This is a genomic window from Pseudarthrobacter sp. B907, from assembly GCF_040137805.1.
Taxonomy (GTDB): domain Bacteria; phylum Actinomycetota; class Actinomycetes; order Actinomycetales; family Micrococcaceae; genus Arthrobacter.
Genome location: NZ_JBEEQE010000005.1, coordinates 57,076 through 226,205, shown reverse-complemented (window position 1 = coordinate 226,205; position 169,130 = coordinate 57,076). Strand labels below are relative to the sequence as shown.

The 169,130-nt window shown below is 69.7% G+C and carries 134 protein-coding genes, 4 tRNA genes, 3 pseudogenes and 2 riboswitches (1 of these 143 running past the window's edge); of the genes and pseudogenes, 64 read left to right on the top strand and 77 right to left on the bottom strand.

What is annotated here, in order from left to right:
• The first annotated feature begins 352 nt into the window (after positions 1-352).
• Positions 353-760 carry a hypothetical protein gene (locus ABLI39_RS06695; protein ID WP_138769841.1) on the top strand — a complete coding sequence of 136 codons (408 nt, stop codon included), beginning with the start codon at positions 353-355 and terminating at the stop codon, positions 758-760.
• 67 nt (positions 761-827) lie between these two features.
• On the opposite strand, the gene ABLI39_RS06690 is transcribed toward ABLI39_RS06695, so the two are convergent.
• From ABLI39_RS06690 to ABLI39_RS06655, 8 genes are all read right to left on the bottom strand, one after another.
• Positions 828-900, bottom strand: a tRNA-Asn gene (locus tag ABLI39_RS06690).
• A 126-nt stretch (positions 901-1,026) separates the two neighbouring features.
• Positions 1,027-1,099, bottom strand: a tRNA-Asn gene (locus ABLI39_RS06685).
• Positions 1,100-1,225: 126 nt separating this feature from the next.
• Positions 1,226-1,298, bottom strand: a tRNA-Asn gene (locus tag ABLI39_RS06680).
• 76 nt (positions 1,299-1,374) lie between these two features.
• Positions 1,375-3,330: a DNA primase gene (dnaG, locus tag ABLI39_RS06675; RefSeq protein ID WP_349412648.1), complete on the bottom strand. Its 1,956-nt coding sequence runs from the start codon at positions 3,328-3,330 to the stop codon at positions 1,375-1,377.
• 64 nt (positions 3,331-3,394) lie between these two features.
• Positions 3,395-4,684: a deoxyguanosinetriphosphate triphosphohydrolase gene (locus tag ABLI39_RS06670; protein WP_349412647.1), complete on the bottom strand. Its 1,290-nt coding sequence runs from the start codon at positions 4,682-4,684 to the stop codon at positions 3,395-3,397.
• Positions 4,677-5,858, bottom strand: coding sequence for a tRNA dihydrouridine synthase DusB (gene dusB / locus ABLI39_RS06665; protein ID WP_349412646.1), 1,182 nt, complete (start codon positions 5,856-5,858; stop codon positions 4,677-4,679). Before dusB ends, ABLI39_RS06670 begins: the two co-directional genes overlap by 8 nt.
• Positions 5,859-5,948: 90 nt before the next feature.
• Entirely contained in the window at positions 5,949-7,412 is a 1,464-nt protein-coding gene (locus tag ABLI39_RS06660) for a YibE/F family protein (RefSeq protein WP_349412645.1), read from the bottom strand.
• 101 nt (positions 7,413-7,513) lie between these two features.
• A complete protein-coding gene (locus ABLI39_RS06655) occupies positions 7,514-8,887 on the bottom strand; it encodes an FAD-binding oxidoreductase (protein WP_349412644.1) in 1,374 nt (457 codons plus the stop codon).
• Between the two features lie 252 nt (positions 8,888-9,139).
• Between ABLI39_RS06655 and ABLI39_RS06650 the strand changes: the two genes are divergently transcribed.
• The 4 genes from ABLI39_RS06650 to ABLI39_RS06635 all read left to right on the top strand — a co-directional run bounded on the left by ABLI39_RS06650 (position 9,140) and on the right by ABLI39_RS06635 (position 13,091).
• Positions 9,140-9,892 (top strand): alpha/beta hydrolase, encoded by a 753-nt coding sequence (locus ABLI39_RS06650; protein ID WP_349412643.1) that lies wholly within the window; start codon positions 9,140-9,142, stop codon positions 9,890-9,892.
• Entirely contained in the window at positions 9,892-10,701 is an 810-nt protein-coding gene (locus ABLI39_RS06645) for a DUF1295 domain-containing protein (RefSeq protein ID WP_349412642.1), read from the top strand. The genes ABLI39_RS06650 and ABLI39_RS06645 overlap by 1 nt, the downstream gene beginning before the upstream one ends.
• Positions 10,702-10,717: 16 nt before the next feature.
• Positions 10,718-11,569: a lysophospholipid acyltransferase family protein gene (locus tag ABLI39_RS06640; RefSeq protein ID WP_349412641.1), complete on the top strand. Its 852-nt coding sequence runs from the start codon at positions 10,718-10,720 to the stop codon at positions 11,567-11,569.
• 73 nt (positions 11,570-11,642) lie between these two features.
• A complete protein-coding gene (locus ABLI39_RS06635; protein ID WP_349412640.1) occupies positions 11,643-13,091 on the top strand; it encodes a short-chain fatty acid transporter in 1,449 nt (482 codons plus the stop codon).
• Between the two features lie 46 nt (positions 13,092-13,137).
• On the opposite strand, the gene ABLI39_RS06630 is transcribed toward ABLI39_RS06635, so the two are convergent.
• The 3 genes from ABLI39_RS06630 to ABLI39_RS06620 form a co-directional block, all read right to left on the bottom strand.
• Positions 13,138-14,154, bottom strand: coding sequence for a GNAT family N-acetyltransferase (locus ABLI39_RS06630; protein ID WP_349412639.1), 1,017 nt, complete (start codon positions 14,152-14,154; stop codon positions 13,138-13,140).
• Between the two features lie 2 nt (positions 14,155-14,156).
• Positions 14,157-15,542, bottom strand: coding sequence for a glycine--tRNA ligase (locus tag ABLI39_RS06625; protein WP_349412638.1), 1,386 nt, complete (start codon positions 15,540-15,542; stop codon positions 14,157-14,159).
• A 118-nt stretch (positions 15,543-15,660) separates the two neighbouring features.
• A complete protein-coding gene (locus ABLI39_RS06620) occupies positions 15,661-16,650 on the bottom strand; it encodes a DMT family transporter (protein ID WP_349412637.1) in 990 nt (329 codons plus the stop codon).
• 33 nt (positions 16,651-16,683) lie between these two features.
• On the opposite strand from ABLI39_RS06620, the gene ABLI39_RS06615 reads away from it, so the two are divergent.
• Positions 16,684-16,920 carry an RNA-binding S4 domain-containing protein gene (locus ABLI39_RS06615; protein WP_146335292.1) on the top strand — a complete coding sequence of 79 codons (237 nt, stop codon included), beginning with the start codon at positions 16,684-16,686 and terminating at the stop codon, positions 16,918-16,920.
• Between the two features lie 54 nt (positions 16,921-16,974).
• Here ABLI39_RS06615 and ABLI39_RS06610 read toward each other — a convergent pair whose 3' ends face one another.
• On the bottom strand, positions 16,975-17,637 hold the full coding sequence (locus ABLI39_RS06610; RefSeq protein ID WP_349412636.1) for an alpha/beta hydrolase: 663 nt from the start codon (positions 17,635-17,637) through the stop codon (positions 16,975-16,977).
• Between the two features lie 70 nt (positions 17,638-17,707).
• Here ABLI39_RS06610 and ABLI39_RS06605 point away from each other — a divergent pair, with 70 nt between their 5' ends.
• Positions 17,708-18,604 (top strand): SGNH/GDSL hydrolase family protein, encoded by an 897-nt coding sequence (locus tag ABLI39_RS06605; protein WP_502935197.1) that lies wholly within the window; start codon positions 17,708-17,710, stop codon positions 18,602-18,604.
• A 77-nt stretch (positions 18,605-18,681) separates the two neighbouring features.
• Positions 18,682-19,191: a hypothetical protein gene (locus ABLI39_RS06600; protein ID WP_349412635.1), complete on the top strand. Its 510-nt coding sequence runs from the start codon at positions 18,682-18,684 to the stop codon at positions 19,189-19,191.
• A 98-nt stretch (positions 19,192-19,289) separates the two neighbouring features.
• Here the strand turns inward: ABLI39_RS06600 and ABLI39_RS06595 are convergent, their stop codons facing one another.
• Both ABLI39_RS06595 and mmsB read right to left on the bottom strand, forming a co-directional pair.
• Entirely contained in the window at positions 19,290-20,774 is a 1,485-nt protein-coding gene (locus tag ABLI39_RS06595; RefSeq protein WP_349412633.1) for a CoA-acylating methylmalonate-semialdehyde dehydrogenase, read from the bottom strand.
• 32 nt (positions 20,775-20,806) lie between these two features.
• Positions 20,807-21,709 (bottom strand): 3-hydroxyisobutyrate dehydrogenase, encoded by a 903-nt coding sequence (mmsB, locus tag ABLI39_RS06590; protein WP_349412632.1) that lies wholly within the window; start codon positions 21,707-21,709, stop codon positions 20,807-20,809.
• A gap of 106 nt (positions 21,710-21,815) precedes the next feature.
• Between mmsB and ABLI39_RS06585 the strand changes: the two genes are divergently transcribed.
• From ABLI39_RS06585 to ABLI39_RS06575, 3 genes are all read left to right on the top strand, one after another.
• On the top strand, positions 21,816-22,757 hold the full coding sequence (locus ABLI39_RS06585) for a LysR family transcriptional regulator (protein WP_349412631.1): 942 nt from the start codon (positions 21,816-21,818) through the stop codon (positions 22,755-22,757).
• 58 nt (positions 22,758-22,815) lie between these two features.
• Positions 22,816-23,355, top strand: coding sequence for a GNAT family N-acetyltransferase (locus ABLI39_RS06580; RefSeq protein WP_349412630.1), 540 nt, complete (start codon positions 22,816-22,818; stop codon positions 23,353-23,355).
• 147 nt (positions 23,356-23,502) lie between these two features.
• Positions 23,503-24,867: a sensor domain-containing phosphodiesterase gene (locus ABLI39_RS06575; RefSeq protein ID WP_349412629.1), complete on the top strand. Its 1,365-nt coding sequence runs from the start codon at positions 23,503-23,505 to the stop codon at positions 24,865-24,867.
• 188 nt (positions 24,868-25,055) lie between these two features.
• On the opposite strand, the gene ABLI39_RS06570 is transcribed toward ABLI39_RS06575, so the two are convergent.
• From ABLI39_RS06570 to ABLI39_RS06560, 3 genes and pseudogenes are all read right to left on the bottom strand, one after another.
• Complete coding sequence (locus tag ABLI39_RS06570) at positions 25,056-26,438, bottom strand: MFS transporter (RefSeq protein WP_349412628.1); 1,383 nt, start codon at positions 26,436-26,438, stop codon at positions 25,056-25,058.
• A 170-nt stretch (positions 26,439-26,608) separates the two neighbouring features.
• Positions 26,609-27,742, bottom strand: a complete 1,134-nt coding sequence (gene metX / locus ABLI39_RS06565; RefSeq protein WP_349412627.1) for a homoserine O-acetyltransferase MetX — start codon at positions 27,740-27,742, stop codon at positions 26,609-26,611.
• 11 nt (positions 27,743-27,753) lie between these two features.
• Positions 27,754-27,869, bottom strand: a riboswitch (SAM riboswitch).
• Positions 27,870-28,059: 190 nt separating this feature from the next.
• Positions 28,060-29,388, bottom strand: a pseudogene (locus ABLI39_RS06560) (bifunctional o-acetylhomoserine/o-acetylserine sulfhydrylase); the annotation flags it as partial.
• A gap of 50 nt (positions 29,389-29,438) precedes the next feature.
• A riboswitch (SAM riboswitch) is annotated at positions 29,439-29,554 on the bottom strand.
• Between the two features lie 223 nt (positions 29,555-29,777).
• Between ABLI39_RS06560 and ABLI39_RS06555 the strand changes: the two are divergent.
• Positions 29,778-30,416 carry a VOC family protein gene (locus ABLI39_RS06555; RefSeq protein ID WP_349412626.1) on the top strand — a complete coding sequence of 213 codons (639 nt, stop codon included), beginning with the start codon at positions 29,778-29,780 and terminating at the stop codon, positions 30,414-30,416.
• Positions 30,417-30,541: 125 nt separating this feature from the next.
• Here ABLI39_RS06555 and ABLI39_RS06550 read toward each other — a convergent pair whose 3' ends face one another.
• Complete coding sequence (locus tag ABLI39_RS06550) at positions 30,542-31,555, bottom strand: isopenicillin N synthase family dioxygenase (RefSeq protein ID WP_349412625.1); 1,014 nt, start codon at positions 31,553-31,555, stop codon at positions 30,542-30,544.
• A gap of 218 nt (positions 31,556-31,773) precedes the next feature.
• Positions 31,774-32,565, bottom strand: a complete 792-nt coding sequence (locus ABLI39_RS06545) for a CPBP family intramembrane glutamic endopeptidase (RefSeq protein WP_349412624.1) — start codon at positions 32,563-32,565, stop codon at positions 31,774-31,776.
• Positions 32,566-32,645: 80 nt separating this feature from the next.
• Here ABLI39_RS06545 and ABLI39_RS06540 point away from each other — a divergent pair, with 80 nt between their 5' ends.
• Positions 32,646-33,302: a histidine phosphatase family protein gene (locus ABLI39_RS06540; RefSeq protein ID WP_349412660.1), complete on the top strand. Its 657-nt coding sequence runs from the start codon at positions 32,646-32,648 to the stop codon at positions 33,300-33,302.
• 11 nt (positions 33,303-33,313) lie between these two features.
• On the opposite strand, the gene ABLI39_RS06535 is transcribed toward ABLI39_RS06540, so the two are convergent.
• The 5 genes from ABLI39_RS06535 to tdh are packed head-to-tail and all read right to left on the bottom strand — an operon-like array spanning position 33,314 to position 39,450.
• Positions 33,314-34,717, bottom strand: coding sequence for a phenylacetate--CoA ligase family protein (locus ABLI39_RS06535; RefSeq protein ID WP_349412623.1), 1,404 nt, complete (start codon positions 34,715-34,717; stop codon positions 33,314-33,316).
• Between the two features lie 33 nt (positions 34,718-34,750).
• Positions 34,751-35,962, bottom strand: coding sequence for an amidohydrolase family protein (locus ABLI39_RS06530; RefSeq protein WP_349412622.1), 1,212 nt, complete (start codon positions 35,960-35,962; stop codon positions 34,751-34,753).
• Between the two features lie 11 nt (positions 35,963-35,973).
• On the bottom strand, positions 35,974-37,086 hold the full coding sequence (locus tag ABLI39_RS06525) for an NAD(P)/FAD-dependent oxidoreductase (protein WP_349412621.1): 1,113 nt from the start codon (positions 37,084-37,086) through the stop codon (positions 35,974-35,976).
• A 49-nt stretch (positions 37,087-37,135) separates the two neighbouring features.
• Positions 37,136-38,350: a glycine C-acetyltransferase gene (locus ABLI39_RS06520; protein ID WP_349412620.1), complete on the bottom strand. Its 1,215-nt coding sequence runs from the start codon at positions 38,348-38,350 to the stop codon at positions 37,136-37,138.
• A gap of 53 nt (positions 38,351-38,403) precedes the next feature.
• Entirely contained in the window at positions 38,404-39,450 is a 1,047-nt protein-coding gene (tdh, locus tag ABLI39_RS06515) for an L-threonine 3-dehydrogenase (protein ID WP_349412619.1), read from the bottom strand.
• A gap of 158 nt (positions 39,451-39,608) precedes the next feature.
• Here tdh and ABLI39_RS06510 point away from each other — a divergent pair, with 158 nt between their 5' ends.
• Complete coding sequence (locus ABLI39_RS06510; protein ID WP_349412618.1) at positions 39,609-40,514, top strand: LysR family transcriptional regulator; 906 nt, start codon at positions 39,609-39,611, stop codon at positions 40,512-40,514.
• Between the two features lie 95 nt (positions 40,515-40,609).
• Here the strand turns inward: ABLI39_RS06510 and gatB are convergent, their stop codons facing one another.
• From gatB to ABLI39_RS06485, 5 genes are all read right to left on the bottom strand, one after another.
• Positions 40,610-42,115 carry an Asp-tRNA(Asn)/Glu-tRNA(Gln) amidotransferase subunit GatB gene (gene gatB, locus ABLI39_RS06505; RefSeq protein ID WP_349412617.1) on the bottom strand — a complete coding sequence of 502 codons (1,506 nt, stop codon included), beginning with the start codon at positions 42,113-42,115 and terminating at the stop codon, positions 40,610-40,612.
• On the bottom strand, positions 42,115-43,668 hold the full coding sequence (gatA, locus tag ABLI39_RS06500; RefSeq protein WP_349412616.1) for an Asp-tRNA(Asn)/Glu-tRNA(Gln) amidotransferase subunit GatA: 1,554 nt from the start codon (positions 43,666-43,668) through the stop codon (positions 42,115-42,117). Before gatA ends, gatB begins: the two co-directional genes overlap by 1 nt.
• A gap of 4 nt (positions 43,669-43,672) precedes the next feature.
• Complete coding sequence (gatC, locus tag ABLI39_RS06495; RefSeq protein ID WP_138769869.1) at positions 43,673-43,969, bottom strand: Asp-tRNA(Asn)/Glu-tRNA(Gln) amidotransferase subunit GatC; 297 nt, start codon at positions 43,967-43,969, stop codon at positions 43,673-43,675.
• An 82-nt stretch (positions 43,970-44,051) separates the two neighbouring features.
• Positions 44,052-44,573, bottom strand: a complete 522-nt coding sequence (locus ABLI39_RS06490; RefSeq protein ID WP_349412615.1) for a hypothetical protein — start codon at positions 44,571-44,573, stop codon at positions 44,052-44,054.
• Positions 44,574-44,657: 84 nt separating this feature from the next.
• Positions 44,658-45,161, bottom strand: a complete 504-nt coding sequence (locus ABLI39_RS06485) for a GNAT family N-acetyltransferase (protein ID WP_349412614.1) — start codon at positions 45,159-45,161, stop codon at positions 44,658-44,660.
• 472 nt (positions 45,162-45,633) lie between these two features.
• On the opposite strand from ABLI39_RS06485, the gene ABLI39_RS06480 reads away from it, so the two are divergent.
• Positions 45,634-45,870 (top strand): hypothetical protein, encoded by a 237-nt coding sequence (locus ABLI39_RS06480; RefSeq protein ID WP_349412613.1) that lies wholly within the window; start codon positions 45,634-45,636, stop codon positions 45,868-45,870.
• A gap of 108 nt (positions 45,871-45,978) precedes the next feature.
• Here the strand turns inward: ABLI39_RS06480 and ABLI39_RS06475 are convergent, their stop codons facing one another.
• The 7 genes from ABLI39_RS06475 to ABLI39_RS06445 form a co-directional block, all read right to left on the bottom strand.
• Positions 45,979-46,809, bottom strand: coding sequence for an inositol monophosphatase family protein (locus ABLI39_RS06475; protein ID WP_349412612.1), 831 nt, complete (start codon positions 46,807-46,809; stop codon positions 45,979-45,981).
• Positions 46,806-49,097, bottom strand: coding sequence for an NAD-dependent DNA ligase LigA (gene ligA, locus ABLI39_RS06470; RefSeq protein WP_349412611.1), 2,292 nt, complete (start codon positions 49,095-49,097; stop codon positions 46,806-46,808). The genes ABLI39_RS06475 and ligA overlap by 4 nt, the downstream gene beginning before the upstream one ends.
• A gap of 36 nt (positions 49,098-49,133) precedes the next feature.
• A complete protein-coding gene (locus ABLI39_RS06465) occupies positions 49,134-49,964 on the bottom strand; it encodes a PP2C family protein-serine/threonine phosphatase (RefSeq protein ID WP_349412610.1) in 831 nt (276 codons plus the stop codon).
• 186 nt (positions 49,965-50,150) lie between these two features.
• A complete protein-coding gene (locus ABLI39_RS06460; RefSeq protein ID WP_349412609.1) occupies positions 50,151-51,443 on the bottom strand; it encodes an adenylate/guanylate cyclase domain-containing protein in 1,293 nt (430 codons plus the stop codon).
• Positions 51,433-52,029, bottom strand: a complete 597-nt coding sequence (locus tag ABLI39_RS06455; RefSeq protein ID WP_349412608.1) for a PH domain-containing protein — start codon at positions 52,027-52,029, stop codon at positions 51,433-51,435. The genes ABLI39_RS06460 and ABLI39_RS06455 overlap by 11 nt, the downstream gene beginning before the upstream one ends.
• Positions 52,022-52,939 carry a biotin--[acetyl-CoA-carboxylase] ligase gene (locus tag ABLI39_RS06450; protein WP_349412607.1) on the bottom strand — a complete coding sequence of 306 codons (918 nt, stop codon included), beginning with the start codon at positions 52,937-52,939 and terminating at the stop codon, positions 52,022-52,024. Before ABLI39_RS06450 ends, ABLI39_RS06455 begins: the two co-directional genes overlap by 8 nt.
• 186 nt (positions 52,940-53,125) lie before the next feature.
• A complete protein-coding gene (locus ABLI39_RS06445; protein WP_349412606.1) occupies positions 53,126-54,025 on the bottom strand; it encodes an SDR family oxidoreductase in 900 nt (299 codons plus the stop codon).
• A gap of 341 nt (positions 54,026-54,366) precedes the next feature.
• Here ABLI39_RS06445 and ABLI39_RS06440 point away from each other — a divergent pair, with 341 nt between their 5' ends.
• The 4 genes from ABLI39_RS06440 to ABLI39_RS06425 all read left to right on the top strand — a co-directional run bounded on the left by ABLI39_RS06440 (position 54,367) and on the right by ABLI39_RS06425 (position 59,787).
• Entirely contained in the window at positions 54,367-55,950 is a 1,584-nt protein-coding gene (locus tag ABLI39_RS06440) for an acyl-CoA carboxylase subunit beta (RefSeq protein WP_349412605.1), read from the top strand.
• A complete protein-coding gene (locus ABLI39_RS06435; protein ID WP_349412604.1) occupies positions 55,947-56,180 on the top strand; it encodes an acyl-CoA carboxylase subunit epsilon in 234 nt (77 codons plus the stop codon). The genes ABLI39_RS06440 and ABLI39_RS06435 overlap by 4 nt, the downstream gene beginning before the upstream one ends.
• Positions 56,181-56,233: 53 nt before the next feature.
• Positions 56,234-57,943 carry a DUF885 domain-containing protein gene (locus ABLI39_RS06430; protein WP_349412603.1) on the top strand — a complete coding sequence of 570 codons (1,710 nt, stop codon included), beginning with the start codon at positions 56,234-56,236 and terminating at the stop codon, positions 57,941-57,943.
• A 392-nt stretch (positions 57,944-58,335) separates the two neighbouring features.
• Entirely contained in the window at positions 58,336-59,787 is a 1,452-nt protein-coding gene (locus tag ABLI39_RS06425) for a dicarboxylate/amino acid:cation symporter (protein WP_349412602.1), read from the top strand.
• Positions 59,788-59,876: 89 nt separating this feature from the next.
• On the opposite strand, the gene ABLI39_RS06420 is transcribed toward ABLI39_RS06425, so the two are convergent.
• Complete coding sequence (locus ABLI39_RS06420; RefSeq protein ID WP_349412601.1) at positions 59,877-60,440, bottom strand: hypothetical protein; 564 nt, start codon at positions 60,438-60,440, stop codon at positions 59,877-59,879.
• Positions 60,441-60,629: 189 nt separating this feature from the next.
• Here ABLI39_RS06420 and ABLI39_RS06415 point away from each other — a divergent pair, with 189 nt between their 5' ends.
• The 6 genes from ABLI39_RS06415 to ABLI39_RS06390 all read left to right on the top strand — a co-directional run bounded on the left by ABLI39_RS06415 (position 60,630) and on the right by ABLI39_RS06390 (position 67,897).
• Positions 60,630-61,016, top strand: a complete 387-nt coding sequence (locus ABLI39_RS06415) for a YbjQ family protein (protein WP_349412600.1) — start codon at positions 60,630-60,632, stop codon at positions 61,014-61,016.
• A gap of 38 nt (positions 61,017-61,054) precedes the next feature.
• Entirely contained in the window at positions 61,055-61,774 is a 720-nt protein-coding gene (locus tag ABLI39_RS06410) for a TetR/AcrR family transcriptional regulator (protein ID WP_349412599.1), read from the top strand.
• Between the two features lies 1 nt (position 61,775).
• Positions 61,776-64,328, top strand: coding sequence for an MMPL family transporter (locus ABLI39_RS06405; RefSeq protein ID WP_349412598.1), 2,553 nt, complete (start codon positions 61,776-61,778; stop codon positions 64,326-64,328).
• Positions 64,329-64,435: 107 nt separating this feature from the next.
• Positions 64,436-65,119, top strand: a complete 684-nt coding sequence (locus ABLI39_RS06400) for a Maf family protein (RefSeq protein WP_349412597.1) — start codon at positions 64,436-64,438, stop codon at positions 65,117-65,119.
• Between the two features lie 169 nt (positions 65,120-65,288).
• On the top strand, positions 65,289-67,133 hold the full coding sequence (locus tag ABLI39_RS06395; RefSeq protein WP_502935196.1) for an acetyl/propionyl/methylcrotonyl-CoA carboxylase subunit alpha: 1,845 nt from the start codon (positions 65,289-65,291) through the stop codon (positions 67,131-67,133).
• A 32-nt stretch (positions 67,134-67,165) separates the two neighbouring features.
• The gene (locus tag ABLI39_RS06390; protein WP_349412595.1) at positions 67,166-67,897 is read left to right on the top strand and encodes a glutamine amidotransferase; all 732 of its coding nucleotides are present in this window, start codon (positions 67,166-67,168) and stop codon (positions 67,895-67,897) included.
• A gap of 155 nt (positions 67,898-68,052) precedes the next feature.
• On the opposite strand, the gene ABLI39_RS06385 is transcribed toward ABLI39_RS06390, so the two are convergent.
• The gene (locus ABLI39_RS06385) at positions 68,053-69,465 is read right to left on the bottom strand and encodes an MFS transporter (RefSeq protein WP_349412594.1); all 1,413 of its coding nucleotides are present in this window, start codon (positions 69,463-69,465) and stop codon (positions 68,053-68,055) included.
• A 180-nt stretch (positions 69,466-69,645) separates the two neighbouring features.
• On the opposite strand from ABLI39_RS06385, the gene ABLI39_RS06380 reads away from it, so the two are divergent.
• From ABLI39_RS06380 to ABLI39_RS06350, 7 genes are all read left to right on the top strand, one after another.
• On the top strand, positions 69,646-69,984 hold the full coding sequence (locus ABLI39_RS06380) for a YnfA family protein (protein ID WP_349412593.1): 339 nt from the start codon (positions 69,646-69,648) through the stop codon (positions 69,982-69,984).
• A gap of 55 nt (positions 69,985-70,039) precedes the next feature.
• Positions 70,040-70,366, top strand: a complete 327-nt coding sequence (locus ABLI39_RS06375; protein ID WP_349412592.1) for an ArsR/SmtB family transcription factor — start codon at positions 70,040-70,042, stop codon at positions 70,364-70,366.
• Positions 70,363-71,181, top strand: a complete 819-nt coding sequence (locus ABLI39_RS06370; RefSeq protein WP_349412591.1) for a cation diffusion facilitator family transporter — start codon at positions 70,363-70,365, stop codon at positions 71,179-71,181. The genes ABLI39_RS06375 and ABLI39_RS06370 overlap by 4 nt, the downstream gene beginning before the upstream one ends.
• Positions 71,178-71,510 carry a thioredoxin family protein gene (locus ABLI39_RS06365; RefSeq protein ID WP_349412590.1) on the top strand — a complete coding sequence of 111 codons (333 nt, stop codon included), beginning with the start codon at positions 71,178-71,180 and terminating at the stop codon, positions 71,508-71,510. Before ABLI39_RS06370 ends, ABLI39_RS06365 begins: the two co-directional genes overlap by 4 nt.
• An 87-nt stretch (positions 71,511-71,597) precedes the next feature.
• Positions 71,598-73,061: an MFS transporter gene (locus ABLI39_RS06360; RefSeq protein WP_349412589.1), complete on the top strand. Its 1,464-nt coding sequence runs from the start codon at positions 71,598-71,600 to the stop codon at positions 73,059-73,061.
• Positions 73,062-75,221 carry a molybdopterin oxidoreductase family protein gene (locus ABLI39_RS06355; protein ID WP_349412588.1) on the top strand — a complete coding sequence of 720 codons (2,160 nt, stop codon included), beginning with the start codon at positions 73,062-73,064 and terminating at the stop codon, positions 75,219-75,221. It begins immediately after the preceding gene.
• Positions 75,218-76,771, top strand: coding sequence for an FAD-dependent oxidoreductase (locus tag ABLI39_RS06350; protein WP_349412587.1), 1,554 nt, complete (start codon positions 75,218-75,220; stop codon positions 76,769-76,771). The genes ABLI39_RS06355 and ABLI39_RS06350 overlap by 4 nt, the downstream gene beginning before the upstream one ends.
• 162 nt (positions 76,772-76,933) lie before the next feature.
• On the opposite strand, the gene ABLI39_RS06345 is transcribed toward ABLI39_RS06350, so the two are convergent.
• Complete coding sequence (locus ABLI39_RS06345) at positions 76,934-77,776, bottom strand: hypothetical protein (RefSeq protein WP_349412586.1); 843 nt, start codon at positions 77,774-77,776, stop codon at positions 76,934-76,936.
• Positions 77,777-78,123: 347 nt separating this feature from the next.
• On the opposite strand from ABLI39_RS06345, the pseudogene ABLI39_RS06340 reads away from it, so the two are divergent.
• From ABLI39_RS06340 to ABLI39_RS06330, 3 genes and pseudogenes are all read left to right on the top strand, one after another.
• Positions 78,124-78,385, top strand: a pseudogene (locus ABLI39_RS06340) ((2Fe-2S)-binding protein); the annotation flags it as partial.
• A gap of 121 nt (positions 78,386-78,506) precedes the next feature.
• Positions 78,507-78,677, top strand: a complete 171-nt coding sequence (locus ABLI39_RS06335; protein WP_349412585.1) for a hypothetical protein — start codon at positions 78,507-78,509, stop codon at positions 78,675-78,677.
• Positions 78,678-78,787: 110 nt separating this feature from the next.
• On the top strand, positions 78,788-79,372 hold the full coding sequence (locus ABLI39_RS06330) for a hypothetical protein (RefSeq protein WP_349412584.1): 585 nt from the start codon (positions 78,788-78,790) through the stop codon (positions 79,370-79,372).
• Here ABLI39_RS06330 and ABLI39_RS06325 read toward each other — a convergent pair.
• Complete coding sequence (locus ABLI39_RS06325) at positions 79,369-79,908, bottom strand: flavodoxin domain-containing protein (protein WP_349412583.1); 540 nt, start codon at positions 79,906-79,908, stop codon at positions 79,369-79,371. The two genes, ABLI39_RS06330 and ABLI39_RS06325, sit on opposite strands and share 4 nt — an antisense overlap.
• A 183-nt stretch (positions 79,909-80,091) precedes the next feature.
• On the opposite strand from ABLI39_RS06325, the gene ABLI39_RS06320 reads away from it, so the two are divergent.
• Positions 80,092-81,549, top strand: a complete 1,458-nt coding sequence (locus ABLI39_RS06320; protein WP_349412582.1) for a benzaldehyde dehydrogenase — start codon at positions 80,092-80,094, stop codon at positions 81,547-81,549.
• A gap of 56 nt (positions 81,550-81,605) precedes the next feature.
• Here the strand turns inward: ABLI39_RS06320 and ABLI39_RS06315 are convergent, their stop codons facing one another.
• Complete coding sequence (locus ABLI39_RS06315) at positions 81,606-82,442, bottom strand: oxidoreductase (protein ID WP_349412581.1); 837 nt, start codon at positions 82,440-82,442, stop codon at positions 81,606-81,608.
• Positions 82,439-83,047 (bottom strand): TetR/AcrR family transcriptional regulator, encoded by a 609-nt coding sequence (locus tag ABLI39_RS06310; RefSeq protein WP_349412580.1) that lies wholly within the window; start codon positions 83,045-83,047, stop codon positions 82,439-82,441. The genes ABLI39_RS06315 and ABLI39_RS06310 overlap by 4 nt, the downstream gene beginning before the upstream one ends.
• A gap of 452 nt (positions 83,048-83,499) precedes the next feature.
• Here ABLI39_RS06310 and ABLI39_RS06305 point away from each other — a divergent pair, with 452 nt between their 5' ends.
• The 4 genes from ABLI39_RS06305 to ABLI39_RS06290 all read left to right on the top strand — a co-directional run bounded on the left by ABLI39_RS06305 (position 83,500) and on the right by ABLI39_RS06290 (position 89,445).
• Positions 83,500-84,690 carry a glycosyltransferase gene (locus ABLI39_RS06305; RefSeq protein ID WP_349412579.1) on the top strand — a complete coding sequence of 397 codons (1,191 nt, stop codon included), beginning with the start codon at positions 83,500-83,502 and terminating at the stop codon, positions 84,688-84,690.
• Positions 84,687-86,747, top strand: coding sequence for a right-handed parallel beta-helix repeat-containing protein (locus ABLI39_RS06300; protein ID WP_349412578.1), 2,061 nt, complete (start codon positions 84,687-84,689; stop codon positions 86,745-86,747). Before ABLI39_RS06305 ends, ABLI39_RS06300 begins: the two co-directional genes overlap by 4 nt.
• A complete protein-coding gene (locus ABLI39_RS06295) occupies positions 86,744-87,949 on the top strand; it encodes a right-handed parallel beta-helix repeat-containing protein (RefSeq protein WP_349412577.1) in 1,206 nt (401 codons plus the stop codon). The genes ABLI39_RS06300 and ABLI39_RS06295 overlap by 4 nt, the downstream gene beginning before the upstream one ends.
• A 65-nt stretch (positions 87,950-88,014) precedes the next feature.
• Entirely contained in the window at positions 88,015-89,445 is a 1,431-nt protein-coding gene (locus ABLI39_RS06290; RefSeq protein ID WP_349412576.1) for a UDP-glucose dehydrogenase family protein, read from the top strand.
• A gap of 57 nt (positions 89,446-89,502) precedes the next feature.
• Here the strand turns inward: ABLI39_RS06290 and ABLI39_RS06285 are convergent, their stop codons facing one another.
• Entirely contained in the window at positions 89,503-90,918 is a 1,416-nt protein-coding gene (locus ABLI39_RS06285; protein ID WP_349412574.1) for an NAD(P)H-quinone dehydrogenase, read from the bottom strand.
• A gap of 82 nt (positions 90,919-91,000) precedes the next feature.
• Between ABLI39_RS06285 and ABLI39_RS06280 the strand changes: the two genes are divergently transcribed.
• On the top strand, positions 91,001-91,819 hold the full coding sequence (locus tag ABLI39_RS06280; RefSeq protein WP_349412573.1) for a purine-nucleoside phosphorylase: 819 nt from the start codon (positions 91,001-91,003) through the stop codon (positions 91,817-91,819).
• Positions 91,820-91,885: 66 nt separating this feature from the next.
• On the opposite strand, the gene ABLI39_RS06275 is transcribed toward ABLI39_RS06280, so the two are convergent.
• Positions 91,886-92,368, bottom strand: a complete 483-nt coding sequence (locus ABLI39_RS06275; protein ID WP_349412572.1) for an RrF2 family transcriptional regulator — start codon at positions 92,366-92,368, stop codon at positions 91,886-91,888.
• A 175-nt stretch (positions 92,369-92,543) separates the two neighbouring features.
• On the opposite strand from ABLI39_RS06275, the gene ABLI39_RS06270 reads away from it, so the two are divergent.
• Positions 92,544-94,283, top strand: coding sequence for a phospho-sugar mutase (locus tag ABLI39_RS06270; protein WP_349412571.1), 1,740 nt, complete (start codon positions 92,544-92,546; stop codon positions 94,281-94,283).
• On the opposite strand, the gene nirD is transcribed toward ABLI39_RS06270, so the two are convergent.
• The gene (gene nirD / locus ABLI39_RS06265) at positions 94,280-94,660 is read right to left on the bottom strand and encodes a nitrite reductase small subunit NirD (protein ID WP_349412570.1); all 381 of its coding nucleotides are present in this window, start codon (positions 94,658-94,660) and stop codon (positions 94,280-94,282) included. The genes ABLI39_RS06270 and nirD overlap by 4 nt on opposite strands.
• Before the next feature lie 427 nt (positions 94,661-95,087).
• Between nirD and nirB the strand changes: the two genes are divergently transcribed.
• From nirB to ABLI39_RS06235, 6 genes are all read left to right on the top strand, one after another.
• A complete protein-coding gene (nirB, locus tag ABLI39_RS06260) occupies positions 95,088-97,658 on the top strand; it encodes a nitrite reductase large subunit NirB (RefSeq protein WP_502935198.1) in 2,571 nt (856 codons plus the stop codon).
• Between the two features lie 2 nt (positions 97,659-97,660).
• Positions 97,661-98,695 carry a uroporphyrinogen-III C-methyltransferase gene (gene cobA / locus ABLI39_RS06255; RefSeq protein ID WP_349412568.1) on the top strand — a complete coding sequence of 345 codons (1,035 nt, stop codon included), beginning with the start codon at positions 97,661-97,663 and terminating at the stop codon, positions 98,693-98,695.
• A gap of 5 nt (positions 98,696-98,700) precedes the next feature.
• The gene (locus ABLI39_RS06250) at positions 98,701-99,873 is read left to right on the top strand and encodes a uroporphyrinogen-III synthase (protein ID WP_349412567.1); all 1,173 of its coding nucleotides are present in this window, start codon (positions 98,701-98,703) and stop codon (positions 99,871-99,873) included.
• A gap of 151 nt (positions 99,874-100,024) precedes the next feature.
• Positions 100,025-100,900, top strand: a complete 876-nt coding sequence (locus ABLI39_RS06245; protein ID WP_349412566.1) for an FAD-dependent oxidoreductase — start codon at positions 100,025-100,027, stop codon at positions 100,898-100,900.
• Positions 100,901-101,014: 114 nt separating this feature from the next.
• Positions 101,015-101,737 carry a deoxyribose-phosphate aldolase gene (gene deoC / locus ABLI39_RS06240; protein WP_349412565.1) on the top strand — a complete coding sequence of 241 codons (723 nt, stop codon included), beginning with the start codon at positions 101,015-101,017 and terminating at the stop codon, positions 101,735-101,737.
• A 65-nt stretch (positions 101,738-101,802) separates the two neighbouring features.
• Positions 101,803-102,027, top strand: a complete 225-nt coding sequence (locus ABLI39_RS06235; protein WP_349412564.1) for a hypothetical protein — start codon at positions 101,803-101,805, stop codon at positions 102,025-102,027.
• A gap of 643 nt (positions 102,028-102,670) precedes the next feature.
• Here ABLI39_RS06235 and ABLI39_RS06230 read toward each other — a convergent pair.
• Together ABLI39_RS06230 and mfd are read right to left on the bottom strand one after the other, a co-directional pair.
• Positions 102,671-103,498 (bottom strand): metal-dependent hydrolase, encoded by an 828-nt coding sequence (locus ABLI39_RS06230; protein WP_349412563.1) that lies wholly within the window; start codon positions 103,496-103,498, stop codon positions 102,671-102,673.
• A 6-nt stretch (positions 103,499-103,504) separates the two neighbouring features.
• On the bottom strand, positions 103,505-107,146 hold the full coding sequence (mfd, locus tag ABLI39_RS06225) for a transcription-repair coupling factor (RefSeq protein ID WP_349412562.1): 3,642 nt from the start codon (positions 107,144-107,146) through the stop codon (positions 103,505-103,507).
• A gap of 189 nt (positions 107,147-107,335) precedes the next feature.
• On the opposite strand from mfd, the gene ABLI39_RS06220 reads away from it, so the two are divergent.
• From ABLI39_RS06220 to ABLI39_RS06200, 5 genes are all read left to right on the top strand, one after another.
• Positions 107,336-108,871, top strand: coding sequence for an SDR family oxidoreductase (locus ABLI39_RS06220; RefSeq protein ID WP_349412561.1), 1,536 nt, complete (start codon positions 107,336-107,338; stop codon positions 108,869-108,871).
• Positions 108,872-108,919: 48 nt separating this feature from the next.
• Positions 108,920-109,417, top strand: coding sequence for a DUF2505 domain-containing protein (locus ABLI39_RS06215; protein ID WP_349412560.1), 498 nt, complete (start codon positions 108,920-108,922; stop codon positions 109,415-109,417).
• A 3-nt stretch (positions 109,418-109,420) separates the two neighbouring features.
• A complete protein-coding gene (locus ABLI39_RS06210) occupies positions 109,421-109,642 on the top strand; it encodes an SCO4848 family membrane protein (protein ID WP_349412559.1) in 222 nt (73 codons plus the stop codon).
• Positions 109,643-109,783: 141 nt separating this feature from the next.
• Positions 109,784-110,227, top strand: coding sequence for a VanZ family protein (locus ABLI39_RS06205; protein ID WP_349412558.1), 444 nt, complete (start codon positions 109,784-109,786; stop codon positions 110,225-110,227).
• Between the two features lie 27 nt (positions 110,228-110,254).
• Positions 110,255-111,568, top strand: coding sequence for a UDP-glucose dehydrogenase family protein (locus ABLI39_RS06200; RefSeq protein WP_349412557.1), 1,314 nt, complete (start codon positions 110,255-110,257; stop codon positions 111,566-111,568).
• 11 nt (positions 111,569-111,579) lie between these two features.
• Here the strand turns inward: ABLI39_RS06200 and sufU are convergent, their stop codons facing one another.
• The 5 genes from sufU to ABLI39_RS06175 form a co-directional block, all read right to left on the bottom strand.
• Positions 111,580-112,065, bottom strand: a complete 486-nt coding sequence (sufU, locus tag ABLI39_RS06195) for a Fe-S cluster assembly sulfur transfer protein SufU (RefSeq protein ID WP_349412556.1) — start codon at positions 112,063-112,065, stop codon at positions 111,580-111,582.
• A gap of 12 nt (positions 112,066-112,077) precedes the next feature.
• Positions 112,078-113,385: a SufS family cysteine desulfurase gene (locus tag ABLI39_RS06190; RefSeq protein WP_349412555.1), complete on the bottom strand. Its 1,308-nt coding sequence runs from the start codon at positions 113,383-113,385 to the stop codon at positions 112,078-112,080.
• 89 nt (positions 113,386-113,474) lie between these two features.
• Positions 113,475-115,043: a glycerophosphodiester phosphodiesterase gene (locus ABLI39_RS06185; RefSeq protein WP_349412554.1), complete on the bottom strand. Its 1,569-nt coding sequence runs from the start codon at positions 115,041-115,043 to the stop codon at positions 113,475-113,477.
• 31 nt (positions 115,044-115,074) lie between these two features.
• The gene (locus ABLI39_RS06180) at positions 115,075-116,430 is read right to left on the bottom strand and encodes an O-antigen ligase family protein (protein WP_349412553.1); all 1,356 of its coding nucleotides are present in this window, start codon (positions 116,428-116,430) and stop codon (positions 115,075-115,077) included.
• Positions 116,431-116,483: 53 nt separating this feature from the next.
• A complete protein-coding gene (locus tag ABLI39_RS06175) occupies positions 116,484-117,905 on the bottom strand; it encodes a tyrosine-protein kinase domain-containing protein (RefSeq protein ID WP_349412552.1) in 1,422 nt (473 codons plus the stop codon).
• A gap of 349 nt (positions 117,906-118,254) precedes the next feature.
• Here ABLI39_RS06175 and ABLI39_RS06170 point away from each other — a divergent pair, with 349 nt between their 5' ends.
• From ABLI39_RS06170 to ABLI39_RS06155, 4 genes are all read left to right on the top strand, one after another.
• Positions 118,255-119,415 carry a glycosyltransferase gene (locus tag ABLI39_RS06170; protein ID WP_349412551.1) on the top strand — a complete coding sequence of 387 codons (1,161 nt, stop codon included), beginning with the start codon at positions 118,255-118,257 and terminating at the stop codon, positions 119,413-119,415.
• Entirely contained in the window at positions 119,412-120,962 is a 1,551-nt protein-coding gene (locus ABLI39_RS06165; RefSeq protein ID WP_349412550.1) for a lipopolysaccharide biosynthesis protein, read from the top strand. Before ABLI39_RS06170 ends, ABLI39_RS06165 begins: the two co-directional genes overlap by 4 nt.
• A complete protein-coding gene (locus tag ABLI39_RS06160) occupies positions 120,955-121,917 on the top strand; it encodes a glycosyltransferase family 2 protein (RefSeq protein ID WP_349412549.1) in 963 nt (320 codons plus the stop codon). Before ABLI39_RS06165 ends, ABLI39_RS06160 begins: the two co-directional genes overlap by 8 nt.
• A gap of 127 nt (positions 121,918-122,044) precedes the next feature.
• Entirely contained in the window at positions 122,045-123,175 is a 1,131-nt protein-coding gene (locus ABLI39_RS06155; RefSeq protein ID WP_349412548.1) for a right-handed parallel beta-helix repeat-containing protein, read from the top strand.
• 21 nt (positions 123,176-123,196) lie between these two features.
• Here the strand turns inward: ABLI39_RS06155 and ABLI39_RS06150 are convergent, their stop codons facing one another.
• The 11 genes from ABLI39_RS06150 to ABLI39_RS06100 form a co-directional block, all read right to left on the bottom strand.
• Complete coding sequence (locus ABLI39_RS06150; protein WP_349412547.1) at positions 123,197-124,831, bottom strand: Kelch repeat-containing protein; 1,635 nt, start codon at positions 124,829-124,831, stop codon at positions 123,197-123,199.
• 106 nt (positions 124,832-124,937) lie between these two features.
• Positions 124,938-129,380, bottom strand: a complete 4,443-nt coding sequence (locus ABLI39_RS06145) for a PKD domain-containing protein (RefSeq protein ID WP_349412546.1) — start codon at positions 129,378-129,380, stop codon at positions 124,938-124,940.
• A 109-nt stretch (positions 129,381-129,489) separates the two neighbouring features.
• Entirely contained in the window at positions 129,490-130,404 is a 915-nt protein-coding gene (locus tag ABLI39_RS06140; RefSeq protein ID WP_349412545.1) for a hypothetical protein, read from the bottom strand.
• A gap of 57 nt (positions 130,405-130,461) precedes the next feature.
• Positions 130,462-131,211, bottom strand: a complete 750-nt coding sequence (locus tag ABLI39_RS06135; RefSeq protein WP_349412544.1) for a DUF4352 domain-containing protein — start codon at positions 131,209-131,211, stop codon at positions 130,462-130,464.
• On the bottom strand, positions 131,208-132,050 hold the full coding sequence (locus ABLI39_RS06130; protein ID WP_349412543.1) for a CDP-alcohol phosphatidyltransferase family protein: 843 nt from the start codon (positions 132,048-132,050) through the stop codon (positions 131,208-131,210). The genes ABLI39_RS06135 and ABLI39_RS06130 overlap by 4 nt, the downstream gene beginning before the upstream one ends.
• Positions 132,047-133,210, bottom strand: coding sequence for a DUF1972 domain-containing protein (locus tag ABLI39_RS06125; protein WP_349412658.1), 1,164 nt, complete (start codon positions 133,208-133,210; stop codon positions 132,047-132,049). Before ABLI39_RS06125 ends, ABLI39_RS06130 begins: the two co-directional genes overlap by 4 nt.
• 17 nt (positions 133,211-133,227) lie before the next feature.
• On the bottom strand, positions 133,228-133,689 hold the full coding sequence (locus tag ABLI39_RS06120; protein ID WP_349412542.1) for an FAD synthase family protein: 462 nt from the start codon (positions 133,687-133,689) through the stop codon (positions 133,228-133,230).
• A gap of 39 nt (positions 133,690-133,728) precedes the next feature.
• Positions 133,729-135,174 carry a sugar transferase gene (locus ABLI39_RS06115; RefSeq protein ID WP_349412541.1) on the bottom strand — a complete coding sequence of 482 codons (1,446 nt, stop codon included), beginning with the start codon at positions 135,172-135,174 and terminating at the stop codon, positions 133,729-133,731.
• 645 nt (positions 135,175-135,819) lie between these two features.
• Positions 135,820-138,462 carry a LuxR C-terminal-related transcriptional regulator gene (locus ABLI39_RS06110; protein WP_349412540.1) on the bottom strand — a complete coding sequence of 881 codons (2,643 nt, stop codon included), beginning with the start codon at positions 138,460-138,462 and terminating at the stop codon, positions 135,820-135,822.
• Between the two features lie 58 nt (positions 138,463-138,520).
• The gene (locus ABLI39_RS06105; RefSeq protein WP_349412539.1) at positions 138,521-141,256 is read right to left on the bottom strand and encodes a LuxR C-terminal-related transcriptional regulator; all 2,736 of its coding nucleotides are present in this window, start codon (positions 141,254-141,256) and stop codon (positions 138,521-138,523) included.
• A gap of 225 nt (positions 141,257-141,481) precedes the next feature.
• Positions 141,482-142,537: a helix-turn-helix transcriptional regulator gene (locus ABLI39_RS06100; protein WP_349412537.1), complete on the bottom strand. Its 1,056-nt coding sequence runs from the start codon at positions 142,535-142,537 to the stop codon at positions 141,482-141,484.
• A 172-nt stretch (positions 142,538-142,709) separates the two neighbouring features.
• Here ABLI39_RS06100 and ABLI39_RS06095 point away from each other — a divergent pair, with 172 nt between their 5' ends.
• Complete coding sequence (locus ABLI39_RS06095) at positions 142,710-143,009, top strand: hypothetical protein (RefSeq protein ID WP_349412536.1); 300 nt, start codon at positions 142,710-142,712, stop codon at positions 143,007-143,009.
• 942 nt (positions 143,010-143,951) lie between these two features.
• Here the strand turns inward: ABLI39_RS06095 and ABLI39_RS17405 are convergent.
• The 7 genes and pseudogenes from ABLI39_RS17405 to ABLI39_RS06060 all read right to left on the bottom strand — a co-directional run.
• A pseudogene (locus ABLI39_RS17405) lies at positions 143,952-144,245 on the bottom strand (helix-turn-helix transcriptional regulator); the annotation flags it as partial.
• Between the two features lie 73 nt (positions 144,246-144,318).
• Positions 144,319-147,060, bottom strand: a complete 2,742-nt coding sequence (locus ABLI39_RS06085) for a helix-turn-helix transcriptional regulator (protein ID WP_502935195.1) — start codon at positions 147,058-147,060, stop codon at positions 144,319-144,321.
• Positions 147,061-147,201: 141 nt separating this feature from the next.
• Positions 147,202-147,789, bottom strand: coding sequence for an aminoacyl-tRNA hydrolase (pth, locus tag ABLI39_RS06080; RefSeq protein ID WP_349412534.1), 588 nt, complete (start codon positions 147,787-147,789; stop codon positions 147,202-147,204).
• A 99-nt stretch (positions 147,790-147,888) separates the two neighbouring features.
• A complete protein-coding gene (locus ABLI39_RS06075; RefSeq protein WP_349412533.1) occupies positions 147,889-148,521 on the bottom strand; it encodes a 50S ribosomal protein L25/general stress protein Ctc in 633 nt (210 codons plus the stop codon).
• 224 nt (positions 148,522-148,745) lie between these two features.
• Positions 148,746-149,726 (bottom strand): ribose-phosphate diphosphokinase, encoded by a 981-nt coding sequence (locus ABLI39_RS06070; protein WP_138769945.1) that lies wholly within the window; start codon positions 149,724-149,726, stop codon positions 148,746-148,748.
• A gap of 5 nt (positions 149,727-149,731) precedes the next feature.
• Complete coding sequence (glmU, locus tag ABLI39_RS06065; protein WP_349412532.1) at positions 149,732-151,222, bottom strand: bifunctional UDP-N-acetylglucosamine diphosphorylase/glucosamine-1-phosphate N-acetyltransferase GlmU; 1,491 nt, start codon at positions 151,220-151,222, stop codon at positions 149,732-149,734.
• A 200-nt stretch (positions 151,223-151,422) separates the two neighbouring features.
• Positions 151,423-151,494 (bottom strand) — tRNA-Gln (locus tag ABLI39_RS06060).
• A 235-nt stretch (positions 151,495-151,729) separates the two neighbouring features.
• On the opposite strand from ABLI39_RS06060, the gene ABLI39_RS06055 reads away from it, so the two are divergent.
• Entirely contained in the window at positions 151,730-152,329 is a 600-nt protein-coding gene (locus tag ABLI39_RS06055; protein WP_349412656.1) for a TetR/AcrR family transcriptional regulator, read from the top strand.
• A 470-nt stretch (positions 152,330-152,799) separates the two neighbouring features.
• Here ABLI39_RS06055 and ABLI39_RS06050 read toward each other — a convergent pair whose 3' ends face one another.
• The 5 genes from ABLI39_RS06050 to ABLI39_RS06030 all read right to left on the bottom strand — a co-directional run bounded on the left by ABLI39_RS06050 (position 152,800) and on the right by ABLI39_RS06030 (position 159,170).
• The gene (locus ABLI39_RS06050) at positions 152,800-154,626 is read right to left on the bottom strand and encodes an ABC-F family ATP-binding cassette domain-containing protein (RefSeq protein ID WP_349412531.1); all 1,827 of its coding nucleotides are present in this window, start codon (positions 154,624-154,626) and stop codon (positions 152,800-152,802) included.
• 84 nt (positions 154,627-154,710) lie between these two features.
• The gene (locus tag ABLI39_RS06045; RefSeq protein ID WP_349412530.1) at positions 154,711-155,673 is read right to left on the bottom strand and encodes a 4-(cytidine 5'-diphospho)-2-C-methyl-D-erythritol kinase; all 963 of its coding nucleotides are present in this window, start codon (positions 155,671-155,673) and stop codon (positions 154,711-154,713) included.
• Positions 155,674-155,743: 70 nt separating this feature from the next.
• Positions 155,744-156,655: a 16S rRNA (adenine(1518)-N(6)/adenine(1519)-N(6))-dimethyltransferase RsmA gene (gene rsmA / locus ABLI39_RS06040; RefSeq protein ID WP_502935194.1), complete on the bottom strand. Its 912-nt coding sequence runs from the start codon at positions 156,653-156,655 to the stop codon at positions 155,744-155,746.
• A 126-nt stretch (positions 156,656-156,781) separates the two neighbouring features.
• Positions 156,782-157,957, bottom strand: coding sequence for a resuscitation-promoting factor (locus ABLI39_RS06035; protein WP_349412529.1), 1,176 nt, complete (start codon positions 157,955-157,957; stop codon positions 156,782-156,784).
• 280 nt (positions 157,958-158,237) lie between these two features.
• Positions 158,238-159,170, bottom strand: a complete 933-nt coding sequence (locus ABLI39_RS06030; protein WP_349412528.1) for a TatD family hydrolase — start codon at positions 159,168-159,170, stop codon at positions 158,238-158,240.
• A gap of 162 nt (positions 159,171-159,332) precedes the next feature.
• Here ABLI39_RS06030 and ABLI39_RS06025 point away from each other — a divergent pair, with 162 nt between their 5' ends.
• The 3 genes from ABLI39_RS06025 to ABLI39_RS06015 are packed head-to-tail and all read left to right on the top strand — an operon-like array spanning position 159,333 to position 164,455.
• The gene (locus ABLI39_RS06025) at positions 159,333-160,520 is read left to right on the top strand and encodes an AAA family ATPase (protein WP_349412527.1); all 1,188 of its coding nucleotides are present in this window, start codon (positions 159,333-159,335) and stop codon (positions 160,518-160,520) included.
• Positions 160,521-160,535: 15 nt separating this feature from the next.
• Positions 160,536-161,921: a DUF58 domain-containing protein gene (locus tag ABLI39_RS06020; RefSeq protein ID WP_349412526.1), complete on the top strand. Its 1,386-nt coding sequence runs from the start codon at positions 160,536-160,538 to the stop codon at positions 161,919-161,921.
• Entirely contained in the window at positions 161,918-164,455 is a 2,538-nt protein-coding gene (locus tag ABLI39_RS06015) for a transglutaminase TgpA family protein (RefSeq protein WP_349412525.1), read from the top strand. The genes ABLI39_RS06020 and ABLI39_RS06015 overlap by 4 nt, the downstream gene beginning before the upstream one ends.
• On the opposite strand, the gene ABLI39_RS06010 is transcribed toward ABLI39_RS06015, so the two are convergent.
• On the bottom strand, positions 164,452-165,951 hold the full coding sequence (locus tag ABLI39_RS06010; RefSeq protein ID WP_349412524.1) for an NAD-dependent succinate-semialdehyde dehydrogenase: 1,500 nt from the start codon (positions 165,949-165,951) through the stop codon (positions 164,452-164,454). The genes ABLI39_RS06015 and ABLI39_RS06010 overlap by 4 nt on opposite strands.
• A gap of 218 nt (positions 165,952-166,169) precedes the next feature.
• Positions 166,170-167,075, bottom strand: coding sequence for a 16S rRNA (cytidine(1402)-2'-O)-methyltransferase (rsmI, locus tag ABLI39_RS06005; protein ID WP_502935193.1), 906 nt, complete (start codon positions 167,073-167,075; stop codon positions 166,170-166,172).
• Positions 167,076-167,134: 59 nt separating this feature from the next.
• Here rsmI and ABLI39_RS06000 point away from each other — a divergent pair, with 59 nt between their 5' ends.
• Both ABLI39_RS06000 and ABLI39_RS05995 read left to right on the top strand, forming a co-directional pair.
• Positions 167,135-168,889, top strand: coding sequence for a dolichyl-phosphate-mannose--protein mannosyltransferase (locus ABLI39_RS06000; RefSeq protein ID WP_349412523.1), 1,755 nt, complete (start codon positions 167,135-167,137; stop codon positions 168,887-168,889).
• A gap of 62 nt (positions 168,890-168,951) precedes the next feature.
• Positions 168,952-169,130 carry the start of an AMP-dependent synthetase/ligase gene (locus tag ABLI39_RS05995; RefSeq protein ID WP_349412522.1) on the top strand. The gene runs 1,651 nt beyond the window's last position, so 179 of the gene's 1,830 nt are visible here — the first part of the coding sequence; its start codon is at positions 168,952-168,954; the stop codon falls past the right edge of the window.

The window sequence follows — 169,130 nt, the reverse complement described above, 5'->3', positions numbered from 1 at the left end:
ATGGACATATCAGGCATATGTCCACCCGCCGGCACGACCGATGGGCATGCCCGTTGGTGGGCGCATAAACAGAACAGGCCCCCTGGGACATGCCCAGCCCCCGCAGCCAGGAATGGACATATCAGGCATATGTCCACCCGCCGGCACGACCGATGGGCATGCCCGTTGGTGGGCGCATAAACCGAACAGGCCCCCTGGGACATGCCCAGCCCCCGCAGCCCGGAATGGACATATCAGGCATATGTCCACCCGCCGGCACGACCAATGGGCATGCCCGGCGTGGGGGGCCGGGCCCGGGCTGCACGGCCGTGCTCCCCTATTCGCGGCCGACGGCGGGCGATAAAGTTGTTCTGTGCCTGACTGGCAGGACCCTCCTCCCCTTCCGGCCACATGGCAGCGGTGCGACGACGGCATTCTGCCCCTGTGGTGGGAGCGGCTGTGCTCCCAGACCAGTCCTCAGTCGGCGGCACTCTTCGCGGCCGGGCTGTTCACCGAGGACCGGCGCCGGCCGATCGCCCAGTGGTACAACCCCGCCTACGACTCGGCGCTCCTGGTTGCCCCCGAGACCTCCGCGGAATGGCCGGTGCAGCGCTTTGGCATCTTCTACGCCCCTCCGCGCGGCGGCTTCACCCGTGTGCACTCCTCGGCGCACGAGTGGCACCCGCGGGAGCCCCGGCAGTCCCCCACCGAGGACGAGGCCTTCCGGGCGGCGGTGGCGGAGGCAGAGCGCTTCCTGCAGGTCGAGATGTTCTTCGTCTAGCGGATGTCATCCCCGGCAAGAAAAAAGGCCCCGCCGCCGGTAAATTACCGGCCGCGGGGCCTGTCCGCTCCTCCTGCTGGACTTGAACCAGCAACCCTTCGATTAACAGTCGAATGCTCTGCCAATTGAGCTAAGGAGGAATGAAGCAGGTATGACATTAGCAAAGGTTTTGGCGCTAAGGAAATCGGCGGCGCCCGCATCCACCGATACCCCCGCCGGGTATACAAAAAGTCCCCGTCCCGGTGACCCGGAACGGGGACTGTGCGCTCCTCCTGCTGGACTTGAACCAGCAACCCTTCGAGTAACAGTCGAATGCTCTGCCAATTGAGCGAAGGAGGAATGAAGCAGGTATGACATTAGCAAAGGTGTTGGCGCTAAGGAAATCGGCGGCGCCCGCATCCCCCGATACCCCCGCCGGGTATACACAAAGTCCCCGTCCCGGTGACCTGGAACGGGGACTGTGCGCTCCGCCTGCTGGACTTGAACCAGCAACCCTTCGATTAACAGTCGAATGCTCTGCCAATTGAGCTAAGGAGGAATGAAGCGGATACAAGCCTAGCAAACACCGCGCCGGGAAGTGAAATTGGCCCCCGGCGGAGCACCGTGCGGCAGTCTCAGGAGTCCATCCGGAGCGAGCGCCGCTGCATCTCCAGTTCCATGAGTTCACGGTTGAGCCGCTGGAACTCCTCGGGGTCCGCCGCGGCGTCCAAGCGCTGCAGCTGGCCCATCTTGTCCGCCTTGACGCGGGTGATCTGCAGTTCGAACAGCCGGGCCAGGATGTCGCGGCAGTAGCGCTGCACGGCTTCGGCGGTGCTGGCCGGCAGGGGCACGACGGCGAGTTCGGACACGAGCGGCCGCAGCGGCTCGGGGACTTCCTGCAGCAACTGCTCCACCCATCGCGCAGGGTCGCCGATGGCACCCTGTCCGGTGGCCCGGATGGCCTCATGGATGGCGAGGTAGGCCGGGGTGGAGAACCGGGCCTCGGCGAAGCGCTGCCAGGTGGCCCCTTCAAGGATCGCGGGTTCCTGCAGCACGACTTCGAGCGCCTGGCGTTCCATCGCGGCCACCGGGTCACGCGGGTCCGGCCGGTTGAACGCCGGCAGCGTGGCCGACGGCGGCAGGGGCGCCACGCCGGGGGCGGACCCGGGACCAGCCCCGTGGCCCGGTCCGGCGGCCCGGCCCGGGTTCTGGGCGGGGTTCTGGTTGTAGCCTTGTGCGGCGCCTCCGGCCGGGCCCTGGGCAAGGCGCTTGGCGGCCGCGCCGACCGCGCGGCTGACTTCCTCGACCGGCATGCCCAGCCAGCCGGCGAGTTCCCGCGCGTAGGCAGGCCGGATGCCGGCGTCGCGGATTTGCGCCACCACGGGGGCCGATTCGCGCAGCGCGGCGATCCGGCCTTCGACGGTGTCCAGGTTGTGCCGCCGCAGGGTGGCACGGATGGCGAATTCGAACAGCGGCCGGCGGGTGCCGATCAGGTCCCGGACCGCCGAGTCGCCCTTGGCCTGGCGCAGCTCGCAGGGGTCGGCTCCGCCGGGTTCGACGGCAACGTAGGTCTGCGCCACGAAGCGCTGGTCCTCTTCAAAGGCGCGCAGGGCCGCCTTCTGGCCCGCGGCGTCGCCGTCGAAGGTGAAGATTACCTCTCCCCCGCTGCCGTCGTCGGAGAGCAGCCGGCGGGCGATCTTGATGTGGTCCGTGCCGAACGCCGTACCGCAAGTGGCGACCGCCGTCGTCACGCCGGCCAGGTGGCAGGCCATCACGTCGGTGTAGCCTTCCACCACCACCAGCTGGCGTTCCTTGGCGATGTTGCGCTTGGCGAGGTCGATACCGTAGAGCACCTGGGACTTCTTGTAGAGCGCGGTCTCCGGGGTGTTCAGGTACTTGGGGCCCTGGTCGTCCTCGTAGAGCTTGCGGGCGCCGAAGCCGATGGTGTCGCCGGCGATGTCGCGGATGGGCCAGATCAGGCGGCCACGGAACCGGTCGTAGATCCCCCGGCCGCCTTCGGAAAACATGCCGGTGAGTTTGAGCTCCGGGTCGGTGTAGCCACGGCCGCGGAGGTGTTTGAGCAGCGAGTCCCAGCCCTGCGGGGCGTAGCCGACGCCGAACTGTTCCGCCGCTGCCCGGTCGAAGCCGCGGCCGTAGAGGAAGTTCCGACCCTCGGTGGCGCCCGGGGTCAGGAGCTGGGCGCGGAAGTACTCGTCCGCGATCTTGTGCGCGTCGAGCAGGCGTTGGCGGCGGCCGATCTCCTCGCGGTTGGGGCCCGAGCCGCCGTCCTCGTAGCGCAGTTCGTAGCCGATCCGGGCCGCGAGCTTCTCCACCGCTTCGTGGAAGGTGGTGTGGTCCAGCTTCTGCACGAAGGAAATGACGTCGCCGTCCTCGCCGCAGCCGAAGCAGTGGTAGCGGCCCACCTGGGGCCGCACGGTGAACGAGGGCGAGCGCTCGTCGTGGAAGGGGCACAGGCCCTTGAAGGATCCCAGCCCGGCGCCCTTGAGGGTCACGTAGCCGTCGACGACTTCCTTGATGTCGGTGCGCTGGCGCACTTCGTCGATGTCTTCACGTTTAATCAGGCCGGCCACGGAGCCATCCTAGTACCCGCGTACGACGCTGGATGGCGGCCTATGGCACCCGTCACCGACGCCGTCACCACAGCGAAGGCAGGCTGCCGACGAGCCGTTCGTACATGGCCAGCGCGGAGCCGTCCGTCAGCGACGCGACCTGGTCGATGACAACCCGCAGCCGGGCGGAATCGTCCGCCGCGGAGCGCCAGTCGGCGGCGAACATCGGCTCCAGGTGGCGGTCGCCGGTGGCGTTAAGCGCTGTCACCAGCGCGTGCAGGACCTCGCGCTGGCGTTCGTAGATCGGCTGCCGGTGTTCGGTGGTCATCACAAACGTGGTGGCCAGGCCCTTCATCACGGCGATCTCCATCACGGTCTCGTCCGGGACGATGAGTTCGGCGTTGTAACGGGTGAGGTTCTCAGGGCCATAGACGGCCCGGGTGGTCTCCAGCGCGCTCTGGCAGAACCGGCCGATCAGCTGGCTGGTCATGTCTTTCAGGGCCGCCATGGCCTTGCGGCTGCCGTCGGCCTCGCGGACCCACACACTGGTGGCCTCCAGCCGAGCCAGGGCGGCGTCGATGGCGGCCGGGTCGTTGTGCGGCAGGTACCACTGCTTGGCGTAGCCCACCACCCGGGCGCGGTGGTCGGGGTTGTCCATCCAGCGCAGCTGGAAGTGACCGGCGACGATCGCGTCCTCGACGTCGTGCACCGAGTAGGAGATGTCGTCCGCGAGGTCCATGACCTGAGCTTCGAGGCAGGAGCGGCGCTCGGGGGCGCCTTCGCGGATCCAGTCGAAAATGGGCAGGTCGTCCTGGTAGGCGCCGAACTTGCTGGTGCGCTGGCCGTGGATCACCGGGGCGTTCTCCGCCGACCACGGGTACTTGGCGGCGGCGTCGAGGCTGGCGCGGGTCAGGTTAAGGCCGGCGGGGCGGCCGTCCGGGGCCAGGACCTTGGGCTCCAGCCGGGTCAGGAGGCGCAGGGTCTGGGCGTTGCCCTCGAAGCCGCCGATCGCATGCGCTACCTCGTTCAGGGCCGACTCGCCGTTGTGGCCGAAGGGTGGGTGGCCCAGGTCGTGGCTGAGGCAGGCGGTATCCACCACGTCCGGATCGCAGCCCAGGGCGCGGCCGAGCTCGCGGCCCACCTGGGCGACCTCGAGGCTGTGGGTCAGCCGTGTGCGGACGAAGTCGTCCGTGTCCGGGGCGACCACCTGGGTCTTGGCGCCGAGCCGGCGCAGCGCCGAGGAGTGCAGCACGCGGGCACGGTCGCGTTCGAAGTCGGAGCGGTAGGTGCTTTTGGGCGGTTCCTCCACCCAGCGGGCGCAGTCCCGGTCCACGTAGCCGTCCAGCACGGGCGCCGTCGTCCTGGTTTCAGCCACCGGAGACGTCCAGTTCCGCGTGGCAGATCTCGCGTGACTGCTCGGCGTCCATGCTGCGGTCCAGCAGCCAGTCCTTGGGCAGGGCGGGCTTCTTGGGCGAGCCGGCGCGGCCGCGGGGGCCTTCGGCGTCGACGCCGGGATACGGCGAGTCGAGGTCCAGCTGGTCCAGCGTCGCACGGAGCACTTCGAGGCTGGTGACCAGGGCAAGTTTGGTCCGCAGTTCGCTGCCGACCACATAGCCCTTGAAGTACCAGGCCATGTGCTTGCGGATCTCCCGGAGGGCCTTGCCCTCATCGTTGCCGAAAGTTTCCACCATCAGCTCGGCATGGCGGTAGACGCCTTCGGCCACCTGCCCAAGGCTCGGCTTGTGCCGGACATCGCTGCCCTCGAAGGCGGCCATCAGGTCGCCGAACAGCCAGGGCCGGCCCTGGCAGCCGCGACCCACCACCACGCCGTCGACGCCGGTTTCGCGGACCATCCGCACGGCATCCTCGGCGGACCAGATGTCCCCGTTGCCGAGCACCGGGATGTCCGGGAGGGCTTCGCGCAGCCGGGCGATGGCGGACCAGTCGGCCTGGCCGGAGTAGAACTGCGCGGCGGTGCGGCCGTGCAGTGCGACGGCGGCGACGCCGGAGTCGCGGGCGATCCGCCCGGCGTCGAGGTAGGTGAGGTGGTCATCGTCGATGCCCTTGCGCATCTTGATGGTCAGCGGAATGTTTCCCTTGGACGCTTCCTTGACCGCCGTCTGGACGATCGAGGTGAAGAGGTCGGTCTTCCACGGCAGCGCCGAGCCGCCGCCGCGCCGCGTCACCTTGGGAACCGGGCAGCCGAAGTTGAGGTCGATGTGGTCCGCGCGGTCCTCCTCGACCAGCATCCGGACGGCCTGGCCCACCGTCACCGGGTCCACACCGTAGAGCTGCACCGAACGGACCTTCTCATCCTCGTCGTGCGAGATGATCCGCAGTGATTCGGGTGTGCGTTCCACCAGGGCGCGGGAGGTGACCATCTCCGCGACGTACAGGCCGCCGCCGTATTCACGGCACAGCCTGCGGAAGGCGGAGTTGGTGATGCCCGCCATCGGGGCCAGGATCACGGGGGTGTCCACCGTGAGGGGGCCCAGCTTCAGGGGCGGCAGTTCCAGCTTGGGGGCGGGAGGCGTTGCTACAACAGTCACCCGACCATTGTCTCAAAGCCGGGCAAATCGGCCCGGTCCCGCTCCGGCTATGTGGAAACCGCGCCGGTCCGGACGCGCCTTGAGGTCCGCTCAGCCGGACACGGCCGCGCGGCGGCCGCGGCGCGTCTCCGGCTCCGGGTCGGCGCCGTCGGACGTACCACGGTCGCCGCTGCCGCCGTCGGACGGTCCGCGGTCCGACAGGCCTGCTGCGGCCGCGCGGCTGCTACCGTTCAGGCCGCCGGCGGGCCGGACGACGTCGTCCGCCGTGGCCGCGGTCCCCCGGAGTCCGGTGGCCTTGACGACGAGCACGGCGATCAGGGTGGTGACCGGAATCGCCAGCACCAGCCCGATGGAGCCGACCAGGGTGCGGATGACTTCCTCGGAGAGTTCGGCGCTGGTGAGCGCGTCCCCCAGCGGGCGTTCGTAGAGCATCACGATGATCAGGATGGGCAGCGCCGCCCCGGCGTAGGCGAACGCGATCGTGTAGACGGTGGAGGCGATGTGGTCCCGGCCGATCCGCATGGCCGAGGCGAACAGCTTACGCGCGGACGTCCCGGGGGCAAGTTCCCAAAGTTCCCACACCGCGGAGGACTGGGTGATGGTGACGTCGTTGAGGACACCGAGGCCGGAGATGATCAGCCCGCACAGGATGATCCCCGAGATGGAGATGTGGTCCGAGACGTTGGCGAGGGTGGCGGCGTCGTGGTTGCCGACGCCGGCCAGGTTCGCCGCATCGGTGGCCCAGGCAGCGAGCGCGGCGGTGATGCCCAGGCCGAACATCGTGCCCAGCAGCGCCGTCGAGGTCCGGGCGGTGAAGCCGTGCGCGAAGTACAGCACGCCGATCATGATCACTGTGGATCCGACCAGCGCCAGCAGCAGCGGCGGTTTACCTTCCACCAGGCCCGGAAGCATAAAGGAGACGAGCACGGCGTAGGCGCCGGCCAGGCCAATGAGGGCGCGCAGCCCGCGCCAGCGGGCCACCGCAATCACCACAACGGCGTAGAGGACCGCAAGCAGGATGATCGGCAGGGTCCGGACGAAGTCAACGAACACGTAGGCGGGTGTCCCCTGGGCGTCGGCGGCGCCCGGCGCCTTGGAGAGGTTCAGGTAGCGGATATTGTCGCCGACCTTGACGCCGTGGGACTTGGCGATGTCGGGGTTGATCACCACCTTGACCGGGTTTCCGCCCTTGTCCGGCTCGGTGTAGGCGAAGGTGCACTGCGAGCCCTGCCCGGCGCCGGGCTGCGGTTGCGAGCCCGGCTGCGCACCCGGCTGGGCACCCTGTTGCGCCGTGCCGTCCATGCAGCTGCCGACGACGACGCGCTGGATCTTGCCGGTGTCGAAGGTGACGCCCGGGGCGGCCGCGTAGGGGCTGGACAGCTTGATGCCGTCCTTGCTGCCCGAGGGCCACAGCAGCACCATCGCCGTGATGGTCAGCAGCGTCAGCGGGACCAGGACGGCGGCCAGGATCCAGTTGGCCTTCTTCCGTGCGGCGAGCGCCCGGGGCGTCACTTCGTGGTGCCCCTGGGTGGTGTGTGAATGTCCGGCGCCCATCAGCAGTTCAACCTCATGCCGAAGACTTTACGGTGTCTTCCCCGGCAGTCCCACCCGGCCCGCGGGGCGGCCCTCGGCGCGCCGCGCGGGCGCCTTCCCCCTTAAGCGGGAACGATGTTCTGGTTCACATGGAAGAGGTTCTGCGGATCGTACGTCGCTTTGACCTCACGCAGCCGCCGGTAGTTGGCTCCGTAGTTCTCCCCGACCCGGCTCATGTCGTCGCCGTCCATGAAGTTGATGTAGCCCGCGGTCTCGGAGAAGGGCTGCAGGGCCGCCGCGTAGTCCCGCACCCAGGCGATGTTCGCCTCGCTGTCCCGGGGATCCTCCCAGTGGCAGGCTATGACCGGGGAGAACTTGGCGGTCCGGTTTGGAAACGCCGTGTCCGTGACCCCCACCCGGTGCACCGCCCCGTCGATCGGGTAAATGTGCACCGCGGTCTGCAGGCTGGGAACCCGGCGGCCGTACTCAAGGTGGGCGTTGATTGCCCCGTCGTTGAGTTCGGTGAGGAAGGCCGCCTTCCAGTAGGCCAGGAGGCCCTTCGGATACATTCCGTCAAACGCCGAGTTCAATGCCGGGTAGGGCATCGGGCCCACCATGGACCCCGCCACCGGCGCGGCGCCGAGGAATGGCTGCCAGCGTGCGTCCCCTTCGGCCGGGTTGCCGGTCCACATGCCCACGACAATGCAGACGGGCTTCCCGTGCCACTCCTCCGGGAGGAACGGAACTGGCGGTCCCTGGTGGAAGGCCAGGAAAGCGCCGAATTCTTCAGGCGCTGCCGCCATGTGCTCGCGATAAAACTTCGCAACCGTTTCGGCGTGCTCCGCAGGGTAGATGATGATGCCGGCGTGGACCATGTCCACGGGGTGCAGGCGGAATTCCAGGGAGGTCACGACGCCGAAGTTCCCGCCGCCGCCGCGCAGCGCCCAGAAAAGGTCCTCGTTCTCGCTTTCACTGGCCGTGAGGAACTTGCCCTCGGCGGTGACAACATCGGCCGAGAGCAGGTTGTCGCAGCTCAGTCCGTATTTCCGGTCAAGGTAGCCGATTCCGCCGCCAAGGGTCAGCCCCGAAACCCCGGTCGAGCCGACGATCCCGCCCGTGGTCGCCAGTCCGAAGGCATGGGTGGCGTGGTTGAAGTCCGCCCACGTAGCGCCTGCCTCAGTTCTGGCCGTCTTGCCGGCCGGATCCACCCGCACACCGCGGGTGCGGGTGAAGTCGATGACCACCGCGCCATCCGCCGTACCGAAACCGGGCCCGCTGTGGCCTCCGCCGCGGACGGCCAGGTCGAGGCCGTTGTCCCGGGCGAAGTTGACGCCAGCAATGACGTCTGCCACCTGGGAGACACGGACCACGGCGGCCGGCCGCTTGTCAATCATCCCGTTCTGCACCGTCCGCGCCTCGTCGTAGTCCGAATCGCCGGACGTGATGACCTGCCCGCGGACTTGCTCGCGCAGACTATCGAACTCGGTTCCGTTCATTTTCTGTACCGTCGATTTCGTCGTGATTTCCGACCCGGACGGTGATTCGTGCTCCCAGCCGGCATGGCGTCCTGAGGCTTACGAGCACAGGCCTACTCCTCCGCCAAGGGTGAGTCAAGGGTTCCCATCCATCCCGGGCACCGCTCCGAATTTCTTACGGAAAACACGGCCGGCGGAATCGCTGCCGGGAACGCCGGCGGCCGACTTATTGTTGGTAATTGCAGGGACAAAACGATGTGGAGGACACCAGCCGTGGCCAGACGCAAGACTGACGACCGGGAGCACGGGGCAGCCGGAGCCGGCCCTGCGGCCCGGGCCGAACTGAGCATCGCCGACGCCGCCGGGCAGACCCGCGGCGTCGCCCTGGTGCTGCACGGCGGACGCTCGGACAGCTTCGAGGCGGTCCAGGCCCGGCATCTGAGCCCGGCGCGGATGTTGCCCTTTGCCCAGTCATTGCGGAACCAGGGCGGCCCGCACGGCCTGGCGGTGTGGACCCTGCGCAACCGCTACCGGGGCTGGAACGGGCCCGAGATGTCGCCGGTACAGGATGCCCGCTGGGCGCTGGCCCAGATCAGCAGCGAACACCCGGGCGTCCCCATCTTCCTGCTGGGCCACTCGATGGGCGGCCTCACCGCGCTCTGCGTCGCGGACCACCCGCAGGTGGAGGCCGTCGTCGCGCTGGCACCGTGGCTGAACGGCGCCACCCCGGTGGAGCCGCTCGCCGGGCGCCGGGTCCTGATCGTGCACGGCAGCGAGGACCGCTGGACCAGCCCGAAGAACTCACTGGCCTACGCGCGCCGCGCCGAAGGTATCGCGGCCTCGGTGGACTACGTCTCGCTGACCGGCGCCGGGCACTTTATGTTCCGCCGGGTCCGGCTCTGGAACTCCCTCGCCAACGGCTTCGTCCTGGATGCCTTCGCCAGCACCGCCGGCGCCGAACTGCCCGGCACGGACACGCTCCGCCAGGTCCTTCCGGCCGCCGCCACCCTCCCGGTGGTGCTGTGATGGCCGCCTTCCCATGGGACGCCTTCCTTGCCAGCCTGCCGTGGGTGGCCCTGGGACTGGTGGCGCTGCTGGCCGTGACGTTCGCCGTCGCCGTGCGCCAGAGCCGGCACTCGGTCATCGACACGGTCTGGGGGCTGGGCTTTGTGGTGGCGGCCGCGGTCTCCTGGGCACTGTCGGCCGGCCACGGCGACGCCGGCAGGCGGCTGCTGCTGCTGGCCCTGGTGGCCGTCTGGGGCATCAGGCTGGCCGTCCACATCGGTATCCGGGCCCGCGGCGGCCACGAGGATCCGCGCTATGTGGACATGCTCTCCTCGGCGCCCGGATCCCGCGACATCTATGCGTTGCGGCGCGTGTACCTGCCGCAAGGCATCGTGATGTTCTTCGTCTCACTCACCATCCAGGTGGGCATGTTCAGTACCGGCCCGCTCGGCTGGCTGGCGCTGCTCGGGGTGCTGCTGTGGGTTCTCGGCTTTGTCTTCGAAACCGTCGGAGACTGGCAGCTGGCCCGGTTCAAAGCCGACCCGGCCAAACGCGGCACCGTCCTGAATACCGGACTCTGGCGCTACACCCGGCACCCGAACTACTTTGGCGACGCCGCCGTCTGGGCCGGGCTGTTTTTGGTGGCGGCGGACTCCTGGCCCGGCGTGCTGACCGTACTCTCCCCCGCCCTGATGATCTGGACCCTGGCCGGCAAGACCGGCAAACCGCTGACCGAGAAGGCCATGTCCGCCCGTCCCGGGTACAAGGAATACGTCGAATCCACCTCCGGCTTTATCCCCTGGCCGCCCCGCCGGCCTGCGGGCCACTGAGATGCGGGGGTTTGAGGTGAGCTGGCGGCCGGCGCCCAGCGACCGCTTCTACCGCGTGATCGTCCGCACCGGCCAGGCGCTGCGCTGGCTGTTCCGGATCCGCGTCATCGTCACCGGCGCCGAACACCTTCGCGCGGCGGCCCCGGACCACGGCCCCGACCACGGTCCCCGCGGCGGCCTCCGCGGCGCCTCGCGGCGGGCCACCCCCGGCGCGGGCGCCGTCGTCGCGATCACGCATTTCGGCTACCTCGATTTTGCCTTCGCCGAGCTGCTGCTCTGGTGGCACAATCGCGCCCAGATGCGCTTCCTGATCACGCAGGCCGCGGCCGACCACTGGTTCGCCGGTCCCGCCGTCAGCGCCGCCGGGCACGTCGTCGTCGGCTATGACACCGGCGCCCATGCCTACGACGCCGCCGTGCAGAAACTCCGCGACGGCGAGTACGTCGCGATCCTGCCCGAGGCCGGCGTGAGCCGCAGCTTCCAGGTCCGGGAATGCCGGACCGGCGCCGTGCGGATGGCGGCCGAGGCGGGCGTCCCCCTCATCCCGGTCTCGGTCTGGGGCGCGCACCGGATCATGACCCGGCACCACGGCTTCTCCCCGCTCCGGGCCTGGCGGGCGCCGGTGCGGGTGCACGTGGGCGAACCCTTCTTCCTAGGCCCCGGACTGGACGTCCCGGCGGCCACCGAGGCCCTGCGGAGCGCCCTGCAGGCGGGGATCGACGCCGGCGTCGCGGACTTCCCGCTGAAACCGGAGCCGGGCGCCTGGTGGATGCCGGCCGCGCTCGGCGGCGGGGCGCCCACCGAGGAGGAACGGCGGCGGCTTGACGAGGCCGAGGTCCCGCGGCGCGCCCGCGGCAGGCGCCGATAAGCCCGGCTCCCGCAGCAGCGGTGGCTAAACTCCATCGGGTAGAAAAACGCACTCAATGGAGAGGTACCCCTCTGTGGCAAACACAGTCCTGACCAAAAGCGGCATCGGCGAAGAACGCGGCCTCGCCCGGATAGCCCAACGAATGGCCGCGTGGACCGAGAAGTGGTTCCCGGACGCCTACATCTTCGCCCTCGCCGGCGTTATCATCATCGCCCTGGCCGCCCTGGCCATCGGCGCCTCACCCCAATCGATCGCCGATTCCTTCGGCAACGGCTTCTGGGACCTGACCGCCTTCACCCTGCAAATGGCCATGGTGGTGCTCACCGGCTACGTCGTGGCGACCTCGCCGCCGGTGGCCCGCCTGATCGGCCGGCTGGCCCTCGTTCCCGCGACCGCCCGCACCGCCGTGAGCTTCGTGGCACTGATGTCCATGTCGGTGTCCTTCCTAAACTGGGGCCTCAGCCTGATCTTCGGCGGCCTGCTGGCCCGGGCGATCGCCCGCCGCAAGGACCTCACCGTGGACTACCGCGCCCTCGGCGCGGCCGCGTTCATGGGCCTCGGTGCCGTCTGGGCGCTCGGCCTGTCCTCCTCGGCCGCGCAGCTGCAGGCGACGGCGGCCTCGCTGCCGCCGGCCCTGCTGAAGATCACCGGCATCCTGGACTTCGGCGCCACCATCTTCACCTGGCAGTCGCTGCTGACCCTGGCCATCCTGATGCTGCTGACCACGGTGATCGCCCACTTCTCGGCACCGCAGGGCGGCGCGATCCGCACCGCGGCGGACCTGGGCGTGGACCTCGACGATGAGCCCAGCGAGCCGGCGCCGCGGTCCCGCCCGGGCGAGTGGCTCGAATACAGCAAGATCCTGCCGATCCTCGCCGGGCTCCTGACCCTGAGCTGGCTGGTCTCGCAGTTCCTCACCAAGCCGTTCCTAACGGTGGTGAGCAGCCTCAATGGCTACCTGCTGGTGTTCCTCATCCTCGGACTGGTGCTGCACGGCACCCCGCGGAACTTCCTGCAGGCCGTCACCAAGGCCGTCCCTGCAACCGCCGGCATCCTCGTGCAGTTCCCGCTGTACGCGGCAATGGCCGCGATCCTGACCAAGGCCACCGGCCACGGCGGGATGACCATCTCGGCGCACCTGGCCGAGTTCTTCTCGGGCATCGGCAGCGGCGGCGGCTTCGCCGTCGTCATTGCGCTGTACACGGCCGTGCTGGGCCTGCTGGTGCCCTCCGGCGGCGGCAAGTGGCTCGTGGAGGCGCCGTACGTCATGCAGTCCGCCACCGATGTCCAGATGAACCTGGGCTGGACCGTGCAGATCTACAACATCGCCGAGGCGCTGCCCAATCTGATCAACCCGTTCTTTATGCTCCCGCTGCTGGCGGTGCTGAGGCTGCGGGCCCGCGACCTAGTGGGCTTCACGTTCTTGCAGTTCGTCTTCCACCTGCCGGTGGTGCTGCTGCTGGTCTGGCTGCTCGGCATGACGTTCGACTTCGTTCCGCCGGTGATGCCGCCGGGCAAGTAGCCGTTAGACCCGACTGACCCGCAGCTGTTGCTGCGGGTCAGTCGGGTTAAGCGGGATAGACGGGGTCGGAGACGATCAGGGTTTCCGCCCCGGCCTGCCGGGCCTTGCCGCTCTCCAGCAACGGTTCGACGACGGCGCGCAGCGCGTCCATCGAATCGTCCAGTTCCAGCAGGACCGGGTACTGGTACGCGATCAGCGCCAGCAGGTCCCGGACCGCGGCCCGGGCATCCTCGGCGGACAGTTCCGGGTCGTGGCCGAGGAACACATCCGAGGGCTCCCCCGCCTTGGTGGCGTGGCCCTCTTCGGGACCGCCCATTTCCGGGCCGCCCTGGGCGTAGCTGACCGCAAATGCCTGGAGCCGGCCCTTCTTGCTGGCCGGCACACCCGCGCCGAAGGCGCTGGCCTTGGGCGCGCGCAGCACAATCGCCCCGTGGGCGCCGCTGAGGTCGTCCAGGAAGAGCCGCTGCACCGTGGCAATGCTGAGGTCCCCGGGGCTGTCCCAGTCGTGCACGGCGGTGTAGTAGCGGCCCACGACGTCGCTGAGCTCCACCGACCCGGTGGCCAGGTCCTCCACCTGCTCCGAGGCTGCGGCCTCGGAGCCGTCGCCGAAGACCGGCAGCTTCAGGGCGCCGGGCTCGACGACGACCAGGCGGGAGCGCTGGATCGGCGCCAGGCCGGCGGCCTCGGCGAAGGCGGCGCCGGGCGTGCCTGGCTCCACCTTGGTCCGGAGCCGGGACACTCCCGAGGGCGACTGCCCGGCTTCGTGCCGGAGCATGGCCAGCAGCGTCGAGCCGATGCCGGTCCGGCGGTGGTCGCGGGAAACCTCGACGTAGACCCAGAGGCGCTCCGGATGCAGCGAGGCCTCATGGACCACCCCGGCAGCGACGGGGATGGCGACGCCGTCGACGACGTCCTCGGCCACGATGCAGCGGCGCCACGGGGCGTTGCCGGAGGGGGCGAGGGTGGCACGGAACTGCCGGGCCTGGTCCGTCTCCGGGCCGCCCCACATCTCCAGCAGCGCGAGGTCGTCGCCGTCGCGCCATTCGCGGTACGCGATCGTCATGATCAGGCGCCGATCAGCCGTGCGGCCAGGTAGCCCTCCACCTTGTCCAGGGCGACGCGTTCCTGGCTCATGGTGTCGCGTTCGCGGATGGTCACGGCCTGGTCCTCGAGCGTGTCGAAGTCCACCGTGATGCAGAACGGCGTACCGATCTCGTCCTGGCGGCGGTAGCGGCGGCCGATGGCGCCGGCGTCGTCGAACTCGATGTTCCAGCTCTTGCGCAGCTGCGCGGCGAGGTCCTTGGCCTTCGGCGACAGGTCCTCGTTACGGCTCAGCGGGAGCACGGCAGCCTTGACCGGGGCCAGGCGCGGATCGAGCTTAAGCACGGTGCGGACGTCGACGCCGCCCTTGGCGTTGGGCGCCTCGTCCTCGGTGTACGCGTCGATCATAAACGCCATAAAGGAGCGCGTGAGGCCGGCGGCGGGCTCGATCACGTACGGGGTGTAGCGCTCGTTGGTGGCCTGGTTGAAGTAGCTCAGGTCCGCGCCGGAGGCCTTCGAGTGCGTGGAGAGGTCAAAGTCGGTGCGGTTGGCGATGCCCTCGAGCTCGCCCCATTCGGAGCCGTGGAAGCCGAAGCGGTATTCGATGTCCGTGGTGCCCTTGGAGTAGTGGCTGAGCTTCTCCAGCGGGTGCTCGAAGAAGCGCAGGTTTTCCTCGCGGATGCCCAGGGACGTGTACCAGGCCATGCGCTCCTTCATCCAGTACTGGTGCCACTGCTCGTCGGTGCCGGGCTCGACGAAGAACTCCATCTCCATCTGCTCGAACTCGCGGGTGCGGAAGATGAAGTTGCCCGGCGTGATTTCGTTGCGGAAGGACTTGCCGATCTGGCCGATGCCGAAGGGCGGCTTTTTCCGCGAGGTGGTGAGCACGTTGGAGAAGTTCACGAAGATGCCCTGGGCGGTTTCGGGGCGCAGGTAGTGCAGGCCCTCTTCGCTGGCGACGGGGCCCAGGTAGGTCTTTAGCAGGCCGGAGAATTCCTGCGGTTCGGTCCATTCGCCGCGGGTGCCGCAGTTGGCGCAGGCGATGTCCTTGAGGCCGTTCTCGGCGGGGCGGCCCTTCTTCTCCTCGTATTCTTCCTCGAGGTGGTCCGCGCGGTAGCGCTTGTGGCAGGAGAGGCACTCCACCAGCGGGTCGGAGAAGACCTCGACGTGGCCGGAGGCTTCCCAGACCTGGCGGGGCAGGATCACCGAGGAATCTAGGCCGACGACGTCCTCGCGGCCGCGGACCACGGACTGCCACCACTGGCGCTTGATGTTTTCCTTCAGCTCGGCACCGAGGGGACCGTAGTCCCAGGCAGAACGGGAGCCACCGTAGATTTCACCGGCCTGGAAGACGAAACCCCGTCGCTTGGCGAGGGAAATGATCTGGTCGAGTACGGGTTTTGCTGCCATGGGAACTCCAGTTTCTGCAGGGCCGCTGGGTGCGGTCCGTGCTGTCAGCCCCGGGTCACCGGCTGGTTGCCGGGCGGGGTGTTGCGGTCGGGGTAATGCAAGCTCCTAGCCTACCGGGCTAGCGCCCCTTGAGGGTCCCGCGGGACCAGGGCAGGCTGGCCAGGACGATCGCGGCCAGGGTCAGCAGCGTGCCGACCACGGTGGGCAGGGCGACGACGGTGCCCGGTGCGGGCAGCGCCAGGTCCAGGGCCAGGGATCCGAGCAGCTGCCCGGCGATCATGCCGAGCCCGGTGACCAGCACGCCCAGGCTGCGGACCAGGAAGGCGGCGACGGCGATGAACACGCAGCCCATCGGGCCGCCCAGGTAGTACCACCATTCGCCCGGAAGCGCGTGGCCTGGCCCGGCCGCGGCCAGCTTGATCAGCCAGGCGAGCCAGAGCACGATGCTGCCGGCGACGAAGTTGACCAGGGTGGCGGTGATGGGGGTGCGGTAGTGGACTGTTGCGGTGCCATTCATCGCCTGCTGGAAGCTCATCAGGAATCCGGCGAGCACCGGCAGCAGCACAGGCAGCACCAGCGCCATGGGGTCGGACGCGCCTGAGCCGTCTGCGCCGCCGGACGCGAAGCGCGGCGACACGGCCCACGCCACCGCGGCGACGGTCAGCACGCTGCCGAGGACCCGGATGCCGGTGATGGGCCGCTTGCCCGCCGGACCGATGCCCATCCGGTCCACCAGCAGTCCGCTGAGGGTCTGGCCGGTGACGGCGGCGACGGTGAACAGGGCCACGCCGAGGAGCCCGACGGTGAAGGACTGGGCGAAGACGAAGAGCGCGCCGATGCCGCCGGCCAGCACGTAGTACCGCGGGAAGCGCCGTTCGCGCAGCGCCGGCAGGACCTGGGCCAGCCCGGCGCGGCCCTTGGGCAGCAGCAGCGAGATGGCGATCATCAGTACCAGGCCGGTGCTGAAGCTCACCACGGCGGCGGCCAGGCCGTCGGCCAGGACTGTGCCCAGGGCGCCGTTGATGCGGCCCTGAACGGGGACGAGGAGCCCGGCGGAAACGGCCAGGAGCAGTCCGACGGGCAGTGGGAGCCGCGGTGCGTGGGTCATTGGTGCCACCTTTGGTCAGGCATTATTGCTTGTATGAGCAACCCGGAAATCGAAGACATCCCCATCCGCGACGACATGATCCGGCTGGGCCAGCTGCTGAAGCTGGCCAACCTCGTCGAGGACGGGGTGGAGGCTGCGGAACTGATCAAGAACGGGCTCGTGAAGGTCAACGGCGAGATCGATGACCGCCGCGGCCGCCAGCTGCACCACGGCGACACCGTCACCGTGAACGGCCAGACCGTGCGGATCAGCACGCCCGGCGGCGCCTAAGCCCAGCGGAGCCGGGCGGCGCCCGACGACGGCGGCCGGCGGCGCCGTCGTCGGCTATTTGTTGAGCACCTCGTGGGTGAGGAACTCGCCGACGTGGCCGATCTCCTGCTGGTTGATGCCGTGCCACATGCCGGTGTAGAGCACCTTGGTGAGCTTCACATGCCTGCGCACCCAGCCCATGGTGAACTCGATCTTGTCCGGCGTGATCACGGGGTCCTGCTGGTCGCGCCCCCAGAACATCGGCACGGTGCCGTCCAGTTCCGCGTCGCGGAAGCTCGGGTCACCGCCCGCGTCGACGGCGAAGCCTGAGAGCCCGACGACGGCGGCGTAGCCGTCCGGCCGCTGCCGCAGCAGGGTGGTCGCCATGGCCATGCCCATCGAGAAGCCCAGCAGGGTGACCGAGGGGTGGTTGGCCCGGACCGAGTCGATCCAGTCCTGGACGTATGCCGCGGCGTGCTTGACGGCGTCGAGTGAGTAGTCGATGGACGCCGTCAGTGGGAACCAGGTGAAGCCCGGTCCGGAGACCAGTGGGGCACGCAGCGAGGCCACCACAAACTCGTCGGGCAGCAGGTCCGCCAGGCTCAGCAGGTCCTGTTCGTTGGCCCCGTAGCCGTGCAGCAGCACCAGCAGGGGCCTGCCTGCGCGGGCCTCTTCGGGCCGGGACCAGAGGACAACGGGGTCGGGGAAGGCGGCGGGATACGGGGCGGCGTCTGTCATGGCTCCATTCTTGCAGTTACCAATCGGTAACAAGCTACGGTGGCGTAGCTTTGCGGGGAGAGTGCAGGATATGAAGGTGAGCGAAACAGCAGCCATGGAGAATTATCCGGACCGGACCGTCAACCACCCTTGGACCCGCTACGTGGCGATGGGCGACTCCTTCACCGAGGGGATCGGCGATCCGGAACCGGCGAGCCCGGGCGGCCACCGCGGCTGGGCGGACCGGGTGGCGGAGGAACTGAGCCGCGGCCAGGCTGATTTCGCCTACGCCAACCTTGCGGTCCGGGGCCGGCTCCTGCAGCAGATCGTGGACCAGCAGCTGGCGCATTGCCTGTCCCTGAAGCCGGACCTCGTGACCCTGTCCGCCGGCGGGAACGACCTGATCCGGCCCGGCGGCGACCCCGATGTCCTCGCCGAGCGGCTGGACTCGGTGGTGCAGATCCTGAGCCTGGGCGGCGCCACCGTGGTGCTCTTCAACGGCCCGGACACCGGCTCCACCGTGCTGGGCCGGATCCGCAGCAAGGTGGCGATCTACAACGAGAACCTGCGCACCGTGGCGGCCCGGCACGACGCCGTCATCGCCGACATGTGGTCCCTGCGCCAGCTCAACGACCCGCAGATGTGGGACGTGGACCGGCTGCATTTCTCGCCGCTGGGCCACCACACCATCGCGGCCATGGTGCTGGATTCACTGAACGTGCAACACACCCTGGAGCCCCTTGCGCCCAAGCCCCTGCCGCAGCGCAACTGGCGGGAGGCGCGCACCGGCGACCTCATCTGGGCCCGCGAGCACTTCGTCCCGTGGGTGGTCCGCCGGCTCCGGCACCGCTCCTCCGGCGACGGCATCACGGCCAAGCGTCCGCTGGCCGGGCCGGTGTTCGGCCCGGGGATGCCGCTGGGCTCGGGTGAGGGGCCTCCCGGTTCGGGCGAGGGCCTGCCCGGCGCCGAGGATGCCCTGCGCTCCTGAGCGGCGCCGCCGGGCCGGGCACCCTTGGCCGGTAGGGCGCGTTAAGCTGAAGGACCACTCCTGAAAGGTTCGATACCGTGTTCACCTTGTTTGGGCTCGCCATCCTGGCGACGATCATCATGCTCGCTATGCGCCGGTACAAGGCGTCCAACCGCGGCCAGAACGGCAATGGCCCCACCTTCCCCGGCCAGCCTTTCGGCGGGTTCCCGGGCCAGTTCCCCGGCCAGCAGAACAACCAGCCGCGGGACGGTTTCACCCAGCGGGACTACTACGGCGGGTTCGGCCAGCTGGGCGCCCCGCAGCCTCCGGCGAACCAGCAGTACCCCGCGAACCAGCAGTACCCCGTCCCGTACGAGGACAGCCCGGAGTACCTGAACAACCCCCCGCAGGCCGCGCCGCCGCAGCAGTGGCAGCCGCAGCCCCCGGCGGCCCCCGCGACGCCGGACGTTCCGCCGGTTCCGCCCGTGCCCTCCGGCCCGCAGGGTTACCGCGCGCGCAAGCTCGCCGAGCTGGACCAGAAGTACAGCAACGGCGAACTCGCCATGGAGGACTACATGGCCCAGCGCGCGGAGATCATGAAGGGCTAGCCCCTGGACACACACAACGCGGGGTCACTTACGGCCCATAATCCACTGCTGGATGGGCCGTAAGTGACCCCGCGTTGCTTTATGCGGGGAGGGATTCCTCAGTCGACCTGGGGGAAGCCGAGGTCGATCACCGAGGTGGACGGGTCCGGCCAGCGGGTGGTGACCACCTTGCCGCGGGTGTAGAAGCGGATGCTCTCCGGGCCGTACATGTGGGTGTCGCCGAACAGCGAGTTCTTCCAGCCGCCGAAGGAGAAGGTGCCCACCGGCACCGGGATCGGGACGTTCACGCCCACCATGCCGGCCTCGACGTCGAACTCGAACTGCCGCGCGGCGCCGCCGTCGCGGGTGAAGATCGCCACGCCGTTGCCGAACTCGTTGTCGTTGACGAGCTTGACGGCGTCGGCGTAGGTCTCGACGCGGACCACCGAGAGGACGGGGCCGAAGATCTCGTCGTCGTAGACCTTCATGCCGGGCTTGACGTGGTCGATCAGGCTGACGCCGATGAAGAAGCCGTTGGAATCGAACTCCTGATCCCGGCCGTCCACCACCACGGAGGCGCCCTCGTCTGCGGCGCCGGCGACGTAGGAGGCCACCTTGTCGCGGTGCTCGGCGGTGATCAGCGGGCCCATCTGGGACGCAGGGTCGGTGCCGGGGCCGATCTTGAGGGTGGCCATCCGGGTCTTAATCGCGTCCACCAGTTCGTCCGCGATGTTCCCGACCGCCACCAGGACGCTGACGGCCATGCAGCGCTCCCCCGCGGAGCCGTAGGCGGCGGAGACGGCGGCGTCGGCAGCCATGTTCAGGTCCGCGTCCGGGAGCACCACCATGTGGTTCTTGGCCCCGCCGAGGGCCTGGACCCGCTTGCCGTGGTCCGCGGCGCGCTTGTAGATCGACTGGGCAATCGGCGTCGAGCCCACAAAGCTGACGGCCTTGACGTCCGGGTGCTCAAGCAGCACGTCCACGGCTTCCTTGTCCCCGTGTACCACGTTCAGCACGCCGGCGGGCAGGCCGGCCTCGGCGAAGACCTGGGCGATGAAGATCGCGGAGGACGGGTCCTTTTCGCTCGGCTTCAGCAGCACGGTGTTGCCGCAGGCCAGGGCGCTGCCGATCATCCAGAGCGGCACCATGGCCGGGAAGTTGAAGGGCGTGATGCAGGCGACGACGCCGACCGGCTGGCGGACGGAGTGCACGTCGACGCCGCCGGCCACCTGCTCGGAGCGTTCGCCCTTGAGGGCGTGGGACAGCCCGGTGGCGAATTCGATGTTTTCCAGGCCTCGGGTGATCTCGCCCTCGGCGTCGGAGAGGACCTTGCCGTGTTCGCTGGTCAGCAGGGCAGCGAGTTCGGGCCGGCGCTGCATGAGCAGTTCGCGGACCTTGAAGAAGATGCCGGTGCGCTTGGCCAGGCTGGTGGCGCGCCAGCCTGGCAGCGCGGCGCGGGCGGCGGCGATGGCCTCTTCAACGCGGGCTGCGGAGGCGAGGGCCACCTCCTTTTCCTGCTCGCCGGTGGCGGGGTTGAAGACGGGACCGTAGCGCTCGGCGTCGGAGACGAGGGCGCCGTTGATGAAGTGCGGAATGCGTTCCATGGGGTGGATCTCTTTCTACAAAGGTGTGGTGGCTACTTGGCGGACTCGAACGAGCCGTCGACGAGCTGGACGATCGCGGAGCAGTCCTTGCCGGACTGTCCGCCATCGATGAGCCGCTGGAAGAGCTGCTGGACGTGCTCGCCGATTTCCAGCGGGGTGCCGGTGTCCTTGGCGGCGCTGATGGCCAGCCCGATGTCCTTGTTGGCGAGCTCGGCGGTGAACGTCGGGGCGAAGTCGTTGTTGGAGGCCGCGGTGGGGACGACGCCGGCCACCGGGTACCAGGTGCGCAGCGCCCAGCTGTCGCCGGAGGAAACCGAGGCGATGTCCCAGAAGACCTGCTTGTCCAGGCCCAGCCGGTCGGCGAGGACAGCGCCCTCGGCCGTGGAGGCGAGGTTGATAAAGAGCATCAGGTTGTTGCAGATCTTGGCGGCCTGGCCGGTGGTGGCGCCGCCGGTGGGGATGATGTTGGCGGCCATCGGGCGGATGTATTCGGTGGCCTCAGCGACGGCGCCGGCCTCGCCGCCGATCATAAAGGTCAGCGTGGCGGCCTTGGCGCCGCTCATGCCGCCGGAGACGGGCGCGTCGACGAAGCGGAAGCCGGCCGCGGCGGCGGCGTCGTGCAGCGCCTGGGCGGAGGCGATGTCGATCGTGGAGGAGTCCACCAGCAGGGTTTTGGTGTCCGCGTGGGCCAGGACGCCGTCCTCGCCGAGGTAGACGGCGCGGGCGTGCTCGCCCTTGGGGAGCATGGTGAAGACGACGTCGGCGCCCTCAACTGCCTCGGCGATACTGCCGACGGGCTTGACTCCCCCGGCCTCGGCTGCCGCCACGGCCTCGAGGTTCAGGTCGAAGCCGCGGACCTCGTTTCCGGCTTTGGCGAGGTTCACCGACATGGACCCGCCCATGTTTCCCAGTCCGATCCAGGCGACAACTGCCATGGCATAAGCTCCTTTGCTTTGCATTGTGTCCGGCGCAATTGCCGGAGTTCCGTGTCCAGCATCACACCCTGCTACAGTGCAATCAAGGGGAAAAAGTGAAGATGGCATGTGCATCGATGCACACATCGACGAAAGGCCAACGGTGGACTTGAAGCGGCTTCCCAGCCCGGACGACCTGCTGATCCTGCTGACGGTGGCCCGGCTGGGCCGGTTCAACGCCGTCGCTGAGACTCTGGGCACCACGCACACCACCATCTCGCGCAGAATCCTCGCCCTGGACAAACAGCTCGGCGGCCGGACGCTGGAGCGCAGCCCGCACGGCTGGGAGCTCACCGAGCTGGGGTCCCAGGCGGTGGTGGCCGCGGAGGCCATCGAGGGGACCCTCGGCGCATTGTCCGGCCGGATCGCCCGGGGCGAGGACGTGCTCTCCGGCCTGGTCCGGATCAGCACGCCGGACGGCTTCGGCGCGGAATTCGTCGCCCCGGCCCTGGTCCGGCTGCAGCAGGAACACCCGCTGCTAAACGTGGAGATGCTCAGCGCCACCCGCAAAGTCAGCCAAAACCGCTCCGGCGTGGACCTGGAGGTGGTGGTGGGCAACCTGGAGGTCAGCAACGCGCAGACCATTTTCCTGTCCAACTACTTCCTGCGGCTTTACGCGAGCCCGCAGTACGCGGATGAGCACGGGCTTCCGGAAACCCTCGACGACGTTCGGCGGCACGGCTTTGTCTCCTACGTGGAGTCGGCACTGCAGGTCGCGGAGCTGGGCCACCGCTCCACCCAGCTCCCGATGCCCCGCTCCAGCTTTCAGGCCACGAGCATCTTCGCCCAGCTCGAGGCCGTCCGCCGCGCCGCCGGGATCGGGCTGCTGCCCAACTTCCTCGTCGTCGGCAAACCCGGCTTTGTGCCGGTTCTGCCGGACGACTTCCAGCGGCAGCTGCCGATCTGGGCGGTGGCGCGGGCGGAGTCGCTGCGCTCGGCGCCGGTGCAGGCCGTGCTGGCGGCGGTCAGGGCCGAGATCGCCGAACGCCAAGATGTGCTGGCGGGCTGAGCCGGGGGGCTGCGTGGGGACCTCCCCGCGCTATAGGTCACGCCCCATAATTGTCGCTATGGACTACGTGCCAGTACCTCGGATCGATGCCGCCCTCGAAACAGATCGACTGCTGCTGCGGCCATGGCAGGTGTCCGACGCCGCTGTCCTGCGCGAACTGTGGACCGAGCGCGATCCACGCGTTCCTCCGCATCGCCGCATCAGTGCCGATGGTCACCCCACGCTGGAAGATATCGAGGACAGCATCCGTCGCGACGATCGGCATCCCTTCCCCGGGTTGCTGGCCGCCGAGCAAAAGGGTTCGGGGCAGGTCATTGGCTATTGCGGGCTGATTCCCAACCGGCATGGACAGCCCGAGGAACCGGAGCTCGCCTTCGAGTTCCTCCGCGACGTCTGGCGCCAGGGGTTTGCGACCGAGGCCTCCCGGTCCGTCCTCCAACAGGCGCAGGAATCAGGCTACCGACGCATTTGGGCGACGGTCCGTGACTGGAACACCGCGTCACGCCGCGTGCTGGCCAAACTCGGCTTCGTCGAAACCGGGCGGGTGGAACCCGACGACATCCACGGCGATTCTCTCTTCACCGCGAAGACATTCTGACCATAATCCGGGGGCAACGGCGCCCGGAGCGGGGTCGGATTGCGAACATCAAGATCCATCGCGCCCGAGAAACGCTGGTGGTCCCTATCCCACCAATCCGATCAGGCACGGTAGTAGGCTCATGTTACCAAGCCTGGGGGAATGGAAATGTCAAAGAATTCGGGTTCGCCGCGGATACGCGATGTACTGGTTGTTGTGCTGGCCATCCAGATGGTGTTCGCCGTGACGGCGGCCGCCATCGTGATCCTTGACCCTGAAGGCATCCTGGATGAACCAAGGGACCGGTTGCTGGCCAGTCTCCTCGTGTTGGCGCCCATGGCCATGGCTCTAGTCCTGGCTGTACGTTTCCGCAGGGGGCACCGGGCTGAGAGGCGCCGTGCTGGGGCTACCGCCCAGTTGATGGACACTGTCCTGATCACCAGCCAGGAGTGGGTGTGGGCCGTCGACGACCGGGGACGCTTCACGTTTTCGAGCCCGACCAGTGAGAACCTTCTCGGATGGAAGCCGGACGAGTTGCTCGGCCAGCGATGCGACCTCGTCATCGATGGCGGCGACCTGGCGCGCGCCAAGCTCGACGTGGCGGCCGCCTCCGGACCGGGCTGGACAGGTGTCATCGTTCGGTGCCGGCACCGCGACGGCGGCGCCGTATGGATGGAAGTCTCCGGCACTGTCCGCCCCGCCACGGACGACCGGCCCGGAGGATTCGAGGGCACGAGCCGGATGCTCCCGCCGTTGACGGCACAGGAGGCGATGGATTCCCTCAACCGCGAACAGCTCCAACTGATGCTCGACCAGGACCGGCTCCTTACGGCCTTCCAGCCCATCCACAGCCTCGCAACAGGCAAACTCCTCGGCGTCGAGGCGCTGACCCGGTTCGTCGGCGAGGACGGTGCCGGCCCCGAATTCTGGTTCAAGGAGGCCGCCATCGTCGGCCTGTTGAGTGAACTTGAGTTCGCCGCCATGGAGAAAGCACTGGAGACGGCGCAGGGACTTCCCCCGGGCATCTACGTGGCTTTGAACCTTTCCCCGGAGACGTGTCTGGACCCACGTCTGCCTGACCTGCTCCAGCGCTCCGGGCTGCCCCCGAAACGAATTGTCCTGGAACTAACGGAACGGCTCGAAGTAAGCGAATACGCCCCGCTCCTTGCCGTGCTGGCCCCGTTGCGGAAAGAGGGGCTCCGCATCGCCGTGGACGACGCCGGCTCCGGCTTCGCCTCCATGCGCCATGTCCTCCACGTCCGGCCCGAAATCATCAAACTGGACCGCAGCCTGATCGCCGGGATCGACGACGACCAGGGCCAGCACGCACTCGGCGCCGCCATGGTGGAGTTTGCCCGCCAAATCGGCGCCACGCTGATCGCTGAAGGGATCGAAACGCCTGAGGACCTCGCGGCCGTGGCAGGACTCGGCATGAGCGCTGGGCAGGGCTACCTCATCGGCCGCCCCTCGATCCACCCGAAAGACTGGGCCGCCTGGTCAGAGAGCATGCGCCTCGGGCCCGACACACAATAGACGGCACACCTTGCCTTTGGCGCCTGAACCTCTCGCGCCCGAACTTCGGAACCGGTCGAGTCGTGGATGAGCCGCCCGCGAAAATGCCGGTGACGGCGGGCTAATCGGGGACGGTTAACGGCAGCTGCCCGCGCCCGCGGTGAACGCGGACACGGGCAGCGTGGTGCCAATGGAGCTTACTTCTTGCCTTACTTCTTGCCTGCGGCAAGGAGGTCGGCGGTGCCCTGGGCGTCGGCGGCGTCGACGTCGTGCAGGGAGATGCCGCGGGTTTCCTTCAGGAAGTACACGGCGACCATGGTGACAACGCAGGCGATGAGCAGGTAGATGGCCACCGGAACGGAGGACTTGTACTGGCCCAGGAGCGCGACGGCGATGATCGGGGCGAGCGAACCGGCCACGATCGACGTCACCTGGTAGCCGAGCGAGACGCCGGAGTAACGCATCCGGGTCGGGAACATCTCGGCCATGATGGCCGGCTGCCCGGCGTACATCAGTGCGTGGAAGAGCAGGCCGATGATGACGGCGGCCAGGATGATGAAGTCGTTGCCGGTGTCCATCATCGGGAAGGCGAAGAAGCCCCAGGTCGCACCCAGGACGGCACCTGCCATGTAAACGGGCTTGCGGCCGAAGCGGTCCGAGAGCCGGCCCACCACCGGGACCACGGAGAAGTGAATCGCGTGCGCCACGAGCAGCAGGAGCAGGATCTTGGCGGTGTCGGCGTGGACCACGGTCTTCAGGTAAGTGATGGAGAAAGTGACCACGAGGTAGTACAGGATGTTTTCCGCGAACCGCAGGCCCATGGCGGTGAACACGCCGCGGGGGTAGCGGCGGAAGACTTCGGCGACGCCGTAGCCCTTGTTTTCGGTGACAACTTCCTTCTGTGCCTCGAGGAAGATCGGGGCGTCCTGGACCTTGGTGCGGATGTAGTAGCCGACGACGACGATCACGGCGGAGAGCCAGAATGCCACGCGCCAGCCCCAGCCGAGGAAGTCCGCGGAGGACAGCGTGGAGGAGAGGATGAACAGCACGGCGGTGGCGAGCAGGTTGCCGAGCGGGACGGCCGACTGCGGCCAGCTGGACCAGAAGCCGCGGGACTTGCTCGGGCTGTGCTCGGCCACGAGTAGCACGGCGCCGCCCCATTCGCCGCCTACGGCGAAGCCCTGGGCGAAGCGCAGGAAGACCAGCAGGGCCGGTGCCCAGTAACCGATCTGCGCGAAGCTGGGGAGGCAGCCCATCAGGAAGGTGGAGACGCCCACCAGAATGATGCTGAGCTGCAGCAGCTGCTTGCGGCCGAACTTGTCACCGAAGTGGCCAAAGACGATGCCGCCGATCGGGCGGGCCACGAAACCCACCGCGTAAGTCAGGAACGCGGCAAGAATGCCGTCCAGTTCCGTACCCGAGTTGGGGAAGAACATCTTGCCGAAGACCAGGGTGGCGGCGGAGGCGTAGAGGAAGAACTCATACCACTCGACAACCGTGCCGGCCATGGAGGCCGTTACTACCTTCTTCAGTCCGGACGTCTTGACGTCCGGCTCCTCTGCGCGCCGTGCGGCGGCGTTTTCCGTGCTCATGCGAACTCCTTTGGTGTCGCCTTCGACACCCTGTGGACCATTGGGTTGACAACGCGCGTGTGAGTTGGGACACACGGCGTCATTCTCCACGAGTATGGCCCCGCATCCCGGCAGGCTCAACCACTAATCACGCAGGGCGTGTCTGCAAAAATGCACACACCTCCCCTTGGCTACGCGAAGAAGGTGCTCCGGAGCTGCCCGCTGAGCTGGCCGATTTCGGTCAGGAAGCCGTCGTGGCCGATCGGAGCTTCGATGATGTGCACCGGAACCTCACCCGGCAAGGCGGCGGCGAGTTCATCGGACTGGGCCGGGAAGTACAGCCGGTCCGAGTCCACGGCCGCCACGAAGAACTCCGCCGTGGCGCGGGAAACGGCCTCCTCCAGGGTGCCGCGGCCGCGCGTGACGTCGTGGCTCATAAGCGCCTCGGTGATGGCAATGTAGCTGTTGGCGTCGAAACGGCGCACCAGCTTGTTGCCCTGGTGATCGAGGTAGCTCTCCACCTGGTAGCGGCCCCGTCCCGCCAGCGACCCGGCCTCCAGCGGCGCCTCGGCGGCCTGGGCGTTCCGTCCGAAGCGGCCGTCCAGCTCGGCGGCGGAGCGGTAGGTGATGTGGGCGATCCGGCGCGCCAAGGCCAGCCCGGCGTCCGGCTCCGGGCCGCCGTAGTAGTCGCCGCCGTTGAAATGAGGGTCCTGGCGGATGGCGAGGGTCTGGGCCTGCGCGAAGGCAATCTGCTCGGCCGTGCTGCTGGCACCGACGGAAATAACAGCGCAGCGCCGGACCCGCGCCGGGTAGCTGACCGCCCATTCCAGGGCGCGGGCTCCGCCGAGGGAGCCGCCGAGCACGGCGTACCAGCTGCCGATCCCGAGGGCGTCGGCGAGCCGGGCTTCGGCGGCGGTGCTGTCGCGAAGGGTTACCAGCGGGAAGCGGGAGCCCCACGGCCGGCCGTCCGGCGCCGGCGTCGAGGGCCCGGTGGAGCCGTAGCAGCCGCCGAGGATGTTGATGGAGACAACAAAGTACTTGTCCGTGTCCACCGGGGCGCCGGGGCCGGCCAGCTGCTCCCACCATCCCGGCTCCTCGCCGGCGCCGCGGGTGACGTGGGTGTCCCCGGTCAGGGCGTGTTCGATCAGCACCGCATTAGAGGCGTCCGCGTTTAGGGTGCCCCAGGTTTCGTAGGCGAGCGTGGCCTCCGGCAAGGTGGCGCCGGATTCCAGCACCAGGGAGCCGATCGACAGGTACTGAACGGTTCCGTCCGGGACCGCGGGCTTGTTTTCGGGTACTCCCGTACGGGAGACGGCAATCGTCATGTGGGGACCTAACCTCGCGCTTGCCCGCCGTCAGCTGACCGGCGGGCCAGGTCTTCACCCGGGGCACCCCGCCGCGGAAGGAGGGTTGCCGGCCAGCAAGCCGGGGCTGTCGCTGGCACTCATGACCTGCGTCGATTCTACGAAACCCGGCGGGGCAAGCGCGAAGATTGTGACGGCCGTGTGACAGCCGGATCCTACGGCAGCCCAGTTTCCCCACCTTTAAAGGCCGTGTCCGGCGGGTCGCCCCGAAAATGTCGGCGCGTCCCGCCGTCGCGCCCGCAAAGGTGGGGAATTTCGGCGTCGGCTTCCGTATGACCTCAGGCGTCCTTGGCTGCCCGGAAGCCGGCGTCGAGGTCCGCAATGATGTCGTCGATGTGTTCGAGCCCCACCGACAGCCGCACCAGCCCCGGATGGACGCCGGCCACCGCCTGCTGTTCCGGCGAGAGCTGGCTGTGCGTGGTCGACGCCGGGTGGATCACCAGTGAGCGCACGTCACCGATGTTCGCCACGTGCGAGTGCAGTTCGAGGGCGTCAACGAAGCGTTTGCCGGCCTCCGCTCCCCCGGCGAGGTTGAAGGCGACGATGGCGCCGGTGCCCTTCGGACCGTACTTGCGGCCGCGCTCGTACCAGGGGCTGGACGGCAGCCCGGCGTAGGCGACGGATTCGACGTCGTCCCTGGCTTCCAGCCATTCGGCCACCCGGGTGGCGTTGGCGACGTGCCGTTCCACCCGCAGGCTCAGCGTCTCGATGCCCTGGGCGATGAGGAAGGCGTTGAACGGGGACACGGCCGAGCCGAGGTCGCGCAGCAGCTGGACCCTGGCCTTGAGGATGAAGGCGAGGTTTGCCCCCAGCGCCCCGTCCGCGCCGAGGTCCCGGGCGTAGACCAGGCCGTTGTACGTGGGGTCCGGGGTGTTGAAGCCGGGGAAACGCTCCGGGTCCTTGCCGAAGTCGAAGTTGCCGGAGTCGACAATCACGCCGGCGATCGCGGCGCCGTGGCCGCCGAGGTACTTGGTGGCAGAGTGGACGACAATGTCGGCGCCCCACTCGATCGGCCGGATCAGGTACGGGGTGGAGAGGGTGTTGTCCACGATCAGCGGCACCCCGGCCTGATGGGCCACCTCCGCTATACCCTCAATGTCCAGCACGTCCTGGCGGGGGTTGGAGACCACCTCGCCGAAGAACAGTTTGGTGTTCGGCTGCACGGCGTCGCGCCATTGGTCCAGGTTGTCCGGGTCCTCCACGAACGTGACGGAGATGCCGAACTTCTTCAGGGTGTGGGCCAGCAGGTTGTAGGTGCCGCCGTACAGGCTGGGGCTGGCGACGACGTGGTCCCCGACCTCGGCGATGTTCAGGATTGCGAAGGTCTCCGCAGCCTGCCCGGAGCTTAGCAGGAGCGCGCCGAGGCCGCCTTCGAGGCTCGCGACCCGCTGCTCCACGGCGTCCTGGGTGGGGTTGCCGATCCGGGTGTAGATGGGCGCGAGTTCGGCGAGCGCGAACCGGTTGGCGGCGCTTTCGGCGCTGGGAAAGACGAACGACGTCGTCTGGTAGATCGGCAGCGACCGGGCGCCGGTGGCGGAGTCCGGCTCCTGGCCGGCGTGGATCTGACGGGTTTCAAAGGACCAGGCATTGGACATTGGAGAGCTCCTGCGGGACTGGGCGCCGGCCGTTCCCGGCTTTTCGACCGGAACGGACCTGGCGGCCGCGCTTGCCGTCCGGCGGGCGCCGGAGGGCCAGGTCTTCACCCGGGGCACCCCACCGCGTTAGGAGGGTTGCCGGCCAGCAAGCCGGGGCTCGATGCTGGCACTCATGACCTGGCTTCAGTCTAGGAACGCGCCCCGACGGCTGGATAGCTTTGTGACGAATATGAATTTGTCCCGGCGGCCGGCCGCGGGGCGTCCGCGGACCGCCCGCTGGCGCCGCAATCCACAGCGGATCCGGGCGGATCCGGCCCCTGGCCCGCACGTGAAAACGACATCCTACCTTGGTTAGGAGAGCCTAAGCTGAGAGCTCCATCACAAAGTGCCAAGATGAGGGCATGCGCATGGATCACGTCTCTTACGCCTGTGAACAAGATGGCCTCGCGGCCACCACCGAACGTATTGCGTCCGCCCTCGGCGTCGAAGCCGTCAAGGGCGGGGTACACCCCCGATTCGGGACCCGCAACATGATTATCCCGCTCGCCGGGCACAAGTACCTGGAGGTTGTGGAGGTCCTGGACCACCCCGCCTCGGACAAAGCGCCGTTTGGCCAGGCCGTGCGTGCCCGCTCGGCGGCCGGCGGGGGCTGGATGGGCTGGTGCGTCGAGGTTGACGACCTCGCCCCCTTCGAGGAGCGCCTGGGCCGGTCCGCCGTCAACGGCAACCGCAAGTTCCCCGACGGCCGCGAACTGGTCTGGAAGCAGATCGGCATCCTGGGCCTGATCGCCGACCCGCAGGTCCCCTACATGCTCAAGTGGGAGGGCGATCCTGAGCTGCACCCGTCCAACGCCTACGCGAGCAACGTCAAGATGTCCGCGCTCACCATCGCCGGCTCGGCCGAACGCGTCACCGAGTGGCTCGGCGAACCGGTGGAGAAGCCGCTGGAAGACGTGGACGTGAACTGGCTCGCCCCGCACGGGACGCCGGGAATCCTGTCCGTCACCTTTGAAACCGATTCCGGAGCCGTCACCATCTGACGATTCCTGCCAACACTTCGGCCGCCAGCAGCGGGTGCCAATGATGCCACCCACCGCTGGCGGCCGAATTTCTTTAATCCGCCCTTGCGCCGCCGGGCGCTCCGCCTGGGGCGGGACGGCCGCCGTCAGCCCTTGAGCAGGTCCGGGTGGTGGGCCTCGACGACGTTGGGGTGGGCGCGGAGCCGGTAGCGCAGGGCGTTGTCCCCGTAGGTCTCCAGGATCGGGCTGTTGGTCGGGTCCACCGACAGGCCGCGGGCCTTGGCCTGGAACTCCGGGCTGACCGCGAGCCGGGGCATGGTCGCATCGAGGGCCGGGTTGTAGAAGAACGGCAGCGAGATCCGGTCGGTGCCGCGCAGCGGGGAGATCACCCGGTGCAGGGTCGCCTTGAGGTAGCCGTTGGTGGCCAGCTCAAGCATCTCGCCAATATTGACCACAAACGTTCCGGGCACCTGGGGCGCGTCGATCCACTGGCCCTGGTACTCGACCTGCAGTCCGCCCTTGCCGGGCTCGACCAGGAGCAGGGTCAACACTCCGCCGTCGCGGTGGGAACCGACGCCCTGCTTGGGATCCGGATCGGATTCGCCCGGGTAGCGCACGATCTTGAGCAGCGGGAAAGCCTGGGCGGCAAACGCGGCGTCGAAGGTATCCTCGGGCGCCCCAAGGGAGACGGCGAGCGCCCGCAGCAGGTCCAGGGAAATGGCGCTGAGCCGCTCGGTCCATTCGGTGACGATCCCGCGCATCTCGGGCAGGTTTTCCGGCCAGAGGTTCGGCCCCTCCAGCCTCCAGTAGTCGGCAACGCCGGGTCCGGGCTCGACGGCGTCGCGCTCGACGCCGATGTCGATCTGCTCGCGCCAGTCGACGGCACCGTCCGTGATTTCGCCGCCGACGCGGGTGTAGCCGCGGAACTGGGGGCTGTGGACGTTCTCGATCGCGAGCTTCTGGTCTTCAGGCAGGTCGAAGAAGCGGCGGGAGATATCGAGCATGGCGCCGGTGAGTTCCTGCGGGATGCCGTGGCCGGCCAGGTAGATGAATCCGACTTCGTGCATGGCATCACGCAATTCATCCCGGAACCGGGCGGCCTCGTCCTGGCCTGCACTCAAGCGGGAGAAATCCAACACGGGGAGTGATTCGAGCGTCAACGTCTCTTAGTCCTTTACAGCGGGTTTGGCAAGCCGGAGCCTGTAACAACTCCAATGTTACGGACCGGGCCGCTGCGGAGAGAGTCTCGTGTCGAAATAAGTCATTCTGCTTGCGTCAGCCCCGGACTTGACCCGTTTTGGAGCAACACGGGGTCACTTACGGCCGGTCCGGGGCATCCGGATGGGCGCTAAGTGACCCCGCGTTGCTATGAGCTGCGCTAGCCCAGGCCGATGGCCTTGCCGAAAAGGCTGAAGCCGACGAAGGCGACGATGTCCAGCAGCGCATGCGCGATCACCAGCGGCATCACCCTGCGCGTCCTTGTATAGATGAGCGCGAAGATGACACCCATGATGGCGTTGCCGATGAAGGGCCCGAAGCCCTGGTACAGGTGGTAGCTGCCGCGGAGCATGGAACTGGCGAAGATTGCCAGCGGCATGCCCCAGCCGAATTTGCCCAGCCGGTCCAGCAGGTAGCCCACCACAATCACTTCCTCCACGATCCCGTGCCGGACGGCGGACAGGATGAGGACCGGCACCGTCCACCAGTAGGAGTCCAGCGCGCTGGGGATGATCGCCGTCGTAATCCCCAGCGCCCGGCCGGCCGCGTAGAGGCCCAGCGACGGGATCCCGATCAGCGCGGCCAGGCCCAGGCCCTGGAGCAGGTCTTTGCCGGGCCGGGCGAAGTTGAAACCCAGTTTCCGGAATGCCGAGGCACCGGTGCCGCCTGTGAGAGTGCCGCCGGCCAGTCCGGCGGGCCGGTGTTCGGTGAGGAAGTAGATCACCAGCACCACCGGGACCAGGGCGAACAGGATGTCCAGCAGCTGGTAGGTGAGGTCGAAGTACTCGCGGCTGCTCTGCGAGCGGTTCAGCGTCGAGGTCCCCTGCGCCAGCGGCGCCCTGGTCATTTTGTCCAGCAGCTGCACCACCGAATACACCGCCGACTGCCCGAGGGAGAGCCCCAGGACAATCCAGACTTCAAGCCGCAGCCGACGGCGGGAGGGAACCAACATGTTCCTATCTTGCCTGCCGTTCCCGGATGTTGACTGCACGTGCCTATGCTTGGGCTGTGAGCGCGCCCGGGAGAATCTTCATGGTCCGGCATGGCCAGTCCGCGGCCAATGCCGACACCTCCATCTACAACCGGGTGCCCGACTACCGCATCCCGCTGACCCCGCTCGGCGTCGAGCAGGCCACGGCGGCCGGCGAGCAGCTGCGGCGCCAACTGGACGGCCAGCAGGTGTGCGTCTACGTCTCCCCCTACCTGCGCGCCTACCAGACTTTGGAGGCACTGAAGCTGGGCCCGCTCACCGAACGCGTGATCGAGGAGCCCCGGCTGCGTGAGCAGGACTGGGCGAACTTCCAGATTGCCGGCGACATCGAGGACCAGAAGGAGCTCCGCAACGCCTACGGGCACTTCTTCTACCGCTTCCGCGAGGGCGAGTCCGGTTCCGACGTCTACGACCGGATCTCCTCCTTTATGGAGACCCTGTACCGGCACTGGTCCAAGCCGAGCTACGCGCCCAACGCCCTGTTCGTGACCCACGGCCTGACCATGCGGCTGTTCTGCATGCGCTGGTTCCACTGGTCGGTGGAGTACTTCGAGTCGCTGAACAACCCGGACAACGCCGAGATCCGCACCCTGCTGCGCTCCGCGGAGGGCAAGTACGAGCTGGACAAGCCGTTCAGCCAGTGGGAGGAGCGCCGCGTGGACGAGACCGTGCTCGACGCGCCGCCGATGTTCTTCTAGCCGCCGTTCTTCTAGCCGGTGGCTTCCGAGCCCGCGGGCGGTTCCTTGAGGGCGATCACCTGGTGGAACTTCCCGCTGGGCCCGCTCTGTTCCGGAGCTTCCTCCGCGCGGACCAGTTCCACGTTCGCCAGGCCCTGGCCGGCCAGGAAGCCGGCCAGCTTCGCCGCCACGTCCTGCCACACCGTCTCCGCCGCGGTGCCGGGCTCCGGCTGGAGCCGCACCCGCAGGGTCGCGGGCCCGGTCTGGACCAGCTGGCAGCGGTGGACCCCCGGCGCGTCGTCCACCGGGGCGGTGATGGCCAGCGGCAGTACGCTCACCGTGGCGCCGCGGCCGTTGTCCAGGTGCAGGACGTCGTCGTGCCGGCCGGCCACCCGGATGGCGGGCAGCGGGTTGCCGCACTCGCAGGGGCCGGGCTTGGCGACCACGGAGTCGCCGAGGTCGTAGCGGATCAGCGGCTGGACCCGGTTGGCGAGGTTGGTCAGCAGCACCGTGTGGGACGGCTGCCCGGCGGGGGTGGGCCGGTAGTCCGCCTCGACCGGCTCGAGGATGGCCCAGTCGCTGTTGACGTGCAGCCAGCCGCGGGGGCAGTCCAGGGCGATCGGGGTGAACTCGGAGGCGGCGTAGACGTTGTGCACGGCGCCGCCCAGCGCCGCGGCCAGCCGGGCCCGGTCGCCCAGGGATTCGCCGCTGGACTCCACGATCACGGGGCGGATGTGCAGCCGGCCGGCGTCCTGTTCCCCGGCCAGCAGTTCGAGTGCGCTGGGGTAGCCCACAACAAGGGCCGGGTCGAAGGCGTTGAGCGCCTGCACCAGCTGCTCCAGCGGCTGCTGCACGGAGAACAGCCGGTAGGCGCGGCGGCGGCCACGGCTGCGGCGCCGTTCGGACTCGAGCCAGACGACGCCGGCGAAGTGCCCGCCGGTGCCCACCACGACGGCGGCGCGGATTCCCCGCCGCAGCATCGCGAGCAGCCGGCGGGCGTCGAGCGCGGACCCGACGATCCGGACGCCCTGGGCCCGGTAGCAGGCGACGGCGTCGGGGTCATGCACGAACAGGCCGGGGTGGCCGGTGGTTCCGGAGCTGGTGCAGGCGAAGTAGCGGCCCCGGTAGCGGGTGCCGACCAGGGAAGGGTCGGCGACGAAGGCCTCGAGGTCCGCCCGGGTGATGGCCGGGTCGGTGACCCAGTCGTCAAAGCGGGCCATCAGCTGCGGCTTGGTGACCGGGGGCAGGTCCCGGAGCTGGATGTCCTCGGCCGGCAGGCCGCGGTAGAGCGCCCGGTAGAACGGCGAGGCGGTGCGGGCGTGGGCCACGAGGGCGGCCAGCCGGGCGTCCCGGCGCCGGGCCAGGGCCCTCTCCCCGCCGCGTTTGGCGCGCACCAGATCGATCATGATGGCGAGTTCCCTGGCGAAGCCGGGCATGTGCGTTCCTCCTTGGCCTCCTGGGCGGGCCGGTCAGCGGGCGCGGACTCCGGCGCGCCAGACGGCGTGGGTGAGCGGCATCCCCGGCCGGTACGCGAGGTGGGTGGCGGACGGGGCGTTAAGCAGGTGCAGGTCCGCCCGGTGACCGACGGCGATGGAGCCCACGGCCCGCTGGCCGTCGACGTCGTTCCCGGTCTCCCGGCCGAGCGCCAGCGCACCGCCGTAGGTCGCGGCCCGGACGGCTTCGTGCACCCTGAGCCGCATCTGCAGCACGGCGGTGGTGACGCAGAACGCCATCGAGCTCGTGTAGGAGGTGCCGGGGTTGCAGTTGGAAGCCAGGGCCAGCTGGACGCCGGCGTCGAGCAGTTCCCGGCCGGGCGCCAGCGGCTGCCGGGTGGAAAGGTCGCAGGCTGGCAGGCAGGTCGCCACCGTGCCCCGCTCGCCGGCGCCGGCCGCCGCCTCCCAGCCGGACCAGCTGTCGGCGAGGGCGTGGACGTCCGCGCGGGAGAGGTAGTTCACGTGGTCCACGCTCGCGGCGCCGAATTCGACCGCCAGCCGCACGCCGGGGCCTTCGCCGAGCTGGTTGCCGTGCACGCGCAGGCCCAGTCCGGCATCCCGGCAGGCCTGGAGCACGCGGCGGGACTGGTCCTCGTTGAAGGCGCCGCGTTCGCAGAAGACGTCGGCCCAGCGTGCGTACGGCCGTACCGCGGCGAGCATGGGGCCGCAGACCAGGTCCGTGTACTCCTCGGCGTCCATGCCGTCCGGGACCAGGTGCGCGCCGAGGTAGGTCACCTCGTCCGCGACGGTGGACGCGATCCGGGCGCTGCGGGCCTCGTTGTCCACGCCCAGGCCGTAGCCGGTCTTGGTCTCCAGGTAGGTGGTGCCCTGCGCGACAGCCTCGGCCACGCGGCCCAGCGCCAGCCGGGTGAGGTCGAAATCGCTGGTGCTCCGGGTGGCGCCGGTGGTGACGGCGATGCCGCCGGCGCTGTAGCCCGCCCCCGCCATCCGGGCCTCGAACTCCGCGGTCCGGTCGCCGGCGAAAATCAGGTGCGTGTGCGAATCGACCCAGCCGGGCAGGAGGGCGCGGTGCCCGGCGTCGACGGCGTCGTCGGCCGCGGGGGCCTCGGCGGCGGCACCGATCCAGGCGATCCGTTCGCCCTCGATCACGACCGCCGCGTCCTTGAGGACCCGGTGCTCGGTGTCCTGGGTCATCAGTTCGGCGATGTTGGTGATCAGGGTGCTCATGGTTCCATTCTTCAGCCCCGGATCGACATCCGCGTTGCGGCCAGCGCCGCGGCTGTCCGGGATGCCGGACTGTCGGCAGGGAACGGGGCGCCGGAGCCCTGCCCGGCGAGGATCTGTTCCGCGGCCAGTTCGGCGATGCCGGAGGAGGTCTGGAAGCCGTAGCCGCCCTGGCCGGCGAGCCAGAAGAACCCGGCGGCCTCGGCGTCGAACCCCACCACGGGGACGCCGTCGGCGGCTTCGGTCCGCAGCCCGGTCCAGGCCCGGCGGACGCTGCCGATCCCCATGGTGGTGACGGCGTTGAGCCGGGTGATCAGGGCTTCGACGTCGCCGGGGTACGGCTGGGCGTCCTCGGGGCCGCTCGGCACGGTTTCCGACGGCGAAATAAGCACCTGCCGCCGCCCGTCCGGCCGGAAGTAGAAGCTGTCCGACGCCACCATCGGGCACCCCTGCGGGAGGGGGTGTTCGACGTCGACGATCGCCGCGGTGCGCCGGTAGGGCTGGAGTCCGAGTTTCTCGACGCCGCTGAGCACGGCGAACTCGTCCGCCCAGGCGCCGGCGGCGTTGACCACAACGGCGGCCTCGAGGCCCTCCTGCCCGGCGCCGAGCTCCCAGCCGGTGCCGAGGCGCTGCGCCGAGTGGACCCGGGCGCCGGTGATGATGTCGACGCCGCCCTCGACGGCCCGCTCCCGGTGGTCCTCCAGCAGCAGCGAGGCGTTGCAGGCGAAGGACCCGGAATCCAGGCCGGCCGCCGTGAAGGACTCCGGCTTGAGCGCGGGGCAGATCTCCAGGGCCTCGGCATGGCTGATCCGGTGCATAAAGCCGCTGGCCTGCCGCTGGACGGTTTCCTCGTCCCCGATCAGCATGAACCGGCGCGGCGAGAGCACTGGCTCGGGCCGGGTGCCTTCGTGGGTGCCGATGAGCTCCAGGGTGCGCATGGTCAGGTCCTGGACCACGGGCGGGCCGTAACTGGGGATCAGCTGCCGGGCCGAGCGCGCGGACGTGTGGTAGCCCAGCGACTGCTCGGCTTCGACCAGGGCCACGCTGCATTTGCCGGCGAGGGCGGAGGCGAGGGACAGGCCGGCGATGCCGCCGCCGACGATCACAACATCGTATTTAGCTGACATGCCTCCATCCTTGCACCCGGCAGGAGGTCGCGTCAGTACTTTTCGGCCCCTATGCCGCGGCGGCTACGGCCTCGCGGCTGCGGACAAACGCCTGGACGCAGCGCTCGACGTCGTCCGTGCTGTGCGCGGCGGAGAGCTGGACGCGGATGCGGGCGGCGCCCTTGGGTACCACCGGGTAGCTGAAGGCCGTGACGAAGACGCCGTGGGCCAGCATCGCGTCGGCGACCTTGGCCGCCATCACGGCGTCGCCGAACATGACCGGGACGATCGCGTGTTCGCCGTCGAGCAACTCGAAGCCTTCCTCGCCCATCCGGCGGCGGAAGAGTTCGGCGTTGGCGAAGAGCTTGCCGCGCAGTTCGCCCGAGTTCTCCACGAGGTCCAGGGCCTTGAGCGTGGCGGCGACGATGGCCGGGGCCAGCGAGTTGGAGAACAGGTAGGGGCGTGCCTTCTGCCGGAGCATGGCGATGACCTCGCGCCGGCCGGAGACGTAGCCGCCGGAGGCGCCGCCGAGGGCCTTGCCGAAGGTGCCGGTGTAGATGTCCACCCGGTCCGAGACGCCGGCGTGTTCGGGGGTGCCGGCGCCGGTGGCGCCCATGAACCCGACCGCGTGGGAGTCATCGACCATGACCAGGGCGTCGTACTTCTCGGCGAGGTCGCAGATCGCCTCGAGCGGGGCGAGGAACCCGTCCATCGAGAAGACCCCGTCGGTGACGATGATCTTGCGGCGGGCCGGGTTCTGCTGTGTGGTGGCCTCGATCAGCCGGACTTCGAGGTCGGCCATGTCCTGGTTGGCGTAGCGGAAGCGCTGGGCCTTGCAGAGCCGGATGCCGTCGATGATCGAGGCGTGGTTCAGGGCGTCGGAGATGACGGCGTCCTCCGGGCCGAAGAGCGATTCGAAGACGCCGCCGTTGGCGTCGAAGCAGCTGGAGAACAGGATGGTGTCCTCGGTGCCGAGGAACTTGGAGACGCGTTCCTCGAGGGCCAGGTGCAGGTCCTGGGTGCCGCAGATGAAGCGCACGCTGGCCATGCCGAAGCCGCGGTCGTCCATGGCGGCCTTGGCGGCGGCGATGATTTCCGGGTGGTCCGCGAGGCCCAGGTAGTTGTTGGCGCAGAAGTTGAGCACCTCGGCGCTGCCCTGGCCGAGCTGGCCCGCCTTGATGTGGCTGGCCTGCGGCGAGTCGATGTGCCGCTCGGTCTTGAACAAACCGGCGCTGCGGATCTCGTCGAGTTCGTGCTGCAGCTGGTCCTTGATGGCTGAATACATGGTGGTGCGCTCCTCAGCTGGGGTGAATTTTGTACGGTACCGGAAAACGGGGCTTAGAAGCAGGTCCAGTCGAGCACGACCTTGCCGCCCACGCCGGCGCGGGCGATTTCGAAGCCCTTTTCCCAGTCCGAGGCGGGCAGGGTGTCCGTGACGACGGCGGAGATGTTGGCGTGCAGCACGGGGTTGGAGGAGAGCATGGCGCTCATGGCGTACCAGGTCTCGAACATTTCGCGGCCGTAGATGCCCTTCATGGTCAGCATGTGCGTGACCACCTTGCCCCAGTCGATGTCGATGGACTGGCTGGGCAGGCCCAGCATCGCGATCCGGCCGCCGTGGTTCATGTTGTCGATCATCTCAGGCAGGGCGGTGGGGTGGCCGGACATTTCCATCCCGATGTCGAAGCCCTCGCGCATGCCCAGTTCGCGCTGGGCGTCCTTGACGCGCATCTTCGAAACGTCGATCGCGAGGTCGACGCCGAGCTGCCGGGCAAGTTCCAGCCGCGGGGCGGAGACGTCAGTGATGGCGATCTTCCGGGCCCCGGCGTGGCGGGCGACGGCGATCGCCATCAGGCCGATGGGGCCGGCGCCGGTGATCAGCACGTCCTCGCCCACCAGCGGGAAGCTCAGGGCGGTGTGGACGGCGTTGCCGAACGGGTCGAAGATCGCGCCGAGCTCCGGGGTCACGGAGGGGTCGTGGTGGACCCAGACGTTGGTTTCGGGGATGACGACGTATTCGGCGAACGCGCCGTCGCGCTGGACGCCGACGCTGACGGTGTTGATGCACATCTGCTTGCGGCCGGCACGGCAGTTGCGGCAGATCCCGCAGACAATGTGGCCCTCGCCGGAGACCCGGTCGCCGACTTTGACGTCCAGGACGTCCTCGCCAACCTCCACCACTTCGCCGTAGAACTCGTGGCCGGCGATCAGCGGGGCATTGATGATGCCCTGGGCCCAGGCGTCCCAGGACTGGATGTGCAGGTCCGTGCCGCAGATACCGGTGGTCATGACGCGGATCTTGACATCCCCGGCCCCGGCTTCCGGCTCCGGGCGGTCGACGAGTTCGAATCCCGCGTGGGCGCCGGACTTGTAGAGAGCCTTCATGGGCCTGCCTAACTGTGGGGGTGGCTACTGTGTGGGACGCACCCGGAGGATGCGATCGTGTGGGACAACTCACCTCATTAGACCGGGCCGAAAGCGTTAGCACAACCGAGTTTTTCTCAATCGACGATTTAGGAATTGCTTACCTCTAGGATGGGGGCATGGAAATCCACCAGCTCGAAATGCTCCGCGAACTCGGGGCCCTGGGCAGTGTCAAGGCCGTCGCGGAGACCCTGCTGGTCACACCGTCCGCGGTGTCGCAGCAGCTGGCCGCCCTGCAGCGGTCCGTCGAGGTGCCGCTGACCCGCAAGGAGGGCCGCAACCTGGTCCTCACCGAGGCGGGCCAGGTGCTCGCGGACGCCGGGGCCGCCGTCGTCAGTGCGATGGCGGACGCAAGGACCGCGATCGGGGCGTACCACGGCTCCCCGGTGGCGCCGGTGACGCTGAGCGGGTTCCACAGTGCGGGACAGGCGCTGTTTGCCCCGCTGGCGCGGCTGCTGGCCGAGCCCGGGCAGCCGCGGATCCAGCTCTCCGACGAGGACGTGGCCCAGCAGGATTTCCCGGCGCTGACGGCCCGGTATGACCTGGTCCTGGCGCACCGGATGGACCACAGCCCGCGGTGGCCAGTGGAACGGGTGGCGGTGATTCCGCTGGCGCACGAGCCGCTGGACGTGGCCCTGCCGGCCGGCCACCGGCTCGCCGGCCAGCGGGCGGTGAGCGCGGACGACGTCGTCGGCGAACCGTGGGTGACCAGCCACACCGGCTACTCCCCCGCGGACGTGCTCTCCGCCGTCGCCGCCGTATCCAGCCGCGAGCTGAACATTGTGCACCGGATCAACGACTATTCGACGGTGGCGGCCCTGGTGGCGGCCGGCAGCGTGATCGGGCTGCTGCCCCGGCATACCGCGCGGCCGGTGCTGAACCCTGACATTGTGTTGCGCCCGCTGGAAGGCATCAGCACCCGGCGCCGGATCGACATCCTGGCCCGGCCGGAAAACCTTAAACGCAGATCGGTCATGATGGTCTGCGAGGCGCTGCAGACCATCATGACGGGGCTGGTCACCTAAATTCGCCCGGCTTAACCCAACTGACTCGCAGTAGTTGTCGTTATGGGCGATCAAAACGACAACAAGTGCGAGTCAGTTGGGTGGTGCGAGGTGCGTTAGCCTTCGACGCCGAGGCGCTCGAGGATCAGCTCCTTGACGCGGCCGGCGTCGGCCTGGCCGCGGGTGGCCTTCATCACGGCGCCGACGATCGCGCCGATCGCCTGCAGCTTGCCGCCGCGGATCTTGTCCGCGACGCCGGGCTGTGCGGCGAGGGCCGCGTCGATGGCTTCGAGCAGCGGGCCGTCGTCGGAGACCACGGCGAGGCCGCGCTTTTCTACGATTTCCGCCGGGGTGCCCTCGCCGGCGAGCACGCCGTCCAGGACCTCGGAGGCCATCTTGTTGTTGATCTTGCCGTCCTCAACCATCTTGTTCAGTTCCACGATGGTGGCCGGGGCGACGCCGAGCTGGCCGGGGTCGACGTCGGCGTTCTTGGCGCGGCCGACGATCTCGCCCATCCACCATTTGCGGGCCACCGTGGCGGTGGCGCCGGCGGCGATGGTTTCCTCGATCTCGTCCATGACGCCGGCGTTGACGACGTCGCGGAATTCGAGGTCCGAGTAGCCCCAGTCGGCCTGCAGGCGTTTGCGGCGGGCGGCCGGCGGCTCGGGCAGCGTGGCGCGGAGTTCCTCGACCCACTCGCGGGAGGCGACGACGGGGACCAGGTCCGGTTCCGGGAAGTAGCGGTAGTCGTCGGCGTCGGACTTGGGCCGGCCCGAGGTGGTGGAGCGGGTGTCCTCGTGCCAGTGCCGGGTCTCCTGGATGACCGGCAGGCCGGAGTCCAGCACGGCGGCGTGCCGCTGGATTTCGTAGCGGACGGCGTGTTCGACGGCGCGCAGCGAGTTGACGTTTTTGGTCTCCGAGCGGATGCCGAAACGCTCGCGGCCGTGCGGGCGCAGCGAGACGTTGGCGTCGCAGCGGACGTTGCCGCGTTCCATCTTCGCGTCCGAGACGCCGAGGTTCTTGACGATCTCGCGGACCGCGGCGACGTAGGCCTTGGCCAGCTCGGGGGCGCGGCTGCCGGCGCCCTCGATCGGCTTGGTGACGATCTCGACCAGCGGCACGCCGGAGCGGTTGTAGTCCACGAGCGAGTAGTCCGCGCCCTGGATCCGGCCGGCGGAACCGCCCATGTGGGTGAGCTTGCCGGCGTCCTCCTCCATGTGGGCGCGTTCGATCTCGACGCGGAACACGGTGCCGTCGGAGAGTTCGATGTCCAGGTAGCCGTCGTACGCGATCGGCTCGTCGTACTGCGAGGTCTGGAAGTTCTTCGGGGTGTCCGGGTAGAAGTAGTTCTTCCGGGCGAAGCGGCAGGTCTCGGCGATCTTGCAGTTCAGCGCCAGACCGATCTTGATCGAGGACTCGATCGCGGTCTTGTTCACCACGGGCAGCACACCGGGCATCCCGAGGTCAACCTCGTTGACGTTGGTGTTCGGCTCGTCGCCGAAGACGTTCGGCGCGGAGGAGAACATCTTGGTCTTGGTGTTGAGCTCCACATGGACCTCGAAGCCCAGGACGGGGTCGTACTTCTCCATCGCCTCTTCGAAGCTGAGGGTTGCGTCAGTCATTAGTGTGAACCTCCGTGGCTCAAGGCTGCGTTGTTTAGGTCGGGGGCCTTATCCAGCAGCGGGCCGCCCCACTGCGCCTCGAGCAGCGACTCGAGCACGGCGCCGACGCGGTAGAGCCGGGCGTCCTGGCGGGCCGGGGCCAGCAGCTGGACGCCCACGGGCAGTCCGTCCTCGTCGGCGAGGCCGCCGGGCAGGGACAGGCCCGGGACCCCGGCCATGTTGGCCGGGATGGTGGCGACGTCGTTGAGGTACATCGCCAGCGGGTCGTTGAGCTTCTCGCCGAGCTTGAACGCCGTGGTCGGCGCCGTCGGGGAGATCAGCACGTCCGCCTGTTCGAACGCGGCGTCGAAGTCGCGCTGGATCAGGGTGCGCACCTTCTGGGCCGAGCCGTAGTAGGCGTCGTAGTAGCCGGCGCTCAGGGCGTAGGTGCCCAGGATGATGCGGCGCTTGACCTCGTCGCCGAAGCCCGCGGCGCGGGTGGCTCCCATCACGCGCTCGATCGTCAGCGGGCCTTCTTCGGGCAGCACCCGCAGGCCGAAGCGGACGCCGTCGAACTTGGCGAGGTTGGAGGAGGCCTCCGAGGGCATGATCAGGTAGTACGCGCCGAGGGCGTACTTGAAGTTGGGGCAGGAGACCTCAACGATCTCGGCGCCGGCGCCCTTGAGCAGCTCCAGCGCCTCGTTGAAGCGGTTTTCGACGCCGGCCTGGTAGCCCTCGCCGTGGAGTTCCTTGATAATGCCGATCTTCATGCCCTCGACGTTGCCGGTCCGGGCCGCGGCGACGAGGTCCTCGAGCGGGTCCGGCAGCGAGGTGGAGTCGCGCGGGTCGTGGCCGCCGATCACCTGGTGCAGCAGGGCCGAGTCCAGCACGGTGCGGGAGACCGGGCCGATCTGGTCCAGCGAGGAGGCCATGGCGATGGCGCCGTAGCGGGAGACGCCGCCGTAGGTGGGCTTGACGCCGACGGTGCCGGTGACGGCGCCGGGCTGGCGGATGGACCCGCCGGTGTCCGTGCCGAGGGCCAGCGGGGCTTCGAAGGCCGCGACGGCGGCAGCGGAGCCGCCGCCGGAGCCGCCGGGGATGCGCTCCAGGTCCCACGGGTTGTGGGTGGGGCCGAACGCGGAGTGCTCGGTGGAGGAGCCCATGGCGAACTCGTCCAGGTTGGTCTTGCCCAGGATCGGCATCTTGGCGGCGCGGAGGCGCTCCACCACGGTGGCGTCGTAGGGGCTGTGCCAGCCCTCGAGAATCTTGGAGCCGGCGGTGGTGGGCTGTCCGATCGTGACGATCAGGTCCTTGACGGCGATCGGGACGCCGGCGAGCACGTGCAGGTCCTCGGCGGCGGCACCTCCCGCGGCGCGGATGGCGTCCACCTCGGCGGCAACGGCGAGGGCTTCCTCGGCGTTGACGTGCAGGAAGGCGTTGACCTGGCCGTCGACGGCGGCGATCCGGTCCAGGTGCGCCTGGACGACCTCGACGGCGGTGACCTCGCGGGCGGCGAGCTTCTCGGCGAGCGCGGCGGCGGAGAGGCGGAACAGTTCGGCGTGGGTTTCAGTCATGGTCTTAGTCCTCATCCAGGATTGCCGGGACCTTGAAGCGGCCCTCATACGCGTCAGGGGCTCCGGAAAGCGCCTGCTCGGCCGTGAAGGTGTGGCCCACCACGTCCTCGCGGAACACGTTGGTCAGCGGGATCGGGTGCGACGTGGCCGGGACGTCATCACCGGCGGCTTCACTAACGGACTTAACCGACTCCACGATGACGGCGAGTTCGCCGGCCATCCTGTCCAGCTCTTCAGCACTCATCTCGATGTGCGCGAGACGCGCGAGATGCGCGACGTCGTCGCGGTTGATCGCAGCCATGGATCTCCCCTGCAAGGTACGGATTATTTTCCGTCCCAGTCTACGTGGGTTGACGTGCGGTTACCGTCGGGCGCCGATGTGGTCAGCCCGCGATGCTGCGGCCCCTGTGAAAGGCGTTGGCGCGGGCGTGTTCGTGGACGCGGTCCAAGGTTTCGATCTGCGACCGGCCTTCGGCAGTGAGCCCGGCGAAGGTGGACGGCTCAAGCCCGAGGTCCGGCGCCAGCTCCTCCAGTGTCTGCCAGCCGCCGATCTTGGCCATAACGGCGGCGCGCATCAGTTCGGACTCCAGGACCAGGGTCATGGGCGACCGGCTCAGCAGCCGGCCATTGAGCTTCAGGCGGCCGGCTCGTTCCGCCAGCCAGGCCGCGGCTTGGCGGTGCGGGCGCTGGCGGATGCCCAGCTCCCGGATCAGGCCGCGGAGTAACTCCCGCTCCCGGCCGATCGCCGCGGCCACGGAGGCGAGCTCGGCGTGGACGGGGGTATCCGTGAAGTCCTTGGCCATCCGCTCGATCCTGCCGAGGCCGGCGGTGGCGCCGGTCAGGTGGTCCGACAGATAGAGGCCGAGAAGATTCTTGTCGATGGTGTCGGGGATGTGCGCTGCCATGGAACCTTCAGCTGTACTCGTGCCGTTGCCAGCGTGTCTCAGGGATGGTGCCCTGGCTGCAACCCTACCCGGAGCGGGGCGGAGCTACAGGTCCAGGCGGTAAACCAAGAGTTTGATGTCGGTGTCCGGGACGAACCAGTCGCGCTCGGGGACGCGCTGGAAGCCGGTCTTCCGGTACAGGCCGTGGGCGCTTTCCCAGGTCATCCCGGTGGTCAGGGCGACGCCGGTGATGCCGGGCAGGGACCGGGCGTGTTCGATGATGGCCTGCACCATGGCCTTGCCGGCGCCGCTGCGCTGCACCGCCGGGTCCACCACGAGCATTCGGAATTCCAGCTCGTCAGGCCGGGCGATGTCCGCGTACGGCTCCCCCGCGACGGCGAGGGTCACGGAGCCGACAACCTGGCCGGCGCGTTCGGCCACCCAAATGGTCGCGTTCTCGTGCCGCCGGGCGACCTGCTGGATTTGCTGCATGTAGGGGTGGTCCGCGTCCTCGAAGTGCCCGGCGGCAAGGTAGGCGTCCCGGGTGATGCGGGCGACGGCGTCGTAGTCGGCCGGGACGGCGGGACGAATGAGGATCTGCGAATGCACCTGTCTATGTTACGGGCGTCGGCCCCGACCGGGCGCCAAAGCGCGGTTTCCGTGATGGAACTATCAGCGGCCGCACGTCTGCGGGAGTGCGTCAATCATGCGGGCTGCAACTCCCCGTGCAACAGCAGAACCGGAAGGCACTGTGTGGCCGGATTCGGAACCGTCCAAATATTTCTCAAATTTTTTTCGGGCGCAGGCCACCGCCCATTTCAGGTGAAGGCAGCCAGCCTCCAAACCGCACCCTGACCTGCGCTAATGGCAAACGTTCATCCCTGTGTCCCCGCAACGCGGGGCTGGTCCTCACCCCCCGCGTCGGGGCGGTCACTGGCCTTTGCTCCCCTTGACTACTAAGCATGCTGATCGTTACGTTGTTGTAATCCCCATCACACCAACGAAGGAGTCAACGATGCGTTTGATGACAAAAGCTTCAGCAGGAGTCGCACTGGCAGGATCACTGTTCCTGGCGGGTGGAATGGCACCGGCCAACGCCGCGCCCACCCAAGTCCAGGACGGCCTCGTCAACGTTGCGGTCGGCGATGTCACGATCCTGCAGGACGTCAACATTGGCGTCGCCGCCCAGGTGGCGGCAAACGTCTGCGGTGTGAAGGTCGGGCCCGTGGCGGTCCTCGGCCGGGCAGTGGACAGGTCCGGCACCACCACTCTCGTCTGCGACTCGGCACAAGGCCCGGTCCGCCTGATCCAGAACTAATCCGCCGGTAAGGAACTAGCCCTCTGGTTCCAGGACATGCGCCCCCGCGAGGGGGCGCATTTTTTGCGTGGGGAATCCAGCGCGCCCGGTTGCTCTGCCGGGCGTCGGTCAGAGCGGGAACTTCCCGGAGAGCTCCAGCGGCCCCGCGCAGGTCCAGGCCGCGAGCCGCTCCTCGTCGGAGGGCCCGCCGTCGAGCACGCTGGTGAGCCGGGGGCGCCGCACCCAGCAGCCGGCCTCCTCCGCGATCAGGGCGCCGGCGGCGAAGTCGTGTTCGTTCAGGCCCCGTTCGCCGTAGGCGTCGTGGGTGCCGTCGGCCACGAGGCAGAGATCCAGCGCGGCCGATCCCAGCCGGCGCACGTCCGCGAACCCGTCCATCAGGCCCGCCAACCCGGACGCCTGCTCGGCCCGGACGGCCGGGTCGTAGCTGAAGCCCGTGGCCAGGATCTGCCCGGTCCGGCCGGGCACCGGTCCGTTGAGCGCTGTGCGCCGGCCGTTTTCCTCCAGCCACGCGCCGTGGCCGCGGGAGGCGTAGTAGACCCGCCCCAGCGCCGGGGCGTGGACGACGCCGGCGAGCCAGGCGCCGTCGGGCCCGGCCACCGCCACCGAGGTGCCGTAGTAGACGATGTTGCGGATGAAGTTGGTGGTGCCGTCGAGCGGGTCGACCGACCAGCGGAAGCCGCTGGCGGTCTCGGGCAGCACGGTGCCGCCCTCCTCACCGGTGATCGTGTCCTCGGGCCGGGCGCCGGTGATGACCTCGCGGACGGCGGACTCCGCCGCGAGATCGAAGGCCGTCACCCAGTCCCCCGAGTCGCCCTTGTTGCTCACGTCCAGGGCGCCGGCGCTCCGGCCGGCCAGCACCGCGGCGCCGGCGGCGGCGGCCTCCCGGGCCAGACCGAGGAACGCGGAGGCCTCTGGGAATTCGGCCGGTCCGGAGCTCACTCGGCCGCCTCCTGGTGGTCCTCGCCGTCCTCGACGTCGTCTGCCGTACCGTCAGCACCGTCCGCACCGGCGCCGCCGTCGAGGCCGGCCGGGCCGTGCGCGAGCAGCGCACGGAAGCCGGCCTCATCCAGCACCGGCAGGCCCAGCTGCTCGGCCTTGTCCAGCTTGGTGCCGGCGTTTTCGCCGGCCACCACGTAGCTGGTGTTCTTGGAAACGGAGCCGGCGGCCTTGCCGCCGCGGACCAGGATCGCTTCCTTGGCCTCGTCCCGGCTGAACCCCTCGAGGCTGCCGGTGACCACCACGGTCAGGCCCTCCAGGGTGCGCGGGGTGGACTCGTCGCGTTCGTCCTCCATCCGGACGCCGTCGGCCGCCCAGCTGTCGACTATGTCGCGGTGCCAGTCCTCAGCGAACCATTCCTTGAGCGCCACAGCGATCACCGGGCCTACGCCGTCGACGCCGGCGAGCTCCTCCTCGGAGGCCTGCCGGATGGCGTCCATGGTCCCGAACGCCGTGGCGAGGGCGCGCGAGGCCCGCGGCCCCACATGCCGGATGGACAGCGCCACGAGCACGCGCCAGAGCGGCTGGGTCTTGGCCTTTTCGAGTTCGCTGAAGAGCTTCTCCGTGGTGGCCGTCGGCTTGGACGGGACCTTGGCGGTGCCCTTGGTGTAGAAGTAGGGCACAAGTTCGAACTCGCCGGTCGGCACGCCCTTGGAACGCTTTTCGCGGCGGATCCGGACGCCGGCGAGGTCCTCGGGCGTGAGCCGGAACAGCGTCGCCTCGGTGGTGAGCGGGGCGATGGCGGGCTCGGCCGGCTGGGTCAGGGCGATGGCCGCTTCCCAGCCGAGGGCCTCGATGTCGAAGGCGCCGCGGCCGGCGAGGTGGAAGACGCGTTCGCGCAGCTGCGCCGGGCAGGAGCGGGCGTTGGGGCAGCGGATGTCGACGTCGCCCTCCTTGGCCGGGGCGAGCGGGGTGCCGCAGGATGGGCACTCGGTGGGCATCACGAAGTCGCGCACCGGCGGGTCCTGCTGATCGCGCAGGGCGAGGACCGGCCCGACGATTTCCGGGATGACGTCCCCGGCCTTGCGGAGCACCACAATGTCTCCGATCTTGACGCCCTTGGCCTTGACGACCTCCTGGTTGTGCAGGGTGGCCATCTCCACCGTGGAGCCGGCGACCTTGACCGGCACCATCACGCCGTACGGGGTGACGCGGCCGGTGCGGCCCACGTTGACCGCGATGTCCAGGAGCTTGGTGTTGACCTCTTCCGGCGGGTATTTGTAGGCCACGGCCCAGCGCGGAACCCGGGAGGTGTAGCCGAGGGCCCGCTGGGTGGCTAAGTCGTCCACCTTGACCACAATGCCGTCGATTTCGTGGCTGAGGCTGTGCCGCTTGTCGCCGTAGCGGCGGATGAAGTCCAGTACCTCGGCCAGGCCGGGGAGCACCTCGAAGTAGGGGCTGGTGGGCAGGCCCCAGTCGGCGAGCTGGCGGTAGGTGTCCGACTGGCTGCCGGTCTCCAGCCCTTCGCGGGCGCCGATGCCGTGCACGTACATCTTCAGGGGCCGCTTGGCGGTCTCCGCCGGGTCCTTCTGCCGCAGCGAGCCCGCGGCCGCGTTGCGCGGGTTGGCCAGCGGCGCCTTGCCCTCCGCGATCAGCGCCTCGTTGAACTCCGCGAACGCCTTGGAGGGGATAAAGACCTCGCCGCGGATTTCCATTTCGGCAGGGAAGTTGCCGCCTTTGAGCTGCTGCGGGATTTCCTTGATGGTCAGGACGTTGTGGGTGATGTCCTCGCCGGTGAAGCCGTCGCCGCGGGTGGCCGCCCGGATGAGCACACCGTCGCGGTAGAGCAGATTCACGGCCAGGCCGTCGATCTTGAGTTCGGTGAGCCACGACGGCGGGCTGCCGCCGTTGCCGAGCTTGCCGACGCCGGCCTCGGCCTTGGCGATCCAGGCCTCCAGCTCCTCGAGGGAGAAGACGTCCTCGAGGCTGTACATCCGGGTCAGGTGTTCGACGGCGGCGAAGGCGGCCGAGACCTCCCCTCCCACCTCCTGGGTGGGGGAATCGTTGGCCACCAGTTCGGGGTGCATGGCCTCGATGGTCTCCAGCCGCCGGAAGAGTTCGTCGAACTCGGCGTCGGAGATGATCGGGGCGTCCTGCTGGTAGTAGGCGAAGCGGTGCTTGCGGACCTGCTCGACCAGTTCCTCGTACTCTTCGCGGACGGCCTCGGACGGGACCAGTTCGCCGTCGGGGCTGTGGGTGTCGGTTTCTGCTGCAGTCTTCCCTGTGCTCACAGACCTATCCTGCCCTAGATCACCGGCGTTGTCCGGTCATGGGCGGGCCTGTCCGGCAGCGCCGCCGGCGTCGGCCACGTTGCTCGCGTCCACCACGATGCAGGTCACATTGTCGCGTCCGCCGCTGCGCAGGGCTGCCTGGATCAGCTGGTCCACGGCGGCCTGCGGGTCCGGCTCGGAGACCAGGATCCGGGCGATGTGCTCGTCGTCGAGCTCGCCGTTCAGCCCGTCCGAGCAGACCAGGATCCGGTCGCCCTCTTCGACGGGCAGCAGCGAGTAGTCGGCTTCCGTGTCGTCGCCGGTGCCGAGCGCCCGGGTGACCACGTGGCGGCGCGGGTGGACGGCGGCCTCGGCCCGAGTGATCTCGCCGGCGTTCACCAGTTCCTGCACCTCGGAGTGGTCCACGCTGAGCTGGCTGAGCTGGCCCTGGCTGAGGCGGTAGGTGCGCGAATCGCCGATGTTGAGCACCAGCCAGTACGGGATGCCCGACTGCTCCACCACGACGACGCCGGAGAGAGTGGTGCCGGCACGGGATCCGGTGGCCTCGCGGATGTCGGCGTCGGCCTGCTGGAGGGCCTGCTGGACGATGTCCGCGGTGGCCGCCCGCTCCCCCGTGGCGAGCTGGGGAACCTCGGCGAGGGTGCGCACGCAAATGCCGCTGGCGATCTCTCCTGCCTCGTGGCCGCCCATGCCGTCGGCGACGGCGAAGACCGGGTCTGCGGCGATGAAGGAATCCTCGTTCATTTCGCGGCGCAGGCCGCGGTCCGTGCCATAGCCGGAGTTGAGCCGGAGGCTGGGGGCACCGCTGGGCGCGGTTCCGGATGGGGCTGCAGAAGCGGGAGGAACGGGAGCCGGCTTGGATGTCATGCCTGTCCTAGGTAGAAGCGGCGGCCACCGATGTGCAGGTGGACCCGGGGCGCACGTGGATGGGTTCCCCGTGCATCTGTGTGCGGCGCGGAGGGCGTCCGCGGGAATGCGCTACCGGGATAGTACCGGGTCTGGCGCCCGCACGGCGTGTTGCACGCCGATGGAGCGCCATGATGTGGACCCGCCCTAGTCCAGGACGAGGCCCTTACCGCTGCCGCGCTGGAGCTCCACGGGGTGGATCTCGCCGAATCCGCGCACGTTTTCGGCGTCCCGGGGCAGCAGCACAAAGCGTTCGTCGTGCTCCAGCGCGGCGGCCGTCATGGAGTCCACCAGCACGGTGCCCGGATCGGCCAGCGCGGTGAGCCGGGCGGCCAGGTTAACCGTGGGGCCGTAGATGTCGCCCAGCCGGGAGAGGATGCGGCCCCAGACCATCGCGACGCGGGCCTGCGGCAGGATCTCGTCCTCGTTGAACGCTTGGGCGAGGGCGAGCGAGATTTCGGCGCCTGCCCCGGGGGTCTCGGCAATATAGAGGACTTCGTCGCCCACCGTCTTCACCAGGCGCCCGCCGCCGACGGAGATGATCTCGGCGCACTTGTTCTCGAAGCGCTGCACCAGCTGGGCGAGAGTCTTTTCATTCATCCGGCGGGACAGGCTGGTGTAGGAGACCAGGTCCGCGAAGCCCACGGCGCGAGCCAGCGGCAGCGGGGCGTCGTCCTCGTCCCCCTCGCGGCCCTCCTCGCTGGAGGCCAGGCCCGCTTCGGCCCGCACGGCAAGGCGCTGCACACCGGCATTGAGCTGGCGGCGCCAGGAGTAGACCAGCATTTCCTCAAGCGCGTCCACCAGGGAGGGCAGCTCGCCGACCAGCCGCTTGCGGGCGACGGCGTCGGTGACGCCCTGCTGGTGGACCATGTCCTCCACGAGGGCCTCGATCTGCCAGACCACCATGCGGTCCGTCATCTGGCCGATGGCGCGGGTGACGGAGATGGCGGCTTCCTCGGTGAGCTTGCCGGTGCGGACCAGGTCCACCACGGTGCTCAGGGCGGCCTGGTCCCGTTCGGTGAACGCGACGTCCTCGTCGCCTAGGTTGGGGAAGCCGAGGGCGCGCCAGAGTTTCCGGGCGGACAGCAGCGAGAGCCCGGCGCCGGCGGCCACCTCGCGGCGGCGCAGCTTGCGTTCGCCACCGAGCAGCCGCTGCTCCAGGGCCTTGGCGGCGAGACGTTCGGCGGACATGGTGCCGGTCGCGGGGGCGGCGTCCGCCGGGGCGGAGGCGGCGGCGGCGCCTTCGTCGTCGCCGTCGGCTGCGGTTGCGTCGGCGTCGGCGGCGTCGTCGGCGGCGTCGTCGTCGTCGGAGGGTGCTTCGGCGGCCGCGGAGTCCAGCACGGCTACTTCGAGGGCGGAGACATCCACCACTGCGTCCGGGACGTCCGACGGCTCGGGGGCCAGGAGTCCGGTGTCGGGGTGCGCGTTCTCAGCGTTCATCTCTTCCACCTTCCCTCATGTTCCCCGGCCAGTCGCCGGTGCCGTGCATCGTGTCGTCGGCCTCAATCAGTTCATCCTCCGGAATGTCGTCAATCGCGTCGAGGATGAAGTTCCGGAACGTCATGACCTCAGGGACGTCCGGGATCACCGTGCGTGAGGGGTACCCGGTGTCCAAGGATATATTCCCCGAACGCAATGACCGTTGGAGCAGCGTCTGTTCCACAAACACATTACGGACTGCGGCGAGCGGAACCTGTTGGTCGCGCCGCCGCAACATGCCGTAGCGGGCAATCAGGCGGCGGCTGGTCAGGGTGTAGCGGCTGGCGTGCCAGGTCACGACTTTGGGCAGGCAGTAGGCAACCAGGACCCAGGCCGCCAGGGCGAGGCTGGCGCCGACCAGCCACGGCGTCCAGGCCGGGGTGGCTAACGGCACCAGCTTGGCCGGGCCGCCCTTCACAATCCAGGCGCAGGCGAAGGCAGTGAGGGCGCAGACCAGGATGAACAGCAGGGCCGGACCAACCAGCGTCCGGGGCTGGGGGCGGGTAACCACAATCACTTGCTCGCCCGGGAGGAGCTCTTTACGCATAGCCGCTTTCGCCGCCGGACTCGCCGGGAGGGGTCCAGGGGCGCAGGTGCACGACGTCGCCGGCGGTCACCACGTGTTCGTGCCCGCCGGCGTCGACCACGAGCAGGGAGCCGTAGTCGTCGAGCCGGGTGGCGTGGCCGATGATCTCGTGGTCGCCGGGCAGCTGGGCCCGGACCTGCTTGCCGAGCGTGGTCAGCACGTGCTCCACCCGCTTGTGCAGCGAGGGCCCGCCGGCCATTCCCGCGGCGGGGTCGCCGTCGGCGTTGCAGAAGCTGCGGTAGAGCGTGGCGAAACGGGAGAGGTAGCTTTTCAGCAGCGCGGTCCGGTCCACCGTGGCGGGCTGTTCCAGCAGCACCGAGGTGGCGGTGGGCACCGGGAGCTCGGCCGCGGTGAGGGTGACGTTCAGGCCCGTGCCCAGGACCACCGGGGGCACGGCGCCGTCGCCCATTGGGCCCAGCTGCGCGAGGATGCCGGCGATCTTTTTGCCGCGGACCAGGACATCGTTGGGCCACTTGAGCTCGGCCGGGATCCCTGCCGTCTCCAGCAGGGCTTCACGGAGTGCCAGGGCGGCAAGCAGCGAGAGCCAGGAGTAGCTCTGGGTGGGCAGCGGACGGCCCTCCGCGTTGACCGGACGGAGCACGATCGAGACGGACACGGAACTGCGGGCGGGAGCCTCCCAGTGCCGGTCGAGGCGGCCGCGGGCGGCGCTTTGATACTCGGCGGCGAGCACGGTGAGGTCCGGATAGGCCCGGGGATCCACGCTCACGCCGTGCAGCAGGTCCGCGTTGGTGGAGCCGGTGGAGTCCACCACGCTCAGCTGCGCGATGCCGTGGGCCGAGAGGAATCCGGCGTCGCCGAGGGCGCCCTGGTCCAAGGGCGGACGGTCCGGTGTCTCCTGAGCGGCTTCCATGCTTGAATCCTACCGAGTTACGGCTCCGCCGGCTCCGGCGCAGGCCCGGCGGATCCTCCCCGGTTTTGGACGCCGCCACCGGCGGGTCGGCCCGACACGCCGCGGAATTCCGGCGTCCAACCGGCAAAGGCGGGGAGTTTCGGCGGGCGCGGGCGAGCCCTCGGCCACCCGGAGGCCGCCAGAAAATCAGAGGAAAATGTCAGGGACCAGCCGGTCCTCGGGGGCACCGAGGCTGTAGGGCGCGAAGTCGGTGACGCCGGCGGCGGCGAGAACCTGCTCGTCGGTGTAGAAGTTGCCGCTCCAGCTGCCGGATTCGGGGACCGCGTTGCTGGCGGTCAGCACGGCGTGGGCCGCGTCGGCCATGATCTGCGGGCCGCGCGCGCCGCGGACGATCTGCTCGCCGCCGGGCATGTTGCGGATCGCCGCCGTGTCGATCAGGGTGCAGGGCCAGAGCGAGTTCACGCTGATGCCGTCCACCTTGAGCTCCTCGGCCAGGCCCAGGGTGGTCAGGCTCATGCCGTACTTGGCCATGGTGTAAGCCAGGTGCATTCCGGCCCACTTGGGATCCAGGTTCAGCGGCGGGGAAAGTGTCAGGATCTGTCCGGCGTCGGACTCGCGCAGCGCGGGCAGGGCAAGCTTGGACAGCAGGAAGGTGCCCCGGACGTTGATGTCCTGCATCAGGTCGTAGCGCTTCATGTCCAGGGCGTCGGTCTTGGACAGGTCGATTGCCGAGGCGTTGTTGACCACGATGTCGATTCCGCCAAAGCGTTCCACCGCGGCGGCCACAGCACCGGCGACGTCGGCGTCCCTGCGCACATCGCCCACCAGCGGCAGCGCCTGTCCCCCGGCCGCCTCGATCTGCTCGGCAGCGGAGTACACGGTGCCCTCGAGCTTGGCGTGCGGCAGGCCGGTCTTGGCCAGCAGCACGATGTTGGCTCCGTCCCGGGCGGCCCGGACGGCAATGGCCAGGCCGATCCCGCGGCTACCGCCGGACATCAGGATGGTGCGGCCCTGAAGGGAACCGGAGGCCTGGTACGGACTCTGCTGGTGCGGGGACGTGCCCGAAGCGTCGTTGCTTGAAGTCATAGGGACACTTTAGCCGATGTTACTCGTCAGTAACATCCCCGATTTCGGAGCCGCCGTGACGCTCCCGCCCGGTTACCGGCGGCACGGGCGCCCAAACGCAGCCGGCACCCGCGGAATTCCGGGGCCAGGCACCGATGCGGCCTTGAGTAACTGGGCTGGAACGCAGCCGAGGGCGGTGAAGGTCGGAGCGAAAATTGTAGGTTTTCTACAGCGGCGTGGGCGAATACCGTCACTAGACTTGCCAGCACGGCCAGGTTTTTGTGTGGAATCCACTTAAACGCCACACAGGCCGGCGTCATTGCGCGAAGAACAGCAGAGAACAACAGAGCCGGAGACACTTGATGAGCCACGATCTGACCACGACCGCGGGGAAGATTGCCGATTTCCGCGACCGCCAGGGCCGTGCCGAGCAGCCCTCCGGCCCGGAAGCGGTCGAGAAGCAGCACGCCCGCGGCAAGAACACCGCCCGCGAGCGCATCGACCTGCTGCTCGACGCCGGTTCCTTCGTCGAGTTCGACGCCCTCGCCGTGCACCGCTCCACCGCGTTCGGCATGGAGAAAAAGAAGCCGCTCGGCGACGGCCTGGTCTCCGGCTACGGCACCGTGGACGGCCGGCCCGTCGCCGTGTACAGCCAGGATTTCTCCGTCTACGGCGGATCGCTGAGCCAGGTCAACGGCGAGAAGATCGTCAAGGTCCAGGAGTTCGCGCTGCGCAACGGCTGCCCCGTGGTCGGCATCCTCGACGGCGGCGGCGCCCGGATCCAGGAAGGCGTCGCCTCGCTGGCCATGTTCGCGGACATCTTCCGCAACAACGTGCACGCCTCCGGGGTTGTCCCGCAGATCTCGCTGATCATGGGCCCCTCCGCCGGTGGCGCGGCCTACTCCCCCGCCCTGACCGACTACGTGGTCATGGTGGACAAGACCTCGCACATGTTCATCACCGGCCCTGACGTGATCAAGACCGTCACCGGTGAAGACGTGGACATGGAAACCCTCGGCGGGGCGCGGCAGCACAACGCCAACACCGGCACCTCCACCTACCTCGCCGCCGACGAGGCGGACGCGGTGGAGTTCGTGCGCGAACTGCTGGACTTCCTGCCGTCCAACAACCTCGCCGAGGCCCCGGTGCTGGAGCACTCCCAGGAGTTGGAGCTCGACGACGACGACCTCGCCCTCGATGTGCTGATCCCGGACTCGGCCAACCAGCCCTACGACATGCGCAAGGTGATCGAGCAGATCGTCGACGACGCGCACTTCCTGGAGATGCAGTCGCTCTACGCGCCGAACGTGATCATCGGCTACGGCCGCGTCGAGGGCCACACCGTCGGGATCGTGGCCAACCAGCCGATGCAGTTCGCCGGAACCCTTGACATCGCCGCTTCGGAGAAGGCCGCCCGCTTCGTCCGGAACTGCGACGCCTTCAACATCCCCATCATCACGCTGGTGGACGTCCCTGGCTTCCTGCCCGGCAAGGACCAGGAGTTCCAGGGCATCATCCGCCGCGGCGCCAAGCTGCTCTACGCCTACGCCGAGGCCACCGTGCCGAAGCTGACCGTGATCACCCGCAAGGCGTACGGCGGGGCGTACATCGTGATGGGCTCCAAGAAGCTCGGCGGCGACCTCAACCTGGCCTGGCCCACCGCGCAGATCGGCGTCATGGGTGCCCAGGGTGCGGTCAACATCCTGTACCGCCGCGAACTCGCCGCAGTTGCGGAGGCCGGCGGCGACGTCGAGGCCAAGCGCGCCGAGGTCATCCGGCAGTACGAGGAGGAGCTGCTCAACCCGTACCAGGCCGCGCAGCTGGGCTATGTGGACGCGGTGATCGCCCCGTCCGAGACCCGGGTCCAGATCATCAAGGGCCTGCGCGCGCTGCGGGACAAGCGGGCCAGCCTGCCCGCCAAGAAGCACGGGAACATCCCGCTGTGACGGCACCCGAGACGGGAACCGGCGCGGAGCCGGAACAGCCGCTGCTGGCCGTCGTCAAGGGCGAGCCGACGGCGGAGGAACTCGCGGCGCTGACCGCCGTCGTCCTCTCCCTCGGCAGCAGCGAGCCGGCCGCTCCGGAAAAGCCGGGCGCCCGGCACTGGATCCGGCGGCAGCAGCTTCAGCTGGCGCCGAAGCCCGGCCCGGGTTCGTGGAAACGCAGCCGCGGCTAGAAAAAGTTCAGTAACCCTTTCATAACTGGCCCGGCCCGGCTAGTCTCGTTCGGGTGACTACCGAAACAACTGAGAACACCACGCCCGACAACCCGGGGGCTGCGCGCCCGCAGACCGCGATCGACGCCGTCGCCGACGCTTTCACGGACACCCTGATCCGGCTAAACCCGAGTTTCGCCACCGAACTCGGCCTGCCCGGCCACGAAACCGAGTACCCGGACTTCTCCCCGGCCGGTCACGGGGAGTTCGCCGCCGCCGCGCGCGCGGCCCTCACTGCGCTGCAGGGGCTGGAGCCCGCGGACGACGTCGACGCCGTCACCCTGGACGCGATGCGCGAACGCCTGGGCCTGCAGCTGGAAATCCACGAGTCCGGCTGGGACCTGGCCGAGCTGAACAACATCGCCTCCCCGTCCCAGGAGATCCGCGCGATCTTCGACCTGATGCCGACCGACACCGCCGCGCAGTGGGACCACATCGCGGGCAGGGCGCACAACGTCCCGGCCGCCCTGGACGGCTACATCGTGTCCCTGCGCACCGCCAAGGAGGCCGGCCGGATCGCCGCCGCCCGGCAGGTGCGGATCGTGATCGAGCAGGCCACCAAGCACGCCGCGGAGGACGGCTTCTTCGCCAAGCTCGCCGCCGAGGCGAAGACCGCCGAGGGCCCGCTGCCGGAGGACGTGCAGGCCAAGCTCGACGCCGGCGCTGCCGCCGCCCGTGCCGCCTACGCCCGGCTGGCCGGCTTCCTGGAAGCCGAGCTGCTGCCGGCCGCCCCGGAGAAGGACGCCGTGGGCCGCGAGCGCTACGCCCTGGCCTCCCGCTCCTTCCTCGGCGCCACCGTGGACCTCGAGGAGACCTACGCCTGGGGCGTGCAGGAACTCGACCGGCTGATCGCCGAGCAGGAGCGGGTGGCCAACCAGATCCGCCCCGGCGCCACGGTTGACGAGGCCAAGGAGATCCTGAACAACGATCCGTCCCGCCAGCTCAAGGGCACCGACGCCCTTCAGGCCTGGATGCAGGAGCTCTCCGACAAGGCCGTGGCCGACCTCGCCGGCGTGCACTTCGACATTCCGGACGCCATGAAGACCCTCGAGTGCAAGATTGCCCCCACCCAGGAGGGCGGCATCTACTACACCGGCCCGTCGGATGACTTCAGCCGCCCGGGCCGGATGTGGTGGTCCGTGCCGCCGGGTGAGGACACCTTCACCACCTGGGCCGAGACCACCACGGTCTACCACGAGGGCGTTCCGGGCCACCACCTGCAGGTCGCCACCGCCACCTACCGCCGCGAACTGCTGAACAAGTGGCGGCGCAATGTCTGTTGGACCTCCGGCCACGGGGAAGGCTGGGCACTGTACGCCGAGAAGCTCATGCAGGAACTGGGCTATCTGAAGGATCCGGGCGACCACATGGGCATGCTGGACATGCAGCGCATGCGGGCCGCCCGGGTGGTCTTCGATATTGGCGTACATCTGGAGTTGCAGGTGCCCGAGCGTTGGGGGTCGGGCACCTGGACTCCGGATACGGGGTACGAGTTCCTCAAGCAGAACCTCGCGATCAGCGAGGGCCAGCTGAAGTTCGAGTTCACCCGCTACCTCGGCTGGCCGGGTCAGGCGCCGTCGTACAAGGTGGGCCAGCGGCTCTGGGAGCAGATCCGCAGCGAGCTCGAATCCCGCCCGGGCTTCGACCTGAAGGCGTTCCACTCCAAGGCGCTGAACATGGGGTCCGTGGGGCTGGACACGCTGAAGCGGGCGCTCCTGGGGTAGGCCGGGTTGTCCGGGAAGGCGGCCGTGCAGCCGCCTCCCGGTGCAGCGGCACGGCCGCCTTCCTCCGCGTGCTCGCTCGTTCTCCCCACCGTCTCCCTAACCTCGCAAGCTCGGCCAGGGAACCCTGACGGCGTGGGCCCACGCTTAGACGCACGCTTCCGGAAGACTGCCGCGCCGCTGCCTGCTCCCCCGGGCCTGGCGCACTTTCCATGCCTGGTCCTCGCGACCCGTCCACACGAGACAATCGCCACATCCCGGGGTGGAATAACTTCATAAACGGGTGGTCTTTCGGCGTCTTTCCGGGGATTTTGTGGGCGGGGGAATATTCGGAGTGCGTAATATTTCTCAACGTTTGTTCGTCGTGTTATGCGCGGGGGTTCTAGCGTGTTCGGGTGACCACTCAGACAAGCACCCCCGCAACCGCAGGAAAGCCCGGTTTCCAGCTGCCCAAATGGGCCGGCTCTTTTGGCTTCCAAATCATCGCCGCCCTGATCGTCGGCCTGGGCCTTGGCCTGCTCGCGAAGTACACGGGCAGCACCAAGACCAACCCGAACGCCCTCGGCGCCACCCTGCAGACCATCGGCTCGAGCTACGTCTCGCTGCTGCAGACCGCCGTCGTGCCCCTCATCTTCACCGCCGTCGTCAGCTCCATCTCCAACCTGCGCGCCGTCTCCAACGCGGCCCGGCTGGCCTGGAACACGCTGCTCTGGTTCGCCATCACCTCGCTGATCGCCGTGCTGATCGGCATCGGCCTGGGCGTGCTGCTGCAGCCGGGCGCCGGCACCGGCATCACGCAGCAGGCCAAGTACGCCGGCAAGTCCGGTGACTGGTGGGCCTTCCTGATCGGCCTGTTCCCGAAGAACTTCCTGGGCCTGGGGGCCAGCACCACCGTCACCGACGGCGTCGCCACCACCGCCGTGAGTTTCAACGTCCTGCAGATCCTCGTGATCGCGATCGCCGTCGGCATCGCCGCGCTCAAGGTGGGCAAGGCCGCCGAGCCGTTCCTGAACCTCAACGCCTCCGCCCTGGCCGTGATCCAGAAGGTCCTCTGGTGGATCATACGGATCGCCCCGCTCGGCACGGTCGGCCTGATCGGCAACGCCGTGGCCGTCTATGGCTGGGACACCATCGGCTCCCTCGGCAAGTTCACCTTCGCCATCTACGTGGGCCTGGCGCTCGTGCTGTTCGTGGTCTACCCGGTCCTGGTCCGCAGCCACGGCCTGTCCATCAAGCAGTACTTCTCCGGCGTCTGGCCGGCCGTGCAGCTGGCCTTCGTCTCCCGGTCCTCGGTGGGCACCCTGCCGCTGACCCAGCGCGTGACCGAGCGCTCCCTGGGCGTGCCCCGCGCCTATGCCTCCTTCGCCGTGCCGCTGGGAGCCACTACCAAGATGGACGGCTGCGCCGCGATCTACCCGGCCATCTCCGCGATTTTCGTGGCCCAGTTCTTCGGCATCCAGCTGGACTTCAGCCAGTACCTGCTGATCGCCCTCGTCTCGGTGCTGGGCTCCGCCGCGACCGCCGGCACCACCGGCGCCGTTGTGATGCTGACCCTGACGCTCTCCACGCTGGGACTGCCGCTGGCCGGCGTCGGGCTCCTGCTGGCGATCGACCCGATCCTGGACATGGGCCGCACCGCGGTCAACGTGGCCGGCCAGGCCCTGGTCCCCACCATCGTGGCCAAGCGCCAGGGCATCCTCGACGAGGCGCTCTACAACGCCCCGCGCAACGGCGACCCGTTCAGCGACGACGTTGTTGACACTGTTGACGCCGCTCCAGTTGACGCTTCCCTTGACGCCGACGGCGGCGCACCGGCCGGGCGCGAACTGGCCGGCGCGAAGGCCTAGCAACGGGCCCACGGCCAAAGGCCCTGGCACAAAAAAGTAGTCCCCGGGAAATTCCCGGGGACTACTTTTTTGCCTGTGCCCTGGCGGGCTTAGCGGCCGCGTCCGCCGATGACGCCCTTCGCCACGGCCTTGGTGACCGCGTCGGCCTCGGCCTGGGTCAGCGTGCCGTCGCTGACGGCCTTGTCCAGCCGGGTCTTCAGCGCCGCAGCGTGCTCCGACTGTTCGGCAGTGCGCAGCTCCTCGAGGGCCGCGGTGACCTTGGCCTCGTCGATGCCGAGGGACGCGGCGAGCGACTTGGCCAGCTCCGCCTGCATGGCGGTGCGGTCCGGCTTGGTGCCTTCGGCCGGCGGGGTGGTCGGCTTGTGCGCGTCGCGGAAGGCCTTCAGGGCCGCGGTGACCTTGGCCTCGTCGACGCCGAGCTTGGTGGCCAGCTCGGACGCCTTCTCGCCGCGTTCGCCGCCGTGGCCGTGCCCGCCGCGCATGCCCATGCCGTCACCCGGCGTGGTGCTGCCATCCGCAGGCGCGCTGGAGCTGGCGCTGGGAGTGGGGGTCGGCGTCGTGGTGGCGGAAGCCATCCCGGCCAGTCCGAGGCCGGCGCCCAGGGCGAGGGCCGTGGCCGAAACGCCGAGCGTGATTCTCTTGGTACGTGACATGTGATGTCTCCTGGATCTGCCGTGCGGTGACGGCTCGGTTCTCTACTTGCTGCGCTGTCTTTTTCAAGACGTGCCTCCAGTCTGCGCCGGCGGGCTCGGCTGAAGCTGTTCACAACCTTTCATCTTGCTGTGAAAGATTCCCGCCGGCTTTTCCGTTGCCACCGCCGGCAATATGGCTAGGCTCAGGACATGCTGATCGTCACCTCGAACGACATCCCCGGCCACCGGATCGACGCCGTCTTCGGCGAGGTCATGGGATTGACCGTCCGCGCTCGGGACATCGGGGGCCAGGTGGTGGCGGGGCTGCGGTCGCTGGCAGGCGGCGAGCTCCGCGAACTGACCCAGGTCCTCTACGAGAGCCGGCAGGAGGTGATGGTACGGATGGTCGCCGAGGCCGCGCAGCGCGGCGCCAACGCGATCGTCGCGATGCGGTTCGACACGGCGCACATGGCCAACAACTGGACCGAAATCTGCGCCTACGGCACCGCCGTGCTCGCAATTCCGCTTGCTGAAGGCGAGGCCGGCGCCACCGGCCAGTCCGTGCAGCTAGCCCGGCGGACCGGCACTGGCGACTAAAGTTGCCCGGAGTGCAAACATGCACATAGTGTAAGCACATGCCCTCTCCTGAACTTTCCGGGCCCGACGTCGACGCCGGGTCAGCCGCGCCGTCGCGGCGCGAGCTCAACAAGGCGGCCACCCGCCAGGCCATTACCGAGGCGGCCCTGGGCCTGCTCCGTGCCAACGGCCCGGGCAACTTCACCGTGGAGAACATCGCCGACGCCGCCGCCATCTCCCGGCGCACCTTCTTCAACTACTTTTCCAGCACCGAGGCGGTCATCGCCTCGGTGACCCACGGCTTCCTGGACACGGCGCTGCAGCAGTTCCGGCTCCGCCCGGCCAACGAGCCGATCCTGGAATCCGCCCGCGCCGCGCTGGTCGAACTCGCAGACCCGATGACTGTGGCGCCGCTGGCCGAGCTCTACAGCCTGGGCCAGTCCAACCCGCAGCTGAACCGCTCCGAGCTCGAAGCCTGGGACCACTGCACGGCCGAGATCATCGACGCCGCCCGGGTGCGCTTCGGCCGGGGCGACGGCACCGGCACCGGCGTCGAGGTTGACGAACTCTACCTCCGCGCCCTCGCCGGCTCCATCATTTCCTGCGGCAAAGCCGCCATGGACCTCTGGTTCGCCCGCTGCGGGGGCTCCCTCTCCCCCGAATCGCTCTCCACCCTGCGCCAACTCCTGATCGACTCCATGAGCCTGCTCGGCTCCGGATTCTCCTCCCCGGCAGCCGCTCCCGCCGCCACCACCGCCCCTTCCCCAGATCGGTTCTGACATGGCACTACTGCTGTACCGCCTCGGCAAGTTCTCCTACCGCCACCGCTGGCTCGTCGTCTCGCTGTGGCTCGCCGTGATGATCGCCGTCGGCGGCGCCGCGGCCGCCTTCCACGGCACCCTGTCCAACAACTTCCAGATCCCGGGTACCGAAACCCAGCAGATGGCGGACAAGCTCAAGAAGGAGCTCCCGGCGTCCTCGGGCGGCTCGGCGAGCATTGTGTTCGAGGCCAACGACGCGCGTTTCAGCCAGGCCGGCCAGGACGCAGTCTCGGCCGCCCTGGCCAAGCTCAAGTCCATCCCCGACGTGCAGGGAACCGTTGACCCGTTCGCGACCCAGGCTCAGCTGGACAAGGCCGCCACGGACCTCGCCGCCGGTGAGCAGCAGGCGGCCGCGGGCAAGGCGCAGCTGGACAAGTCCGCCGCTGAGCTCGCCGCCGGCAAGGCCCAGCTGGCAGCTGCCGAACAGCAGATGATGGCCGCCGGCCTGCCGCCGGCCGCCATCGAGGCCCAGCTCGGCCAGCAGAAGGCCGCCCTCGCCGCAGGCCAGGCCAAGCTCGACGCCGGCACCAAGGACCTTGAGGCCGGCGACGCCAAGCTGGCCCTCGGCAAGCGCCAACTGGAGGCCTCGCGGGGCCTGCGCTTCGTCTCGGAGGACGGCAAGGCCGCCATCGCCCAGGTCCAGTTCAAGACCTCGATCAACGGCCTGAAGCCCGAGGTACGGCAGGAAGTCCAGGACATCGTCAAGCAAGTCTCCGCCGCCAATGTGACCGCCCTGCCCAGCAAGGAGATCAGCGAGGACATCTCCGAGGTCTTCGGCACCGCCGAGGTCATCGGCATCGCCGTCGCCGCCCTGGTCCTGGTGGTCATGCTCGGCACCCTGATTGCCGCGGGCCTCCCGCTGCTGATGGCGGTGGTCGGCGTGGCCGTCGGCGTCGGCGGAACCTTCGCACTCAGCGGCGCCGTGGACATGAGTTCCATCTCCCCCATGCTCGCCCTGATGCTGGGCCTCGCTGTCGGGATCGACTATTCGCTGTTCATCGTCAACCGGCACCGCGGCCAGCTGCTCGCCGGGATGGACCCCGAGGAATCCGTGGCGCTGGCCACCGGCACCTCCGGCAATGCCGTCCTCTTCGCCGGCCTTACCGTGATCATCGCCCTGGCCGCCCTGGTGGTTCCGGGCCTGCCGTTCCTGGCCGTGATGGGCCTCTCGGCCGCCGCGACGGTGGCCGTCGCCGTCGTCGTTGCCCTGACGCTGACTCCCGCCATCCTGTCCCTGGTGGGCCGCAAACTCGTGTCCAAGCGGGCGTGGGCCAAGGCGGAGCGGCACAACGCAGCGCCGGGGCACGAGACCGAGGACCTGGCCAAGGACGAATACCGCAGCAGCCACGGCTGGGGCGGCGTCGTCACCAAGCACCCCTGGCTGGCGCTGCTGGCCGGGGTGGCCCTGCTGGGTGTGGTGGCGCTGCCCGCCAGCCAGCTCCGGCTCGCCCTGCCGGACGCCAGTTCCGAGCCGGTGGCCTCGCAGGCCTTCCAGGCCTACGACGTCACCAAGCGCAGCTTCGGTGAGGGCATGACCGGGCCGATCATCGTCGTCGGCGACCTGCCCGCGGGACTGAGCGAAGCCGAGGCGAAGGCCAAGCAGTTCGACGTCGCGGACATCCTGCGCGGCACCGACAACGTCGCCGCCGCCGTGCCGCTGGCCCTGAGCGAGGACCGCCGCACCGCCGTCTTCCAGGTGCTCCCGAAGGAGGGTCCCGCCAGTGCCAGCACGGTCAAGGTGGTCGCCGAGCTGCGCGCCGAGAAGACCCGGATCAAGGACTCCACCGGGGTCGGCATCGGCCTGACCGGCCAGACCGCGGGCAACGTGGACGTGTCCACCAAACTCGGAGACGCGCTGCCGCCGTACCTGGCAATCGTCGTCGGGCTCTCGCTGATCCTGCTGCTGCTGGTGTTCCGCTCCATCGTGGTGCCGCTGCTGGCCACCGGCGGCTTCCTGCTCTCGCTCGCGGCTGCGTTCGGCGGCGTCGTCGCGGTCTACCAGTGGGGCTGGCTGGGGACCGTGTTCGGCGTCGAGAACCCGGGCGCGGTGCTGAGCTTCCTGCCGATTATCCTTATCGGTGTGCTGTTCGGCCTCGCCATGGACTACCAGGTGTTCATCGCCTCCGGCATGCGCGAGTCCTACATGCACGGCGAAACCGCCAAGCACGCGGTGCGCTCCGGTTTCAGCCACGCGGCCGCCGTGGTCACCGCCGCCGCGATCATCATGGTTAGCGTGTTCTCCGGCTTCATCTTCTCGCACCTGAACATGGTCCGGCCGCTGGGCTTTGCGATGGCGTTCGGCGTGCTGGTGGACGCGTTTGTGGTCCGGATGACGATCGTCCCCGCCGTGATGTACCTGCTCGGCAGCAAGGCCTGGTGGCTGCCGCGCTGGCTGGACCGGATCCTGCCGGACGTCGACGTCGAAGGCGCCAAGCTGCGCCAGCCGGCCGTTTCGACGGCGGACGCCGTCGCCGAGCCCGAGGGTGAGCCGGAGGAAGTCGGCGCGCGCTGATCTTCCGCCGCAAAAGCAACGCGGGGTCACTTCGCGCCCATTAATCCCCTCGGGATGGGCCGTAAGTGACCCCGCGTTGCCTTAACCCGGTGAACTAGGCTGGTTGCGTGACCCGCCTCATTCTTGCCTCCCAGTCCCCCGCCCGCACCAAGCTGCTCAGCAACGCCGGCATCGCCCACGAGGTCCTCGTCTCCGACGTCGATGAGGACGCCGTGCAGGCCCGCTACGGCGTGACCGACCCGCACGACACCGCCCTGCTGCTGGCCCGCGCCAAGGCCGAGGCGGTCGCCTCGCTGCCGGAGGCCGAGGGCGCCCTGGTGATCGGCTGCGACTCGGTCTTCGAGTTCGACGGCGAGGCCCACGGCAAGCCGTACACCGCCGAGGTCGCCAAGGAGCGGATGCTCCGGATGAGCGGCCGCTTGGGTGTGCTGCACACCGGCCACTGGCTGGTGGACTGCCGTGACACCGACGGCGGCCCGGACAGCGAAGGCGGCGGCGCCGGTACCGGCGCGACCCTCGGCTTCGTGAACTCCGCGGAGGTGCACTTCCTGGAGATGAGCGAGGACGAAATCGACAGCTACATCGCCACCGGCGAACCGCTGCAGTGCGCCGGCTCCTTCACGATCGACGGCTACGGCGGGGCGTTCATCCGCAAGGTCGACGGCGACCCACACACCGTCGTCGGGCTCTCCATCTCCACCTTGCGGGCCCTCCTGGGCCAGGCCAAGGTGGGCGTCACCGAGCTCTGGACCGGCGGCGCGGCCAACCCGGCGGACATCCGCGCCGAGTGAAGCCTGAGTGAGCACGGTGTAAGCACCAACGCCCGCGCCGAGTGAGCCATTTCGCACCCCCTTGTAGGAACCCCACAAAGGATCGGCCGTTTACGCGCGGGATCCGCAAGTAATCTCGGCGGAACCCACAAAACCGCGCTAGGCTCCCTGAAGGAAAGAAGGAGACGCCTTGTCAGCAAATTCGGAGCAGTCCGCAACGCCAGTGCCCGCCACCACCACGCCGGGCACCCGCCCCCTGAGCAAGGTGCTGATCGCCAACCGCGGCGAAATCGCGGTGCGCATCATCCGCGCGGCCCGCGATGAAGGCATCGCCTCCGTGGCGGTCTACGCCGAGCCGGACCGCGACGCCCTGCACGTCAAGCTCGCCGACGAGGCCTACGCTCTGGGCGGCAACACCGCCGCCGAGTCCTACCTCGTGATGGACAAGCTGATCGAGGTGGCCCAGCGCGCCGGCGCCGACGCCGTCCACCCCGGCTACGGCTTCCTCGCCGAGAACGCCGAGTTCGCCGCCAAAGTGATCGACGCCGGGATCACCTGGATCGGGCCCTCCCCCGAGGCCATCTCCGCCCTCGGCGACAAGGTCCAGGCCCGCCACATCGCCGAGAAGGTCGGCGCCCCGCAGGTCCCCGGCACCGCCGACCCGGTCGAATCCGCCGAGGAAATCCTCGAGTTCGTGGACAAGTTCGGCCTGCCGGTCGCCATCAAGGCAGCCTTCGGCGGCGGCGGACGCGGCATCAAGGTGGCCCGCACCCGCGAGGAAATCCCCGAACTCTTCGAATCTGCCGTGCGCGAGGCCACCGCCGCCTTCGGCCGAGGCGAATGCTTCATCGAGCGCTTCCTGGACGCCCCGCGCCACGTCGAGACCCAGTGCCTCGCCGACGCGCACGGCAACGTCGTCGTCGTCTCCACCCGTGACTGCTCGCTGCAGCGCCGCAACCAGAAGCTCGTGGAGGAAGCGCCCGCCCCGTTCCTCACCGAGGAACAGAACCGGCGGCTCTACGAATCGTCCAAGGCCATCCTCAAGGAAGCCGGCTACCTCGGCGCCGGCACCTGCGAATTCCTCGTCGGCCAGGACGGGACGATCTCCTTCCTCGAGGTCAACACCCGCCTCCAGGTGGAGCACTGCGTCTCCGAGGAAGTCACCGGCATCGACCTGGTCCGCGAGCAGTTCCGGCTGGCCCGCGGCGAGGAGCTCGGCTACGGCGATCCGGAGGTCCGCGGCCACTCGATCGAATTCCGCATCACCGGCGAGGACCCGGGCCGGAACTTCATGCCCGCCCCCGGCACCATCACCGGGCTCAAGAACCCCACCGGCCCCGGCGTGCGGGTCGACTCCGGCGTGGAGCAGGGCGACGTGATCAGCGGCAACTTCGACTCGATGCTCTCCAAGCTGATCGTCACCGGCGCCACCCGCGCCCAGGCCCTGCAACGCTCCCGCCGCGCGCTCGAGGAAATGGTGGTGGAGGGCATCCCCACCGTCATCCCGTTCGACCTCGCCGTCGTCAGCAACCCCGACTTCGCCCCGGCAGAAGGCCCGTTCAAGGTCCACACCCGCTGGATCGAGACGGCTTTCGTCAACGACATCCCCGCTTGGACGCCGTCCGGCGCCGGGGCCGAGGCGGCCGACGCCGGCGACCGCCAGCGCGTCGTCGTCGAGGTCGGCGGCAAGCGGCTCGAGGTGGTGCTGCCGGCGTCGCTGGGCACCGTCTCCGGCGGTGGCGGCGCCAAGCCCGCGAAGGCCAAGAAGCGCTCCCGCAGCGCCAGCGCCGCGGCTCCGGCCGGCGGCAACGCGCTGACCTCCCCCATGCAGGGCACCATCGTGAAGGTGGCCGTCGCCGAGGGCGAGCGGGTGGCCGAGGGCGACCTCGTGGTGGTGCTCGAGGCCATGAAGATGGAACAGCCGCTCACCGCGCACCGCGCCGGCATCGTGATCGGACTCTCCGCGTCCGCCGGCGAGACCGTCTCCGCGGGCGCGGTCATCGCGATGATCGAGGACGGCGAGGCAGCCGAATAGCGGCAGCGGGCGGCGGGAGGCAGACTTAGTACGTGAAGCCCTTCCTGCTGCTCGCCTCCCGTTCCGAGGACGCCGCCGCCGACGACGAATACCTCGCCTACCTGCGCTACACCGGCCTGGTCGAGGCCCAGCTGCGCCGCGTCCGGATGGAGTCCGCGCCGCTGCCGGCGCTGGAGCTCAGCGACTACTCGGGCGTGATCGTGGGCGGAAGCCCCTTCACCTCCAGCGACCCGGCGGAGCACAAGAGCGAGGTCCAGCACCGGGTGGAGCGCGAGCTGTTTGCCCTGCTGGACCGGATCGTGGCCGAGGACTTCCCGTTCCTGGGCGCCTGCTACGGCGTCGGCACCCTTGGCCTGCACCAGGGCGCCGTGATCGACCGGACCTACGGCGAGGGGCTCGGCGGCGTCACCGTCAGGCAGACCAAAGCCGGGCAGCAGGACCCGCTTCTGCGCGGCCTGCCGGAGCGGTTCACGGCGTTTGTCGGCCACAAGGAGGCGTGCACCGTACTGCCCGGCGGGGCGGTGCTACTGGCCAGCTCCGAGACCTGCCCGGTGCAAATGTTCCGGATCCGCTCCAACCTCTACGCCACGCAGTTCCACCCCGAGCTCGATGTCGACGGCCTGACCACCCGGATCGACATCTACCGCCACGCCGGCTACTTCCCGCCCGACTCGGCCGAGGAGTTGATGGCCCAGGCCCGCGAGCACAACGTCACCGAGCCGATGGCCATCCTGCGCAACTTTGTAGAGCGCTACGCCCGGTAACGGTGCCGCACCGGGGCGGGGGCGGGGCGGGGCGGGGGCGGGGCGCCGTCGTCGTTCCCGCCCAGTTACTCAGCCGCCACCGCCCGGCGACACGGAAATGCCCGGCGTGTTCACCGAACACACCGGGCATTTCAACCGGTAACCGGGCTGGAGCGTCAGGCGACGTTGTTCTCGTATTCCAGGTCGCGGGTTTCTTTGCTCACAAACAGGGCAATCAGCGTCAGCACGGCCATAAGCGTCAGGTACACGCCCACCAGGACCGGGCTGCCCTTCGCCATTTCCCAGAGCCAGACGGCGATGAACGGTGCCACCGCCGCGCCCAGGATGGACGAGACGTTGTAGCTGATGGCCGAACCGGTGTACCGGACGTTGGTCGGGAACAGTTCCGGCAGGAGTGCACCCATCGGACCGAAGGTCAGGCCCATCAGCGAGAAGCCGATGATCAGCAGGGCCATGGTGCCGATGAAGCCGCCGCTGAACAGCGGGACGAACAGCAGGCCGAAGGCGAAGATGCCGCCCGTGACAGCCATCAGCATCTTGCGGCGGCCGTACTTTTCGGCCAGCGGGCCGGAGACCAAGGTGAAAATGCCGAAGAACACAACGCCGGCAATCAGCATCCACAGGAAGTCGTTGCGGGTGTAGCCCAGGCCCGGAACGAACGCGGCGGCGGCCGCCTCGGTCATCGGCTTGCCGGCCTTCTCGGCGGCGGCCTTGGCGGCCTCCAGGCTGGAGGCGCGGGTGCCGTAGGTCAGCGTGAACGTGGTCATCAGGTAGAAGAGCACGTAGGTGGCGAGCATGATGAAGGTGCCCAGGATCAGCTGGCGCCAGCTGGTCTTGAAGACGCGGCCCAGGGGCAGCTTGGCGACCTCGTTGGACTCGAGGACCTTGGTGAAGGCGGGGGTTTCGATCAGCTTGAGCCGGACGTACAGGCCGATGATGACCATGACGGCGCTGAGCAGGAACGGCACGCGCCAGCCCCAGTCGGCGAAGGCCTGCGGCGAGAGCGCGTAGCTGAAGACCAGGAAGATGACGTTGGCGATGATGAAGCCGATCGGGGCGCCCAGCTGCGGGAAGGTGCCGTAGATGGCGCGTTTGTTGGCCGGGGCGTTCTCGGTGGCCAGCAGGGCCGCTCCGCTCCATTCGCCGCCGAGGGCCAGGCCCTGGGCGAAGCGCATAACGACCAGCAGGGCCGGTGCCCAGAACTCCCAGCCCGGGACCAGGGCGGTAGGGAGGCAGCCGATCAGGAAGGTCGCGATGCCCATGGTGAGCAGCGACGCCACGAGGGTGCCCTTGCGGCCGAACTTGTCACCGAAGTGGCCGAAAACGATCGAGCCGAGCGGGCGGGCGATGAACGCGACGCCGAAGACGGCAAAGGAGCTCAGCAGCTGGGTGGTCTCGTTCTGGCCCGGGAAGAAGAGCTTCGGGAAGACCAGGACGGCAGCCGTGGCGTAGACGTAGAAGTCGTAGAACTCAACGGTGGTGCCGATCAGGCTGGCGACGATCACGCGGCCGCGCGAGTTCACCTGCTTGGCAGACCCCTGCTCCGCTGAAGTGGCGGTGGATGACATGTAGTGACGCTTTCATGAAGACCGGGCCGCCCTGCGGAGAGAGGCCGGCTAAGGAATGGATATACCGTCGATAATAGTTCCTCGCGTCCACCCAATGGACAAATGTTCCATTATTTGGACGCCGCGTGTCGTTCCGGAGCGCCCGCCGCCCACCTCGCTGCGCGCTGACATGATGGACACGTGACCATTGCAAAAACGATCGTGCTGTTCGTCCTGGCCGCCGCCGCAGAAATCGGGGGCGCGTGGCTCGTGTGGCAGGCGGTGCGCGAGGGCAAGGAATGGTGGTGGGCCGGCCTCGGGGTAGTCGCCCTGGGGATCTACGGTTTTGCCGCGACCCTGCAGCCCGATGCCCACTTTGGCCGAATCCTTGCCGCCTACGGGGGCGTGTTCGTGGCGGGTTCCCTGGCCTGGGGCATGATCTTCGATGGCTTCCGGCCGGACCGGTGGGATATCGCCGGTTCGGCGATCTGCCTGCTCGGGGTGGCCGTGATCATGTTCGCGCCGCGCAACGCAGGCTGAAAAAACAGCTCAATACAAGATTGTCTGAATACATCCCCGGATGTACTTTAAGTAGATGGAAACCCTCACGCATGCCCCGGTGTTGGCCCGGTTCGGCTACGCGGTCTCCGACCCCACCCGGGCGCGGATCCTGCTGGCCCTGTCGGACGCGGCCGCCCACCCCTCGGAGCTCGCCGATTCCCTGGGGGTCTCCCGGCAGAGCATGTCCAACCACCTGACCTGCCTTCGGGGCTGCGGCCTCGTGGTGGCCACTCCGGATGGCCGGCGGACGCGCTACGAGCTGGCCGACGCCCGTCTGGGCCACGCAATCAGGGACCTGCTCGGCGTCGTGCTGGCCGTTGACCCCGCCTGCTGCGCCCCGGACGGGACGTGCCTGGCATGACCATAGCGATTCAGCCCGGCCCGACCGCCGCCCGCCGTGCCACGCTTAGCCGGCGCATCCGGCTGTTTGCGGCCGCGACAATCACCTACAACGTCGTTGAGGCCGTCGTCGCCCTCTGGGCGGGCAACGTCGCGGACTCCACCGCCCTCATCGGCTTTGGACTTGATTCCGTAATCGAGGTCGCCTCCGCCGTCGCCTTGTCCTGGCAGTTCTCAGCGAAAGACCCGGAACGGCGCGAGCACCTGACCCTGCGCATCATCGCAATCTCCTTCTTCGCCCTGGCACTGTTTGTCGCCGTGGACGCCGTCAGGTCGCTGGCCGGAGGCGGCGAGGCACAGCATTCCACACCGGGCATCGTAGTCGCTGCCCTGAGCCTGGCCGTGATGCCCGTCCTGTCCTGGCTGCAGCGCCGGGCCGGCCGCGAACTCGGCTCCAGGACCGCGGTGGCAGATTCCAAGCAGACGCTGCTGTGCACCTACCTCTCCGCGGTCCTGCTGCTGGGCCTCGTCCTGAACAGCACGCTGGGATGGTGGTGGGCGGACGCCGGCGCGGCACTGGTCATCGCCGGGATCGCCGTCCGCGAAGGCATCAACGCATGGAAAGGGGACGTCTGCTGCGCCGTCCCCCACGCCGGGGCCGACGAGGACGACGATGCCCACGGCGGCGGTGTTGCCGGCTGTTGCGCGGGCTGCGGAACCGGTCCCGAACCCAAAGTCGTCACCCTCGCCATGCCGCCACTGCACGGACGCGCCACTCAGAATCCCACCGACGCCGGAAAGTACGCCGGAGACCAGACAGAAACCATGAACACATGAAAATAGAACTCCTCCACATCGCCGACTGCCCCAACACGGCGCTGGCCTTCGAACGGGTCGAAGCGGCCCTGGCCGCCCTGGGGCGCGACGACGTCGCGGTCCAGTTGCGGCTCATAGAATCTGCCGCCGACACCGCCGGGACCGGATTCGCCGGTTCGCCCACGATCACCGCGGACGGGGCGGACATCTTCCCCGGCGGGGCGCCTAGCAGTGATCTCGCCTGCCGGATCTACCCCACACCGGGCGGTCATGCGGGCGCACCGACCGTCGAGCAGGTCATTGAAGCGCTGACAGGGCGCGGCCTCACGCCGTCACAAAAGCGCCGATAGGCAAACGTCACAGCACGTTAACAAAGCGCGAGGGTCCCGGAAACGCGGCGTCCCTAGTTTTGAGGGACATCCCCGAAGGAGGTCCCCATGACTGAACGCATTGCCGACGCCATCACCGGCGTTTCCCCGAACCACGACGCCGGCTCCACGCCTGCCGCACCCGGCCGCACCGCACCCGCCGACGGCACCGCCGTCGGCGGCCCCGCGCTGGAGTACCGCCCGGGCCGCTGGATCGCCAACTGGGACGCCGAGAACAAGGCCCAGTGGGAATCCCTGGGCCGCGGCATCGCCCGCCGGAACCTGAACTGGTCCATCTTCGCCGAGTTCCTGGGCTTTGTGGTCTGGCAACTCTGGTCGATTGTGGTGGTCCAGCTCCCCTCGGCCGGCTTCCGCTTCTCCACGAACGAAATCTTCTGGCTGATCTCGATGCCCAGCCTGGTCGGCGCGACGCTCCGGATCCCCTACACCTTTATGGTCCCGCGCTTCGGCGGCCGGAACTGGACCATCGTCTCGGCCCTGCTGTTGCTGATCCCCTCGACCGGGCTGGCCCTGTGCGTCGGCAACCCCGGCACCCCGTTCGGCGTGATGCTGCTCGTGGCCGCCCTGGCCGGCTTCGGCGGCGGCAACTTCGCCAGCTCCATGGCCAACATCACCTTCTTCTACCCGGCCCGCGAAAAGGGCTGGGCGCTGGGACTGAACGCCGCCGGCGGGAACCTCGGCGCCGCCGTCGCCCAGCTCGCCGTCCCGATCGCCGTCACGCTGCTCGCCGCGGGTGCCGTGAACCTGCCGGTGGCCGGGTTGATGTGGATCCCGCTGATCCTGCTGGCCGCGTTCGGCGCCTGGAAGTACATGGACAACCTCACCAGTGCCAAGGGCGACGTCGCCGGCTCGCTCGCCGCGGTGAAGGAACCGCACCTGTGGATCATGGCCCTGCTCTACATCGGCACTTTCGGCTCCTTCATCGGCTTCGCCGGCGTGTTCCCGAAGCTGATCAAGGACTACTTCCCGACGTTCTCCTCGATCGGCGTCGGCACCGTGGCGCTGTCGCTGGCGTTCCTGGGCCCGCTGGTCGGCTCGCTGGCCCGGCCCTTCGGCGGCAGGATGGCGGACCGGCTGGGCGGGGCGCGGATGACCGTGACCGCGTTCGCCGCGATGGCCGTGATCACCCTGACCATGGTCTGGACGCTGCCGCTGGCGAACTTCTGGCTCTTCCTCACCCTGTTCCTGGCGCTGTTCACGGCCAGCGGCTTCGGCAACGGGGCCACCTACCGGATGATCCCGGTGATCTTCGCCCTGCACAGCCGGGCGGCCCGGTCCGGGGCCAGCACGGTGGCCACCCAGCGGCTGGCGTCCTCGGCGCTGGGCCTTATTTCCGCGATCGGCGCCTACGGCGGATTCGTGATCCCGCAGGTCCTCAACGCCTCCAACACCGCCAGCGGCTCCTACACCCCGGCCTTCTACGGCTTCGTCGCGGCCTACCTCGTGATGCTGGCCGTGTGCTGGGCCTGCTACCTGCGGCCCGCAGCCCGCCACGGCAAAGGACACGTCTAAATGGCCGACGGCGCCGCCACGCACTGCCCCTACTGCGCGCTGCAGTGCGCCATGACGCTGACCGCCCCGGCAACGGCTGCCGCTTCGCTTGAGGCGGCCCCGCTGGAGGTGGCCGGCCGCGACTTCCCCACCAACCGCAGCGGACTGTGCCACAAGGGCTGGACCTCGGCGTCGTTGCTGGAGCACCCGGGCCGCGTCACCGAGCCGCTGCTCAGGGGCGCCGACGGCGTGCACCGCCCGGTCAGCTGGGACGAGGCACTGGAGCGCATCACCACCGCGGTGAAGGCGACCCGCGCCCGGTACGGGCCGGACGCCGTCGGGGTCTTCGGCGGCGGCGGCCTCACCAACGAGAAGGCCTACCAGCTGGGCAAGTTCGCCCGGCTGGCCCTGGGAACCTCGCGGATCGACTACAACGGCAGGTTCTGCATGTCCTCCGCCGCCGCGGCCGGGATGCGCGCCTTCGGCCTGGACCGTGGCCTGCCGTTCCCGCTGGCGGACCTCGACGCCGCCAGCACGATCCTGCTGCTCGGTTCCAACGTGGCGGAGACCATGCCGCCGTTCGTCCAGCACCTGCAGGGCGCTCGCGACGCCGGCGGGCTGATGGTCGTCGACCCCCGCCGCTCCGCCACCGCGGCGTTCACCGCCGACGGCGGCGGCCTGCACCTGCAGCCGCTGCCCGGCACCGACCTCGCGCTGCTGCTGGGCCTCTCCCACGTGGTCATCCACGAAGGACTGGCCGATGCCGGGTTCATCGCGGACCGGACCACCGGGTACGCCGCGCTGGCCCGCAGCGTCGCCGGCTACTGGCCCGAGCGCGTGCAGTCCCTTACCGGGGTTCCGGCCGGGCTGATCCGCGACTCCGCCCGCCGCCTCGCCGAGGGCCGGGCGCGCGGCGGCAGCTACATCCTCACCGGCCGCGGCGTGGAACAGCACGTGGACGGCACGGACACCGCCACCGCCGCTATCAACCTCGCCCTGCTGCTGGGCCTGCCCGGCTCGGCACGCAGCGGCTACGGGACCCTCACCGGCCAGGGCAACGGCCAGGGCGGCCGCGAACACGGCCAGAAAGCCGACCAGCTTCCCGGCTACCGCAAGATCACCGACCCCGCCGCCCGCGCCCACATGGCGGCGGTCTGGGGCGTGCCGGAGGCCTCGATTCCCGGCCCCGGCGTCCCCGCCGTCGAACTGCTCAAATCGCTGGGACAGCCCGACGGCGTCCGCTGCCTGTTCGTGCACGGCGCCAACGTGGCGGTCTCCGCGCCGGACGCGAACGTGGTGATCGCCGGGCTGCGCAGCCTGGATTTTCTGGTGGTCTGCGACTTCTTCGTCTCCGAGACCGCGGCCGAGGCGGACCTGATCCTGCCGGTCACCCAGTGGGCCGAGGAGGAAGGCACGCTGACCAACCTCGAGGGCCGGGTGCTCCGCCGGCGCCGGGCCATCGCGCCGCCGCCCGGGGTGCGCAGCGAACTGTGGATCATGACCCGGCTGGCGGAACTGCTCGATGCGCCGTCGACGTTCAGCGAGGACCCGGAGACCGTGTTCGAGGAGCTCCGGCTCGCTTCCGCTGGCGGTGCGGCAGACTACTCCGGGATCGATTACGCCCTCCTGGACCGCGGCGTAGAAGCCTACTGGCCCTATCCGGCCGGGAGCACCGGGACGCCGCGGCTGTTCCGGGACTCGTTTGCCCATCCGGACGGCCGGGCGGTGTTCACCCCGGTGGCGCCACGCCGTCGGACGCTTGCCGGCGATCCGGAGGCCGCGGGCACGCCGATGACCCTAATCACCGGGCGCCTGCTGGAGCACTACCAGTCCGGTGCCCAGACCCGCCGGGTGGCCGCCCTCGCCGCGGCCCGGCCCGAGGCACGGCTGCAGCTGCACCCGGCGGCCGCCGCGGCGCAGGGCATCGCCGACGGCGACGTCGTCGCGGTCGCCAACGCGCGCGGCGAGGTCCTCTGCCGGGCCGAACTCAGCGCCGACATCCGGCCTGAGACGGTGTTCCTGCCGTTCCACTTCCCGGGGCTGGAGAGCGCCAACCGGCTCACCGAGGCTGCCACCGATCCGGTCTCCGGCATGCCCGAGTTCAAGACCAGCAAGGTGTGGGTCCGGCCTGCCCGGGCGGGCGCCCGCGCCGAGGTTCTGCAGATGGAAGGTGCGCCATGACGGAGCGGATTGTGGTGGTGGGCTTCGGCCCGGTGGCGGCGCGGCTGATCGACGAACTGCTGCCGGCGGTGCGGAGGGGGCTGGTGCACCTGACCGTCGTCGGCGAGGAAGCGGAGGCCGCGTACAACCGCGTGCTGGTGGCCGACCTCGGTGTCGGCCGGACGACGGCGGCCGCCCTGGCGCTGGCGGACGCGGCCGCCCTGGTGGCCGACGGCGTCGAGGTCCGGCTGGGGGTCCGGGTCCGCCGGGTGGACCGGGCCCGGCAGCGGGTCCTGCTAAGCGACGGCAGCTCCCCCGGCTACGACCGGCTGGTCTTCGCCACCGGGTCACGGCCGGTGATCCCCAACCTCACCGGCCTGAACCCGGATCCGGCCGCCCCGGTACTGCCCGAAGGTGTGACGGCGCTGCGCGACCTGGCGGACGCCGCGGCGCTGCAGGCGGCGGTGGCCGGCGGCAAGCGCGTGGTGGTCCTGGGCGGCGGCGTCCTCGGCCTGGAGACGGCGCTGGCCGCGGCCGAGGAGGGCGCCACCGTGACCGTGGTGCACAACGGCCCGCATCCGCTGGGCCGCAACATCGACCGCGGCGGCGGCGCCGTGGTCGCGGCGTCGCTGCGGAACTGCGGCGTGCGGGTGGCCTGCAACGCCCGATCCGTCGCCGTGGAGACCGGGGCCGACGGCGGCTTCTCCGCGCTGCTGCTGGAGGACGGTTCCGCGATCGACGGCGAGCTGCTGGTGCTCTCCTGCGGCGTGCGGCCAAGGACGGAGCTGGCCGAGGGCTGCGGACTGTCGACGGCGGCCGGCATCCTGGTGGACCACCGTTTGAGGGCGCACCACGAACCTCACATTTTCGCGATCGGCGACTGCGCCGAGGTCCGTTGCCCCGACCCGGACTGCCTGGTGTGCCGGAGTGCCCGCGGCCCGTCCGGGCTGGTGGGCCCGGGCTGGCGGCAGGCCGAATGGCTGGCCGGGTATCTGACGCTGCTGGCATCCGGAGCTGATGCTGAGGCTGATGCGTTGCCGCCGCTGCCGGCCGAACAACCGGGGGTAGTGGTGCTCAAGGCCCGCGGGCTGACCATGGCCGTGGCCGGTAACGTGTCCGCCGAGCCGTGGGATGAGGAGGCTTTGACCGCCGGGTCCGTGGGCGGGCGGGCGCGGCTGCAGGTGGCCCAGTGGTCCGACCCCGAGCACGGCCGCTACGTCAAGATGACCACCCGGGCCGGGGTGCTCGAGGGGCTGGTGGCCGTGGGCATGCCCCGCACGGCGGCCGAACTGGTGCAGCTCTTCGAACGCGGCGCCGAGCTGCCCGCGGACCGGTCATTGCTGCTGCGCCTGGACGGCCCGGACCAGGCAGCGCCTGCTGCGGCTGATCCCGAGCGGACCGTGTGCCGCTGCGCCGGAGTGAGCGGAACCGCCATTGCCGCCGCGGTTGCGTCAGGGTGCGGGACGCTGGCCGAGGTGGCCGGGGCCACCCGCGCCGACACCGGCTGCGGCGGCTGCCACGAAGACATCAGGGGGCTCATCGAGAAGCACTTCCAGGCGGCGGTGGTTTGAGGGTCTGAGTGCCAGGCTGGGAAGGCCGGACATTGCTGAAGCACACTGCGTTGGAGCCCCGCTCCAACCCCCACCCCGGACCATTCAGTTTGCTAAGGGTCGGGGCCACCAGCTTTGGCTATGGACCTAAAAGTTGTACTCCCAGGCCGCTTCGCCCTGCTGCTAGGCTCCGATCCAGCGCATCTTTCCATCCTTCGCCGGGGCACACACCATAGGCTTGCCAGTGCTGGTGACACCGACACCCCCGCTGCAGAACGCTCCCGGGTGGACCACGTTGGGACCGGCGGGTGCGGCCGGCACATACGGAGCTGCCGGGGCCGGCGGTCCTGCGAGGCGTGCCGCCTCTGCTGCTGCGGCGTCGGCCGCAGCTTGGTCTGCTACTGCCTTCTCCGCTGCCACCTTGTCGGCCGCCGCCTGCTTTTCCGCGGCGAGTTTTTCGGCTGCCGCCTTATCCTCGGCCGCCTTCTTGTCTGCTGCTGCCTTGACGATCACCTTGGACTCAGCCTCCGGCAGCCAGAGCAGCTTGCCGTCGGTGCCCTGGGTGCAGACCAGGGCGGCACCTTGATAGACCTGGGTGGCCGCTGCCGACAGGCAGGCAGTGCGGGCCGGGTTCGTGGCGGTGGGTGTGGGCGTAGGCGTAGGCGTGGCAGTCGTGGTTGCCGGCTGGGAGGCCACGAGCGCCGCTTTATTGACGACGGGGGCGCTGGGGGCTGCGGTGGCCCCGATTACGCCGGTGCCGACCAACAAAGCGATAGCACCGAGACTGGCCACAATGCCGGCGGATTTGCGGTGCGGCAGCCTCACCCACGTTTTCCGTTTGGTGAGCAGAGCGTAGAGCCCGGTGATCAGTGCGACCAGGCCCAGCATCAAGATGATGCCGCCGAACCCGGAGGAGGCGGCGGAGGCGATGACCAGGAGCAGCACCAGTGCCGCAACGATCCAGAAGGACTTAGATTGCTGCCAGCTGCGATTCGGGCGCGCCGCAGTGGGGCGTCGATTGAACATGCGTTTTCCCCATGGAAGACGTGATGCGATGCGATTCGGGCGCGCGGCCGTAGGGCGTCGATTGAACATGTGTTTCCCCCATTGAAGATGTGAAGCGATGCGATTCCGTCAACATAACACCAGCAGCCCCTCGGATTCGGAATCCACACGCCGAAGTCCGTCTTCCCCGGGACCCCGTCCCTACGCGGGGCTTTGTTCCCTTGGCACCGGTGTCGGGACGGCTTCAATGGTCACAGGTCCTCACATTCTCCAGGAGACAACTGTTTCCGTCCCCATCATCCTGGCGGTCGCCGCCGTCGCTGTGGTCGCTGTCGTGCTGGGAGTTGTCACGGGCCGGCAGACGGATCCGTGGCGCCGAGCTGCCGGCGGACCGGTCGCTACTGCTGCGCCTGGACGGCCCGGACCAGGCCGCGCCTGCTGCGGCTGATCCCGAGCGGACCGTGTGCCGCTGCGCCGGGGTGAGCGGAACCGCCATTGCCGCCGCGGCTTCGTCAGGGTGCGGGACGCTGGCCGAGGTGTCCGGGCCACCCGCGCCGGCACCGGCGGCGGCGGCTGCCACGAAGACATCAGGGGCTCATCGAGAAGCACTTCCAGGCGGCCGTGGCGTAGGGGCCGGCCGGACACCTGGCGGGCCCTCCGGCCGGAATCGAGCTTCAGGTCTTCTGCGGCCGCAACACGAGCGCGATGATTGGATTACTGATCTCGGACGTGGAGTGGATCGGAGAGGACCATGTTCAAGACGCTGCTGTGCAAGCTGAATATCCAGCACGATTGGCATACCGAACACGCCGAGGATGGCGCGCTGTACAAGCGCTGCCGGCGTTGCGGCAAGGACGACGACAGCGGAGGCGGAGGGGCCGGGACGTTCGCGGCCTGGGCCGGACCGTCCGGGATGGGCTAAGGCCTCATCCGACGGCCAACGGGTCCCCCGGCGGGCCTTTCTCCCCTTGGCCGCGCCTCCCCCGCCGGGCTTCAATGGGCACAGGTTCTCACCTTCTCCAGGAGGCAACAGTGTCCGTAGTCAGTAGCCGACAGAAGAATCCGCGGCGGCGCGCTGCAGCGCTGACCCGGACCGGCGCGGTCCTCATGGCGGTCTTCACCGTCTTTGGCGGGGCGTTTATCGGCGGTGAGGCCATGGACGAGCCGGGCGGCACCGCGGGGCTGCTGATGATCCTTGCCTGGGCGGCGCCGATGCTGATCCTCGCGGTTCTCGCCTGGTTCTGGCCGTCCGGCACGGCTCCCCTGCTGCTGGCACTGACCGCCGCACTGTTCGCGGTCAGTGTGTGGTTCGCCCTGGATCCTGCGACGGCGCGCAGTTTCCAGGACGCCAACGGGCCCGTGATCGCCGTCGGCGTCGTCGCTCTGGCGTTCCCGGCGGCGGTCCTCGGGCTGAAGCGCACCGGGCTGGCCGGCTGGCTGCTGCTGACCCTGGGCGCGCTGCCGCTCCTGATCACGATCATCGGCAGGTCCGGCCCGGCGGCCTCGCTGGCGGCGGCAAGCGTGGTCCCGCTGATCACCGGGGCCATCTACCTGGTGGCGGCCCGGATGGCGCGCGTGCGTTCGACGCCGAACAACGTCCGGGCCGCGGCGGCCTAAGGATCCGCGGCGGGCAGACCGGCCACAAAGTCCTCGGCGAAACGCCGGACGCCGTCCCACTCGGTGTAGACGTAGTCGCGGGACAGGTCCGTGTCCGGGGAGCCCTTGCTGCTGGTGATCCGCTTCATCATGTGCCGTTTGAGGAAGCCGTACTGGGTGTACGGCAGCGCGCCGGCGAACAGGCCGACGTGCGCCGGACGCCAGCCGGTCTCCTCCTCGAACTTCTCCACATAGCCTTCCGCGCTCTCCTCGTCGCCGTGCGCGGCGAGGCTGACCGAGAACAGCGCCGAGGGAAGCCGCTCCAGCGCCGCCTTATTGGCGCGGACGAAATCCGTGACAAACGCCTCGTGCTTGCCCATGTGGACCGAGGCGCCGACAATGACGGCGTCGCAGTCGTCCGGGAGGGCGTCGCCGGAGCTCTGCAGGTCCACCGCGCGGGCCTCGTGACCGTGCTCGCGAATGACGTAGGCGATGTACTCGGCGATGCGGGCGGTCTGGCCCTCGACGGTCCCGAAGGGAATGTAAATGTTGGCCATGGTCCACCGTGCCCGCCACCCGCGGCCCGGGGCTAGGGCCGAATGTCACCGGGCGGGGTTGAAAGTGGGCGGGTCTTGACGGCGACGGCGGCACAGCATGTGATGGACGGGGCCGCACCTTCGCCTTCGGGTCCGGCCCCGACGCCTCCGCACGCCACGGTCCCCACGATGAAAGGACAGGACATGTCCCTGCTCGACTCCGCCCTCTGGGAGGGCAAGATCTACCTCAACGGCTGGCGCACCGGCGGCGGCGGGGCCGCTGACGCCGTCGAACCGGCTACCGGCGAGACCCTGGGCAGTTACGGCGTCGCCTCCGTGGCGGACGTCCAGGAGGCAGCCACGGTGGCGGCGAAAGCGCAGAAGGAGTGGGCCGCCCGCAATCCCGAGGAACGGGCCGCCGTGCTGCGCCGCGCCGGCCGGCTCTGGGAGGAGCACGGCGCGGAAATCCAGGACTGGATCATCCGTGAATCCGGCGGCATCCCGCCCAAGGCCGGGCTGGAGACCCACATCGCCGCCAACGAATGCTACGACGCCTCCGCCCTGCCCTCGCTGCCGGCCGGGGACGTCCTCACCTCGAACGAGAACCGCTGGTCCTTCGCCCGCCGCCGGCCCGTAGGCGTGGTCTCCGTGATCGCGCCGTTCAACTTTCCGCTGATCCTCTCGATCCGCGCGGTGGCCCCGGCCCTGGCCCTCGGCAACGCCGTGCTGCTCAAGCCGGACCCGCGCACCGCGGTCTGCGGCGGCGTAAGCGTCATGCGGATCTTCGAGGAGGCCGGGCTTCCGCCGGGGCTGCTCTCACTGCTGCCCGGCGGCGCAGACATCGGCGCCGCCGTCGTCGAAGCCCCCGAAGTCCGCGTCATCGCCTTTACCGGCTCGACGGCGGCCGGCCGCAAGATCGGCGAAACCGCGGGCCGGCTGCTCAAGCGCGCCCACCTCGAGCTCGGCGGCAACAACGCCCTGATTGTGCTGCCCGGCGCGGACCTGGCCAAGGCCGCCTCCGCGGCGGCGTTCGGCTCGTTTATGCACCAGGGCCAGATCTGCATGGCCGCCGGCCGGCACATTGTGCACGAGGACATCTACGAGGACTACGTCGCCGCGCTCGCCGAAAAGGCCGGGCACCTGCCGGTGGGAGACCCCAAGAGCGGCACCGTGGCGCTGGGGCCGGTGATCGACGAACGCCAGCTGCAGCGGGTGGACGGCATCGTGCAGGACGCGGTGCAGGCCGGGGCGCGGCTTGCCGCAGGCGGCACGCACGACGGCCGCTTCTACCAGCCCACGGTGCTGGTGGACCTGGCCGAGGACAGCCCGGCGTGGAAGGACGAGATCTTCGGCCCGGTGGCCCCGGTGATGAAGTTCTCCACCCTCGACGAGGCCGTGGCGCTGGCCAACGACAACGAATACGGCCTCTCCATCGGCATCCTGGGCGACGTCGGCATGGCCATGACCATTGCGGACCGGCTGGACTCCGGCAAGGTCCACATCAACGAACAGACGGTCTCGGACGAGGCGAACTCGCCCTTCGGCGGGGTGAAGAACTCCGGCAACGGCTCACGGATCGGCGGGCACCACGCCAATATGGAGTCCTTCACCGAGATCCAGTGGCTCACGATGCGCCCGGACATCGCGCCGTACCCGTTCTAGGACCTGCCGGGCCCCGGTTCATGCCGGGAGGCGCCGCCAGCGACTGACGGTTTGCTTCACTTGGTGCTCCGGAACTGTAGGCGGAGGTAGGCGTCGAAAAGTCCGGAGCCCAGGAAGCGGCGGGACTGGACGATGGCTTTCGCGGCCGGGGTAACCGTGTACCGGGCGCGGGGCCGCCGGGCGGTTGCGGCGTGTTCAACGGCGACGGCGACGGCGTCTGGCTCGGCGGCGAGGACCGGCGAGGCGTAGGAGGTGGCCATCTGCTCATCCGCCGCGGCCCGCAGACCCGCGTACGGTCCCGCGGCCTGGCCGGAGGAGGCCATGGTGCGGGAGGCAGTCGCCCCGAAGCCGGTGCGGATCAGGCCCGGCGCGATCAGGGAGGTGTGGAGCCCGAAAGGCGCGGCTTCGAAGCGGAGGGCGTCGGTGATGGCCTCCACGGCGTATTTGGTGGCGTGGTAGTAGCCGCCGACCGGGAACGTGACCCGGCCGCCCATGGAGCCGATGTTCACGATCCGTCCGGATCCGGCGGCGCGCATCCCCGGAAGGACCAGCTGGATCATCCGGGAAAAACCGAAGACGTTCGTCTCGAACTGCCGCCGGACCGCGTCCAGGCCCGTCTCCTCGATGGTGCCGTATTCGCCGTAGCCGGCGTTGTTGACGAGGACCCCGACGCTGCCGTGCCGGTCCTCGACGGTGCGGACGGCCGCGGCCATCGACTCCTCGTCGGTGACGTCGAGGGCCAGGACGGTCGCTCCGGCTGCCGCCAGGTCCGCGAGGGCCTCGGTGCGCCGCGCGGTGGCGTAGACGGTGAACCCGGGACGGGCGAGCAGGCGTTCGGCCGTCGCGCGGCCGATGCCGGACGAGGCTCCGGTGATGAGTACTGCTGTGGTCATGGTTGTTCCTTTGCAGAGGTGGCGTGAGGGGTTGCTGTGGGGGTTGTGGCAGGGGCAAGGCTGGTGAAACCTGCGACGAAGATGCCCACACCCCGGCGCAGCCGGTCCGGCAGGGCATCGGGATCCGAGACTCCCGCTTCCAGGCCGCGGGTGAAGGCCAAGAGCATCTCGGCCGCGTCCCGGGCGTCGGCTTCCGGGTAGGACTCGTGCACCGTCCGCGTGAGCAGGCCGAGCATGGCACCGTCGTAGCGTTCCAGAACCTCAGGGGACAGGCGGGTGTCGACGCCGAGGAGCTCCGCCGCGTGGGCGGGGCTGTCGCGCCAGATCTGCATCACGAGGGCCAGTTTCGCCAGCAGGATCCCCGCCAGCTGGTCCGCCGGATCGGCGCCGGCGGCCGCCGCGCTCTCGGAGGCGGCAAAGGCATCCGCCAGCAGTCGTTCCACCAGCGCCCGGAACACATCCTCCTTGCTGCGGAAGTACTGGTACAGCGCGGGGCGCGAAATACCCGCCTGCACCGCCAGGTCGTTCATCGTGGTCCGGCGCGCCCCGTGCCGGGTGAAGCACACGTAGGCGGCGTCCACGATGTCGTCGGCTCGATCACTCATTCTGACATTATATGCAAATAGTGTCAGGGTGTAAACACGGGACAGACTGCTGCTTGCGGGAGCCGGCCCGCCGCGCGGTCCACCATCTGGGCTGCGGGGCGGAGCTCGGCGTCGCTGAGAGTGAACTGAGAGCGCCCAAGTAGTTGCCTCAGGAAACAAGTAGTCGTCCCGCCGCCGGTCGGTGGTTTTGCCAACACGCCCAGCGGGGCCACTTGTGAAGGTGCCTACAATTGCAGTAGCTCCTACTCGGGCGCAGTCTTGGGTGTTCCAAATATGTTTTGAAGGTCGCAGCGAAGCTAGTCAGAGCCGCCGCCATCCGAGGGGGATTCAAAGCATATGCATACTTTCCGAGGCACCTTTGTGCCCGATTCCGATTTCTTTTCCATGACGGCCAACTCTTCCCACTTGAAGTTGCCGTGATGGGCCTCAACCTCTCGCAGTGGCATGAATACATGCCCATCGCATTGGCTGGCCTCGTTGTCTGGGGCCTCTGGCTGTATCGGGTGATTCTCTCCAAGCGCTCCCGGCCAGTCGTCAACAACTTCAGCACCACCACGACCGTTGTCGTCCCGTCCTTCCACGAAGACCCCGACATCCTGATGCGCTGCCTCGACACGTGGCTGGGCCAGAACCCCACCGAGATCATCATTGTCCTGGACGTCCGGGACACCGAGGCCTACGAGCGCGTCAGCGCCTTGCGAATCCCGTCGGTGCGGCCGATCCTCTTCCGGCACGCCGGCAAGCGCTCCGCGCTGAGTCGGGGCATCCGGGAAGCCGCCGGCGAAGTGCTCGTGCTCGTCGATTCGGACACGTTCTGGAAGCCCGGACTCCTCGCCGCGGTCCAGATGCCGTTCGCCGATCCGCTGGTCGGCGGTGTCGGCACCCAGCAGAACGTCTACCAGCGTGAATCAAACATCTGGCGTCGGATCGCGGACTGGATGATCAACCTTCGTTACTACAACTATGTCCCGGCGATGGGCGGCGCCGGTGCCGTGGCCTGCCTCTCAGGCCGGACCGCCGCGTACCGCCGTTCGGTGGTGGTGCCGCTCCTGCCGAATCTGGAGGACGAGTTCTTCCTGGGACGCCGCTGCATCGCCGGCGACGATGGACGGCTCACCTGGCTGGTGCTGGGTGCCGGTTTCAAGACCGTGCACCAGTCCACCGCCCAGGCCCTGTCGATGTTCCCGAACACCCTAAGCGCCTTCATCAAGCAGCGCGTCCGCTGGAGCCGAAACTCCTACCGCTGCTACCTGACCGCCATCTACAAGGGCTGGCTTTGGCAGGTGCCTTTCGTCACCAAAGTGACCGTGTTGCAGATTCTGCTGACGCCGGTCACTATGGGCGTCACCATGGGCTATCTGCTCCTTAGCCGCCTCGAACTCACCGGTACCGGCGTTGGCCTGGCCATCGGGTGGATGCTCCTTGGCCGCGGCATCCGCGGCATCTCGCACCTGAAGCGGCACCCGTGGGAGATCTTCCTGCTGCCCCTGGTGGCTGTCATGGTCATTATCGTTGCCCTGCCGGTGAAGACCTACGCCCTGTTCACGATGAACAAGCAGGGATGGCTGACGCGCAACGAAAACCAGACCGGCGGCGCCGGCCAGACGGCCGCCACTTTAACATCGGCTGAGCCCATCTCATGAACGAGTCCACACGCATCACGCTGGCCGCTTCGGCCGTTCTTGCGGTCGCGTCCCTGCTGACCGGCCTGCCGGTCGCAACCGCCTCCCCCCTGGGCACCCAGGCGCCGGAAACCCTGCCCATGGCGTCCACGACTGACACCACAGGGGACGAGGTGCCCGCCGTCACCGACGGCAGCAACTACAAAGGCAACCCGGAAACGGAGGCGGCCCTGGTCGCGGGCGAAGACAGACGCCTCGTCCAAGTTCGCACCATCGCCTCGATCGCCCGGTGGACCGGGGTCAGCACAAGCATTCCCTACCGGGTCGCTTCCTCGACGGGCTACACGCTGGTCCTTCCTGCCCGCGATAAGGAATACACGATCGATGACCTGCTGGCCCTGGCGCCGAAGACCTTCGTCAGGCAGCCCGACAACAGCTACCTCCTTAGCGAGAACATCGTCGTCGAAGCCGGCGGCACCCTGACGCTGAACCGGACGGGCGTGTTGACCATCAACATGCTCAGCAATTCCCAGAAGTTCGTCTCGATCGTCAACTACGGCGGCAAGCTCAACATCTCCGGCACTTCTGATGCACCCGTCAGGATCAGCAGCTGGGACACCGACGCCGGGGCACCCCGCACGCTCACCGGCACAGGCCGGGCCTACATCCGCTCCATCGGCGGCAACGTTGCCATCGCCCACGCCGCCTTCCAGAACCTCGGCTTCTGGAGCGGCCGGACCGGAGGCCTTTCCATGACCGGCTCCGATCGTCCGGTCACCGGAGCCTTGGATACCAATGGCGCCAAAGACACCCAGTACAAGGCCTACCACCGGAAGCGGCATCCCAAGGGAGACGCAGCCGCCGTACCTGCTCCGGCTTCGGCGCCTGCCCCGGAACCCGGCTCGGTCCTGGACGTGACGGGAACGGCGACGGCGGCCAAGGATGCGGGCCTGCCGAACTCGGACTACAGCTACGTGACCGCCTCCGTGGTGGATACCACGGTGACGGACAACGTATACGGGCTGTTCCTGGCCAATGCGGTCGGGGCAAGCATCCACAACGTCACCGTCAAGGACAGCCGCATGGACGGCATCGTGCTGCACCGCTACGTCTCGGACGCGACCGTGGTCGACACCTCGGTGAGTAACAGCGCCCTGAACGGCTTCAACCTCTCCCGGGCCACTCGTTCGGTTCGGCTCGACAACGACAAGGCAATCAGCAACGGCCGCAACGGGATCTACGTGGACGGCCGGCCCTTGGCGACCGGGCCGAGCGCGACCGGCACGGCTCTTACCTCCTCCGGCAGCAACCTGGTCCTGATCAACAACACAGTCACCGACAGCGCGCACTACGGCATGGAAATCCGTGGCGGCAACAACACCACCGTCCGCAACAACACCGTCGTCGGAAGCCCGATGGGCATCGTCGTTACCGACACCGCATCCCGGGTCATCGTCGCCGGCAATCACCTGAGCAACCAGATCAGCCAGGCCATCGCCCTCCGGGACGGGGTGACCCGCAGCGCGGTCAGCAACAACACGGTCACCGGAGGCACCGTCGGGATCTACCTGCGCAACGCCCAGGCCCTGGTCGAAGGCAACACCCTCTCCGGGGTCACGAACCACGGAATCTCCGTCATCGGCACCGCCGGAAGCGACGTCAAAGCCAACACAATCGCCGGCAGCGGGCCCAGCGCAATCGACCTGAAACGGGCAGGAAACGTTTCGTCTGCGGACAACGCCACCGGAAACTGGGTGCTAACGAAGTCGCTGTGGGATCAGCTCGTCTCCTTCTTCCAGCCCTTGACAATCATGTGGACCCTGCTGGCCCTGCTCCTGCTCGTGACAGCGGCCCGCGGGCACCGGCGCCGCCACAGCATCCGCCACCCGTACGCGGACCAGGCCCCGTTGAGCACGTTCACCGACCTGGATCCCATGCTTGTCCGTCCGGATTCAATCGGCCCCTTGACTCACGGGGCCCAGGAGTCCAAAAGGGGCCGCCGGCGCGCGGATCCGGCCAGCGGAGCGGGGCACGATCCCCAACCCGCGCTGGTCTCCGTGGAAGCAGGGACGGCATGATTCGCCGCCTCATCCAAGCCGTCCGCCAGTTGGCTCTGCCCTGGATCCTCGTCGCGGGTCTGGGTGTGCTGCTGCTCGTCGCCGTCGCCGCACTGGCCGGCGTTGCCCTCTCCCAGCAGCCACCGATGGGGGCACCGATGGGGGCGCCGACGACGGCAACGCGAACCCCCGGGGACACGGCGACTGCTGAAGTCCCGCCCTCACCCGAGAAGACGGCATCGGCCAAAAAGCGCAAGCCGGAGAAAACTCCGATGAGCCAGGCCGCGATTGATGCCCGCCCCGGGCAGGGCCCGCTCCCTTCAGACCAGAAGGTTGACTGCCCGGCAACGACCGTCGCCGTGGCAACGGCCGACCAGCTGAACGCGGCCCTGAACTCGGCCCAGCCGGGCGACGTCATCGGACTCGCCGATGGCACCTACGCCGGGAAGTTCAGCGCAAAAGCCTCCGGCACAGCCGGAAACAGGATCTTCCTGTGCGGGTCCCGGAACGCAATCCTGGACGCCGGCGACACGGGCAGCGGCTACATCTTCCACCTGGACGCCGCCAGCTACTGGGTCCTCTCGGGATTTACCGTCCAAAACGGGCAGAAAGGCATAGTCACTGATTCCAGCAGCGGCTCGGTCATCGAACACCTCACCGTGTCCAACGTCGGCGACGAAGGCATCCACCTGCGCAACGGCTCCAGCAGCAACCTCGTCATCGGGAACACGGTCAGCCACACCGGCAGCAAGAGCGAAAAGTTCGGCGAAGGCATCTATGTGGGGACCGCCGTCAGCAACTGGTGCACCTACAGCGGCTGCCTTGCCGATGCAAGCAATTACAACATCATTGCCGGCAACACCATCTCCAACACCACCTCCGAGAACATCGACATCAAAGAAGGGACCGTCGGCGGCATCATCACGAACAACCGCTTCGACGGAACCGGCATGACCGCCGCGACGGCATGGATCAACATCAAGGGCAACGCCTGGACCATCGAAGCCAATGAGGGCCACAATTCCCCGCAGGACGGCTACCAGTCCCACAACATCCTCGACCAGTGGGGCGACAACAACCTCTTCGTCCGCAACACCGGTTCGGTGGACGGCACCGGCTACGCATTCGCCCTCCGGCCAGCGATGAACAACGTCGTGGCCTGCTCCAACACTGTCGGCGGTGCCGGCAGCGGCCTGAGCAACATTCCCTGCAGCAACACCTGAATCGCGGCCCGCCGCACACCATCCAGTCGCGCACACTGTCCAGTTTCTGAAGGAAGGTCTCAACCATGTCCCAAAACCCCGCCCCGACGAGCCTCCCGGCCATCGTCGAGCACCCGTGCGTCACCGTCGTCGGCACCGGTTACCTCGGTGCCACCCACGCCGTGTGCATGGCGCTGCTCGGCTACGACGTTGTTGGCCTCGACGTCGACCAAGCCAAGATCGACCAGCTCGCCGCCGGCATCCTGCCCATCTACGAGCCGAACCTCGAACAGAAAATGCAGGAAGCCCTGGCCTCCGGCCGGCTCCAGTTCACTACTGATGTCACCTTCGCCGCCGCCCACGGAGACGTCCACTTCATCTGCGTCGGAACCCCGCAGTCGAAGGACTCCGACGCCGCGGACCTGAGCTACGTCGACGCTGCCGTCACGTCCCTGGCCGGGGAGTTGACCCGGAAGTGCCTCATCGTCGGGAAGTCCACGGTGCCGATCGGAACCGCGGCGCGACTGACGGCGCTTGTCCGCGCCACGGCCCCGGCCGGGGACCTGGTGGAACTGGCCTGGAACCCCGAGTTCCTGCGCGAGGGCTACGCCATCGCGGACACCCTCGAACCTGACCGGCTGGTCTTCGGCGCGGAGTCGGACTGGGCGCGGGCCCAGCTGGCCGCCTGCTACGCCGCCATCATCGAGGCAGGAACCCCGGTCGTGTCCACCGACCTGGCCACGGCTGAGCTGGTCAAGGTCGCCGCGAACTCCTTCCTGGCCACCAAGATCTCCTACATCAACGCGATGGCGGAAGTCTGCGAGGCCACCGGCGCGGACGTCAGCCAGCTGGCCCTTGCCCTCTCCTACGACAGCCGGATCGGGGGGAGATTCCTCAAACCCGGCCTGGGCTTCGGCGGCGGGTGCCTGCCGAAGGACATCAGGGCCTTTGCGCATCGGGCCGAATCGCTGGGTGTGGGACAGGCCGTCTCGTTTCTGCGCCACGTTGACGCCATCAACCAGCGCAGGCGCCAGCGCACGGTCGATCTCGTCTGCGAACTCGTCGGCGGGCAACTCTCGGGAGCGCGGATCGCCGCTCTCGGCGCCGCCTTCAAACCGAATTCCGACGACGTCCGGGACGCGCCGGCTCTCGACGTGGCGCGCATGCTCCACGAAGCGGGAGCCGTTGTGACCGTCTACGATCCGGCGGCCATGGCGAACGCACGCCGCCGCTACCCGGACCTCAGCTACGCCGAGTCACTCGATGAGGCCGTCACGGGAGCCCAGGTGGTGGTCCTGCTCACGGAGTGGGACGAGTTCCGGAAAGCGGACCCGCTCCGGCTCGGTGAACTCGTGAAAACGAGGTTCATCGTGGACGGACGGCATGCCCTCGATGCCAACGGTTACCAGGCCGCCGGATGGGATTACCGCGCCCTGGGCCGGCCGGTGCGGGCAGGCTCCGTCACGGTCATCGAGTTCGAAACAGCCGAACAAACGGCTCAACTGGGCGTGCGGTAACCCCGCCGGCAGGCCGGGCCACGCCGTCGCGCGTGCCGCCGCCGGCGGCGGATCCACTTACATGTGGACGTGAAGCCGCCGGGCCGCTTCGGAGATGGAGCCGCTCAGCGACGGGTACACCGTGAAGGTGCTGGCGACGTCGTCGACGTGCAGTTTCTGGGTCACCGCGAGTGAGATCGCGAAGATCAGTTCGGAGGCGTTGGGGCCCACCACAACGCCGCCGATCACGGTGCCGGAGCCCTTGCGGGCGAAGATCTTGATGAAGCCGTCTTTGTGGTTGCGCATCTTGGCGCGGGCGTTGCTCTTGAGCGAGAGCTTGACGACGTCGCCCTGGTACTTGCCGGAGTCGATCTCGGCCTCGGAGACGCCGACGTTGGCGATCTCGGGCGAGGTGAAGATGTTCGAGGCCACCTGGTGCAGCTTGAGCGGGGTGACGCTGTCGCCGAGGAAGTGCGCGATCGCGATGCGGCCCTGCATGGCCGCGACCGAGGCGAGGGCCAGCACGCCGGTGCAGTCGCCCGCAGCGTAGATGTTCGGCGCGGTGGTGCGTGAGACGCCGTCGACCTTGATGTGGCCGCTCTCGGTCAGCGCGACGCCGGCCTCCTCGAGGCCGATTCCGGCGGTGTTGGGGATGGAGCCGACGGCCACCAGGCAGTGGCTGCCGGTGACCTTGGAACCGTCGCCGAGGGTGACCACAACGCCGTCGTCCGTGCGCTCCACGGTCTCGGCGCGGGCCCGGGAGAGCACCTTCACGCCGCGGCGTTCGAAGACACCCTCGAGCACCTCGGCGGCGTCCGTGTCCGAGCCGGGCAGCACCCGGTCGCGGGAGGAAATCAGGGTGACCTTGGAGCCGAGGCCGTTGTAGGCGGAGGCGAATTCGGCCCCGGTGACGCCGGAACCCACCACGATCAGCTCCTCGGGGAGCTCGTCCATGTTGTAGATCTGCGCCCAGTTCAGGATGCGAACGCCGTCCGGGCGGGCCGTGGGCAGTTCCCGCGGGTGGGCGCCGACCGCGAGCAGGATGGCGTCGGCCTCGATCGTCTCGGTGCCCTCGGCGGTGAGGACCTCGATCGTGTGGTTGTCCAGCATCTTGCCGGAGCCAAGCAGGATGCGGACGCCCTGGCCCTCCAGGCCCTTCTGGATGTCGGCGGACTGCTGCCGGGCCAGGCCCAGCAGGCGGTCGTTGATGTGCTTGAGGTCCGCGCGCATCGTCGGGGTGCAGTCGCCGCCGTCGAGGTCGAACTTCACGCCCAGCTCGCCGGCCTCGCCCACACGGGTCATCAGGTCCGCGGTCGCGATCAGGGTTTTGGACGGTACGACGTCGGTCAGCACCGCGGATCCGCCGAGTCCGGCGCGTTCAATGATGGTGACCTGCGCTCCCAGGGAGGCTGCGACCATGGCGGCTTCGTAGCCGCCGGGCCCTCCGCCGAGAATCGCGATACGGGGTGCACTGAAATCGGGATGCGTAGTCACAATCATCCATTGTCCATCATCCGGACCGGCGCCACCAATAAGGATGCTGGGCAGCGCGGGGGCGGCACGGTAGCTTGTACCAGTGAGTAATACAGAATTCCTGAACACGGACCCCTTCGACGCCGCCCGCGCCGCCGCCGACTACATTGCCGAAGAGACCGGCGTTGACCGCCACGATGTCGCACTGGTGCTCGGCTCGGGCTGGGGCGACGCCGCCGAACTGATCGGCGAGACCACCGCGACGCTCTCCGCGGACGAGGTCCCCGGCTTCTCCTCCCCCTCGGTGGTGGGCCACGTCGGCACCATCCGCTCCGTGCTGACCCGCGAGGGCAAGCGCGCCCTGGTCCTCGGCGCCCGCACCCATTACTACGAGGGCAAAGGCGTCCGCGCCGTCGTCCACGGTGTGCGCACCGCGGCCGCCGCCGGCTGCAAGACCCTGGTCCTGACCAACGGCTGCGGCGGCCTCAACGAGGACTGGACGCCCGGCACCCCCGTGCTGATCAGCGACCACATCAACCTCACCGCCACCTCCCCGCTTGAGGGCGCCACGTTCGTGGACCTCACCGACCTGTACTCCCCGCGGATCCGCGCCCTGGCGCTCGAAGTGGACCCCAGCCTGGACGAGGGGATCTACGCACAGTTCACCGGCCCGCACTACGAGACCCCGGCCGAGGTGCAGTACGCCAAACGGATCGGCGCGTCCCTGGTGGGCATGTCCACCGCGCTTGAAGCCATCGCCGGGCGCCACGCCGGCATGGAGGTCTTTGGCATCTCGCTGGTGACCAACCTCGCCGCCGGCATCAGCCCGGTGCCGCTGAGCCACGAGGAGGTCCTCGAGGCCGGCCAGGCCGCGGGACCGCGCATCTCCAAGCTGCTCGCGGAGATCATCGCCAAGCTCTGAGTTGGGACCCGGGCCGGAGGCTCAGCCGGGCCTCGGTCCCCGGCCGGCGGCCGGGGGCCGGCGGCCTTAGCCGGAGGCGCTCAGGTGCCGGACGGCCTTCTCCCGGTCCCCGGGGAACCGGCGCTCCATGGAGTCGGCGATCCCGGCAATGGTCTGCCGCGCCAGCGCCTGCCGCCAGGCCAGTTCCGCCTGCCGCATGGTCTGGGAGATCAGGCAGGTCCGCACGAAGTTCTCCTGCCGGTCCGCCTCCGGGACGTTGCCCAGGATGCCTTCGCAGCGGAAGGCCGGCTCCTGACCTTCCAGGGCAAGCACCACATCCAGCACCGTGATGTTCTCCGGCCGCCGCGCCAGGTGGAAGCCGCCGCGGGGTCCGGAGACCGAGGTCAGGATGCCGGCCCGGACCAGAGCCTGGAGCTGCTTGTTCAGGTACGCCGAGGGGAGGCTGTAGAACGCCGCGAGCCGGGCGCTGTTCACGGCCTCCCCCGGCGGCGTCCAGGACATATTGACGCAGGAGTGCAAGGCCCACTCCACCCCACGCCCCATTTTCATATTCAAGACGTTACGTGTCCGGAAAAATCGGTGTCAATGACCCGCCGCCCTTACGGCAGCGGTCTTGAGCCGATCTTTCGGAAGTCCTGCGCCGGGCTGGAGTGTGATGGAACTGTAAGCCGCGCCGCGCTTGTCGGGGCGCGCCGGGCCTGCGTTTGCCGCTAGTTTGGTACCCATGACGTCTTCCGATGCCGCCTTGACCCAACTGTTGAGCGACGCCCGCACCTGGGCCGCCCAGGACCCGGACCCCGCAACCGCCGCCGCCCTGACCGAGCTGGTCCGCCTCGCCGACGAGGGCGCGCCCGGAGCCCGGCAGGAGCTGGCCGACAGCTTCAACGGCACCCTCCAGTTCGGCACCGCGGGACTGCGGGCAGCCCTCGGCGCCGGCCCGAACCGGATGAACCGCGTGGTGGTGCGCCGCGCCGCCTCCGGCCTCGCCGCCTTCCTCACCGGCGCCGTCGGCAAGGCTGCGCCGGGAACCCGGCCGCGCGCCGTCGTCGGCTATGACGCCCGCTACAACTCCGACATCTTCGCGGCAGAGACGGCCGCGATTTTCACCGCCGCCGGCATCGAAACGTTCCTGATGCCCGCCGCGCTGCCCACCCCGCTGCTCGCCTATGCGGTCCGCGCCCTGGACTGCGACGGCGGCGTGATGGTCACGGCCAGCCACAACCCGCCGCCGGACAACGGCTACAAGGTGTACCTGGGCCGGCATGCCGTCGAGGAAAGCGGCCGCGGCGCCCAGATCGTCGCGCCCTACGACGCGCTGATCGCGGCGGAGATCGACGCCGTCGGCGCCCTGGACTCGATCGCGCTGGCACCGGAGGGATGGACGGTGCTGGATCCGTCGATCGCGGCCGACTATGAGGCCGCCGTCGCCGCCCTCGCCGCCGCGGACCGCTTCCCCGCGCGGGACCTGCAGATCGTCCTGACCCCCATGCACGGCGTGGGCGGGGAAACGGCCGTGGCCGTGCTCAACGCCGCGGGCTTCGCCGGCGTCACGCTGGTCGCCGAGCAGGCCGAGCCGAACCCGGACTTCCCCACCGTGAACTTCCCGAACCCGGAGGAGCCCGGCGCCCTGGACCTCGCGCTGGAAACCGCGGCCCGGGTGGACGCGGACATTGTGATCGCCAACGACCCCGACGCCGACCGCGCCGCCGTCGCCGCGAAGGACCCGGACTCCGGCGCCTGGCGGATGCTCCGCGGGGACGAGGTGGGCGCCCTGCTCGGGGCGCACGTCGTGGCGCGGCTGGCCGCCGGCGCCGGTGCGGCGGAGGGCGTGTTCGCGAATTCGATCGTCTCCTCCCGGCTGCTGGCCCGCATTGCCGCCGCCGCCGGGTATGCGCACGAGGAAACCCTCACCGGGTTCAAGTGGATCGCCCGGGTGCCGGGCCTGCTCTACGGCTACGAGGAGGCGCTGGGCTACTGTGTCGCACCCTCGCTGGTGCGCGACAAGGACGGGATTTCGGCCGCCGTGTTGATCGCCGAACTCGCCGCGGCCGCGAAGTCCGAGGGCAAGACCATCTTCGACACGCTGGACGAGCTCTACCTGGTGCACGGGCTGCACGCGAGTGACCAGCTCAGCATCCGGGTGGCCGACCTGGGCCTGCTGGACGCCATGATGAACCGGCTGCGGGTCAGCCCGCCGGACTCCTTCGGCGGCTCCGCCGTCGAGACGGCCGCGGACCTGGCCGAGGGCAGCGAACAGCTCCCGCCCACCGACGGCCTGCTGTACCTGACCAAGGACGGCACCCGTGTCATCATCCGCCCCAGCGGCACCGAGCCGAAGCTCAAGTGCTACCTCGAGGTGATCCGCAGCGTGGGGTCCGCCGCCGAACTGCCGCAGGCGCGGCTCGAGGCCCGGGCGGCCCTGGACGGCGTCCTGGCCGACGTGCGCGAAGCGCTGGGGCTCTAGAGCTCCACCTCGACGAAGCCGTCCGCGACCCGGGCGGCGTAGGTGCCCAGGCGCAGCTCCGGGTTGCCCAGGCACTCCCCCGTGCCGAGGTCGTAGACCTCCTTGTGCAGCGGTGAGGCCAGGGTGGGGCGGGTTCCGCGGGAACCCGTGATGCCGCGGGCCATCACGTGCGCCCCGGTGGCAGGATCGGCCTGTTCCACCGCGAACACGCCGCCTGTGGCGGTGCGGAACAGCGCCACCTGGCGGCCCGCGATGAGCGCGGCCTCACCCCAGCCCGGCTCCAGGTCCTCGACGGCGCAGACCCGGTGCCACGCGGGTCCGGCGCCCGCGGTGCGCTCCACAAAGCTGCGGGCTGCGCTCTCCAGTACGGCAGTCATGATGGCCCCTCTCAGAAGTTTCGCGGCCACCGCTGCGGCCACAACCCCACGCTAGGACCGGGGTGTTTCAACAGCGTGCGGCCAATGTGTCCGGCCGGTAAAAGAGACCTCACGCCGCCGGAAACGCAGCCGTGATGCAGAAGTTAAGATCACGAAACAAAAGGGAAACTGAAGCGAAACTGCCGGTCCTTAGGCTGAACGGACCAGCTGATCCCCCGGGCTCATGAACCGAACTAATGAACCGGGTGGATCACCGCAGCTGGATCGAACCGTTGCAGCGCACCGCCTGCGGCCCAACGAAAGGCCACCCGTGACCGGACAGACCGCCAGCCCCGAAAACGCTAGTCCCACTGACGCCTCGGGGCAGAACTCCCGCCGCGTCGTCGTCGCCGGCGGCGGACCCGCAGCGCACCGCTTCGCCGAGGCCATGCATGCCCGCGGGCTGGACGGCTGGCAGGTCACCGTCCTCACCGAGGAAGCGCATCTGCCCTACGACCGCGTCGCGCTCAGCAGGGCCCTCACCGACGCCGACGTCGACCTCACCCTCGGCACCGCCTCGATGTGGGACCACTCAGCCCTGAACCTGGTGACCGGCGAGCGCGTCACCGGCCTCGACGCCGCCGCCAAAACCGTGCAGACCGCGGCCGGCACCGTCTACCCCTACGACGAACTGGTGGTCGCCACCGGCTCGGACGCTGCCCGCCTGCCCATCCCCGGCGCCGAACTCACCCACGTCTACCGCACCTTGGAGGATGTCCGGGCCATCAATCAGGCGATCGCGGCCCTCACTGAGAAGCTGGGCCGCAAGGTCAACGCCGTCACCATCGGCGGCGGGCTGCTGGGCCTGGAATCCGCGGCCGGCACCGAGCAGCTCGGCGCCACCCCGATCGTGATCAACGGCTCCCCCTGGCTGATGAACACCCAGCTGGACGAGGGCGCCGGGCAGGCCTTGGGCCGGCTGATCGAGGCCAAGGGCTTCACCGTCCACGGCGGCGTCTTCCCCTCCGAGGTCCTCGCCGACGACGACGGACAGGTCACCGGCGTGCTGATGGCCGACGGCCGGATCATCGACGCCGACCTCGTGATCGTCGCGATCGGCGTCAAGCCGCGCGACGAGCTGTTCCGCGCCGCCAACGAATCCTCCGGCCCGGCCGGGGACCAGCTGTTCGAGCTCGGCCCACGCGGCGGCGTCGTCATCTCCGACGGCTGCGCCACGCAGGTCCCCGGCATCTGGGCGATCGGCGAGGTCGCCAACTTCGGCGGCATGTGCCTGGGCCTCGTGGCCCCGGCCAACACGATGGCCGAGATCGTCGCGGACCGGCTGCACGGCGGCGCGGCGACCTTCCCCGGCTTCGACACCGCCACCAAGCTCAAGCTCTCCGGCGTCGACGTCGCCAGCTTCGGCGACGCCTTCGCCCGCACCGAACACGCCCTCGAAATCGTCTACGCCGACCCCGCCCGCGGCGTCTACCAGAAGATCGTCACCACCGACGACGCCAAGACCCTCCTCGGCGGCATCTTCGTCGGCGACGCGGCCCCCTACACCTCCCTGCGCCCCCTGCTGGGCCGCGAACTCCCGGCCGAGCCCGGCGCCTACCTCACCGCAGCCGGCGGCGGGGACGTACCTGACACCGAACTGCCGGACGACGCCATCCTGTGTTCCTGCAACAACGTCACGGCCGGATCCATCCGCGACGCCGTCAACGGTTGCGGCGCCTGCGACGGCAACGCGCCGGTCCAGGAACTCGGCGAGCTCAAGGGCTGCACCCGCGCCGGCACCAGCTGCGGGTCCTGCGTGCCCATGCTCAAGAAGCTGCTCGAAACGGAGCTCACCAAGTCCGGCGTCGAGGTCTCCAAGGCCCTCTGCGAACACATCGAACTCTCCCGCCAGGAACTCTTCGAAACCATCCGGGTCTTGGAACTGGACTCCTTCGAGCAGGTCATGGCCCGTTACGGCACCGGGGACGGCTGCGACATCTGCAAGCCGACCATCGCCAACATCCTGGCCAGCCAGAACAGCGCCTACGTCCTGGACGCCGGCCGCGGCACCCTGCAGGACACCAACGACCGCGCCCTGGCCAACATGCAGAAGGACGGCACCTACTCGGTGGTCCCGCGCATCGCCGGCGGGGAGATCACCCCGAAGAAGCTCGGGGTGATCGCCGCGGTCGCGGAAAAGTACGGACTGTACACCAAGATCACCGGCGGGCAGCGGATCGACATGTTCGGTGCCCGGCTGGAGCAGCTGCCGGAGATCTGGAAGGAACTGGTGGACGCCGGGTTCGAGTCCGGCCAGGCCTACGGCAAGAGCCTGCGCACCGTGAAATCCTGCGTCGGCTCCACCTGGTGCCGCTTCGGCGTGCAGGACTCGGTGGCGATGGCCATCGCCCTGGAGCTGCGCTACCGGGGACTGCGCAGCCCGCACAAGTTGAAGATGGGCGTCTCCGGCTGCGCCCGCGAATGCGCCGAGGCCCGGGGCAAGGACGTCGGCGTGATCGCCACCGCCGACGGCTGGAACCTCTACGTCGGCGGCAACGGCGGGGCCACCCCGGCGCACGCGCAACTGCTGGCCAAGGACCTCGACGACGAAACCCTGATCAGGTACATCGACCGCTACTTTATGTACTACATCCGCACCGCCGACCGGCTGCAGCGCACCGCCCGCTGGCAGGAGGAGCTCGACGGCGGCATCAAGCACGTGGCGGATGTGGTGGTGCACGACAGCCTCGGCATCGCCGCGGACCTCGAGGCAGCTATGGCCAAGCACGTGGACACCTACGTCGACGAATGGGCAGACACCCTGAAGGACCCCGAACGGCTGCGCCGCTTCCGCTCCTTCGTCAACGCCCCGGACCAGCGCGACGACTCCATCAACTTCGTCCCCGACGAGCGCGGCCAGATGCGCCCCGCCACCGCCGAAGAAAAAGCCGCCGGCCGGCAACCGGTGCTGATCGGCGCATCCATCCCGGTCCGGTCCAGCAACGAAAACGAGGTTTAGCCATGCAGCTCACCATTGACCTCACCGGCCGGGACGTCCTGGTCACCGGCGCCGACACCGCCGCCCGCCAGGCCGTCCGCCGCTACCGGGCCGCCGGCGCCGTCGTCGCCCGGCTCAGCTCCCCGCAGGGCGGACCGCACGACGGGCCGCTGCCGGAGCGCCCCTTCCTGGTCGCCGCCGTCGACGACGGCCAGCCCGGCTGGGAGGCGCTGCTGGGGCGCTGCAGGGAAACCGGCATCCCGGTGGCCGTGGAGCCTCCCGCCGGCCACGCCGGCCACGTGACCCTGGTGGGCGGCGGCCCCGGCACCACCGAGCTTCTCACCGTCGCCGCCGTGGCGGCCCTGCGCGACGCCGACGTCGTCTTCTACGACCGGCTCGCCCCGTACCAGGACCTGCCGTCCCTGACCTCGGCCGAGCTGGTGGACGTGGGCAAACAGCCGGGCCACCACAAGGTCAGCCAGTCCGGGATCGAGGAGCTGATGGTGGAGGCCGCGCTGGCCGGAAAGAACGTGGTCCGACTCAAGGGCGGGGACCCGTACGTCTTTGGCCGCGGCGGCGAGGAGGTGGCCGCCTGCGTTAAGGCCGGCGTGCCCGTCCGCGTGATCTCCGGCGTCACCAGCGCCATCTCCGTGCCGGCCGCCGCCGGCATCCCGGTCACGCACCGCGACGTCAGCCACCTGTTCACCGTGGTCTCCGGCCACGCCCCGCTGACAGAGCAGGAACACACGCACCTGGCCGGCCTGGGCGGGACGATCGTAGTGCTGATGGGCATCGGCACGCTGCACCAGCTCGCCGCCGGACTGCGCCGGGCCGGGATGCGCGCGGACATGCCAATGGCCGTGGTCGAACGCGGCTACCGTCCCGGCCAGCGGACCACCATCGCGGACCTTGGCACCATCACGAGCGCGGCCGCGGACTGCAGCAACCCCGCCGTGCTGGTGATCGGCGAGGTGGTCAGGGTGGCGGAAGCCAACCGGGGCTGCGCGGGGACCGAAGCCGAGCTCGACCGCCTCGCTGCGTCCCTGATGGGGGCGTGAGCGACGTGAGCGCAGTCAACGCCGCTGCCGCCGCCGCAACCGCCGCCGCGCCGACGCCCACGGGCGCCGCAGAGGAGGCCGCGGCCGAGCTCCCGCTGGAAGGCTTCCGGATCGGGGTCACCTCGCACCGCCGCTCGCAGGACCTGATCGAGGCCCTGGAACGGCGCGGCGCCGAGGTGCTGCACGCCCCGGCGCTGAAGATCGCCCCGGTCCAGGAGGACCTGCGGCTGATCGAGGATACCCGCGCCATCATCGAGGCCCGGCCGGAGCTGTGCATCGCCACCACCGCCTACGGCATGCGCCGCTGGTGCGAGGCGGCGGACACCTTCGGCATCGGCGAGCAGCTGCTGGAAACCCTCGGCGCCACCCGGATGTTCGTCCGCGGCCCCAAGGCCCGCGGCGCCGTGCGCGCGGCGGGACTGGCCGACGTCGGGATCAGCAGCGACGAAACCACGGCCACCCTGGTGGACATGCTGCTGGCCGAAGGGGTGCGCAGCAAGACCGTCGCGGTGCAGCTGCACGGCTACACCGACGTCCGCCAGCTGGAGCGGCTGCGGATGTCCGGCGCGAACGTTATGACGGTCACGCCCTACCGCTGGGTCAAGCCCGACGGCGCGGACCGGCTGCCGAAGCTGATCGAGGCCGCGTGCAGCGGCAACCTCGACGTCCTGACGTTCACGTCCGCCCCCGCCGTCGACGCCCTGTGGAGCACCGCGCACGAGATGGGCCTCTACAAGCAGCTAGTGCAGAGCCTCAAGACCACGGTGGCCACCGCCGTCGTTGGGCCGATCACCGCCCAGCCGCTGCTCGACGCCGGAGTGCAACCGCTGGTCCCGGAACGGTTCCGGATGGGCGCCCTGATCCGGCTGGTCGTCGAACACCTGGCCCTGAACCACGTCCGCCGCCTGGACACCGCCTCCGGCGCCGTGGAGCTGCGCGGCCGCTCGCTTCGGATCGACGGCGAGGCCGTGGAACTGGCCCCGGCGCCGCTGCTGCTGCTCCGGGCGCTGCTGGGTGCCGGCGGGGCCGTGCTCTCCCGCGAGGCGCTCTCGGACCTGCTGGAACTGCGCGGATCGGTCCACGCCCTGGACATGACCGTCAGCCGGCTCCGCTCCGCCCTGCCGGACGGGGCCTTGGTGGAAACGGTGGTGAAACGCGGCTACCGGATCCGGGTGTGACCCACGGCATTACCAGCTGGTAACAACTGGCGAACGGGCCGGGAAAATACCGCAACAACACGGTAACCTGCCCGAAAAACCGGCCCCCTACGCTGGGGAACATCAAGACCACGGGCCACATCCACCGGCCCACCAGCGAAAGGGCCAGCACATGTCCGTTACGGAAGCCGCCGCCATCTCCACCGTCTCCGCCACACCCCAGACCCGGCCCCGGATCGTGATCGCCGGCGCCGGTCCGGCGGCGCAGGCGCTGGTCCGCCAGCTCACCCGCACGCCGTTCGCCGGCGGCATCACGGTGCTCAGCAACCGCGACGACGCCCCCGAGGAACTGCTGGAGCTCGCAGCCCTGCCCCAGGTCTCGGTCCGTTTCGGTCAGCCGGCCAGCTTCATCGACGCCGTGGACCGGCGGGTCACAACGGCGGACGGCCTCGAGTTCAGCTACGACCAGCTGGTGATCGCCACCGGTTCGGCGCCGGCCCTGGCCCCGATCGAGGGAGCGGGCCGTTGCCTGAGCTACTCCACGATCGACGACGCCACCCGGCTCGGCGACGCCGTCAAGGACGTCACCCGTGTCCTCGGCCGCCGGCCGCTGGGCATCCTCGTGGGCACCGGCACGGCCGCGGGCCAGGCCGAAGCCGTGCTGCGGGCGCGCGGCGTCCGGCCGGTCCGGACCACGCTGCGCCCGTCCGCCGTCGTCCCCACCCTCGCCGGCTCCGCCCTGCCGGCCGCCGGCATTGTATTCGAGGACGGCGCCCGCATGAGCGGGGACCTGGTGGTCCTCGCCGAAGAGCGCGTCTCCCGCGACAGCCTGGCCCACACCGCCGGCCTGGCCACCGCCCCGCAGGGCGGGATCGTGGTGGGCACGGACTACCGCACCTCGGTGCCCGGGATCTGGGCGATCGGCGACGCCGCGGCGTACGACGGCGTCCGGCTCGGCCTGCTGGTGGCGGCCGGATCCGCCGCCGGTGTCTGCGCCTCCCACCTGCTCCAGGCTTCCCTGTCCGCGCCGCTCCCGCAGGCGGCGTAGGGCCCGGGGGCGCCGGTGGCGTTATGGCAAGATGGTTCACTGAGAAGCCACGACATACGCCGTGTCAGCAGGCCGGGCCGGCCACGAACCAGGCCCGCCAGGAAAGGGACCACCATGAGCAACGAAGCCACCACGGACGGCACGGCTGCCGGCACCGACACCACCGCCGGCACCATTGCCTCGTACATCGACCACACCCTGCTCAAGCCGGAGGCCAGTGAGGCCGAGGTCCTGAAGGTCTGCGCCGAGGCGGCCGAGTACCACTTCAAGTCGGTCTGCGTGAACCCCATCTGGGTCAAAACCGTCAAGACCGCGCTCAAGGGTTCCGGCGTGCTGACCTGCTCCGTGATCGGGTTCCCGCTGGGCGCCACCCCGAGCGACGTCAAGGCGTTCGAAGCCCGCGGCGCGGTCCTGGACGGTGCAGACGAGATCGACATGGTGATCAACATCGCCGCCGCGCGCGCCAACGACAAGGGTGCCCTGGTGGATGACATCCGCGCGGTGGCCGAGTCGGTCCACGCCGGCGGCGCCATCCTGAAGGTCATCATCGAGACCGCGCTGCTCGAGGATGCCCAGAAGGTCCTCGCCTGCGAGGCCGCCGTCGAGGCCGGGGCCGACTTCGTGAAGACCTCCACCGGCTTCAATGGCGGCGGGGCCACCGTGGAGGACGTCGCCTTGATGCGCCGCACCGTGGGTCCGGGACTCGGTGTCAAGGCCTCGGGCGGCGTGCGGTCCCTCGCCGACGCGCAGGCTATGATTGCTGCAGGTGCAACACGTATTGGCGCCAGCTCCGGCATCGCGATCGTCAAGGGTGAACAGGGTTCGTCCGCGTACTGACCGCACACCGGTAACAGCCGCTGCCGCCACAGTTTTTTGAGCCCCGCGGGGCCGAGGAGGAACGAATGTCCAGCAACACCACCAAGACCCCGCAGGGCGAGAACAGCCTGGCATCCAGCGTCGTGCTGTTTGTCCTGATGATGGCCCTGTTCTTCGGCGCCCTGTACTCGCTGTCCTTCCTCAGCCTGGGCAACCCCTGGCCGATGGCCGCCTGCCTGGGCCTGTTCGCCCTGGCGTTCTGGATCCCGCAGACCATCACCGGCCGCTCGGATTCCGCGGGCGAGAACTAGACGCGCTCACCTGTTGCCCCGGTTTTTGCCGGGGCAACAGTCGTTTAAGCGGCCGGTTCCGGAAAAGCGCTACGTTTCCGGACCAGGGCGGCGGTTTCGGACCAGGGCGGCGGTTTCGGACCAGGGCGGCGGTTTCGGACCAGGGCGGCGGTTTCGGACCAGGGCGGCGGTTTCGGACCAGGGCGGCGGTTTCGGACCAGGGCGGCGGTTTCGGACCAATGCACCCCGGGCCCGGGCCGCGCCAGTCCGAAACCGTAGCGGAAAGTGCGACGCCGCCGTCGTGGCGGCTCCCGCGGCGCTGGCCTCCGACGTCGGGCGGGCCGAGTTAGGTGCCCCTTGTCGCCCGGGAGCTGCGTACCGGGGGCACTTTGACACGGACACGCCGCCCGGCGGGGACCCCACGGCCGAGGCAGGCGCCAAAGCAGCCCCGGACGGACGCGGCCCGGCCGCTCGGATCCCCGGACGACTCTGAGCCGCCGGGGCTCCGCCGGCGAGAGCCAGGCGCTATTCCGCAATCTAAGACGCCGGTTCCGGAAAAACGCTACGGTTTCGGACGGAGGCACCCCGGGCCCGGGCCGCGCCGGCCCGAAACCGTAGCGGAAAGGGCCCGTCCGACGTCGCCGTCGTCGCGGCTCCCGCGGCCCTAGCCCCCGACGGCGGCGAGCAGGCGGTTGACCAGGGCGGTGCCCAGCGCGAGGGCGGCCGGGAAGTGCCCCTTGGCGAGGGCCACGGCGGCGGAGATCATGCCGACCATGGCGTAGGCGCTGACCGGGATCAGCACCAGCCACTCCCGCCGCGACCCGGCGCGGCCCAGCAACGGGATGGAAAACGCGCCGTTGGCCTTCCAGACGTCCTTGACCAACGGCAGTTTGCGCAGGAACTTCGGCGGCTTGACCACCAGCGGCCAGAGCAGCGGCACTCCCCCGGTGGTGATCATGTCCCCGACGATGTGCACGATGACGCCGGCCAGCATGGACACCGGCAGCCAGGACCACTGGTGCGGCGCGAACCAGGTCACCAGCGACGCCATGGCCAGGGCGAAGACCCAGTTGCTGATCCAGCCGTACTTGGGGAACAGCTTCAGCGCCTTCGCGGCGATGTTGATCATAAACATGCACAGCAGCCCGGCGCCGACGGACAGCAGGCCCCAGTTGGTCTGCAGCTGGAGCTGGCCGGCCATGGCCGCGAGCAGCACGAAGAACGCCGCGCCGAGCACCGAGTGGGTGCCCTGGCGGTGGCCGCCGGAGGCGTTCTCGATCCCGACGGCGATCAGGTTCGACAGCGGCGGCAGGGCGTGCGCCACCGTGGACGAGCGGTGGTCCCAGTCGCAGACCAGGGCCGTGCCCGCCGTCGCCATCCCGCCGATCAGGATCCCGGTGGCGTCCAGCGGGTACCAGCCCAGCGTGTACGGCCCGCTCGAGGCAATAGCCACCCACGCCGCGGCCCCGGACGCGGCGTGGTGTCCTCCCATCACGGGCTAGCCCACGGAGAGCGGGACGTCGGAGAAGATCGCCTCGATCACGGTGTTGGCCCAGGCCAGGATCTCGGCGTCCTGCAGGTCCCGGCCGCCGATCCGTGCCGTCTTGGGCTTAGGGATCAGCACCGCGTCCAGGGCCGGCTTGGCCTGCGAGCCGGGGTACATCCGGGCCAGGCGCATCAGCTTGGACTCCGGAAGCTGGGCGGGTGAGAACTTGATGAAGTTGCCCTGGAGCGCGACGTCGGTGAGGCCGGCCTCGCGTGCGCCCACCCGGAACCGGGCCACGGCGACGAGGTTCTTCGCGGGCAGCGGCAGCTCGCCGTAGCGGTCCACGAGTTCGGCTTCCACCTCCTCGATCGCCTCGTTGCTGAGCGCGGCGGCCAGCTTCCGGTACGCCTCCAGCCGCAGCCGCTCGCCGGGCACGTAGTCGTGCGGCAGGTGCGCGTTGACCGGCAGCTCGATCTTCATCTCGGCGGCCTTCTCCTCGGCCTCGCCGCGGTAATCCGCCACGGCCTCGCCCACCAGCCGGATGTACAGGTCGAAGCCGACGCCCTGGATGTGGCCGGACTGTTCCCCGCCCAGCAGGTTGCCGGCGCCGCGGATCTCCAGGTCCTTCATGGCCAGCTGCATGCCGGCGCCGAGCTCATTGTGGGTCGCGACCGCCTTGAGCCGTTCCAGCGCCACCTCGCCCAGGGGTTTTTCCGAGGGGTAGAGGAAGTAGGCGTATGCCCGCTCCCGGCCGCGGCCCACGCGTCCGCGCAGCTGGTGCAGCTGGGAGAGCCCGTACTTGTCCGCGCCGTCCACGATCAGGGTGTTGGCGTTGGAGATGTCCAGGCCCGTCTCGATGATGGTGGTGCAGACCAGTACGTCGAAGCGCTTCTCCCAGAAGTCCACGATGATCTGCTCCAGCCGGCCCTCGGACATCTTGCCGTGCGCCACCTCCACGCGGGCCTCCGGGACCAGTTCGCGGATCTTCGCCGCGGTCCGGTCGATGGTGGAGACCCGGTTGTGGACAAAGAAGACCTGGCCCTCGCGCATCAGCTCGCGCCGGATCGCGGCCGAGGTCTGCTTGTCCGTGTACGGGCCCACGTAGGTCAGCACCGGGTGCCGCTCCTCCGGCGGGGTGGCCAGGGTGGAGGTCTCCCGGATACCGGTCAGCGACATCTCCAGGGTGCGCGGGATCGGGGTGGCGCTCATGGCCAGGACGTCCACGTTGGTGCGCATCTTCTTCAGCGCTTCCTTGTGTTCGACGCCGAAGCGCTGCTCCTCGTCCACAATCACCAGGCCCAGGTCCTTGAACGCGAAGTCCTTGGACAGCAGCCGGTGGGTGCCGATCACCACGTCCACGGCGCCGCTTTTCACGCCCTCGGCCGTCTCCTTGGCCTCCTTGGCGCCCTGGAAGCGGGACAGCGGCTTGACCCGCAGCGGGAAGCCGGAGAAGCGTTCGGTGAAGGTCTCGTAGTGCTGCTGCGCCAGCAGGGTGGTGGGCACCAGCACGGCCACCTGCTTGCCGTCCTGGACCGCCTTGAACGCGGCGCGGACCGCGATCTCGGTCTTGCCGTAGCCGACGTCGCCGGAGACCAGGCGGTCCATCGGGATCTCCCGCTCCATGTCCGCCTTCACCTCGTTGATGGTGGTCAGCTGGTCCGGGGTCTCCACGTAGGGGAAGGCCTCTTCGAGTTCGCGCTGCCACGGGGTGTCCGGGCCGAAGGCGTGGCCGCGGGAGGCCATCCGGGCCGAGTACAGCCGGATCAGTTCACCGGCGATCTCCTTGACGGCCTTGCGCGCCTTGGACTTGGTGCTGGCCCAGTCCGAGCCGCCCATCTTGCTCAGCACCGGGGTGTCGCCGCCGACGTACCGGGTGACCTGGTCCAGCTGGTCGGTGGGCACAAAGAGCCGGTCGCCCGGCGCGCCGCGCTTGGACGGCGCGTATTCGAGCACCAGGTATTCGCGGACCCCGTCTCCCCCGCCCGCGACCTTGCGCTGGATCAGCTCCACGAACCGGCCGATGCCGTGCTGTTCGTGCACCACAAAGTCCCCGGCCAGCAGCTGCAGCGGGTCCACCGCGTTGCGCCGCTTGGACGGCATCCGGCGCATGTCCTTGGTGGACCCGGCGGAGGTGCGGCCCAGCAGGTCCGCCTCGGTGAGCAGGGCCAGCTTCAGCGTGTCCAGGACAAATCCGCGGCCGACGGCGGCGGTGGTCACCTCGATCAGGCCCGGCTGCGGCTCTGCGTCCAGGATTTCCACCCGGGCGCAGGGGATGTCGTTGTCGTGGAAGAGCTCGGCCAGGCGCTGCGCCGGGCCGGGGCCCTCGGTGGCGACGACGATCCGCCACTGCTCCCGCACGTGCGAGCCGATGAAGTCCATCATCTCCGCCACGTCGCCCTGGTAGCCCCGCGGTTCGCGGGCGTGCAGGTTCAGCACGTCGAGCTCGGGCAGCAGCTCCTCGTCGCTGGCGAGCGAGCTGATGGACCACCAGGACACGCCGTGTGCGAGCGCGGTGGAGCGGGTCTCCCCCAGCGAACGGAAGCTCGCCGAATGCAGCGCCTCGGAGGCGGCGGCGCTCAGATCCAAAGGTGCCGTACCGCCGTCGGACGCCGTGGACCAGGCCGCCTCGAGGAACTCCTCGTTGGTGGCGGCGAGGTCGTGGGCGCGGGTGCGGACCTTTTCGGGTTCGATCACCACCGAGATAGAGCCGGCCGGGAACTGGTCCAGGAACGGCACCATGGAATCCACCAGCACCGGGGCCAGGGACTCCATGCCCTCGACGGCGATCCCGCCGGCGATCTTCTCCAGCATGTCCGCCGCGGCCGGCAGCTGGGATTTCAGCGTGGCGGCCCGGGACATGACCGAGGGCGTGATCAGGATTTCGCGGCAGGGCGGGGCGTGCAGCTCGGTGGGGTGGTGCACGCCGGGGGCCGTCAGCGAGCGCTGGTCGGCGACGGCGAACCAGCGCATCTGCTCGACCTCGTCGCCGAAGAACTCCACCCTGATCGGGTGGTCCTCGGTGGGCGGGAAGACATCCAGCATGCCGCCGCGGACCGCGAACTCGCCGCGCCGGGTGACCATGTCCACCCGGGCGTACGCGGCGCCGGCGAGGCTCTTCACGACGTCGCCGAACGGGGCGTCCTGGCCCACCGTAAGGGTCACCGGGACCAGATCGCCCAGGCCCGCCACGATCGGCTGCACCACGGCGCGGACCGGGGCGACCACCACACGCAGGGCACCGCCGGCGGTTTCCGGGTGGGCGAGGCGGCGCAGCACCGAGAGCCGGCGGCCCACCGTGTCCGAGCGCGGCGAGAGCCGTTCGTGCGGCAGGGTCTCCCAGCTGGGGAACTCGGCGACCGCCTCGGCCGGCAGGAAGGCGCGCAGGGCGGCGGCCAGGTCCTCGGCTTCGCGGCCGGTGGCGGTGACCGCCAGCACCACCGGCGTGGCGCCGCCGTCGGCAGCGCCGCCGTCGGACGCGAGCCCGTCGGCCATCTCCGCGAGCAGCGCGGCCCGCAGCCCGGCCGGGGCGCTGAGCTGGTAGTCCTCGCTGCGCACCGTGAACGGACGGGACGCTTCGGCCTGCACGCGGGCGAAGGTCTTGTCCTCGGCGAGGGCGCGCCGCAGGCCGCTGAGAGAGGGGCCGTTGAGGCTCATGGCTGGAACTCCTGAAGTGATCACGGGCATGCAGGCAACACGAATACCCGAAATTCGCAAGAATCCCGGGTACTTCCAGCCTACCGCGACCCGGCGTCGGGGCGGCACCCGGGGCTAAGCTGGACGGGTCCCAGTCCGGCGGGTTCGGCGTTCCGAATGGCTTGTATCCGCAATGAGAAGGAGCCACCCATGAACGGCATCCCCCAGGCCGGACACGCGAAGACGGTGCTCGTCACCGGCGCCACAGGCTACATCGGCGGCCGGCTGGTCCCCCGGCTGCTCGAGGCCGGGCACCGGGTGAAGGTCCTGGTCCGCACCCCGGCGAAGATCGCCGGCGTCCCGTGGCTGGCCGACGTCGACGTGGTCCAGAGCAGCCTCGACGACGCCGCGGCGCTGCGGGAGGCGCTGGCCGGCGTCGACGTGCTCTACTACCTCGTCCACTCGATGGCGGGCGGTTCCGGGTTTGAGGCCAAGGAAAAGGCCATGGCGGCGACGGCGGCCCAGGCTGCCGCCGGGGCCGGCGTCGGGCGGATTGTCTACCTCGGCGGACTGCACCCCGCCGGCGCCGAGCTCTCCACCCACATGCGCTCCCGCGAGGCCGTGGGCAAGGTCTTCCTCGACAGCCCGGTCGATGCGGTGGTGTTCCAGGCGGGCGTGGTGATCGGCTCCGGCTCGGCGTCGTTCGAGATGATCCGGCACCTGTCCGAGACGCTGCCCCTGATGCCGGCCCCGAGCTGGGTGCGGAACAAAATCGAGGCCATCGCGGTGCGGGACGTGCTGCACTACCTCGTCGGGGCCGCGGCGCTGGACGGCCCGATCAACCGGACCTTCGACATCGGCTCCCGGCAGGTGCTCAGCTACGCCGGCATGATGCAGGAGTACGCCGCGGAGGCCGGGCTGCCCCACCGGGTGGTGCTGGCGCTGCCCATCCCCGCCCCCAAGCTTGCCGGAATGTGGGTGGCGCTGACCACCCCGATCCCGCTGTCCATGTCGCTGCCGCTGGTGGAGTCCCTGCAGCACGACGCCGTCTCGCGGGAGCATGACATCGATGCCCTCATTCCCTTGCCCGAGGGCGGACTCACCCCCTACCGTCGCGCCGTGGCCCTGGCTCTCGGCAAGGAACGCGACGGCCAGGTGGAGACCACCTGGGCCAACGCCGGAGCCGACGCCGATCCGCTCCCGAGCGACCCGGACTGGGCCGGCCACCGCGTCTACATGGACGAACGCAGCTACACCAGCGCGGTGGACCCGAAGTACGTCTGGACGGTCATCGAGGGCATCGGCGGCGGCAACGGCTGGTATTCGCTGCCGCTGGCCTGGAGCGTGCGCGGCTGGCTGGACAAGCTCACCGGCGGCGCGGGGCTGGCGCGCGGCCGGCGGCACCCGCACCTGCTGGCCGAGGGCGAGGTGGTGGACTGGTGGCGGGTCGAACGGATCGACCGCGGCCGGCTGCTCCGCCTGCGCGCCGAAATGCGGGCGCCCGGCCGGGCGTGGCTGGAACTGTCGGTGGAGCCGGAGGGTACCGGCAGCCGCTACCGGCAGCGGGCCATTTTCTTCCCGAAGGGGCTCAGCGGCAAGCTCTACTGGCTCGCCGTGCTGCCGTTCCACAGCCTGATTTTCCCCGCCATGTCGCGGAATATCGCCGCGGCGGCCCAGCGCCTCGCAGGGACAGAGGCGGAGACGGGGGCGGCGGCCGAATCGAAACCCGCCGGTCCCACCGCGTAGGATGTTGGGAGCCCGAAACGACCAGTCCCACCCCATGGAGGACCCCCAATGGCCCTGAGTGCATCCACCACCCTTCCGCACAGCGTTGAGAGCGTTACGGCGGTTTTCGTCAACGAGGACTTCCTGCGCCACACCAGCGAACTCGTCGGCGGAACCCTTGAATCGTTTGCCGTCGACGGCGACCCAGCCGGCGCTTTCAACACCACCACCGTCCGCACCATCCCCACCACGCGGATGCCGGACCTGGCCCGCAAGTTCGTCGGCGAGAGCCTCAAGGTGACGCAGCTGGAGAGCTGGGAGGCCCCGGCCGCCGACGGCTCCCGCCAGAGCAGCATCTCGCTGAAGGTCGCCGGCGCCCCCCTGGACGTCAACGCCGTGCAGCGCCTCGTCGCCGACGGCGGCAGCACCCGGATCGAGCTGGAGGGCACCGTGACCTCCTCGGTGCCGCTGCTCGGCGGCAAGATCGCCGACGCGGCCGAGCCGATGGTCGGCAAGGCCCTCAACATCCAGTCCACCCAGGCGCAGGCCTGGCTCGAAAGCCACTAGCCGGTGGAACTCCCCGCGTTCCTGGCCGTCGTGCTGGTGGTGGCCGGCGGCTGGTCCCTGGCCGTCTGGCCGCAGTTCTTGCGCCGGGTCATGAAGGATCCGCGGGCGCGCGACGCCGGCGGCAAAGCCACCCGCTTCCTCACCGTCCACGTCGTGCTGGTCAGCATCTCGATGCTGCTCGGCGCGGCGACGGCGGCCATCGGGATCGCGGGCCTGCTGAGCTAACCGGGGTCTCCCCCGCCTTCCTGGCAAGCAGTTGTTGTCGTTCCTCGGAACGACAACAACTGCGGGCCAGCTGGGTTAAAACGGCGGCGGTGCGGGGCTAGAATCAGAAAAATGCCCGCCCGCTGCTGAAGGGGGATGCCTGTGCGGCCCCATCGCGTGGCCAGCTGGGGACTCACCGTCTACCTCGCGGTGCTGGCCGGCGTGGCCCTCTGGCCGCAGCCGGTGGACCGGCCCGTTGCCGACCTCCTGCAGCGGGCGCTCCGGGCGCTGCACCGCCGCGGGATTCCGGGCTGGGTCGACTACGCGTTGGTGGAATCCGTCTCCAATGTGCTGCTGTTCGTGCCGCTTGGCGCGCTCGTGGCCTGGATCATCGGCCGCGGCTACTGGTGGGTGGGTGCTGCGGCCGGCCTGCTCACGTCCTGCGTCATTGAGCTCGCGCAGTTCCTCTTCCTCCCGGCCCGTGTCCCCACCCTCGCCGACGTCCTGGCCAACACCCTTGGCGCGCTCCTGGGCGCCTTGCTTGCGCTGCCGATAATGCGCCGCCGCGGCCCTGTCCGAAACCGGGCGGCAGCACGTACGCTGTGATCACACCCTTGGCGGGAGGACCTTGGAATGCGGATCTCGGTTATCGGCTGCGGCTATCTGGGCGCGGTCCACGCGGCGTGCATGGCGAGACTGGGCCACGAGGTGGTCGGCATCGACGTCGACGCGAACAAGGTGGAGCAGCTCTCCCAGGGACAGGCCCCGTTCTACGAACCCGTGCTCGATGAACTCCTGTCCGAGCTCGAAGAATCCGGACGGCTCCGGTTCACCACCGAGATGTCCGCCGCCCGCGGGGCGGAAGTCCACTTCATCTGCGTGGGAACCCCGCAGAAACGGGGCGAAAACGGTGCGGATTTACGCTTTGTCGACGCGGCCGTGGAGGCGCTGGCCGGCCACGTGTCCCCCGGCGACGTGATCGCGGGCAAGTCCACGGTGCCGGTGGGGACCGCCGCCCGGCTCGCCGAGCTGCTCGCGGAGACGGAGCCGGGCGCCACCCTGGTCTGGAACCCCGAATTCCTCCGCGAGGGACACGCCGTCACGGACACCCTGAACCCCGACCGCTTCGTCTACGGCGTTCCCGACGGCCGCGAGGACCACCCCGCCGTCGCCGTCCTGGACCGGGTCTACGCGACGCCCCTGGCCGGGGGAACGCGGCGGCTGATCACCGATTACGCCACGGCCGAGCTGGTCAAGGCCGCCGCGAACTCCTTCCTCGCCACCAAGATCTCGTTCATCAACGCGATGGCCGAGGTCTGCGAGGCCACGGGGGCTGACGTCACCCGGCTGGCCGACGCGATCGGCATGGACGAGAGGATTGGCCGGAAGTTCCTGAACGCCGGAATCGGCTTCGGCGGCGGCTGCCTGCCCAAGGACATCCGGGCGTTTATGGCCCGCGCCGGCGAGCTGGGCGCGGACCAGGCCCTGACATTCCTGCGCGAGGTGGATGCGATCAACATGCGGCGCCGCACCCGCGTCGTCGAGCTCACCCGGGAACTGTGCGGCGGCTCCCTGATGGGGCAGCGGATCGCGGTGCTGGGCGCGGCTTTCAAACCCGAGAGCGACGACGTCCGGGACTCGCCCGCGCTGAGCGCCGCGGCCCAACTGCAGCTCCAGGGCGCCGTGGTGACCGTGACCGATCCGCAGGCGCTGGCCAACGCCGCCAAGCGGTTCCCGGAACTGCCGCTGGAACCGGACCTGGACGCGGCCCTGCACAAAGCCGACGCCGTATTGCTGCTGACGGAGTGGCGGCAGTACCGCGAACTGGACCCGCACCACACCCTGGCCCTGGTCTCGGCACCGCGGATCCTGGACGGCCGGAACGTGCTGGATCCGGCGAAATGGCGCGCCGCGGGCTGGACCTACAAGGGCCTCGGCCGGCCCTAGTCCGCGGGGTCCTACTTAGCCGGGCCCTGGTTCGCGGAGCCCTGGTGTGACTCCGCCTGGCCCAGGGCGTCCTCGGCGGCCACCCAGGAGAGCATGGCGCACTTCACCCGGGCCGCGTACCGGGACACCCCTTCGAAGGCCGCCGCGTCGCCGAGGATCTCCGGATCGGCCTGCACCTTGCCGCGGGAGCGCAGCACTTCGCGGAAACTGTCGATCACTTGATGCAGCTCCGCCGGGTCCAGGCCCTCGGCCAGGTCCGTCAGGACCGACGCGGAGGCCATCGAGATGGAGCAGCCCTCGCCGTCCCAGCGCAGTTCGCTGACCTTGCCGCCGGCCACCGAGACCCGCAGCGTGATCTCATCGCCGCAGACGGGGTTGAGCTGGTGCGACTGGCCGCTGCTGGCGCCCTCCGGCACCCCGGCGTCGGCCAGGCCGCTGCCGTGGCGCGCCTTGGAATGCTCCAGGATGATCTGTTGGTACAGCTGGTCAAGACTCATGCAGGGCCGTCCTCAGGCTTGGAAGTATCCGCGGACACCGGCGACGGCGTCGAGGAACGCGTCGACGTCGTCGGTGGTGTTGTACAGGTAGGTGCTGGCCCGGGTGCTGGCCGTCAGGCCGAGCCGGCGGTGCAGCGGCTGGGCGCAGTGGTGGCCCACCCGGACGGCGATGCCGCGGCTGTCGAGGAACTGCCCGACGTCGTGGGCGTGCACGCCGGCGACGTCGAACGCGGCCAGGCCGATCCGCTCCTGGCCGGCGGCCGGGCCCAGCACACGGATCCCGGGGATGGCTTCCAGCCCTTCGACCAGCCGGCGGCCGAGTTCGGCCTCCCAGGCGTGGATCCGGTCGAGGCCGGTCTCGCTCAGGTAGTTGGCGGCGGCGGCCAGCGCCACGGCCTGCGAAATCTTCTGCGTGCCGGCCTCGAAGCGCTGCGGGCTGGGCAGGAATCCGGCGCGTTCCATGGTCACGGTGGTGATCATGGAGCCGCCGGTCAGGAACGGCGGCATGGCGTTGAGCAGTTCGGAGCGCCCGTAGAGGCCGCCGATGCCGGTGGGGCCGAGCATTTTGTGCCCGGAGAAGACGGCGAAGTCCACGTCCAGGGCCTTGACGTCCAGGGCCAGGTGCGGGGCGGACTGGCAGGCGTCCAGCACCACCAGGGCGCCGGCGGCCCGGGCGAGGGACACCAGCCCGGCCACGGGGTTGATGGTGCCGAGGACGTTGGAGGCGTGGGTGAAGGCCAGGACGCGGGTGCGGCCGCCGATCAGCCGGGCGGCGGCGTCGAGGTCCAGGGCGCCGGCGTCGTCGACCGGGATGAATTTCAGGGTGGCGCCGGTCCGTTCGGCCAGTTGCTGCCAGGGAATCAGGTTGGCGTGGTGCTCCATCTCGGTGACCACGATCTCGTCGCCGGCGGCGAGCGCGAAGCGGGCCGCCTCCGCCGGGGCGCCGGGCAGGGATGCGTTCAGGAAGGAGTAGCTGAGCAGATTCAGTCCCTCGGTGGCGTTGGAGGTCCAGACGAGTTCGTCGGGCTCGGCGCCGATGAAGGCCGCCACGGTCTCCCGGGCATCCTCGAAGGCCTCGGTGGCCTCCACCGCGAGGTAGTGCGCGCCGCGGTGCACGGCGGAGTTCCGCTGCTCGTAGAACTCCTGCTCCGCCTCCAGCACGCTGAGCGGGTTCTGCGAGGTGGCGCCGGAATCCAGGTACACCAGCGGGTGCCCGTTGACGGACCGGCCCAGGATGGGGAAGTCGTTGCGGATCCTCAAGACCTCCTCGTTGCCCAGCGCCGTGGCTGAGCGGAGGAGATGGGCGGGTGTGGCAACCATGGGCGGAACTCCTGGATCGGCAGTCGCTGCGGCGCAACAGGGGCGCCCGGCGGGGCCTGCTCCTATTACGTCACGCAGATTAGACCTAATTATCCCACGTTCGCGCAACGTTCGGATCCGGCGGCGGCGCGCAGGCGCACACGGCGGAACTCCACCGGCGGTCCGGCGTCGTAGTTTTTCAGCAGCGAGAACCAGGCGCCGCCGTAGCGGGCGTCGTCCGTGCGGACACTCCAGCGCGGGGTTCCGCCCTCCAGCCGCTGCACCGTGAGGCTGCGCGGTGCCACCGACACCACAAAGGCCAGCCACTCCCCCGGCGCCGGTGCCGGGCTGTCGCCGGCGGCGAGTTCGACGGCGGTTGCCGCGCCGGGGTCGCGGCGGGAGAGCGTGATCCGGCCGCCGGCGCCGACGTCGAGTTCGTAGCCGGGCGCACCCGGGCCGGGGTCCCGCCGGTAGGACGCATCGGTGGGCTGCCCGAAGGCCAGGCCCGCCCCGCCGGACGCACCGGCCGGGGGCAGCCCGTCCGGCCAGCGCAGCTCGAACGCGAGCTCCCAGTCCGGGGCGTCCACAGCGCCGCCCAAGGACCCGAGCAGGTAGCCGGCGTGTTCCCGGTTGGACAGGCGCAGCGACCCGCCGGCGAAGGCGGGCTGTTCGTCCCAGCCGCCGTCCGCTTTCCACGGCACGTCGCCGGTTCCGCGCAGCCCCTCGGGGAAGCGGTCCTCGGTGCGCGGCGCCTCCTGGTGCAGCACGTGCCGGATGTTGGAGCAGATGACCCCGCGGACGCCGAGTTCCCGCAGCCGCAGGTGTTCGCTCCGGCGGCGCACCTCCCAGGCGATCACGGGTTTGCCGGAGTCCACCATTTCCAGGATCCGGTCCTCGGGGGCCGTGTGGTGGATGCCAAGCATGTCCACCAGCGGCACCAGTTCGGCGAGCCGGGGGTAGTCCGCCCGGGTGACGTAGCCCCAGGTGGTGTAGCCGTCCGCGGCGGCCTGGGCATGGCCCGCCGAGGACGCGGGCTGCTTCCAGACAATGTGCTGCCGCGCGTCCGGGTAGCCCTCCAGCAGGGCGAGGATCCGCTCCGCGTTGGTGCCTTGTTTGTCCTCCAGGAAGATCACGTGGCTGGCCGCGAAGGCATCCAAAACCTCGGTCAGCAGCGCGATCGGTTCCAGCGGGGTTGCCGGGCCCAGCCACGGCCGGGCGTCGTTGCGCAGCTGGGCCAGCGATGCTGCGGTGGATGTGGCAATGGTCAGCGCGGTGCCGGTCAGCCGCGCCGTGGTCAGGTCGTGGTGGCAGACCAGCACACCGTCGGCGGTGGCGGAGACGGAGACTTCGATCGCTTTCAGGCCCGCGTCCGCCGACTGCCGGTACGCGTGCATGGTGTGCTCGGGCCAGTTGTCACCCGAGCCGCGGTGCGCGACGAAGAAGTGCGGCGCGGAGAGCAGGGTCCCGATGGTGTGCGGTCCGGTGGTCCCGGGTTCGGCAACGGCGCCTTCGGCGACGAAGCCGGCCGCCGCCGTGGCTGCCGGAAGGATGCCGGTGCCGGGCCGCGGACTGCCCGCGGAGCCCGGGCAGGGAGCGCAGCCGGCCACCCCGAGGACCGCACCGGCGGCTGCCAGGCCCAGGAACGCGCGCCGGCCGAACCCGCCGGCAGTTTCCCCCAATCCGCCCATGTTCTTCCCCGGCGCTCCGCGCTCAGCCGGCGGTCGCCGTGCGCGCGGGGACAGGCCCGGCACCGGCCGGGCGGGGGCCGGCCGGCGTCTGGCGGGCCGGAAGCGGGGGTGCCAGGGCTGCCGCGGCTTGTTCACGCCGGAGCCGCTCCCGGCGTTCATCCCCGGCGATCACCACCATCGCCAGCACGGTCCAGACCATGATCCCGGCCGCTGACCGCGTGGCCAGCGAGCTGTAGGTCTGCGGAATCACCAGGGCCATGACCCCGGCCAGCGCCAGGCCGGGGTAGCCCAGGCGGAACCCGCGGCGGGCCACGAGCACCAGCATGGAGCCGAAGTAGAGCCCGGCCGCGACGATCCCGATGTCGACGCTGTACATCAGCAACGGATTCTCCAGGCTGCTTTGCAGCCCGGCGTGGAAGGCCAACCTGAAGCTGGTTCCGATTCCGCCGCCGCCGAGGAGGTAGTCGTTCCAGTGGGCCAGGAAATAGTCCAGGGCGACTTCGCGGGCCTGCGCGGAACCGGAGTCGTTGGCCAGCCGGGCCGTGACGCCGTCGATCAGCGGGGACGAGACGATGGCGGCGCCGACGCCGGCGATGCCAGCCAGCATCACCGCCTTCACCCACGCCCGTCCCTGCGCGAGGAGTATGACGGCGACCGCCGAGACGGCGACGGCGATGATACCGACCCTCGACTGGGTGATCAGGCTCCCGACCACCATCAGGACCAGCAGCGCCGCCTGCAGGACCTTGTGCCGGAGGCCGGCCACCAGCGGCGCGGCCAGCGAAACCGCCAGCGACAGGGCGAGGGGCTGGTCCAGGGTACCCATCCAGCGTCCCGACTGCCGCTCAAACCAATACTGGGTGTTGTAGCCGGACCCGTAGAACAACACGTCCTTCGCCTGCCACTGCAGCACGGCCGCCAGGCAGGCCAGCGCGACAAAGAGCAGCAACGACCCGCGGAGGGTCCCCACGAGGCCGCCGCCCCGGTTGGCCTCGGAGAGCAGGAGCAGGAAGAACAGCACCGGAATCAGGATCTGGTCCACCAGGACCACCAGTCCGCCGGCGGTGCTGGTGCTGACGGAGGCGAGGAACGCCGCGATGACCACCACGGCGAGGACCAGGAACAGGAGGAAATGCCGGGCCAGCGCCTGTTGGACGCTCCACGGGTCATGCAGCATCCGGACGGCGAAGGCGCAGAGGACCAGCCACGTCGCCGGGTGGAAGCCCAGGAGCCCGGCATCCACACCGGTCACCACGGCCGCGCCGACGGCAGGGACCAGGATCCACAGCCCGATCACCAGGACGATCAGCACCCTGGCGTGGCGCCGAAGCACCAGCGCCGCGGCCAGGCACAGCCCGATCCAGAGTGCCAGCTGCATTCAGACCACCTGCCCCGGTTTCCTGTCCCGTACGCCGCCCATTGCATGCGCCCCTAAGGCCGGCGGGACGCGCTCGCGACCGGTTTGCCGGCCTGCGAGCCCGGCGGGAGGCCCGGGGCCGGCGGCCGGGCGCTCGCCGCCTGCGGGAATTTGGCCAGAAACCGGCGGCGGCCCTCCGCGAGGCGGCCCGGCAGGGCGTTCAGCACCACGCCGGCGACGGTGCCGTTTACCAGCTCAAGATTGCGCAGTGCCGCCCGGAGCGTGTCCCGGGTGACCTTCCGGTGCCGGACCACCAACACCGTGCAGTCAGCGGCCGCGGCAATCACGGCGGCGTCGCTGTAGGGCTCCATGGCCGGGGCATCCAGGATCACCCGGGCGTAGCTTCCCCGCAGTTCGGCAAGCGCGGCCGGCAGCGCCCGGCTGCCGAGCAGTTCGGTGGGGTTCGGGGGCACGCCGCCGGCCGCGACGGCGTGAAGGCCTTCGACGGCGGTGTGCTGGATGACCTGCTCCAGCGGCAGCCGTCCGGACAGGACATCGGTGAGGCCCGTGCCCGCCCCCAGGCCAAGCTCGGCGGCAAGCCGCGGCGAGCGCAACCCCGCCTCCACCAGCAGCACCCGCTCCCCCGCTTCGGCCCACGCCCGCGCCAGCAGCAGCGCCACGCTGGTGCTGCCTTCACCGCTCCCGGCGGCCGTCACCGCGACGACGCCGGCTGGCCCCATGGCGGGAAAATGGTCAATGTTGGTGCGAAGCCGGCGCCCGGCCTCGTCCAGCAGTGTCCCCCTGCTTTGGTCCAGGATCCGGGCCGGCGGGCGGTCGGCGGTGCTGAGCGGAATGCGGGCCAGCACCGGCAGCCCGGATGCGTCCTCGACCTCCTGCGCCGTCCGCAACGACTTGTCGGAGAGCCGGCGGGCAACCGGGATCGCGATGCCGGCGGCGAGGCCCAGGAGCGCCCCGACAGCCAGGTTCAACGGCACCTTGGGCGAAACAGGGGCGGGATCGTTCGTGGGACCGGCCACGACCGTCAGGTTAGTGACTGCTCCGCCGGTGTCGAGTTCCCCGGCCGCGCCGCCGAGGTTGCTCGCGATGGACCGGGCGATCGCGAACGCCTTGGCCTGCTCCGGCTGGCTCACGATGACCGAGAGTGTCAGGGTGTCCCGGTCCGCGGACGCCCCGATGCTGTCGGCGAGGTCCTTGCCGGAGATGCCCGTGCCGCTGTCCCTGACCAGCCGGCCGAGAAAACCCTCGCTCTTGACGAGGTTGGCGTAGGCGGTGACGCGGTTCCGCGAGAGCTCCTGGGACTGCAGGCTCGATTGGCCCGTTGCCGAGGGGGTGACGGCGAAGAACTTGACGCTGCTTTGGTACACCGGCGCCGTCCGGGCCGTGACGAGGGTTGCCGCGCCGAGTCCCGCCAGCAGGCAGACCAGCAGGATCCACCACCCCCGCGCGATCGCCCTGCCGTACTCTGCAAGCTCCAAAGGAACCCCCATGCGGTTCCCATGCCATGCCGCGCCGGCACGGTCCTTCACGGTCCCCTAGTCGCACCATTATTGACCGCAAAGGTGCCCGGCGGAAGCTTTTAACCTGCACCGGTTTTCCCGGCATTGGGGAGCAGCCGGCGGTTCGCTGCCGGGCGCAATCCGCTGCTCCGCCGGGACCGGCCCGGAATCCTAGCCAAAGCCTGGAGCCGGCCGTAGTCTTTCCCTAAGCCTGGGCGGATTCCGTGGGTCTCAACGGCTCCTCGCCAGGACCGGGTCCCCGCGCGCGGCCGCCCGGCCCTGCCGATGGGCGTCCCGTCCGCCGGGGCACGGATCCGCGGGGGGAACGATGGACGAGACCGGGCACGGATTGACGGTGCTGGTGGCGCATCCGAGTGCCGACCTCTACGGGTCCGACCGTGTCCTCCTTGAAACCATCGATGGCCTGCGCGCTGCCGGCGCCCGGGTCCTGGTGGCGCTGCCGGAACCCGGGCCGTTGGTCCCCGAACTCGAGCGCCGCGGCGCCGCCGTCGTCCTGTCGCCGACTCCGGTGCTGCGCAAATCCCTGCTCTCGGGCCCCGGGTTGTTCCGGCTGGCCGCGGAGTCGGCCCGCGGCCTGCCACGCAGCGTCGGTGTGATCCGCGGGGCCCGACCGGACGTGATCCTCGCCAACACCATCACGGTGCCGCTGTGGACCATCGCCGGCCGGCTCACCGGGGTCCCGGTCGTCACCCACGTCCACGAGGCGGAGGCGAAGGCGCCGCGCCTGCTGCGCGCCGCACTGGCCGCGCCGCTGCTGCTTTCCGGGAGCATCCTGACCAACAGCCAGTTCAGTGCCGACACGCTGGCCGCCTCCCTGCCGGCCCTGCGCGGGCGCTCCACGGTGGTCTACAACGGGGTGCCCGGCCCCGCGGAGCCCGCCCGGCCCCGGGAGCGGCTGCACGGCGGGTTGCGGATCGCCTACGTGGGCCGGCTCTCGCACCGCAAGGGCGTGGACGTCGCCGTCGAGGCGCTGCTGCAGATGCGCCGCCGCGGCATCGACGCGGAGCTCTCGATCGTGGGAGCCGTCTTCCCCGGCTACGAGGACTATGAGACCGCGCTGCGCGGCCAGGTGGCCGACGGCGGTGCCGCCGCACACGTGAGGTTCCACGGGTTCCAGGCCGACGTCTTCCCTTTCCTGGCCGACGCCGACGTCGTGGTGGTTCCGTCCCGGCTGGAGGAGCCGTTCGGGAACACGGCCGTGGAAGCCCTGCTGGCCTCGCGGCCCGTCGTGGTCAGTAACACCTCCGGGCTGCGGGAGGCCGCCGGCGGCTACCGCTCGGCCCAGTTCGTGGAGCCCGGCGACGCCGCGGGCCTCGCCGCCGCGCTCGCCCGGGTGGCCGAAGCGTGGCCGGAGTACGCCGGCAAGGCCCGGACGGACTCCGTCGAGGCGGAATTCCGGCACAGCCCGGAGCGCTACGGGAAGGTGATGGCCGACCACCTTGCCCAGGCCGCCGGCGGCCGTCAATGACAGCCGGCCTCGCCGGGAGAACGGCCCGCAGCGTGCGCTGGAGCTTCGGCGCCGTGCTGGCCCGGCAGGGATTCCAGATCGGCTGCGCCGTGGTGCTGGCCCGGCTGCTGGGGCCCCAAAGCTACGGCACCATCGCCGCCGCGACCGTGTACATCAGCCTGGTCGCGCTGCTCCTGGACCAGGGCCTGTCCGCGGCGCTCATCCAGCGCCAGGACATCACCCGGCGGCTGGCCGGCGCCACCGCCACGCTGAACCTCCTGGTGGCAGCGGCCCTCGCGGCGGGGACGTGGTTTGCCGCCCCGGCAGTGGCCGCGTTCTTCGCGGTGGCCGAGCTGGACCCGATCCTGCGCGTGCTGGCGTTCGCCATCCCGGTCAAGGCGCTCGGGATCACTCCGCGCGCCCTGCTGGCCCGGGACCTGCAGCTGCACCGGGTCGGCGCAGCCGACATCGCGGCCGCGGCCGCCGGCAGCGCGGCGGGCATCGGCGCCGCCCTCGCCGGGGCAGGGCCGTGGTCCATGGTCTACCAGGTGGCGGTCACCGACGTCGTCTGTGCCGCCATGCTGCTGGCCGCCAGCCGGGGTCCGGCGCCGAACTTCGCGCTCCGCTCCGTGGGCCCGCTGCTGGGGTTCAGCCTGAGCGTCTTCGCCACCGACTGCCTGGCCTACTTTTCCCGCAACCTGGACAACATCCTGGTGGGCCGGGTGCTCGGCGTCTCCGCCCTGTCCATCTACGGGATGGCCTACCGGATCCTGGTGGTTCCGGTGCAGTTGATCGGGCAGACCGTCAACCGGGTCATGTTTCCCGCCTTTGCCCGATCGGCGCAGGAACCCGAGCGGGTGGCAGCGAGCCTCGTGGCCGCCACCCGGGTCCTTGCCCTTCTGGCCGTTCCGCTGATGGTCTTTGTGTCCTGCGCCGCACCCGAACTGGTCCACCTGGTGCTGGGGCCGGACTGGATGCCGGCGGCGGCGCTGGTCAGTGTCCTGGCGATCGGGGGCGCACGCGAGACGATCTTCTACATCACCCCCTCACTGATGAAGGGGCTGGGCCGCGGGGCGCTGATCGTGCGCTACGAGATTCTCGCCGCCGTCGTGCAGGTGGGCGGAATCGTCATCGGCCTGCAGTTCGGGGTGTTCGGCGTCGCCGTCGGCTACACCGCGGCCGGCGTCCTGCTGACCCCCGTGCTGCTGCGGATCCAGACCCGGCTGACGGGGGTGAGCGCCAGGTCCCAGTTGGCGTCCATCCTGCCGGCGGCCCACGCGGCACTGTGGGGTGCCGCCGGCTACGGCCTGTGGCAGCTCGGGGACGCGGGCAGGCTGTGGCATCTCTTAGGCGGTCTGGTGATCTTTTTTGCCCTGGCGGCGGGGGCGCTGTGGCTTTTCCACCGGCGGCTGCTGGCAGCCTTCCTGGCCCAGGCGCGCAGCCTCGCCGGGCGCGCCGGCAACCCGGGCGACAGCGGCGGCCACCCCGGCGCCCGGGCGGCCCGGGCCGCACCCGACGGTCCGGAAACCCCGGACATCCCCAACGAGGCAGGAGGCCTCTATGGCTAACGACGTCGGCTCCGCAGGGGCCGTGGTGATCGCGGTCCTGACCTACCGCAGACCCGGGGACATCAGCCTTGCGCTCCCCCGCCTCGCCGCGCAGGCCATGACCCTGGTCGGCGGTGACCGGCCGCCGGCCACCGTGCTGGTGATCGACAATGACCCGGCGGCGAGCGCCCAGGCGGCCGTGTGGGACATCGCCGGCACCCTGGGCCCGGGCCTGGTCCGCTATGCCCACGAACCGCGGCCCGGCATCGCCGCCGCACGGAACCGCGCCCTCGCGGAAGCCGGAGCCGCGGCGCTGCTGGTCTTCATCGACGACGACGAAGTGCCCTCCGAACACTGGCTCGCGCAGCTGGTGGAGCTGCAGCACCGGACCGGGGCCGCAGCCGTCGTCGGCCCGGTGATCAGCGAGTACGAACACGAACCGGACCCCTGGATCCAGGCCGGGCGGTTCTTCCGTCGCCGCCGGCTCGCCACCGGCACGCCGCTGACCGTCGCGGCGACCAACAACCTGCTCCTGGACCTGCGCCAGATCCGTGCGCTCGGCCTGACCTTCGACGAGCGGTTCGGCCTCAGCGGCGGCTCGGACACGCTCTTCACCCGCCAGCTGGTGCAACGCGGCGGGTCCATGCTGTGGTGCGACGAGGCGGTGGTGGTGGACCGTGTCCCGGCGTCGCGGCTGACCCGAGGCTGGGTGCTGCGCCGGGCACTCCGGAGCGGGAACTCCGCGGCCCGGGTCAACCTCGAGCTCGCCGCTGCGGCGGCCCCGAGGCTGGCGGCGCGGGCTTCGTCACTGGCCGCGGGTTCGCTCCGGCTGATCGGCGGTGCCGCCCGCCTGGGCGCGGGACTCCTGACGGGCTCGACGGCGCACCAGGCCAGGGGCCTGCGCACCGCGGCCCGCGGACTCGGGATGGCGTCAGCGGCCTTCGGCTATGTCTACAGCGAGTACCGCCGGAAGTAGCCCGCCACCCCGCCTGGCACCGCGGCCTTGGAAAGCCGCCGCGGACTCGGCTAGCGTGGAGGCAGGTCTCAGCCGCAGTGTCCCGCCCCCGGCGGGACGGATGACGAGACCCCGGAGGTGACCGAGCATGGCCCGTCCCACCCGCAACACCGGCGCCGCGCTGGCCGCAGCGGTGCTGGCGGCGGCCCTGACGGCCGGGTGCGGCCAGCCTGCCGCGCAACCTCCCGCCGCCCAAGACGCCGCCGCCCCAGCTGCGACGGCGGCTCGCGCTCTCACACTGCCGGCTCCCGCCCCCACTGCCACAGCGCCGAATCCGGCCGCCACGCCGCCCCCGGTGCCGCGGTCGCAGCTTGCGGCCGGCAGCTACCGCCCCTCGGAAACCACCACCGGGGTGCCCGCCGGAGCCGTGTTGAAGCCGTTCAACCCGGCCGGGGCCGAGCTGGTGATTACCCAGGACGGCACGGTCCTGGACGGCCTCGAGATTTACGGCGACGTCAAGGTCCGCGCCAGGGACGTGACGATCAGCAACAGCCGGCTCCACGGCGGCCCGGGCATCCCGGCATCGAACACCGGTATCATCGATGCCACCGGCGACGGCGTCGTGAACCTCGTGGTCGAAGACAACACCATCATCCCGGACCGCCCCTCCTACTACCGGGACGGCATCGTCGGCCATGACTACACGGCCCGGCGCAACCACATCCAGGGCACCAACGACGGCCTCGGCATCTTCAACCGACCCGGCGGCCCGCCCGGCGCCAACGTCACGGCCGAGGGAAACTACATCCATTCGCTGACGTTCTGGTCCAACGACCCGGCCCACAGCGATGGCACCCACAACGACGGCATCCAAGTGCAGGGCGGCGAGAACATCCGGATTGCCGGCAACACCATCGTGGCCAGCGCCCGGCCCGGTCGCGGCACCGGCCCCAGCCCCCGCGGCCCTCACGCCGGTATCGGCATCATGCTGCAGCAGAACCTGGCCCGGCTGGGCAACGTGGTGGTCGAGAGGAACTGGGTGGATGACGGCCAGACCTCCATTAACATCGACCACGGCAAGTACGCGACCATCACGGTGACGGTCGCGGCAAACTATCTGGGCCGCAACCAGTTCGACTTCGGCAACGGCTCGAAGTACCCCGTCCGCGTGATCAGCCGTGCCGCCAGTTCGGTGCAGGGCCTGTCGACGAACCGCTGGGCGGACAGCCTCAACCTCCTGGCCGAGGGTGCCGCCGGCGGGATCCGTTTCAATGGCTGAGTCGGCGGGCTGCCGGCCGGCTCACCGGGCCGTGAGGCTGACCGTGGTGGAGTATTTGGAGTTGCCGAACGGATCCGTCACCACCACCCGGTAGCTGTGCGTTGTTCCGGGGGCGACCGTGTCCCTGAATTCCATCATCGGCCGGTTCCAGAACGTGGTGGACAGCGCCTGGGTGCTGATCAACCGTCCGTCCCGTGAGAGCCGGTAGCTCAGTGCCGCGTTGTCCCGGTCCCAGTTGGACTGCCACTTGACCGTGATGAGCCCCGACGAGGGGGAGGTCAGCGCCGGGTTGGTGGACGCGGACGAGGAACGGGGTCCTTCCTTGTCCGGGGCCAGGGAGCTGACCGCGAACCGGACCAGGCCCTGCTGGCCTTTGAAGTTGACGTTCTTGAACTCGCCGCCCATCACCACGTAGCTGTTGTTGCCGGTCACGGACCAGGGTCCCTGGCTCTGGCCGGTGGCCGTCCCTGTGTCCAGGTCCGGGTACCAGACCAGCAGCGACGGCGCCGGCTTGCCCGTGAAGCTCGGGAACCCGTGGATGTCTTTCGTCAGCGTTCCGGTGGCCTCCCTGCTGTAGGCCAGTCCCCGGTGCCAGGTCCGCGGCGTCGTCTCCGGGAACCCCTTTAGATTGCCGCAGTAGTGGGAGTGGCCGGCCTTGTAGACCGCCGTGTTGCTGGCGAACACACTGTAGGAGTCGCCGTGGCAGTCGTCGATCCATTTGACCCCCAGGTCGGACCAGTTCCCCGCAAAGGAGCCCTCCAGGGTGCCGGTGCCGTTCATCTTCGAGTCGATAAAGCCCGTCCCGTACCAGTTCGAGCCGTCGCTGGAGAGCGAGGTGATGCCGGAGCCGGTGCCCGCGTTCCGGACGACGTCGTTCACCGGCGTCACGATGTTGGCCCCGGTGAGGGCGTCGACGGCACCGAGCCCGAAGCCCGGTCTGTTGGTGCCGTTCAGGGTGGTGAACAGGCCGCCCGCAACCAGCTTGCTGCCGTCGGGCGCCAGCACCAGCGCGTTGACCCTGCCGCCGGCTGCGAGCGGTTTCCAGGGCAGCAGTGTCCCGTTGCTGGCGCGGACCGCGGCCAGCTTGGACCGGGAGGTGGACCCGACGGTGCTGAACAGGCCGCCCAGGTAGACCGTCCCGGCGGTGGCCACGATCGCCCGGACGGTCGAGGACATTCGCGGCGCCCAGCCGGCGACGGTGGCCCCGGTTTGCGGGTTGAGGGCCACCACCTTACTGGCCGGCTGGCCGTTGGCCTCGGTGAAGTCCCCGCCAACGTAGAGCCGGCTGCCGTCCGGCGACGCCGCCACGGCCAGGGCCTGTGCGTTCAGGGATGCCGTGAAACCGGTGACCAACTGCCCGGTGCTCAGGCTGTAGGCAAGGATGTTCTTGCGCTCGGTGGTCTGGGTGCCTGCGGCGGCCCCGGCGGGCCGGGCGGTGTCGAATTTGCCCACCGCATACACGGTGTCGCCAATGATGGTCTGCTGCCAGACGACGCCGTCAATCTGCACCGTGGGCAGCGCGTCCGCGGAAACGGTGACCGGGGTGGCCGGGTCCGCCGGATCAAGGGGCGCGGTGTCCGCGGAGGCGGGCGGGGCGGCGGCGAGGACCAGCGCCGCGGCGAGCGCCGCGCCCCAATTCCTCCAGGGAGAGTTCATGGCCTTCCTTAGCTCAGTTGGCGGAGCAAACCGTTGTGCAAACCGGTGGTCGGCCCGGCGGCTCACCCGCCACCTTCGTCCGGATCCGGATCATCGACCCCCTCCCCTATGGCCTGGCCACGGACAACTCGTCGAACCGGACAGCCACCGGCGCGTTGGTGGCGGTGCTCCAGAGGTAGGTCAGCAGCCCGATGCCGCCGGCCGCCTGCAGCGACGGCGTCGAATCCGTTGCCGTCAGCCCCCAGGCCGCCGGCTCGGCTGCCCCGTCCCGCCAGATCTTGGCCCGCACCGTGGTGGGGCTGGTTCCGGTGACCTGCACCCTGAGCCGGAGCTGGTCGTTCGCGGCCACCGTCAGGCCGGCCACCGCTGCGGACTGCAGCGTCGTCTCCGTACCGCCGGATACCCGGGTCAGGAAGAGCGTCGCCGCGCCGGTGGCAGCGATCCGCAGCTTGGCGCGGTATTCGTCGTCGCCGACTTTGCGCCCGACGGCACCGACATAGGTGCCCCCGCCGGTGGCAATCTTGTCCTGCGCGAATTTCACCGAGAGGTCGGTTGCGGTGGCAGAAACACCGGCCAGGGTGGCCAGCCGGGAGATCCCGCCGGAGCGCGTAGTGATGATCCCGGTTCCGCCGGCCACCGTGTAATTGGCGGCCGTTCCGGCCAGCGTCCAGGCGCCGCCGGTGTCGGCGGACCCCCAGCTGCCTGTGAGGTCGCGCCCGAACCCGTCCGCCGCGAGCAGGCCCGCCGGGGGGTTCCCGGTGACGGTCACGGCCTGGGTGATGGTGCCGGTGGCACCGGCGTTGTCGGTGACGGTGAGCGTTACCTGGTAGGTCCCGGCGGCGGCATAGCTGTGCGAGGCGGCGGCGCCGCTTCCGGTGGCGCCGTCGCCGAAGTTCCAGGCGTACCCGGCCACGGTCCCGTCGGTGTCGGCGGAGCCGGTGCCGTCGAAACTGGCCTGCAGCGCGTTGACAGTTGAGGTGAACGCCGCCGTCGGGGCCGCGTTGGGCGCGGGGGCCGCGCCGCCTGCGGTGATGTTCAGGTTGTCCAGCCGCAGGACTACCGGCAGGTTGGTGGAGGAACCGGAGACGTAGCCGCCGGCGCCGGCGGCGCCCGCGGCCTGCAGGGCGGCCGTCGCATCGCTAACGGTGAGCTGCCAGGCGACGGGCTCAGCCGCGGAAGCGCGCCAGACCTTGCCGCTGACCGCGGTGGGCGCGGTGCCGTCCAGCTTGAGCCGGATGATCGCCGGGTCGTTGGCGGCGAGGGTCAGCCCGCCGATCGCCAGCGGCCCGGCAACGGTCGTTTCGGCGCCGGCCACCACCTTGGTGAGGTAGAGCGACACGGCCCCGGTGGCGGCAACCTTGATCTTTGCCCGGTACTCGTTGTTGTTTGCCCGCCGTCCCACCAGCGTGGCGAACATGCCGCCGCCGTTGGGGACCTTGTCGGCCGAGACGGTGATGCGGCCGTCGTAGTCCGCCGTCGCGACGCTGTTCAGGTAGGCGTACCTGCTGGCGCCCGCGGTGCCGATGGTAGCCGCTCCCGCCCCGTTGGCGACGGAGAAGTTGCTGCCGCCACCGGCGACTGTCCACGCTCCGCCGACATCCGCGGTGCCGAATCCGCCGGTGGTGGTCCGGCCGAAGGCGTCCGCGGCCACCAGGGCGTTGGCGGGCGGGGCCGTGACGGTCACGGCCTGGGTGAGCTGGCCGGTGGCCCCCGCCCCGTCCGTGACGGTGAGGGTGACCTGGTAGGTCCCCGCCGCGGCGTAGCTGTGCGACGCCGTCGCACCGGTCCCCGAGCCGCCGTCGCCGAAGTCCCAGGCGTAGCTGCTGATGGTGCCGTCGGGGTCCTTGGATCCGGTGGCGTCAAAAGCAGCCGCAAGGTTGGTAACGGAGGATGTGAAGGCGGCGACCGGCGGCTGGTTCGGCGGCGGGGCCGTCACCGTGACGGTCCGCGTCACGCTTGCGGTACTGCCGGAGTTGTCCGTCACCGTAAGCCTGATGTCGTAGCTGCCGGCGGCGGCGTAGCTGTGCTGCGCCGTCACGCCGGTTCCGGTGGAACCATCGCCAAACGCCCACGCGTAGCTGGCGATCGGGCCGTTGGCATCCGAGGAGGTGCTGGCATCCACCGCCGCGGTCAGGCCGGTGACCGCGGAGGTGAAGGCCGCGACCGGCGGCGAGGGCGGCGCGTTCACGGTGCGGCCCGAGGCCACGTAGTGGGCCTGGATCCGGGACAGCGGAAGCACCGAGGGGTAGAGCGCGACGTCGTCGATCTGGCCGTTGAGGAAGCCGATGTAGGGCGGCTGGCCCTTCTGCGAGGTGGGCCAGTTGGGCCAGCCGGTGAGGCTGTCGCCGCCGACCCGCCAGTAACCGTCGAACGGCCAGGCGGTGGTGGTGCCGGGCCGTGCTGCGGCGGCGACCCCGTCGATGGTGAGCTTCATCCCGTCGGCGCCGAGCGAGGCGACGACGTGGTGCCACTGGTTGTCGTTGAAGGTCGCCGTCGAGTTGACCGTGACCCGGGTGCCGGAGCTGCCGCCGGGCCGGACGCCGAAGAAGATGCGCCCGCCCGGGTCCATGTACACGGTCCGGTCCAGGTCGGCCGAGAGCCCGGTTTGGGCGTTTCCGTAGCCGACGATCTGTCCGCCCGCGGTGGAGGCGGTGCGGATCCACGCCTCGGTGCTGAAGGTGTCCGGCCGGGCTGCCAGGGTCGGGTCGCTGGCGACTGCGTCCTGGCTGCCGTTGAGGGCGACGCCCGTGTCCGCGTCGCCGTTCAGGGCGCCGGGGGCGCCGAAACCGGCACCGGGCTGCAACTGCAGGTCATCACGGCCCGCCAGGTCCACGGCTGTGGTGCCGCCGCCGTCCCCGAGCCGCCAGTAGTTGCCCGGATTGTCAGCCAGGACCTGCTGGGCGTAGTTGCCCGGGGACGCCACGGAGCCCGGCACCGTGATGCTGGCGGTGTCGCTGCGGGCCTCGTTGCCGAACGGGTCCCGGACGAAGATGCGGTAGGTGTAGCTTTGCCCCGGAACCCGGGAGGTGTCCAGGAAGGTCATGCCGGGCCGGCGCCAGAAGGTGGACGCCTGGTTGAGGGTGGCGATGACGGCGCCGTTGCGCCGGACCTCGTAGACGAGGTTCTCGTTGTCCTGGTCCCAGTTGGCCTGCCAGCGGACCCGGACGGTGCCGGCGGCGGGGCTGGACAGGGTGGGGGTCAGGTTGGCGCCGGTGACGCGGGGCCCGCGCTGGTTCGGGGCGAGCCCGGTCCTGGAGAACCTGACCAGCCCCTGCTGGGGCTGGTTGTTGACGGAGGTGAATTCACCGGCCATCACCACGTAGTCGTCGTTGCCGTTGACCGTCCACGGGCCCTGGTCCTGGCCGGTGACTGTGCCTGAGTCGAGGTAGGGGAACCAGTTCAGCAGCGGCGGCGACGGCCTGCCGGCGTAGTTGAAGTACCCGTGGCTTTCGGTGGTGATGGTGCCGGTGGCTTCCTTGCCGAACGCGATGCCGCGGTTGAAGCTCCAGGGCTGGGTCTGCGGGAAGCCGCCGATGTTGCCGCAGTAGTGCGGGTGGCCGGCCAGGTAGACCGCGCCGCCGATCGGTTTGATGGAGTAGCTGTCCCCGTGGCAGTCCTCGAGCCAGTTGGTGGTGTCATCGGACCATTTGACCGAGAACATCCCTTCGAGGTTGCTGGTGCGGCCGAAGGTGTAACCTGCGCCGTAGACGTTCGAGCCGTCGCTGGCGAGCGTGGTGATGGCCCCGTTGGTGCCGCCGTTGCGCACCAGGCTGTTGATCTGGAAGGGCAGCAGCGCGCCGGCGCCGGTATCCACCTTGCCCAGGCCCATGCCTGGGTTACTGGAAGCGTTGAGGGTGGTGAACGCGCCGCCCACCACCATGCTGGCACCGTCGGGCGCGAGCGCCATGGCGTTGACGCGGCCGCCCTCGGCGACCGGATTCCACGGCAGCAGCGCGCCGTCCGCGGCGTTGAACGCGGCGAGCCGGCCGCGTGCTACGGAGCCCACGGAGCCGAACAGGCCCCCCAGGTAGACGGTGCTGTCCGTCGCCACGATAGTGCGCACCGACGCGGACATCTTCGGCAGGAAGCTCATGATCAGGGCGCCGTTGGACGGGTTGAGCGCCACGACGCGCCAGACCGTGGCGCCGTTGTACGTGGTGAAGGAGCCGCCGACGTAGAGCCGCGATCCGTCCGGGGACGCCGCCAGGGCCGTCACCTCGGCGTTGAAGCTCGGCGTGAAGCTGTTCAGCAGCTCCCCGGTGGTCAGGTTGTAGGCCAGGATGTTGTTCCGGGCAACCTCGCCGGTTCCGGCGGGGGCCCCGGCGGGCCGGGCAAGGCTGAAGTCGCCGCCGACGTACACCGTGTTGCCGATGACGAGCTGGGTCCAGGCCACCCCGTTGATCTGGGCGGTGGGGAGCGCGTCGGCGGAGACCGTGACCGGCGTGGACGGGCTCGCCGGATCGGCCGGCGCTGTGTCGGCGGCTGACGGCGGGGCGCCCACCAGCACCAGTGAGAGCGCCAGCGCAGTGCCCAGCAGCACCGCGAGCATTCGTTGTAGTTGGTTCCCAGCGGCGCCTCCCGGCGCCGGGTAGGGCGCTAGCCCTGCATTTTTCGTCTGAGCGCTCCCCAGCGTGGCGTTCCGGAACATGTGCTTCCCCCTAGTCCATTCGGTGTCTGGCGGCGCTGCTGGTCAGCACAGCCACGTCCTCGGCCGTGAAGAGGCCTCGGATCCAGTGGTCGTTTCGGCTTTCGCCGACATTCGTTTTCATCAGCGCGTCGCCCTGGCTTCCCGGGATCATCGGGAAGTGCCGCGGCACCGGACGGACCTGCCGGACCAGTATCCCGGCGCGCAGGGCCACCCATTTGAGCCAGATGTCGTCGGCTCCCGGGCAGGCGGCGGCGAAACCGGTGCCGTGCCCCTTGAGTTCCTGGAGCATCGCCGGCGGGTAGATGACCCCGGATACGCCGACGGCGAAATTTGCCGTGCGGGCGGCGGTGTCCCGGGCCCGCGCCCAGGTGGCGTAGTCGGCAATCCCGTCCACGGAGGGGCCGATGATGCTGATCCAGTGCCCGCAGACGGTGTCCGGGTGCCGGCGGTTGGCGTCGGTGAGCAGCGCCAGCCAGTTCCGCGGGTAGATGATGTCGTCGTCGGCGGTTACGAGCGGCAGGGTGTGCCGTTCCACCGAGGCGACGTACGGGTAGTACTTGGTGTGGGGGCCGTAGTCCGGGCTCAGCAGGACCTCCACGCCGCGGCGTTCGAGCCGGCGCAGGGCGGCCGGAGCGGTCCGGAACTGTTCCGGCGTCTGCAGCCACAGCAGCAGCCGTTGCGGCCTGGTGCTGCCGCGGGCGATTGATTCGAGCGCCGTCGCAACAGTCTTCAGCCGGGCCCCGTGCGTCGTCATGGACACGACGACGGGGGCGGTGCCGGTGGCGGGCCGGCGGGCTGCCAGGTTCCGGAGCCGCAGGTGCGCGAAGGCGATGCCGGCCCGCAGCCGTTTTGCCGCTTTCCTCCCCCGCCGGGCCGTGGTCCGCACCAGCAGCAGCGATGGCAGGGTGTCCAGTTGTGTTGCCATGGCCTGGATCCTTTCCTGTGATTCAACGGTCAGTTCTGTTTGGCCGGCAGGGTCCGCCTAGGCCGGCAACTTGCCCGCAAACGTCGCCACCGGCGTCTCGGCCTCGAGGTTGAGATGGATCTTGACGTTGTCGCGGGCCCCAAGGGGCACCGCGAAGACGAACACACCGGTTCCGCTGGTCCCGGGCGCCACCACGGACGGGAAGGCGGCCGTGTCCGGGCCGCTCAGGGATCCGGCCGGCTCGTCGTCCCGGCCGAACGCCACGTCGACGACGGCGGAGTCCAGGGAGATGGGCTCTGAGGTGCTGTTGGTCACGGTGACCTTGAAACGCACTGCCGGGCCGGCGATTTCACCGATGCCCTTCGCCTCGCCCCGGACGGATTGAACGTCCGTGATGGCGGCCGAGACGCCGCCCTTGACAGCTTTCTTGTCCTTCAGGTCCACCGGCGCCGCGGTGGGCTGCGGTGTTTCGGCGAGCTGCTGCTCGGACTTGCCCTGGCGGTCCACCGGGCTCGGCTCGGGCCGGGCCTCCGGAGATGCCGGCCCCACTGGCGCCGGCGCGCCCGTCGCCGCGGCCTTGTCCGGCGCAGGGGCCGCCGGGCCCGCCGCCTCCGGTTTCGGGCTGGCGGCCCGGGCAACGGTGTCCTGGCCGGGCCGTTCGCCTGCCGCCCGGGCGACGGTGTCCTGGCCCGTGGCCCAGACGGTGCCGCCCAGGGCGAGCAGAGCCGAAATGCCCACCGAAGTGGCGAGCAGGCGTCGGCGCCTGCCGGCGCTGTGGGCTCCTTGCCCGTGGTGTGCTGTGTTCATTGCGGGACCCCAGTTCCAGTGGTGCTGCCGGTTGGTGCGGATGGTTCCGTGCGGCTGTGCCGGCCGGCCCGGCCGTGCGCCGGCGGGAAGGCGGAAATTTCCCGGAACCACTTGACGGATGCCAACAGCAGGAAGCCTGCCGTGGCGGCGACGATCAGGGTGTAGGCGGCGAGGAAGAGCGGAAGCACGCCGTAGAGGGCAAAGCAGAGGCAGAGGACCCCGTAGTCCATCGGGACCACCAGCACCGAGCGGAGCCAGGACCGGCCGCCGGGGGCGGCCACGGAGACCAGGCCCTGCTGGCGCCGCAACTGCTCGGTGAGGATCATGCTGAAGAACAGCACGGCGGAGATGACGGCGGCGGCCAGCGGAACCAGCAGCCAGCGCCGGTCCACGGTTCCGAAGCGGTACAGCCCGACGGCGAGCGCCAGTGGCAGCGCGGAGGTTTTCACCGCGTCCACCATGTGGTCCAGCCACTCCCCCGCGGCCGATCCGCTGCCCTGCATCCGCGCGACCTGTCCGTCGGCCGAGTCCAGGGCGTAGCCGACCACCAGCAGCAGGGCCACCCCGATCCCCAGGGCTCCGGACGGCGGGAACATCATCAGCAGGGCGATCCCCGAGAAGGTGAAGACCGCGCTGACCGCCGTGACTGCGTTGGGCCCCAGCCCGGCGTGCAGGGCCAGCGCGGCCAGCAGCCGTCCCAGCCTGCGGTTGACGTAGCGGGAGTAGGCCGGTGCCCCGCGGGCCGCCGTCTTCTGGGCCGCGGCGAGCTGCCTTACGGTGTCCCGGAAGCCGTTACCGGCCGGGGCGGCAACGCCGATTCCCGGATCGGCGGCGGTCATTGTCCGGCCCCCAGGCTGGGACGCGGCGCCCTGCGTCGGCCCCTGGTTCCTTCTCCGGCGCGCGTCCGGGCGGTCCGTGTCCGGGGGCTCAGGAGCGTCTCGCAGAGCTGTTCGTAGCCGGTCGCGACGTCGTCCCAGTTGTAACGGCGGGCCAGCTGCTGCGCGTGCCGGCCGCGGGCCTCGGCGTCGGAGCCGGGGGCCTCGGCCTCGTGCACCAGCCGGGCGACGTCGCCGGGGCCTGCGAAGTACCGGCCGGCGGTTTCGAGCACCTCGCGGTTGAACCCGACGTCGAACGCGTTGGTGGCCGTGCCGGATCCGATGGCCCGCAGCAGCGAGGGGTTGGTGCCGCCCACGGAGTGCCCGTGCCAGTACACCAGCGCGTTCGCGTAGAGCTGGTCGAGCAGCGCCTGGTCCCAGACGCCGCCCGCGAAGCGGACCTTCGCGTCGCCGAGTGCGTGGACCATGTTGGTGTACCGGTCCGAATAGGGGGCGGAGCCGACGACGACGAGCGGGAGCCGGGCGGCGCTCCGGGCGAACCCTTCAACGATGAGGTGGACGTGGTTTTCGGGCTCAAAGCGGGCGACGACGAGGTGGTAGCCGCGCGGCGCCAGGCCCAGTTCCGGAAGTCTGTCCGAGCCGGCGTTTGCCTGGATGGGCGCCCCGTAGGCCAGATATACCGTGTCGGCGTCGAACTTCTCCCGGTAGTAGTCCTGGATGCCGGCGGCGTCGGCGATCAGCGCGTCGGACCACCGGACCGCGAGCCGTTCAACAAGCTGGTAGTAGTTCCGGCCGGCGTTGCCCCACTTGGCGCGCTTCCATTCCAGACCGTCGACGTGGGTGGCCACGGGGATGCCTGCGGCTTTGATGGCCGGCAGGTAGGGGGCGTTGGCCGCGTTGAAGACGATGGCGGCGTCCGGCCGGTGCCGGAGCAGGTGGGCGACGGAGAGCCCGGTGTGGCTGAGGGTCTCCAGGGAACGTTTGCGCAGCGCCGGCAGGTGCACCAGGTCCATGCCGAGGTGCCGGGCGGGCCGGTCGCCGCCGCCCGTCTCGCGGCAGTAGACAGTGACGCGGTGGCCGCGCTGCACGAGCCGCTGGCCGATTTCCTCGATGGCCGTTTCGAATCCGCCGTACCTGGCCGGGACGCCGCGCGTTCCCACCATCGCGATGTGCAGCCCGTTCACAGCCGTATCCCGTGGAGCCGGTGCCCGGGTTCGGGGGAACGGTTGATCAGCTCGAGGGCGGTGCGCAGGGCGGAGCTGGACGTCTGCACGGTGTACGGGAAGAAGACGACGTCGACGCCGACCTCCCGGAACGCCGCTTCCAGCCTGTCGCCCGTCGGGGTGCCCTTCCAGTCGTCGCCCTTGAAGAAGACGTTGAACCGCAGTTCCTCCCAGACCTGGAGCTTGTCCGGGACGGTTTCGGCGTAGACCTTGTCCACGTAGCCGATGCTGCCGACAATCTCCATCCGCTCGGCCAGCGGGATCACGGGCAGCCGGCCCTTGGCCTGTTCCAGCATGTCGTCCGAGACGACCCCGGCGACCAGGAAGTCGCACTGGCTTCTGGCGTGCTTGAGGATGTTGAGATGCCCGATGTGGAACAAATCGAACGCCCCCGGCGCGTAGCCGATTCTGAGACCCATGTCCTGCCCTTTCAATTCACCGCCGGCCCTCACCAGCGTTCAGTAAGCCCCCACCGGGTTCAGGATCACCTTGACGGTTCGCCAGAGGATCATGATGTCTCCCGTCAACGACCAGTTCTCCACGTAGTAGAGGTCCCAGCGGACGCTCTCTTCCCAGCCAAGATTCGACCGGCCGTTCACCTGCCACAGCCCGGTGATGCCGGGCTTGATCAGCAGCCGGCGGGTCACGTCGCCCTCGTAGCCCTCCACCTCGCAGGGCAGCTGAGGACGCGGTCCCACCAGGCTCATGTCCCCTTTGAGTACGTTCCAGAACTGCGGCAGCTCATCGAGCGAATACTTCCGCAGCCAGCGTCCGCACCTGGTGACCCGCGGGTCCTGCTTTATCTTGAACAGCAGCCCGGCTCCCTCGTTAAGCTCCCTGAGTAGCGCCAGGTCCTCCTCCGCGGTCACCACCATGGAGCGGAACTTGACCATCTTGAACCGTTCGCCGTTGCGGCCGACCCGCTCCTGCCAGAAGAAGACCGGGCCCTTGCTGTCCCGGGCGATCATCCAGGCCAGGATGCACAGCAGGGGCGCCAGGAGCAGCAGCGCCGCGGCCGAGGCCACCACGTCGACGAGGCGTTTGAGCGTGTGTTTGCCGCCGCTGAACTCCGGCAGCTCCACGTGCATCAGCGGCAGGCCCTCGACGGGCCGCCAGTGGATCCGGGGACCGGCGACGTCGGTCAGGCTGGCGGCCAGGACCAGGCTGGCGTGGGTGCCCTCCAGGGCCCAGCCGAGCTGGCGGATCGCGCGGCTTCCGCCGTGCAGCTGTCCGGCAACGACGACGGCGTTGGCCCCGGTCTCGGTGACCTTTCCGGCCACCGAGGCGACATCGCAGAGCACGGGCACCCGGGTCGCGGAAATCTGCAGGTGGCTGGCGGTGTAGCCGGCCGGAAGGGCCGCCCCTACCACTTCATAGGCGGCACCGGAGACCTTGCCGAACTGGCGGATGACGTATTCGACGTCGGCGGCTTCGCCCACCACGATCACCTTGGAGAGGTAGTGGCCGAAGTTACGCTGGCGGTTCAGCCAGGCCCGCCACCGCCACCGGCTGAGCAAGAGCAGCATCGAACCGGCCGGGAGGGCGATCGCAAAGTGGCTGCGCACCACATCGATTCCCAGCAGCAGGACCACGATGGCGATGCCCCCGAATACCCCGACGGTGGCGTCCATGACCCGCTTGTATTCCTCGGCCCCGACGCCGAGGACCGTCTCCTCCCGGGTGCGGTGCACTTCGAGGGCGACGATCCAGGCCAGGAGGATGGCGATGCTGAGGGAAACGTAGGTGCTGACCGCAGGGGTGCGGGCGAGCACTCCCTCGGCGTCGATGCGGACCGCGTAGGCCACGGCGACCGCACAGGTCACAATGGATATGTCGGTGAACCGCAGCCAGCGGCGGTAGCGCCGCGCCCAGGACATCCCGGAGTCCACGGGACGGGCCGCCACTGGTTCCCGGCCGACGGCCGGGGGGTGATCAAACGCCCCGCCTGCGGGCCTTAGGACCCGGGCGGGGCGCCGATTCCAACGACTGCCTCTTTTTCTGTAGCCGGCGCGGTGTTCGTCCACCGCGCTCACGGCAGTTCCACATCTCTCAGTGGTGCAGACCGTTTAAGGGAGCCGGCGGCGGCTGGGGGGAGAGCCTCGGTCTCAGAAGGCTCTGACGCCGCCGGCTCCGTCTTGGGGGTACGACTGCCGGCTGGGGCACCGTACGGTTCCAATGAAGGAGTTCGGATATGGGAGGTGTCGACGCGGCCACCCTTGCTGGTGGCTCTGGCAATTGCGGCGCTGGAACTCAGGCTTGTGGCCCTGCTCCTCCGCGGGCGCTGCCCGCAGTCGAATACCGCCCTGTAGTTACTCATTTTGAGACCTTTGTGAGTCGTTCCTGGGACTGACTTAAGTCAATCGCGGAGGCCTCATCTGCACACGAGTAGGGGTTACCCGACTTCTCTTGCGGTCTACGCCGGGCCACTACTTAGGCATACTCCCGGACGCCGCCCAGGTCACGCAGTAGATACGCGGGATCCCCTGCGGCAACGGTGAAAAACCCTTGAATGGCGCACTCGGGCCCTGCTGAGGCCAGCCCGGCCGCGCTTAAGGCAGCGGAAGATCGCGCTGGATGTCCATCAGCTCGCCGCGGCGGCTGACGCCGAGCTTGCCGAAGATGCGGTACAGGTGGCCTTCGACGGTCCGCTGGGACACGGTCAGCCGGGCCGCGATTTCGGCGTTTGTGGCCCCGCCGGCCACCAGCTTCAGGATCTCGGTTTCCCGGGCGGTGAGGTCGGCGTAGTGTTCGCCGCGGACGATGTTCATCTGCCCGGACATGCCGGCGGCGACCATGCGGTGGTGGACCTTGCGCTGGACCGCGGTGAGCTTCCACTTGTCCGGGTCGTGTTCAAGCAGCTGTGCGGCCTGCTGGGCGGCTTCGAGCGCCAGGAGCAGGTAGCCGGCGCTCAGGGCCTGGTCGCTGAGCGCCATAAGCTCGGTCGAATCAGAGGCGGCGACGGCGAGCGCGTAGTCCCGCAGCAGGCGCGCCTCCGGGCCCTCGACGGCCCCGCTGCTGGCCGCCAGGGCCGCCGCCGCCCCGGTGTCCCCGCCGCGCAGCGCGAGCCGCCTGATGTCGGTTTCCACCCCCCGCAGCCCCTGCCGCTGCGCTTCGGACGCGAGCCGGTCAAGTTCGCGGCGGGCGTTGCCGGAATCAAGGCCGGAGGCAGCCTCCGCCGCCGTGCAGTAGGCCTCCGCGAGGAGCAGGAGCGTCGCCGGCTCGCGGTAGCCGGTCCTGCGGAACGCCAGCGTCTGCTCCGCCGCGTCCCCGGGGTGTCCGGCCGCGGCGGCGGCGTAGGCCGCCACGGCGTGCGCGAAGGCGAGCAGCTCCCAGGGGTCGGCGATCAGGAGTTCTTCCACCCCCAACAGCAGCTCGGTGCGGCTTTCCGGGATGCGGCCCTGCCGCAGCCGGGAGTAGCCGCGCATCACATGCAGCATGCCCCCGCTGTACAGCAGGCGCGGCGACAGGGCGGTGGTGTAGTCGTCAAGGACGGAAGCGAGTTCCTCCCATTCGCCGGCGCAGATCAGGTTCAGGCAGTGCCTCGCCAGCACGTCTTCGTAGACCAGAGGGAGTGCCAGGCCGCCGCCCTGCACCCCGCGCCAGGCTTCCCGGTCGATGCCCAGGCCGGACAGCACCCGGCCCTGCGCGGTCAGCACCTCCGCCAGACGCGACACCGCAGGGATGCGGATCTCCGGGTTGCCCTCCGCGGCGGCGGCCAGCCCCTGCAACCGGGCCTCGAGCTCCGCGGTCCGGCCCTCCCAGCGCTCCAGCAGGAGGCCGGTGGCCATACCCACGGCCGGTCCCGCCCAGCGCGGCTGGGCGGCACCGGCCGTTTCCGGATCCCCGCCGCCGTCGTCGCGCGGAAGCTCCAGGGCTGCCGCCGCCGGTCCGAGCCGGGCCGCCAAAAGGGCGGCCAGATAGGAGGCCTGGCCGTACCGCACCGGCTGCGCGGCCTCCAGGTAGCCGGCCGACGCCTCGCGCCCGCCCAGGATGTAGTTCGCATAGGCCTGCTGGATCTTGGCCTCTGAGAGGTAGCGGTCGTCCCCGATGGCGCCCGCTACCCGGAGCGCCGTCGCGGCATCAAGGTCGATGTTCGCGGCCGTGGCCGCCCGGAGCAATTCCGGGGCCGGGACCTCCGCGCCGGAATCCAGTGCCCAGCGCAACTGGTTAATGAACGCATCCGGGTGAACCGCACCCGCCCAGGGCAGCGCCAGGAGGCTGGCCCGGAGACCCGCGCTCCGTCCCGCGGGTACCCGGCGGCGGATGATCTCCCCGATGAGCGGGCTGGCGGGCCTGACGATCCGGTCCCGGTCCCGCGAGACGGTGATGATCCCGGCCATCTCGAGCGCGTCGACGGCCCGGGGGCTGCTGAACCTGAGGATCTGCCCGAGCGAGAGCGGCCCGGCCAGGGCAACGATCGCGGCCGCCGTCTTTTCCTCCGGCGACATGGAGCGGACCTGGTGGTCCAGCAGGTCCGCGGCCGGGACGTCTCCCAGCTCCGGCGGCGCGAGGAGGAACCACGCCCCGCGGCGCTGGCCGATGGCTCCGGTGGCCCGGGCATGCTCGATCAGGGACATCAGCATAAACGGGTTGCCGTCCGTCAGGTGGGCGAACAGCTCGCTCACCCACGGCGACACCTCCGCTCGCAGCACCTGTTCGCAGAGCTGGTGCACCTCGGCGCGGCTGAGCGGCGCCAGGTCGAACTTCGCGATGATGCCGTCATCCCACAGGGCGAGGAACTCCTCGGGGATCAGGGGGCCCGGACGGCAGGTGGCGAGCAGCCGGGCCGCGCCGGTCGCGACCGCCTGCGCGAGGAGTTGGACGGTCCCCCGGTCCAGGCTTTGGGCGTCGTCGATCACGAACAGCGCCAGCGTCGGCTCGGCCCTCAGGCTGGCCGTGACGGCGCCCAGCACGGCCGCGTAGGAGTCGAGGTCATGGGCCGGAAGGCCCGCCAGATAGGGTGCCAGTGCACCGAACGGGACGGCGGCTAGCGCCGGCGTCGCAGCGAGCCTGATCACCGTTCCCTGCGGGTGCAGTTCCGCCAGGACGGCCTTGACGACGGCGGTTTTGCCGGACCCGGAGCTTCCAACAATCAGGGCCCCGGCCCTGCCCTCGTCACGAAGGCAGCGAACCACCTCCTTGACGACGCCGGACCGGCCGATCAGGGTCGCGGCATCAGTCAGGCTTTCCACTCAGGGCCACTCCCGCCGCCGTCGACCGCGTCCGGGGCCCCGGAAGGCCCCGGGCGGGTCAACCGATGCGGGCGCTGGCCGCCGGTCCCGAGATGACATCTTTGAGCTCCGATCGGCTGGCGACATGGAGTTTTGCGTACACCTGGTACAAGTGCCCCTCCACCGTGCGGACCGAGACATGCATCTGTTCGGCAATCTTGCGGTTCGATGTTCCGGCCGCGGCCCGGACCGCGACTTCGCATTCCCGGGCAGTCAAGGTGGAGGTAGTCAGCGAATGGAGGCCGTTCTTGGGGCTGCCGAACCTGTCGTCGAGGGACTGTTCGGTGCGCTGGGAGACGCGGAGCGCGATGCGGTTTCCGGCTTCGTTGGCACAGTGGACGGCGCGGCGGGCCACGTCCCGGGCGAACACCGCATTCCCCGACGCGTCGGCATCCTTGGCAACGGCCAGCAACTGCTCGCTGGCGCAGTCCTTCACACCGTCGGCCAGCCGCAGGCAGAGCAGGGCGAACTGCCCGGTCACCCTGCCGGCGAGTCCGGCGAGCTTCTGGCACAGCTGCCGGTCGCCCAGCCGGGCCGCCGCGGACAGGAAGAGCAGTGCGGTGGCCGTGGCGCCCGCCTCGGCGTCGGCGTCCGAATCGGCGACGAGGGTGCGGATCGCCGCGGGCCGCTGGCCCAGTTCGGCCAGCGCGCACAGTTCGAAGTACCGGGTCATCCGGTCCACCAGCCAGGAGCTGGCACGTTGCGGCTGTGCCACCTCGGCCAGCAGCAGGCTGGCCCTTTCCTCGTCCCCGGCAAGCCCGGCGGCATAGGCGCAGGCCGCTGTGGCCAGGGAGGACAAGGCATCCGGGTCCTGCATCCGCAGCTGCCACATCCCGGCCTCAAGCCACGGGGCGGCGGCGTCCAGGTGTCCGGCGTGCAGGTCGATCACGCCCTGGACGATCTCGAACATCCCGCCGAGGCGCGTTTGCGGCTCCGCGGTGCCGGAGGTGGCCGAGAGGAAGGCCGAGGCCTCGCGGAACTTCGCCGAGAGCAGCATCAGCAGCAGGAACCTGCCCCTGATCTCGCGGACGGCGCGGTCGGACATCGGCACGGTGGCGGCCGCGGCGACAACCTGCTTGCCCAGGGCCATGGCGCCAAGGACATTGCCGGTAACGGACATGGCCTCGCAGAACAGGCTCGCCGTCAGCAGCCCGGTTTCGGTTCCCAGCTCCGCATCCGGTCCGGCATGGGCTGCGAGGACATCGCCATAGCGGCCCTCGAACGCTGCCAGCCGAATTTCGGCCAGCCGCAGCTGCTCCCGGGCCGGCTGCAGCTGCGCCGGTTCTTCCGCGGCGGGGCCGTAGAGGCGGTCCCGGACAAGGCCGAGCCTGGTCCGGGCATCGCTTGCGGTGGCGGCGCTGTGCAGGTCAAGATCCACGCGCAGCAGCTGCAGGGCAACCCATTCCGGCAGCGGAAGCCCGGCACCGGCTGCGCCGTCGAGCTGGTGGAGGAGGCGCCGGGCGGACTCGTCGTCGTTGGCCGCCATCTGGGCGTGCACGGATTCGATGGCCACTCCGGCGAGCGCCTCGCCGCCGTCGATTTCGTGGATGAACCGCAGCGCCGAGGCGGGGTCGGAGGAGCTGTTGGCCAGGTGCGCGGCGGCGAGGGCCGTGGCGGAACTGATCTGTTCCCCGCAGTCCAGTGCCCACGCGACGTCGGCGGATCCGGCGGGTTCGCCCTGCTCGGTGTCGGCCAGCACCGCGGTCAGACGGCGCCGAAGCTCGGCGCTGCGGCCCGGAGGGACCACACTGGCGACGATGGCGGCGGTCACCGTGTTGGCGACGCTGACCATCGGCGGGTGGTCATGGCTGACCTGGATCAGCGCACGCTCCTGCAGGTTGTCCATGTCCTGCGGGTTGAAGATCCGCATGAGCGTCTGCAGCGGCACGGCGCCGGCCAGGGAGATCAGTTCGAAGACGTCGCGCTGGCCCGGGCTGAGCCGGTTCAACCGCGCCTTGACGACATCGCGCACCTCGCCGGTCAGGGCGATGGAGCCGCCGCTCTGGACCCAGGCGCCCTCTTGCCGGACGATGGTTCCGAGCTTGATCTGTTCCCGGGCCAGGGAATGCAGGAACAAGGCGTTTCCGCCGCTGGCGCTCCAAAGCGCGCGGGCGGCCGTGTGCGAGAAGTGGCCGCCGTATTCCTGGTTGAGTGTGGCGGCAGTCTCAGCGAAATCAAACGGCTCCAGATCCACGCGGCGGAGCAGATCATCCTTCCAGAGCCCCATGATGTCGCCGCCCACGTGCGGCAGGTCAACGCAGGCGGCCAGCAGGGTCACGTGGCCCCCGGCGCTGAGCTGGGCGACCATCATGCAGGACAAGTCGTCAAGGTCGTGGGCGTTGTCCACGAACAGGACAATGGCCCGGCCCTGGGCTTTGGCGTGGAGGAGCTGGGTGAGTCCGCGCAGCACCATCAGCGGGTGCTCCAGGTGGGAGGCATCGAGGTCGTTGAGCAGCACGCTCAGGGCGCCATAGGGAAGTTTTGATGAAATGGAACTGCCCCGGACCTGGACGACCAGGTAGTCGTCACCGAGTTGCTCCAGGGTGCGCTGGGCGATGAAGGATTTTCCGGCCCCGTGCTCCCCCACCAGGACGACGCCGCAGCCCGTTCCTGATGTCAGGGTTTCCAGGACGTCCGCCACGATGTGCTGGCGGGTGAAGGGTTTTTCCTGCCGCCCGTGCGGGGGGCGTTGCGCTGGTGGAATCGCGTCCGTTTTGCCGCTGCCGGCAGGCACGCCGGCTTCTTGCTGGAACATGGGAGAGACCTTCGCAATCAATGTTTAACCAGTGATAGCTCTACGCTAAGGACCGGGCGCGGCGAAGGCATCCGTAAGTAGTACTCGTTTGCCCGGCGGGTATGGCCCGGGTGCCTACGCGGCTGTACTCGAATCCCGCCGGGCTCCTGGGGCGGCATACCAAGTAGCCGCCGACTAACTCCGAGTGCCCCCGGCCGTAGCGCGCCCCGGCCGGGCAGGCACCACCTACTCCTCGGCCATTCGGCGCAACTCCTCGCGTCCTTTGACGTTGAGCTTGGCGTAGCTGCGGTACAGGTGGCCCTCAACGGTGCGGACCGAAACCTGCAGATCGGCGGCAATCTGCCGGTCACTCAGGCCCCGGACAGCCAGCGCCACAATGTCGCGTTCCCGGCGGGTCAGGAGTCCGAGGGTGTCATCCTGGCCGGCCGGCTCCTCCCCGGAAGCGCTGTCGGCACGGTCACGGCAGCGCTGCCGTTGGGCCGCCGCCATCCGCTCCCGCAAGCTGTCGCCGGCGGCATGGTAGGCCGTGGCGGCGTCGCCGTACGCCAGGGCCGCAAAGCCCCACAGTTCGGCCTCCTCGCAGGTCTTGGCCGCGTCGAGCAGCCCCCCGGGGAGACCGGATCCGATCGCCGCGGCGTAACCGCAGACGGCTCGCGCCCGGCGGCCCTCCAGTTCCGGTTTCAGTTCGCGCAGCCGCACCGCCGCGTCCGGGTCGCCGAGCGCCAGCCGGAAGGCCAGCGCATCGAACTCCAGCCCCGCAGTGCTGCCATCCCCGACGGGGTTTCCGAGCCGCTGCAGTTCCTCCGCCGCGCGGCGGTAGCCGCCGAGCCGGGCTTTGCCGTACACCACGGCCATGGCGGCGAGGGATCGCAGGTAGCGGGAGACAGGCGGGCGGGCGGATTCGTAGTCCGCCAGGAACCCGGCGGCCTTTTCCGTGAAGCCGGCGTCGGCGGCGGCGGCGAACGCCATCGCGGCGGTCAGCGAAAACAGCTGCTGGGGGTCGGCCAGCCGCAGCGCTTCGAGGGCTGCCCGCAGCGTGCGCTTGGCCTCGGCGGCCCGGCCCTGGTAGAGCAGGACGATCCCGGCGGCGGTGTGGACGCCGCCGCCGAAGGTGATCAAGCTGGGCCCAAACCCCGCCACAAAGCCCTCGAGCAGACTGTCCGCGGCGCCCCAGTCCCCGCCGTGGATCGCCGCCGTGACGGCGCGGACCACCAGGAAATCGGAGAGGAAGTACAGTTCGTCGTGGTCGGTCCCGGCCGCCGCCAGTGCGGCGGCCGCCACCGCGTAGGCGCTGTCCGGTTTGCCCGCGAGCAGGAGTTGTTCCGCTTCCAGCGCCAGCCCGAAGGCCCTCTCGAGGTTGCTGGTCGGAGGCTGGCCCCCGTCCTGGGCCGCCGCATCGCCNCACTCCCCCCGCCACCGCGTAGGCGCTGTCCGGTTTGCCCGCGAGCAGGAGTTGTTCCGCTTCCAGCGCCAGCCCGAAGGCCCTCTCGAGGTTGCTGGTCGGAGGCTGGCCCCCGTCCTGGGCCGCCGCATCGCCGCCGGCCGCCCCGGCAGCCTCGGCGTCGCCGGCAAGGGCCAGGACCATGGCGCGGATCGTCCGCACCCGCTCCCGCGTCGCCGCGTGGATGCCCTCGGCGTCGGCGGGGTTGTCCGCGGCCAGCCGTTCGCCGGCGTGGAGCAGCGCCTCGGCCCGGTGCATGATGTCCGCCGGAGTATGCCCGAGCGCGGAGAGGACCGCCGCCCACAGCAGTGAGCCTGTCAGCAGGCTGTCCACGGTACGTCCCTTGGCAAAATCCGCCTCCAGGATGTCCCGCGCCGCCGCGTGGTTGGAGGTGTTGTAATACGTCCGTGCGATCACCGCCCGGGCCGCGAGCTGCAGTTCCGGGTCCTTGACCCGCGAGGCAGCCTTGCGGGCCAGGTCGTCCTGGAAGAGCCTGCCGGCCAGGATCGCGGCCCGGAGCAGCTGGCGGTCCTCGACCTCGAGGCCGCATTCCATCGACCAGCTCACCTGGCGCAGCAGCCCCTCGGCCGAGGCCGGTTCCCGGTCCATCAGCCGCAGCAGGCTCTGGCGCAGCTGCAGGCTGCGGGCGGGGGAAACCAGGTTCCGCAGGGTGTCGCCGTAGATGGTGTGCCAGAGCCGCAGTTCGGGCTCGGCGCCCTCGGAGATGCGGAGGAGTTCCTGTTCGACCAGCCCGGCGACGGTGGCTTCGTCCACCATGGCCTCGATCAGGGCCTTGGACACGGGCTCGGCCAGCGCCACGAGGTTCAGTGCCTTGCGTTCTTCGGCCGGGCGCCGCAGCAGCTGGCGGCGGACGACGTCGGTGAGCCGTTCGCCGTGGCTGTTCAGCGGGCGGGCGAGCAGCCACACCCCGTTGCGCTGCAGCAGCGTCCCGTCGCTGATCGCGTCGTCCACCAGGCAGCCCAGCAGCAGCGGGTTGCCGCCGGAGGCCTCCCAGAGCACCTCGGCGACATTGGGCAGGACCTGGGGGCCGAGCCGGTCCGCCAGGATTTCGGTCGTTTGTTCCCGGGTGAGCGGGCGCAGGTCGTGCCGTTCGGCGATGCCCTCGAACCAGAGCTGCAGGAGCGGCTCGGGCACACCCGGGCGGGCCGCCGCGCCGACCAGCAGCTTGGCCCAGCCGGCGGCGGCGAGTTCCACCAGCACTCCCGCCGTTGCCTCATCGAGGTCGTGGGCGTCGTCGACGATCAGCAGCAGCGGCTTCTGCGTTGTCCGCCGCTGCCCTTCCAGGTAGCTCCAGAAGGTCCGAAGCACGGCCAGCTGGGAGGTGGCGTCCTCCACGGGCAGGCCCACGATGAACGGTGCGAGCACACCGTACGGTACGTGGCTCAGCGCCGGGCTCCCGTGCAGACGGACCGGCGTCACCTGGCCGCGAAGCTCCTCGGCCACGGCCTCCATCAGCTGCGATTTGCCGATCCCGTGGTCACCGAGCAGCAGCACGGCGACGTGTGTGCCGCCCTGAAGTGCCTCCACCGCCGATGAGAGGTCTTCCGAGCGTCCGGTCAGGACACCCTGCCGGGCTTCGCCGGGAGCGGCTGCGCGGACCCTAGATGAGTCCAAGCAGATCACTCCGCGAGGACACTCCGAGCTTCGTGAATACCTGGTACAAGTGCCCCTCCACTGTCCGAACCGAGATGCCCACTTCCAGGGCGATGTCTTTGTTGGAAACACCGTTGCCGGCAAGGGCCGCGATTTGCCGCTCCCGCTCGGTCAGCAGCGGACCCTTGTTGTGCGGAACGACCGGCAAGGCCGGCACCGAGTCGGACAAGGATTCCAGCATGCTGTGCGCTGCCGTGGCGCTGCCGGCCAGCCCGGCGGCCTTGGCAAAATCAAAGGCGAGGGCCGCGCACCTGGCCTGTACAGCGTCGAGCTCCAAGGCGGCGGCGAGTTCGGCCGCTTCAAGCATGGTCACGGCGTCCTTTTTGCGGCTGCCGACCGCCACCACCCGGGACAGCTCCGCCAGCGGGCCCTCCCGCAGCGCAGCGATCTCCTCCAGGAACTGGAAGTCCTTGACGGTGCCGTTGACGGTCGCGCCGAACATACTGATGCCCGCCAGGGTGTAGAGCCCGTTCCGGAAGTGCCGCTCGGCGGCGTGGACCAGCCGGTCCTTCGCGTCAGGGTCGCCCAGCCAGCGGGAGGTCATGTCCATGCAGAACTCGGCCGAACTGCTGACGACGAAGCGCGCCGGACCGTCCGCGGACCGGGCGCGGTCCAGGTAGACCGTGGCCTGCACGGAGTTCCCCATCTGCGCGTAGGCAAAGGCGGTGGCGGCGTAGGCCTGGCGCAGCGCATGCAGGCTGGTCCTGACTTCAAGCTGGGCGATCGCGGCCAGCAGCGGGTCCAGGGCCAGGTGGCCGCGGCCGGCGTACACGTAGGCGAGTCCGACGGCGAGGTCGGTGGCGGCGCTGCCGGAGTGCAGGCCATGCCCGGCGCGCCCGCTCGCGTCCTTGAGCATGTCGATGCTCTGCCGCCACTGGCCGGAGAGGAGCAGGACGTTGAAGGAACGCCAGGCGAAGTTCTCCCGGATCCGCGGGACGTTGGCCCATTCAACGAGCCGTCCGCCGATGTCGCGCATCAGCTCCCGGGCCTGCAGTTCCTTGCCCGTCAGGCACAGGGCCTCCATCAGGATGATCGAGGTGCGCAGCCGGTGGACCGGGTCGATGGCGTCGGTATCGGCACTCGCCGCGGCGGCAGCAAGCCGGTCCATCATGGGCTGGTAATCGCCGATGAAGGACAGGTAGTTGAACTCGCAGAGGTCAAGGCACAGGCCGGCGCGGGCCAGCGCGTCCGCGTCGCCATCTTCGCGGCGGAACTCCTGAAGCCGCAGCCGGGCCTGCCGGATGAGCTCCGGAACCTTCCCGCTCCGGTCCTCCAGCCAGGCCATGCAGTCGGCCTTGGCCGCGATCAGCTCGGCAAAGGCCTCGGGGGCGAGGTCGTTGATCTGCGCCTCGGTGACGTCGTCGAGGGCGGACATCGCCTGCAGCGGCAGGCCAAGCTGCAGGTACGCGGCGGCCTTCTGCAGCTGCCCCGCGGGCCATTCACTGTCGCCGGGTGCGATGCTGCCGGCGCATTTGAGCGCGAATTTCGGATCGAAGAGCCGGACCGCGGCCTGGGCGGCAGCCAGCGCGTGGGCCGGCGCCAGCTCGGCGTGGCAGTCGTGCGTCCACGCCGCGTAGGCGAGCAGGTCCTCCACCGTGAGTTCCCCGAGCTCGTCCTCCTGGTGGCCGGGGACCTTGTCGCGCAGCTCAAGCCGCCGCTCCACGCTGAGCCAGTTCCGCACGATGTCGCCCAGATACCGGTCACCGAGCGTCACGAAGTGCCGGTCGGTGCGGTCAACGACGATCTGGCCCGCGTCCTCCATGTCCGCGATCAGTCCCGGCCCGTACATCCTGGCCAGCCTCGACAGGGACATGCAGCGGGCGCAGGAGAGCACCTCGATGACTTCGCGGGCCTCGGGCGACTCCCGGGCGTAGCGCGCCCTGACGATGTCCTCCAGGGCGGTTTTGCCGTCGAGTACGACCTCGTCGAGGAGGGTCCAGACCGAACCGGAGAGCACCAGGTTGCCGCGTTCGATCTGCTCGGAGACGACGGCCTGCAGGAGGGTGGGGCTGCCGCCGACCAGCTCGTGCATCTGGCTGGCCAGGGCGGTTGACACCCGGTGCCCCAGCGCGGCCTGGAGCACCTCGCGGGTTTCGATCTCGGTCATGCTGGCGAGCCGGACTTCGGCGAGCTGCCCGGAGGTGATGAGCCAGTAGAAGTCGGGGGGAAGGTCGGTGGCGCGCTGCGCGGTGGCGATCAGCCGGGCGGTGCCGGTCTGCAGCAGGTTAAGCAGCACCCCGGTGCTTTGCTCGTCAAGGGACGCCGCGTTGTCCACCAGGATCACGCATTTGCGTCCCGCCGCGTCGTTGCGGATCAGCGAGGTGATCCCGTGCAGGATCGCCGTCGGCGAGCCGAGCGAGCTCTGCGGAAGGCGGGCGAGGGTGAACGCGAGGCAGCCGTAAGGAGTGGCGGCGCCGGGTCCGGAGGTGCGCAGCTGCAGGGTGTAGACGTCGGGGCCGAAGCCGGCGAGGGCGCTGCGCCCGACCAGGGATTTGCCGACGCCGCGGTCCCCGGTGATGACCACGCCCATGCTCTCGGGCGCGATAAGGGCAGCCCGGACACGGTCGGCGTCTGCTCCGCGGGCCAGTCCTGACCACGCGTGTCTATTCACCGGCCCCGCGGCGTGCTGATCTTCGGCGGGCGCCAATGTAATGGAAACATTCCCCCAGCCCAGCGAATCCCTCGACATCTAGTTTCCTTTGTACCGCTTTGCGGACGGCAAACCCGTCTCCGTCCGCCTAGAAGTAGCGTAACCCTATCCCCCGACAAGAGAGTAGACAGATCATAGCGGCACAGCGGACGCTTGGAAAGGAAACCCGGCCGGCGCCGGCTAGGTCGCCTTCGCGGGGTGGAACTTCTGCTGCGCAGCCTGCAGCCCGTCCCGGACCAGCGCCTCGACGGCGTCGGCGGCGGTGTCGATCAGGAACGGCAGCTCCTTCTTCTCCGCCGTCGCGAAGTCCCGCAGCACAAAATCCGCGGTGTCCATCCGGCCCGGCGGCCGGCCCACCCCGACGCGGACCCGCAGGTAGTCCTTGGTGGCCAGCGCCTTGGAGATATCGCGGAGGCCGTTGTGGCCGCCTTCGCCGCCGCCGATCTTCAGTTTGACCGTATTAAAAGGAATGTCGATCTCGTCGTGGACGGCAATGATGTGGGCGGGGTCGACGTCGTAGAACTTCGCGAGTGCGGAGACCGGGCCGCCGGAGACATTCATGTAACTCAGGGGCTTGGCCAGCACCACGCGCGGGCCGCCGATGCCGAGCCTGCCTTCGAGGACCTGGGCACGGGACTTGTGCGACTTGAAGCCGCCGCCGACCCGGGCGGAGAGTTCATCGAGCACCATCTGGCCGACGTTGTGCCGGTTGTGGGCGTATTCGGTGCCCGGGTTGCCGAGGCCTACGATCAGCCAGCTGTCGGTCATGGATCCATCCTTTTAATAGGCGGCGGGTCAGGGCGGCGGGAGCGGAGACGACGGCGGCCGGGCCCCATCGGGACCCGGCCACCTGAGAATACGCCGGAATTACTCGGCAGCAGCCTCGGGGGTCTCTTCGGCTTCGGCACCTTCGGCGCCTTCGGCCGGGGCAGCCTCCTCCGTGGTCTCTTCTTCCTCGAGGATTTCGACGGCCTCGGAGATGTTCACGACCAGGGCTTCGGCGTCGGTCAGCAGGACGGTGCCCTTGGGCAGCACGACGTCGGAGGCGTGGATGTGCTCGCCGGCGGCGCGGCCGTCGATGCTGACCTCGATGGCGGTCGGCAGGTGGGTTGCCTCGGCCTCGAGCGAGAGGGTGGTCATCTCCAGGTTGTGGACGTTGCCCGGGGCGACCTCGCCGGTAACGTGGACGGGGACGTCGACGGTGACCTTCTCGCCCTTGCGGACGGTCAGCAGGTCGAGGTGCTCGATGATCTGCTTGATCGGGTTGCGCTGGATGTCCTTGACCAGGGCGAGGTGCTCTTCGCCGTTGATGTCCAGGGACAGCAGGGCGTTGGCGGTGCGGACGGCCAGGGTGGTGGCCTTCGCCGGCAGGGTGATGTGGATCGGCTCGGCGCCGTGGCCGTAGATGACGGCGGGGATCTGGTTGGCCATGCGGGCGCGGCGGGCAAAGCCCTTGCCGAATTCGGTGCGTACTTCTGCTGCGAGCTTCTGCTCAGACATGGGTGTCTCCTCTGGGACGAACGGTGTTCGGCAAGGGCGGAGGTCTGTCAGCGACCTTCAACGCCGGGCGGCATGGCCGCCCCTTCAGAAGGGAGTTTCAGACCCAGTCGATAACGGAGACCAGCACTCCGGCTGTTCAGCCGGCGCTCTCCCTCGCCAAGGTATCGGGATCGAGTCTAGCAGTGCCGGGCCCCGTCGCGAAACGGGGCCCGGCCCGGCAGCTGCTACGCGTTGCCGTCGAAGAGGCTGGTCACGGAGCCGTCGTCGAACACCTCGCGGATCGCGCGGGCGATCAGCGGGGCGATGGAGAGCACGGTGAGCTGCGGGAAGTGCTTGTTCGCGGAGATCGGCAGCGTGTTGGTGACCACGACTTCGCGGGCGCCCGACTCGGCGAGGCGCTGGGACGCCGGGTCGGAGAAGACCGCGTGGGTGGCGGCGATGATAACGTCCTTGGCGCCGGCGTTCTTGAGCACCTGGACGGCGCCGGAGATGGTTCCGCCGGTGTCGATCATGTCGTCGATCAGCACGCAGGTGCGGCCCTCGATCTGGCCCACCACGGTCTTGGAGACCGCTTGGTTGGGCACGGTGAGGTCCCGGCTCTTGTGCACGAAGGCCAGCGGGGCGCCGCCGAGGCGCTCGGCCCACTGCTCGGCGACGCGGACGCGGCCGGTGTCCGGGGAGACGACGGTGATGTTGTCCGAGCCCACCCGGGTGCGGATGTAGTCGGCGAGGAGCGGGATGGCCATCAGGTGGTCCACGGGGCCGTCGAAGAAGCCCTGGATCTGCGAGGTGTGCAGGTCAACGCTCATGATCCGGTCGGCGCCGGCGGTCTTGTACAGATCGGCGACCAGGCGGGCGGAGATCGGCTCGCGGCCGCGGCCCTTTTTGTCTTGGCGGGCGTAGGGGTAGAACGGCGAGACCACGGTGATGCGCTTGGCGGAGGCCCGCTTGAGCGAATCGATCATGATCAGCTGCTCCATGAGCCAGTTGTTCAGCGGGGCCGGGTGTGCCTGGATGACGAAGGCGTCGGTGCCGCGGACACTCTCGCCGGCCCGGACGTAGATCTCGCCGTTGGCGAAGTCGTAGGCGTCCAGCGGCAGCAGCTCGGTGCCCAGCTCCTTGGCGATCTCGCGCGCCAGCTCCGGGTGCGCGCGCCCGGCGGCAAGTACCAGCTTCTTCTCGCCGTGTGCCGTAATTTCGCTCATGATTGCTAGCCCTGTTCTGTCGATGCCGGAGTAGTGGAGGATGTCGGGGTGGCGCCGGCGGCTTCGGCCAGCGCGGCGGAGAGGGAGCCCGGGCGGTTCGCCGCGACCCAGCCCTCGGCGTTGCGCTGCTTGGCCAGGGACAGGGCCAGGGCGCCGGCGGGCACGTCGCTGCGGATCACGGCGCCGGCGCCGCTGTATGCGCCGTCGCCGACCCGGACCGGGGCGACGAACACGGTGTTGGAGCCGGTGCGGACGCCGGAGCCGATGACCGTGCGGTGCTTCTTCTCGCCGTCGTAGTTGGCCGTGATGTTCCCGCAGCCGATGTTGGTGTCCTCGCCGATCTCGGCGTCGCCGGCGTAGCCGAGGTGGGAGAGCTTGGAGCCGCGGCCGATCGTGACGTTCTTCGTTTCGTAGAACGCGCCGATCTTGCCGGTCTCGCCCAGGACGGTGCCGGGGCGCAGGTAGGTGAAGGGGCCGACGCTGGCGTTCGCGCCGATGCGCGAGCCGGAGCCGTGGGTGCGGATCACCGTGGCGCCCTCCCCCACCTGGACGTCGGTCAGGGTGGTGTCGGGGCCGACGACGGCGTCGCGCGCCACCGTGGTGGCGCCGTGCAGCTGGGTGTTGGGCAGCAGGCGGACGTCCTCGTCGAGTGTGACGGTGGCGTCGATCCAGGTGGTGGCGGGGTCTACGACGGTGACGCCGGCGCGCATCCAGGCTTCGACGGTGCGGCGGTTGTGTTCGGCGCCGAGGGCGGAGAGCTGGACGCGGTCGTTGGCGCCTTCGACCTGCCAGCGGTCTTCGGTGACGACGGCGGCGACGCGACCGCCGGCGGCGCGGGCCAGGGCGAGGACGTCGGTCAGGTATTTTTCGCCCTGGGCGTTGTCGGTGGTGACGTGGGCGAGGGCGTCCCGCAGCACGGCGGCGTCGAAGGCGTAGATACCGGAGTTGATTTCGCGGATCCCGCGCTCGGCGTCGCTGGCGTCCTTGTGTTCGCGGATGCCGGTCACGGTGCCGTCGTCGGCGCGGAGGATGCGGCCGTAGCCGGTGGCGTCGTCGAGGACGGCGGTGAGGACGGTGACGGCGTTGCCCTCCGCCTCGTGCGCGGCGACAAGTTCGGCGAGCAGTCCGCCGGTGAGCAGGGGCACGTCGCCGTAGGTCACGACGACGGTTCCGGCCAGCTGCGCCTGGGGGTGCTGCGCGTCGAGGGCCTCGAGGGCGGCTTCGACGGCGCGCCCGGTGCCGGGCACCGCGTCCTGGTCGACGATCAGCGCCTGCGGGTCGAGCGCGGCGATGTGCGCGGCGACCTGGTCACGTTCGTGCCGGACCACCAGGGCGAGTTCGCGCGGCTGGAGCGAGCGGGCGGCGTTCAGTGCGTGGCCGACGAGGGAGCGTCCGCCGATTTCGTGGAGGATCTTGGGGGTACGGGATTTCATCCGGGTACCGGCACCTGCAGCTAGGACAATGACGGCGGCGGGGCCGGTGTTCTCGGGGCTCACGTACGGGCTCTCCTTGCTCAGTGGCCTGACTCAGTGCCGCTGCTCGGTCGATCTCAGTTGGCCCGTGGACGACAGCCAGGTGGTCTACCTCGTTGCCGGCTCCGCGCGGCCGAGCCGGACCACGTTCCGGCCGCGGCATCCTCTTCATCCTACTGGACTCCCGTCGGACCGGTTCCGCCGGCCGCGGCCGCCCGCGGCAGTTCCGCCCATAGGACTCGAACCTATACTCCACGGCTCCAAAGGCCGGGGTGCTGCCATTACACCAGAGCGGACCGTGCCCGGGCGTCAAGCCTGTGGCACAAGAGTCAATTCTGCCACGAAGGATGTTGCTCGTGCGACCCGGCGCCCGGGGGCGGTGGGCGGGGCGCCGGGGCCCGGGTGCGGCGGCCGAGTGCTGGGCCCGTAGGGCATGATGGTGCTGTGAGCAACAGCGCAGGCGTGTCCGGAGGGGCGGACCACTTCACCGGCAGGCCGGTGCGGTCCCCCGGCCACATCCCCAGGGCCCGGATGACCGGCCCGCAGCGCCGCACCCAGCTGATCGGCGTCGGCCGTGGCCTCTTCGCCCTCCGCGGCCTGGACGGCACGACCATCGAGGAGATTGCCTCCGCCGCGGGCGTTTCGAAGCCGGTGATCTACGAGCACTTCGGCTCCAAGGAAGGCCTGTACACCCAGGTGGTGGAGTGCGAGTTCCGGATCCTGCTCGGCTCCATCAACGACGCCCTGTCCACGGAAGCCAAGCCGCGCGTCCTGGTCGAGCGGGCCGCCCTCGCACTGCTGGGCTACATCGAGGACCGCACGGACGGCTTCCGCATCCTGATGCGCGACGCGCCGCCGTCGCAGCCCGAAGGCGCATTCTCCACGTTGCTCTCGCAGGTGGCGGCACGCGTCGAGTACATCCTGGCCGACGAGTTCGCCCGCCGCGGTTTCAGTGCGGCCGACGGCGCCATGTACGCCCAGATGCTGGTGGGGATGGTCGCGATGACCGGCCAGTGGTGGCAGGACAGCCGGACGCCCGACAAACGCGAAGTCGCCGCGCACCTGGTGAACCTCGCCTGGAACGGCCTCACCGGCCTGAGCAAGGAACCGGAGCTGAAAACCGAGGACTGAGGCTCATCTTAGGGGTCACCTTCGCAGCGCAGCGGCCCTTCGCCGTCGCTTAGACACGGCGCAACAGGCCCCTACGGTCGCTGGGCGACCTTCGGAGCCCGTTGCACCGCGATGCGCGACTACGCGAAGAACCCCCGCGCCGCTATTGCCAAGAGTTCCGTTCCGGTACAGCCAACCACCTAACTTGGAGACGGTCCCCTCCCGCGGTGGCCGAGAGTTCCGTTTGGGGACAATCGCCCCGCGAGGAAAAGGTCCCCCGCCGCCTTTGCCGACAGTTGCGTTCGGGAACTGTTCGCGCAGTATGGTGACGCTCCGAGCGCCGGAGGCGGTCCTTCCGAAAGGAGCGCATCGCAGCGCCTCGGGGTCCGGAGGTCGCCCAGCGACCGTAGGGCTCCGATGCGCTGTGTCTAAGCGACGTGGAAGGGCCGGCTGCGGCACCCAACCCGGCCCAACCCAACCGCCGCGGCGCGCTATTCGCCGAGGACTTCGAGGGCCTCGAGCCACTCGAGTTCGAGGGCTTCGCGTTCTTCGGCGAGGGTTTTCAGCTTCTTGTTCAGCTCGGCCATGGCGTCGAAGTCGTTGTCCGCGGTGCTCTTGACCATCTGGGCGTGGATCTTGTCTTCCTGCTGGGTCAGTTTGCCCAACTGGCGGTCGATCCGGTTCTTGGCCTTGCGGGCGTCGCGCTTCTCGGCCTCCGAGGGGCCGGACGCGGCCGGGGCGGAACTGCCGCTGGCGGCGGTGACCGGGTTGCCGCCGCCGGTGATGGTGGAGCCGGCCATCGCCGACTCGCGCAGCTCAAGGTACTGGTCCACGCCGCGCGGCAGGGCGCGGATCTTGCCGTCGCCGAGCAGCGCCATCTGGTGGTCCGTGACGCGTTCAAGCAGGTAGCGGTCGTGGCTGACCACCACAAGGGTGCCCGGCCAGCCGTCCAGCACGTCTTCGACGGCGGCCAGCGTGTCGGTGTCGAGGTCGTTGGTGGGCTCGTCCAGCATCAGCACGTTCGGCTCCCCCACGAGCAGGCGCAGGAGCTGGAGCCGCCGTCGTTCACCGCCGGAAAGGTCCCTGACAGGGGTCCACTGCTTCTCGTTGGTGAAGCCGAGCTGCTCCACGATCTGGCCGGCGGTGAATTCCTTGCCGCCGACGTTGAAGGAACGCTTTTCGCGCTCGATCACCTCGATCACCCGCAGGTCCGAGACGTCGTCGAGCTCCTTGACCTCCTGGCTGAGGACCGCGGTGACCACGGTCTTGCCGCGCTTGACCTTCCCGGACGTCGGCTGGATCTCGCCGTTGAGCAGCTTGAGCAGGGTGGTCTTGCCGGCACCGTTGACACCCACCAGGCCGAGCCGCTCACCGGGGGCCAGCCGGAGCGTGATGTTGTCGAAGAGCTTCTGCCCGGCGGAGCCGCCGAGGAAGTCCAGCGAGACGTTTTCCAGGTCCAGCACGTCCTTGCCGAGCCGCGCGGTGGCCATCTTGCTCAGCGCCGTCGAGTCGCGCGGCTCCGGGACGTCGGCGATCAGGGCGTTGGCGGCCTCGATCCGGAACTTGGGCTTGGCGGTGCGGGCCGGGGCACCGCGGCGCAGCCAGGCGAGTTCCTTCTTGACCAGCTGCTGGCGCTTGCTTTCCATTACGGACGCGGACCGGTCGCGTTCGGCGCGGGCCAGGACGTAGGCGGCGTAGCCGCCGTCGAACGGGTCCATGATGCCGTCGTGGATTTCCCAGGTCTTGTTGCAGACTTCGTCGAGGAACCAGCGGTCGTGGGTGACCACGAGGAAGGCGCCCTGGTTGGGCCGCCAGCGGGTCTTCAGGTGCCGGGAGAGCCACGCGACGCCTTCGACGTCGAGGTGGTTGGTGGGCTCGTCGAGCATGATGACGTCGTGGTCCTCGATCAGCAGCTTGGCCAGCGCCACACGCCGCTTCTGGCCGCCGGAGAGCGCGTGCACGTTGGCGTGCCAGTCGACGTCGGACACCAGGCCGCCCATGACCTCGCGGATCCGCGGGTTGCTGGCCCATTCGTAGTCGGCCTGGTCCCCGACGATCGCGGCACCGACGGTGAGGTCGCCGTCGAGCACGTCGCTCTGGTCCAGGTAGCCGATGTTGACCTCGCTGCGCTTGGTCACCCGGCCCGAGTCCGGGGTGGAGCGCATGGCGAGCAGCCGCATGAGGGTGGACTTACCGTCGCCGTTGCGGCCCACCATGCCGATCCGGTCCCCCTCTTCAAGGCCGAGGGTAATGCCATCGAGGACGGTACGGGTTGCGTACGAGACCGTGAGGTTCTCGCCGCCGAGCAGGTGTGCCACGGGGAACTGCTTTCCTAGAGGTAATGGTGGAGCTGAGGGCGCTGATGGCGCGGGGTGGTTTTGCCGCCGCTGCGGCGAAAGCTATTAAAGGAGCGTATCGGAGATGATGCGGGCGCCGTGCACCGGCCCGTGGACCGCCAGGGCGTCGAGGCCGTGATGCCGCAACTCCCCGGCAAGGGACTCGGCGGCCGCCGCGCCGTGGGCCAGCAGCGCCACCGTGGGCCCGGAGCCGGAGACGAGGCCGGCGATCGCGCCGCTGGATTCGCCGAGGCCCAGCACGTCGCGCAGCCCGGGGGCCAGTTCAATCGAGGCGCGCTGCAGGTCGTTGACGAGGACCCTGCTCAGCGCGTCGGCGTCGCCGCCGCGGAGGGCCGCGAGGACCCGCGGATCCACCGAGGTGGGCTCCTCGATCTCCACCCCCTCGGCGGCGCGCAGCCGGTCCAGGGTGCGGAACACCTCCGGCGTGGATAGGCCAAAGTCGGCGGTGACGAGGACCCAGTCCGTCTGCGCCTTGACCAGGGCGGGCGAGAGTTCGTCGCCGACGCCGAGCCCGACGGCGGTGCCTCCGAGCAGCGCGAACGGCACGTCGGCGCCGAGTTCCGCGGCCAGGTGGGCCAGTTCGTCGCGCGAGAGCCCGCTGTTCCAGAGCGCGTCGCAGGCCAGCAGGGCGGCTGCAGCATCGGCCGATCCGCCGCCCATACCGCCGGCGACCGGCACGCGTTTGGTGATCTCCAGGTGGACGCCGGTGGAATGCTCCGAGACATCCGCCATAATGGCCGCCGCCTTGTAGGCGAGGTTGCGCTCGTCGAGCGGGATGTCGACGCCGTCGAGGTCCAGGGTGCTGGCCGGGCTGATGCTGACCGTGATCCCGGGGGTGTCCGTGCTGGTGGCCGCGACTTCCTCGTAGAGCGACACCGCCAGGTAGACGCTGGCCACCGAGTGGTAGCCGTCGGCGCGCAGCGGCCCTACGTCCAGTGAGACGTTGACCTTGCCGGGTGCCTTGACCCGGACGGTCCTCGCGGAAAAGCGCCCTCTCACTGCGTTCATGGCTCCACGCTATGGCATGGCAGGCCGTGGCTCCAAGCAGGGCCGGCGGCTCCGACGGCGGGGACCGCGGTCAGGAGGCGGGCCGGGCGTGCGCCTCGGCGATCCGGGCAAAGGCGGCAATGTCGAGCACTTCGCCGCGGGCGGTGGGATCGACGCCGGCGGCCCGGAGGCAGCGTTCGGCTTCCGCGGCGCTGCCGGCCCAGCCTGCCAGGGCGGCCCGGAGGGTCTTGCGCCGCTGGGCGAAGGCCGCGTCGATGACGGCGAAGACGTCTTCGCGGGTGGCGGTGGTGGCCGGCGGTTCCCGGCGGGTGAAGGCGACGAGCCCGGAGTGGATCTTGGGCGCCGGCCAGAAGACGTTCATCCCGATCACTCCGGCCTTGCGCATGCCGCTGTACCAGGCCGCCTTGACCGACGGGACGCCGTAGGTCTTGGAGCCCGGGGGCGCAGCCAGCCGGTCGGCAACTTCGTCCTGGACCATGACCAGGCCGTGCCGCAGGCTCGGGAAGTGCTGCAGCAGGTGCAGGACGACCGGGACGGCGACGTTGTAGGGCAGGTTGGCGACCAGCGCCGTCGGCTGGACCGGAAGTTCGGTGACCTTCATCGCGTCGGCGAGGACAAGGTGGAAGTTTTCCCCGGCGTCGGGCCGCCACCGGCTGACGGTGGCGGGGAGCTTGCCGGCGAGCACCGGATCGATCTCGACGGCGACGACGGCCTTCGCGGCGTCCAGCAGGCCCAGGGTCAGCGAGCCGAGGCCCGGTCCGACCTCCAGGACCGTTTCGTCCGCGCCGATGTCCGCCGCGGCGACGATGCGCCGGATGGTGTTGCCGTCGATCACGAAGTTTTGGCCCAGCGTTTTGGTGGGGCGGACCCCGATTTCCTCGGCCAGCCTGCGGATGTCGGTGGCGCCAAGGAGGGGCGCGGGTGCGCCGGGGGGCAGCTTCCCGGCGGGCTCGACGGCGGCAGAGGGGGTGGGTTCAGTCACCTAGGTATCCTATCCCGCGGCGGCAACGCACGAAGGCCGGCCCCGGGGGTCCGGGACCGGCCTCAACGGCCAGCCGAAGTCCTGCGCGGCGCAGGTCAGGCGCCGCGGGATTTCCAAGCGGGTGCGCTAGCGGGACGCCGCCCAGCCGCAGCCCCAGGGCTGCAGGCCGCGCTGGGCGTAGACGCGGTTGGCGATGTCGATCTGCTGGGCCTTGGTGGCCTGGCTGGCGTTGGGGGCGTAGGCGCCGCCGCCGGAGCCCACCCAGGTGCGGATGTCGAACTGCAGGCCGCCGTAGTAGCCGTTGCCGCTGTTGATGGACCAGTTGCCGCCGGACTCGCACTGGGCAATCTTGTCCCACATGGCTTCGTTCATCATGGCCGGGGCCGCGGCGCCGGTGTTGGCGGCGGCTTCAGCCTTGGGCTTCTCCTTCGTGCCGACCGTGACCTTTTCGGTCACCGGCTGGAGGGTGATGTTCTGGGAAACCAGGGTCCGGGAGGCTTCGCGGCCGTCCACCAGCACGAGTTTGAAGCTCTTGCTGATGCTTCCGGCGGCACCGGCCTGGGTGACCTTCTTCTCTCCCTTGAGCATGGCCGCGTCTTCGGTGGTGAGGGTCTCGAACGGGATGGCCTCGGTGGCGTCCGCGGTCTTGGTGGCGTCGACCCGGGACACCTTGACGACCATGTTGTTGACCACGGGGGCGTTGGCCGGCTGCGAGGTGCGGTCGCTGGCGCCGAGCTTGATGCCGGCGTCGGCGAGCAGGTTCCCGACGGTGGCCGCGGTGGTGGTGGTCTGGGTGGCCTTGCCGTCGGCGACGATGGTCACGGATTTCGGCGTCGAGATGCTGACGAAGGAGCCCGAGACGGCGAGCTGCGCGTCCTTGGGGGCGGAAACTTCCGAGGCGCTGGCGACGCCGAGTTCGCTCACGAGGGACTCCACCGTGGGCGCGGTGGTGTTGATGGTCCGCTCGGCGCCGTCCACGCTGACCTTCACGGCCTTGGCGAGGTTGACGTTGATAACGGATCCGTCCTGCACGTGGGACTCGGCCGAGGGCGAGACCTTGTCGGCGGACTGCAGTTCCACTTTGGCGCCCCGGACCACCTGGCCGACGGTGCCGCCGAAGGTCTGGACGGAGCTCACTTTGCCGTCGACGTTCAGGGTGACCGTCTTGTTGTTGCCAACGAAGGCGACGAGGCCCAGCACGAGTGCCACGAGCACCACCAACTGCGCGCCGACCTTGACGAAACTGACCTTGCCGTCCGAGGTGAAGAACTTGACCACGATTGCCCATATCTTTTGGACCATCCGGGCACGGGGATAAGCACCCACGCCTCCCCTGCGCAAACACCCCCAGGGCAGCTCCGGACGGGTCCGGATATTTGCGGAAAACGCGGGTACCGCCACACCCCCAAACGAGAGCGCACACGTGGATTGTTTACCGCGGTGCGCGCCGGGAGGGAGTGAAATTATCCGAAGGCCTTCCCCGACCCCGGCTAATAGTTGACCACTGTAACCGTAGCGTTATAAACCAGCCAAGATTTTGTGCATACCCGGTATGTTGCCAGAGTGACGCCGGGGGATGGATTTAGTCCCAGGATCCGTACGCCTGCAAGGTGTTTTCGGCCAGCTGGGCACACAGCCCGGAGAGCTCCCGGCCTGTCAATTCGGCCATCGCCCGGACCGTGTACGGAACCATGTAGCTGGCGTTGGGCCTGCCGCGGTGCGGGTGGGGGGTGAGGAACGGGGCGTCCGTCTCGACCAACAGCCGGCCGGGTTCGGCGATGGCCAGCGCCGCCCGCAGGTCCGCCGCGTTCTTGAACGTCACCGTCCCGGCGAAGGACATGTACCAGCCCTCGCTGTTGCAGGTGCGGGCCAGGTCCTCGCCGCCGGAGAAACAGTGGAAGACCACTCGCTCCGGGGGCCCTTCTTCACGAAGCACCTGAACGACGTCGTTATGGGCGTCGCGGTCATGGATCTGGAGCGTCAGGCCCAGCCGCTTGGCGATGTCGATGTGGCGTCGGAACGAGTACCGCTGCTGGGCCAGCCCCTCCCCCTCGGTGCGGAAGAAGTCCAGGCCGGTCTCGCCGATGGCCCGGATCCGCGGATGGGAGGCGAGGGCCTCGATTTCGGCTAGGGCCTCCTCCAGCTCGCCGCGGGCGGCGTAGGCAGGGGCGTCGTTGGGGTGCAGCGCGACGGCGCCGAGCAGCCGGGAGTCCTGCTCCACCGCCTGGACGGTGAACCGGGAGGATTCGAGGTCGCAGCCGACCTGCACCGCGCCCCGCACCCCCACGGCCTCGGCGGCGTCGAGGGCGTCCTTGATGCTGACCGCCGGACCCCCCAGGGAGTAGTCCGCGCCCGGGAAGTCCAGGTGCGTGTGGTTGTCCATGACGGGCACCGGCAAGGGCTCCGGCGCCGGCGGGTACCCTTTCCGGCTGGACGGGCCGGTTCCGGAGGGACCGCCGTCGGCCGCGTCGCTGCCGGTCACACGGAAAGGGGCGGGAGTCAGCGGATTGCACATTCTTCCAGCCTAGCTGCGGGCCGCGCGGAGATTTACCCGGAACTCTCTGTCTGCATCGTCAGTTGTGTTAGTACGCTGTTAGGAATACAGGCGTGCACGAGATGGGGTTCCCGGCAGTCGCTGCCGCTCCGCCCGGGCCGCACCAGGGCTGAAAGGCTGCCGATGGACTACCACCGACGCACCTCCGTAGACGAAGCACTGCCCGAACGGCAGGGCTTCCCGCACGAGCCGGCCGGGTCCGGAGCCGGAAGCACCGCCGGAACCGGAGCCCCGAGCGCCAACGGCAACGGCCGCAGGCAGCCGGGGCCCGCACTGCCCGCGCCGATGGAGTCCGAGGCTTTCCACGCCGCCAGCGAGCGCATCCTGCGCGCCATTAACACCGTGATCGACGGCAAGGCCGAGGCGGCAAAGCTGGCGCTGACCGTGCTGCTCGCCCAGGGCCACCTGCTGCTGGAGGACGTCCCGGGCGTGGGCAAGACCCTGCTGGCGAAGACCCTGGCCCGCACTATCGACTGCTCGGTCAGCCGGATCCAGTTCACCCCGGACCTGCTGCCTTCCGATGTCACCGGCGTCTCCATCTACAACCAGGCGTCCCGGATGTTCGAGTTCCGGCCGGGTGCCGTGTTCGCGAACATCGTGATCGGCGACGAGATCAACCGCGCCTCCGCCAAGACCCAGTCGGCCCTCCTGGAGTGCATGGAGGAGCACCAGGTCACGGTGGACGGAAACTCCTACAAGCTGGACGAGCCCTTTATGGTGGTGGCCACCCAGAACCCGATCGAGATGGAGGGCACCTACCCGCTCCCGGAGGCGCAGCGGGACCGCTTTATGGCCCGCATCTCGATGGGGTACCCGGACAAGGACTCCGAAATGGAGATGCTGGAAACCCACCAGGCCACCTCCCCGCTCGCCCGGGTGACGGCCGTGGTCACCGCGGACGAGGTGGCGTCCATGATCGCCACCGTCCAGCAGGTGTACGTGTCCCAGTCGATCAAGGAGTACACGGTCGCGCTGGGCCGCGCCACGAGGGAAAGCTCCATGCTCCGGCTCGGCGCCAGCCCACGGTCCATGCTGCAGCTGCTGCGCGCCGCGAAGGCCACCGCCGCCCTGGCGGGCCGGGATTTTGTGCTGCCGGACGACGTCGTGAGCGTCGCGGAATCGGTGCTGGCGCACCGGATCATCCTGGACCGCAAGGCGGCCAGCACGGGCGAGACGCCGCAGAGCGTCATCCGGGCCATCCTGGCGAGGGTGCCGGTGGGACAGGACGGGGCCCCTGCGCCGGCCCGGACCGGGCGTGGGAACGGACGGCCCCGCTCCGCCGCGCAGCCCGCCGCGAACCCCACAAGCTAGGGAGCTGGCGCGGCTGTGGCGTTGCTGGACCATTTTCCGAGGCACATCTTCAGCCCGCGCGGCTGGGGCCTGCTCGGCACGGGAATCGTGTCCCTGCTGGCCGCCCAGCTGATGGGGCGCCGCGACCTGCTGGCCCTGGCCCTGCTCTTGCTGGTGCTGCCGTTGCTGTCCCTCGCCGGTACCCGGGTGCTCAAGCCCCGGTTCCAGGTCTACCGGGAGTTCAATCCCTCCCCGGTCGAAACGTCCGCCACCACCACGGTCCGCCTGGCGGTGGCCCGCACCGGGGCGGGGACCGGCCACGCCCTGATGGAGGAGCAGCTGCCGTCCCGGTTCGGGCAGTCCCCGGTTTTCCGTTTCCCCGCGCGGACCGCCGCCGCCGGGTCCAGCCGCTATGAGTACCAGCTGCGGAGCGCGAAGCGCGGCCAGTTCCTGATCGGACCGGTCACGGCCGAGTTCAGCGATCCCTTCGGGCTCTCCGTCCACCGCCACGCGATCGACGCCGGCGACGTCCTGACCGTCACCCCGGCCGCCGTCGACCTGCCCGAAACCGGGCTGGCCGGCGCACGCGGCCACGACGGGGTCACGGCGACGCGCATCCGCGCCAACCCCAGTGACGACGACGTGATGACCCGGGAGTACCGGAACGGTGATCCGATGCGCCGGGTGCACTGGGCGGCGACCGCGCGCCATGGTTCCTTGATGGTGCGCCAGGAGGAATCCGTCACCACCCCGGAGGCCACCATCATCCTGGACCAGCGGTTCCTGGCCTACTCCCACGGCGCCGGGTACGTCTCCGGCGGCGCCGCAGCCGATGCGCACGACCTCGTCACCACGGATGCGTTCGAGTGGGCAGTGACCGCCGTCATGTCCATCAGCACCCACCTCGGCGAGCGCAACTATGCGCTGCGCTGCCTGGACCCGGCGGGCGACCCGGCGTTCCTGCATTCGCCCTCGGCGCCCGAACCGGAAGCCGACGAGTACGCCGGCGCCGGCGGCCTGCAGTCTATTGCGGAGAGCCTGGCGGCGATCGGCCTCACGGGACCGCGCCACCCGGGCGCCGACGCCGGACCGCAGCCGTTCGATGACCGGCTGATGGACAAACTTTCGGCGCACCGGCTGCGCGGGCCCATCCTCGCAATCCTGGGGCGGCTTTCGGCGGCCGAGGCGGCGGCCCTTGCCCCGGCGGCAGGGTTCGGCGCGAACGCCTTCGCCCTGGTCATCACCGACCGTGCGGCGGACACCGGCCCGGTCCTGGAGATTCTGCGCCGCGGCGGCTGGCGCGCCGCGGCCGTCACCGCGGCCACCCCGCTGGCCGCGGCCTGGTCGGCCTTCGACCAGGGCGGAAGTCCGGCGCTCACGGCGGCCGCCGATGTGCGCCGCGGGGCGGCAGGCCGGCGATGACCCTGGCACCGCAGCGCACTCCGGCCGCCGGGAGCCCCGCGTCCGACGCCGGGCAGCGTCCCGCGCCCGCACCGGGCGGCGCCGGCCGGCCGAACCCGGCCGTCGTCGAACCATGGGCGATGGGGCTCGCCGTCGCGGTGGCGGTGGCGGGGGCCGCCCTGGGACTGAACGGCGTGCTGCGCGGCTGGGCGTGGTTCCCGGCGGTGCTCACCACGGTCTTCACGGTGGCCATGACCCTGGCGGCGCTCCGGGCCCTGCGGCTGCGCGGCGTCCTGGTCGGCGCGGGCGGGTTCCTGGCGCTGGCCCTGGTCCTGACGTTTACCTTTTTCCGGCAGCACAGCATCGCCGGTTTTATCCCCTCCGGTGACACCATGGCCCAGCTGCAGCGCTATCTGCGGCGGGCCAGCGAGACGGTCCTGGCCGAGAGCACCCCGGTGGCACCCAACGCCGGCATTGTGATGCTGATCTGCGGCGTCCTGGGCCTGCTGGTCATCCTGATCGACGCGCTCGCCCTGCCGCTCTCGTTGCCGGCGACCAGCGGGCTCGGGATCCTGGCCATCCTGGTGGTCCCCGCGATGGTTAAGCCGCAGAGCGTCGGCTGGCTGGGTTTCACCGGGGCGGCGGTGGGCTACCTGATGATCCTGGCCTGCAGCCACTGGTTCCACCCGGGTGCCGGGGCACGCACGGATACGGCACGCAACCCGGGCCAGCTCCGGCGCGCCACCCTGACCGGGGCGGTGGCACTGGCCCTGACGCTGCTGCTGCAGCTGGTTGTCCCGGGCTTTGACCAGGGCATCTTCCCGCAGGGCTCCCGGCTGAATCCCTGGGGCACCGCGAACGGCCTGAACCCGATGATCAGCCTGGGCAACAGCCTGCGCAGCCCCACCGGCACCGGCCGGATCACCTATGCGACGAACGCCGCCACGGCCCCCTACCTGCGCTCGGCCACCGTGGACAGCTTCGACGGCGATTCCTGGTCACCGGATGACCGGGACGCCAGCCGCAGGGTGGGCACCGGGAGGATCGACCCGGGGGTCGACTCGACCGTCGAGGAACAGGTCAGGGTGGTCACGGCCGTCAATGCCGGCCAGTTCACCAGCCCGTACCTGCCGGTCCCCTACGCACCGGAGGCGGTCAACGGGCTGACCGGCCGGTGGAGTTGGGACCCGGCGACGCTGAGCATCAAGGGCGTGGACCTGAACTCCCGCAACCAGCAGTATGTGGTGATGTCCGTGGCGCCGAAGCTGACGCCTGCCACCCTGGCGCAGTCCTCGGCACCGGTGCGCGGCATTGCGGACACCTTCACCCGGGTTCCCGGCAACGTCCCGCAGATTGTGCGCCAGACCGCGGACACGGTCACGGCCGGGAGCAGCACCAGCTACGCCAAGGCGATGGCGATCCAGAAGTACCTGCGGTCCGTGGAGTTCCGCTACTCGCTCCAGTCCCCCGTCCAGGGCGGCTACGACGGCAACGGGCTGTCGGTGCTGGCCGACTTCCTGGCCGCCAAGAGCGGCTATTGCATCCACTTCGCCTCGGCCATGGCCGTGATGGCACGGTTGGAAGGCATCCCGAGCCGGATAGCCGTCGGCTATGCACCGGGCCGCGCCACCGGAGCGACGGTGTCGCTCGCAGGCCAGGGGGCGCTGCCGGAGTACGAGGTTGATGCCCGCGACGCGCACGCCTGGCCGGAGCTGTACTTCCAGGGCGTCGGGTGGGTGGCGTTCGAGCCGACGCCCTCGCGCGGCGTGGTGCCGGCCTACGCCGTCGAGCCGGCCGCGCCCAGCGGCGCCAGCACCAACGAGAACAATGACGGCCTGTTCCCCACGGGCGACCCCAAGCCCACCGCGGCCCCGGCTCCGGCCCCGCTGCCGCTGCCCGGCCCCGGCGGTGAGGCCGGTTCCGGGAATCGGTTCGCCCCGCTGCTCTACGGCGCCGGCGGGCTGCTGCTGCTGGTGCTGCTGCTCGCAAGCCCGGCGCTGGCCCGCCGCGGCCTCCGGCAGCGCCGGCTGCAGCTGGCAGGGGCGGCCGGCGGAGGTGCGGCACCGGCCTGGACGGAGCTGCAGGACCTAGCCACCGACTTCCGAGTTCCGCCCGGCGAGAGCGAGACTCCGCGGCATTTCGCCGCACGGTTGAGCGGGTCGGCCGCGCTCGGCGGCGTAGACGCGCTCGGCGGCGTGGACGATCCGGGCCGGCCGGGGGAACTCGGCGGCGCGGACGCGGGGGCGCGCGCCGCCGTGGCGGAACTCACCGCGAACTTTGAACGCCAGCAGTACGGCCGGCCCGGCGCGGAGACAGCGGCCGGCGGCGCGGCCGCGGACCGGATTGCCCTGGTCCGGGAGTCCCTGCGGGAAAACGCGTCGTGGTGGACGCGGCTGCGCGCCACCTGGCTGCCGCCGTCGCTGCTGGCCCGCTGGCGGCGCCGGGCGTCGACGCCGCTGCGCGCGGTATCGGGCCCGGCGAGGGGCGCCGGGCGGGCCGCCGCGGAGGCCTGGTCAAGGATCCGCGACGCCGCCCGGCGGCTCCGCCGCGGCTAGCCGGCGTAGGGGTCCGCGATCCCGATGTACTGGGTGTAGAGGTACTCCTCGATGCCTTCAAGGCCGCCCTCGCGCCCGAGACCGGACTGCTTGACACCGCCGAACGGGGCGGCCGCGTTGGACACCACGCCGGCGTTCAGGCCCAGCATGCCGGTCTCGAGCCTTTCGCCCATCCGGATGCCCCGGTTCAGGTCCCTGGTGAAGACGTAGGCCACCAGCCCGTACTCGGTGTTGTTCGCTAGCCGGACGGCTTCGTCCTCGGTGTCGAAGGTGATGATCGGGGCGACCGGGCCGAAGATCTCCTCGGACAGGATCCGGGTGCCCTCGGTGACGCCGGTGAGGATCGTGGGCTGGTAGAAGTAGCCGGGGCCCTCGACGGCGGCGCCGCCCAGCACCGCGACCGCGCCGGCGGAGACTGCGTCGGTGACCAGTTCGTGGACTTTGTCGCGGCTCTTCGCGTCGATCAGCGGCCCGACCTTGGACTCCGCCTCGGTGCCGCGGGCCGTGGTCATCTCCGCCATCTTCGCGGCGAATTTCTCCGCGAACTCACCGGCGACGGACTCGTGCACAATGAACCGGTTGGCCGCGGTGCAGGCCTCCCCCATGTTGCGCAGCTTCGCCAGCATCGCCCCGGCCACGGCGGCATCGACGTCGGCGTCCTCGAACACCACAAACGGGGCGTTGCCACCGAGCTCCATCGAGGTCCGCAGCACCGTCCCGGACGCGTCCGCGAGCAGCCGCCGGCCGACCTCGGTGGAACCGGTGAAGGAGAGCTTGCGCAGCCGGGAGTCCTTGATCAGCGGCCCGGTCGTGGCGCCGGCCGTCGAGGTCGGGATCACGTTCAGCACGCCGGCGGGCAGGCCGGCTTCGAGCATCACGGCGGCGAACAGCTGCGAGGTCAGCGGGGTCAGGTTCGCTGACTTCAGCACCATGGTGCAACCGGCCGCAACGGCGGGGGCGATTTTGCGCGTGGCCATGGCCAGCGGGAAGTTCCATGGCGTGATCAGCAGGCACGGGCCCACCGGCTTTTTAGTCACCAGCAGCCGGGACTTGCCATCCGGGGACACCGAGTAGCGGCCGAAGGCACGGACGGCTTCCTCGGAGAACCAGCGCAGGAACTCCGCGCCGTAGGTGACCTCGCCGCGGGCCTCGGCCAGCGGCTTGCCCATCTCCAGGGTCATCAGCAGCGCGAAGTCATCGGCCCGTTCGGTGACGAGGTCGAAGGCGCGGCGCAGGATCTCGCCGCGCTCCCGCGGCGGGACCTTGGCCCAGGACTCCTGCGCGGCGGCGGCCGCGTCCAGGGCGGCGGCGCCGTCCTCGGGCCCGGCATCGGCCAGGCTCAGCAGCACCTTGCCGGTGGCGGGATCCTCGACGTCGAACGTCTTGCCGGACGCGGCCGGACGCCACTGTCCGTCAATCAGCAGGCCGGTCGGCACGGAGGCCAGCAGTGCGGCTTCGCGCTCCGCGGTAACGGTGGGCTGGGCAGTTACAGTCACGATGACTCCCTCGTCGGCAGTGGGTTCGGAAATTTCTGATCGGCCTGCGGCGGCTTGGCGCCGCAGGCCCGGACTACTGCCACGGTACTGCCCGATTCTCGACAGTGTCTACGCGTCTGCGCACTAGCACGCGGCGGTTTCGCTGTGCAGCTGCACAAGGCCGGATGCGGCCCGCCGCCGGGCCCGGTGCGTGCAACGCGGCCGGCGCCGCCGCGGGGTCAGCGTGCGGCGAGAACGGCCGCGTAGAGTTCGCGTTTGCTGACCCGCGCGTCCTCGGCGACGGCGGCGACCGCCTCTTTCAGCCGGATGCCCTGGGCAATGAGCGCGTTGACGGCGGCGACGTGGTCTTCGGGTTTGCCCGGCTCCCGTTCGGGCGCGCCTCCCACCACGACGGCGATCTCGCCGCGGACCTCGTTGTTCTCGGCCCATTCGAGGAGTTCGTGCACGGTCCCGCGGATGACCTCTTCGTAGGTTTTGGTCAGTTCCCGGCAGACGGCCGCGCGCCGATCCGCGCCGAAGCGTTCGTGCAGGGCCCGGAGCATGGGCTCAAGCCGGTGCGGCGCCTCGAAAAACACCATGGTGCGCCGTTCGGCCTCGAGGTCCGCGAGCCGCGAGGCCCGTTCCCCGGCTTTGCGCGGCAGGAAACCCTCAAAGCAGAAGCGGTCCGTGGGCAGCCCGGAGAGGGCGAGCGCCGTCAGCACGGCCGAGGGTCCGGGGACGGCGGTGACGGTGAGCCCGGCGGCGACGGCGCCCTCCACCAGCCGGAAGCCGGGGTCCGAGACCGCGGGCATGCCCGCGTCGGTCACCATGACCAAGGTCTTCCCGGACCGCACCTGGTCCAGGAGTTCGCCGGTCTTGGCCGCCTCATTGTGCTCGTGGTAGCTGATCACCCGGCCGGCCACGGTAATGCCGAGGCTTTGCACCAGCCGGTGCAGCCGCCGGGTGTCCTCGGCGGCGACGATATCCGCCGTCTCCAGCAGCCCAATCAGCCGGGCGGAGGCATCCCCGACGTTGCCGATCGGGGTGGCGGCCAGCACAATCCGGCCCGGACCGGCGGGCGCCCCCGCTGCCGGAACGGCGTCGTCGGGGGCAAGGGAAGGGGAAGTGCTTTGCTCGGGGTCCACCCCACCAGCCTACTGCCGGCCGCCGCGCGGGACCGACGATCCCGGCGGCGAAAGGTAGCATGGGCAACGTGACGCAGACCCCCATGCGGCCTGCCGAGGCCGGTTCAGCCGCATCGGCGCCCGACGACGCCCACCCGGACCGCACCCGCCCCGCCGGAACTCCGGGGCCCGCCAGGCCCGGGCGCAACCTTGAGGGGCACCGCTGGATCAGCCGTCCCGCGGACGGGTTCACGGTCGAGGCGCTCACGCAGCGGCTGGTCGGCGATATCCGCAGCTGGCGGGACTACCCGGCCTCGCTGCGCCTGTGGTTCTGGCTGATCCCCGCCCTGGCCTCGCTGCTAGGCGGGATCCTGCGCTTTGTCCGGCTGGACGCCCCGCACAACCTGGTCTTCGACGAAACCTACTACGTCAAGGACGGCTACTCGCTCTTGGTCAGCGGCTACGAGCGGGCCTGGCCGGACAAGGCTAACGACGCCTTCATCGCGGGCAACCCCGGTGTGCTGCTCGAGACCCCGGAGTACGTGGTCCATCCGCCGGTGGGCAAGTGGATGATCGCCGCCGGGATGTGGCTGTTCGGGCCGGAGAGCTCCTTCGGCTGGCGCTTCGGCGCCGCCCTGACCGGCACCCTGTCCATCTTCCTGCTCGCGCTGATCGCGCAGAAGCTGTTCCGCTCACTCACCCTCGGCGCGGTGGCCGGCGTGCTGCTGGCGGTCGACGGCCACCACCTCGTGATGTCCCGCACCTCGCTGCTGGACATCTTCCTGATGTTCTGGGTCCTGGCCGCCTTCGGCGCGCTGCTGATGGACCGCGACGACGGCCGCCGAAGGCTCGCGGCGCGCCTCGCCCGGCAGGCCGCCGCCTCCCCCGGCGGGGTGCCGTCCCGGCTGCAGCTCGCCGCCGGGCCGTGGCTGGGGATCCGCTGGTGGCGGCTGGCCGCCGGCGTCTGCCTGGGCCTGGCGGTCGGCACCAAATGGTCCGCACTGTTCTTCCTGGCCGGCTTCGGCCTGCTGACGGTCCTCTGGGACCTGAGCGCGCGCCGGATCGCGGGCGTGCACGGCTGGATCACCGGCGGCATCCTCAAGGACGGCCTCCTCGCCTTCCTGAGCATCGTCCCCGTTGCGGCCCTGGTCTACACGGCCACCTGGACCGGCTGGTTCCGCTCCGCCAACGCCTACTTCCGGCACTGGGCCGAGGCCAACCCCTCGGCGGAATGGGGCTGGCTTCCGGATTCGCTCCGCTCGCTGGCGCACTACCACCTGGAGGCGTACAAGTTCCACCAGGGCCTCAACGCGGAGCACCCGTACGAGGCGAGCGCTTGGAGCTGGCTGGTGCTCGGCCGGCCGACGTCGTTCTTCTACGAGTCGCCCAAGCAGGGAACCGGCGGCTGCGAGCTGCCCAGCTGCACCTCGGCCATCCTCTCGGTCGGCAACCCGCTGATCTGGTGGAGCGCGGCCGTCTGCCTCGGCGTGCTGCTGTTCTGGTGGGCGGGCCGCCGCGACTGGCGCGCCGGGGCCATCCTGGCTGCCGTGGGCGCCGGCTACCTGCCCTGGTTCCTTTACCCGGAACGCACCATGTTCTTCTTCTACGCGGTGTCCTTCGAACCATTCCTGGTCCTGGCCCTCACCTACTGCCTGGGCCTGGTGCTGGGCCGGCGCACGGACCCGCTCTGGCGGCGCCGCTCCGGCCTGTTCCTGGTGGCGCTGTTCGTTGTGGCCGCCGTGCTGCTCTCGGCGTTCTTCTACCCCGTGTGGACCGCTGAGCTCATTTCCTACCAGGACTGGCGCTTGCGGATGTGGATGCCGTCCTGGATCTAGGGCAGGATTACTAACGGAGCCCGGGGCCGCCGGGCCCCGGACCGGAACGGGAGACGTGGGTTGTGAGAGAAGCTAGCACCGGGCTGCTTGTGGAGCTGGACCCGGACAGCAATGTGACCGACCTTTTGCTGGAGCAGCACGCCAAGGACCCGGTACACGCGCTGTACTCCCGCAAGTCACCCTCGGGCTGGGCCGACATCCCGGCCCAGCAGTTCCTGGACCAGGTCCGGGCCCTCGCCAA

Excerpts from the sequence above, each read along its gene's own strand:
- ABLI39_RS06465 (WP_349412610.1), bottom strand. The coding sequence starts at position 49,964 with ATGACATCCAAGCCGGCTCCCGTTCCTCCCGCTTCTGCAGCCCCATCC.
- ABLI39_RS06455 (WP_349412608.1), bottom strand. The coding sequence starts at position 52,029 with ATGCGTAAAGAGCTCCTCCCGGGCGAGCAAGTGATTGTGGTTACCCGC.
- ABLI39_RS06540 (WP_349412660.1), top strand. The coding sequence starts at position 32,646 with ATGGTCCGGCATGGCCAGTCCGCGGCCAATGCCGACACCTCCATCTAC.
- ABLI39_RS06325 (WP_349412583.1), bottom strand. The coding sequence starts at position 79,908 with ATGGCCAACATTTACATTCCCTTCGGGACCGTCGAGGGCCAGACCGCC.
- ABLI39_RS06405 (WP_349412598.1), top strand. The coding sequence starts at position 61,776 with ATGGCACTACTGCTGTACCGCCTCGGCAAGTTCTCCTACCGCCACCGC.
- ABLI39_RS06045 (WP_349412530.1), bottom strand. The coding sequence starts at position 155,673 with ATGAACGCAGTGAGAGGGCGCTTTTCCGCGAGGACCGTCCGGGTCAAG.
- ABLI39_RS06230 (WP_349412563.1), bottom strand. The coding sequence starts at position 103,498 with ATGGGAGGACACCACGCCGCGTCCGGGGCCGCGGCGTGGGTGGCTATT.
- ABLI39_RS06620 (WP_349412637.1), bottom strand. The coding sequence starts at position 16,650 with ATGACCCACGCACCGCGGCTCCCACTGCCCGTCGGACTGCTCCTGGCC.
- ABLI39_RS06585 (WP_349412631.1), top strand. The coding sequence starts at position 21,816 with ATGTGCATCGATGCACACATCGACGAAAGGCCAACGGTGGACTTGAAG.
- ABLI39_RS06290 (WP_349412576.1), top strand. The coding sequence starts at position 88,015 with ATGTCCCAAAACCCCGCCCCGACGAGCCTCCCGGCCATCGTCGAGCAC.
- ABLI39_RS06165 (WP_349412550.1), top strand. The coding sequence starts at position 119,412 with ATGACAGCCGGCCTCGCCGGGAGAACGGCCCGCAGCGTGCGCTGGAGC.
- ABLI39_RS06085 (WP_502935195.1), bottom strand. The coding sequence starts at position 147,060 with ATGTCGAGGGATTCGCTGGGCTGGGGGAATGTTTCCATTACATTGGCG.
- gatB (WP_349412617.1), bottom strand. The coding sequence starts at position 42,115 with ATGACTGACGCAACCCTCAGCTTCGAAGAGGCGATGGAGAAGTACGAC.
- ABLI39_RS06445 (WP_349412606.1), bottom strand. The coding sequence starts at position 54,025 with ATGACTTCAAGCAACGACGCTTCGGGCACGTCCCCGCACCAGCAGAGT.
- ABLI39_RS06595 (WP_349412633.1), bottom strand. The coding sequence starts at position 20,774 with ATGGAACGCATTCCGCACTTCATCAACGGCGCCCTCGTCTCCGACGCC.
- ABLI39_RS06375 (WP_349412592.1), top strand. The coding sequence starts at position 70,040 with ATGGAAACCCTCACGCATGCCCCGGTGTTGGCCCGGTTCGGCTACGCG.
- ABLI39_RS06645 (WP_349412642.1), top strand. The coding sequence starts at position 9,892 with ATGGCCGCCTTCCCATGGGACGCCTTCCTTGCCAGCCTGCCGTGGGTG.
- nirD (WP_349412570.1), bottom strand. The coding sequence starts at position 94,660 with ATGACTGCCGTACTGGAGAGCGCAGCCCGCAGCTTTGTGGAGCGCACC.
- ABLI39_RS06615 (WP_146335292.1), top strand. The coding sequence starts at position 16,684 with ATGAGCAACCCGGAAATCGAAGACATCCCCATCCGCGACGACATGATC.
- ABLI39_RS06200 (WP_349412557.1), top strand. The coding sequence starts at position 110,255 with ATGCGGATCTCGGTTATCGGCTGCGGCTATCTGGGCGCGGTCCACGCG.
- gatA (WP_349412616.1), bottom strand. The coding sequence starts at position 43,668 with ATGACTGAAACCCACGCCGAACTGTTCCGCCTCTCCGCCGCCGCGCTC.
- ABLI39_RS06135 (WP_349412544.1), bottom strand. The coding sequence starts at position 131,211 with ATGAACACAGCACACCACGGGCAAGGAGCCCACAGCGCCGGCAGGCGC.
- ABLI39_RS06385 (WP_349412594.1), bottom strand. The coding sequence starts at position 69,465 with ATGTCATCCACCGCCACTTCAGCGGAGCAGGGGTCTGCCAAGCAGGTG.
- ABLI39_RS06140 (WP_349412545.1), bottom strand. The coding sequence starts at position 130,404 with ATGGCAACACAACTGGACACCCTGCCATCGCTGCTGCTGGTGCGGACC.
- ABLI39_RS06440 (WP_349412605.1), top strand. The coding sequence starts at position 54,367 with ATGAGCCACGATCTGACCACGACCGCGGGGAAGATTGCCGATTTCCGC.
- ABLI39_RS06580 (WP_349412630.1), top strand. The coding sequence starts at position 22,816 with ATGGACTACGTGCCAGTACCTCGGATCGATGCCGCCCTCGAAACAGAT.
- ABLI39_RS06035 (WP_349412529.1), bottom strand. The coding sequence starts at position 157,957 with ATGGTCCAAAAGATATGGGCAATCGTGGTCAAGTTCTTCACCTCGGAC.
- ABLI39_RS06420 (WP_349412601.1), bottom strand. The coding sequence starts at position 60,440 with ATGTCACGTACCAAGAGAATCACGCTCGGCGTTTCGGCCACGGCCCTC.
- ABLI39_RS06660 (WP_349412645.1), bottom strand. The coding sequence starts at position 7,412 with ATGGGCGCCGGACATTCACACACCACCCAGGGGCACCACGAAGTGACG.
- ABLI39_RS06520 (WP_349412620.1), bottom strand. The coding sequence starts at position 38,350 with ATGTATTCAGCCATCAAGGACCAGCTGCAGCACGAACTCGACGAGATC.
- ABLI39_RS06180 (WP_349412553.1), bottom strand. The coding sequence starts at position 116,430 with ATGCAGCTGGCACTCTGGATCGGGCTGTGCCTGGCCGCGGCGCTGGTG.
- metX (WP_349412627.1), bottom strand. The coding sequence starts at position 27,742 with ATGACGATTGCCGTCTCCCGTACGGGAGTACCCGAAAACAAGCCCGCG.
- ABLI39_RS06120 (WP_349412542.1), bottom strand. The coding sequence starts at position 133,689 with ATGGGTCTCAGAATCGGCTACGCGCCGGGGGCGTTCGATTTGTTCCAC.
- ABLI39_RS06610 (WP_349412636.1), bottom strand. The coding sequence starts at position 17,637 with ATGACAGACGCCGCCCCGTATCCCGCCGCCTTCCCCGACCCCGTTGTC.
- ABLI39_RS06365 (WP_349412590.1), top strand. The coding sequence starts at position 71,178 with ATGAAAATAGAACTCCTCCACATCGCCGACTGCCCCAACACGGCGCTG.
- pth (WP_349412534.1), bottom strand. The coding sequence starts at position 147,789 with ATGACCGACAGCTGGCTGATCGTAGGCCTCGGCAACCCGGGCACCGAA.
- tdh (WP_349412619.1), bottom strand. The coding sequence starts at position 39,450 with ATGAAGGCTCTCTACAAGTCCGGCGCCCACGCGGGATTCGAACTCGTC.
- ABLI39_RS06570 (WP_349412628.1), bottom strand. The coding sequence starts at position 26,438 with ATGAGCACGGAAAACGCCGCCGCACGGCGCGCAGAGGAGCCGGACGTC.
- ABLI39_RS06220 (WP_349412561.1), top strand. The coding sequence starts at position 107,336 with ATGAACGGCATCCCCCAGGCCGGACACGCGAAGACGGTGCTCGTCACC.
- ABLI39_RS06070 (WP_138769945.1), bottom strand. The coding sequence starts at position 149,726 with ATGAGCGAAATTACGGCACACGGCGAGAAGAAGCTGGTACTTGCCGCC.
- ABLI39_RS06300 (WP_349412578.1), top strand. The coding sequence starts at position 84,687 with ATGAACGAGTCCACACGCATCACGCTGGCCGCTTCGGCCGTTCTTGCG.
- ABLI39_RS06305 (WP_349412579.1), top strand. The coding sequence starts at position 83,500 with ATGCCCATCGCATTGGCTGGCCTCGTTGTCTGGGGCCTCTGGCTGTAT.
- ABLI39_RS06190 (WP_349412555.1), bottom strand. The coding sequence starts at position 113,385 with ATGGTTGCCACACCCGCCCATCTCCTCCGCTCAGCCACGGCGCTGGGC.
- ABLI39_RS06625 (WP_349412638.1), bottom strand. The coding sequence starts at position 15,542 with ATGGCAGCAAAACCCGTACTCGACCAGATCATTTCCCTCGCCAAGCGA.
- ABLI39_RS06160 (WP_349412549.1), top strand. The coding sequence starts at position 120,955 with ATGGCTAACGACGTCGGCTCCGCAGGGGCCGTGGTGATCGCGGTCCTG.
- ABLI39_RS06055 (WP_349412656.1), top strand. The coding sequence starts at position 151,730 with ATGACCGGCCCGCAGCGCCGCACCCAGCTGATCGGCGTCGGCCGTGGC.
- ABLI39_RS06155 (WP_349412548.1), top strand. The coding sequence starts at position 122,045 with ATGGCCCGTCCCACCCGCAACACCGGCGCCGCGCTGGCCGCAGCGGTG.
- ABLI39_RS06215 (WP_349412560.1), top strand. The coding sequence starts at position 108,920 with ATGGCCCTGAGTGCATCCACCACCCTTCCGCACAGCGTTGAGAGCGTT.
- ABLI39_RS06370 (WP_349412591.1), top strand. The coding sequence starts at position 70,363 with ATGACCATAGCGATTCAGCCCGGCCCGACCGCCGCCCGCCGTGCCACG.
- ABLI39_RS06535 (WP_349412623.1), bottom strand. The coding sequence starts at position 34,717 with ATGCCCGGCTTCGCCAGGGAACTCGCCATCATGATCGATCTGGTGCGC.
- ABLI39_RS06295 (WP_349412577.1), top strand. The coding sequence starts at position 86,744 with ATGATTCGCCGCCTCATCCAAGCCGTCCGCCAGTTGGCTCTGCCCTGG.
- ABLI39_RS06655 (WP_349412644.1), bottom strand. The coding sequence starts at position 8,887 with ATGAACGGAACCGAGTTCGATAGTCTGCGCGAGCAAGTCCGCGGGCAG.
- ABLI39_RS06345 (WP_349412586.1), bottom strand. The coding sequence starts at position 77,776 with ATGTTCAATCGACGCCCCACTGCGGCGCGCCCGAATCGCAGCTGGCAG.
- ABLI39_RS06460 (WP_349412609.1), bottom strand. The coding sequence starts at position 51,443 with ATGAACGCTGAGAACGCGCACCCCGACACCGGACTCCTGGCCCCCGAG.
- ABLI39_RS06510 (WP_349412618.1), top strand. The coding sequence starts at position 39,609 with ATGGAAATCCACCAGCTCGAAATGCTCCGCGAACTCGGGGCCCTGGGC.
- ABLI39_RS06275 (WP_349412572.1), bottom strand. The coding sequence starts at position 92,368 with ATGAAAATGGGGCGTGGGGTGGAGTGGGCCTTGCACTCCTGCGTCAAT.
- ABLI39_RS06270 (WP_349412571.1), top strand. The coding sequence starts at position 92,544 with ATGACGTCTTCCGATGCCGCCTTGACCCAACTGTTGAGCGACGCCCGC.
- ABLI39_RS06105 (WP_349412539.1), bottom strand. The coding sequence starts at position 141,256 with ATGTTCCAGCAAGAAGCCGGCGTGCCTGCCGGCAGCGGCAAAACGGAC.
- gatC (WP_138769869.1), bottom strand. The coding sequence starts at position 43,969 with ATGGCTGCGATCAACCGCGACGACGTCGCGCATCTCGCGCGTCTCGCG.
- ABLI39_RS06410 (WP_349412599.1), top strand. The coding sequence starts at position 61,055 with ATGCCCTCTCCTGAACTTTCCGGGCCCGACGTCGACGCCGGGTCAGCC.
- ABLI39_RS06545 (WP_349412624.1), bottom strand. The coding sequence starts at position 32,565 with ATGTTGGTTCCCTCCCGCCGTCGGCTGCGGCTTGAAGTCTGGATTGTC.
- ABLI39_RS06575 (WP_349412629.1), top strand. The coding sequence starts at position 23,503 with ATGTCAAAGAATTCGGGTTCGCCGCGGATACGCGATGTACTGGTTGTT.
- ABLI39_RS06490 (WP_349412615.1), bottom strand. The coding sequence starts at position 44,573 with ATGGCAGCGCACATCCCCGACACCATCGACAAGAATCTTCTCGGCCTC.
- ABLI39_RS06480 (WP_349412613.1), top strand. The coding sequence starts at position 45,634 with ATGGCACCGGCCAACGCCGCGCCCACCCAAGTCCAGGACGGCCTCGTC.
- ABLI39_RS06315 (WP_349412581.1), bottom strand. The coding sequence starts at position 82,442 with ATGACCACAGCAGTACTCATCACCGGAGCCTCGTCCGGCATCGGCCGC.
- ABLI39_RS06235 (WP_349412564.1), top strand. The coding sequence starts at position 101,803 with ATGTCCAGCAACACCACCAAGACCCCGCAGGGCGAGAACAGCCTGGCA.
- ABLI39_RS06015 (WP_349412525.1), top strand. The coding sequence starts at position 161,918 with ATGACCCTGGCACCGCAGCGCACTCCGGCCGCCGGGAGCCCCGCGTCC.
- ABLI39_RS06130 (WP_349412543.1), bottom strand. The coding sequence starts at position 132,050 with ATGACCGCCGCCGATCCGGGAATCGGCGTTGCCGCCCCGGCCGGTAAC.
- ABLI39_RS06360 (WP_349412589.1), top strand. The coding sequence starts at position 71,598 with ATGACTGAACGCATTGCCGACGCCATCACCGGCGTTTCCCCGAACCAC.
- ABLI39_RS06450 (WP_349412607.1), bottom strand. The coding sequence starts at position 52,939 with ATGGAAGCCGCTCAGGAGACACCGGACCGTCCGCCCTTGGACCAGGGC.
- ABLI39_RS06335 (WP_349412585.1), top strand. The coding sequence starts at position 78,507 with ATGTTCAAGACGCTGCTGTGCAAGCTGAATATCCAGCACGATTGGCAT.
- ABLI39_RS06310 (WP_349412580.1), bottom strand. The coding sequence starts at position 83,047 with ATGAGTGATCGAGCCGACGACATCGTGGACGCCGCCTACGTGTGCTTC.
- deoC (WP_349412565.1), top strand. The coding sequence starts at position 101,015 with ATGAGCAACGAAGCCACCACGGACGGCACGGCTGCCGGCACCGACACC.
- ABLI39_RS06145 (WP_349412546.1), bottom strand. The coding sequence starts at position 129,380 with ATGCTCGCGGTGCTGCTGGGCACTGCGCTGGCGCTCTCACTGGTGCTG.
- ABLI39_RS06525 (WP_349412621.1), bottom strand. The coding sequence starts at position 37,086 with ATGTCAGCTAAATACGATGTTGTGATCGTCGGCGGCGGCATCGCCGGC.
- mfd (WP_349412562.1), bottom strand. The coding sequence starts at position 107,146 with ATGAGCCTCAACGGCCCCTCTCTCAGCGGCCTGCGGCGCGCCCTCGCC.
- ABLI39_RS06000 (WP_349412523.1), top strand. The coding sequence starts at position 167,135 with ATGGGCAACGTGACGCAGACCCCCATGCGGCCTGCCGAGGCCGGTTCA.
- ABLI39_RS06320 (WP_349412582.1), top strand. The coding sequence starts at position 80,092 with ATGTCCCTGCTCGACTCCGCCCTCTGGGAGGGCAAGATCTACCTCAAC.
- ABLI39_RS06530 (WP_349412622.1), bottom strand. The coding sequence starts at position 35,962 with ATGAGCACCCTGATCACCAACATCGCCGAACTGATGACCCAGGACACC.
- mmsB (WP_349412632.1), bottom strand. The coding sequence starts at position 21,709 with ATGGCAGTTGTCGCCTGGATCGGACTGGGAAACATGGGCGGGTCCATG.
- ABLI39_RS06125 (WP_349412658.1), bottom strand. The coding sequence starts at position 133,210 with ATGGTGGGAACGCGCGGCGTCCCGGCCAGGTACGGCGGATTCGAAACG.
- sufU (WP_349412556.1), bottom strand. The coding sequence starts at position 112,065 with ATGAGTCTTGACCAGCTGTACCAACAGATCATCCTGGAGCATTCCAAG.
- ABLI39_RS06025 (WP_349412527.1), top strand. The coding sequence starts at position 159,333 with ATGGACTACCACCGACGCACCTCCGTAGACGAAGCACTGCCCGAACGG.
- ABLI39_RS06030 (WP_349412528.1), bottom strand. The coding sequence starts at position 159,170 with ATGTGCAATCCGCTGACTCCCGCCCCTTTCCGTGTGACCGGCAGCGAC.
- ABLI39_RS06630 (WP_349412639.1), bottom strand. The coding sequence starts at position 14,154 with ATGACGATCGCGTACCGCGAATGGCGCGACGGCGACGACCTCGCGCTG.
- ABLI39_RS06245 (WP_349412566.1), top strand. The coding sequence starts at position 100,025 with ATGTCCGTTACGGAAGCCGCCGCCATCTCCACCGTCTCCGCCACACCC.
- ABLI39_RS06415 (WP_349412600.1), top strand. The coding sequence starts at position 60,630 with ATGCTGATCGTCACCTCGAACGACATCCCCGGCCACCGGATCGACGCC.
- ABLI39_RS06605 (WP_502935197.1), top strand. The coding sequence starts at position 17,708 with ATGAAGGTGAGCGAAACAGCAGCCATGGAGAATTATCCGGACCGGACC.
- ABLI39_RS06150 (WP_349412547.1), bottom strand. The coding sequence starts at position 124,831 with ATGAACTCTCCCTGGAGGAATTGGGGCGCGGCGCTCGCCGCGGCGCTG.
- ABLI39_RS06350 (WP_349412587.1), top strand. The coding sequence starts at position 75,218 with ATGACGGAGCGGATTGTGGTGGTGGGCTTCGGCCCGGTGGCGGCGCGG.
- cobA (WP_349412568.1), top strand. The coding sequence starts at position 97,661 with ATGCAGCTCACCATTGACCTCACCGGCCGGGACGTCCTGGTCACCGGC.
- ABLI39_RS06170 (WP_349412551.1), top strand. The coding sequence starts at position 118,255 with ATGGACGAGACCGGGCACGGATTGACGGTGCTGGTGGCGCATCCGAGT.
- ABLI39_RS06555 (WP_349412626.1), top strand. The coding sequence starts at position 29,778 with ATGCGCATGGATCACGTCTCTTACGCCTGTGAACAAGATGGCCTCGCG.
- nirB (WP_502935198.1), top strand. The coding sequence starts at position 95,088 with ATGCATGCCCGCGGGCTGGACGGCTGGCAGGTCACCGTCCTCACCGAG.
- ABLI39_RS06355 (WP_349412588.1), top strand. The coding sequence starts at position 73,062 with ATGGCCGACGGCGCCGCCACGCACTGCCCCTACTGCGCGCTGCAGTGC.
- ABLI39_RS06075 (WP_349412533.1), bottom strand. The coding sequence starts at position 148,521 with ATGTCTGAGCAGAAGCTCGCAGCAGAAGTACGCACCGAATTCGGCAAG.